At 63.4% G+C, this 229,558-nt stretch carries 207 protein-coding genes and 2 pseudogenes (1 of these 209 running past the window's edge); 95 read left to right on the forward strand and 114 right to left on the reverse strand.

Annotation, left to right across the window (positions count from 1 at the left end):
* The 10 genes from C8D77_RS17470 to C8D77_RS17515 all read left to right on the forward strand — a co-directional run.
* Nucleotides 1-271 carry the 3' end of an FAD/NAD(P)-binding protein gene (locus C8D77_RS17470; protein ID WP_109665838.1) on the forward strand. The gene continues 1,181 nt to the left of window position 1, outside the view, so the window shows 271 of its 1,452 coding nt (coding positions 1,182-1,452); its start codon lies beyond the left edge, outside the window; it ends in the stop codon at nt 269-271.
* 165 nt (nt 272-436) lie between these two features.
* A complete protein-coding gene (gene sfnG, locus C8D77_RS17475; protein WP_109665841.1) occupies nt 437-1,540 on the forward strand; it encodes a dimethylsulfone monooxygenase SfnG in 1,104 nt (367 codons plus the stop codon).
* 123 nt (nt 1,541-1,663) lie between these two features.
* The gene (locus C8D77_RS17480; protein ID WP_109665844.1) at nt 1,664-2,596 is read left to right on the forward strand and encodes an ABC transporter ATP-binding protein; all 933 of its coding nucleotides are present in this window, start codon (nt 1,664-1,666) and stop codon (nt 2,594-2,596) included.
* Nucleotides 2,593-3,492 (forward strand): branched-chain amino acid ABC transporter permease, encoded by a 900-nt coding sequence (locus C8D77_RS17485; protein ID WP_109665847.1) that lies wholly within the window; start codon nt 2,593-2,595, stop codon nt 3,490-3,492. Before C8D77_RS17480 ends, C8D77_RS17485 begins: the two co-directional genes overlap by 4 nt.
* Nucleotides 3,493-3,495: 3 nt before the next feature.
* Complete coding sequence (locus tag C8D77_RS17490; protein WP_109665850.1) at nt 3,496-4,536, forward strand: branched-chain amino acid ABC transporter permease; 1,041 nt, start codon at nt 3,496-3,498, stop codon at nt 4,534-4,536.
* A gap of 97 nt (nt 4,537-4,633) precedes the next feature.
* Nucleotides 4,634-5,971 carry an ABC transporter substrate-binding protein gene (locus C8D77_RS17495; RefSeq protein WP_109665853.1) on the forward strand — a complete coding sequence of 446 codons (1,338 nt, stop codon included), beginning with the start codon at nt 4,634-4,636 and terminating at the stop codon, nt 5,969-5,971.
* Between the two features lie 81 nt (nt 5,972-6,052).
* Nucleotides 6,053-6,844, forward strand: coding sequence for an ABC transporter ATP-binding protein (locus C8D77_RS17500; RefSeq protein ID WP_109665856.1), 792 nt, complete (start codon nt 6,053-6,055; stop codon nt 6,842-6,844).
* Between the two features lie 24 nt (nt 6,845-6,868).
* The gene (locus C8D77_RS17505) at nt 6,869-8,116 is read left to right on the forward strand and encodes an SfnB family sulfur acquisition oxidoreductase (RefSeq protein WP_109665858.1); all 1,248 of its coding nucleotides are present in this window, start codon (nt 6,869-6,871) and stop codon (nt 8,114-8,116) included.
* A 66-nt stretch (nt 8,117-8,182) separates the two neighbouring features.
* Nucleotides 8,183-8,743 (forward strand): FMN reductase, encoded by a 561-nt coding sequence (gene msuE, locus C8D77_RS17510; RefSeq protein WP_109665860.1) that lies wholly within the window; start codon nt 8,183-8,185, stop codon nt 8,741-8,743.
* Nucleotides 8,744-8,860: 117 nt separating this feature from the next.
* Nucleotides 8,861-9,346, forward strand: coding sequence for a hypothetical protein (locus C8D77_RS17515; protein ID WP_109665862.1), 486 nt, complete (start codon nt 8,861-8,863; stop codon nt 9,344-9,346).
* A 20-nt stretch (nt 9,347-9,366) separates the two neighbouring features.
* On the opposite strand, the gene C8D77_RS17520 is transcribed toward C8D77_RS17515, so the two are convergent.
* The 6 genes from C8D77_RS17520 to C8D77_RS17545 all read right to left on the reverse strand — a co-directional run bounded on the left by C8D77_RS17520 (nt 9,367) and on the right by C8D77_RS17545 (nt 17,641).
* Nucleotides 9,367-9,906 carry a hypothetical protein gene (locus C8D77_RS17520; RefSeq protein ID WP_109665864.1) on the reverse strand — a complete coding sequence of 180 codons (540 nt, stop codon included), beginning with the start codon at nt 9,904-9,906 and terminating at the stop codon, nt 9,367-9,369.
* Entirely contained in the window at nt 9,899-12,781 is a 2,883-nt protein-coding gene (locus C8D77_RS17525) for a sarcosine oxidase subunit alpha family protein (RefSeq protein ID WP_109665867.1), read from the reverse strand. Before C8D77_RS17525 ends, C8D77_RS17520 begins: the two co-directional genes overlap by 8 nt.
* The gene (locus tag C8D77_RS17530) at nt 12,778-13,044 is read right to left on the reverse strand and encodes a sarcosine oxidase subunit delta (RefSeq protein WP_109665870.1); all 267 of its coding nucleotides are present in this window, start codon (nt 13,042-13,044) and stop codon (nt 12,778-12,780) included. The genes C8D77_RS17525 and C8D77_RS17530 overlap by 4 nt, the downstream gene beginning before the upstream one ends.
* Nucleotides 13,045-13,052: 8 nt before the next feature.
* On the reverse strand, nt 13,053-14,306 hold the full coding sequence (locus C8D77_RS17535) for a sarcosine oxidase subunit beta (protein ID WP_109665872.1): 1,254 nt from the start codon (nt 14,304-14,306) through the stop codon (nt 13,053-13,055).
* A gap of 82 nt (nt 14,307-14,388) precedes the next feature.
* Entirely contained in the window at nt 14,389-16,800 is a 2,412-nt protein-coding gene (locus C8D77_RS17540) for a GcvT family protein (protein ID WP_109665874.1), read from the reverse strand.
* A gap of 181 nt (nt 16,801-16,981) precedes the next feature.
* Entirely contained in the window at nt 16,982-17,641 is a 660-nt protein-coding gene (locus C8D77_RS17545; protein WP_170136760.1) for a TetR/AcrR family transcriptional regulator, read from the reverse strand.
* Between the two features lie 269 nt (nt 17,642-17,910).
* Between C8D77_RS17545 and C8D77_RS17550 the strand changes: the two genes are divergently transcribed.
* From C8D77_RS17550 to C8D77_RS17565, 4 genes are all read left to right on the forward strand, one after another.
* The gene (locus C8D77_RS17550) at nt 17,911-19,350 is read left to right on the forward strand and encodes an aldehyde dehydrogenase family protein (protein WP_109665878.1); all 1,440 of its coding nucleotides are present in this window, start codon (nt 17,911-17,913) and stop codon (nt 19,348-19,350) included.
* A gap of 55 nt (nt 19,351-19,405) precedes the next feature.
* Entirely contained in the window at nt 19,406-19,981 is a 576-nt protein-coding gene (locus C8D77_RS17555; RefSeq protein ID WP_109665880.1) for a DUF1349 domain-containing protein, read from the forward strand.
* A gap of 196 nt (nt 19,982-20,177) precedes the next feature.
* Nucleotides 20,178-21,074, forward strand: coding sequence for a dihydrodipicolinate synthase family protein (locus tag C8D77_RS17560; protein ID WP_109665882.1), 897 nt, complete (start codon nt 20,178-20,180; stop codon nt 21,072-21,074).
* Between the two features lie 12 nt (nt 21,075-21,086).
* On the forward strand, nt 21,087-21,770 hold the full coding sequence (locus C8D77_RS17565) for a GntR family transcriptional regulator (RefSeq protein ID WP_109665884.1): 684 nt from the start codon (nt 21,087-21,089) through the stop codon (nt 21,768-21,770).
* A gap of 95 nt (nt 21,771-21,865) precedes the next feature.
* On the opposite strand, the gene C8D77_RS17570 is transcribed toward C8D77_RS17565, so the two are convergent.
* The 5 genes from C8D77_RS17570 to C8D77_RS17590 all read right to left on the reverse strand — a co-directional run bounded on the left by C8D77_RS17570 (nt 21,866) and on the right by C8D77_RS17590 (nt 27,993).
* Nucleotides 21,866-23,086 carry a glycosyltransferase family 4 protein gene (locus C8D77_RS17570; RefSeq protein WP_109665886.1) on the reverse strand — a complete coding sequence of 407 codons (1,221 nt, stop codon included), beginning with the start codon at nt 23,084-23,086 and terminating at the stop codon, nt 21,866-21,868.
* A gap of 208 nt (nt 23,087-23,294) precedes the next feature.
* Nucleotides 23,295-24,824 (reverse strand): mercuric reductase, encoded by a 1,530-nt coding sequence (locus C8D77_RS17575; protein WP_109665888.1) that lies wholly within the window; start codon nt 24,822-24,824, stop codon nt 23,295-23,297.
* Nucleotides 24,814-26,145, reverse strand: a complete 1,332-nt coding sequence (locus C8D77_RS17580) for a glucoamylase family protein (RefSeq protein ID WP_109666710.1) — start codon at nt 26,143-26,145, stop codon at nt 24,814-24,816. The genes C8D77_RS17575 and C8D77_RS17580 overlap by 11 nt, the downstream gene beginning before the upstream one ends.
* 145 nt (nt 26,146-26,290) lie before the next feature.
* Entirely contained in the window at nt 26,291-27,043 is a 753-nt protein-coding gene (locus C8D77_RS17585) for an SDR family NAD(P)-dependent oxidoreductase (protein ID WP_109665890.1), read from the reverse strand.
* Nucleotides 27,044-27,183: 140 nt separating this feature from the next.
* Entirely contained in the window at nt 27,184-27,993 is an 810-nt protein-coding gene (locus tag C8D77_RS17590; protein WP_109666713.1) for an IclR family transcriptional regulator, read from the reverse strand.
* Nucleotides 27,994-28,188: 195 nt separating this feature from the next.
* Between C8D77_RS17590 and C8D77_RS17595 the strand changes: the two genes are divergently transcribed.
* From C8D77_RS17595 to C8D77_RS17620, 6 genes are read left to right on the forward strand one after another with little or no spacing between them, the layout of a single operon-like run.
* Nucleotides 28,189-29,202 carry an ABC transporter permease gene (locus C8D77_RS17595; RefSeq protein ID WP_109665892.1) on the forward strand — a complete coding sequence of 338 codons (1,014 nt, stop codon included), beginning with the start codon at nt 28,189-28,191 and terminating at the stop codon, nt 29,200-29,202.
* Nucleotides 29,202-30,044 carry an ABC transporter permease gene (locus tag C8D77_RS17600; RefSeq protein ID WP_109665894.1) on the forward strand — a complete coding sequence of 281 codons (843 nt, stop codon included), beginning with the start codon at nt 29,202-29,204 and terminating at the stop codon, nt 30,042-30,044. Before C8D77_RS17595 ends, C8D77_RS17600 begins: the two co-directional genes overlap by 1 nt.
* 3 nt (nt 30,045-30,047) lie before the next feature.
* On the forward strand, nt 30,048-31,124 hold the full coding sequence (locus C8D77_RS17605; RefSeq protein WP_109665896.1) for an ABC transporter ATP-binding protein: 1,077 nt from the start codon (nt 30,048-30,050) through the stop codon (nt 31,122-31,124).
* On the forward strand, nt 31,121-32,152 hold the full coding sequence (locus C8D77_RS17610; protein WP_109665898.1) for an ABC transporter ATP-binding protein: 1,032 nt from the start codon (nt 31,121-31,123) through the stop codon (nt 32,150-32,152). The genes C8D77_RS17605 and C8D77_RS17610 overlap by 4 nt, the downstream gene beginning before the upstream one ends.
* Before the next feature lie 35 nt (nt 32,153-32,187).
* On the forward strand, nt 32,188-33,459 hold the full coding sequence (locus C8D77_RS17615) for a CaiB/BaiF CoA transferase family protein (protein ID WP_109666715.1): 1,272 nt from the start codon (nt 32,188-32,190) through the stop codon (nt 33,457-33,459).
* A 17-nt stretch (nt 33,460-33,476) separates the two neighbouring features.
* On the forward strand, nt 33,477-34,913 hold the full coding sequence (locus C8D77_RS17620) for an NAD-dependent succinate-semialdehyde dehydrogenase (protein WP_109665901.1): 1,437 nt from the start codon (nt 33,477-33,479) through the stop codon (nt 34,911-34,913).
* 25 nt (nt 34,914-34,938) lie between these two features.
* On the opposite strand, the gene C8D77_RS17625 is transcribed toward C8D77_RS17620, so the two are convergent.
* On the reverse strand, nt 34,939-35,577 hold the full coding sequence (locus tag C8D77_RS17625; RefSeq protein ID WP_109666717.1) for a class II aldolase/adducin family protein: 639 nt from the start codon (nt 35,575-35,577) through the stop codon (nt 34,939-34,941).
* Nucleotides 35,577-36,926: a 3-oxo-tetronate kinase gene (gene otnK / locus C8D77_RS17630; protein WP_109665903.1), complete on the reverse strand. Its 1,350-nt coding sequence runs from the start codon at nt 36,924-36,926 to the stop codon at nt 35,577-35,579. The genes C8D77_RS17625 and otnK overlap by 1 nt, the downstream gene beginning before the upstream one ends.
* Nucleotides 36,927-37,063: 137 nt before the next feature.
* On the opposite strand from otnK, the gene C8D77_RS17635 reads away from it, so the two are divergent.
* Nucleotides 37,064-37,801 carry a GntR family transcriptional regulator gene (locus C8D77_RS17635; RefSeq protein WP_109665905.1) on the forward strand — a complete coding sequence of 246 codons (738 nt, stop codon included), beginning with the start codon at nt 37,064-37,066 and terminating at the stop codon, nt 37,799-37,801.
* Nucleotides 37,802-37,834: 33 nt separating this feature from the next.
* Here the strand turns inward: C8D77_RS17635 and C8D77_RS17640 are convergent, their stop codons facing one another.
* The 4 genes from C8D77_RS17640 to C8D77_RS17655 form a co-directional block, all read right to left on the reverse strand.
* Nucleotides 37,835-39,064: an aminotransferase class III-fold pyridoxal phosphate-dependent enzyme gene (locus C8D77_RS17640; protein ID WP_109665907.1), complete on the reverse strand. Its 1,230-nt coding sequence runs from the start codon at nt 39,062-39,064 to the stop codon at nt 37,835-37,837.
* Between the two features lie 117 nt (nt 39,065-39,181).
* Nucleotides 39,182-40,744 carry an ABC transporter substrate-binding protein gene (locus C8D77_RS17645; RefSeq protein WP_170136776.1) on the reverse strand — a complete coding sequence of 521 codons (1,563 nt, stop codon included), beginning with the start codon at nt 40,742-40,744 and terminating at the stop codon, nt 39,182-39,184.
* A gap of 89 nt (nt 40,745-40,833) precedes the next feature.
* Complete coding sequence (locus C8D77_RS17650) at nt 40,834-43,008, reverse strand: dehydrogenase E1 component subunit alpha/beta (RefSeq protein ID WP_109665912.1); 2,175 nt, start codon at nt 43,006-43,008, stop codon at nt 40,834-40,836.
* Between the two features lie 265 nt (nt 43,009-43,273).
* Entirely contained in the window at nt 43,274-44,053 is a 780-nt protein-coding gene (locus tag C8D77_RS17655) for a helix-turn-helix transcriptional regulator (protein WP_109665914.1), read from the reverse strand.
* Nucleotides 44,054-44,195: 142 nt separating this feature from the next.
* Here C8D77_RS17655 and C8D77_RS17660 point away from each other — a divergent pair, with 142 nt between their 5' ends.
* From C8D77_RS17660 to C8D77_RS17680, 5 genes are all read left to right on the forward strand, one after another.
* Nucleotides 44,196-46,325 carry a hydantoinase/oxoprolinase family protein gene (locus tag C8D77_RS17660; RefSeq protein ID WP_109666719.1) on the forward strand — a complete coding sequence of 710 codons (2,130 nt, stop codon included), beginning with the start codon at nt 44,196-44,198 and terminating at the stop codon, nt 46,323-46,325.
* Between the two features lie 13 nt (nt 46,326-46,338).
* Nucleotides 46,339-48,543 (forward strand): hydantoinase B/oxoprolinase family protein, encoded by a 2,205-nt coding sequence (locus tag C8D77_RS17665; protein WP_109665916.1) that lies wholly within the window; start codon nt 46,339-46,341, stop codon nt 48,541-48,543.
* The gene (locus C8D77_RS17670) at nt 48,540-49,034 is read left to right on the forward strand and encodes an acetone carboxylase subunit gamma (protein WP_109665919.1); all 495 of its coding nucleotides are present in this window, start codon (nt 48,540-48,542) and stop codon (nt 49,032-49,034) included. The genes C8D77_RS17665 and C8D77_RS17670 overlap by 4 nt, the downstream gene beginning before the upstream one ends.
* Before the next feature lie 88 nt (nt 49,035-49,122).
* A complete protein-coding gene (locus C8D77_RS17675; protein WP_109665922.1) occupies nt 49,123-49,950 on the forward strand; it encodes an SDR family NAD(P)-dependent oxidoreductase in 828 nt (275 codons plus the stop codon).
* 201 nt (nt 49,951-50,151) lie between these two features.
* Nucleotides 50,152-51,465 carry an O-antigen ligase family protein gene (locus C8D77_RS17680; protein ID WP_109665924.1) on the forward strand — a complete coding sequence of 438 codons (1,314 nt, stop codon included), beginning with the start codon at nt 50,152-50,154 and terminating at the stop codon, nt 51,463-51,465.
* A 485-nt stretch (nt 51,466-51,950) separates the two neighbouring features.
* On the opposite strand, the gene C8D77_RS17690 is transcribed toward C8D77_RS17680, so the two are convergent.
* Together C8D77_RS17690 and C8D77_RS17695 are read right to left on the reverse strand one after the other, a co-directional pair.
* Nucleotides 51,951-53,216: a polysaccharide biosynthesis/export family protein gene (locus C8D77_RS17690; RefSeq protein ID WP_170136761.1), complete on the reverse strand. Its 1,266-nt coding sequence runs from the start codon at nt 53,214-53,216 to the stop codon at nt 51,951-51,953.
* Nucleotides 53,217-53,316: 100 nt separating this feature from the next.
* Nucleotides 53,317-53,994: a sugar transferase gene (locus C8D77_RS17695; protein ID WP_109665930.1), complete on the reverse strand. Its 678-nt coding sequence runs from the start codon at nt 53,992-53,994 to the stop codon at nt 53,317-53,319.
* Nucleotides 53,995-54,527: 533 nt separating this feature from the next.
* Between C8D77_RS17695 and C8D77_RS17700 the strand changes: the two genes are divergently transcribed.
* Complete coding sequence (locus C8D77_RS17700) at nt 54,528-54,872, forward strand: exopolysaccharide production repressor exox (protein WP_245951805.1); 345 nt, start codon at nt 54,528-54,530, stop codon at nt 54,870-54,872.
* Nucleotides 54,873-54,889: 17 nt separating this feature from the next.
* Here C8D77_RS17700 and C8D77_RS17705 read toward each other — a convergent pair whose 3' ends face one another.
* From C8D77_RS17705 to C8D77_RS17730, 6 genes are all read right to left on the reverse strand, one after another.
* Nucleotides 54,890-56,734 (reverse strand): ABC transporter ATP-binding protein, encoded by a 1,845-nt coding sequence (locus C8D77_RS17705; RefSeq protein ID WP_109665935.1) that lies wholly within the window; start codon nt 56,732-56,734, stop codon nt 54,890-54,892.
* Nucleotides 56,735-56,742: 8 nt separating this feature from the next.
* Nucleotides 56,743-57,729 carry a phosphoenolpyruvate carboxykinase (ATP) gene (locus tag C8D77_RS17710; RefSeq protein ID WP_109665937.1) on the reverse strand — a complete coding sequence of 329 codons (987 nt, stop codon included), beginning with the start codon at nt 57,727-57,729 and terminating at the stop codon, nt 56,743-56,745.
* Nucleotides 57,726-59,654: a lasso peptide isopeptide bond-forming cyclase gene (locus tag C8D77_RS17715; RefSeq protein WP_109665939.1), complete on the reverse strand. Its 1,929-nt coding sequence runs from the start codon at nt 59,652-59,654 to the stop codon at nt 57,726-57,728. Before C8D77_RS17715 ends, C8D77_RS17710 begins: the two co-directional genes overlap by 4 nt.
* A complete protein-coding gene (locus C8D77_RS17720) occupies nt 59,651-60,028 on the reverse strand; it encodes a lasso peptide biosynthesis B2 protein (RefSeq protein ID WP_245951806.1) in 378 nt (125 codons plus the stop codon). The genes C8D77_RS17715 and C8D77_RS17720 overlap by 4 nt, the downstream gene beginning before the upstream one ends.
* Before the next feature lie 124 nt (nt 60,029-60,152).
* Nucleotides 60,153-60,467 carry a PqqD family protein gene (locus tag C8D77_RS17725; protein ID WP_109665943.1) on the reverse strand — a complete coding sequence of 105 codons (315 nt, stop codon included), beginning with the start codon at nt 60,465-60,467 and terminating at the stop codon, nt 60,153-60,155.
* A 124-nt stretch (nt 60,468-60,591) separates the two neighbouring features.
* Nucleotides 60,592-60,744 (reverse strand): lasso peptide, encoded by a 153-nt coding sequence (locus C8D77_RS17730; protein WP_010913078.1) that lies wholly within the window; start codon nt 60,742-60,744, stop codon nt 60,592-60,594.
* Between the two features lie 521 nt (nt 60,745-61,265).
* Between C8D77_RS17730 and C8D77_RS17735 the strand changes: the two genes are divergently transcribed.
* From C8D77_RS17735 to C8D77_RS17770, 8 genes are all read left to right on the forward strand, one after another.
* Complete coding sequence (locus C8D77_RS17735; protein ID WP_109665945.1) at nt 61,266-62,396, forward strand: nucleotidyltransferase family protein; 1,131 nt, start codon at nt 61,266-61,268, stop codon at nt 62,394-62,396.
* A 95-nt stretch (nt 62,397-62,491) separates the two neighbouring features.
* Nucleotides 62,492-63,514, forward strand: a complete 1,023-nt coding sequence (locus tag C8D77_RS17740; protein ID WP_109665947.1) for a glycosyltransferase — start codon at nt 62,492-62,494, stop codon at nt 63,512-63,514.
* A gap of 306 nt (nt 63,515-63,820) precedes the next feature.
* Entirely contained in the window at nt 63,821-64,216 is a 396-nt protein-coding gene (locus C8D77_RS17745; protein WP_109665949.1) for a hypothetical protein, read from the forward strand.
* A 152-nt stretch (nt 64,217-64,368) separates the two neighbouring features.
* Entirely contained in the window at nt 64,369-65,232 is an 864-nt protein-coding gene (exoK, locus tag C8D77_RS17750) for an endo-1,3-1,4-beta-glycanase ExoK (protein ID WP_109665951.1), read from the forward strand.
* 67 nt (nt 65,233-65,299) lie between these two features.
* A complete protein-coding gene (locus C8D77_RS17755) occupies nt 65,300-66,631 on the forward strand; it encodes a UDP-glucose dehydrogenase family protein (RefSeq protein ID WP_109665954.1) in 1,332 nt (443 codons plus the stop codon).
* 92 nt (nt 66,632-66,723) lie between these two features.
* Nucleotides 66,724-68,166: a GMC oxidoreductase gene (locus C8D77_RS17760; RefSeq protein WP_109665956.1), complete on the forward strand. Its 1,443-nt coding sequence runs from the start codon at nt 66,724-66,726 to the stop codon at nt 68,164-68,166.
* 13 nt (nt 68,167-68,179) lie between these two features.
* Nucleotides 68,180-68,629: a hypothetical protein gene (locus tag C8D77_RS17765; protein ID WP_109665958.1), complete on the forward strand. Its 450-nt coding sequence runs from the start codon at nt 68,180-68,182 to the stop codon at nt 68,627-68,629.
* Between the two features lie 77 nt (nt 68,630-68,706).
* Nucleotides 68,707-69,786 carry a glycosyltransferase gene (locus C8D77_RS17770; protein WP_109665960.1) on the forward strand — a complete coding sequence of 360 codons (1,080 nt, stop codon included), beginning with the start codon at nt 68,707-68,709 and terminating at the stop codon, nt 69,784-69,786.
* A gap of 10 nt (nt 69,787-69,796) precedes the next feature.
* Here the strand turns inward: C8D77_RS17770 and C8D77_RS17775 are convergent, their stop codons facing one another.
* Both C8D77_RS17775 and C8D77_RS17780 read right to left on the reverse strand, forming a co-directional pair.
* On the reverse strand, nt 69,797-70,819 hold the full coding sequence (locus tag C8D77_RS17775) for a phosphoribosyltransferase family protein (protein WP_109665962.1): 1,023 nt from the start codon (nt 70,817-70,819) through the stop codon (nt 69,797-69,799).
* Nucleotides 70,820-70,871: 52 nt separating this feature from the next.
* Nucleotides 70,872-72,368, reverse strand: coding sequence for a lipopolysaccharide biosynthesis protein (locus tag C8D77_RS17780; protein ID WP_109665965.1), 1,497 nt, complete (start codon nt 72,366-72,368; stop codon nt 70,872-70,874).
* 185 nt (nt 72,369-72,553) lie between these two features.
* Here C8D77_RS17780 and C8D77_RS17785 point away from each other — a divergent pair, with 185 nt between their 5' ends.
* The 6 genes from C8D77_RS17785 (at nt 72,554) to C8D77_RS17810 (ending at nt 80,250) form a co-directional block, all read left to right on the forward strand.
* Nucleotides 72,554-73,726, forward strand: coding sequence for a glycosyltransferase (locus C8D77_RS17785; RefSeq protein WP_109665967.1), 1,173 nt, complete (start codon nt 72,554-72,556; stop codon nt 73,724-73,726).
* A gap of 25 nt (nt 73,727-73,751) precedes the next feature.
* The gene (locus tag C8D77_RS17790) at nt 73,752-74,747 is read left to right on the forward strand and encodes a glycosyltransferase family 2 protein (protein WP_109665969.1); all 996 of its coding nucleotides are present in this window, start codon (nt 73,752-73,754) and stop codon (nt 74,745-74,747) included.
* Entirely contained in the window at nt 74,747-75,697 is a 951-nt protein-coding gene (locus C8D77_RS17795; protein ID WP_109665971.1) for a glycosyltransferase family 2 protein, read from the forward strand. The genes C8D77_RS17790 and C8D77_RS17795 overlap by 1 nt, the downstream gene beginning before the upstream one ends.
* The gene (locus C8D77_RS17800; protein ID WP_109665973.1) at nt 75,687-76,655 is read left to right on the forward strand and encodes a glycosyltransferase family 2 protein; all 969 of its coding nucleotides are present in this window, start codon (nt 75,687-75,689) and stop codon (nt 76,653-76,655) included. Before C8D77_RS17795 ends, C8D77_RS17800 begins: the two co-directional genes overlap by 11 nt.
* 74 nt (nt 76,656-76,729) lie before the next feature.
* Complete coding sequence (locus C8D77_RS17805) at nt 76,730-77,626, forward strand: UTP--glucose-1-phosphate uridylyltransferase (RefSeq protein WP_109665975.1); 897 nt, start codon at nt 76,730-76,732, stop codon at nt 77,624-77,626.
* 236 nt (nt 77,627-77,862) lie between these two features.
* Nucleotides 77,863-80,250, forward strand: coding sequence for a polysaccharide biosynthesis tyrosine autokinase (locus C8D77_RS17810; protein ID WP_109665977.1), 2,388 nt, complete (start codon nt 77,863-77,865; stop codon nt 80,248-80,250).
* A 102-nt stretch (nt 80,251-80,352) separates the two neighbouring features.
* Here the strand turns inward: C8D77_RS17810 and C8D77_RS17815 are convergent, their stop codons facing one another.
* The 3 genes from C8D77_RS17815 to C8D77_RS17825 all read right to left on the reverse strand — a co-directional run bounded on the left by C8D77_RS17815 (nt 80,353) and on the right by C8D77_RS17825 (nt 83,952).
* Complete coding sequence (locus C8D77_RS17815) at nt 80,353-80,673, reverse strand: putative quinol monooxygenase (RefSeq protein WP_109665979.1); 321 nt, start codon at nt 80,671-80,673, stop codon at nt 80,353-80,355.
* A gap of 173 nt (nt 80,674-80,846) precedes the next feature.
* Entirely contained in the window at nt 80,847-81,929 is a 1,083-nt protein-coding gene (locus C8D77_RS17820; protein WP_109665982.1) for an acyltransferase family protein, read from the reverse strand.
* 115 nt (nt 81,930-82,044) lie between these two features.
* Nucleotides 82,045-83,952 (reverse strand): propionyl-CoA synthetase, encoded by a 1,908-nt coding sequence (locus C8D77_RS17825; protein ID WP_109665984.1) that lies wholly within the window; start codon nt 83,950-83,952, stop codon nt 82,045-82,047.
* Nucleotides 83,953-84,136: 184 nt separating this feature from the next.
* Between C8D77_RS17825 and C8D77_RS38350 the strand changes: the two genes are divergently transcribed.
* The 4 genes from C8D77_RS38350 to C8D77_RS17845 all read left to right on the forward strand — a co-directional run bounded on the left by C8D77_RS38350 (nt 84,137) and on the right by C8D77_RS17845 (nt 86,468).
* Nucleotides 84,137-84,301 carry a DUF2259 domain-containing protein gene (locus C8D77_RS38350; RefSeq protein WP_245951807.1) on the forward strand — a complete coding sequence of 55 codons (165 nt, stop codon included), beginning with the start codon at nt 84,137-84,139 and terminating at the stop codon, nt 84,299-84,301.
* 454 nt (nt 84,302-84,755) lie between these two features.
* Nucleotides 84,756-85,040 (forward strand): PqqD family protein, encoded by a 285-nt coding sequence (locus C8D77_RS17835; RefSeq protein WP_109665986.1) that lies wholly within the window; start codon nt 84,756-84,758, stop codon nt 85,038-85,040.
* A 19-nt stretch (nt 85,041-85,059) separates the two neighbouring features.
* The gene (locus C8D77_RS17840; protein WP_109665988.1) at nt 85,060-85,494 is read left to right on the forward strand and encodes a lasso peptide biosynthesis B2 protein; all 435 of its coding nucleotides are present in this window, start codon (nt 85,060-85,062) and stop codon (nt 85,492-85,494) included.
* A gap of 86 nt (nt 85,495-85,580) precedes the next feature.
* A complete protein-coding gene (locus C8D77_RS17845) occupies nt 85,581-86,468 on the forward strand; it encodes a phosphoenolpyruvate carboxykinase (ATP) (protein ID WP_245951808.1) in 888 nt (295 codons plus the stop codon).
* Nucleotides 86,469-86,475: 7 nt separating this feature from the next.
* On the opposite strand, the gene C8D77_RS17850 is transcribed toward C8D77_RS17845, so the two are convergent.
* The 15 genes from C8D77_RS17850 to C8D77_RS17925 all read right to left on the reverse strand — a co-directional run bounded on the left by C8D77_RS17850 (nt 86,476) and on the right by C8D77_RS17925 (nt 100,397).
* Nucleotides 86,476-87,498, reverse strand: coding sequence for a nucleotidyltransferase family protein (locus tag C8D77_RS17850; protein WP_109665992.1), 1,023 nt, complete (start codon nt 87,496-87,498; stop codon nt 86,476-86,478).
* A 69-nt stretch (nt 87,499-87,567) separates the two neighbouring features.
* On the reverse strand, nt 87,568-88,554 hold the full coding sequence (gene dhaK, locus C8D77_RS17855; protein WP_109665994.1) for a dihydroxyacetone kinase subunit DhaK: 987 nt from the start codon (nt 88,552-88,554) through the stop codon (nt 87,568-87,570).
* Between the two features lie 95 nt (nt 88,555-88,649).
* Nucleotides 88,650-89,072 carry a hypothetical protein gene (locus C8D77_RS17865; protein WP_109665998.1) on the reverse strand — a complete coding sequence of 141 codons (423 nt, stop codon included), beginning with the start codon at nt 89,070-89,072 and terminating at the stop codon, nt 88,650-88,652.
* 11 nt (nt 89,073-89,083) lie between these two features.
* Nucleotides 89,084-90,670, reverse strand: a complete 1,587-nt coding sequence (gene ptsP, locus C8D77_RS17870) for a phosphoenolpyruvate--protein phosphotransferase (RefSeq protein ID WP_109666000.1) — start codon at nt 90,668-90,670, stop codon at nt 89,084-89,086.
* On the reverse strand, nt 90,654-90,956 hold the full coding sequence (locus C8D77_RS17875) for an HPr family phosphocarrier protein (RefSeq protein WP_109666002.1): 303 nt from the start codon (nt 90,954-90,956) through the stop codon (nt 90,654-90,656). Before C8D77_RS17875 ends, ptsP begins: the two co-directional genes overlap by 17 nt.
* A 21-nt stretch (nt 90,957-90,977) precedes the next feature.
* Nucleotides 90,978-91,367: a dihydroxyacetone kinase phosphoryl donor subunit DhaM gene (dhaM, locus tag C8D77_RS17880; protein ID WP_013528085.1), complete on the reverse strand. Its 390-nt coding sequence runs from the start codon at nt 91,365-91,367 to the stop codon at nt 90,978-90,980.
* Nucleotides 91,364-91,966, reverse strand: coding sequence for a dihydroxyacetone kinase subunit DhaL (dhaL, locus tag C8D77_RS17885; protein WP_109666004.1), 603 nt, complete (start codon nt 91,964-91,966; stop codon nt 91,364-91,366). The genes dhaM and dhaL overlap by 4 nt, the downstream gene beginning before the upstream one ends.
* A 72-nt stretch (nt 91,967-92,038) precedes the next feature.
* Nucleotides 92,039-93,682: a dihydroxyacetone kinase subunit DhaK gene (locus tag C8D77_RS17890; protein ID WP_109666006.1), complete on the reverse strand. Its 1,644-nt coding sequence runs from the start codon at nt 93,680-93,682 to the stop codon at nt 92,039-92,041.
* 78 nt (nt 93,683-93,760) lie between these two features.
* On the reverse strand, nt 93,761-94,774 hold the full coding sequence (locus C8D77_RS17895) for an ABC transporter ATP-binding protein (protein ID WP_109666009.1): 1,014 nt from the start codon (nt 94,772-94,774) through the stop codon (nt 93,761-93,763).
* Nucleotides 94,767-95,879: an ABC transporter ATP-binding protein gene (locus C8D77_RS17900; protein ID WP_109666011.1), complete on the reverse strand. Its 1,113-nt coding sequence runs from the start codon at nt 95,877-95,879 to the stop codon at nt 94,767-94,769. Before C8D77_RS17900 ends, C8D77_RS17895 begins: the two co-directional genes overlap by 8 nt.
* 2 nt (nt 95,880-95,881) lie before the next feature.
* The gene (locus tag C8D77_RS17905; RefSeq protein WP_109666013.1) at nt 95,882-96,088 is read right to left on the reverse strand and encodes a hypothetical protein; all 207 of its coding nucleotides are present in this window, start codon (nt 96,086-96,088) and stop codon (nt 95,882-95,884) included.
* The gene (locus C8D77_RS17910) at nt 96,085-97,035 is read right to left on the reverse strand and encodes a carbohydrate ABC transporter permease (RefSeq protein ID WP_109666015.1); all 951 of its coding nucleotides are present in this window, start codon (nt 97,033-97,035) and stop codon (nt 96,085-96,087) included. Before C8D77_RS17910 ends, C8D77_RS17905 begins: the two co-directional genes overlap by 4 nt.
* Nucleotides 97,032-97,979, reverse strand: coding sequence for a carbohydrate ABC transporter permease (locus C8D77_RS17915; protein ID WP_032901495.1), 948 nt, complete (start codon nt 97,977-97,979; stop codon nt 97,032-97,034). Before C8D77_RS17915 ends, C8D77_RS17910 begins: the two co-directional genes overlap by 4 nt.
* Before the next feature lie 110 nt (nt 97,980-98,089).
* A complete protein-coding gene (locus C8D77_RS17920) occupies nt 98,090-99,421 on the reverse strand; it encodes an ABC transporter substrate-binding protein (RefSeq protein ID WP_109666017.1) in 1,332 nt (443 codons plus the stop codon).
* A gap of 286 nt (nt 99,422-99,707) precedes the next feature.
* The gene (locus C8D77_RS17925) at nt 99,708-100,397 is read right to left on the reverse strand and encodes a PIG-L deacetylase family protein (protein ID WP_109666019.1); all 690 of its coding nucleotides are present in this window, start codon (nt 100,395-100,397) and stop codon (nt 99,708-99,710) included.
* Between the two features lie 28 nt (nt 100,398-100,425).
* On the opposite strand from C8D77_RS17925, the gene C8D77_RS17930 reads away from it, so the two are divergent.
* From C8D77_RS17930 to nhaA, 5 genes are all read left to right on the forward strand, one after another.
* On the forward strand, nt 100,426-101,316 hold the full coding sequence (locus C8D77_RS17930) for a DMT family transporter (protein ID WP_109666021.1): 891 nt from the start codon (nt 100,426-100,428) through the stop codon (nt 101,314-101,316).
* Nucleotides 101,317-101,411: 95 nt separating this feature from the next.
* Nucleotides 101,412-103,874 (forward strand): ATP-dependent helicase HrpB, encoded by a 2,463-nt coding sequence (gene hrpB / locus C8D77_RS17935; RefSeq protein ID WP_109666023.1) that lies wholly within the window; start codon nt 101,412-101,414, stop codon nt 103,872-103,874.
* Nucleotides 103,875-103,900: 26 nt separating this feature from the next.
* Nucleotides 103,901-105,232, forward strand: a complete 1,332-nt coding sequence (locus C8D77_RS17940) for an ActS/PrrB/RegB family redox-sensitive histidine kinase (protein ID WP_109666025.1) — start codon at nt 103,901-103,903, stop codon at nt 105,230-105,232.
* Between the two features lie 85 nt (nt 105,233-105,317).
* On the forward strand, nt 105,318-105,881 hold the full coding sequence (locus tag C8D77_RS17945) for an ActR/PrrA/RegA family redox response regulator transcription factor (protein WP_023762754.1): 564 nt from the start codon (nt 105,318-105,320) through the stop codon (nt 105,879-105,881).
* 60 nt (nt 105,882-105,941) lie between these two features.
* Nucleotides 105,942-107,138 (forward strand): Na+/H+ antiporter NhaA, encoded by a 1,197-nt coding sequence (nhaA, locus tag C8D77_RS17950; protein ID WP_109666722.1) that lies wholly within the window; start codon nt 105,942-105,944, stop codon nt 107,136-107,138.
* 31 nt (nt 107,139-107,169) lie between these two features.
* Here the strand turns inward: nhaA and C8D77_RS17955 are convergent, their stop codons facing one another.
* Nucleotides 107,170-107,670 carry an MmcB family DNA repair protein gene (locus tag C8D77_RS17955; RefSeq protein ID WP_050580417.1) on the reverse strand — a complete coding sequence of 167 codons (501 nt, stop codon included), beginning with the start codon at nt 107,668-107,670 and terminating at the stop codon, nt 107,170-107,172.
* Nucleotides 107,671-107,794: 124 nt separating this feature from the next.
* On the opposite strand from C8D77_RS17955, the gene C8D77_RS17960 reads away from it, so the two are divergent.
* Nucleotides 107,795-107,998, forward strand: a complete 204-nt coding sequence (locus tag C8D77_RS17960; RefSeq protein WP_126067474.1) for a hypothetical protein — start codon at nt 107,795-107,797, stop codon at nt 107,996-107,998.
* A gap of 489 nt (nt 107,999-108,487) precedes the next feature.
* Here the strand turns inward: C8D77_RS17960 and C8D77_RS39225 are convergent.
* The 4 genes and pseudogenes from C8D77_RS39225 to cueR all read right to left on the reverse strand — a co-directional run.
* Nucleotides 108,488-108,574: pseudogene (locus tag C8D77_RS39225) on the reverse strand (sunset domain-containing protein); the annotation flags it as partial.
* 36 nt (nt 108,575-108,610) lie between these two features.
* Entirely contained in the window at nt 108,611-108,943 is a 333-nt protein-coding gene (locus C8D77_RS17965) for an SMR family transporter (protein ID WP_109666031.1), read from the reverse strand.
* 587 nt (nt 108,944-109,530) lie between these two features.
* A complete protein-coding gene (locus tag C8D77_RS17970; protein ID WP_109666726.1) occupies nt 109,531-109,839 on the reverse strand; it encodes a protamine-2 (modular protein) in 309 nt (102 codons plus the stop codon).
* Between the two features lie 381 nt (nt 109,840-110,220).
* Nucleotides 110,221-110,643 (reverse strand): Cu(I)-responsive transcriptional regulator, encoded by a 423-nt coding sequence (gene cueR, locus C8D77_RS17975; RefSeq protein WP_109666033.1) that lies wholly within the window; start codon nt 110,641-110,643, stop codon nt 110,221-110,223.
* Nucleotides 110,644-110,870: 227 nt separating this feature from the next.
* Between cueR and C8D77_RS17980 the strand changes: the two genes are divergently transcribed.
* Nucleotides 110,871-111,488, forward strand: a complete 618-nt coding sequence (locus tag C8D77_RS17980; protein WP_109666035.1) for a L,D-transpeptidase — start codon at nt 110,871-110,873, stop codon at nt 111,486-111,488.
* 170 nt (nt 111,489-111,658) lie between these two features.
* Here the strand turns inward: C8D77_RS17980 and C8D77_RS17985 are convergent, their stop codons facing one another.
* From C8D77_RS17985 to C8D77_RS18010, 6 genes are all read right to left on the reverse strand, one after another.
* A complete protein-coding gene (locus tag C8D77_RS17985) occupies nt 111,659-112,228 on the reverse strand; it encodes a NifU family protein (RefSeq protein WP_015314175.1) in 570 nt (189 codons plus the stop codon).
* Between the two features lie 144 nt (nt 112,229-112,372).
* Nucleotides 112,373-112,864 (reverse strand): universal stress protein, encoded by a 492-nt coding sequence (locus tag C8D77_RS17990; protein ID WP_056590042.1) that lies wholly within the window; start codon nt 112,862-112,864, stop codon nt 112,373-112,375.
* A gap of 104 nt (nt 112,865-112,968) precedes the next feature.
* A complete protein-coding gene (trpS, locus tag C8D77_RS17995) occupies nt 112,969-114,036 on the reverse strand; it encodes a tryptophan--tRNA ligase (RefSeq protein ID WP_109666728.1) in 1,068 nt (355 codons plus the stop codon).
* A gap of 117 nt (nt 114,037-114,153) precedes the next feature.
* On the reverse strand, nt 114,154-115,761 hold the full coding sequence (murJ, locus tag C8D77_RS18000) for a murein biosynthesis integral membrane protein MurJ (RefSeq protein WP_109666038.1): 1,608 nt from the start codon (nt 115,759-115,761) through the stop codon (nt 114,154-114,156).
* 46 nt (nt 115,762-115,807) lie between these two features.
* Entirely contained in the window at nt 115,808-118,612 is a 2,805-nt protein-coding gene (locus tag C8D77_RS18005) for a [protein-PII] uridylyltransferase (RefSeq protein ID WP_109666040.1), read from the reverse strand.
* Nucleotides 118,613-118,702: 90 nt separating this feature from the next.
* Nucleotides 118,703-119,506, reverse strand: a complete 804-nt coding sequence (locus C8D77_RS18010; protein ID WP_109666042.1) for a glycosyltransferase family 25 protein — start codon at nt 119,504-119,506, stop codon at nt 118,703-118,705.
* A gap of 190 nt (nt 119,507-119,696) precedes the next feature.
* Here C8D77_RS18010 and C8D77_RS18015 point away from each other — a divergent pair, with 190 nt between their 5' ends.
* From C8D77_RS18015 to C8D77_RS18030, 4 genes are all read left to right on the forward strand, one after another.
* Nucleotides 119,697-122,198, forward strand: coding sequence for a heavy metal translocating P-type ATPase (locus tag C8D77_RS18015; RefSeq protein ID WP_109666044.1), 2,502 nt, complete (start codon nt 119,697-119,699; stop codon nt 122,196-122,198).
* 43 nt (nt 122,199-122,241) lie between these two features.
* On the forward strand, nt 122,242-122,634 hold the full coding sequence (copM, locus tag C8D77_RS18020) for a CopM family metallochaperone (protein ID WP_109666046.1): 393 nt from the start codon (nt 122,242-122,244) through the stop codon (nt 122,632-122,634).
* An 86-nt stretch (nt 122,635-122,720) separates the two neighbouring features.
* Entirely contained in the window at nt 122,721-123,566 is an 846-nt protein-coding gene (locus C8D77_RS18025; protein WP_109666048.1) for an aldo/keto reductase, read from the forward strand.
* A gap of 102 nt (nt 123,567-123,668) precedes the next feature.
* Nucleotides 123,669-124,427: an MBL fold metallo-hydrolase gene (locus tag C8D77_RS18030; protein WP_245468872.1), complete on the forward strand. Its 759-nt coding sequence runs from the start codon at nt 123,669-123,671 to the stop codon at nt 124,425-124,427.
* A gap of 70 nt (nt 124,428-124,497) precedes the next feature.
* Here C8D77_RS18030 and mutS read toward each other — a convergent pair whose 3' ends face one another.
* A complete protein-coding gene (gene mutS, locus C8D77_RS18035) occupies nt 124,498-127,230 on the reverse strand; it encodes a DNA mismatch repair protein MutS (RefSeq protein WP_109666053.1) in 2,733 nt (910 codons plus the stop codon).
* Nucleotides 127,231-127,443: 213 nt separating this feature from the next.
* Here mutS and C8D77_RS18040 point away from each other — a divergent pair, with 213 nt between their 5' ends.
* Together C8D77_RS18040 and C8D77_RS18045 are read left to right on the forward strand one after the other, a co-directional pair.
* Nucleotides 127,444-129,723, forward strand: a complete 2,280-nt coding sequence (locus C8D77_RS18040) for an NADP-dependent malic enzyme (protein ID WP_109666055.1) — start codon at nt 127,444-127,446, stop codon at nt 129,721-129,723.
* Between the two features lie 266 nt (nt 129,724-129,989).
* Nucleotides 129,990-131,081 (forward strand): sensor domain-containing diguanylate cyclase, encoded by a 1,092-nt coding sequence (locus C8D77_RS18045; RefSeq protein WP_109666057.1) that lies wholly within the window; start codon nt 129,990-129,992, stop codon nt 131,079-131,081.
* Between the two features lie 31 nt (nt 131,082-131,112).
* On the opposite strand, the gene C8D77_RS18050 is transcribed toward C8D77_RS18045, so the two are convergent.
* Nucleotides 131,113-132,003, reverse strand: coding sequence for a LysR substrate-binding domain-containing protein (locus tag C8D77_RS18050; RefSeq protein WP_245951813.1), 891 nt, complete (start codon nt 132,001-132,003; stop codon nt 131,113-131,115).
* A gap of 133 nt (nt 132,004-132,136) precedes the next feature.
* Here C8D77_RS18050 and C8D77_RS18055 point away from each other — a divergent pair, with 133 nt between their 5' ends.
* Both C8D77_RS18055 and speB read left to right on the forward strand, forming a co-directional pair.
* On the forward strand, nt 132,137-133,243 hold the full coding sequence (locus C8D77_RS18055; RefSeq protein ID WP_164757693.1) for a polyamine ABC transporter substrate-binding protein: 1,107 nt from the start codon (nt 132,137-132,139) through the stop codon (nt 133,241-133,243).
* A 50-nt stretch (nt 133,244-133,293) separates the two neighbouring features.
* Entirely contained in the window at nt 133,294-134,253 is a 960-nt protein-coding gene (gene speB, locus C8D77_RS18060; RefSeq protein ID WP_109666730.1) for an agmatinase, read from the forward strand.
* 27 nt (nt 134,254-134,280) lie between these two features.
* On the opposite strand, the gene C8D77_RS18065 is transcribed toward speB, so the two are convergent.
* Both C8D77_RS18065 and C8D77_RS18070 read right to left on the reverse strand, forming a co-directional pair.
* Entirely contained in the window at nt 134,281-134,982 is a 702-nt protein-coding gene (locus C8D77_RS18065; RefSeq protein WP_109666063.1) for an antitoxin Xre/MbcA/ParS-like domain-containing protein, read from the reverse strand.
* 341 nt (nt 134,983-135,323) lie between these two features.
* Nucleotides 135,324-136,322: an adenosine kinase gene (locus C8D77_RS18070; protein ID WP_109666066.1), complete on the reverse strand. Its 999-nt coding sequence runs from the start codon at nt 136,320-136,322 to the stop codon at nt 135,324-135,326.
* A gap of 231 nt (nt 136,323-136,553) precedes the next feature.
* Between C8D77_RS18070 and C8D77_RS18075 the strand changes: the two genes are divergently transcribed.
* Nucleotides 136,554-137,471 (forward strand): DMT family transporter, encoded by a 918-nt coding sequence (locus C8D77_RS18075; protein WP_170136763.1) that lies wholly within the window; start codon nt 136,554-136,556, stop codon nt 137,469-137,471.
* Between the two features lie 88 nt (nt 137,472-137,559).
* Complete coding sequence (locus C8D77_RS18080; protein ID WP_109666068.1) at nt 137,560-138,258, forward strand: sulfate transporter family protein; 699 nt, start codon at nt 137,560-137,562, stop codon at nt 138,256-138,258.
* A gap of 9 nt (nt 138,259-138,267) precedes the next feature.
* Here the strand turns inward: C8D77_RS18080 and C8D77_RS18085 are convergent, their stop codons facing one another.
* From C8D77_RS18085 to C8D77_RS18105, 5 genes are all read right to left on the reverse strand, one after another.
* Nucleotides 138,268-139,071 (reverse strand): isocitrate lyase/PEP mutase family protein, encoded by an 804-nt coding sequence (locus tag C8D77_RS18085; RefSeq protein WP_109666070.1) that lies wholly within the window; start codon nt 139,069-139,071, stop codon nt 138,268-138,270.
* Between the two features lie 80 nt (nt 139,072-139,151).
* Nucleotides 139,152-140,006 (reverse strand): hypothetical protein, encoded by an 855-nt coding sequence (locus tag C8D77_RS18090; RefSeq protein WP_109666072.1) that lies wholly within the window; start codon nt 140,004-140,006, stop codon nt 139,152-139,154.
* Between the two features lie 69 nt (nt 140,007-140,075).
* Nucleotides 140,076-140,738, reverse strand: coding sequence for an HAD family hydrolase (locus C8D77_RS18095; RefSeq protein ID WP_109666074.1), 663 nt, complete (start codon nt 140,736-140,738; stop codon nt 140,076-140,078).
* Entirely contained in the window at nt 140,738-141,223 is a 486-nt protein-coding gene (gene dut, locus C8D77_RS18100; RefSeq protein WP_056588233.1) for a dUTP diphosphatase, read from the reverse strand. Before dut ends, C8D77_RS18095 begins: the two co-directional genes overlap by 1 nt.
* Nucleotides 141,224-141,298: 75 nt before the next feature.
* The gene (locus C8D77_RS18105) at nt 141,299-141,772 is read right to left on the reverse strand and encodes an Lrp/AsnC family transcriptional regulator (protein ID WP_109666076.1); all 474 of its coding nucleotides are present in this window, start codon (nt 141,770-141,772) and stop codon (nt 141,299-141,301) included.
* 114 nt (nt 141,773-141,886) lie between these two features.
* Between C8D77_RS18105 and C8D77_RS18110 the strand changes: the two genes are divergently transcribed.
* From C8D77_RS18110 to C8D77_RS18120, 3 genes are all read left to right on the forward strand, one after another.
* Nucleotides 141,887-142,135, forward strand: a complete 249-nt coding sequence (locus C8D77_RS18110) for a DUF6356 family protein (RefSeq protein WP_109666078.1) — start codon at nt 141,887-141,889, stop codon at nt 142,133-142,135.
* Nucleotides 142,136-142,150: 15 nt separating this feature from the next.
* Nucleotides 142,151-142,951: a class II glutamine amidotransferase gene (locus C8D77_RS18115; RefSeq protein ID WP_109666080.1), complete on the forward strand. Its 801-nt coding sequence runs from the start codon at nt 142,151-142,153 to the stop codon at nt 142,949-142,951.
* 164 nt (nt 142,952-143,115) lie between these two features.
* Entirely contained in the window at nt 143,116-144,489 is a 1,374-nt protein-coding gene (locus C8D77_RS18120) for an amidase (protein ID WP_109666082.1), read from the forward strand.
* On the opposite strand, the gene C8D77_RS18125 is transcribed toward C8D77_RS18120, so the two are convergent.
* Nucleotides 144,483-145,556 (reverse strand): NAD(P)/FAD-dependent oxidoreductase, encoded by a 1,074-nt coding sequence (locus tag C8D77_RS18125; protein WP_109666084.1) that lies wholly within the window; start codon nt 145,554-145,556, stop codon nt 144,483-144,485. The two genes, C8D77_RS18120 and C8D77_RS18125, sit on opposite strands and share 7 nt — an antisense overlap.
* A gap of 239 nt (nt 145,557-145,795) precedes the next feature.
* On the opposite strand from C8D77_RS18125, the gene C8D77_RS18130 reads away from it, so the two are divergent.
* Entirely contained in the window at nt 145,796-147,388 is a 1,593-nt protein-coding gene (locus C8D77_RS18130; RefSeq protein ID WP_109666086.1) for a peptide chain release factor 3, read from the forward strand.
* Nucleotides 147,389-147,519: 131 nt separating this feature from the next.
* On the opposite strand, the gene C8D77_RS18135 is transcribed toward C8D77_RS18130, so the two are convergent.
* On the reverse strand, nt 147,520-147,987 hold the full coding sequence (locus C8D77_RS18135) for a VOC family protein (RefSeq protein ID WP_109666088.1): 468 nt from the start codon (nt 147,985-147,987) through the stop codon (nt 147,520-147,522).
* Between the two features lie 271 nt (nt 147,988-148,258).
* Here C8D77_RS18135 and ilvD point away from each other — a divergent pair, with 271 nt between their 5' ends.
* The gene (gene ilvD / locus C8D77_RS18140) at nt 148,259-150,103 is read left to right on the forward strand and encodes a dihydroxy-acid dehydratase (protein ID WP_109666090.1); all 1,845 of its coding nucleotides are present in this window, start codon (nt 148,259-148,261) and stop codon (nt 150,101-150,103) included.
* Nucleotides 150,104-150,260: 157 nt separating this feature from the next.
* Here ilvD and C8D77_RS18150 read toward each other — a convergent pair whose 3' ends face one another.
* Nucleotides 150,261-152,015: an ABC transporter ATP-binding protein gene (locus C8D77_RS18150; protein ID WP_109666095.1), complete on the reverse strand. Its 1,755-nt coding sequence runs from the start codon at nt 152,013-152,015 to the stop codon at nt 150,261-150,263.
* A 170-nt stretch (nt 152,016-152,185) separates the two neighbouring features.
* Between C8D77_RS18150 and C8D77_RS18155 the strand changes: the two genes are divergently transcribed.
* The gene (locus C8D77_RS18155) at nt 152,186-153,466 is read left to right on the forward strand and encodes an amidohydrolase family protein (RefSeq protein ID WP_109666097.1); all 1,281 of its coding nucleotides are present in this window, start codon (nt 152,186-152,188) and stop codon (nt 153,464-153,466) included.
* Nucleotides 153,467-153,701: 235 nt separating this feature from the next.
* Nucleotides 153,702-154,625 (forward strand): DMT family transporter, encoded by a 924-nt coding sequence (locus C8D77_RS18160; protein WP_109666099.1) that lies wholly within the window; start codon nt 153,702-153,704, stop codon nt 154,623-154,625.
* 7 nt (nt 154,626-154,632) lie between these two features.
* On the opposite strand, the gene C8D77_RS18165 is transcribed toward C8D77_RS18160, so the two are convergent.
* Nucleotides 154,633-155,493, reverse strand: a complete 861-nt coding sequence (locus C8D77_RS18165; RefSeq protein WP_109666101.1) for a phosphotransferase family protein — start codon at nt 155,491-155,493, stop codon at nt 154,633-154,635.
* A 145-nt stretch (nt 155,494-155,638) separates the two neighbouring features.
* On the opposite strand from C8D77_RS18165, the gene C8D77_RS18170 reads away from it, so the two are divergent.
* Complete coding sequence (locus C8D77_RS18170) at nt 155,639-156,271, forward strand: class I SAM-dependent DNA methyltransferase (RefSeq protein ID WP_170136764.1); 633 nt, start codon at nt 155,639-155,641, stop codon at nt 156,269-156,271.
* On the opposite strand, the gene C8D77_RS18175 is transcribed toward C8D77_RS18170, so the two are convergent.
* Together C8D77_RS18175 and C8D77_RS18180 are read right to left on the reverse strand one after the other, a co-directional pair.
* On the reverse strand, nt 156,268-158,709 hold the full coding sequence (locus C8D77_RS18175) for a GcvT family protein (RefSeq protein WP_109666105.1): 2,442 nt from the start codon (nt 158,707-158,709) through the stop codon (nt 156,268-156,270). The genes C8D77_RS18170 and C8D77_RS18175 overlap by 4 nt on opposite strands.
* Complete coding sequence (locus C8D77_RS18180; protein ID WP_109666734.1) at nt 158,706-159,593, reverse strand: phosphotransferase family protein; 888 nt, start codon at nt 159,591-159,593, stop codon at nt 158,706-158,708. The genes C8D77_RS18175 and C8D77_RS18180 overlap by 4 nt, the downstream gene beginning before the upstream one ends.
* Nucleotides 159,594-160,004: 411 nt before the next feature.
* On the opposite strand from C8D77_RS18180, the gene C8D77_RS18185 reads away from it, so the two are divergent.
* Nucleotides 160,005-160,781 (forward strand): DeoR/GlpR family DNA-binding transcription regulator, encoded by a 777-nt coding sequence (locus C8D77_RS18185; protein ID WP_109666107.1) that lies wholly within the window; start codon nt 160,005-160,007, stop codon nt 160,779-160,781.
* Here C8D77_RS18185 and C8D77_RS18190 read toward each other — a convergent pair.
* The 5 genes from C8D77_RS18190 to C8D77_RS38355 form a co-directional block, all read right to left on the reverse strand.
* Nucleotides 160,778-161,677 (reverse strand): NAD(P)/FAD-dependent oxidoreductase, encoded by a 900-nt coding sequence (locus C8D77_RS18190; RefSeq protein ID WP_109666109.1) that lies wholly within the window; start codon nt 161,675-161,677, stop codon nt 160,778-160,780. The two genes, C8D77_RS18185 and C8D77_RS18190, sit on opposite strands and share 4 nt — an antisense overlap.
* Entirely contained in the window at nt 161,667-162,116 is a 450-nt protein-coding gene (locus C8D77_RS18195; protein ID WP_024503367.1) for an RrF2 family transcriptional regulator, read from the reverse strand. Before C8D77_RS18195 ends, C8D77_RS18190 begins: the two co-directional genes overlap by 11 nt.
* A 9-nt stretch (nt 162,117-162,125) precedes the next feature.
* A complete protein-coding gene (locus C8D77_RS18200; protein WP_109666111.1) occupies nt 162,126-163,502 on the reverse strand; it encodes a sensor histidine kinase in 1,377 nt (458 codons plus the stop codon).
* On the reverse strand, nt 163,499-164,173 hold the full coding sequence (locus tag C8D77_RS18205; RefSeq protein WP_109666114.1) for a response regulator transcription factor: 675 nt from the start codon (nt 164,171-164,173) through the stop codon (nt 163,499-163,501). Before C8D77_RS18205 ends, C8D77_RS18200 begins: the two co-directional genes overlap by 4 nt.
* 232 nt (nt 164,174-164,405) lie before the next feature.
* On the reverse strand, nt 164,406-164,573 hold the full coding sequence (locus tag C8D77_RS38355) for a hypothetical protein (RefSeq protein ID WP_245468684.1): 168 nt from the start codon (nt 164,571-164,573) through the stop codon (nt 164,406-164,408).
* Here C8D77_RS38355 and C8D77_RS18210 point away from each other — a divergent pair.
* The 8 genes from C8D77_RS18210 to C8D77_RS18245 all read left to right on the forward strand — a co-directional run bounded on the left by C8D77_RS18210 (nt 164,560) and on the right by C8D77_RS18245 (nt 172,436).
* Nucleotides 164,560-165,060, forward strand: coding sequence for a class I SAM-dependent methyltransferase (locus tag C8D77_RS18210; protein WP_245951816.1), 501 nt, complete (start codon nt 164,560-164,562; stop codon nt 165,058-165,060). The two genes, C8D77_RS38355 and C8D77_RS18210, sit on opposite strands and share 14 nt — an antisense overlap.
* The gene (locus C8D77_RS18215) at nt 165,057-165,674 is read left to right on the forward strand and encodes a DedA family protein (protein WP_109666118.1); all 618 of its coding nucleotides are present in this window, start codon (nt 165,057-165,059) and stop codon (nt 165,672-165,674) included. The genes C8D77_RS18210 and C8D77_RS18215 overlap by 4 nt, the downstream gene beginning before the upstream one ends.
* Before the next feature lie 75 nt (nt 165,675-165,749).
* Nucleotides 165,750-166,661: a LysR family transcriptional regulator gene (locus C8D77_RS18220; RefSeq protein ID WP_056588166.1), complete on the forward strand. Its 912-nt coding sequence runs from the start codon at nt 165,750-165,752 to the stop codon at nt 166,659-166,661.
* A gap of 221 nt (nt 166,662-166,882) precedes the next feature.
* The gene (locus C8D77_RS18225; RefSeq protein WP_109666120.1) at nt 166,883-168,037 is read left to right on the forward strand and encodes an ABC transporter substrate-binding protein; all 1,155 of its coding nucleotides are present in this window, start codon (nt 166,883-166,885) and stop codon (nt 168,035-168,037) included.
* A 165-nt stretch (nt 168,038-168,202) separates the two neighbouring features.
* Nucleotides 168,203-169,213 (forward strand): ABC transporter ATP-binding protein, encoded by a 1,011-nt coding sequence (locus C8D77_RS18230; protein ID WP_109666122.1) that lies wholly within the window; start codon nt 168,203-168,205, stop codon nt 169,211-169,213.
* 14 nt (nt 169,214-169,227) lie between these two features.
* The gene (locus C8D77_RS18235; RefSeq protein ID WP_196815398.1) at nt 169,228-170,178 is read left to right on the forward strand and encodes an ABC transporter permease; all 951 of its coding nucleotides are present in this window, start codon (nt 169,228-169,230) and stop codon (nt 170,176-170,178) included.
* Nucleotides 170,168-170,983, forward strand: a complete 816-nt coding sequence (locus C8D77_RS18240; protein ID WP_109666124.1) for an ABC transporter permease — start codon at nt 170,168-170,170, stop codon at nt 170,981-170,983. Before C8D77_RS18235 ends, C8D77_RS18240 begins: the two co-directional genes overlap by 11 nt.
* 25 nt (nt 170,984-171,008) lie before the next feature.
* Entirely contained in the window at nt 171,009-172,436 is a 1,428-nt protein-coding gene (locus C8D77_RS18245; RefSeq protein WP_109666737.1) for a gamma-aminobutyraldehyde dehydrogenase, read from the forward strand.
* Between the two features lie 144 nt (nt 172,437-172,580).
* Here C8D77_RS18245 and C8D77_RS18250 read toward each other — a convergent pair whose 3' ends face one another.
* From C8D77_RS18250 to C8D77_RS18300, 11 genes are all read right to left on the reverse strand, one after another.
* A complete protein-coding gene (locus C8D77_RS18250) occupies nt 172,581-172,895 on the reverse strand; it encodes a hypothetical protein (RefSeq protein ID WP_109666126.1) in 315 nt (104 codons plus the stop codon).
* Nucleotides 172,896-173,029: 134 nt separating this feature from the next.
* The gene (locus C8D77_RS18255; protein WP_109666739.1) at nt 173,030-173,392 is read right to left on the reverse strand and encodes a nuclear transport factor 2 family protein; all 363 of its coding nucleotides are present in this window, start codon (nt 173,390-173,392) and stop codon (nt 173,030-173,032) included.
* An 81-nt stretch (nt 173,393-173,473) separates the two neighbouring features.
* Complete coding sequence (locus C8D77_RS18260; protein WP_109666128.1) at nt 173,474-173,953, reverse strand: carboxymuconolactone decarboxylase family protein; 480 nt, start codon at nt 173,951-173,953, stop codon at nt 173,474-173,476.
* Nucleotides 173,954-174,061: 108 nt separating this feature from the next.
* Nucleotides 174,062-175,615, reverse strand: coding sequence for an alpha/beta fold hydrolase (locus C8D77_RS18265; protein WP_109666742.1), 1,554 nt, complete (start codon nt 175,613-175,615; stop codon nt 174,062-174,064).
* A gap of 112 nt (nt 175,616-175,727) precedes the next feature.
* Nucleotides 175,728-176,039: a formate dehydrogenase subunit delta gene (locus tag C8D77_RS18270; RefSeq protein WP_109666130.1), complete on the reverse strand. Its 312-nt coding sequence runs from the start codon at nt 176,037-176,039 to the stop codon at nt 175,728-175,730.
* On the reverse strand, nt 176,029-176,859 hold the full coding sequence (fdhD, locus tag C8D77_RS18275; RefSeq protein WP_109666132.1) for a formate dehydrogenase accessory sulfurtransferase FdhD: 831 nt from the start codon (nt 176,857-176,859) through the stop codon (nt 176,029-176,031). The genes C8D77_RS18270 and fdhD overlap by 11 nt, the downstream gene beginning before the upstream one ends.
* Nucleotides 176,860-176,861: 2 nt before the next feature.
* Entirely contained in the window at nt 176,862-179,774 is a 2,913-nt protein-coding gene (gene fdhF, locus C8D77_RS18280) for a formate dehydrogenase subunit alpha (protein WP_109666135.1), read from the reverse strand.
* A gap of 10 nt (nt 179,775-179,784) precedes the next feature.
* Nucleotides 179,785-181,341 (reverse strand): formate dehydrogenase beta subunit, encoded by a 1,557-nt coding sequence (locus C8D77_RS18285; protein WP_109666137.1) that lies wholly within the window; start codon nt 181,339-181,341, stop codon nt 179,785-179,787.
* Nucleotides 181,338-181,817, reverse strand: coding sequence for a formate dehydrogenase subunit gamma (locus C8D77_RS18290; protein ID WP_109666139.1), 480 nt, complete (start codon nt 181,815-181,817; stop codon nt 181,338-181,340). Before C8D77_RS18290 ends, C8D77_RS18285 begins: the two co-directional genes overlap by 4 nt.
* Before the next feature lie 192 nt (nt 181,818-182,009).
* A complete protein-coding gene (locus C8D77_RS18295) occupies nt 182,010-182,909 on the reverse strand; it encodes a LysR family transcriptional regulator (RefSeq protein ID WP_109666141.1) in 900 nt (299 codons plus the stop codon).
* Nucleotides 182,910-183,048: 139 nt separating this feature from the next.
* Nucleotides 183,049-183,426, reverse strand: coding sequence for a VOC family protein (locus C8D77_RS18300; RefSeq protein ID WP_109666744.1), 378 nt, complete (start codon nt 183,424-183,426; stop codon nt 183,049-183,051).
* 252 nt (nt 183,427-183,678) lie between these two features.
* Between C8D77_RS18300 and C8D77_RS18305 the strand changes: the two genes are divergently transcribed.
* A complete protein-coding gene (locus C8D77_RS18305; protein ID WP_109666142.1) occupies nt 183,679-184,848 on the forward strand; it encodes an Mrp/NBP35 family ATP-binding protein in 1,170 nt (389 codons plus the stop codon).
* Nucleotides 184,849-184,881: 33 nt separating this feature from the next.
* Here the strand turns inward: C8D77_RS18305 and C8D77_RS18310 are convergent, their stop codons facing one another.
* Nucleotides 184,882-185,334, reverse strand: coding sequence for an SRPBCC family protein (locus C8D77_RS18310; protein ID WP_109666144.1), 453 nt, complete (start codon nt 185,332-185,334; stop codon nt 184,882-184,884).
* Between the two features lie 146 nt (nt 185,335-185,480).
* Here C8D77_RS18310 and C8D77_RS18315 point away from each other — a divergent pair, with 146 nt between their 5' ends.
* From C8D77_RS18315 to C8D77_RS18335, 5 genes are all read left to right on the forward strand, one after another.
* Nucleotides 185,481-187,286 (forward strand): IlvD/Edd family dehydratase, encoded by a 1,806-nt coding sequence (locus tag C8D77_RS18315; RefSeq protein ID WP_109666146.1) that lies wholly within the window; start codon nt 185,481-185,483, stop codon nt 187,284-187,286.
* A gap of 233 nt (nt 187,287-187,519) precedes the next feature.
* A complete protein-coding gene (locus tag C8D77_RS18320; RefSeq protein WP_109666148.1) occupies nt 187,520-188,335 on the forward strand; it encodes a chromate resistance protein ChrB domain-containing protein in 816 nt (271 codons plus the stop codon).
* Nucleotides 188,332-189,705 (forward strand): chromate efflux transporter, encoded by a 1,374-nt coding sequence (gene chrA, locus C8D77_RS18325; RefSeq protein WP_109666149.1) that lies wholly within the window; start codon nt 188,332-188,334, stop codon nt 189,703-189,705. Before C8D77_RS18320 ends, chrA begins: the two co-directional genes overlap by 4 nt.
* Nucleotides 189,706-189,735: 30 nt before the next feature.
* The gene (locus tag C8D77_RS18330) at nt 189,736-190,119 is read left to right on the forward strand and encodes a VOC family protein (RefSeq protein ID WP_109666151.1); all 384 of its coding nucleotides are present in this window, start codon (nt 189,736-189,738) and stop codon (nt 190,117-190,119) included.
* Between the two features lie 80 nt (nt 190,120-190,199).
* The gene (locus tag C8D77_RS18335) at nt 190,200-190,598 is read left to right on the forward strand and encodes a hypothetical protein (RefSeq protein WP_109666153.1); all 399 of its coding nucleotides are present in this window, start codon (nt 190,200-190,202) and stop codon (nt 190,596-190,598) included.
* An 18-nt stretch (nt 190,599-190,616) separates the two neighbouring features.
* Here the strand turns inward: C8D77_RS18335 and C8D77_RS18340 are convergent, their stop codons facing one another.
* Both C8D77_RS18340 and pdxR read right to left on the reverse strand, forming a co-directional pair.
* Nucleotides 190,617-192,203, reverse strand: a complete 1,587-nt coding sequence (locus C8D77_RS18340; RefSeq protein ID WP_109666155.1) for a trimethylamine methyltransferase family protein — start codon at nt 192,201-192,203, stop codon at nt 190,617-190,619.
* A gap of 191 nt (nt 192,204-192,394) precedes the next feature.
* Nucleotides 192,395-193,888: a MocR-like pyridoxine biosynthesis transcription factor PdxR gene (gene pdxR, locus C8D77_RS18345; protein WP_109666156.1), complete on the reverse strand. Its 1,494-nt coding sequence runs from the start codon at nt 193,886-193,888 to the stop codon at nt 192,395-192,397.
* 318 nt (nt 193,889-194,206) lie between these two features.
* On the opposite strand from pdxR, the gene pgi reads away from it, so the two are divergent.
* Together pgi and C8D77_RS18355 are read left to right on the forward strand one after the other, a co-directional pair.
* Nucleotides 194,207-195,856, forward strand: a complete 1,650-nt coding sequence (gene pgi, locus C8D77_RS18350; protein ID WP_425453741.1) for a glucose-6-phosphate isomerase — start codon at nt 194,207-194,209, stop codon at nt 195,854-195,856.
* A gap of 5 nt (nt 195,857-195,861) precedes the next feature.
* Nucleotides 195,862-196,584, forward strand: coding sequence for an HAD family hydrolase (locus C8D77_RS18355; RefSeq protein WP_109666160.1), 723 nt, complete (start codon nt 195,862-195,864; stop codon nt 196,582-196,584).
* Nucleotides 196,585-196,826: 242 nt separating this feature from the next.
* Here C8D77_RS18355 and C8D77_RS38360 read toward each other — a convergent pair.
* Both C8D77_RS38360 and C8D77_RS18365 read right to left on the reverse strand, forming a co-directional pair.
* A pseudogene (locus tag C8D77_RS38360) lies at nt 196,827-196,984 on the reverse strand (OsmC family protein); the annotation flags it as partial.
* Entirely contained in the window at nt 196,981-197,859 is an 879-nt protein-coding gene (locus C8D77_RS18365) for an SDR family oxidoreductase (protein WP_109666162.1), read from the reverse strand. The gene C8D77_RS18365 and the pseudogene C8D77_RS38360, both read right to left, overlap by 4 nt.
* Before the next feature lie 127 nt (nt 197,860-197,986).
* Between C8D77_RS18365 and C8D77_RS18370 the strand changes: the two genes are divergently transcribed.
* The gene (locus tag C8D77_RS18370) at nt 197,987-198,613 is read left to right on the forward strand and encodes a TetR/AcrR family transcriptional regulator (protein WP_109666164.1); all 627 of its coding nucleotides are present in this window, start codon (nt 197,987-197,989) and stop codon (nt 198,611-198,613) included.
* A 136-nt stretch (nt 198,614-198,749) separates the two neighbouring features.
* Nucleotides 198,750-199,085, forward strand: coding sequence for a cupin domain-containing protein (locus C8D77_RS18375; protein WP_109666166.1), 336 nt, complete (start codon nt 198,750-198,752; stop codon nt 199,083-199,085).
* Between the two features lie 175 nt (nt 199,086-199,260).
* Here the strand turns inward: C8D77_RS18375 and C8D77_RS18380 are convergent, their stop codons facing one another.
* The 4 genes from C8D77_RS18380 to C8D77_RS18395 form a co-directional block, all read right to left on the reverse strand.
* Nucleotides 199,261-199,995 (reverse strand): NADPH-dependent F420 reductase, encoded by a 735-nt coding sequence (locus C8D77_RS18380; RefSeq protein ID WP_109666168.1) that lies wholly within the window; start codon nt 199,993-199,995, stop codon nt 199,261-199,263.
* A 17-nt stretch (nt 199,996-200,012) separates the two neighbouring features.
* A complete protein-coding gene (locus tag C8D77_RS18385; protein WP_245468922.1) occupies nt 200,013-200,369 on the reverse strand; it encodes a MarR family winged helix-turn-helix transcriptional regulator in 357 nt (118 codons plus the stop codon).
* Between the two features lie 405 nt (nt 200,370-200,774).
* Nucleotides 200,775-201,491, reverse strand: a complete 717-nt coding sequence (locus tag C8D77_RS18390) for a class I SAM-dependent methyltransferase (protein ID WP_245468921.1) — start codon at nt 201,489-201,491, stop codon at nt 200,775-200,777.
* Nucleotides 201,491-203,491: a long-chain fatty acid--CoA ligase gene (locus C8D77_RS18395; RefSeq protein WP_109666173.1), complete on the reverse strand. Its 2,001-nt coding sequence runs from the start codon at nt 203,489-203,491 to the stop codon at nt 201,491-201,493. The genes C8D77_RS18390 and C8D77_RS18395 overlap by 1 nt, the downstream gene beginning before the upstream one ends.
* Before the next feature lie 467 nt (nt 203,492-203,958).
* On the opposite strand from C8D77_RS18395, the gene C8D77_RS18400 reads away from it, so the two are divergent.
* The 5 genes from C8D77_RS18400 (at nt 203,959) to C8D77_RS18420 (ending at nt 209,221) form a co-directional block, all read left to right on the forward strand.
* Entirely contained in the window at nt 203,959-205,551 is a 1,593-nt protein-coding gene (locus C8D77_RS18400; protein ID WP_109666176.1) for an ABC transporter substrate-binding protein, read from the forward strand.
* Nucleotides 205,552-205,601: 50 nt separating this feature from the next.
* A complete protein-coding gene (locus C8D77_RS18405) occupies nt 205,602-206,609 on the forward strand; it encodes an ABC transporter permease subunit (protein ID WP_109666178.1) in 1,008 nt (335 codons plus the stop codon).
* Nucleotides 206,610-206,679: 70 nt separating this feature from the next.
* Nucleotides 206,680-207,534 carry an ABC transporter permease subunit gene (locus tag C8D77_RS18410; protein WP_244482870.1) on the forward strand — a complete coding sequence of 285 codons (855 nt, stop codon included), beginning with the start codon at nt 206,680-206,682 and terminating at the stop codon, nt 207,532-207,534.
* A 2-nt stretch (nt 207,535-207,536) separates the two neighbouring features.
* Nucleotides 207,537-208,394, forward strand: a complete 858-nt coding sequence (locus C8D77_RS18415; RefSeq protein WP_109666181.1) for an ABC transporter ATP-binding protein — start codon at nt 207,537-207,539, stop codon at nt 208,392-208,394.
* Complete coding sequence (locus tag C8D77_RS18420) at nt 208,391-209,221, forward strand: dipeptide ABC transporter ATP-binding protein (RefSeq protein ID WP_109666183.1); 831 nt, start codon at nt 208,391-208,393, stop codon at nt 209,219-209,221. Before C8D77_RS18415 ends, C8D77_RS18420 begins: the two co-directional genes overlap by 4 nt.
* A 43-nt stretch (nt 209,222-209,264) precedes the next feature.
* Here the strand turns inward: C8D77_RS18420 and C8D77_RS18425 are convergent, their stop codons facing one another.
* The 5 genes from C8D77_RS18425 to C8D77_RS18445 form a co-directional block, all read right to left on the reverse strand.
* Nucleotides 209,265-210,545: a cysteine desulfurase-like protein gene (locus tag C8D77_RS18425; protein WP_109666185.1), complete on the reverse strand. Its 1,281-nt coding sequence runs from the start codon at nt 210,543-210,545 to the stop codon at nt 209,265-209,267.
* Nucleotides 210,546-210,593: 48 nt separating this feature from the next.
* The gene (locus C8D77_RS18430; RefSeq protein ID WP_109666187.1) at nt 210,594-211,268 is read right to left on the reverse strand and encodes an amino acid ABC transporter permease; all 675 of its coding nucleotides are present in this window, start codon (nt 211,266-211,268) and stop codon (nt 210,594-210,596) included.
* Between the two features lie 152 nt (nt 211,269-211,420).
* Nucleotides 211,421-212,218 carry an ABC transporter substrate-binding protein gene (locus C8D77_RS18435; protein WP_109666189.1) on the reverse strand — a complete coding sequence of 266 codons (798 nt, stop codon included), beginning with the start codon at nt 212,216-212,218 and terminating at the stop codon, nt 211,421-211,423.
* Nucleotides 212,219-212,291: 73 nt separating this feature from the next.
* The gene (locus tag C8D77_RS18440; protein WP_170136765.1) at nt 212,292-213,491 is read right to left on the reverse strand and encodes a pyridoxal phosphate-dependent aminotransferase; all 1,200 of its coding nucleotides are present in this window, start codon (nt 213,489-213,491) and stop codon (nt 212,292-212,294) included.
* A 190-nt stretch (nt 213,492-213,681) separates the two neighbouring features.
* Nucleotides 213,682-214,443: an HpcH/HpaI aldolase family protein gene (locus C8D77_RS18445; RefSeq protein ID WP_109666751.1), complete on the reverse strand. Its 762-nt coding sequence runs from the start codon at nt 214,441-214,443 to the stop codon at nt 213,682-213,684.
* 122 nt (nt 214,444-214,565) lie between these two features.
* On the opposite strand from C8D77_RS18445, the gene C8D77_RS18450 reads away from it, so the two are divergent.
* Nucleotides 214,566-215,657: an LLM class flavin-dependent oxidoreductase gene (locus C8D77_RS18450; RefSeq protein ID WP_109666194.1), complete on the forward strand. Its 1,092-nt coding sequence runs from the start codon at nt 214,566-214,568 to the stop codon at nt 215,655-215,657.
* A gap of 24 nt (nt 215,658-215,681) precedes the next feature.
* Here C8D77_RS18450 and C8D77_RS18455 read toward each other — a convergent pair whose 3' ends face one another.
* The 13 genes from C8D77_RS18455 to C8D77_RS18515 all read right to left on the reverse strand — a co-directional run bounded on the left by C8D77_RS18455 (nt 215,682) and on the right by C8D77_RS18515 (nt 229,439).
* Nucleotides 215,682-216,077 (reverse strand): RidA family protein, encoded by a 396-nt coding sequence (locus tag C8D77_RS18455; protein ID WP_109666196.1) that lies wholly within the window; start codon nt 216,075-216,077, stop codon nt 215,682-215,684.
* A 58-nt stretch (nt 216,078-216,135) separates the two neighbouring features.
* A complete protein-coding gene (locus C8D77_RS18460) occupies nt 216,136-217,284 on the reverse strand; it encodes an acyl-CoA dehydrogenase family protein (protein WP_109666198.1) in 1,149 nt (382 codons plus the stop codon).
* On the reverse strand, nt 217,284-218,096 hold the full coding sequence (locus C8D77_RS18465; protein WP_109666200.1) for an enoyl-CoA hydratase family protein: 813 nt from the start codon (nt 218,094-218,096) through the stop codon (nt 217,284-217,286). Before C8D77_RS18465 ends, C8D77_RS18460 begins: the two co-directional genes overlap by 1 nt.
* The gene (locus tag C8D77_RS18470) at nt 218,093-218,563 is read right to left on the reverse strand and encodes a MarR family winged helix-turn-helix transcriptional regulator (RefSeq protein ID WP_109666203.1); all 471 of its coding nucleotides are present in this window, start codon (nt 218,561-218,563) and stop codon (nt 218,093-218,095) included. Before C8D77_RS18470 ends, C8D77_RS18465 begins: the two co-directional genes overlap by 4 nt.
* On the reverse strand, nt 218,557-219,330 hold the full coding sequence (locus C8D77_RS18475; protein WP_109666206.1) for an SDR family NAD(P)-dependent oxidoreductase: 774 nt from the start codon (nt 219,328-219,330) through the stop codon (nt 218,557-218,559). Before C8D77_RS18475 ends, C8D77_RS18470 begins: the two co-directional genes overlap by 7 nt.
* Nucleotides 219,327-221,621 carry a bifunctional salicylyl-CoA 5-hydroxylase/oxidoreductase gene (locus tag C8D77_RS18480; protein ID WP_109666208.1) on the reverse strand — a complete coding sequence of 765 codons (2,295 nt, stop codon included), beginning with the start codon at nt 221,619-221,621 and terminating at the stop codon, nt 219,327-219,329. Before C8D77_RS18480 ends, C8D77_RS18475 begins: the two co-directional genes overlap by 4 nt.
* Nucleotides 221,622-221,762: 141 nt before the next feature.
* The gene (locus tag C8D77_RS18485) at nt 221,763-222,362 is read right to left on the reverse strand and encodes a VOC family protein (RefSeq protein ID WP_109666210.1); all 600 of its coding nucleotides are present in this window, start codon (nt 222,360-222,362) and stop codon (nt 221,763-221,765) included.
* Nucleotides 222,363-222,442: 80 nt separating this feature from the next.
* Nucleotides 222,443-223,279, reverse strand: a complete 837-nt coding sequence (locus C8D77_RS18490; protein WP_109666211.1) for an ATP-binding cassette domain-containing protein — start codon at nt 223,277-223,279, stop codon at nt 222,443-222,445.
* Entirely contained in the window at nt 223,272-224,153 is an 882-nt protein-coding gene (locus C8D77_RS18495) for an ABC transporter ATP-binding protein (protein WP_109666212.1), read from the reverse strand. The genes C8D77_RS18490 and C8D77_RS18495 overlap by 8 nt, the downstream gene beginning before the upstream one ends.
* Entirely contained in the window at nt 224,150-224,998 is an 849-nt protein-coding gene (locus C8D77_RS18500; protein ID WP_109666214.1) for an ABC transporter permease, read from the reverse strand. Before C8D77_RS18500 ends, C8D77_RS18495 begins: the two co-directional genes overlap by 4 nt.
* A complete protein-coding gene (locus tag C8D77_RS18505) occupies nt 224,991-225,998 on the reverse strand; it encodes an ABC transporter permease (protein WP_109666216.1) in 1,008 nt (335 codons plus the stop codon). The genes C8D77_RS18500 and C8D77_RS18505 overlap by 8 nt, the downstream gene beginning before the upstream one ends.
* Nucleotides 225,999-226,219: 221 nt before the next feature.
* A complete protein-coding gene (locus tag C8D77_RS18510; RefSeq protein WP_109666219.1) occupies nt 226,220-227,749 on the reverse strand; it encodes an ABC transporter substrate-binding protein in 1,530 nt (509 codons plus the stop codon).
* 115 nt (nt 227,750-227,864) lie between these two features.
* Nucleotides 227,865-229,439: a phytoene desaturase family protein gene (locus tag C8D77_RS18515; RefSeq protein WP_109666222.1), complete on the reverse strand. Its 1,575-nt coding sequence runs from the start codon at nt 229,437-229,439 to the stop codon at nt 227,865-227,867.
* Between the last annotated feature and the right edge of the window lie 119 nt (nt 229,440-229,558).

Below are 229,558 nucleotides of genomic sequence, written 5' to 3' on the forward strand. Positions count from 1 at the left end.
AAGCTCGCTGGCGGAAGCCGGGCTGATCAGGACGGACCAATACGGGCTGGGCATCGAGACCAGTCTCGACAGTCGTGCCGTCGGCCGGGATGGCAGGATAATCACGACACTCTTCGTCGCCGGTCCGCTGGCACGAGGGACTTTCGGCGAACTCATGGGCCTGCCCGAGGTTGCCCGCCATGCCCAGACGGTCGCGACCGAGATTGCAAGACTGCTCGACACGCCAGCCACCATCAGCGCAAACGCCGCGCGTGGTTCAGTCACGAGCTAACCCCAGCAAGCCGGGTTGGCCTGATAAAATTGGTATTTCCGTCCCCAGAGGGCCGCAAAAACGGAAAATCCTCCTTTGTATATATATTCTATAAACATAATAAATATTGGGGAAAGCCGGCGCGACCGGAGCGATCAACGACACGGCCTGAATGGGAGACAGTTCATGGCACAAGCAGAAACCGACGCGATCAAGTTTGCCTACTGGGTGCCGAATGTTTCGGGCGGCCTGGTAATCTCCAACATCGAGCAGCGCACCAGCCATTCGGCCGAGTACAACCGCAAGCTGGCGCAGATCGCCGAGAAGTCCGGCTTCGACTATGCGCTCAGCCAGATCCGTTTCACCGCCGGCTACGGTGCTGACGAGCAGCATGAATCGGTGGCGTTCAGCCATGACCTGCTGGCCGCGACCACCACGCTCAAGGTCATCGCCGCGATCCTGCCCGGACCGTGGAACCCGGCGCTTGCGGCCAAGCAGATCGCCACCATCAGCTATTTGACCAACGGCCGTGTTGCGGTCAACCTCGTCTCCGGCTGGTTCCGTGGCGAGTTCCATGCCATCGGCGAGCATTGGCTCGACCATGACGAGCGCTATCGCCGCTCGGAGGAGTTCATCCGTGCGCTGCGCGGAATATGGACTGAAGACAGCTTCACCTTCCGCGGCGATTTCTATCGCTTCAACGAATATTCACTGAAGCCGAAGCCGCCGCAGCCGCTGCCCGAAATCTTCCAGGGTGGTTCATCGCGCGCCGCACGCGACATGGCATCGCGGGTTTCGGACTGGTACTTCACCAACGGCAACACGCCGGCCGAGATCGCCAAGCAGGTCGACGACCTCAGGGCCAAGGCGAAGGCCAACAACCATTCCGTCAAGGTCGGCGTCAACGCTTTCGCGGTCGTCCGCGAGACAGAGGACGAGGCCAGGGCGGTGCTCGCCGAAATCATTGCCAAGGCCAATCCCGAGGCGGTGAACGCCTTTGGCCACGAGGTCAAGAATGCCGGCAAGGCTTCGCCGGAAGGTGAGGGCAACTGGGCGAAATCCTCCTTCGACGATCTGGTCCAGTACAATGACGGTTTCCGCTCGAACCTGATCGGCACGCCCCGGCAGGTCGCCGAACGCATCGTTGACCTGAAGCGCGCCGGCGCCGATCTCATCCTGCTCGGCTTCCTGCACTTCCAGGAAGAGGTCGATTATTTCGGCAAGCATGTCATCCCGCTCGTCCGCGAACTGGAAAACGCCGAGGCGGCAGCGTCGCTGGCGGCGGAGTAGTCACCCTCACAGGCTGGCCGGATAGGCTCCGGCCGGCACACGCATGAAAGCTACCGGCGCGCTCGAGTCATCGAGCCGCAATGAGAATTTGCGCGCCTGCTGAAGCAATCGAGGACGATTGGAATGCCTCTGCCCAGTTATACGCTTGGAGTGATGGAGGCTTCCGCCTATGCACCGGAGGTCTTTGCGCGCGGCCTGCCGTCAAGCCCGCCTGAGCAGCAGCCCGAAGCCAACGGCGAACCGATCGGCTCCGTTGCCGGCGTCGCCTCTCCGCTGCTTTCGCTCCAGGGCATCGGCCTGTCGTTCGGCGGCGTCGTGGCACTGGCCGATATCGACCTGTCGGTCCGCCCTGGCGAGATCCGCACCATCATCGGCCCGAATGGCGCCGGCAAGAGTTCGCTGATCAACGTCATCAGCGGCGTCTACCGGCCGGATCGCGGCCATGTCCAGCTCGACGGCGTCGTCTATGCCCAGGTGCCAACGCAGCGGCTGGCGCAGCTCGGCGTCGCCAGGACATTCCAGAACCTCGCACTGTTCAAGGGCCTCAGCGTCCTCGACAATGTCGCTTCCGGCCTCGCCTACAAGGTCCGCTCCAACTTTGCCGGCCAGGTGCTCGGCATCGGCCGCTCGCGCGGCGAGCAGCGCGACTCCCTGAGCCGCGCCGAACAGATCCTCGAATTCCTCGACCTCACCGCTGTTCGCGATCGCCTTGCCGGCACGCTGCCTTACGGGCTGCAGAAGCGGGTCGAACTGGCCCGTGCACTGGTCGCTGAGCCGCGCCTTCTTTTGCTCGACGAGCCGATGGCCGGCATGACCGCGGGCGAGAAGAGCGAGATGGCGACCTTCGTCCGCGCTGCGCGCGACCGCTTTGCCACCACCGTGGTGCTGATTGAGCACGATGTCGGCGTCGTCATGGGCCTGTCCGACCGCATCGCCGTTCTCGACTACGGCCGCAAGATCGCCGACGCCACGCCCGACGAAGTCAGGAACGACCAGCGCGTCATCGATGCCTATCTCGGCGTCGCCTCGGACAATGAGGACGGGGCAGGCATATGATCGCCGATTTCGACTACCAGTTCTTCATCGAAGTGCTCGTCGGCGGCCTGCTTTCCGGCGTCATGTATTCGCTGGTCGCGATCGGCTTCGTGCTGATCTACAAGACCTCTGGCGTGCTCAATTTCGCGCAGGGCGCGATGTTGCTGTTTGCGGCGCTGACCTTCGTCAGCCTTGTCGAGCGCGGCATTCCGTTCGCGCTGGCGCTGGTGATCACCTTCGCCATCATGGTGGCGATGGGTGTCGCCATCGAGCGCACGGTGCTGCGGCCACTGACCAACAAGCCGCCGATCACGCTGTTCATGGCGACGCTCGGCCTGTCCTACATCATCGAGGGTGCAGCCCAGCTGATCTGGGGCACGCAGGTCCATGGTCTTGATCTCGGCATCGAGGACGTGCCGCTGGAAATCGGCGGCGTGCTGATCAGCCAGTTCGATATCTTCGCCGCCGTGGTTGCCGCCGGCATGGTTCTCCTGCTGTCGCTGTTCTTCCGCTACACCCGCATCGGCCTCAGCTTCCGCGCCGTCGCCGACGACCAGTTCGCTGCCCTCGCGGTCGGCCTCAGGTTGCCCTTGATCTGGGCCACAGTCTGGGCTGCTGCCGGTCTCGTCGCGCTGGTGGCTGGCCTGCTCTGGGGCGCACGCCTCGGCGTCCAGTTCTCGCTGTCGCTGGTGGTGCTGAAGGCGCTGCCGGTGCTGGTGCTCGGCGGCTTCGACTCCATCCTCGGCGCCATCGTCGGCGGGCTGTTGATCGGCGCCAGCGAGAAGCTCGCCGAGGTCTATATCGGCGACTATTTCGGCGGCGGCATAGAGAGCTGGTTCGCTTATGTCGTCGCGCTCGTCTTCCTGCTGATCCGCCCTTCCGGCCTGTTCGGCCAGAAGCTCGTTGAGAGGATCTGAGCGATGACCGCGATAACAAGCGATTTCTTCTCCGCGCCGGTGCTGCCGAAATGGGTCGCACCGGTCCTGCTGCTCGCCTTCGCCTATGGCGTCGTGCCGCTAATCGGCTCGAGCTATCTGTTCGAGGCCATCCTGCTGCCGTTCCTGGCGCTCAGCCTCGCCGGCGTAGGCTTGAACATCCTGACCGGCTATGCCGGCCAGGTGTCGCTGGGCAGTGCCGCCTTCATGGCGGCGGGCGCCTTCGCCGCCTATAATTTCGACCTGCGCGTCGAGGGCCTGCCGCTGATCGGCAGCATCTTCCTGGCCGGCATCGTCGCCGCCGCGATCGGCATCGTCTTCGGCCTTCCCAGTCTGCGGCTGAAGGGTTTCTATCTCGCCGTCTCGACCCTTGCCGCGCAGTTCTTCGTGCAATGGGCGCTGACCAAGTTCAGCTGGTTCTCCAACAACTCGGCATCCGGCGTCATCGACGCGCCGAGACTGTCGATTTCAGGCTTCGCGCTCGACGGCGCCATCGGCCGCTATCTCTTCGCTCTGACCATCGTCACTGTGCTGACCTTCCTCGCCCACCGGCTGGTCACGTCGCAGACCGGGCGCAACTTCATCGCCATCCGCGACAATGAAACCGCGGCCCGCATCATCGGCATCCCCGTGCTGAAGACCAAGCTGCTGGCCTTCGCCATCTCGTCCTTCATCATCGGCGTTGCCGGCGTCATCTGGGCCTTCGCCTATCTGCGGACCGTCGAGCCGGACGGCTTCGATCTCGATCGCTCGTTCCAGATACTGTTCATCATCATCATCGGCGGTCTGGCCTCGATACGCGGTGCGTTTTTCGGCGCCGCCCTTATCGTCGTCTTTCCGCTTGGCTTGTCTCGCCTCGGCGGCTTCCTGCTCGGCGATCTCTTCGACTCGGGCGTGCTCGACATGAGCCAGCGCATCGTGCTGGGCGCGCTCATCATCCTCTTTCTGATCCTGGAGCCGGACGGGCTGGTGGCCCTGTGGGACAGGATCCGAAGACGGCTCCTGTTCGCCTGGCAGTCGACTTGAGCTGATCCGGGCAACCGCCCCGAACTGAAAATGAACCGCATCCGAAAATGAGCCAGAGGCCGAACCCAAGACGGCCCATACCGGGAGTACCCTAACCATGACTTTCCTCAGCACAATCAAGGCGGCGGCGCTGTCCGCGGCGATGATCGTGTCGGTGGCCTTGCCCGCCGCGCATGCCGATGAACAATATTTCCCGCTGCAGAGCTATCGCGTCGGACCTTACGCGGCCGGCGGCACCGGCTTCTTCGGCGGCTTCATCGATTACCTCAACCTCATCAACATCCGCGACGGCGGCGTTAACGGCGTCAAGCTGACCTGGGACGAGTGCGAGACCCAGTATGAGGTCGAGCGTGGCGTCGAATGCTACGAACGGCAGAAGAGCCATGCCGGTGCTGCCGCCTGGAACCCGCTCTCGGTCGGCATCGCCTATGCCATGATCGACCGCATCACCGCCGACAAGGTGCCGCTGATCACGGTCAACCACGGCCGCACCGACTCCACCGACGGGCGTGTCTTCCCCTACGTCTTCCCGCTGCTGCTCAATCCCTACAGCGAGACGTCAGGCATCGTGAACTACATCGCCTCCAAGGAAGGCGGCATCGACAAGCTCAAGGGCAAGAAGATCGTCGTACTCTATCACGGCTCGCCCTACGGCAAGGAGACCATCCCAATCTATGAGCTGCTGGCGCAGAAATATGGCTTCACCGTGCAGCAGATCGAGGTGCCGCATCCCGGCAACGAGCAGCAGTCGCAGTGGCTGACGATCCGCCGCGCCAAGCCGGACTTCGTCGTCCTGCGCGGCTGGGGCGTGATGAACCCGGTGGCGCTGAAAACGGCGGTCAAGGTCGGCTATCCCGTCGACCATATCGTTGGCAATGTCTGGTCGAACTCGGAAGAGGACGTCATCCCGGCCGGTGACGCCGCCAAGGGTTACACCGCCATCACCACCCAGGCTTCCGGCAACTCTTACCCTGTGGTGCAGGAGATCGTGAAGACGGTCTACGACGCCGGCAAGGGCAATCTGGAAGACAAGTCGCGCATCGGCTCGGTCTACCACAACCTCGGCATCGTCAACGGCATCCTCAATGTCGAGGCGATCCGCGTCGCGCAGGAGAAGTTCGGCCATCGCACGCTGACCGGCGACGAGGTCCGCTGGGGCTTCGAACATCTCAAGCTCGATCCGGCCAAGGTCGAGGCGCTCGGCGCCAAGGACCTGTTCCACTCGATCAATGTCAGCTGGGACAATCACGAGGGCGAAGGCTACGTGACCTTCCAGCAGTGGGACGGCAAGAAATGGAACGTAGTCTCCGACTGGATCGCGCCGGACTGGGCGCTGCTGCGGCCGATCATCGAGAAGTCCGCCGAGGCCTACGCCGCCGAGAAAGGCATCAAGTTGCGCACGGCGGATGATGCCGACGCGGTGACCTCCAACTGATCAGCCAAAGCCTGGCGCTGCGGATCGAGTTCCGCGGTGCCCGGCTTGTTTCGGTTCATCGAACCACGAAATGAGAGCCCTATGCCGGACGATGACGTCATCCTTGCCGCGGACGCGGTCCATGCTACCTACAACCACGCCATCACGGCGTTGCACGGCGTCAGCTTCGCGTTGCGGCGTGGCCAGATCCTAGCATTGCTCGGTGCCAATGGCGCCGGCAAGACCACGACGCTGAAGGCCGTCTCCAACCTGCTGCCGGCCGAACGCGGCCAGGTCAATTCCGGCACCATCCGCTATGAAGGCTCAGATGTCTCGCGCCGCAAGCCGGGCGATCTCGTGCGCGCCGGCCTGGTCCAGGTGCTGGAAGGCCGCCACTGCTTCAAGAGCCTCACCGTCGAGGAGAACCTGATTGCCGGCGGCATCGGCCGCAGCGGCAGCCGTGCCGAGATCAATCAAGACCTCGAGCGGATCTACGGCTATTTCCCTCGCCTGCGGGAAAAGCGCCGGACATTGTCCGGCCTGACCTCCGGCGGCGAACAGCAGATGACCGCCATCGGCCGGGCGTTGATGTCGCGTCCGCGTCTGCTGGTCCTCGACGAACCATCGATGGGGCTCGCCCCGCTCATCGTCCAGGACATCTTCCAGAGCTTGAGAAAACTCAACCGTGAGACCGGCCTGTCGATCCTGGTCGCCGAGCAGAACTCGGCGGTGGCGCTTCGTTATGCCGACCACGCCACGGTGCTGGAAAACGGCGTCTCCGTTCTCTCTGGCGCAGCCGCCGAGCTTCGCCAGCGCGAGGACATCAGGGCCTTCTATCTCGGGCAGCAGGCAGCGCCTGCCGCCAAGCCAGCCCATCTCCATGCCGTGGCCTGAAACGAAATCCGAAGGAGCATTGAAATGACCGTCTCGACCGTCAAGACCGACCACGCTTCCGCCGCCGTGCCGCCAGTCGCGCGGCCAACCGTGCCGGCGCACATCATCAAGGACGACGTCGAGGCGATTGCGATTGCCCACGCGCTCGCCGTCGAATTCGTCAAGGACTCCTCCAGGCGCGATCGCGAGCGGATCTGGCCGGTTGCCGAACTCGATGCCTTCTCGCAAAGCGGCCTGTGGTCAATCAATGTGCCCAAGGCATTCGGCGGGCCGGAGGTGTCCTATGCGACGCTGGCGAAGGTGATCGAGATCATCTCGGCGGCGGATTCCTCGATCGGCCAGATTGCGCAGAACCATCTCGGCGTCGTCGCCGCCATCCGCACCGTGTCCGATCCGGATCAGCAGAAGCTGCTGTTTGGCGAAGCGCTGAAGGGCACCCGGTTCGGCAACGCCTTCTCCGAGTTTGGCTCCAAGCGCGCCGCCGATTTCGAGACCCGCTTCACCGATGCCGGCGATCATGTGGTCATCAACGGCCGGAAATTCTATTCGTCCGGCGCGCTGCTCGCCCATCTGGTGCCGATCGTGGCGCTCGATGACGAGGGCCGCGCCTGGTATGCGATCGCCGACCGCGGCGCACCCGGCCTGACGGTCATCGACGACTGGTCGAGTTTTGGGCAGCGCACGACGCTGTCCGGCACCGTCATCATCGATAACGTCAAAGTGCCGAAGACGCATCTGGTGCCAGGCTACAAGGGCTACGACAAACCGACCGCCGACGGCGCCATCTTCCAGATCATCCAGGTGGCGGTCGACACCGGCATCGCCCAGGCGGCGATCGACGAGACGGTTCACTTCGTCAGGACCAGGAGCCGCGCCTGGATCGACAGCGGCGTCGACAATGCCTGGGACGATCCCTACACCATCCACGCCATCGGCGACCTGACGCTGCGCCTGCACGCGGCGCAGGCGCTGCTGGAGAAGGCCGGCCTGGCAATCGACCGGGCGGTGATCGAACCGACCGCCGAGACGGTGGCGCATGCGCAGATCGTCACCGCCGAGGCAAAAATCCTGTCGACCGAGATCGCCATCGCCGCCACCAACAAGCTGTTCGAACTGGCGGGAACCCGCTCGACGCTGGCAGAGCACAATCTCGACCGGCATTGGCGCAACGCGCGCACGCACACGCTGCACGATCCGGTGCGCTGGAAGTATTCGATCCTCGGCAAATATTTCCTCAACGGCGAAAATCCGCCGCTGCACGCCTGGAGCTGATTTTCCACCGGCGGGCGGGCGGCCCGCCGCATCAAACCTTCGACCATCCAAGAGAGGCCCACAACCATGTCAAACCCAACAGTCGTCGGCTTTTCCGGCAACATCACCCGGCCGTCAAAGACGCGCGCCTTCGTCGATCTGGTCGCCAGGGATATCGCCGCCAGCCACGGCCTGTCGGCGAGCACCTATGATATCGAGGATCTCGGTCCGTCGCTGGGAACGGCGAAATGGGCCCGTGATCTCGATGGCCAGGCGCGCGCGATCCTGGAACAGATCCTCGCCGCCGACGTGCTCGTCGTCGGGTCGCCGACCTACAAGGGCAGCTATACCGGTCTGTTCAAGCATTTCTTCGACCTGATCGATCCGGCAGCGTTGCGGGGGAAGCCCATCGTGTTGACAGCGACCGGCGGTGGCGAGCGCCATGCCCTGATCGTCGAACATCAGCTGCGGCCGCTGTTCGGCTTCTTCGAGGCCTTTGCCCTGCCCACCGCCGTCTACGCCACCGACAAGGATTTCACCGACGGCGTGCTGCGCTCCGAGGCCATCCTGAAGCGTGCGGCGCAGGCGGTCGACGAGGTAGGCTTCGTGCTGGCCAACCGCTCGGCCGGCAGGATCGCCGCCGAATAACTGCCGGCAGCGGATTGCGCCAAGGTCTAAATCAGCGTGGCGGGTAACCTCGCTTACGCGCAATTTACGACCGCCCGCTAAAACGTTCCTGTCTGATTCGTCTGGGACAGGAACGTCATGAGCAAAGCCCTCACATCCTTCGCACTGGTCGCCGTGCTGACCGCCTTGCTCATGGCGTTGAGTCTGGCCGTGGCCAGGCACGGCTATCCCTATGGCGCGATCGGCGTCAGGCGCCTTGACGGCATTGCCGACGCCAGTGTGTTCATCCCGATTGCCGCTGTCTATTTCTTCAGCGCGATGCTGATGATGATCCTGCCGATCAGGGCGGCCGGCATCGTCCTGACGCATGCCGCCGACGCCCTCTTCTGGACCGTGATCGCGCTGTTTGCGACCATCGTCGGCTGTCTGGTCGCCAGATGGGCTTTCGGCCAGGGCAGCGCCGTGTGGGCATTGCTGAACTGGCGGTTCCTGTTTGCGGCGGCGATCGTCGGTTGCCACTTCGTCATGAACGAGCTGCGCCGCAACGTCCTGCTGCGCAGCCTGTTCTTCGTGGTCTTTGCCGCCGCGACGCTGGCCTGCCTGTTCTGGTCGTTCACGCTTTGACGGGATTGTACTACCGCCAGCTAATCTGCTGATCCGGCGGCGATGTTGCCGGCGGCAATTTCCATCCACGTCCAGAGATAGGCTGCAAGACCGCGATCGACATGGATGCGCAGCTTGCTGCCATGGCGATAGACGACGGCGCTGATACCGGCGAAGGAAAGCGCTGCACTGGCACTCGCTTGGCTGGGATCGAGCGTTGTCCCGCGCGCGATGAAAGCGTCGAGCGCAGCGCCCTCCACCTCGAACACCTGCAGCCCGGCGCTGATCGCCGTCACCGCGAACCCTTCTGCGTGCCAGCCCGTGGCGATGGCAAGCGGGCTGTTCGACACGACAAGCAGCCGGTCGCGCGCCAGCCGCGCCGCATAGCGGCCGCCCTGCGCGGCGCCAAAAGCGCCCACGCCAGTTCCGTCGATGCCGGAAGCCCGTGCCCACGCGTCGAGGTCGCCGCTGACCAGCAACTGGGTGAGACCCGAGATTGCGCGCACCGCAAGGCCGGGCGCGGTGATAACCGCACTCTGCCAGTCCGGCGCAACGGACCATTTCTCCGCGAGATCACGCATGCAGCCGGTCTCCTGCCGGGTCGACGGCGCAAGGGGCGGTAATCGTCGCTTTGCTGATCTTGCCGAGATGCTGGATGTCGATCGTCTCGCCATGGCGGGCCGCGCCGCGCTCGATCAGGCCAAGTGCAACCGGGCGGCCGAGCGTCGGGCTTTGGTAGCTGGATGTGACAAAGCCCTGGCTGCGCAATCTGCCGTCGATCCGTTTGATGCCGTGCGCGCCGGTAGGTAGCGGCGCTTCGCCTTGCGGCACCGCCAATCCGACAAGCTGCATGCGGTTGTCACGCGAGGCCTCCTCTGTGAACAGCGAGCGGCGGCCGACGAACTCGGTCTGGCGTTTGGCGCGCGGGCCGTCGACGCCCAGATCGTGCGGCAGCGTGGTGCCGTCGGTGTCCTTACCGATGACGATAAAGCCTTTCTCGGCGCGCAGGATCATCAGCGCTTCGAGGCCGATGACGACGGCGTCGAACGCCTGGCCGGCCTGGCGCAGTCGCGTCCACAACGGCTCGGCGCGATCGGCCCGGATCGAGATCTCGTAGCTCCGGTCGCCGGTGAAGCTGACGCGGGCGATGCGGACTTCGTCGCCGGCATAGGTTCCATGACCGACTGCCATATGCGGCAGGTCGGCATCGTCGAGCGAAAGGCTGAGGTCCAGCGCTTCGAGCAGTTTTCGGGCGTTTGGCCCCGAGACGGTCAGCGTCGCCATGTCTGATGTGGCGTTGTGGATGTAGACAGCGCCGCGGCCAAAACGGTCCTGACGCCATTCTTCCAGCCGGGCATGCACGGCAGCGACATGCGAGGACGAGCACGACACGACGAAGCGATGCTCGTCCAGCCGCACCAGCACGCCGTCGTCGAAGACCACGCCGTTTTCCGACAGCATGAAGCCGTAGCGGCAGCGGCCCGGCTTCAACGTCGACATGGTGTTGTAATAGAGGAAATCGACGAACGCCGCCGCCTGCGGTCCGATCACCTCGACCTTGCCGAGCGTCGAGCCGTCGAACAACGCGACCGACTGGCGGGCGCGTAGCGTCTCGTCCGCGATCGAACGCTCCGCGTCCGCGCTGCCGCCATAGTGGGCCGGGCGCAGCCAGCCGCCATATTCCTGGAAGACAGCGCCATTGGCGCGGTGGACGTTTTCGAGCGGCAACCGCCGCACAGGCGCCATCAATTCGCCGACGCGCGCGCCGGCAAAGCTTGCCAACGGCACCGGCGTGAACGGCGGACGATAAGTTGTCGTGCCGACCTCCGGCACCGTGCGGCCGGTGATCCCGGCCATCAGCGCCAGGCCGGGCAGGTTGGAGGTCTTGCCCTGGTCGGTCGCCATGCCCAGCGTGGTGTAGCGCTTCAGATGTTCGACCGAGACGAAGTTTTCCCGCGCCGCAAGCTCGACGTCCTTCACCGTCACGTCGTTCTGGTAGTCGATCCAGATGCGTCCCTTCGAGCCCGGAATCGGCCATGCCGGGAGGATGCCGCCCGTCGCCTCCGGTCCGGTGCTGCGCGGTAGGGCAGCCTTCGTCTGGCCGAGCGATGCAACGACGGTGCCGGCGCCAGCAAACACGTCCGACAAGGCGACCGCGCCGGCTGCGGCACCAACCACGGCGATGCCGTCGACCGGATCGCCGGGCAGAAAGGCTGCGCGCTCTTCGCTCCAGGCGAGCTTGCCCTTGGCCTGGCCGAAGAGATGAATGGTCGGCGTCCAGCCGCCGGAGATCAGCAAGCAATCGGTATCCAACCTCGTGCCGTCGTCGAGCGTCACGCCGTCGACGCGCAGCCTGCCACTGGCGGAAGCCAGGGCGCGCCGTTTGACCAGCCGGACATTGGCGGGCGCGTTAGGCGTGCCGTCGCGCCGCAGGTCGACAAGCGTGACTTCAGCACCTGCCTCGGCAAGCGCCCCTGCCGTTTCATAAGCGCTGTCATTGTTGGTGGCGACGACAATGCGGCGGCCGACAAGTACGGCATGGCGCCTGAGATAGGCGAGCGCCGCGTCCGCCGACATAATGCCCGGCAGGTCGTTGTTGGCGAAAGGCAGCGGCCGCTCGATGGCGCCGGTCGCCAGCACGATCTGGCGCGGCCTGACCCGCCACAGCGTATCCGGCCGGCCATCGGGATGACGCTGGTTCAGCCCGACCAGATTGTGGTCGTAGACGCCGAAGGCGGTGGTCGAAGGCAGGATCAGCTGGCCGGCCGAGGCAAGTGCTGCAATCGTCTCCGCAATCCAGGCGGCCGCCGGCTTGCCGTCGATCTCACCGGCACGATGGCCGAGCGACCCGCCGGGGCTCTGCTGGTCGTCGACCAATGTGACGGTCAGACCAGCACCAGACGCCAGTCTTGCCGCCGCCAGCCCTGCCGGTCCCGCACCCACCACCAGCACGTCGCAATGATGGTTGATCTGGTCCGCTGTGCCCGGCGAGGTCCAGTCCGCATCGACCTTGCCCAGCCCCGCCATGGCGCGGATGCGCGGCTCGAACCTGTGCCAGTCCGGCCACATGAAGGTCTTGTAGTAGAACGCCGCAGGAATGAAGCGCGCAAAACGGTCGAGGAAGGCGTTGCGATCGGCCAGCGCGCTGGGTGTGGCGTTGACGCTTCTCGCCACCAGCCCGTCGCGCGCCGGCTCGGTCGTGGCGCGCGTGTTGGGCGTCGCTCGCGGGCCGCCGATGTCGATCAGCGCGTTCGGCTCCTCGACGCCGGCGCCCCATATGCCGCGCGGCCGATGATATTTGAAACTGCGGCCGACGACCGCGACATCACCCGCCAGCAGCGCCGAGGCGATGGTGTCGCCGGCAAAACCGTGCACTGTAGCCCCGTCGAAGCTGAAGCGGATCGGGCGCGTGCGGTCGATGGCGCTGCCGCCGGTGGCTAGACGCGAGGCGGTCACGCCGCGTGCTCCCCGCCGAGAGCGGCCGAGGACAGCACCTTGTGGCTGACCGTGTCACGCTCCATGACGAAGAACTCGCCGCAGTTCATGTGAACCCAAATCTCGCGCGCCGTGCCTTTAGGGTTGGTGCGCAGATAGAGGTAATCAGCCCAGCGATCGATCGGCACGTCGGCGCCATCCGGCCTGATGTTGCCGGCATCGCCGCCAAAGTGGAACTCGGTCTCGTCACGCGGGCCGCAGAATGGGCAAGGAAAGATCTGCATAAAATCCTCTAATGCGCGATGCCGGAGCCGGCCGCTTCGTCGATCAGCCGCCCGCTGGCGAAGCGATCCAGGTCAAACGGACGGCTGATGTCGTTGTGTTTGCCTGACGCCAGCAACTGCGCCAGCAGCGTGCCGCCGGCGGGGATGGCCTTGAAGCCGCCCGTGCCCCAGCCACAATTGAGGAACAGGCCGGGCAGCGGCGATTCACCGATGATCGGCGAGGAGTCCGGCACGACATCGACAATGCCAGCCCATTGCCGCATCAGCTTCAACTGACCGAAGATCGGGAACATCTCCAGCAGGCCGGCAATCACCGTCTCCAGCGTCGGCAAATTGCCGCGCTGCGCATAGGAGGGGATGCGGTCGAGCCCACCGCCGATGACGATCTCGCCCTTGTCCGACTGGCTGACATAGACGCCGCAGCCGGGCGACAGCACCACCGTGTCGAGGATCGGCTTGACCGGCTCGGAAACGCAGGCCTGCAGCGCATAGGAATTGATCGGCAGCCGGAAGCCGGCCTTGGCCGCCAGCACCGAGGAATGCCCGGCCACCGCCATGCCGATTCGGTCGGCCCGGATCGCGCCACGCGAAGTCTGGACGCCGCGGCAGCGGCCGCCCTCGATGATGAAATCGGTGATCTCGCAGTTCTGGATGATGTCGACACCGAGCCGGCTCGCCGCCCGCGCATAACCCCAGGCGACCGCGTCATGGCGCGCCGTGCCGGCCCTGCCTTGCCAGATGCCGCCGAACACCGGGAAGCGTGCGTCCGGCGAAAAATTGTAGATCGGCGCCACCCGGCGCACATCCTCAGGTGAAAACAGCTCGGCATCGACGCCGTTGATCTGCATGGCGTTGACGGTGCGCGCGCCGATCTCCATCTCGGCGGTCGAGTGGCACAGATTGACCATGCCGCGCTGCGACAGCATCACATTGTAGTTCAAATCCTTGGCCAGCCCCTCATAGAGCCGGTGTGCCAGCCCGTAGAGTTCGACGCTTTCCGGATAATAGTAGTTGGAGCGCACCACGGTGGTGTTGCGGCCGGTGTTGCCGCCGCCGATCCAGCCTTTTTCCAGCACAGCGACTCTGGTGATATTGTGGTTCTTGGCCAGGTAATAGGCGGTCGCCAGCCCATGGCCGCCGCCGCCAATGACGATCGCGTCGTAGGACGGCTTCGGTTCTGGCGAGCGCCAGGCCGGCTGCCAGCCGGTCTGGCCGGCCAGGCCCTCCTTGAACAGCGACAGAGCGGAATAGCGTCGGGTCATGGCGTGCCGGACAGGCCTGATGTTCGGAAAGGAGCGTGGATCATCGTATGGCCTTTTGCACCGATGGCGCCGGTTCGATCGGTCATGCCCGCATCGCCTTGCCCAGTGGATCGTATGGCGACGAAGCGATGACGCGCGCACCTCTTTCGACGCCGACGATGTGGGTTGTCAACTGCGTATCGATATCGGCCGCCTCGCGCTCGACCAGCGCCATGGCGAGGCTCTTGCCGACCGTATGGCCATAGCCGCCGGAGGTGACGAAGCCGGCAAGCCTGCCCTTGTTCCAGACCGGCTCGTAGCCACTGGCATCGGCGTCCGCAGCGTCGATCTCGAGCGTCACCAGCGTGCGCCTCGATGGAGCCTGCTGCTCTTTCAGGGCCGCCTCACGCCCGATGAAGTCGCCCTTGTCGAAGGCAACCCAGCGGTCCATGCCGGTCTCATCGGGCGTATAGTCCTGCGTGAACTCGCGCGACCAGATTCCAAAACTCTTTTCGATCCGCAGCGAATTGACCGCGCCGAAGCCGTATTCGGTCACGCCCAGATCCTTGCCTGCCGCCAGCAGCGCGCGGCGCAGGCCCGCATGCTCATTGGCCTGGCAATGGATCTCGTAGCCAAGCTCGCCGATGACCGACAGCCGCCCGACCTTGGCCCGCACCAGCCCGACATCCAATGTCTTGCAGGCGAGGAAGCCGAAGGCCTCGTGCGAGACATCCTGGTGTGTCAGCCGCTCAAGCAGCTTTCGCGCATTGGGTCCGGCCAGCGAGAGACCGACGACCGCATCGGAAATGTCGCGGACGGTGACGCCATCGCCCAAATGCTGTTCGAACCAGCGCATGTGCCACTGGCGCAGGTAATAGGAGCCCATGATCCACCAGGAGCCATCGCCCCAGTTGAAGACGGTGAGGTCGCCCTTGAGCTTACCGTTTTCGCCCAGCATCGGTGCGAGTTTGGCGCGTCCCGGCTTGGGCAGCGCACAGGCCAGCAGCCGGTCGAGCCGGGCCTCGGCCTGCGGCCCGGTGATCTCGTAGCGCGAGAAGGCGGTGATATCGAGCAGGCCGACGCCTTCGCGCACCTTGCGGCATTCCTGTGCGACGATGTCGAAGGCGTTGGAGCGCTTCAGCGTCGGTGTCTCGACGAAGCCTTGCGGCGCGAAATAGAGCGGCACTTCCATGCCCCAGGAATTGCCCCAGCGCGCTCCGGCGGCGTCCATGGCGTCATGCGCGCCGGCCGTCTTCAAGCGCCGTCCCGCCGGCAGCTGCTCGTTCGGATAGCTCATGACGAAGCGGCGCGAATAGAATTGCCCGGTGGTCTGCCTGATGTATTCGCGGTTGGAGGCGAAGTCGCCGTAGCGGGCGATGTCCATGCCGTAGACATCAGCTTCCGGCTCGCCATGGATCATCCATTCGGCAAGCGACTTGCCGACGCCGCCACCTTGCAGGAAGCCGGCCATGACGCCGCACGCCACCCAGTAGTTGGGAACGCCGCGCACCGGGCCAACCAGCGGATTGCCGTCCGGCGAGAAGGTGAAGGCGCCATTCACCCAGCGCTTGATGCCGGCTGTTTCCAGGCAGGGGTAACGGCTGAAGCCGAGGGCCAGCTCGTCGGCGATGCGGTCGGTGTCTTCCTGGATCAGTTCGATGCCGTAGTCCCACGGAGCGCCGTCCATGTTCCAGTGCTTGTGGTTGATCTCGTAGATGCCGAGCAACAGGCCTTTCTGCTCCTGGCGCATGTAGGTGAAGCCTTCGAGATCGACGATCAGCGGCAATTCCTTGTCCAGCGCCTGGATTTCGGGTAGCGCCTCGGTGACGAGATAATGGTGCTCCATCGGCGACACCGGCAGATCGATGCCGGCCATCCGGCCGACCTGCTTGGCCCACAGCCCGCCGGCATTGACGACGTGCTCGGCAATCACCGTGCCCTTCTCTGTGACCACGTCCCAGCTGCCATCGGCACGGCGGTTGAGTGCCAGCACCCGGTTGTGCTCGATGATGTCGGCGCCGCGCAGCCTGGCCGCCTTGGCATAGGCGTGCACGACGCCCGAGGGGTCGATATGGCCTTCGCGCGCGGCATAGAGCCCACCCAGCATGCCGTCGGTGTTGAGGATCGGGCATCGCTGCTTGATCTCATCGACGCCGACCAGATGGACATCGTCTATGCCCATGGTCTGGAAGATGCGATAGGACGCCTTCAGCCATTCCCAGCGCTCCGGCGCCGAGGCGACCGAGATGCCGCCGGTCATGTGCATGCCGATGCTCTGGCCCGATTCCGCCTCGACCTCGGAGAGCAGGTCGATCGTGTAGGCCTGCAGCGCGGCGATGTTGGGATCGGCGTTCAGCGCATGGAAGCCACCGGCCGCATGCCAGCTGGATCCTGCGGTCAGCACCTCGCGTTCGATGAGCGCGACGTCGTTCCAGCCGAACTTCGCCAGGTGATAGAGCACCGAGGCTCCAACCACGCCGCCGCCGATGACGATCGCCCTATATTGGGATTTCATCCTGTCGCACTCCACCCAGTCAGTGCGGGGCAACCTAGTGGCATTGTACATCAGTGTCTAGTGCTTTGCGTGACTCCGCACAGCGGTTGCGTTGTCGCTGTGGTCACGGTTGACAACGATGCGAGCGAGGACGCCTCTTGCGCATGCCGGTCGAGAGGCGGACATGCTGCTATCGGGATGGCTAGCGGCTGCGGGGAACGGTTTTCTCGACGTAGCGCGAGAAATCCTCGACGTCCTGGGGGGACGGCTCCTGGCCGGTAAAACTGCGTAGATACGAGGCAACTTGAGCCAGGCGGCTGCTCATCGGCTCGTTGAGTTCGAGCGAGTAATAGCCGATCTGCATGAAATAGAGCACACGGGCCCGCACGAACGCATCCACCTCGTCATAGCCATGACGCATGAACATGTCGCGAATGGCGTTGACGCGCTCCTCGTCGGCCTCGTCGAGCGCGCGCCGGATGGCAGGCGACCGGCGAGCCCAGGCCCTGATCGCGAAATCCAGTTGCGGATCGAACAGCCTTTCGTCCACCCAGCATTCGAAAATGCTCATCACCCCGCGGATGACGGTGGCGGAAGGCCGCCTGGCGCGTTCGACGATGAATTTGGTGTTGGTCTGCCGCCAATAGTCGAGCAACTGGTCGAGCAGATCCTGCCGGCTCTTGAAATACCAGTAGAAGCTGGAGCGCGACACGTCGAGCTTCTGGCCCAGCGTCAGCACGCGGACACGTTCGACGCCATCCGAGATCAACGTTTCAAGCGCAAGCTTCAGCCAGTCTTCGCGAGTGGCCTTGATGTTGCCGGTGACGCCGGCGCGCTGGATCGTCGTTTCGAGAGCTGCCATCAAAACGACGCATGACACGCTGCCTCAGGCAAATCAAGGCCGTGTACACTAATGTACAGCGCAATTCGATCAACTCCAAATGGCGCGTCACGGATGTTAGCCGGATTGAGTCGACAGGGCGCTACGGCCATCGCGTCATCGGCGTGGCGCAGAGCCAGGGGATTTTTGTCGCGGCCACCGGCTCAGTGTTTGCTTTCCCGCAAGGCAATTGTCTGGCAAATACCAGTTCAGACAGATGCCCGCGCGGCCAACCAGCAGGAACACACAACATGACGCTGTTTCGACAGAACCTCATCGATGGCGAATGGGTCGGCGAGGCCGGTTCGCGCAACATCAACCCCTCGGATACCGGTGACGTCGTCGGCGACTATGCCTCGGCGGGAGCCGAGCAGGCCAAACAGGCGATCGCGGCGGCCAAGGCGGCGTTCCCGGCATGGTCCCGTTCAGGTCCGCTGGCGCGTCACGCGGTGCTGAAAAAGGCCTCGGACGAGATCATGGCGCGCAAGGACGAGATCGGCCGCAATCTGGCGCGTGAGGAAGGCAAGACGCTGGCCGAGGGCATCGGCGAGACCATTCGCGCCGCCCAGATATTCGATTTCTTTGCCGGCGAAACATTGCGTTTGACCGGAGAGGTCGTACCGAGCGTGCGACCGGGCGTCGGCGTCGAGATGACGCGCGAGGCGGTCGGCGTGGTCGGCATCATCACGCCGTGGAATTTTCCGATCGCCATTCCGGCCTGGAAGATCGCCCCGGCGCTGACCCACGGCAACACCGTCGTCTTCAAGCCGGCCGAACTTGTTCCCGAGAGTGCCTGGACCATCGTCGACATCCTGCATCGCGCCGGCTTGCCGAAGGGCGTGCTCAATCTCGTCATGGGCAAGGGCTCGGTAGTCGGTCAGGCGATGCTCGACAGTCCCGATGTTAACGCCATCAGCTTCACCGGCTCGGTCGGTACCGGCAAGCGTGTCGCTGCGGCAAGCATCGAGCACATGCGCAAGTTCCAGCTTGAAATGGGCGGCAAGAACCCGCTGGTCGTGCTCGACGATGCCGACCTCGCGATCGCCGTCGATTGCGCGTTCAATGGCGCCTTCTTCTCGACCGGCCAGCGCTGCACCGCCTCGTCCAGGCTAATTGTGACGGAGGGCATTCACGACCGTTTCGTCGACGTCCTCAAGGACCGCATGAGCAAGCTGGTGATCGGTGATGCGCTCGACGCGCAGACCCAGATCGGCCCGGTCGTCGACGCGACGCAGCTGAAGCAGGACGAGGACTACATCGCCATCGGCGTCAGGGAAGGCGCTACGCTCGCCTTCGGCGGTGAGCGGCTCGATCGCAAGACGCCGGGCTTTTACTTGCAGCCGGCATTGCTGACTGAGGCCACCAACGCCATGCGCAGTTCGCGCGAGGAGATTTTCGGACCTGTGGCCAGCGTCATCCGCGTCAAGGACTATGACGAGGCGCTTTCCGTCGCCAACGACACGCCCTTCGGCTTGACCTCGGGCATCTGCACTTCGAGCCTCAAGCACGCCACCCACTTCAAGCGCAATTCGGAGGCCGGCATGGTGATGGTCAACCTGCCGACGGCGGGTGTCGATTTCCATGTCCCCTTCGGCGGCCGCAAGGGCTCGAGCTATGGGCCGCGCGAGCAGGGCCGCTACGCTGCGGAATTCTACACCACGGTGAAGACCGCCTATACGTTCGCTGGCTGATCGGCCGATCGGGCCGGCCACCCGCCACACACATCAAGATTGGAGCGGCGAAGGGATGACAGTGCAGAACCTGACCTGGCTCAACCCGCCGCCGCACCACGCCATCAACGGCGACAGCGTTCGTGTGCGCACCGGCAAGGAGAGCGATTTCTGGCGCGAGACCTTCTACGGTTTCTGGCGCGACAACGGCCACTTCCTGTACCGGCCGGTCGAGGGCGATTTCAGCGCCGAAGTCACCATCAAAGGCGACTACGAGGTGCTCTATGATCAGGCCGGGCTGATGGTCCGGCTCAGCGAAACGCATTGGATCAAGGCCGGTATCGAATACACCGACGGTCTCTCCTATTTCTCCGTCGTCGTCACCAACGACACGTCCGACTGGTCGCTGGTCGCCATCCCTCCCGACCCGAACGGCATCAGCATCCGCCTGACCCGTCATGCCGAGACAATCCGCGTCCAGTACCTCGATGCTTCCGACGGCCACTGGAAGCCTGTACGGCTAGCCTACTTTCCGATCTCCAAGACGGTCGATGTCGGCATGATGTGCTGTTCGCCGCAGCGCGAGGGTTTCGAGGTCACATTCTCCGGCTTCTCGGTGGGGCCGCCGATATCGCGGGAATTGCACGATTGAGGCGTGCGGTCTTGCGCCGAACCGCGAGCACTTCGACCTTTACGACAGTCACTGTTTGAAGACTTGCCACGCGCGCCGTCGGGTTGTCCGACCGCGCCGTGAATGGGGCGTGGCAATTGCCTTGGACCTTGCTCTTTGACATATTGTATGATTGGATCCAATCATACAATATCGACTTGAAGAGGAAGACCGAACGATGACGCATTGGCGAGGGGTGTTCCCGGCGGTTACGACCAAGCTGAACCAGGATGGTTCGATCGACATCGAGGCGACGCAAGCGAGCATTGATCGTCTGATCGCCAATGGCGTGTCGGGCATCATCGTCCTGCCGATGCTTGGCGAGAACGCATCACTGCAGCCGCAGGAGCGGGAAGCGGTCATCCGGGCCGCGAAGGACGTGGTGGCCAGACGTGTCCCGCTTCTGTCCGGCCTTGCCGAGATTTCGACGGCCAACGCAACCGCAGCCGCGCGCAAGTATCAGGATTTCGGCGCCGAAGGCCTGATGGTGTTTCCGAGCCTTGGCTACAAGACCGACCCGCGCGAGACGGCTGAGTGGTACAAGGCGATCGCCAACGCCAGCGACCTGCCGATCATGATCTACAACAACCCGATCGCCTATGGCGTTGACGTCACCCCCGCCATCCTGAAGGTGCTGGCGGACTGCCCGACCATCGTTGCCGTGAAGGAAGAGACCGGCGATGTGCGCCGGGTCACCGACATGATCATCGAGCTCGGCGATCGCTTCGATATCTTCTGCGGCGTCGACGACCAGATCGTCGAGAGCATGGCGCTCGGCGCCACCGGCTGGGTGTCCGGCATGACCAATGCATGGCCGAAGCAATGCGTCCGCATCTTCAATTTGTGCGCGGCCGGCGATTTCGCCGGCGCGCGCGATCTCTACCGCATCATGACGCCGTCCTTTCACCTCGACACGCATGTCAAGCTGGTCCAGTACATCAAGATGGCCGAGCATCTCGTCTATGGCGCGCCGGAGTGGACCCGCGCGCCGCGTCTGCCCCTGGTCGGCGAAGAGCGCGCGCGCGTCACCGCCATCATCGAGGCGGCGATCGAAAAGCTCAGGCAGCAGGGCTGAACACGGGACGCCATGGCCACCATCGACAAGCCGCTGCTGCAGCGCCAGACCGTGACGGCGATGGTCGCCGAGTACATCGCCGCCAGGATCATCGGCGGCGATTACCCGGGCGGACATCAGATCCGCCAGGAAGCCATCGCCGCCGAGCTTGGCGTGAGCCGGATCCCGGTGCGCGAGGCGCTTCTGCAACTGGAGGCGGACGGCCTTGTCGTCATCAGGACGCATCGCGGCGCGGTCGTGTCGGAGTTGTCCGCTGACGATGCGATCGACCTTTTCGATGCGCGTCTGCTGCTTGAGCCTTTCCTGGTCGAAAAGGCGATCGGGCACGTGACGGATCAGGACATTGCGGCCATCGAAAAATCGATGCGCGCCTATGAGGCTGCCATCGCCCGAGGTGATGATCCCAAGGACCTCAGCCGTCTCAACTGGGCATTCCACACCGCATTGCTCGAACCCTCGATGCGGCCGCGTTCGATGGCCGTCGTCCAGGCGCTTTACAACTCCGCCGACCGCTATTTGCGTCTGCAGATCGAGCCCGCCAAGGCACGAGCCAAGGCCCTGCAGGAGCACCGCGAGCTCTTCGAGGCCTATCGTCGGAAGGATATCGCCGAGACCGCGCGCTTGCTGAGGAAACACATCGCCGACGCGGCCGGCGAGATCGTCAGCCAGTTGCGGCGCAGCGAGACCGCCGCCTGACGATTATCCGCTAATATCGCGGCAACCCTGTTGCGGCAGGGCACATCGATGCGGAACGATGTCGCTCTTCCATGTCTGATGAAGGATCAGTGGGATCACGCGCCAACCTCGCCCAGCCCCAGCCCGCCGCGGACGGCCTTGCGGATGGCTTGCGGGCCGAACCTTGCCCATACCGCTTGATGCGCGTTGATGCGCTGCCGTGCCCTGCGGTCAGCGTCCAGGCAAAGTCCGACGGCCATGTCGGCAAGCCCTTCATCGGTATCCGATAGCAGCAACTCCTCGTTCTCGACCAGATCCAGACCCTCGGCGGCCAGCGGCGTCGCGATCACCGGCACGCCCCAGGCCATCGCCTCCAGGATCTTGATGCGCGTGCCGCCGCCTGCCGCAAGCGGCATGATGCTGAGATGCACCCTGGACAGGAGCGGCGCCACGCTCTTGGGGTTTTCGACGAGCTCCACACCAGGCAATCCGGCCAGCGCCCGCACGGCAGGTTTTGGGTTGCGTCCGGCGAGAACCAGTTTCGCACCCGGCAAGGCCTGCCGGATGCGCGGCAGTATGGAGCCGGCTAACCTCTCGACGGCATCGACGTTTGGCGGATAGCCGAGATGGCCGATAAACAGGATCACCGGAAAGCTGTTGCCGGCCCCCGGCTCGGCGGGCAGCGTTTCGGGACTGTGCGCGGCGTGGGGAATTCCGTTTGGAACGACATCGACCGGCACCTTGTGCCGGGAAAGCGCCATAAGCCTGTCGCGATCCTGACCCGAGCAGACCCAGATCCTGTCGACAAGGGCAAGCGCCTTTCGCTCGAGACGCCGGATGCCAAGGCCGGCGGTGATCGCCGCCACGGCGGGTCGCTTGGCATCGACGCGCCGCAACTGTCCCGCCAGGTCGGACTCGACATTGTGCATGTCGAGGATGAGCTGTTTCGTCAGCCCTCGCAAAGGTCGCAGCAGCTTGAACAGGCCGATACCCTCGACCAGCACGGTGTCGGGGCGGAAGTCCCGAACCAGTGTCTCCAGCCGCGTCAAGGCGGAGCGCGAAATGCGGTGCTCCGCCCTTATGCGCCACCACCCGATCGAGCCGGAGCGGGCTTCTCCTTCGATCGACAAGGCCTCGGTGCGGATCGACGGATCGGCTGCTTCCACGGCTTGCGGCCGCACCGACACCAGGCAGACCGGACCGAATTCCGCTGCCAATGCTGCGTTGCGATGATTTCTCAGGTCCGCGCCGGAGGTCGGCGGAAAGGCCGGATCGAAGGTCACGACAAGCGTGCGCCTTTCGGCATTCCGTGCCGGCAGGGCCACGTGCGAGCTCATGGTGTTCGAAGCGTGCACTCCGGGCTGTACGCCCGGAGCTGCACCAAAGACTGTATTCCAGACGGCATTCAAAACGGCCCCGCAGCCATAAAACCAGCTTCGACTTGTTTAGCTGAATGGCGCTTTCGTCAAGCGCCGTATCCTCTCTGAATGTCTGGCGCACTGGCCTGGCGACGGGCATGCTGGAATGCCTGCCGGTATGGCGCGGTCACCGCCTGGACCACGCCAGCCAGCGGCCCGCCAGATGCTTCCAAAATGCGGTGAGTCTTGTCTGCCGATAAGCGTCGCCGGCTTTCTTGATGCCTTGCGCCTGCGTCGGGAAGGGATGGATGACGTCGGCCAGCGCGTGCAATCCCATACCGCATTTGATGGCCAGCGACACCGCATTGATCATCTCGCCGGCATGGCTGGCAACGACCGTAGCACCCAGGATACGGTCGGATCCTTCCTTGACGTGGATTTTGACAAAACCCTCTTCCTCGCCGTCCATCACCGCACGGGCGACATCGTGCATCAGCACCGTATAGGTCTTGACCGGGATGCCGTTCTGGCGCGCCTCCGCTGGATAGAGGCCGACATGGGCGATCTCCGGATCGGTGTAGGTGCACCACGGAATGACCAGTTCGCTCAGTTTGCTGCGTCCGAGAAACAGGGCATTGCGCACGACCATGCGGGCTGTTGCCTCCGCGGTATGGGTGAATTTGTAGTCGAGGCAGACATCGCCCGCCGCATAGATGCGCGGATTTGTGGTGCGGAGATAGTCGTCCACCTTGATGCCGTCGGCGTCATATGCCACCCCGGCGCTCTGCAGGTCGAGACCGTCGACATTGGGCGAACGGCCAATGCCGGTGATGATCTCGTCGACGGAAATCGTCATCATGTCGTCGTCGCGCACCAGGTCGGCGAGCTTCTTGCCGCCTCCTGTGCGCACCGCCACGACCTCGGTGTTGAGGCGAACCTCGACCCCTTCGCGCGCTAGCGCGTCCGAAAGGATCTGGGCGGCGTCGCGTTCCTCGCCGGGCAGGAACATCGGTTCTCGCTGCGCCAGAATGACTTTCGCACCCAGCAGGCAGAAGGCCTGCGCTGCCTCGCAACCGAGCGGTCCGCCGCCGATGACCAGAAGCCGCTTCGGGCACTCTGTGAGATCGAACATGGTTTCGTTGCTGAGATAGCCGGCTTCGGCAAGCCCCGGGATGGTCGGCAGCCTCGGGCGTGCGCCTGTCGCGATCAGCGCCTTCCTGAAATGCAGCGCCTTGCCCGCCACCGCGACCGTGTCCGGTCCGGAAAATCGCGCGTCGCCGAAAAAGACATCGATGCCTTTCGACGCGATGGTCGCGGCGGCATCGGCGCGGCTGATGCGCTGCCGGATCTGCCGCATCCGTCTCATTGCCCGCTGAAAATCGACGTGAAGACGGTCCGGCGTGTCACCGCCGAGATTCTCGGCATCGCGCATATCTGCATAGAGCCTGGCCGTGCGGATGATCGATTTCGACGGGATGCAGCCAACATTGATACAGGTCCCACCGATCAGGTTGCGTTCGATGAGCGCGACCTTTGCGCCGAGGCCGGCCGCTTCGTGGGCGGCAGTCAGCCCGGCCGGCCCGGCACCGATGACGACCAGATTGTAAGGACCGTCGGGCTGCGGGTTCTTCCAGTGCGGCGGATGGGCGCTCTTGATCAGGTTGATGTCGTTGCTGTCGACAGGAAAGGCGGTAGCCCTGGTACGGTCACGCGCCATCGCCGTCGTTCCTCGATAGCCATCCACCCGTGAAACCCGCTTTGCCCAGGCCGCGCCGGATGTGCTGGTTGGACCGCATCAGCTTCCAGATCAGCCCTGACCGATGGTTCTCGATCATCATCACCACGATGCCCTGATCCAGCCCGTAATGGCCTTCCGACACCCAGCCGTGCCGGCCGAACTTTCGCCGGTTCGCCAATGTCGGGTTGAAGCCGCTCGGCAGCCGGAAATTATCGATCACCTCGGGATAGCGATCCCCAAGATGGCGCAAGGCCGCCAGGCAGATGTCCGGCGCGAAAGGCAGCGACGCCGGATAGGACCATGGGGCGATTGTCCCGTCATCGGGCCCGAACGGCGCGCCGCGCGCGGCATAGCCGGAAAACCGGCGGCGCTGTCGCTCCACGCTGGTGCGAAAGCCGCCCGGCCCGTCGCCCGCCGAAAGTCCCCACAGATTCTCGTCGTAGCCGCCGTAGCCGTAAGGGTTGTGGCGCGCATAGTCGCGGTGCAGGTAGGTCGAGCGGCGGCTGTTTTCGAAATAGTCCGAGTTCTTCTCGCGCATGAAAGCGTCGCGGATGCCGGCAAAGTCGATCCACGCATGCGAGAACTGGTGCATGAACAGCGGACCGCCATACAGCACGTCGTAGCCGTAGATGTTTTCCCACTGGTAGGTCGCCGTCCAGCCCTCGTAGCTGTCGTCCGAGGTCGGACTGTCGGGCGAGGCCATCGACAGGACGTAGAGGATCGTCGCTTCGTTGTAGCCCTCCCAGCCATAGTGGAGAAAACCGCTCTTCGGCTTCCAGCCCTGCCGCAAGGTGGGCGTGCTTCCCTGCGCCCATCGCCAGTCGACGCGCCGGTAGAGCGCCTCGGCCAGTTCCCGGATTCTCGCTTCCTCCTCATCCTCGCCGGAGAAATAGGATGCCGCTACCAGCATGCCTGATATTAGCAATGCGGTATCCACCATGGACAGCTCACAACGCCAGACGCGCAGGCCGGTCCGCATGTCGAGGAAATGATAGTAAAAACCCTTGTGGCCGGTGACGTCGTCGCCATTGCCTTGCTGGCTGGTCGAGAAGAAACGCAGAGCTGCAAGCGTCAGCCTCACGGCCGCATCGCGCGTCATCCAGCCGCGCTCGACGCCGATCGGATAGCAGGACAGCGCAAAGCCGATTACAGCGATGCTGGCCGGCGAATTCGGCCGCGACGTATCGGCGACCAGTCCGTTTTCCGGGTTCACGTTCTCGAGGAAATAGTCGAAGGCGGCGCGCTGATAGCGGTCCAGAAGCTCGTCATCGGACAGTGCGGCAGGCTCGGCTCTAAGCAAAAGAAGCAAGCTCCCGCCTGACGGCTGCGTCCCGTGTCATGATTTCCCGCTACCTTGTTGCGACTTGTCGATTCGAAGCCTGCAACTATACGCCCGTACGCGCCCGTTCGTTGCACCGTCACGCGGAATTGAGATTCGCTCTGCCTCAGTAGGTGGCGCGGCCGCCGGAAACGTCGAACACGGCGGCGGTCGTGAACGAACATTCCTCCGAGGCGATCCAGCAGATCAGCGCCGCCACCTCTTCGACCTCGCCAAAGCGCGCCATCGGTATCTTGGACAGCATGAAGTCGATGTGCTCCTGGCTCATCTGCTTGAAGATCGCGGTGCGCACTGCCGCCGGTGTGACGCAATTGACCGTCACCTTGGTCTTGGCCAGTTCCTTGCCGAGCGACTTGGTCAGGCCGATCACCGCGGCCTTCGAGGTGCTGTAGGCGGAGGCGTTGGGATTGCCCTCCTTGCCGGCGATCGAGGCGATGTTGACGATGCGGCCATAGTTGCGCTCGAGCATGTGCGGCACGAGCGCCTTGTTGCAGTAGAAGACGCCATTGATGTTGATGTCGATGACCTTCTGCCAATCCTCGACCCTATAATTCCAGGTCGTCATGTTGGGGCCGGTGATCGCCGCACTGGTGACCAGGATATCGACACCGCCAAGCGCTTCGATCGCCCGAGCGGCGGCATTTTCAACCCCTGCCGCATCGGCAACGTCCACCGCCACGCCGTGCAGTCCCGGAATGACGACTTTCGCCTGTTCGATCTGGGCGGGATCGCGATCCCAGACCGAAACCCGTCCGCCCTCTTCGACGATTCTCTGCGCCACTGCCAACCCGATGCCCGATGCGCCGCCGGTGATGACCGCCGCCCGATCGCTGAATCGTCCTGCAAAATTCATCGGCATCTAATTTCCCCCCGTCACCTGAACCCGATGGACGCTAACGACGCGCGACCGCTGTACCATCGGCGGCGACTGTGCGGGCACCACCAGGCAAGTTCAAGCCTGCATGCAGGCCGATCGTCTGGGCCAATTCCGTGCCGGGATCACACGGGATTTCCCTCGAGCTGGTCGTCCAGTGCTTTCACCATAGCCACCAGCGCCGGTCCGATCTCGGCATGCGCGCGGTCCTCGGTGATGATCTCGCCGATGCCGCCGCAGGTGATGGCAACCAGCGGCGAGCCGTCACGCGGGCGGAACGGCACGCCGACCGCATGGATGTAGCTGTGCCAGGCGCCGAACGAGGTCACGTAGCCCTGGCGTGCATACTGGGCGATCGCATCGTCGATCGCCGCCGCGATCATAGCTGCCTTGTCCGGCTCCGCCGCCTGCAAAGCCCGCACAAGGCTGGCGCGCTCCTCGGGTGAAAGGGCCGCCGCATAGGCCAGCCCCATCGATGTCTTCCAGATCGGCAGGTAGGAGCCTGGATTGAGCCGCAGCGTGACAAGGCTCTCCGACCGGCAATTGGCGAGATAGACCATGTTGAGGCTGTCGCGCGTGCCGAGCGCCACCGCCGCCCCCGTGAGGTCTGCCAGCGGCTGCATCAGCGGCCGGGCGATGTGAACGACGGCGCTCGAACTGAGCGCCGAATAGCCCAGCGCCACGGTGGCCGGTCCCAGGCTGTAGCGGCCGAGATCCTTGTCGTAGAGGAGGTAGCCGAGCGCGCTCAGCGTATAGGTGATGCGCGAAACCGTGGCCTTGGGCAGGCCGGTGCGGGCAATGATGTCCTGGTTGCCGAGCGAGGCGTCGCCCGGTCGGAAGGCGCGCAATATGCCGAGCCCGCGCACCAGCGACGACGAAAGCTGCGCGCCTTCGCCTTCAAGCTCCGTCTCGTCCCTGGTCGCTCGCTTGCGCACGCTGGGTCTTTCTGGCGTCGTCATCCGCCTGTCGGCCGGTGCCGCCGGCACGGTCTGTTGTATCTGGTCGAAAAATGAAATTAAATTCCATTTATATTGACAGGGGCTTTCGCGGGCTGTCAATATGCTTCCATCGATGGCATGTCCCAGCGCCTTGTGCCATCTTACGAAGCCCCTCCTTGTGAAGGTAGCCACGTGTCTCGCTATATTTTGCGCCGGCTTATCGCAATGCCGTTTCTGGTGCTCGGCATCGTCACCATCGCGTTCCTGATCACCACGGTGACCAAGGGCGATCCGCTGACCGCCATTGTTGCCGAACAGCAGATGAGCAACCCGGAAGTGGTGGCCGCCGCCAAAGCCCGTTGGGGTCTCGATCGCCCTTTGCCGGAACGCTATATGATATATCTTGGAAATTTGCTGAGCGGCGATCTTGGCACCTCATTCATCACCAAGCGCAATGTCGGCACCGACATTCTCTACCGTTTGCCGGCAACGCTCGAACTGGTTTTCGCCGCGATGATCTTCGGCACCACGCTCGGCATCGTGCTTGGCGTGCTGGCCGCATATTTCCGCAACAGCCTGATCGACCACGGCGCCCGGCTGTTCGCTTTGTTCGGCTCGTCGCTGCCGGTATTTTGGTCGGGGCTCGGCCTGTTGTTCATCTTCTCCGTCATGCTGAACTGGCTGCCGGGGCCGGGCAGGGTTGATGCCCGCCTGGCATTGCCGCCCGGCATCACCGGCTTCCTCACCATCGATTCCCTGCTGGCTGGCAATCTCACCGTGTTCAAGGACGCACTCTGGCACCTGCTTCTGCCGGCCTTCGTGCTCGGTTGGACGGTGTCGGGAACCATATCGCGGCTGGTGCGCGCCAACATGCTGGACGTGATGAGCCGCGAGTTCGTGCTCACCGCGCGCGCCAAGGGGGCGAGCGAATTCCGCGTCGTCATCGTGCATGCGCTGCGCAACACCATGGTGCCGACCTTGACCGTTATCGGCTATTCCTTCGCCTATCTGATCACCGGCGCGGTGCTGACCGAAACCATCTTTTCCTGGCCGGGCATGGGCTCTTATGCCGTCGAGGCGGCACGCGCGCTCGACTTTCCGGCAATCATCGGTGTCACCATCGTCGGCGGCCTCGCCTTCCTGGTCACCAACCTCATCACCGACATACTTTATGTCGTGGCCAATCCGCGCGTGAGATTGAGCTGATGTCGGCGGTCGCAACCAAATCCCGTTCCGCCGCTGTTCCCGAATGGCTGACCGCGCCTTTGGTCATCGGCACGGTCGTCATCCTGTTCTGGCTGTTCATGACCGCGTTCGCCAATCTGGTCGTTCAATTCGATCCGCTCGAAATGGTGGCGCGCCGGCTGCAGCCGCCGAGCTGGGCGCACTGGCTGGGCACCGACGCACTCGGCCGCGATGTCTTGAGCCGCACCTTGCACGGGGCGGCGCATTCGCTGCCGATCGCGGTTCTGGTCGTCGTCTCGGCCGTCGTCATCGGCTCGCTGCTCGGCGCCATCTCCGGCTTCGTCGGCGGCTTGACCGGTGCGGCGATCATGCGGCTTGTCGACGTGACCTTGTCGTTCCCGCCGATGCTTCTGGCCATGGCCGTCGCGGCGTCGCTTGGGCCGGGCCTCGGCAATGCGGCCATCGCCATGGTTCTGGTCTGGTGGCCGGTCTATGCCCGGCTGATGCGGGCGCAGGTGCTGGAGGTGAAGGAGCGCGAGCATGTCGAGGCGGCAATCGCCGCCGGCGCCAGGCCGCGGCGCGTGCTGTTCACGCACATATTGCCGCTTTGCTGGACCCCCGTGCTGATCAGCGCGACCATGGATCTCGGCCAGGTCGTGCTGCTTGCCGCGTCGCTCAGCTTCATTGGTCTCGGCGCCACGCCGCCGACGCCCGAATGGGGGTCGATGATCTCCGATGGCGCCGTCCATTTCTATCAATGGTGGATCGCCTTCGGTCCCGGCGTTGCCATCCTCACCATCGTGCTCGGCTTCAACTTCATCGGCGACGGCTTGCGCGACATTCTCGATCCAAGGTCGGACTAGGCGATGAGCGCACAGATATCTTCAGCGCCACCAGGCGCAGTCGACAAGACAGGCGAGCGCGAGCCGCTGCTGTCCATACGCGGCCTACGGGTCGGCTTTCGGCGGGCGGGCAATCAGTTCGAGGCGGTGCGCGGCATCGACCTCAATGTCGCCAAGGGCGAAGTGGTCGGCATTGTCGGCGAATCCGGCTCGGGAAAGTCCGTCGGCATGCTCGCCGCGCTCGGTCTCACGTCAAAGAACGCGGTGGTCACCGGCTCGGTCCGCTTCAACGGCGACGAACTGGTTGGCAAACCGGCGCGCGAGATGCGCAAGATCAGGGGCGCGCGCATCGCCATGATTTTCCAGGACCCGCTGTCCTCGTTGAACCCGGTGATGACTGTCGGCGCCCAGATCGCCGAGGCGGTCAGGCTGCATCAGCGCGTGACGCGCAAGCAGGCCATGGCGCGTGCGGTGGAGCTGCTCCATCTGGTGGCGATCCCGCAGCCGGAGCGCCGGGTCAACCAGTATCCGCACGAATTCTCCGGCGGCATGCGCCAGCGCGCGGTCATCGCCATGGCCGTCGCCAACGATCCAGACCTGTTGATCGCCGACGAGCCGACCACGGCGCTCGATGTCACGGTGCAGGCGCAGATACTGTCGGTGCTGCGCTCGCTGCAGGAACGGCTCGGCCTCGGCCTGGTGCTGATCACCCATGATCTCGGCGTCGTCGCCGGTCATGCCGACCGCGTCGCGGTCGTCTATTCCGGCCGTGTCGTCGAACAGGCTAGCGTGTCCGAGCTGTTCGCCGACCCGCGCCACCCTTACACGCGGGGCCTCATCGCCTCGATCCCCAATCTCGAGGAAAGCCGCGAGCGGCTGTTCTCGATCGACGGCTCGCCGCCCGCACTTGGGCGCTTGCCGGGCGGCTGCGCCTTCCATCCGCGCTGCATCCATGCCGAGGCACGCTGTGGGATCGAGGATCCGCCGCTGCACGATATCGGCGGCCGGTTCTCGGCCTGCCATTTCGCGACGACCTTGCCGCCCTTCCACAGCGCCACGCTGGCGGCGGCAAGCCTGGACAAAGGAAGCGTGGCCCCATGAGCGCAGCAGAGCAACTCCAGGCAGAAACCAAACCGGCGCCCGCATTGTCGGTTCGCCATCTCGTCAAGGACTTTCCGGTTCGCGGCGGCCTCGTCTTCGACCGTGCCGTTGCCCATGTCCGTGCGGTCGCCGATGTTTCCTTTGACGTAGCACCCGGCGAAACGCTGGGCCTCGTCGGAGAATCCGGTTGCGGCAAGTCGACCCTAGGGCGCTGCCTGATGCGGCTGATCGAGCCGACCAGTGGCGAAAGCTGGTTCCGTGGCCAGAACCTGCTCGCGCTCAACCACGAAGACATGCGCCTGATGCGGCGCTACATCCAGCTGGTCTTCCAGGACCCCTATGGGTCGCTGCATCCGCGCATGCGCATTGCCGACAACATCGCCGAGCCGCTGCGCATGAGCGACATGTCGGCGGTCGACCGCCGCGCGCGCGTCGCCGAGCTGCTCGAACTGGTGCGGCTCAATCCCGATCACGGCAAGCGCTATCCGCACGAACTGTCCGGCGGTCAGCGTCAGCGCGTCGTCATCGCTCGCGCGCTTGCGCTGAACCCGCAAGTGGTGATCCTCGACGAGCCGGTTTCGGCCCTCGACGTTTCGGTACAGGCCGGCGTGCTCAACCTGCTCAAGGATATCCAGCAATCCTTCGGCACCTCCTATCTGTTTATCGCCCATGACCTCTCGGTCGTGCGCCACATCTCTCATCAGGTGGCGGTGATGTATCTCGGCAAGATCGTCGAGATCGCGCCCGCGGCTGAACTCTATTCAAGGGCGCTGCATCCCTATACCCAGGCGCTCTTGTCAGCCGTGCCGCTCGCCAATCCCGAGAAGGAGCGCAAGCGCGAGCGGATCGTGCTGACTGGCGATGTGCCGAGCCCGCTCAACCCGCCATCTGGCTGCCGCTTCCGCACGCGCTGCTTCAAGGCGCAGGCGATCTGCGCCGCCGTCGAACCGCCGCTCGATCCGGCTGGCGGTGCGCATCGCGTCGCCTGTCATTTTCCGGAGCCGGTCAACACTTTCAAGGCTGTCTGATTGGCCTGCCGAATTCACCCGAAGGAATTTTGATCGTGACTGAGGACCATTCCGAGAATGCCGGTACGGCAGGCCGCGCGCGCCTGCCGCTCGAAGGCATCAAGGTTCTCGATCTCTCGCGTGTGCTGGCCGGACCATGGGCGACGATGAGCCTGGCCGATCTCGGCGCCGAAGTCTGGAAGATCGAGAACATCGATGGCGGCGACGACACCAGGGCGTGGTCGGTGCCGAGCTACAAGGGTGTCTCCACCTATTATCTCTGCGCCAATCGCGGCAAGCAGAGCATTGCGCTCGACATGAAGAGCCCGGAAGGGCTGGCCATCGTGCGCGAACTGGCGGCGAAGGCCGACATCGTCGTCGAGAATTTTCGCTCCGGCACCGCCGATCGCCTCGGCGTCGGTTTCAAGGAACTCAGCGCCTCAAATCCGCGCCTGATCTACTGCTCGATCTCCGGCTACGGCCAGACCGGGCCCGATGCCGGACGGCCGGGCTACGATTTCGTCATGCAGGCCGAAAGCGGCCTGATGGCCATCACCGGTGAGAGCAATGGCGAGCCGATGCGCGTCGGCGTCGCCATCATCGATATCGTCTGTGGCATGGTCGCCACGCAGTCGATCCTGGCAGCGCTTTTCGAGCGGTCGACGACCGGCAAGGGCCAGTTCCTCGACCTGTCGCTGATCGACTGCGCGCTCAGCCTGCTGATCAATGTCGGCAGCGGTTACCTCAACACCGGCCGAGAGGTCGCCCGCTACGGCAATGCCCATCCGACGGTTGTTCCCTATCAGATATTCGAGGCCTCCGACGGTGGCTTCGCGCTGGCCGTCGGCAACGATCGGCAGTTCGCGGCGCTGTGCGAGCAGGTCGTGGACTTGCCACATCTGGCCGGGGATTCGCGCTTCATCAAGGCAGGCGCGCGTGCCACCAACCGCGAGGCGCTGATCCCGCAGCTGGCGGCCGCCTTCAGGACCAAAACGCGAGACCACTGGATGGCGGCTTGTGCCGCCGCCAGCGTGCCGGCCGGAACGGTAAAATCGATACCGGAAGTCTTTGACAGTCCCAATGTCCGCGAGCGTGGCCTCGTCCAGACCTTGCCGCATCCGCATCTTGGTTCCGTTGCCATGGTGCGACCGGCGCAGGGACTTGCCGCGCAACTGAACGCTGATTTCACCGCGCCGCCGATGCTGGGCCAGGACACTCAAGCCGTACTGGCCGACGTGCTCGGCTACAGCGCCGAGACCATCGACCAGCTGATCGGCACTGGGGCCATCGGCGTCTATACGCCGGCCGCCGAGCCTGTCCCCGCCTGATCTTCACGGAGCCCGACATGTATAAGAACGTGCTGCTGCACATCGACGGCGCATGGCGCCCGGCCCGAGATGGCCGCACGATGGCGATCGTCAATCCGTCGACGGAAGCCGAACTCGGCTCGCTCGCTCATGCCGGTATCGACGATCTCGACGAGGCGCTGGCCGCTGCCGCAAAAGGGTTCGAGACCTGGCGGCGCGTCTCGCCCTTCGATCGCTCCAAGCTGATGCGCAAGGCCGCCAATATCCTGCGCGAGCGCAACGAGCACATCGCCACGCTGATGACGCTGGAACAGGGCAAGCCGATCGCCGAATCGCGCATGGAGGCCTTCGCCGCCGCCGACATCATCGACTGGTTCGCCGAGGAGGCGCGCCGTTCCTATGGCCGCATCGTGCCGGCGCGCCTTGAGGGCGTGAGCCAGTCGGTGGTCAAGGAACCCGTCGGCCCGGTCGCCGCCTTCACGCCATGGAATTTTCCACTCAACCAGGCGGTGCGCAAATTGTCTGCTGCACTCGCCGCCGGCTGCTCGATCATCATCAAGGGACCGGAAGAAACGCCGGCCTCGCCCGCTGAACTGGTGCGCACTTTCATCGATGCCGGCCTGCCCGATGGCGTCTTGAACCTCGTCTATGGCACGCCATCGGAAATCTCCGCCTATCTCATTCCGCATCCGGTGATCCGCAAGATTTCGTTTACGGGCTCGACGCCTGTCGGCAAGCAATTGGCGTCGCTTGCCGGCTTGCACATGAAGCGGGCGACGATGGAACTCGGCGGCCACGCGCCGGTCATCGTCCTGCCCGATGCCGATCTCGACCGCGCCGCGCGCTCGATGGTCGCATCCAAATTCCGCAATGCCGGCCAGATCTGCGTCGCGCCAACGCGCTTCCTCGTCGACCATGCGGTCTATGACGATTTCGTCGGTCGCTTTGCCGAGGCGACACGCCAGATCAAGGTAGGCGATGGTCTTGCCGAGGGTACGACCATGGGTCCGCTCGCCAATCCGCGCCGCGTCCAGGCGATGGAGGAACTGGTCCACGACGCCGTGCAGAAAGGTGCGGAACTCGTCACCGGTGGCAAGCGCATCGGCAATTCAGGCTATTTCTTCGAGCCGACCATCCTGTCAAATGTCGGGACCGATGCCCGCACCATGAATGAGGAGCCGTTCGGTCCGTTGGCACTGATGACCCCGGTCAGTGGCCTCGACGAAGCCCTGGCCGAGGCCAACCGGCTGAACTACGGCCTTGCCGCCTATGGCTTCACCCGCTCGGCCGCGAGCGCGGCAAAGATGTCGTCCGGCATCGCCAGCGGCATGGTGTCGATCAACCATTATGGCCTGGCGCTGCCGGAGGTGCCGTTCGGCGGCATCAACGATTCCGGCAACGGCACCGAAGGTGGCGCCGATGCGCTGGAGAGCTATCTCAACAGCAAGTTCGTCTCGCACCTGCAGGTCGACTGAGTAGGCCGCTGTCGGGCGACATGCACTATTTCTGCTGGCCGTAATTCTTGTAGCGCCCGCGAATGGCGGCAAGCTCGCTGCCCTCGATCAGCACCGGCGTACCGGCGCTGCGCGCCAAAAGATACTGCCGCGCCAGGGTTTCCAGCTTGATGGTGCGGATCAGCGCCATGTCGAGATCCGCGCCGAAGGCGATCATGCCATGATTGGCGAGCAGGCAGGCCGATCTGTCCTTGAGCGCAACGACGGCGACCTTCGCCAGTTCGCTTGATGCGAACAGCGCATAGTCCGAGCAGCGCACATCGTCGCCGCCGAAACCGGCGACCATGTAGTGGAACAGCGGCAGCGGTTCGCGCAGGCACGATAACGCTACGCAATGGTCGGGATGGGCATGCACCACGGCACCGGCCTCGGGAAACGCCTTGTAGATCTCGGCGTGCATCTCCCATTCGCTCGACGGCCGGAATGCGCCGTCCCAGGATCCATCAAGCTGCATCGCCACCATCTGCTCTGGCCGCAAGGCGCTTGTGGCTATGCCCGTCGGCGTGATCAGCATGCCGCCTGCCATGCGCACGCTGATGTTGCCGGTGGTGCCGACATTCATCCCGCTGGCGTCCAGCGTCTGCGTCGCGGTGATCAGGCTCGTGCGCTCGATTTCGAGATTCATCACGATGCTCTCCTTGCCGGGGGCCATGTGTCGATTGCCGGTGCGATGGCGCTCGGCCGTGTCATGTCTTGCAGAACGTCGGTGAAGATATCGGGGCCACCGAGCTTTCCCGATTTCAGCATCAGCGCCAGGGGATCAGCGGGCAGGCCGGGGAGGTGGGCGATGGCGCGCGACAATCCCGGGCCCTCATAGGCGCCCATGGCGATGCGATCGATGCCGAGCGCCTTGACCACCGAACCGGCGGTCTCGCCGCCGGCGACGACGAGCCGGCGTACGGCGAGTTCGCGCACCAGAATCTGGGCAATCCCGGCCAGTATCTCTTCCGCCCTTGCCGCCACCACATCGCGGCCGTGCGCCTGCTGCAGCGCTTCGACCGTCGCTTGCGGCGCTGTCGTGGCAATGGCGATCATCGCGCCGGGCAAATGCCGCTGGGCGAAGGCACGCGCTTCGGCCATGACATCGGCGCCGGCAAAGGCGCTAGCAAGGTCGATCGTCAGCAGCGGATTTTTTTGCGCGAAGCGTTCGAGCTGTTCGATGGTGCGGTCGGCGACGCTGCCGGCCAGCACCGCCGCTGGCCCTTCGACGGCCGGCAGGCTAGCGACAACGAGGTCGTCTGAGTTCACCAGCCCATGCGCCAGCCAGGCGGTCGGCAGATGCGCCGCGACTGAAGAATTGCCCGTCATCAGCGGCAGGTCGAAGGTCGCTTCCGCGATCGCCGCCAGGTCACGCTCGCGGATCGTGTCGGTGACCAGCAGCGTCTCGCCGCGCGCGCTGTGCTCTCGGATAGCGCTGCGAATGGCCCCGGCGCCGGCATCGACGACGAGATAGGGCACCAGCCCGGCCTTGCCCTTGCTCTGCGCCTGCAGCACGCGAACCAGATTGGAATCGGTCATCGGCGTCAGCGGATCGAACCGCTTGGGCGATTCACCCAGCAACTGGGCGCCGCCGAACATGTGCCCCTGATAGACGGTGCGGCCGGTCTCACACAGCGCCGGGGTGAACAGCGTGACGCCGCCGCCAAGCCGCTCGAGCAGCGCCTCGGCGCAAGGGCCGATATTGCCTGTGGGCGTCGAATCGAACGTGGCGCAGTATTTGAAGAAGATCTGCCGCGCGCCCGCTTCCACTAGCCGGTCCACGGCCTCCAGCACCTGGCGCACCGCATCGCTGGCCGCGATGACGCGGGTCTTTAGCAGGATCACATGGGCAAGATTGCCTGACGGGATCGGCGCGTCCAGCCCGACCGTGCATCCCGTGGGAATGCCGCGCGCCACCAGCATCGACGCCAGTTCGGTGCCGCCGGTCAGATCGTCGGCGATGGCGCCGAACAGCAGGGAAGGCATCGCGGTCATGCGGCCCGTCCCATGTCTGGCCGTTTCATGTCGGCCGGTCTCATGGCTGCTTGTCTCATGTCGGTGGTCAGGCCATTCGTGGTATCATATACACAGCCGACGCGACGCCTGCGCGACTGCAAGAACGGAGAGCGGATATGACTGCTTCTATCGCGCCGATCGCGCGCGACAATCTGACGACGCGTGTCTACGAGGAGCTTCGCCGCGCCATGATGGAAGGCCGTTTCTGGCCGGGCCATCGCTTCAAGATCCGCGATCTCGCCGCCAGCCTTCAGGTGTCTGAGACGCCGGTGCGCGAGGCGCTGATGCAGCTGGTGCGCGAAAAAGGCCTGGAGATGGAAGCCGGCCGCTCGATCACCGTCGCCCAACTGTCGCTGACCCAGTATCTGGAACTGCGCAGCATTAGGCTGCATCTCGAAGGCATGGCCGGTGCCGCGGCAACGACGCGCATCGAGCCGCGCGAGATCGACCGCCTTGCGGCGGTGCATGACAGGCTGATCGCCGACGAGGACAACGGCCGCTGGTTCGAAGCCGTCCGCGACAATTGGGAATTCCATCACTCGATCTATCAGGCGGCGCAAATGCCGGAACTGCTGGCCATCATCGAGGGCATCTGGCTGCGCAACGGACCGCTGGTGAACTATCAATACCCGCACGCCAGGCCGACCTATGATGGCCGCCACCGGCATCTCGACATCCTCGACGCGCTGCGCGCGCGTGACGAGAACGGCGTGCGCAAAGGCATTCAGCAGGACATGATCGAAGGCGGCCGCCTGCTGGTCAAGGTTCTCGAACGATTGAACGACGGCGCGGTCACGCCCGAGGAACTGCGTCGCGCGGCTCAGAACGGCCGCTTGGTGTCGGCCGCCGGCTGAACGGTTTGTTGTTTCCCACCGCATGGGTGCCGGTCACGCCACCTGTGCCGCGGCGGCCATGCCGGCATCGGCGGCCTGCAGGGCAAGATCGATATCTTTTGCGGTGTGCGCGGCGCTCAGGAACATGTTGTGCCGGGGATGGAAATAGGCGCCTTCGCGCAACGCCGCAGAGCAGAAGGCGTTGGCCAGCTTGAATTCGGCATCGTCGTCGAACAGCACCATCGGCATCGACACCGGGCCGGTCTGGCGCAGTGACAGGCCATGCTTCTTCGCTGCCGCGTCGAGGCCTGAGCGCAACCTGTCGCCGGCCTGCGTCATGCGGGCAATGGCATCGGTGTCGCGCAGCGTGTTGATGGTGGCGATCGCGGCGGCCATGGCGACGGCGCCATACCAGAACGAGCCCGTCACATAGACCTTGGTCGCGGCTTCGCGAAACCGGTCGGTACCGGTGATCGCGGCAAGCGGATAGCCATTGGCGATCGCCTTCGAGAAGGCGGACAGGTCCGGCCGCACCCCGAGCGGCTCCCAACTGCCGGCGAGGTCGATGCGGAAGCCGGCCCTGACATCATCGACGATCAGCGCCGCATCGGCGGCGGTGGTGAGTTCGCGCGCCCGTCTGGCGAAGCCGGCGGTCGGCAGTTCCTGGTCGCGGGCGATGTCGTGCCGGAAGGCGGTCACCACGACCGCTGCAAGATCATCCCCGGCCTGCTCGACGGCTGCCTCGAGGCTGGCAATGTCGTTGTAGTCGAAATGGATCAGATGGGCGCGGTCCTCGGCAGTGACGCCGGCCAGCGAAGGCGTGCACCACGGCACAGCGCCGTGATAGGAGCCACGCGCGACCAGCACCTTGCGTCGGCCGGTGCCGGCGCGCGCGATCGTCACGCAGGCGGTGGTGGCGTCGGTGCCGTTCTTCTGCAGCATCGCCCAGTCGGCATGGGCGACGGTCTTGACCAGCAATTCCGCCAGTTCGACCAGCACCTCGCCCGGGCCGTTCATCGCATCGCCCAGGCGACGTTGCCGCTCGGCTGCTGCCTCGACGGCTTGATGATGGTGGCCGAGGATGTTGGGACCCCAGCTGCACATCAGGTCGATGTACTCGCGCCCATCGACGTCCCAGACCCGGCAGCCGTCGGCGCGCTCGAAGAACTGCGGATAGGCGGGGCCGAGATAGCGCGTTGCCATGTGTCCCCACATGCCGCCCGGAATGACCGAGGCCGCACGCTCGCGCAGCAACTTGTCCTTGGAGTTGATCAGGGAAGGCATAGCGAGGTCTCCGCACTTTGATATATCATATATTGATTTTGATGCTGGAAGAACAGGATTTGCCGGTCTTCCAGGATGAGTAGCGGGAGGCGGCTGGCCGCCTCCCGCTTCTTTCGCTCAGTGGCTGAGTTCCGCCAGCGGCAGGTTGCAGCAGGCGCTGTAGCGTACGCCCTTGACGTCCGACTTGTAGGCCAGGATCAGGTTAGGGCTGACCAGCGGCAGGATGATCCTGTCCTTGATCATCTCTTCGCCGATCTGGTGCCAGAGCTTGGCCGCCTCGTCGCCGCTCGCTGCCAAGGCCGCCTTGTAGAGGTCCGCTTCCTTCGGGTTGATCACCGACGGGTCGCGCTCCGCGCCGGCGCGCCGCGACCACGGGCTGCCCTTGGTCATGGCGAAATAGTCGATGTATTGCGAGGTGCCGTAATAGTCCGGCGCGTAGAACACGGCCGTCATCGGGATGCCGTCGCCATTGACGCGTTCGCGCCAGTTGGCGAAGGGGATCGGCTGCAGGTCGAGCTTGATGTTGATCTTGGCCAGATCCTGCTGGACCTTCTGCATCAACAGCGAGAGATCAACGCCGTAGACATTCATGCCGGGGAACGCCGCTTCCATCTCGAAGCCGTCGGCATGGCCGGCCTTGGCCAGAAGTTCCTTTGCCTTGGCAACGTCGTAGGGCTGCGCCTCGAAGCCCGAACCGCCGGGGAAGCCGAGCGGGATCGGCGCGCTGATCAGCTGGCCTTCGGAGCCGATGGTGAAGTCAAGGATGCTCGGACGGTCGAGGCCGAGCGAGATGGCCTCGCGCACCTCGGGCGTCAGCGGAACCTTGTTGGCCTTGGCGCCCGGCGACAGCGCCACATAGATGAAGTTGTAGGACGGCACGGTCTCGATCTTGACGTCGCTGCCGGTCATCGTCTTGGCCGTGTCCGGGTCGATCTGCATGGCGATGTCGGCGGTGCCGCTCTGCAGCATCTGCGCCTGCGCCACCGCGTCCTTGGTCTGGCGGATGACGACTTCGCTTAGCGCCGGTGCCGTGCGCCAGTACTTGTCGTTGCGTGCCAGTCGCAGTTCCGAATTGGGCTCGTAGGATTTCAGCACGAACGGCGCGCTGCCGGCCGAATGCGCCAGGAACCAGGCCTCGGCATTGTCCGTCGTCGAGGCGTCCGCATCGGCCTTGGCGCCGGCTTCGGAAGCGACCTTGCTGTTGACGACCGCTGCGTAGGGTGCCGCCGCGATGTTGAGGAATTCGGAGCTCGGCGCGACCATCTTGACGACGACCGTATGCGCGTCCGGGGTCTCGATCGACGCCACATTGTCCATCAGGAATGAGGCGCTGCCCTTGAGGTTCTTCAGCCGCTCCCAGGACCATTTGACGTCCTTGGCTTCGACCGGCGAACCGTCCGAGAATTTGGCGGCAGGGTCGAGCGTGAAGGTGAAGCTGCTCTGGTCGGCATTGCCTTCCCACTTCGAGGCGAGCAGCGGGATCAGCTTGTTGTCCTTGTCCAGCGTCAGCAGCGATTCATAGACACTGGAATTGTAGATCTGGCAGGTGTCGCAGAAGGCGCGGTGCGGATCGAGCGAGTTGAGATCGATGTTGCGCGCGATAACCAGCGGCTTGCTGTCTTGCGCGAAGGTGGCCGGTGCCCAGAAGGCGCTGGTGGCCAGCAGCACGGCTGCCAGCATCGTTGCTCTGGTCTTGGCTCTTGGTAGGATCGTCATGTTCATTTCATTCTCCCATTTTCTTGTCGGATCTTTGTGGCAATGCGTTCGCTCTATCCACCCGTGGCAGTGAGGGATTGAAGCGCGGCCCTGAGCTTTTCAGCACCGCCCAGTGCGGCGCGGTTAAGCGGGGCCGATACGACGGGAGCCGAGAGGCTTCCCGTCACATGCAGGATCTCGTGATCGAGATAGTCGAACACGCGATCCTGAATCTCTTGGGTCAGTCGTCCGCCAAGCGACAGCCCACGCTGCACCTGTTCGACGACGGCCACCCGGTTGGTCTTGCGGATAGAGGCTTCCACCAGCGGCCAGTCGAGCCCGGTCGGGTCGAGGCTGCGCAGGTCGATGATCTCGGCATCGATGCCGGTCTCCTCGACCACCTGGCTGGCGACGGCAACCATGCTGGCGCTGGTGAGCAAGGTGCAGGCGCTGCCCGGCCTGACGATCTTCGCCTTGCCGAGCCGCACGCAATAGTCGCGGTCGTCCGCAGGCACAGGGCCTTCGCTGGGGAACAGTTCGACATGCTCGATGACGACGACCGGATCGTCGCATTTCAAGGCGGAATTCATCAGGCCGATATAGTCGAAGGGTGTCGTCGGGGCGACGACGCGCCAGCCGGGATAGAGCGCGAACAGGCCGGACGGATCGCCCGAATGCTGCGAGCCATAGCCGGTGTGCGGCGAGACGCGGACCCTGACCACGATCGGCACCGGGAAACCACCGCCGAACATATGGCGCACCTTGCTGACCGCGTTGAACAGCTGGTCGGCGGCAACCAGGCAGAAGTCGCCGAACATGATCTCGACGATCGGCCGCAGGCCGCAAAGCGCTGCACCCAGTGCCACGCCGACAAAACCGTTCTCGGCGATAGGCATCGCCAGCACACGCTCCGGCCAACGCTCCAGTGCGCCCTTTGTGGCGCCCGAAACGCCGCCGCGCAGACGGTGCACATCCTCGCCCATGATGATGATGCGCGGGTCCTGCTCCATGGCGCGCGCGATGACCTCGGACGCGGCAACCATGAACTTCACCGGCTTGGTATCGGCCGGCGGCACGTCCTCGACCTCGAGGAAGCGCTCGCCCTTCAGTTCCGAAAGATCGCCGCGGATCTGGTTGTCGACATCGCTTGGGTTCGGCCACAGATGGTCGGGAATGCGCAGTGCATTGCCGCTCATTTCGGTGAGCGAATCGGCAGCATTGTTGACCACCTCCATGACACGCTGGTCGAGCGTCCCAAGGTCGGAAGCGTTTAGAATGCCCATCGTCTTCAGGCGAGCCGCCATCGTCGCAAGCGGGTCGCGCGCTTTCCAGGCGTCTTCCTCGGCGCGCGTGCGGTAGCCGAATTCGCTGCCCGGGCGGGCGCCACTCTGGTGCAGGAAGCGGTAGCAGAGCGCCTCGACCAGCACCGGTCCGCCGTCTTCCTCGATCGCCCGGCGCGCCTCACGCATGGCGTGATGGACCGCCACCACATCCATGCCGTCGCATTCGATGCCGCGAAAGCCGAGCATCGGTCCGCGCGAGGCCAGCCGCGTCTCGCGCGTCTGCTCATTGATGTGCGTCGAGACGGCATAGAGATTGTTTTCGGCGAAAAAGATCACCGGCAAACGGTAGAGCGCGGCGATGTTCATCGCCTCATAGGCAGGCCCCGCCATCATCGTGCCGTCGCCGAAGAAGGCGACCGATATGTTGCCGGTGCCGAGCAGCTTGTCGGCGAGCGCATAGCCCGCCGCGTGCGGCAGGTTGCCGCCAATGATGGCGCTGGTGCCTGGGATGCCGGAGGCGTCGTCACGCATATGCATCGAGCCGCCACGGCCGCCACAATAGCCGACGTTAAGCCCCATGATCTCGGCCATCAGGCCGCGAACCGATCCCTGCATGTCCGGATTGAAAGCGTCGCCCAGCGGGTCGAATCCCCTGGGCGTCTGCGCGTTGACCAGCTTGGCCAGCACCTGGTGATGGGCGCGATGGGTGCCGTTGATGCGGTCGCCAGTGCCGAGCACGGACATCGCGCCGACCGCCGTTGCCTCCTGGCCGATACTGGCGTGTGCCGGACCATGCACCAGCCCGGCATTGGCGAGATCGAGCACCTTTTCCTCGAAACGGCGGATGAGCAGCATCTGGTGATACCAGCGCACCAGGCTTGAAACCTCGGCGTCGTTCCAGTCCGAATCGTCGACGTCTAGCCGCAACCAGGGCGCCGATGGCTGGATCGATGTCTGCTGGACCATGTCAGCTATTTCCGTTCTGGTAGATGATATATCAAATATTTTCTCAGTCGATTGCGGCGAGCCATTTTTCCTGGGCACTGCACTGGCTCGCGGGCACTTCACAAATGGAATTAAATTTCATTTTCTGCGCGAAGCCGAGACTAAGCCGGGACGGCGGCGTTCCGCAAGAGGAATTTTGAGGGGCGCTTTCGGCCATTCCAGCGAGAAGCCGGAGCACCGATTTGCGGCGGGAGCTCACTGGCGGATCGGCAGGGGAGACGCTCGGCTACCGCTCCGCCCGGTGTTGAAAAAACTGCAAGAACAATTCCCGCTCCGTGGTGATGTCGAGCTTCTCGTAGATACGCCGGCGATGGTTCTTGACCGTGCCGACGGTGATGCCGAGGCGCTCGGCGATGTTCGCCGTCGGGTGGCCGGCGAGGATCAGCTGGACCAGCTCCCGTTCGCGCAGCGACAGCTCCGGCCACAGGCCGGCCGGAATGATGGGCTCCTGCCGGGGCGAGGCGCCGGGGCCTGTCGGCGCCGACGTGCGGGAGAATTTTGCTCCCCGCGCCTTGATGTCGAGCGCGTGCAACGCCTCGAACACCGGCAGCCGCTCATCCAGCAGGGATATCTCGCTGTCCTTGAATGATGTGGTCGAGCGGTCGAGGAAGATGCCGAGGCACCAGTCGCCGCCATCAGCAAGCATGATGCCGACCTCGTCGCAGATCTCCGACTGCGCCAGGAAGCCGGCAATGTACTGGCCGCGCTTGGCCTCGTCGTCGGCGAGCCGCTTCAGCGGCATTATGCCCAGCCTTCGATCGCGCCGCCACGAGGCATAGAACGGGTCGAAGACGTAGTAGTTATCGAGATAGCGCCGGATCATCTCGTCCGAGAAGCGCCGATGCTTGATGAATTCCGGCGTCTGCGTCGCCGAATAACGTGTCACCGTGACGAGATCGTGCTCGATGTCCGCGCCGATCAGGTCGATCAGGCAGTCGACATGCCTGTCCGTGCCGGTGGCGGCGATCGCTTTGGCGAGCGGCGCCCAGATGGTCCCCATGCGCATGCCCTTTTCTCGGCGATCCCTGCCCAACCGTCATTGTGTCTTTAGGCATATGGCGCGAAGCCGCCCATCGAATCTAGCCTGGCGTCAACCTAGACCAGATACCGAGGCGACCGTGACCCAGCCAAACCTGACCAGTCCAATCATTGGCAATCCAATCGTCATCGGCATCGACGCCGGCGGCACCATGACCGACACGATCCTTGTCGATCAGGACGGCCACTTCAAGATCGGCAAGTCTGCGACCACGCCGAAGAACGAAGCCGAGGGCTTTCTGGCTTCGGCCGAGGACGCGGCGGATGCCTGGGGCATCTCGCTGGAATCACTGTTTTCCGGCGTCAACGTCGTGCTCTATTCCGGCACCGGCATGCTCAACACGTTGCTGTCGCGCACCGGCCGCCGGCTCGGCCTGATCACCACCAAGGGCCTCGAGGACATGATCCTGATGGGCCGCGGCCTGCAGGCCTGGGCCGACTATTCCTATGCCGACCGGCTGCATGCGGTCACCCACCATCATCCCGATCCGCTGGTGCCGCGCCGCCGCACCCATGGCGTCACCGAGCGCATCGACCAGTTCGGCGACATCGTGCTGCCGCTCTATGAACACGAAGTCTCAGCCGCCGCGAAAAAGCTGATAGCCGACAAGGTCGAAGCGATCTGCATCATGACCATCTTCTCGCACGTCAATCCGGTGCACGAGAAGCGCATCGCCGAGATCTGCCGCGCGGAGGTCGATAAGGCCGGCGCCGACATCATCGTCTACACCAGCCATGAGGTCCGCCCGGTCATCCGTGAGCAGTCGCGGCTGAACTCGGTGCTGATCGAGGCCTACGCCACCTCGCGTGGCCGCAAGCAGCTCAAGGGCATTGAGGACGTCTCGAAGAAATACGGCTTCAAATATGGCGTGCAGACGCTGCTCTCCTTCGGCGGTCTGACCTCGATCAACCACCCGCGCCTGCATGAAACCATGATCTCAGGCCCGATCGGCGGCATCCTCGGTGCTGCCTATGTCGGCAAACTGATCGGCAACGACTCGCTGATCTGCTCGGACATGGGCGGTACCTCCTTCGATATGGGCGTCATCACGCGCGGTCAGACGCGAATTGAGAACGAGCCGCTGATGGACCGCTTCAAGCTCAACGTGCCGACGCTGCATCTCGACACGATCGGCGCTGGCGCCGGCATGATCCTCAAGGTCGACCCGCTGACCAAGAAGGTTAGCCTCGGGCCGGAAAGCGCCGGCTCCGACCCTGGCCCGATCTGCTTCGATCGCGGCGGTACCGAACCCACGATCGCCGATTGCGACGCCATTCTCGGCCGGCTGAACCCGTACTATTTCCTGGGCGGCAAGGTCGTGCTGCAGGTCGAAAAGGCGCGCCGCGCCTTCCAGGAGAAATGCTCCGACATATTGGGCGTCGGGGTGGAAGAAGCCGCCGAAGGCATGATCGACATGTTGGAGTCCGATGCCAACAACGCGTTGCGCCGGGTCATTTCGGGTCAAGGCATCCACCCCTCCGAATTCACCCTGCTCTCCTATGGCGGCTCCGGTCCGCTGCATCTGGCCGGCTGCTCCAGGGGCATCGGCTTCAAGGACATCATCACCTTCCAGTTCGCGGCCGCTTTCTCCGCCTTCGGCTGCACCACGGCCGATTTCATGCGCCGGCATTCGGTGTCGACGCAGCACGACATTCCGTCACGCGCCGATGAGGCGACGCTGACCGCTTTTGGCGCAAAGGTCACCACGGTCTGGAATGATCTGACCAAGGCCGCGGTCGACGAAATGATCGCCGACGGTCATGCCAGAGAGAAGATCAGGACCGTGCCGTTCCTGATGATGCGCTACACCGGCCAGCTCGAGGACGTCGAAGTCATGGCGCCGCTGGCCGAGGTCAATTCCGCCGACGACATGCGCAAGGTTATCGACGAGTTCGAGGCGGTCTATGCCAAGGTCAACCATCGCGTGTCGCGCTATGGCGAAGCTGGCTTCACCATCACCGAACTTGGGCTGATCGCCACCGCGGACAAGGTCAAGCCGGTGCTGCTCAAGCGTCCGCTCGGCGCCTCCAATCCGGCAGCCGCGCACAAGGGCGTCCGCGAAGCCTATATCGGCGGACGCTGGCACAAGGCCAATCTCTACGAGATGGATCTGCTGCAGCCCGGCCATGAAGTCATCGGCCCGGCTATCATCGAACATCCCGCCACCACGCTCGTCGTTCATCCGCAGGACCGCGTCCATGTCGATGAATGGACGCTGCTGCACTACACCCACGCTTGAGAGGGCGACCGCCATGTTGGACAAACCTGCCTCGGCCCTGCGCCTTCGCGAACGACTGCTCGATTCCGAGCGGCTGATGGAAGAGACCGGCTGCTATGACGGCATCACGGAACTCACGCTGCGCAACCAGGATCCGCTGAAATTCGAGACGCTGCACACCAAGCTGCGCGCCTATTGCGTCTCGGCACGCGAAATGGCGCGCCGCATCTCGGCGTCGCCCGGGGTGCGCGAGGTCGGCGAAATGGTGGTCGCCATCTATACGCCCGAGGGTGACGCCATTGCGCTGTCCAACGGCATCATGGTGCATGTCCATACGATGAGCCGCTTCATCAAATGGATGATCAAGAACAATTACGAGGACAACCCGCGCATCCGCGAAGGCGACATCTTCGCCAACAACGACGCCTTCATCGGCACCGTGCAGGTGCCTGACGTCATGGACGTGGTGCCGATCTTCCATGAAGGCACGCTGGTCGGCTGGGCCGGTGCTGTTTGCCACGAACTGGAAGCCGGCGGCATCACGCCGGGCGGCGACGTCTGCCTGGCGCAGGAGCGCTTCACCGAAGGCCTGTTCGTCTGTGCCGAGAAAATCGGCGAGAACGACGAGATCCGCCGCGACTATGTCATCCGCTGCGAGCGCAATCTGCGCATGCCGATCTACTGGGTGCTCGACGAGAAGGCCAAGGTCGCCTCCTGCATAGACATGCGCGAAAGCGTCAAGCAGCTGATCTCCGAGATCGGCCTCGACTACTGGATGAAGGTGTCGAAGGAGTTCATCGAGGAAGGCCGTCGCGCCCAGCTCGCCCGCACCCGCCAGCTCACCGTGCCCGGCATCTATCGCGGCCACACTTTTTACGGCCACGTCACGGCGGGAAAGCCTGGTTTCCAACTGCTCGGCGATCCCGACTGGCTCTACAACATCCCGATCGAGATGGAGATCACCACCGACGGCAAGATCACCATGGACTTCGAGGGCACGCAGCCCTGGGGCTACCATTCGATGAACTGCACGCCGGCCGGCATGGATGGCGGCATGTTCGTCACGCTGACCCAGCACATGAATTTCGAAGGCCTGGTCAATGACGGCGCCTGGATGGCGACCGAGCTGAAATTGCCGTACGGCACCTGGACCAACCCCGACAACGAGATGGTGGCGACCGCCACCTCATGGGCGCTGCTGCTGCCGGCCTATGGTGTCTTCCAGCGGCTTTTGTCGCGTAGTTTCGTGGCGCGCGGCTTCGTCGAGGAGGCCTTTGTCGGCCAGGTCAACAGCCCGATGATCGAGATGGGCGGCGAAAGCCAGTACGGCACGCCGTTCGGCATGGCGCATTTTGAATGCGCCGCCGCCGGCTCCGGCGCGTTGGCGATCAAGGACGGCCTCGACACCGCCTATGTCGGCTGGAATCCGGAATCCGACATGGGCAACATCGAAATCTGGGAACAGTCTATGCCGATGGTCTATATCGGCCGCTCGATCGTGCCCAATTCCGGCGGCGCCGGCAAATATCGCGGCGGCTGTTCCTTCGTCTCGACCTGGCTGATCAACAAGACGTCGCATCTGCGACTCCACACCTCGGAGCACTCTTCCAGGGTGTTCGACAATGGCGGTATGTGCGGCGGCTATCCGGCGCCGACCTGCCAGAAGCATCGCGCGGTGCGCAATTCCAACATCCATGAACTGGCCGCAAAAGGCGAACCGCTGGCGCATGCGCCCGGCATCGACCCGCATGTCTCCGACTACGAGAGGAACATCGGCGGCGACCATGTCGTGGTCGAGGGGCCCTACATCACCTCGCCGCACAAGTCTGGCGACATCTTCAGCCATTCCTACAATGGCGGCGGCGGCTATGGCGACGTGCTGGAGCGCGATCCGATCAAGACCGCCTGGGATGTCGAGAACGGCTTTCTCACCCGGCAAGCGGCGGGCCAGGTGTTCGGCATCGTGCTGAAGGACGATGAAGACGGCTATCCCATCGCCGATATCGACGCCACGGTCGAGCGCCGCGCCGCCATGCGCAAGGAGCGCCTGGCCAAAGCGATACCGGTGGCGGATTGGATTGCCAAGGAGCGTGGCCGCGTCGAAAAGGCCGACTTCGCCCCCGAGGTAAAGAAAATGTACGCCAGCGCGATCAAGCTGTCGTCGCGTTTCACTAGGGATTTCAGCGATTTCTGGAACGTCGACGCGAAGTCGATCTTCACACCGGGAGCAAAGCCATGACCTCATACAGCAAGGAAGTCATCCGCGATCTGGCTGCTGGCCAGCTGCCCTGGCCGCAGACAAGGCGCATCATGAGCGCCTACAAGGACGACGACCGCTTCTTCAAGATGGTCGCCGTCTACCAGGACCGCGTCGCCTGGAAGGATCCGATCCTGCTGCCGGTCTCGGATCACCTGTTCATCTGCCAGAGCGGCGACGAGCGGATAACCCGCTGCGAATGCGGCCATTCCTTCGGCGACTATCGCAAGAACTGGAAGCTCAACGCCGCTATTCATGTCCGCAACACCGAGGAGGCGCTGCGCGAAATCTACCCGAACAGCGATCTCCCCGATCCCGAATGGATGGAGATCCGCGAATTCATCTGCCCCGAGTGCGGTACGCTGCACGAAGTGGAAGCGGCGGCACCCGGTTATCCCATAGTCCACGATTTCGAGCCCGATCTTGAAGGCTTCTATCGCGAATGGTTGGGCAAACCGCTCCAGGAAACATGAAACGCTGGCGATGGAGGCTGCGCCGGTGTGATTGCCAAATCCGGTCAGGCCTGATTGCCTGCCCGGGACAGAGCGGAGACCGTGTGCCATGAACAACCTTTCCGGCCGCAGTGCCATCGTCACCGGCGGTTTCTCGGGCATGGGCTTCGCCATTGCCACGGCTTTGGCTGAAGCCGGCGCCAACGTTGCCGTCGGCTCCTACATCGCGCCAGCCGGCTCCGACAGATCCGATGCCGCCTACTATCCTGGCGCGGACGAGATCGAGCGCGTGCGTGCGGCTCTTGCAGCCCACGGAACCAGGGTCCATGCCGCCCATCTCGACGTGCGCGACAGCGACGTCACCAATCGTTTCGCGGCGGACGCCGAAGCCGCCATCGGCCCCGCCGACATTCTGGTCAACGCCGCCGGCACCACCGCGGAGCAGCCGGTCTGCGGCCATTCCGACGCGCTGTGGGACAAGATCGTCGACACCAATTTGACTGGCGCCTTCCGCGCCACGCGTGCGGTGCTGCCGGGCATGATCGAGCGCGGCTGGGGCCGCATCGTCAACATAGGCTCGACGGCGGCGTCGGTCGGCTGGAAGGACAACCCGGCCTACTGTGCGTCCAAGGCCGGACTTCTCGGCCTCACACGCTGCGTGGCGCTGGAAGGGGCGGCGCACGGCGTCACCTGCGTCATGATCAGCCCGACCTGGGTCGAGACCGAACTGATGCGCCGCAATGTGGCGCAGGTCGTCGAGCGCGAAGGCAAGGGGCGCGCACCTGAGGAGGCGATGGCCGAAATCGCCAGGGGCAACCCGCAGCAGCGCATGCTGCAGCCGCAGGAGATTGCGGCTCTGGCGGTCTTCCTGTGCTCGGATCTGGCAAAGGGCATCACCATGGAGAACATACAGATCACCGGCGGAGCAATGTGGTAGCGTCTCGGACACACAACCAGCTGACCTCTCCGCAAATGCCTCGCTGTAAGACAAGGTGACCGGATTTGCCATTGAGCGCCGGGCGCGATAGGTTATATTGCACTGCACAATGGAGACGCCGTTTATTGCACGCCCATGTTTGCGAAGATTCCGGCCGGCTCATGGCTTGCCGGCCCTGGGTCGTGTCGGCGGGACTCTGAGATGAAGATTCCAAAGTCCCTGCTGATCGATCCCGAGAAGAACTCGGTCTATGGCGCCTTTGCCGTAGCCGTCTCGATCTGGGCGTTTTCCTATTCGGTCATTTTCGGCCAGGTGCTGATCCTGGCCTACTATGCGGTCTGGCTTCCGCTCATCCTGGTCGATTACCGGCGGTTCCTGCGGCAGCTGTCCAGCGCCTGGCTGCCGCTGCTGTTTGCGGCCTATGTCTGCTTCTCGGTTTTCTGGTCGCAGGCGCCCGGCGTCACCGCGAGGACGTCGGTCCAGTACTTTTCCCATATCGCCTGCGCTTACGTCGCTGCGCGCACCGTCAGCGTGCGCACATTGACCATAGGGGCGCTAATCGGGATATTCGTCGTCCTCATCTATTCGCTGAAGGTCGGGAATTATTCCGAGGATGTTCTCGACGGCACCGTCAACTTCGTCGGCGCCTTCGCCTCCAAGAACCAGATCGGCTTTGTCGGCTCGCTCGGCATCTATTTCTGCGTCGTCTTCCTTGCCTTTTACAGGCGCGGCCGGTTGAGCCTCATCCTGGCGGTGCCCGTCGTGCTGCTATCGGCCTATGTGCTGGTCGTCTCGCATTCCGCCACCTCGATGGCCTCGATACCGGCGGTTCTGGCGCTGGTGGCGCTTCTTGCCATGAGCAAACTTCTGTCACGGCGCTATCGCCGGGTGATCTTCCTGATCGGCGCCGGCCTGCTGGTCGTAACTGCCTTCGTCGCCTTGAATCTCGGGCTGATGGACTTCGTCCTCGGCCTCTTCGGCAAGGATTCGACGCTCACCGGGCGGACCTATCTGTGGGAGCAGGGCTGGAACGCGGTGCAGAAATCGCCGGTTCTCGGCGTCGGCTATGCCGCCTATTGGGTGCAGGGCTTCGCCGAAGCCGAGCGGCTGTGGAACGAATTCTACATCACCACCCGCACCGGCTTCCACTTCCACAACACCTATATCGAGGCCCTCGTCGAGCTCGGCTTCGTCGGGGCGACGCTGGTATCGCTGATCATGCTGCGCACGCTCTACGGCCACGTTTCGGCGGTGATCTTCAGGACATGGCAGGCGGATTCGGTGATCCTCTTCGGCGTGATGGTGCTGCTGCTGATCCGCTCCTTTGTCGAGGTCGAGATCCTCAACCCCTACATCATGGGCTCTTTCCTGATGTATTTCAGCTTCTTCAAGCTGGTGCGGCTGCCTGTTACCCGCACGCGGCGGTCGCAGGCCCTGGAGCCGGCGGAGGCAGCCAGGGGCGAGGCTGACTGGCCCCGGCATGCCGGCCGTCCGGCGGCGGCCGGTCCGTCATAAGCGATCAACTCGCGGGCTGAAGTCAGCACTCGCAAAAAACCGTAGTGACGCCGCGCTTGTCGCGATCTGGGCCGAACTCCGATATGCTTACCGCAAAGCAGAGGAGGTTTTCATGCCATATGCTGTTGAGACATGCCCGGACGACGTTGATCGGTTAAAAACGCTTCTCCACAGCCTGGGCGAAGAGGGCAGTCGGATCGTCAACGTAATCTGGCAGCCCACGCGCGATATTCTGATGGAGAACGGTCCATTCACGCAGCCGTCTGGCTACATCATCATTTTGGAGTACCCAAGTTAGATGCCAGCCAGAAGCGCTCCGTGGACGTGATCGCCAATGCAGTCCGCGTTATACGCATTGCCACAAGCAACGAAGCCGAGGGGCGGCCAACGCTGTTTTCTGATTTTCAAATTTCAAACTGAGACACTACCCAAACCCGTCCTTGCCGGACGGATTGAAACACTGGGGTAGTGCCGGGTTCGCGAGGCTACTGGCTGGCCAGCGGTGCCAGCTTGACCTTGATCACATCGCCAGGCAGCACCAGTGTGTCTTCCTTGGCGGCGATTTCGCTGGTCTTGCCGTCGACATTGCGCACCAGTGAATAGAGCAGGGTGGGCTGCTGATCATTTGTCATAGCGGCCGTCGTCGCGGGATCGGTGGCCTGGGCGATCAGGCCTTTCTGCATATTCGCCTTGAGCGCGGCCTCGTTCAGGTCGGCTTCGGTCTGCTGCCGGTCGGTGGCGAGACTTGAACTCAAGGTGTTCTGGGCATCGATGGCGTCCTGCTTTGCCTTGCTGATCGCCTGCTTGGCGGTGAGGATGGCCGTTTCGTAGTCCAGGATCTTGCCTTGCAGGTCGGCGACGGACTGCCGCGAATCCAGCAGTCGGGCGTTGGCGATCAGGCCTTTCTGTGCCAGCGGACCGATGCTGGTGAGTTGCTGCTGCGCCAGGTCGACCTGCTGCTGCTGATTGACGATCTTCTTCTGCAGCGATTCGATCTCGGATTCCAAAACCCCTTTCAGATCGTCGAGCGCCTCGAGTTTCAGCTTCAGCGCCTTTTGGTCGGCCGTCAGGATCGTCATCTCGTCCGCGACGATGGCTGGCAGTCGCGGATCGCCTTCGACCTCCTTCGGCACGTCGAAACTCGCCTTGCCGGCCATATCCGCGTCGATGCGGGCGCGCCTGACGATAAGCCGAATGCGCTGGTCGTCGGAGACATCGAAATTGCCCTTGGCGGTGACCAGGTCTTTGCCGAGTTGAGGGCCGTAGTCGGCGTTTCTCCTGATGCCGCCGGCGACGCTGATGGCCTTCAACACTGTCAGGTCGGGCACATAAGGAAACTGGCCAGGGTTCTGGACTTCGCCCGAAATGTAGAATGGCCGGAACTGCGCCATCTCGACCGAGGCTTCCGGTCTGTCCGACAGAGCGAGCTTTTTCTGCAAAGCCTCGCCGATCGCCGTTGCGATTTCGGACGTGGTCTTGCCGGACGCCGGCATCTCGCCGACGAACGGCACCGATAGTGTGCCGGATGGACCGACCGTGTACTCGCCATTCACCGCCGACCAGTCACGAAATGTGCCTTCCACGGTCTGCCATTCGGCGACGCGGATGGTCAGCTTGTCCTGCGACCCGAGGCGGTAGTCGCCGGCAGCGGCGATGTGGGGGATGACGAGCGACACGGCAAGGCATGTGGCCAGCAAACGCGCCCGCCGCAGGCGGCCGGAAACCGGGCCGCTGCGAAAGGCTTCGAACATATCTGTTTTCAACTGAACGTTCCGATCCGCTTTAGCCCCATCGCCCGATGAGCTTGCGTCGAATGGCCGGCACCAATGTCTGGCATCGGCGAAAGGCTGGTCAGTAAGAGCCGCGCGACATCCACACAGCCGGGACGGTCTTGATGATGATGCGAACGTCCTCGAACAGCGACCAGTTCTCGACATAGTGGCGGTCGAAGGCGACGCGGCTGTCATAGGACACGTCGTTGCGGCCGCTGACCTGCCACAGGCCGGTCAGGCCCGGGCGGGATTTCAGGTAGTAGACCGCGGATGTGCCATAGATTTCCAGTTCGTCGCGCACGACCGGACGAGGGCCGACAAGGCTCATGTCGCCCTGCAGGATGTTGATGATCTGCGGCAGTTCGTCGAGGCTGAGTTTCCTCAGCACCGCCCCTACGCGGGTGACGCGCGGGTCGCTCTTCAGCTTGCGGGTCGCGATCCATTCTGCATTGGCGTCCGGGTTGGTGGCGAGATAGGCTGCCAGCACCTTGTCGCCGTCCGGAACCATGGTGCGAAACTTCAGGCAAGGAAAAATCCGCCCGCCGCGCCCGATTCGCCTGTGGCCGTAGAAGATCGAGCCACCGTCGGAAAACTTGACGAGCAGCGCTATCATGACAAACAGCGGGCTGAGGGCGATCAAGCCAATCAGTGAACCGGTGATATCGAAGCTGCGTTTGAGCAGGCCGCCGATCGGCGGCGGAAAATCGATGTCAGCCTGCGAAAAGCTCGCCGTGGCCGACTTGGCAACGTCCCTCATGCCGTAAACTCCATGCGTTGAACGAATGGTTCACCACACGATACCAAAAAAATGTTGCAGCGCAACACACAATTTCCCACCCCGTTGAAATAGTCACGTCATGAATTGACTAAATAATAAGCTAGACATGCACAAATTTCGGGATGTTTAGCACATTTGTGACAATAAACGGGCAGCATTGAAAAGATAAGGACCTTTTTGGGGCGGTTTTTAGGCAGGCCTACCTATCCGCCGGAACGCGGTACACGTTAGTGCTTTAGCATGCCATGATACTTGGGAAAAACCATATAAAATACTACTTAATATTGCCCATTCTACTGAAAACCGCGGATGGCCGGAGATCGGCTTGAATCCGGTCGCGTGCATTGCACCATGGCAGAGTCGATCGCAAAAGCTCAATCAAAAATATCCGCAGTTGCCCTTGCCGCCTACTGTTCGCCTTAATAGAATTGCAAATTATACCTGTCAGAGTAGCGACAGGTATCAAAGGCCGGAAGCAACCGGTCGAGAGTGGGCGACCTTAACAAGCCCACATGACAAGGGACGGCGCTCGGGTGGGGCAATCGTTAGATATACCCGAGCCGGTTTATGGGCTGTTGGGTATGGCGCTTCCAAAATTCATCCTCGGGATGATTTTCGCTTTGGCGATCGTCGTCGGCTGGTCGTGGCTGGGCGGCGCGTCGATAGGTACAATACTGCTGCGCGTCATCATCTGCGCCGTGGTCATTCAGGCGGGCTATTTCGTGCTCATCTATGCCATGATCGCCAGGAGCGCGCCGACGCCGGCCGACATGGCTCGTGACGTTGAACGAAAACTGAATGCCCCCGAGGTCGCCGAAGGCGAGAAGCTGGGCAGCGCCAGGCGCAGCCTGCACTAACCAGCGCCCGACCTGCCTCAGGCGACGTTGGCGGGTTCGGTCTCCGACTGTTCACTCGACAGCATCCTCGACAACCGGCTGCCGGCTTTCTCCTTCAGCCGCTGATATTGGCCGACCTCGACGATACGGCCGTTTTCAATCGCCACCACCCAGTCGGCGAAGGCGATCATCGACGGCCGGTGCGCTATGGTCAGGATCGTCATCGTGCCGCGCAATCCATCGATCGACCTGGCGATCAGCGACTGGTTTTGCCAGTCGAGCGCGCTGGTGGCCTCGTCCAGGATGAGCAGCGACGGCTTGCGCAGCAGTGCGCGAGCAAGCGCTATGCGCTGGCGTTCGCCGCCCGAGAGCCGCACGCCGCGGTCGCCGACCACCGTCTCGAGCCCGAGGTCGAGCCGTTCGACGAATTCGCCGGCGTGCGCCTGATGCAGCGCGGTCCACAAATCGTCATCGCTGGCCCGCGGCGCGGCAAGGCGCAGGTTTGCGGCGATCGTGTCATGCATCAGGAACACGTCCTGCGGCACATAGGCCACCTGGCCGCGCCAGCGGCGGCGATTGATAGCATCGATCTCGACGCCGTCGAGGAGCATTTTGCCGGTGGTCGGTTCGAGCAGGCCAAGCAGTATGTCGGCAATCGTGCTCTTGCCCGATCCGGAAGGACCTATCAGCGCGGTGACCTTGCCAGCCGGCAGGCCGAAGGTGATGCCGGTGACCACCGACTTGGCAGGGTCGTCGCCATAGAAGAACGAAACGTCCCTTAGGTTGAGCCCGGTGGCGAGCGACAACTTGCCGCCTTCCCCGGCGGCGCCATCGCCTGGCTCGCGTTCGGCATCGAAACGCGCCTGCAGGCTGCGCATCGCCGTATAGGCGGGCATATTGATCAGCACTTGCTGAGCCTGTGTCTGCATGTCCATGAAGCGCGGCGCGATGCGCATGAAGACCAGGAGCAGGACGACGATCTCGGCCAGCGACAGGTTGAAGCGGACCAGCGCCACATAGATGAACAGGCTCAGGCCGACGACGCTCGCCACCTGGAACACTGCGGTGCCGATGGTGCTGTTGCGCACATAGTCGACATTGTCGGCCTTCATCTTTTCCAGCGTCGACTGCAATTGCGCGAAATAGCTGGCTTCGACGTTCAGGCTCTTGGCCACCTTGATGCCGCCAAGAAATTCCGAGACCGTCCGATATTGGTCCTGGCGATTGGCGGTCAGCACCCGGCCAAAGGCAGTGGCCCGCATCCGGAAGGGCTGCAGCGCCACGAACATCAGGATGCCGATGACGACGGCAAACAGTGTCATGACCGGCGAGATGAACATGGAAATCAAGAGATAGCCGGCCAGAAGCACGGCGATCTGCACCAGCATCAACAGCGAGAACGCGGCACCCTGGACGCGGTCGATGTCGCCGGTCAGGGCATGATCGAGGTCGGAACTCCGCATGCGCGTAAAAACGCCCCAGCGCGCCTTGCCGATGCTCTCGAACAGGTTCATGCGGACGCGGTTGATGAAATCGAACAGCAGTTTGGCCATGTAGACCGACTTGAAGCGGTTGAATGCTGCCTGCACCGCAACAAGCCCGACGAGTGCACAGAGCACCGTCGTCAGTTGCAGCGTGCCATCCGGCACCAGCCAGCGCACGAGATCATTATTCGGCAGCTTGACTGCAAAATCCTGGTCGGAGCGTCCGACCAGGTGCAGCAGCGGGATGAGCAGCAGGATGGAGATGCCCTCGGTCAGGCTGCCCAGGATGAGGAAAATCAGTGCCGTCCAGGCTCGCCGACCGCCGATCTGGGCAATGGCGGCGCCGAATGCGGCAATTTCTCGAAACAGCGACAGGCGAAGGATTGAGGACTTCGACATGATTGCGCTCACGACCGCCGACTGCCAGCCGCCAGATCCCTTTCGATCAGGCCCACGGCTTCGCCGATCCTGTCCAGACCCGTTGGGACTTCCAGCCGGCACACGCCGACATGGTTAGCAATCCATGAACATTGCCGAAGATGTGTCGCCGCGAAATCGTCGGGCAGGGCTGCGCGGCCGAAACGCGTCACATAGGAGAATTTGATGATGGCCGGCAGGGCGGCGATGGCAGGCAGGGGCGTGATATCGGCCCTTTCGCCGCGCTCGAGAATATAAATCCTGGTCGCCGGCACCGTTTCGCCGGAAAAGCCACCGTTCAGGCGATGCTGCATCTTGTCGATCGCCGGATGCACTTGCGGCCGCACGTCCGCTTGCCTGAGCGAGATCGCCGCCGCGGCGTCAGCCGCCAGCTTGATCTGCGGAAAACCCGGAACAATCATCGGCTCACTCGGATCGGCGAGGTTCAGCGCCACCACGTCATCGGTAAGCAGTTGATGTCCGGCCCGGATCATAGCGCTTGCCGTCGTCGACTTGCCGGCCCCCTTGTCGCCCATGAAGATGGCGCTCGTGCCGGCGACGGCAATGGCGCTGGCATGCAGAACGAGCAGGCCGCGCCTGTGCAAGAGCAGCGCCATGACTGGGCCGAGCAGTGGAAACGCGATCAGCGTATCGTCGACGCCGGGCGCCGGCTCGATGTCGATACGGCGGCCATCGCTGATCAGGAACGCGCCGACGGCATGCCAGGCCAGATATTGCCGGTCCGGCTCGAAACGGAAGTCGGTCGCGGCCTCGGGCGAGGGCGTTGGCAGGTCGATCGCGCCGACGGCGATGACGACATCGGCCGCCCCCGGCGCCCCCGGCTCCAGTTCGGGCAACGTCACCTCGGACGCGATGGTCAGGCCATAGGCCCGGTAGAAGCGGCGTTCCCGCACGACCCGGCCATGCGGACGGGGATTATCACTGTATGCGGCGAGCGGCTCGTTGCGCGGTGTCATGCGGGGCTCCCGCTGTGCTGGAGTTGCCGCAGCCAGAGCGACAGCGAGGCCGAGCGCCAGACATACTGTACATCCAGGGGTGCTGCCTGATCGGGTTGGCGCAGCAGTCGCGCATAGGCAGCACTCACCTGAGGCAGATTGACGTAGGGCGCGATGCGGCTCGCATCCGAGACCAGCAGCTGTTCCAGGAGGTCGCGGTGGTTGCGCAGCATGCCGTTGACGAGATTGGCGGTGAAATCAATCTTGTCGCGCCGCCACTGCACCGCCGTCGGCAGGACGCCTTGCATGGCGCGGCGCAGCACATAGCGGCCAAAGCCGTGGCTCAGCTTCTCCTCACCCGGCAGTGCCAGGCAGAACTCGACCAGCGGCTTGTCCCAGAAGGGGTAGCGCGGCTCGACGCCGAAATTGGCTGCGGCCTTGTCGAGAACCTCGAAAGCATGCGGGACATAGCCGTTTGACAGGATCCAGCGATGGCTCAAGGCGTCGCTGGCCTGGATGCCGGGCGGCATGTAGCCGGCCCGATGAAACCGGTCGACCAGCTCGGTGCGCCTGGCCAGATCCGGATTGATCAGGTCGCGCCAGCCGCGCGGCGCCCCAGTCGGCTTGCGAAACTTGTTCAGCACACGGTTCGCCAGATGTCTCAGTCTGGCGACGCGCCAGGCCGGCCCGTAGAGGGTCAGGAACTGGAAATACAGGCCAAGCGTGCTGTCGCCATAGGTGTTGGAGGCGCTGCGCACCTCGCGCCACAGATCCATCCATCTGCCGGCATTGGCAAGCTCGTGCAGGTGGCCGTGGCCTTGGGAAACGACCTCGTCGCCGCCATGGCCGTCCAGCAGCACCTTGATGCCCTTGGCGCCGGCAGTCCGATAGATGCCGCGGGTGAGCGTCAGGCCCGGTGCCAGGAACGTTCCTTGCTGTTCTTCCAGCACGCGTTCGAATTCGGCGAATGGCGCATAGTTGCCCACTGGTATCAGCGTCGGGCCAAACTGCTGCAGGTCGAGGACGGCATCGATGAACGGCCGCTCGTCCATCGGCGAGCCCTTCTCGAAAATCAGCGAGAAGGTGGGCAGCTTCGGTTTGCGTGCGGCGGCATTCTGCAGGCCGGCGACACAGGCGATCGACGAGGAATCGAGGCCGCCGCTCAGCATTGCGCCGACCGCCTGACTTCCCCGCATGCGGTTGCGCACCGATTGCGAGAACAGATGGGCGAATTCCTCCGATGCATCCGACCGCCATGGCCGCGCCGACGGCTCGATCTGCCAGTAGCGGCGCAGCACCACCTGTTGCGCGGTGACAGTGAGGCTGTGGCGGGCCGGCAGGCTGAATACATCGCTGTAGGGAGTGGACTGTGGGTCGTCGGGAAGCCCGGCCAGGAACCCGGAAATCTGGTGCTCGCTGATGCGTGTGCCGACTCCCTCGACGCCCAGGACCGGCCCGATCTCCGAGGCAAAGGAAAAACGCTGGTCCGCCGCGTGGTAGTAGAACGGCTTGACGCCGAAATGGTCGCGCGCGCAAAACAGCGATTGCCGTTCGCCATCCCAGATGGCGAAGGCGAAATCGCCTTGCAGGTGCATCGGGCAGGTTTCGCCCCAGCGCAGATAGGCCCGCATCAGCAGGATCGCGTCGGCGACTGACTGGTCTCGGATGCCGAGCCTGGCCAGCAGCTCGTCACGGTTGTCCAGCCGGCAATCGGCGGTGATGGCGAGCCTGCCGCCAGCCATCGTCTGCGGACCGGGGCCGGCTTCATCCGTGGTGTTGAGCCAGGCGTGGCCAAGCGCGATGTTGGCACCCAGCCACCACGAACTGCCGTCAGGGCCGCGATGGCGCATGCGAGCCAGCATCTGCTGGATGTCGGCCGCCGCGACCGCCGGTGGGTGTCCCAGGGAATGTCGTTGTCGCAGCAGAATTCCGGCGACGCCGCTCATCGGCTGCCGTGATCGATGAGATGAGCGAAACCGTCGATCGATCCGCCAAGCACGATATGGTTGTCGCTGATCAGCCAGGCATGTGCTTTCAGTTGCTCGCCCGTGCCGCGTTCAATGCCGATGCGTATCTTCGATTCATTGCCCTGGCGGGCGAGAATGTATTGACCCGAAAGCGCCTGGGTCAGGCACGTGGCGCAAGGGACGAAACGGGCCGCGGCGGCAACGCCCCAGGCGACACGCCGCAACTCGCCCATCGAGGCGCACTGACGCGCGTCGAGCCGCATCGCCCGGCTGCGAACACGGTTATAGGAGAGCAGCGTCAACCCCAGCCGAACCGCCGCGACCACCAGCAGGCAGCGGCCAAGGAAGATCATTTCCGAGCCGCTCAGGGAGAAAACCCTGAACAGACTGCGCCGGCTTCCCCGACGCTTCGTCTGCCTGGGGCTTGTTTCCGTCGCGGGTTCCTGCCGCAAAACCATGGCCTTGTGCGGGACCGGCTTAGACAAGTGCCTCATGATGCAGCCTCGCAAGCCCGTTGTCGGCCAGGCCCTTCAGCAATGCGTCGATGTCGGCCTGGCAGCGCTCCGGGTCGACAGTGTAGCGCGCAAGCACGGCGCCGCGGATGTCGGCGATCGACCTGGGCTCCTGGATCAGCTCCCAGATGAAGGCACCGACGCCGTTCAGGCTGTAATAGATGTTGGATTTGAGGTTGAGCAGCGCCAGGCCATTGCCGAATTCGCAAGCCACGGCATCTTTGGTCGCACTCACCAAATCGTGGTCAGCCAAATCATGGTTGGATAGTTTCCAGTTCATCCCAAAACCTCGCTTACGATACGCACGGGCAGTTCCAGGCAATGAAAGTGGAGTCGGAGGTTTGGCCCCCGACTCTCTTAATTTTTTGGATCCAGAGTCGTCACCCCGGAAAACTGCGATTGGCTCAGGAGAACGTCAGGTCGCCGATCGGCGTGTGCGCGGGGAACGATGCGTCGATCGCCGTGCTGCCGCCGCCGCCCTGGGTGATGGTTTCAATCGAACCATGCACCGTCAGGCTTGGCGTTTCGTATTCATGCTTTTCAACATTCTGTTCCATTTTACTCTCCGATAAGGACTGGAAACGGCCTGTCGAGTGCCGTCAGCACGTACATGCTGCAGCGCAATAGCTGCATGGCAGCATTTATGAGTCAAGCCTGATTTACCAAGCGTTAATCAATTACGGGTTGCGGGCGTCACCATATGTGTGAGCCATGCCCAAACCCTGACTTCTTTCGAGCCGATTCCTTGTGCACAAGGGCCATGTCAACGTCTATTCTTTAAGCGATTGATTTTGCTTGCATAAAGTGTCCACTTAGGTGCCTCTTTTTTAGGCATCTCTAATGCGGTAAATCTTGTTTGGAAAATCCTTGCTGAAGATCGGCTGAAACGCCCTGGTAAGGGGGTGTTTCAACTGTGGTTTTCGCCACCCCCTCAGCCGATGTCGCTAAACGCGATGGTTGCAAAATTTCGCACTGCAAAAGGAAAAGCTTTACGGCATCAAGGTTTTTGGTGATGCTTGCTTCGCACCTGCAGCATAAGCGTCGCGCAAACCGCTTTCTTTGGGAGACTGTGCGCTAAATGGCCTTGCCGGATGGTTCATACGAACGATTGCGCGCCGCCGACTGTGCCGACGAGGTGGCTTATGTGCGGGCCTGCCTGCGGTTGTATTTCGCCGGGCCGCGTGCCGCCGCCGGCGACGTGTCGATGCCTGGCCTTGCGGGTGCCAACGTTGCCGACATTGCCAGGCTGAACAAGGTCGCGACCTTTGTCCTCAAGGCCCTGTCGCGCGCACCCGCGCATGAAAGGCCGCCCGAGCTTTTCCAGTGGCTCGACACCTACCGCAGGAGAACGGTTTCAATGAACGCGTCCTGCATCATGGATTCGATGGCGATCCATGATGTGCTGCGCGCCAACGAGATCGATTTCGTCTTTCTGAAGGGCCCGTTCCAGCAGCAACTGCTCTATGACGACCACTTCATGAAGCCCTCGGGCGATGTCGACATCCTGGTTTCGCCGGTCGGGTTTTTCAGGGCGCGTGGTGCGCTTCGCACGATCGGCTATGAGGTCGCAGGCAAGTCGCGCTCCGTCTGGTGGGTCCGCTTCCTCGGCGAACAGCACATGACCCGCGGCGATGGCCCGAAACCATCCACGGTCGATCTTCACTACCGCCTCCAGCAACCCGGCTCCCCGAGCCCACGTGATGCGGACGGGTTTCTGCGGCGCAAGCGACAGGTCGAAATCGCCGGTGCGACCGTACCGTTCACCTCGGTTGCCGATACTTTGCTTTTGTCCTGCATCAGCGTCGCCAAGGCGCTTTTCAACCGGGAACCCTGTGCGGGTTACGTCTGCGATATCAGAGCCAGCGCCAGCCGCCTCGACGAGGCGGATCAGCAACGTGTGCTCGATGCCGCAGCCGCGCAGGGCCTGGATGACACGCTGCTGCTTGGCCTGCGCGCCGCCGATGTGCTACTTGGCGCCGCCGGCACGCTGCTGTCGGAGTGCGCAACCCGGATCCTGTCGCGCATCGGCAATGAGGATCTGCTCAGCATGGTCATCGCGCCGTGGCTGCCGTCGCTGCGGTGGCCGCAGCGGCGAACGGTGCTGTGGGAACTGTGCGGCCGCGCGCCGGTTCGCTATCTGGCCGAAGCCGGCTGGGCGGCGTCCGCCGACATCAGCCGCCGCATCTTTGAGCGGCCAGGCAGTCGCTGAATGAAGACAGATTGGACGCTGATGGCAATTCTATAGGGCATCGAACGAGTACGGGGCGAGGGCAAATCGATATCACCTGTACGAGAGGCAAATCCATGTCGATGACGAAATCCGAGGTCTGCGTGATCATCGCGGCAAAAAACGCGGCAGCGACAATCGCTGTCGCCATCGCGTCCGCGTTGCGCGAGCCGGAAGTGGCGGAGGTCGTCGTCGTCGATGACGCCTCCACCGACGACACCGCTGATGTCGCGCGAACCGCCGACGATGGCAGCGGGCGGCTCACCGTGATGCGCCTCGACGTCAATCGCGGCCCTTCCTTTGCCCGCAATGCAGCGATCGCCGACTCGAAATCGCCGTTCATCAGCATTCTCGATGCCGACGATTTTTTCCTCGAAGGCCGGTTTAGCAGCCTGTTTGCTGGCGCCGATTGGGATTTCGCGGCGGACAACATCATGCTGATCAGGGACGATGCGACCGGCGATGCCACGAAAATCGTCGCGCCTAAATTTGCCGCCGATCCGGAATTCCTCGATTTCGAGCGCTTCGTCGAAGGCAACATCTCCAGGCGGCGCGTGCAGAGGGGTGAGCTGGGCTTTTTGAAGCCGGTGATCAGCCGTGCCTTTCTCGACCGCCATGGGTTGCGCTACGACGAGAGCCTGCGGCTGGGCGAGGACTACGAGCTCTACGCCCGCGCGGTCGCCCGCGGGGCGCGGTTCAAGGTCATTCGCTCCTGTGGCTACGGCGCCATCGTCCGCGCCGATTCGCTGAGCGGCCGCCACAAGACGCAGGACCTGAAGCGTCTGGCCGATGCGGATCTGGCGCTGCTGGCGATCGACAGTCTGCCGGAAGGCTCGAAAGCGGTGCTGCGGCGGCACGAGCGGCACGTGCGTGACAAGTATCGGCTGCGCAATTTCCTCGACGTCAAAGCCGAGCGGGGGCTGGCATCGGCCGCGGCTTACGCTTTCGCCAGCCAATCCAACCTCGTCCCCATCGTCCAGGGCGTGGCTTCCGACAAGCTCGAGGCGCTGTTTCGCCGTGTCGGCCTTGTGTCAAGGCAAAAGCATGTGCCGCCGCTGCGTTTTCTGATGGCCGGAACCAGCACGGGCAAGGAACGTTGAGAGCGGTGCCAGGCGCCTGCGGTTTGTCCGCAAAGGCACATTCATCACGCAAACCATCATCACGCAAACCATTTCGGCCGGATTTATGAGTTTACGAATTGGGTGGTTGCCTCGCGGCTCCGACGATGGCAGTCTATGTTGCGGTGCAGCATATTGGACGACCAGCCGAACTGGCCCCCGATCGGATTGGTCTGATGTCTCTCCTTGAGAGGAGCAGGACAATACAACACGAGTTTTTTGAGCCCCGGCTGCGGGGATCGGCCAGAAGCCCGGCCCACAAGCCGGCGATGACAGGAATCTGAGTTCATGGCCTCGATATTCGGTTTCAGATCAAGGGATCCGGCCCGCGACCGGCAGGCCGATGTTTCACGTCTCGATCGTCTGGCAAAGCTGTTCGAGCAGATCGCGTCCGAGATCGAGGCCGAGAGGGTCGGGCTTGAGAATCGCTACCGGACGACGTCGACCAACGCCGCCTTCCTGGTCGAAGCGATGGAAAACGGCTCCGCCTCCGACCGTCGGTCATCCGAAGTCAGCGCACTGACGACGTCGATCCTGAATTGCGAACGCCGCATCGCGGCTCTGTCGCGCCAGGACGGCATGATGAAAGAGCTCCGTCATTCGCTGGATATGGTCTTCGACGAGAAGGCCTCCTCGGCCGCCACGGCCGAATTCGCCCGGCCGGCAGGCACCGGCAGAGGTTGAAAGTGGAGGCCATCGACTGTTGCAACGGATTTAATGCGAGGCAGGAAAAGCAATTCGAGAGGGTCACAGGGGAGGTCAAGGTTGGCCCCGTTCAGGAGCGGTTCGAATGTCGACTTTGGGTTGGGGACGCACGGCGCAAAGGTGAGTTTGGTATGAATTCGAATCCGAGAACTACGTCCACAACTGCAATTGACGCATCGCCGTTCGCGCACCGGACCGGGCAAGCCGGCCGGCGACGGCTGATTTCGCTCGGTGCGTTGCTGCTGGCCGCTCTTGGCAGTTTCCTGGCAACCCCTTCCTATGCCCAGGACATTCCGACATCGCCGTCCTTTGTCGACGATTTCAAAAGCTTCGATCGTGCGCGCTGGTATGTTTCCGACGGCTGGAACAATGGCAGCCATCAGAATTGCACCTGGTCGAAGGGACTGGTCAGCCTGTCGGACGGGGTGCTGTCGCTCGGCTTCGAGAAGCAGAAGCTGAAAGACCGTGAGTTTGCCTGCGGCGAGATCCAGACCAAGCAGCGCTTCGGCTACGGCACCTATGAGGCGCGGCTGAAGACCGATACCGGCTCCGGCCTCAACGCGGCGTTCTTCACCTATATCGGCCCCACCGACAAGCAGCCCTGGGACGAGATCGACTTCGAGATCCTCACCAAGGACACCTCCAAGGTGCAGGTCAATGCCTACATTGCGGGCAAGGGCAAGAACGAGAAGCTGGTCGACGTGCCGGGTGGCACCGAGAACGCCTTCAACGACTACGCCTTCGTCTGGAAGAAGGACAGCTTGAGCTGGTACGTCAACGGTCAGCTCGTCAACACCATCACCGATCCGGCGAAATTGCCGACCCATGCGCAGAAGATCTTCTTCAGCTTTTGGGGCAGCGATACGATGAAGGGTTGGATGGGAGCCTTCGCCGATCCAGGCCGCAAGCTTTCGCTGCAGGTCAAGCGCGTTGCCTTCACGGCGCTCGGCGAGCCCTGCCAGTTTCCGGAATCACTAGCATGCAGCGTAAAGTAGTTGGGAAAGTCGATTTGAACTGGCCGGGCCGAAAACGGTCCGCTGCCTTGCATGGGAATGAAACCGAATGAATTTGACGGTGTTTGGAATTGGCTATGTCGGCCTCGTGCAGGCGGCGGTGCTTGCCGAAGTCGGGCACCAGGTAGTGTGCGTCGACATCGACGCCGCCAAGGTCGAGCGGCTCAACCAGGGCCTGGTTCCCATTTTCGAACCCGGACTGGAGAACCTCGTCAAGGAGAACCATGCCGCCGGCCGCATCAAGTTCACCACCGACGCTGCCGCCGCCGTCAGGCATGGCGAGATCCAGATGATCGCGGTCGGTACGCCGCCCGGCGAGGACGGCTCGGCCGACCTCAAATATGTGCTGGCCGTCGCCGAGACCATCGGTCGCGAGATGGACAAACCCAAGATTGTCGTCGGCAAGTCGACGGTGCCGGTCGGCACCTGCGAAAAGGTGAAGGCCAGGATCGCTGAAACGCTGAAGAAAAGAGGCCGAGAGGACCTGGCCTTCGACGTCGCTTCCAATCCGGAATTCCTCAAGGAAGGCTCCGCGGTCGCCGACTGCATGAAACCGGACCGCATCATCGTCGGCACCGACAGCGAGGACACCGAGGCGGTGATGCGCGAACTCTACGCGCCGTTCAACCGCAACCACGAGAAGATGATCGTGATGGACGTGCGCAGTGCCGAATTCACCAAATACGCCGCCAATTGCATGCTGGCGACCAAGATCAGCTTCATGAACGAGATGGCCAACCTGGCCGAGCAGCTTGGTGCCGACATCGAGGAGGTCCGCAAGGGCATCGGCAGCGATCCGCGCATCGGCTACCATTTCATCTATCCGGGTCTTGGTTATGGCGGCTCGTGCTTCCCGAAGGACGTGCGGGCGCTGATCAAGACCGCCGAAGGCGTCAAGTTCGACGCCAAGCTGCTGCGCGCTGTCGAGGAGCGCAACAACGCACAGAAATCGGTTCTCTTCGACAAGGTGGACCGCTATTTCAAGGGCAATCTCAAAGGCAAGACCTTTGCGCTTTGGGGCCTCGCCTTCAAGCCCAACACCGACGACATGCGTGAGGCTCCGGCGCGTGTGCTGATGGAAGCGCTGTGGAAGGCTGGTGCCAATGTGCAGGCCTATGATCCCGAGGCAATGCAGGAATGCCAGGCCATCTACGGGCTGCGCGACGACCTGCTTCTGTGCGGCACCAAGGAGGCGGCCCTGCGCGGCGCCGATGCGCTGCTGATCGCCACTGAATGGAAGAGTTTTCGCGCGCCCTCCTTCGACGCGATGAAAGACGCGCTCACCACGCCGATCATCTTCGATGGCCGCAACCTCTATGACCCCAAGGTCATCGCCCGCCACGGCATCGAATATCACTCGATCGGCAGAATGGCGGCATGAGACCGGGCAGGGACAGACGGATGCAGGACCGGTCCGTAGACCGCCGACGGGCGCCAGGACTGAGCGCGTATTTCTGTGTGGAGTTGTAGCTGATGGTGCTGGACGTAAAGCCAGAACAAATCACCAAGGATCATTTCGATCTCATCGCGATCGGTTCCGGCTTCGGTTCGGCCTTCTTCCTGCATGAGTTCGCCAAGCGGCGAAAGGCACGCATTCTGGTGCTGGAGTGGGGCCGCCACAACACCCATGAATGGCAGCTCGAGCAGAACGCCAACACGGATATCGACGACGAGACGACCTACAAGACCAACTCCGACAAGCCGTGGAATTACACGATCGGACTGGGCGGCGGGACCAACTGCTGGTTCGCGCAGACGCCAAGGTTCCATCCCAACGACTTCAGGCTGAAGAGCACCTACGGCATCGGCAATGACTGGCCGATCAGCTATGACGATGTCGAGCCGTTCTACTGCGACGCCGAGGAGATCATGTCGATCTCCGGCGATCCCGACATGGCGGCGATGCTGCCGCGCTCGAAGCCGTTTCCGCAACCGCCGCATCGCATGTCGACACCGGACCGGATGATGAAGGCGGCGCAGCCCGGCCAGCACTTCGTCATGCCAACCGCGCGGGCGCGGCTGCCGACATCGCAGCGCACCTCGTGCTGTGCCAATCTGCGCTGCTGGCTGTGTCCGGTCGACGCCAAATTCACCGTCAACAACGGGTTGATGCATGTCTTCGAGCACCCCGACATCTCGGTCTGTCTCGGTGCGGAAGTGCGTCGGCTCGATCACGTCGGAGGTGCGGTCCGTTCGGTCACGTTCACGCATGACGGCAAGGAATACCAGGTCAGCGGCGATCTCTTCATTCTCGGCGCCAATGCCATCCAGAGCGCGGCGATCATGCTACGCTCCGGCCTGGGCGGCGAATTCGTCGGCCGCGGCCTGCATGAATCCTACGGCTGGAATTTCGAGGTCTATCTCGACGGCGTCGACAATTTCGACGGCAGCACCATCACCACCGGCCTGAATTTCGGCCTCTATGACGGTCCGCACCGATCGGAGCACGCGGCGGCACTTGTCTATTTCGAGAACCGCTGGCAGCACGGAATGCGTGCCGAAAAGGGGCGGCTGCGCCAGGCGCTGCCGCTTGTCGTGGTCACCGAAAACCTGCTCGATCCTGAGAATTTCGTCACGCTTGACGCGGATGAGAATGCCTTCGTCAGCTTCAAGGCGCCATCGGACTACGCGGTGAAGGGCATGGCGCGCGCGCTGGAGAAATTGCCTGACCTTTTGGCGCCGCTGCCGGTCGAAAAGCTCTTCGATCGTGGCATCCGGCCGACCGAATCGCATGTCCAGGGCACGCTGAGGATGGGCACCGGCCCGGCCGATTCGGTGATCGACAGCGGCATGATCCACCACCAGCTCAGAAATCTGGTCGTCGTCGGCACCAGCACCTATCCGAGCTGCTCCTGCGCCAACCCGAGCCTGACCGCGGCAGCGCTGTCCTTGCGGGCGGCGGGTCGGATCGCGTGAAAGGAGGTATCGGATGATCGAGATTTCCAGACGCTCCGCCCTGGCCATCGTGGCTGGCGGAGTGGTTTCGACAGGAGTCGCCTACGCCGCCGTTTCCTCATTCTCGGACGAGGATCTGGTGCGCGTCACGCTCGAAAAATACCTTGGCAAGTTGAACATCCGCATCGAACATCTGCAGCAGTTCGTGCTGGAGTTCCGCAACCGGAATCCGTGGAACTTTCCAAGCGAAAAACTGAGCGACGCCGTCACTCTTGTGGAGGAGCTCAAATTGGGCGCCGCGCGCCGTCTGCTGCCTCGGCAGAAGCGGGAGGATTTGGCGCATTTCGACCGCTGGGTCATCGCCGAATTCCATATGCTGACGGACTACGCCTGGCGCAGTTCGCCCAACGACCCGATCCGGTTTACCGGCTGGCAATCCTGTACCAATCCCTTCGCCAATCTGGAGCCGCCGAAACTTGCCTGACGTCGAAAGCGAGGCGGCGGACTTTTGCCTGTTGCCTTTGAGCGAAGAACACGAGATGCGACAAGGAGCCCGATCCCATGAAAGTTCTTTTTGCAGGCGGCAACGGCTACCCACCCGAGTTCAGTGGCGGCGTGCAGTCGAGCACGCACCATCTGGCCGAACAGCTGGTCGAACATGGGCATGAAGCCGCGGTGCTCGCCGCCCTGTTCGGCGATGGTGTCTTCGGCTTCAAGGCGCGCGCCAAGATGAAGCTGTTGCGGCAGCCGGCGGTCATCGACAGCTATCCCGGCTATCCGGTGGTGCGGGCCTGGTTTCCCTGGGAAGCGGCGGCCTTTGCCGTCGACAGGCTGAAGCCGGATGTGGCCGTGGTCCAGTGCCACAAATCGGTGCCGATCGGAAAGGCGCTGCAGGCCGAGGGCGTGCCTCTGGTCGTCTATCTCCGCAATGTCGAGTTCCACGAACTGGGCGGCGATCTGCGCGAATTGCATTCAGCGCTTTACATCGCCAATTCGGACTTCACCGCGCGCACCTACAGACAAGAGTTCGGCATCGAGGCGGCGGTGATCCCGCCGACCATCAACCCGGCGCATTACTCGACGCCGACGACGGGCCAGTTCGTCACGCTGATCAATCCTTACGAGGAAAAGGGGTTTGAGCTCGCGGTGCGCATCGCCGGCGCCTGCCGCGAAATCCCGTTCCTGTTCGTCGAAAGCTGGAAGCTCGAGGAGGATCATCGGGAGCGGATCGAACAGACGATAGCGCCTTTGGGCAATGTCGTGCTGGAGAGCCGCACCAGCGACATGAAGACGGTCTATGGCCGCACGAAGATCCTGCTTGCTCCCAGCAAGTGGGAAGAGGCGTGGGGCCGCGTCGCGTCGGAGGCCCATTGCAGCGGAATCCCGGTTGTCGGCTCGCGGCGCGGCGGTCTGCCCGAGGCGATCGGCTCGGGGGGCGTGGTACTCGACTATGATGCTCCGCTTGCCGACTGGGTCGCAGCCGTCAGGCGTCTGTGGAACGACAACCAGGAATATGACCGGCTCTCAGGCCTCGCGCGCAGCTTCGCCGGGCGCCCGGAACTCGATCCCGATCGCCAGTTCATTACCTTCTTCTCGATACTCGACAGAGCCGTGCAGCAGCGCGCGCGGCAGGCCGCATAGGCGTTTTGGATCAGGCCGGTCGCTTGACCCGGTTTTTCAGCGTTTCATAACCGCGGGCGCCAAGCAGGGCGCGGGCAATGGTCTTGGCGGCACTCTTGCGGCCCTCCTGCGACTTGATCTGCCGCAGCCGTGCCGGCAGGTTGCGGGCCGCCTGGCCAAGTGCCGGCAGCGACAGCGCGTCGGGAAAGCTGACCATGTGCGTTTCGACGCACAGCACCGGCTTGCCGGACAGTTCGGTGATCCTCAGCGCCTGTTCGTGCTCGCTCTCGATGAACAGGATGGCATCGGATTTGCGATAGAAATCGGCCTTGAAACTGCCATGCGCGCCAAGCCGTTGCCGTTCCGCCTTGCTTGGCAGATCGAGCATGATCAGCTGGTCGTATTTGATCTCGTGCTTGGCGAGCCATGCCTCGGTCAGCGCGCGGTATTTCTCCAGCCGGCTGGTGACCAGCCAGCCGATCTTGTGGGTCGCAACATGGAGCGGCCGCGCTTCGCTGAGGAATTTCTCGTAGGCGGGGCCGTCGTCGTTTTCCGCCTCTGTCGGGTCGAGGCACAGCACGCCATCGATGTCGACGCAGCATTGCGCCAGGAATTTGTGGTGCATGAAGTTCCACTGGAACATGCGCGGATGCGGCACGACCTCGAAGACGAGGTCGGTTTCCTGGTGCTGCGGCTCAAGGCCGAACACGGCGGCAAAGGTGAAATCCGCCTCGATGCCGGCCGCCTGGATGCGGGCGCGCGCGTCGCGCATGGCGTTGCCGCCGGCGACGCTGTCATCGATCACCAGCACCTTGCGCATCTCGGAGACCTTGCGATCGAGAGCGGCACGGCGCTTGGTGACGCCTGACGTGTAGATCCGCCCAGCCAGGAAGCTGTCGAGATCGGTCATCGGGATGTTCGCCGCAAGGCTGACCAGCGTTGCCGCCAGCACGCCGCTTCTCGGCACGCCAACGACCAGGTCGATGTCGCGCGGCAGCCGGTGCAGGCCCCTGACAATGGCGTCGTTCATATCGGAGATCGATCGGTAGTGCATGGTTCAGACCTGGTCCTGGAAGGGATGTCCGTAGCTGTCGAAGGCGACCAAATTATTGCGCTTCGCGCGGCGCTGCCGCGGGCAGCCTTGCCGGCAGCATCTTAAGAGCCTCGCGCAAGGCTTCGCGGCCGGAGGCGAATGCCAGGGCGATGACGATGGTGATGAGGTAAGCGAGCACGGCGCCGCTGGCCAGGGCAACGACATGCTGCTGCGGCAGCAGTGGCTTGATGAACCAGATCGCGGCCAGCGCCAGATGGGCGCCAAGCACGAACGGCGCTGCCGCGCGAAACACGTGATGCGCCTGCAGCGGTCCGCTCTTGCCGACATAGAGCCACAGGAACGGTGTCCGCAGATACTCGCTGATCGCATAGGCAATCGCCACGCCCAGCGCCCCATATGGCAGGCCGAGCATGAAGGCCAGCACCGATGTCACGGCCGTTATGATACCCCAGCGCATGAAGTCGCCGGAGCGGCCCTGGCTGACGAAAAGCCACCCGGCCGGATTGTTGAGCGGCTGCAGCAGCCCGGCAAAGCCGAGCGCCAGGAAAATCGAGGCGCTTGCGCGCCATTGCTCACCGAGCACGAAGGGGATCAGCACATCCGACATCGCGGTGGCGAAGGCGACGCCGGGAAGCGCCACCAGCAGGATCAGCGGCATGACGCGCAGATAGGCGCTGCGGTAGCGATCCGGCTCGTCCTTCAGCCTTGAGAGCGCCGGAACCATGACTTTCGACAAGGGATTGGTGATCTGGCTCAGCGGAAACAGAAGCAGCTTGTAGGCGCGATCATAGAGGCCGAGCTGCGCCTCGCCCCAGTATTTGCCGATCAGCACATTGTCGAGGTTGCGGGCAAAGAAATTGGCGAAGTTGAAGCCGGTGATGCCGGCGCCGAAATTTATCAGCTCGCTGATGCCGGCGACCTTGCGCGGCAGGCCCGGACGCCAGCGCGAGCTCGCCCAGTAGCAGAGCGTCGGCAGCACAGCACCGGTCAGCGTGCCGGCAAACAACGCCCAATAGGAGCGGTCGATGAAGGTCCAGGCGATCGACACGGCAAGCCCGGCGATGGCGCTGGCGACGTCGATGACGGCCAGGCGGCCGAACTGCATGCGGCGCGTCAAGAGCGCCAGATGCTGGGCGCCCAGCCCGTAGGCCATGATCTGCAGCCCGAATGCGGCGACAAGACCCGTCACACGCGGCTCGCCATAGAAGGCGGCGACCAGCGGTGCTGCGCCCGCAAGGACGCAAGCCAGGATCGCACTGACGGCGACATTGATCCAGAAGAGGTAGTTCACCTCTTCATGCCGGATGCCGCTTTTCTGGATTGTCGCCTGGGTCAGGCCGAAATCCTGGAACAGCGCGATGAAGGCCAGTACCGGCGCACACATCGCCACGACACCGAAATCCTGTGGCGACAACAGCCGCGACAGCACGATGACGGACAGGATCTGTGTCGCGACCCGCACCGATTGCGCCATGGCCGTGACGACCGCGCCGCGCCCGACCGATTTGCGCAAGGAGCCTTCTGGCGGATCGAATGCATTGGCTTCCAAATTCAGGATTCCTGATTTTTTGCACGGATTTCCGAGCTCGAAAATCCACCACCGCCGCCGACCACAAACTACGGCAATAATTTTGCAGTGCAACAGAAAACGTCGATCGATGCAGCAAAAATGTTGCGATGCAGCAAGAGCTGTACTAGCATTCCCATGGGTGGGCCAACAGCGGTCGAGTTTTTATGCTGCATGTCTTGTACCTTGTGCACGACGTTTCCGACCCGGCCGTGCGCCGGCGGATCACGATGCTCAGGGCAGGTGGGGCCCAGGTCACCCTGGCCGGCTTCCGTCGCACCACGAATCCGATCGCGGATGTCGAGGGATTGCGGCCGATCGACCTCGGCGCGACGCGTGACGGGCGATTCGGCCAACGCCTCGCGGCGGTCGCCAAGGCTGCCCTATCGATCGGCTCGAGGCTTGGCGGCGTGCCAAGGCCCGATCTCATCATCGCGCGCAACCTAGAAATGCTGGCGCTCGCTCGTCGCGCCAGATCAGCCTTCGGTGCGTCGGTTCCGATCGTTTACGAGTGCCTCGACATTCATCGCCTTGTGCTTCGCAACGATGTCCTGGGCAAGGCGCTGCGCGCCACCGAACGCTTTCTGGCCAGGGACGTGAAGCTGCTGGTGACCAGTTCGCCTGCCTTCGTCGCCAATTATTTCGAACCGTTCGGCCAGGTCGCAGCACCCATCGAGCTGGTCGAGAACAAATATTTCGAGGTCGCGGCGATCTTGCCCGGCGCCTCCGAGGTCGAAGAGAGCCCGGTCGGCCCGCCATGGCGGATCGGCTGGTTCGGCGCCTTGCGCTGTCGCCGTTCGCTTGAGTTGCTGGCCGATTTCTCCCGCCGCATGGAGGGGCGCTTCGAGATCGTGCTGCGCGGCCGTCCGGCTTTGTCCGAATTCCCGGATTTCCATGGCTTTGTCGAAGCCGAACCATGGCTGTCGTTTCGCGGGCCCTACCGCAACCCGGAGGACATGGCTGCGATCTATAACGACGTCCATTTTTCCTGGGCGATCGATTTCTTCGAAGCGGGACAGAACTCCGAATGGCTCCTGCCAAACCGGCTCTATGAAGGCTGCCGTTTCGGCGCAGTGCCGATCTCGATGGGCAATACCGAGACCGGGCGGTTCCTCAAACAGCAGGATATCGGCGTGCTGTTGCCGCAGGCCTCGCCCGAGGCGCTCGAAGCCGCGCTCGGCAAGATGGAGGAGCATCGCTTCGCCAGGTTGAAGGGGCGTGTTCTTGCCCGCAACCCGAGGACTTGGAGCTACGACCGCAGCGATTGCCGGGCGCTTGTCGAGCGACTGCGCAGCCTGACCGCCGTGCCCGGCTCCTTCGCAGCCGAGGCGTTGGCATAGCATGGCTGGAGATAGACAGAGGCAGATGACGCAGACTGAAAAACCCTCATCCAGCCTGATCGTTATCCCGTGCCTGAACGAAGCGGCCCATATCGGTGCGCTGCTCGTTCAATTGCGCCCCGCGGCCGCTCGGCTTGGCGCCAGGATCATTGTCGCCGATGGCGGCAGCACCGACGGCACGTTGGCCATCGTAGAGGACATCATCGCCAAGGATTCGCGCGTTATCCTGCTCCACAACAAGCGGCGCATCCAGGGCGCGGCGATCAATCTCGCCGTTGGCACGTTCGGCGAGGGTGCCGACTATCTCATCCGCATCGACGCGCATGGCGGCTATCCCGACGACTATTGCGACCGGCTGGTCGAGGAGGCGTTGGCCACCGGAGCCGATTCGGTTGTCGTTTCGATGCTGACCAGCGGCAGCGGCACCGTGCAGAAGGCGGCCGCCGCGGCGCAGAATTCCAAGCTCGGCACCGGCGGCTCGAAGCATCGGCACCTTTCGGAGGGGGAGTGGATCGACCACGGCCATCATGCGTTGATGCGGATATCGGCCTTCGGTTCTGTCGGCGGTTATGACGAGACGTTCAGCCACAATGAGGATGCAGAACTCGATTACCGCCTCCGCAAGGCCGGCTACAAGATCTGGATGAGCGGCAAGACGCAGATGGTCTACTATCCGCGCGCCTCGCTCAGCGGCCTCTATTTCCAGTATCTCGGCTATGGCCGCGGCCGCGCCAAGAACGTGCTGAAGCACCGCGTCATCCCGAAGGTCCGGCAGATGGTGCCGCTGCTGGTGTTTCCGGTTGTGCTGCTGGCGGCCTTCTCTTTCGTGCACTGGCTGGCGGCGGTGCCGCTGCTGCTGTGGGCGTCGGTGTGCCTGGGCTATGGCCTGTGGACGGCCATCCGCCAGCGCAATGCCGACATCGCGCTTGCCGGTGTCTCGGCCATGGTCATGCATCTTGGCTGGTCGGTCGGCTTCTGGCTGCAGCTTCTCGGCCTCGGGTCGCGGCGCGGGGTGGCGTGATGACGGCCCAGGCCAACAACCGCAGCATCGACATCGGCGTCTGCACGTTCCGCCGGCCGGAACTGGCCGACACGCTGCGCTCGCTCGACGCCATGGAGATGCCGGCGGGATTCGATATCCGCATCATCGTCGCCGACAATGACGACACCCCGACCGCAAGCGACCTGGTGACGGCGCTGTCGCAGGAATTGACGCTGCCGATCCACTATCAGCATGCTCCGGCGCGCAACATCTCGGTCGCCCGCAACGCTTGCCTCGACGCCAGCATTGCGGATTTCGTCGCCTTCATCGACGACGACGAGACGGCCACGCCCGCATGGCTCGCCGAGCTGGTCACGATGGCTGAAGCCAGCGGCGCCACCGCGGTGCTAGGCCCGGTCAGGGCGCGCTACCGCCCGGATGCGCCGGACTGGATGCGGCGCGGCGATTTCCATTCGACCTTGCCCGTCTGGGTGCGCGGCGAGATCCGTACCGGCTATACCTGCAACGTTCTGCTGCGGATGGGCTCGGATAGCCTGCGCGGCCGCCGCTTCAGCCTGGCGCGTGGCCAGACCGGCGGCGAGGACACCGAATTCTTCGACCAGATGTACAAGGCTGGCGGCCGCATCGCTTTCTCGCCCGAGGCCTGGGTCGACGAGGTGGTGCCGCGCTCAAGGGCAGCATTCGACTGGCTCGGCCGCCGCCGCTTCCGCGTCGGACAGACGCATGGCCATCTTCTGGGCAGCAGCGCCAGCGGCATCGGCCTGGTCAAGCAGGTCGGCCTGGCGTCGGCAAAGGCCATCTATTGCTTCGCCTCGGCACTTCCGGTCGTCGTCAGTCCGGTTCGCAGGAACCGCAGCGTGCTGCGCGGCATCATGCATGTCGGCGTCGTCAGCGGCCTCGTCGGCATCCGCGAAATCCGCCTTTACGGCCAGCCTTCCCCTCAGGAAGGAGGCAAGCGTGCAGCCTGACGCCTCCTTTGTGCCCGATGTTTCCTTCGTGATTGCCGCCTACAACGCCGAGGCGACCCTCGACCGAGCGATCGCCAGCGCCATCGCCCAGAAAGACGTCAGCGTCGAAATCGTCGTCGTCGACGACAAGTCGCGCGACGCGACGCTGGACGTGGCGCGGGCCTATCCAAGGGATATCGTCCGCGTCGTCGCCCTGGCCAGCAATCGCGGCCCTGGCGGCGCCAGGAATGCCGGCCTCGACGCCGCCCGCGGCAGATGGATCGCGGTTCTCGATTCCGACGACGCGGTCTTTCCCGACCGGCTCGCCAAGATGATCGCGCGCGCCGAAACGGCCGGTGCCCAGATCGCCATCGACAATTTGCAGGTCATCCGCGAGGACGGTGTCGTCGAGGACGCGATGTTCCCGCGGGAATATCTGGAAGGCTTGCGCGAAATTTCGCTGGCCACCTACATCGCCGGCAACGTCGTTTTCGAATCGAAGTTCAATCTCGGCTATCTCAAGCCGATTTTTCAGCGCGAGTTCCTGAACGAGAACGGGCTTCGCTATGATGAGAAACTGAGGATCGGCGAAGACTACATCCTCTTTGCCGAAGCCTTGGCCAAGGGCGGCAAATGCGTGGTCGAACCTGATATCGGCTATGCCTATCATATCCGCAGCGGCTCCATCTCGCGCGTGCTCGAGCTTCACCACGTCGAAGCGATGCGCAAGGCGGATGCCGTGTTCGCTCAAACCCATCAGATGGATGAGGCCGCGCAGGCCGCGTTTGCCCGGCGCAGCCGTAGCCTGCGCAAGGCCGCGTCATTCCTGTCGATGGTTCAGCACATCAAGGCGCGGTCCCCGCTCAAGGCGATCCGGACAGCGCTCAGCGACCCGGCGGCGGTCAGGCATATGGGCATGCCGATCGCCGTGCGGTTGCGAAGAATGGCGGCACAGTTTGCCGTTGGGGTGGGGAGGTGAAGATGCAGGCACATCGAGGGATTTTTCGTGGCCTGTGAATGGACTGAAGTCGATCTCCTCAGAAGGAATTTGCGATGAAGAAAATCAGGAAGGCCGTGATACCGGTGGCGGGGCTTGGAACACGGTTCCTGCCGGCGACCAAGTCGATGCCAAAGGAAATGCTTCCCGTCGTCGACAGGCCTGTCGTGCAATATGCGGTGGACGAGGCCTTCGAGGCGGGCATCGAGCACATCGTGTTCGTGACCGGTCGCAACAAGGCGGTCATCGAGGACTATTTCGACCTGCATCCGGAATTAATCGGCACCTTGGAGCAGACCGGCAAGAAGACCCAGCTGGAGGCGCTCGAAAGCATGCTGCCTGTGGCCGGCGCCACCAGCTTCATCCGCCAGCAGTCGCCGCAGGGTCTCGGCCATGCCGTCTGGTGTGCGCGCGAGGTTATCGGCAACGAGCCCTTCGCCTTGCTGCTGCCGGACATGGTGTCCTTCGGCGGGCGTGGATGCCTCGCCGAAACCGTCGACCTTTATGAGCGCACTGGCGGCAACGTCATCGCCGTCGAGCGTTGTGAACCGACCGAGACCAACAAATACGGCATCGTTGGTCGTGGCGCCGAGATCGGCGGCGGTTTCGAGGTGACGGCCATGGTCGAAAAGCCGGCGCCGGCCAACGCGCCGTCGAACTTCTACATCAACGGCCGCTACATCCTGCAGCCCGAGATCTTCGCGCTTCTGGGCAATCAGCAGCGCGGCGCCGGCAACGAGATCCAGCTGACGGACGCCATGGTCCGTCTGTCGAAGGATCAGCCGTTCTTCGCCCAACCTTTCAAGGGGCGCATGTTCGACTGCGGTTCCAAGGAAGGGTTCATCCAGGCCAACATCGCCTTCGCGCTGGCGCGCGACGATATGAAGGGCCCGGTTTTCGAGATGCTTCAGGAGTTCGTCCGGTCGCATGAACGCCAGGAAGAAGCCGCATAATGCCCATCTTTCGGGAGCATTGTCGGATGGCTGGTGAAGAGGCGCCGGTAGGCCCTCGCCGTCTGGCACGACGCTTGCGTTGCTTCTGGCGATGCTCCCGATCTTCGAGGCGTCTGCAAGCCAAAGCATGATCCCGGAAAGTGGGTCCCGGTTTCCGGAAAAGATCATGCTCAAACAGTGAGATAGAGCCCATTGCGATCAACCGGAATGGGACCGGCTCTAGAATTGGACCGAAGATGAATTATGCCAACTTTCCTCTCGACAAGAGGATGCCATTGCCGAATTCCAACGCAGGAGACGGCGAAGACTTCATCGATATCGAGCGGCTGCTTGGCATGGCCGCACGGCAGGCCAAGGTGGTTGCCGTGTGTGCTGTCATCGGTGTCTTTCTGGGTCTGCTCTATCTGCAGACGACGCCGCCCAAATATCAGTCGGTCGCGAGTGTGCTGATCGACGAAGGCTTGAACAAGATTGTCGATGATATCTCGGCGGCGTCGACAACCATGCAGACCGATTCCGCCATCCTGAGCCAGATCGAGATCCTGACCTCGACGCGGCTTGCCGCCGTGGTCGTCGACAAGCTGAAGCTCGACCAGAACGATGCGTTCATGAATCCGCCCGTATCGGCTCTGGCGAAGGGCGTCGGCATGGTCAGGAGCGTGATCCAGTATGTCCGCCCCAGCCCTTCCATGCCGGGGGGGGCCGACTTCAGCAAGCTCGACCCGGCCGCCCGTGACGCGCTGATCGCCACATCGCGTCGCGACTATGCGATCCTCAAGCTGCAGAACGAGATCCAGGCTGAGCGCACCGGCCGAAGCTATGTCATCGCGCTCGGCTACCAGGCCACGGATCCGGCCTTGGCAAACGCCATCACCAAGGCTTATGCCGACGCCTATCTCGCCGATCAGCTCGACGCCAGCTTCGATGCCACCGAACGGGCTGCGGTCTGGCTGCAGGGCCGGTTGACCGAACTGCGCCAGAGCTCGCAGGCAGCATCGCTGGCGGTCGAGAAATTCAGGGCTGAGCACGGGTTGGCCGCCAACAGCGATGGCCAGTTGATGAGCGACAAGCAGCTCTCCGATCTCAACGCCCAGCTCATCGTGGCGCAGGCCGATACCGCGCGTGCCAGCGCCCGCTACCAGCAGTACAAGGCGATTGTCGACAGCGGCTCCGACAACGCCTTCAAGGATGCCGCCATATCGAGCGACCAGCCGAGCAGTTCGGTCATCGCGGCGCTCAAGACCCGCTACCTCACGGTGGCCAAGCGGCTGCAGGACGTCGAGGCGAATTTCGGCCCCGAGCATCCGCAGGCGGTGGCGCTTGCCAAGGAGAAGGCCGACATATCGACGCAGATTTTCGGCGAACTGAAGCAGCTGACCGAGAGCTATCGCAACGAATATGAGGTAGCGCTGGCGCGCGAGACCGCGCTCAGGGCCAATGTCGCGGCCGCACAAGGCAAGAGTTCCGTCGACAACCAGACGCAAGTCAAGCTGCGTGAACTCGATCAGCAGGCGACGGCGCTCACCACGCTCTATCAGACATTCCTCGGCCGCTACGAAGAAGCTGCGCAGCAGCAATCCTTCCCGGTCGGCAAGATCCGCATCATCTCGGACGCTTCGATGCCGATGGCTGCGTCAAGCCCGCGCACGATCGTCGTGCTAGGACTTTCGCTGGTTCTTGGCATGCTGATGGGCGCCGGCTTCGGCGGCCTCAACGAGTTCAACGAACGGTTCTTCAGGACCGGCGAGGATGTGCGCGACCGCGTCGGCCTGAAATTCCTCGGCTATCTGCCGGCGATCGGCGGCAAGCTCGGCAAGGAAGAAAAGTCGGGCGAGACCCAGGTGGATGCGAAGACCGCCCAATCGCTGTCGGCCGCGGAAAAACGGGCGCGCATGCGGGTCAGCATCGATTCGCCTGCCTCGATGTTCTCCGAAACGCTGCGCAGCGCCAAGATCGCCTTCGACGTCGTGTTGGAGGGGCAAGGCAGCCGTGTTATCGGCATCATCTCGGTGCTTCCCGGCGAGGGCAAGTCGACGGTCGCGGCCAATCTCGCCGGCCTGCTTGCCGCCAACGGCGCCAAGACGCTGCTGATCGACGGTGATCTGCGCAACCCCGGCCTCAGCCGCGGCCTTGGCATGGAAGCCGAGCAAGGCTTGATGGAAGCGGTGGTCAACGGCCAGACCTGGCAGTCCGTCGGCAAGATCGACCGGCAGACGAAGCTGGCGATCATCCCGGCGGTGCTGCGCGGCCACTTCTCGCATACCAGCGAACTTCTCTCCTCGGCCGGCATGCGGCGCTTCATCGAGAATGCCAAGGAGACGTTCGAATACATCGTCGTCGATCTGCCGCCACTCGGACCGGTGGTCGACGCCAAGGCCTTCGCACCACTGGTCGACGGTTTTGTGCTGGTCACCGAATGGGGACGCACGCCGCGCGCGATGGTCAGGTCGATGCTGGAATCCGAACCCTATGTCGCCAACAAGATCGTCGGCGCGGTGCTGAACAAGGTCGATCTGAAGAAGCTGGCCAAGTACGGATCGTTCGGCGGCTCCGAGAAATTCTTCGACAAATACTCGAGCTATTATCTGGAAAAGTCGGAAGTGCGCGGCAAGGCGCCGGTCTGATATCGGCCATTGCCCAAACAGGTCCTTTCGAAAACGCATCGCGTTGAGACGGAGTCCACCGCTCTGGATGAACGGCGATGTCGAGCCGGTCTCGGTGGTGGGTCAGTTTGAGATCTGACCGGGCTTCGCTGCCAGCGTGATCGGGTCGGTTTCGATGAGCCGAAGTGACCGCACCATATGCGCCGTTTGCGTCTTGTATTTGAGAAAATGCGGGGTGGTCAGATGGATTTCGTAGGCCGTCTGATCAGCGTAGCATTCGATCACGCGGACCTTTTCAGGGGCGTCTTTTTCCGACAAGGCATGAAGGAAAAGCACACCCGGCTCGATTCGCACGGAGGCCTCGATCTCTTCGGCAAGCAGGTTTTTATAGCTGTCGATCTGGTCAGGATCGATTTCCAGTTCCGCCATCCTGACAATCAGCATCAATCAGTCCCTTGCTTTTTGTACCGGCCGCGAACCATCGACGTCCTCCGGCTGAATTTCAAACTGGCCCACGATCCAGGCCTCGGAACCTTGCGGCTGGACAGTACAGCTCCTGCGCAAACTGGGCACCGAAGTGCCCACTGATTAACCCCCATTTGGTCAACAAGGCGCGGCTACGCCGCCTTGAGCCGATAGCGGAAAACGGTGTGGTCGAGCAGCAGCCGGATGCGTGGCTCGGCCTCGGTCGCCACCAGCCAGCTTGCCGCGATCATCGTCGCGCCGACGACCACCATCGAGACGAGATGCGGCAGCCCAGCGCGGACCAGGACGCCGAGCAGGGCCGCGCCGACGACATCGTGGAGAAGGTAGAGCGGATAGGTCATCAGGCCGATCCGGCGCCAGCCGCTCCAGGACAGGTCGAGCCGCAGCGACCACGCCATCAAGGCAATGGCGATGAGGAAGATGAGGATCGGCGGCGCGAACGGCATCTCTCGCCCCACCTTCAGGATATGAACGTCGACCGAACTGGCGATCTGCAGCACGCCGCCGCCCAGGAACAGGGCGCAGAAGGCAAGGCGAGCGGCCGTCATCGCCTTGAAGCGCATCAGCCACAGCATGACGCCGGTCGCGAAGAAAACACCATGATGCACCAGAAGCAGGTCGAGCGTGCGTGTTTCGGCGAGATCGGCCCAGTCGAGCGGGTAATACAGGCACCAGAACAGCGTGCTGACCAAACCGATGGCGATGGCCACCATTTCCATCTGATGGAAGCGGCCAAGCCTGAGCAGGATCCAGACGATGGCATAGAAGGCGATCTCGATGCCGAGCGTCCAGTAGACGCTGTCCACCCACGGCGCATAGGGGGCGAACAGGCCGGTGCGGACGAGCCTAATGACGGCATCTGTCGGCCAGCTGAGGCCGACGATCAAAAGCACGACAGCGGTGACCGGTGCACAGATCCACACCGCCGGCGCCAGCCGTTTCACCCTTGCTTCGAAAAACCGTAAGGGCGTCGACCTTTCGGCGCTGAAGGCGATGACGAAGCCGCTGATGACGAAGAAAATCTGGACGCCGACCCAGCCGGATTCGACCCAGGCGCCTATTGCCGGCTGCGGAGGAACGCCGCCCGTGGCGCGCGCCGAAACGCCGTCCGGATACGCCCACACCCAGAAGCCATAGTGGTAGACCATGACCATGACGGCGGCGAGAAACCGCAGGATGTCGACGCCGCCAAATGTAATCTTCTGCTGAGCCATGCGACCTTGTCGATGGCCCCCCGCGAAAGACTGTAGGGTGCATTGCTGCGTTGCACAATAAAAGATTGCTCGTCGATCCGAAAAGCCGCCTCGGCAAGCCAAATCCTTCAGCGGCTCAAAGGCCGATTCCGCGCTCCTTCAGGGCCGCGGTGATCTCGTCGAGGATGATCGGATCGTCGATCGTCGCCGGCATGGCCCATTCTTCCTTGTCGGCGATCTTCTGCATGGTGCCGCGCAGGATCTTGCCCGACCGCGTCTTGGGCAGGCGCTTGATCGTCACCACCATCTTGAAGGCGGCGACCGGGCCGATGCGTTCGCGCACCAGGCCGACCACTTCGTTCTCGATCAGGCCGACGTCGCGCGTTACACCCGCATTCAGCACCACGAAGCCAAGCGGAACCTGGCCCTTCATGGCGTCGGCAATGCCGATGACCGCGCATTCGGCGACATCGGGATGGGCTGAAAGCACCTCCTCCATGGCGCCGGTCGACAGCCGGTGCCCGGCGACATTGATGATGTCGTCGGTGCGGGCCATGACGTAGAGATAGCCGTCCTCGTCGACCATGCCGGCATCCGCCGTTTTGTAGAAGCCGGGGAACTCGTCGAGATAGGCTTGGCGGAACCGCGCATCGGCATTCCACAGCGTCGGCAGGCAGCCGGCCGGCAGCGGCAGCTTGACCACCACATTGCCCAGCGCGCCGCGCGGCACTTCGTGGCCGGCATCGTCGAGCACGCGGATGTCGTAGCCGGGCATCGGCACGCCGGGCGAGCCGTATTTCACCGGTAGCAGGCCAAGGCCGGCGGGATTGATCGTCATCGGCGAGCCGGTCTCTGTCTGCCACCAATGGTCGACCACCGGCACATCAAGCTTCTGCTCCGCCCATTTGATGGTTTCCGGGTCGGCGCGCTCGCCGGCGAGGAACAGCGTGCGGAATCTCGACAGATCGTATTTCGGGATGAACTCGCCTTGCGGGTCCTGCCCCTTGATGGCGCGGAACGCGGTCGGTGCGGTGAACAGGGCGACGACGCCATGCTCCGATATCACCCGCCAATAGGTGCCGGCATCGGGCGTGCCAACAGGCTTGCCCTCGAACAGGATGCTGGTGCAGCCATGCAGCAGCGGCCCGTAGACGATGTAGGAATGGCCGACCACCCAGCCGACATCGGATGCCGCCCAGAACACCTCGCCCGGCTTGACGCCGAACTCGTTTTCCATCGTCCATTTCAGCGCGACCATGTGGCCGCCATTGTCGCGCACGATGCCCTTGGGCTGGCCGGTCGTGCCCGATGTGTAGATGATGTAGAGCGGGTCGGTGGCAAGCACCGGCACGCAGTCGACATTGGCGCCGGCCGCCCGTTCACGGGCGACGGCATCGGCGTAGTCGATGTCGAAATGCTCCTTCAGTTCGCAGCGCAACTGGTCGCGTTGCAGGATCAGGCAGGCGTCCGGCTTGTGGCGGGAGATCTCGATCGCCTTGTCGAGCAGTGGCTTGTAGGCAACGACGCGGCCCGGCTCCAGGCCGCAGGATGCGGAAATGATCAGCTTCGGCTTGGCGTCGTCGATGCGGGTGGCAAGCTCATGCGAGGCAAAGCCGCCGAAGACCACCGAATGCACGGCGCCGATGCGGGCGCAAGCCAGCATGGCGATGGCGGCCTCGGCCACCATCGGCATGTAGATGATGACGCGGTCGCCCTTGCGAATGCCGCGGTTCTTCAGCACCGAGGTGAGTGCAACCACCTCGCGCTTGAGTTCGGCATAGGTGAATTTCCTGACCGCTCCGGTGATGGCGCTGTCATGGATCAGCGCGATCTGGTCGGCGCGCCCGCCGGCGACGTGGCGGTCGATGGCATTGTAGCAGGTGTTGCAGGTGGCGCCGGTAAACCAGCGGCCATAGACACCGGCCGTGGTATCGAACACCTTGTTCCAGGGCGAATACCAGTCGATGGCGCCGGCCGCGTCCGCCCAGAACTGTTCCGGGTCGCGTTTCCAGCCGTCATAGACTTCGTGATAGCGTGAAGCCATCCGTTCCCTCCCCAGGAATGATTTTCTTCCCTCCAGATAGCGCGCTCTAACCCTGGCCGCAAATGCACGCCAGGACGAGTGATTGTTCGGCAAGTTTCGATGCGACGCTAAAAGGCGTTACATCCGGCAAGGCGCTCGGCTTTCGGCTGACGCTGCAAGGGCAGGGGTAGCACGAAGACAGGCTGTGCCGGGCTCGATAAACGGCCCGACCTCCTACAGCCTGTCGGAATCCTACGAATTCACCCCGGCCGGCAAGCCGGCGGTGATTGTCGTGCTGGTGCAGCGGTTCAGCCAAGGTTTCGAGGGGCGCGATCGCTGCTTCCTTGCCGTCACCGGGCAGCCGCGCTGACAGGGTCACGCCAGGCGCCCTGACAGCCAGCATCGGTTCGATCTGCAGCTTGTCTAGATCGGCAGGGCCACAAGCATGAGGCCAATGCCGCCAGCGATCAAAATAGCTGTCGCCAGCGCTTTTCTGTGACGTTCGAAGCTCGTCGGAGCCCGTTCCCAATTGTAACGCATACGCTATCTCCCCAACACCCAGGCAGGTTTTACCTTACTCTAGGGAAGAAAAGCAACGGCCCAGCCGGCCGGTTCAGTTGCTTGCCTCCTCGCATTGACGACTATTTCTGGGACGATTCCGTCCGGGAACAGGCAGCCGTGCCGTTTTTCGCGACTTGGCGAGGGCGTATCGGAACGCATCGCCGCACGAGCCTGCCGCCGGTCCCCATGATCGGCTGATAGACAGCGTTCCCTCACCGCGCTATCTGCATTCCGGGTTTTTGCATGGCTTGGTGGGGTTCGTGATGGAAATTGCCTCTGGAACGGTTCTGCGGTTGGCGGAAGACGCTTCGGTCCAGCATGTCGGCGATGGCGCCGTCGTGCTTTTGGCGCGCAGCGGCCAGCTTTACACATGCAACGGCACGACCGAAGCCTTTCTTGACAAGGTGGACGGCGCGCGCAACCTCGACCAGATCGTCGACCTGCTTTGCCAGGAGTTCGAGGTCGACAAGAGCACGCTCGACCAGGACATCGCGGCACTGGCCACGGATCTGGTCTCGGAAGGTATCCTCGCCACGCCAGGTGCTTGATGGCTAAAGGTATCGCCTGATGGCCGACGGTCCTCTCCTGCGCGCTTTGTTTCGCTGCCATCTCTGGGCAAGCGCGCGGCTGATGCCGGTCCTGGTCGCCAACCGCAGCTTCGAGGACGTGCTCAAATGGGCGCCACTCACCTCGTCGACGCCCTATCGCGGCTTGCCGTCCCCCTACATCGTCGCCGCCCTCAACCGCACCGTGCGTCATCCCTGGCTGATGCGCGACCGCAGGTGCCTGAGAGAGGGGCTGCTCGGTCATCGTTTCCTGCGCCTTGCTGGTTTCGACCCGGACCTGCGCTTCGGCGTCGACCCGAAGTCGATGCAGGCGCCACGCATGTCGGCGCATTGCTGGGTCTGCCTCGATGGCAGGCCGGTGGTCAGCGACAGCCTTCCCGGCATGGTCGAGATCTACCGTCACCATGCCGATGCCACAAAGGTGCGCCCCGCTTGACCAGACCTTCAGCGTGCTATGGCCTCAACGGCCAGATCCTCGGCATATCAGCCGAGCGCCCCGAGCTATGGCGGGAATTCGACAGGATGCTGGCCGGCTTGCGTATCGCGGAACCGGTTGAGCCGGACTTTCGTCTTGGCATCACCGAAACAGAGACCCTGGACGAGACACCCCACGGATCGCTCGTCTTCGATGGCGATGTACCGGAGGATGGCTCCTGCCGGATGATCGAGGACGGCGGCACCATCCATCTCGTCTTTCCCGGGCGTCAGACCGTTGCGATCAATGGCGGGGAGGGTTCGGCCGAACTCCGGGTCCGCCCCGGTGCGAAAGCCGCCTGGACGCCGTCGATGCTGGTCCTCGACGCCGCGCTCGACGCCGGTGGCCAGCATATGCTGCACACCGCGGGCCTGACGTTGCCGGACAGCGACGCGGTGGTGCTGATCCATGCCCCGAGCGGCACCGGCAAGACCACGACGTCGCTGGCGCTGGCAACACAAGGCTTTGGCCTCTGCTCCGACGATGCCATGATCGTGAATGTCGCTTCGGGCAAGGTCGTGGCCTGGGGTTTGCCGCGCGCCGTCAAGATCCATCAGAAGACTGCGCAGATGATCCCGCGGGTGGCTCCATGCCTTGGCCAGACCTGGGATCGCAACGGCGAGCAGCCCGTCTCGCTTGAAAAGCTGGCAGGGATCATGCGGGTCGAAAACGCGTCCGCCCGGCCGGTGGCGGCCCTTCTGCACCTGGCACGCTCCGCCGACAGCCAGACAGGGCTCGTCGCCATGGCCAGGACCGACGCAATGGTGGCGCTGGCAGTGGACAATGTCCGCACGGGCATGACGGGACTGCTGCCGATGCAAAAACGCAGGTTGGCGACCATCGCCGGGCTGGTCAATTCGGTGCCGACATTCCGGTTGGAGGTGGGCGCGCGCCCGGCCGACGCGGCGGCGCTGATCCGCGCCGCTCTGGATTGAAGTCAAGTCATGCAACCTGCGGCCTGGCCTTGGCCAATCTCTGGATCCACCGGAAGGCGTCGCGGCGCAGGCGCGAACCAAGCTTGTCCCTGGAATTGACGCCGAGCAGCGTGTTCGTGGTGATCAACCGTCTGGCCAGCCGTATCGAGAGATCGGGCTTGATCCGGCCGGCGAGCTCAAGTGCGCGGCTCTCCTCGAACAGTTGGCCGGTCACATTGAGCACAACAGCCAGTTCGAGCTCGATGCCGGTCATGCGGGCAGCGTCGAACAGGCGTGCTTCCGCTTCGGGTGACTGCAGCGCCCGCACGCCTTGCAGCACGTCGATGCAAAGCTGCAGCCGGTGGAATTTGTGGCCGCCGGCGGCGTGCACGATGGCGATCGTCAGAAGTGCCGCGGGCGTATCTGTCGCCTCGCCGTCGATGGCGCGCAACTCCCGGAACCCCAGCGACAGGCGCCGCCGCATGCCGGTGTCATGCACGAGGTCGCCATGCAGCTCGACCAGCAGGCTCGAATTCTCCTTTTCGAGCCATTTGAACTCCTGCAGTTCGTAGGATTCGGCCTCGTTGCTGCCAAGCTCGAAGCCGCATGCCGCGATCACCCGGTTCGCCCGCGCCAGGTTAGCCGGCTCGACGAGGATGTCGATGTCGGTGAACGGCCTGTCGGCGACGTTGCGGTAGAGTTTTCGCGCGAAGACCGGCCCCTTGACGATCCGCGCCGGAACATTGTCCGCGGCCAGTCCCTTCATGATGCGGTCGCCATGGTACTGCAGCAGCATCGACTGCCCGGTGGCGATCGTTGCTTTCTGGCGCAGATCTTCCAGTCTGTCCCGCAGCCCTGCGTCCCTCGGCAGCTGCGCGTCGCCGCGCTCCTGCAGCTTGCGCAGCATGATCGGCAGGATGCCGTGAAATTCGGCATTGTCGAGCAGCGCCGACAAGGTCTTTGCCGACAAATCTTCCCCGACTGGCGCCGCCTCGGGATCGGCAGAGCGCAGCAGCAATCTTTCTTCGGCGGCAGTGAGAGATGGCAGCATCAACCCGGACAATGTTTCGGATAAGGGATTGTCTGGGATGGTTACAGAAAAGCCGTGCGTAAGCCAGCTTTACATGCCCCAGCGTAGCGCCGCCGTGTGTACCGGCGCGTCCCAGAATGCGGTCGTCTCCTCGTCGAGCATGGTCAGCGTGATCGAGCAGCCGGCCATGTCGAGCGAGGTGACATAGGAGCCGACCAGTGAACGGGTCACCGTCACGCCATGTTTCTCGAAAATCGCCCGCGCGCTGTTGTACATCAGATAGAGTTCCATCAGCGGCGTGCCGCCGAAGCCATTGACGAACAGCAGTGCCGGGCCTTTTGCCTTGTCGCCGAGATCGCCCAGGATCGCGGCGCAGATCTCCTGCGCGATAGCATCGGCGCTTTTCAACGTGTCGCGTCGGCGGCCGGGCTCGCCATGGATGCCGACGCCGAACTCCATCTCGCCGTCGCCGATGTCGAAAGTCGGCTTGCCCGCCGCCGGCACGGTACAACTGGTCAGCGCCACGCCCATCGAGCGGGTAGCCGTGTTGACGCGGTCGCCCAGCGCCTTCAAAGGCGCCAGCGCCAGGCCATGTTCTGCCGCCGCGCCGACGATCTTTTCCACCACCAGCGTTCCGGCGACGCCGCGCCGGCCCGTCGTATAGGAAGAATTCTCGACGGCGACATCGTCATTGGTCACAATCTGCTGGACGCCTTCTGACATCTCGGCCGCCATGTCGAAATTCATCACGTCGCCCTCATAGTTCTTGACGATGAACAGGCTGCCGGCCCCGGTGTCGACGGCTTCCGCCGCTGCCAGCATCTGGTCCGGCGTCGGCGAGGTGAAGACCTGGCCGGGGCAGGCGGCATCCAGCATGCCGTGGCCGACAAAGCCGCCATGCAGCGGCTCGTGACCGGAGCCGCCGCCGGAGATCAGCGCCACCTTGCCCGGCCGTAAGGTCTTGCGGCGGATGAATTTGTGCTCGTCGCCAAGCACGAGGATGTCGGCATGGGCGGCCACGAAACCGTCGAGGCTCTCGGTCAGCACCGTGTCCACCGAGTTCATAAATTTCTTCACGGCCGTCTCCTCCCGAAATAGGCCTGACATCGAAGCAATTCCAGGAAAAGTGTGTAACGGTTTTCCATCCGGAATTGCGTACAAACTCCAAAGGGTCAGCCACCCTTGCCGGTTATGCTGGTGATCTTCTGGATGAAGTCGTTCACCGCCCTGTCGAGCGCGGCGTTCTGTTTGTCGTCGCCGAAATCCGGCACGATCAGCGAGACATGCCGCGTCTTGCGCATGCCTGATGCGATCGACATCTTGCCTGGATGCGCCTGGTGATAGGCAGCGAGAAACTGGTCGCGCTCGGCCGGGCTGAAATGGCACACCGAAAAGATAGCCGGCAAATGTTTTGACGGAATCGGGATCGAATAGGCCGGGCTGGAAATCTGCGTGACGAAGCTGCGGTGCTTGCCGAGCGCATCGGCCAGGCGCTGGCGCATGCCGGATGGGCGCTGGTCGATGACGTGCGACAGGATCATCTTGTAGGCGCGGATCGCCTCTTCGGAACCGGGTTCGGGTGTCCTGTCGACCATGCCAGCCGCGCCTAAACGGAAATGTCCGCGATGGCCGCCTTGGCCATGGCGAGTTGCGCCGGCGCGACGGAAAGATCACGCAGGCCGGCCTCGAGCAGTGACGGGATCGAGGCTGGATCGCCGCCGGCATCGCCGCACAGGCTGACCGGGATCTCTTCCCGCTGGCCAAACGCGGTCACGGCAGCGATCAGCCGCAGCACAGCCGGATGACGGACCGAATTGAGATGGGCCACGGCAGCGTTGTCGCGGGCGGCCGCCATGACATACTGGGTGAGGTCATTGGAGCCGATCGAGAAGAAGGCGGCCTCGGCAAAGGCTTCCGGCACGATCGCCGCCGAAGGCACCTCGACCATGATGCCAAGCGGCGGCATCTTGTGAACGATGCCGCGCGTGGCAAGCACCGCCTGCTCCTCGGCGAACATCGCCGCCGCCTGTCTGTATTCCTCCACAACGGCGATCATCGGAAACATCACTTTCAGACTGCCGGAGACGGCGGCGCGCAGCAGCGCCCGGATCTGTACACGAAACACCTCCGGTCTTGCCAGCGACAGCCTGATCCCGCGCAGGCCGAGGAACGGATTGCCTTCCGCGACCGTGAAGCCCGGCACCGGCTTGTCGCCGCCGGCATCGACGGTGCGGATCGTCACCGGTTTCTCGCCGGCCCACTCCAGCACCTTGCGATAGGCGCGATACTGCGTCTCCTCATCCGGCAGCGTCTTGCCGAACAGGAATTCGGTACGCATCAGCCCGACACCGTCGCAGGTCGCTATGTCGATGCCATCGACGTCGGACGGGTCGGCGATGTTGACCTGCACGCGCACCATCGTGCCGGCCTTGGTCACCGCCGGCCGCGCCAGGAACGTTCCAGCCCGGTCGCGGCGCGCCGAGAAAGATGAGGAGGATTGGCGAAAGGCAGCGATTTCGACCTTGGAGGGGGACAGCACGATGCCGCCATGTTCGGCGTCGAGCAGCGCTGTGCCGGCTAGATGAGCCAGCGAAGCGCCCAACCCGACAACCATCGGCACGCCGCGCGAACGCGCCAGCATCGCGACGTGGCTCGCCGTGCTGCCCGCCTTCAGCGCGATGCCTCCACCACAACTCCAGTCGGTTTCGAAAAAGCGCGTCGGCGCGATGTCCTCGCCATAGAGGATGGCACCGGGTGGCGCCTGGACGTCGCTATCTTCGGACAGCGCCCGCAGCACCTGGTCCCTGATGTCGCGGATGTCGGCGGCACGTGCGCGAAAGTAATCCTGGTCCGAAGCATCGTAGCCGGCAATTTCGGCATCGAGCGCCTGCCGCCACGCCTTGTCGGCTGGCAGGCCGGTGCGGATCGCGGCAAAGGCCGGGCTGCTCAGCGCATTATCCCCCAGCATGGCGATCTGGAACTCGAGAATGTCGGCGGCATCGCCCACGGCCATCTCAATCAATACGGTGAGACGGCCCGTCGCGGTGGCGATTGCGGTTTCGAGCGCGGCCTTTTCGTCGTCGGCTGTTTCTTTGCCGACATAGGATACGACAGTCTGGTCGAGATCGAACAGCGGCCCCTCGGCATAGCCGGCCGAGGCCGAAATGCCTTGCAGCCTAAGCGGTCCGGACATGGTCCGCGCCTTCGTCGAAATCGCGCCGCACCAGCTCGACCAGCGCGTCGACGGCATCGTTGGCGCCGTCGCCGCTGGCCCTGATGTGCAGCACCGTACCTTTCGGCGCCTTGGCCGCCATCACCTTGACGATGCTCTTGGCGTCGAACCATGGTCCGTTGGCGGCAAGCGCGATTTCCACCTCGGCGGCAAAGGTCTTGGCCAGCTTGGTGAACTTCACCGAAGGACGCGCGTGCAGGCCCACATCGTGGGTGATCACAACGGTCGCTTCGGCGGATGCGGACATGTCTTCAACGTTCCCGTTCGTTCACGACGGCGACAATTCATGCGCCGTCGCCACCACTTCCCTGAGCGAGGCGCCGCCGGAGGCCTCGGTTGCCGCCATCACCGCGCCTTCGACGATCGGCGCGTTGCAGACGATGATCTTGTGCGATCGGGGCTCGCCAATCATTTCCACCGCCATTTCGCTGTTGGTCTCGGCGCCGCCGAGGTCTACCAGTATGGCGACACCGGCTTCAGACCAGGCCTTGTCGATGGCGCCCATGATCGCCTCGACATTGGTGCCAAGCCCGCCATGGCCGTTTCCGCCGCACCATGCAAGTGGCACTTCGTCGCCCACCATCTGCCGCACCATGTCGGCCGTGCCCTCGGCGACCAGCGGCGAATGCGAAACGATGACGATGCCGACATTGCTCATGCACTTTCCCCGATGGTTTGCGCCACAGTCCGCACAAGAAGCGCGGTCGAACGTGCGCCGGCATCCATGTGGCCGATCGAACGGTCGCCGAGGAACGACGCACGGCCGCGCAGTGCTTTCATCGGCACGGTCGCCTCGGCCGCCGCGTCGGCGATATCGGCGATTTCCGGCGCCGTCTTTCCCTGCAGCAACGCGTCATGCACCGGCTGCAGCACGTCGAGCATGGTCTTTTGTCCAGCCTGCGACTTGCCACGCGCGGCCACCGCTTCGATGGCCTTGCCGAAAGCAGCCGTCAGATTGGCGCGATCGGGCTCCGCCGAAATCTCCTTGCCGAGCGCCAGGAACAGGGTGCCGAACAGCGGGCCGGAAGCGCCACCGACCGTCATCACCAGCTTGGTGCCGATCGCCTTCAGGGCTTCGGGCAGCGGCTTGGCCGAAAACGCCCCGGCTTCGGCCCGCACGGCCTCGAAGCCGCGCTTCATGTTTAGCCCGTGATCGCCGTCGCCGATAGCCTGGTCGAGCGCCGTCAACTCTTCGGCATGAGCGGCAACCACATCCGCGGCAGCTGTAATCAGCCCGGCAAGGTTCAACGCCGCCATATTAGCCAAATTCCCGGTTTCCACCCCGCCGGCAGTATCGAAAGAACGCTCATTCGACAACTGGAGCATGCGTCAGGCCGCTTCATGCAGCGCGGCGGCGGCCGCGAAGACCTCGGCCACCGCATAGGCGCCGGGGTCGACCACACCCTGCAATTTGCTGCCGACATAGGCGGACCGTCCGGCTTTCGCCTTCTCCATGGCGCCGGTGGCCTCGGCACCGCGTCGAGCCGCCGCCGCCGCTCCCTCCAGGCCGTTGGCGTCGAGCGCCTTGAGGGCTGGCTCCAGGGCATCGACCATGGTGCGATCGCCGATGCTCGCGCCGCCATAGAAAGTCATTCGCTCAAGGCCGGCAACCAGCGCCCTGGCCAGGTTCGCTCCGCTGTCCAGAGCCTGCGCCGCAGCCGTGAAGAAGATCGACAGCAGCACGCCGCTGGAGCCGCCCATCGACGCGCTCAGAATGTCGCCTATCGCGCCAAGGGTCGCTGCAGGTTCGGCAAGCGGCAGCGTATCAAGCCGCTCGAGAATACTGCGCGCGCCGGTCGCCACCGTCGAGCCGGTGTCGCCGTCGCCCGCCTTGGCGTCGAGCCCGTTCAAAGTGGCTTCGAGCGCGATCAGCCTTTCGCATACGGTGACGACAAGACGCCTGGTGCGGGCATCTTGACTGGGCTTGCGTGCCGCGCTTTGTCCGGCCGCTTTCGCCATCGGCACGACGGAAGGTGGCACAACGGGCTTTGCCGGCATCCAGGCATGCGGGCCAACCGGCGCCAACAGGGCTGTCTCGCGGGCGGCGTCGAGCCGGATCAGCGACAGCGAGAAGCCGTTCATGTTAAGCGCCGTCATTAGTGGACCCGGGCCGATCGTCAGCTTGATGGTTTTGGCCAGCGGCGAGGCAAGCACCGCGTTGGCGATAACAGACATTTCGAGCGGCGGCACCGAACCGAGATTGTTGATCAGCAGGGCATGGTCGGCTGAAAGGTCGAGCCGTGCCAAGAGGCGCTCCGCCATGATCGCCACCAGCCTGTTGGCGCTTTGCACCGCAATCCGCTCGACGCCCGGCTCGCCATGAATGCCGAGGCCGAGCTCGCCATCGTTCTCGCCAAACCTGTCTTCGTGCGGCTGGCCGGGGATCGAGCAGGACGACAGCGACATGCCGAGCGAAACGATATCCTTCGCCGCCGCGCGAGCGGCTGCGGCAACGGCTGCCAGATCATGGCCGGTCTCCGACAGGTGGCCTGATATCTTGTGCACGAACAAGGTGCCGGCAACACCGCGCGGCTGGGCAATTTCTGGGAGTGCGATGTCGTCTGCGACGATCACCATCTCGACACGAAACCCTTCGGCGCGCGCCTTCTCGGCGGCCAGGCCGAAATTGAGACGGTCGCCGGTGTAATTCTTCACGATGAGGAGGCAGCCGGCCGGCCCGGTGACCGCGCGAATCGCCGCCAGCACGGCTTCGACGCTCGGCGAGGCAAAGATCTCGCCCGAAACCGCCGCCGTCAGCATGCCCTTGCCGACGAAGCCGGCGTGCGACGGTTCGTGCCCGGCGCCGCCGCCCGAGACGACGCCGACTTTCGTCTTGTCCCAGTCGGCGCGCAGGATGACCTTGATCTCGGGATAGCCGTCCAGACGCGCGAGATCGCTCGAGCCAATGGTCCGCAACAGGCCATCCAGCGCCTCGGTGACGATCGTTTCCCTGCGATTGAAAAAGTGCTTCATCGAATTCGTCCAGTCCCGTATCCGCAATCGTCAATCAGAAGCCGGTGTCGCCCCTTAGCAGGGAAACATCGAAACCATTCACATCAGCCTTTGTCCGTCGGCGCCGAAATACAGCGGCGACCGGTAGCGGATCGCCACCCTGTCGCCCTGCGCCAGATCCGTGTCCGGATCGGTCAGCGTCACGAGTTTCTTTGAACCCACCGTCACATGCAGGTGGTTCTGGTCGCCGAGATGCTCGACCCAGTCGACGACGCCGTCGGCATGGCCATTCGCCGCCTTCGCGATCGTCAGATGTTCGGTGCGTGCGCCGATCGTTTTGGTTCCGGCCGGGGCGCCGCCATCGGGCAGCAGCCCGGTCGGCAGAAGATTGATCGCCGGCTGGCCGAGCCTTGCCGCGACATGCAGGTTTGCCGGCTCGGAATAGATGGTGCGCGGCGAGCCGATCTGCACCAGCACGCCCTCCGCGAGGATGCCGATGCGATCTGCCATCGTCATCGCCTCGATCTGGTCGTGGGTGACGTAGAGCATGGTGGCGCCGAGCTCAGTCTGGATGCGTTTCAGCTCGAGCCGCAGATCCGCCCGCAATTTGGCATCGAGCGAAGACAGCGGCTCGTCCATCAGATAGATCGACGGCTTGCGTACCAGCGCGCGGCCGATGGCGACGCGCTGCATTTCGCCGCCCGAAAGCTTGGTCGAGCGGTTGGCGAGCTTGTGATGGATGCGCACCATCTTCGCCACCTCCTCGACCCGGCGGCGGATCTGGTCTTCCGGCATTTTCCGGGCCGGCGAGCGCAGCGGGAAGGCGAGATTGTCGAACACCGACAGATGCGGATAGAGCGAATATTGCTGGAAGACGAAGGCCGTGTCGCGTTCGGCCGGCGACAGTGTCGTGGCATTGTGGCCGCCGATCTCGATCATGCCGGCATCCGGCCGTTCCAAACCGGCAATGAGCCGCAGCGTCGTCGTCTTGCCGGCCCCGGTCGGCCCGAGCAGCACGACGAATTCACCATCTGATATATGCAGGTCGAGACCGTTGACGGCGACATGGTCGCCAAAACTCTTGGTCACGTTCTTGATGCGCACATCAGCCATGCTGGGCCCTCCGTTCCGAGGCCACATCGTGGATCGCGGTTCTCACCGCGCGGCCGGATCCCTTCTCGAACAGGGACAGCCGTGCGCTGCTCAGCGTCAGGCCGACATGGTCGCCGGTGGAGAGCCGGATTTCGGCCGGCACGCGTGCCTTGATGATGCCGTCCGCCGTCTCGACCGCGACGATCTGCGTAGTGCCGAGATATTCGGCGCCGTAGATGGCGCCGCGCAGCTTGGAGCTGTCGTCGAAGCGGATGTGTTCGGGCCTGATACCAAGCGCCATCTCGCTAGGTGCGATATCCTCACGCACCTCCGGCACCGCCACCTTTGCGCCTTGCACGACGATCTCCTTCGCGCCCTTGGCGACCCCGCCGCCAAAGCCCAAAAAGTTCATCGGCGGTGAGCCGATGAAGTCGGCGACGAACATGGTCGCCGGGCGGTCGTAGATTTCGCGTGGGCTTCCGAACTGTTCGATGACGCCATGGTTCATCACCGCGATCTTGTCGGCCATCGACATCGCTTCCATCTGGTCGTGCGTGACATAGACTGTCGTGGCGTGGATGCGGTTGTGCAGCTCGCGCAGCTCATGGACCATCAGATCGCGGAATTCGGTGTCGAGCGTGCCGAGCGGCTCGTCCATCAGGAAGCATTTTGGCCGGCGCACGATGGCGCGGCCGAGCGCGACGCGCTGGCGGTCACCGCCGGCAAGGCCGGAGACGGATTTGTTGAGCAGATGGTCGATGCGCAGCAGCTTCGCCGTTTCCTCGACCCGCGTGCGGATCTCGGCCGAAGGCATGCCTTGCGCCAACAGCGGGAAGCCGATGTTCTTGCGCACATTCATGTGCGGATAGAGCGCAAACAGCTGGAAGACGAAGGCAATGTCGCGCTCGCGTGCCCGCAGCATGGTGACATCGTCGCCGCCGAGCAGGATCTGGCCGCCGGTCGGCAGCTCGAGCCCCGCGATCATGCGCAAGGTCGTCGTCTTGCCGCAGCCCGATGGTCCGAGCATGACGAAGAATTCGCCATCCTCGACGACGAAGTTGGAATCCTGCACGGCAACGAAATCGCCGAAGGCCTTTCTCAGGTGCTGGACGCGGATTTCGGCCATGATTATTCCGGGAACTTAGAGACGATGATGAACATCACGGTGCCGGCAAGCATGGTGATGAAGGAATAGGTATAGAGCGACAGCGCGAAGGGCTGGAACAGCATCAGGAAGCCGATGGCGATCAGCGCCGTCGCGATGTTTTCCATCAGGCCGCGCCTGGCCCAGACCGGCCACCGCGATTTGCGTTTACCGTGTTTGGTCATGCTCATTTGCGCACCGCGCCGAAGGTGATGCCGCGCAGCAATTGCTTGCGAAGCAGGATGGTGAAAACCAGGATCGGCACCAGGAAGATCGTCGTGCCGGCTGCCACCGCCGGCCAGTCCTGGCCGCCCTCGCCGATGATGGTCGGGATGAAGGGCGGCGCGGTCTGCGCCGTGCCGGAGGTCAGAAGCGCCGCGAAGGCATACTCGTTCCAGGCGAAGATCAGGCAGAAGATCGCGGTCGCGGCAATGCCGGTCGTCGCCTGCGGCAGCACTGTGCGCCAGAAGGCCTGCAGCCGCGTATAGCCGTCGATCATCGCCGCCTCCTCATATTCGCGCGGGATCTCGTCGATGAAGCCTTTCAGCAGCCATACAGCCAGCGACACGTTGACTGCCGTGTAGAGCAGGATCATGCCGAGCGCCGTGTCCGACAGGCCGAGCTCGCGGTACATCAGGTAGATCGGAATGGCGACAGCGATCGGCGGCATGAAGCGCGTCGACAGGATGAAGAACAAAAGGTCGTCGGCGAGCGGCACCTTGAAGCGCGAGAAGCCATAGGCAGACAGCGTGCCGAGGAACACGGCGCAGAAGGTCGAACCGAAGGCGATGATCAGCGAATTGACGAAGCGCGGCAGGAAGTTGGACGGGCCGGCGATCACCATATTGCGCTTGCGCGTGGTCTCGTCGCAGAAGCCCGTCGCGGGACCCAGCGAGTTGATGTATTCCGGCGTCTGCCGCGTCCGCGTCGTGAACAGATTGCAGTAGCCTTCGAGGCTCGGCTGGAACAGGATCTTGGGCGGATAGGCGATCGAGTCCGGCGGCGTCTTGAAGCTGGTGGCGAAGATCCACAGCAGCGGCACGATCGAAATCAGCGCGTAGAGCACGATGATCGTGCCGGCGATGCGCTTCGAGTTGGCCGAGGGTGCGACGACCGAATGGGCTGTGGTCAGGCTCATCTCTGCTTCACCTTGTTGAGCGCCTTGACGTAGATGTTGGCCAGACCAAACACCGCAACGAACAGGATGATGGCGAAGGCCGAGGAGTAGCCGGTACGCCAGCTCTCAAAAGCCTGCCGCTTCAGGGTGATCGAGGCGACCTCGGTGGTCGAACCTGGCCCGCCGCCGGTCAACAGATTGACCATGTCGAACATCTTGAAGTTCTCGATGCCGCGAAACAGCACCGCCAGCATGATGAAGGGCAGCGCCATTGGCAGCGTGATCGACCAGAATTGCCGCCAGTTGGAGGCGCGGTCGACCTCGGCCGCCTCATAGATGTATTCGGGGATGGAGCGTAAGCCCGCGAGGCAGATCAGCATCACGTAGGGCGTCCACATCCAGGTGTCGACGATGATGATCGACCACGGCGCCAGCGAGACGTTGGAGAGCATCTGGATATCGGTCGGCGGGATCCTCGTGACGAAGGAAATTGCGTAGGCGAACAGGCCGATCTGTGGCTCGTAGAGGAAGCGCCAGAAATTGCCGACCACCGCCGGCGACAGCATCATCGGCACCAGGATCAGCGTCGTCCAGAAGGCATGGCCACGGAACTTCCTGTCGATCAGCCAGGCCAGCGTGAAGCCGATCAGCGTCTGCAACAGGATGGTCCAGAACACGAAATGCGCCGTCGTCTGCATGGCGATCCAGATATCCTTGTCGCCGAGGATGCGCTGGTAGTTGGCGAAACCGAGATTCTTCACCACCTCGTTTGGGCGGTTGGCGCGGTAGTTGGTGAACGACAGATAGATCGCCCAGAACAGCGGGAAGATGTTGATGGCCAGCAGCAACAGGATCGTCGGCGAGATGAACAGCCAGGCGAGGCCCTTGTCGCTGATGCCCCGGACTTTGCGGGCCAACGGTTCCGGGGTCGCCCGGGCAACGTTCTCCGCGGTCCGATTGAGCATGGTGAGTCCTGCTTCGGTCACTTGGTCGTCTCTGTCATGGAATTTATCTGAACTGCGTCCCGTGCCAAGAGCGGCACGGGACGCTTGGGCCTAGCTCGGGAGGAGCCGGGTTACATCTTGCCATCGTCCTGGAAGACCTGCGTCCAGTCCTTGACCAGGCCGTCCAGCGCATCCTTGGCCGAGCCCTGGCCGGCGACGACATAGTCGTGGAAACGCTTCTGCGAGGCCTGCAGCAGCGGGGCGTAGCTCGGCTCGGCCCAGAAGTCCTTCACGATGGCCATCGAGTCGAGGAAGGTCTGCGCGTAGGGCTGGCTGGCCGGGAACTTAGGATCCTTGACCACCGCGTTGAGGCAGGAATAGCCGCCGAGCGACCACCACTTGGCCTGCACATCCTTGTTGGCGAACCACTTGATGTATTTCAGCGCCGATTCCTGCTTGTCGGAATAGGACACCACCGAGATGCCCTGGCCGCCGAGCTGGGCGAACTGCTCGCCGTCCGGACCCTTCGGGTTGACGAAGTAGCCGATCTTGTCGCCGCCGACATTCTCGTCCTTCTGTAGGCCCGGCCACGTGAAGGCGAAGTTCATGTGCATCGCCACCTGGCCGGATTTGAAGGCATCGACGCCTTCGCCCATATAGCTGTTCGAGGCGCCCGGAGGCGTGCAGCAATCATAGAGCGCCTTGTAGAATTCCAGCCCCTTCACCGATTTGTCGGAATTGACGAAGCCTTCCATTTCATAGGGCTTCTTGGGGTTCTCGTACTGGAAGCCGTAGCTGTAGAGCACGTCCATGGCGCCCATGGTGATGCCTTCCGAGCCGCGCTCGGTGTAGATCGAGGCGCCATAGACGGTCTTGCCGTCGATCTCGCGCTTCTGGAAGAACTCGGCGATCTGCTTCAGCTGGTCGAAGGTGGTCGGCGGGCCGAGATCCCAGCCGTACTTCTCCTTGAATTCCTTCTGCAGCTCCGGCTTGGAGAACCAGTCCTTGCGATAGGTCCAGCCGACGACGTCGCCCATGGCCGGCAGCGCCCAGTAGTTCGGCGTGTTCTTCGGCCATTCCGAATAGCCGACGACGGTTGCGGGCACGAAGTCGTCCATGCTGATCTTCTCCTTGTCGAAGAAGTCGTTCAGCTTGACATAGTGGCCGTTCTCGGCGGCGCCGCCGATCCACTGGCTGTCGCCGATGATCAGGTCGCACAGCTTGCCGTGCGAATTCAACTCGTTGAGGAAACGGTCGGCATAGTTGGTCCACGGCACGAACTCGAATTTCATGCCGATGCCGGTTTCCTTGGTAAAATCCTTGGACAGTTCGACAAGCGCGTTTGCCGGGTCCCAGGCGGCCCAGCACAGCGTCAGGTCTTCAGCGTGCGCGACGTTCGAGACGGCTGTCGACGCTGTAATCGCCGAGGTCAGTCCCAACGCCAGTTTCAAGCTCGATTTCATGCCTTCCTCCCATTTGCGAAACGCGCCCGGATGACGGTTTCAAGAGCCTTCAACCCCTCTCCTCAGGGGCCTAAACATGGCGGCGCAACAGCACCGCAGATGTTTAGTAATTTGTTTAGTGATGCAATTTTTACTAAACAAGGCAAGCGAATTCGTTGCTGCGCCGCAGCATGCCTATGCCGGTGTCTGAAAACGTTGGGAAAAGTGCTGATCGCTGGCCGGGCCCGCGCGGATTGTCGAAGCTGCGCGGGCCGACCTCGACCAGATCTAAGGGCCTTCCCGACTCTCAGTCGACCCGTTTGGTGCTCACCATGACCTTCCGGATCGGCGGCGCCGGCGGCAGCAGTTCGCGGATGTCGGCGAAGGGGAACGTCGGTTCGAAGCGGAAGGCTTCGGCCAACGAGCCCTGCGCGCCGTTGCACTGGCCGGCGCGAAAAAGGTTCTGCATTCGCGCGCCATCGACGAAGCGGTCGGGATCCTGCGACTGATGCATGCGGATCGCCCTGGCCTTGATCTCGGCATGGGCGGAAATGTCGACATAGTGCGTCGGCGAAAAACCGGTGCCGCCCATCGTGTCGGCATGCAGCACTGGAACCCCGAACGACGCCGCGATGCGCACGCCGTCCGACAGCGCGCGGTGGTCGGCATGATAGTCGTTGGGCGCATGCGTGATCGCCAGATCTGGTCCGGTCTCGCGAATCAGTGCTTTCAGCGCCCCGATCAGCGCTGCATCGGCCACCAGCTCGCCGTCGGGAAAGTCGAGGAAGCGCAGCGCCGCCCCGAGCAGCGCGGCCGCGGCCGTTGCTTCCTCGCGACGGACGCGAGCGAGAACAACGGGATCACTCTTGCCGCCCTTGGCACCATCCGTGGCTATGGCAAAAGTGAGTTCTGCGCCTTGCGCGGCATAGGCGGCCATCGTACCGAACATGAAGATCTCGATGTCGTCCGGATGCGCACCGAGCGCCAGGATTTTCAAACCACTCTCTCCCCGGAAATGGAACAACGTGACGAACGGAATTCTGCTCGCCCTGATCGCCTACGCAAGCTATTCGGGCAGCGATGCCGTTGTCAAAAGCCTGGGTGGACAATTCACGGTCTTCGAGATCGGCTTCTTCACGACGCTGTTTGCCGGCTGTTTTCTCTTCTTCACGCGCCCGGCGGACGAGCGCTGGCGTGATTTCTGGCGCACCAAGAGGCCTTGGGCTGTGCAGGCGCGTGCCTGGGCCGGCATCGCGTCCGGCGTGCTCAGCGTCTACGCCTTCACCACAATTCCACTGGCCGAGTCCTACGCGCTGATCTTCCTGGCGCCGCTCTGCGTCACCATCCTCTCCACGCTGATCCTCAAGGAGAAGGTCGGCCCCTGGCGCTGGCTGGCGGTGGTTGCCGGTTTTGCCGGCGTCATGCTGGTGGTGCGGCCGGGCTTTCGCGAACTCAATCTCGGCCACCTTGCCGCTTTCGGGGTTGCATTCCTCGCCGCGACCAGCGTCATCCTGATGCGTTCGCTGGCCCAGCAGGAAAAGCGCACCACCATGCTGGGCGTGCTGATCGGCTATGGTCTGCTGTTCAACGGCATCGGTGCCGCTGCCACCGCATTCACCGTTCCCAGCGGAAAACAGTTGCTGTGGCTGGTGATGGCGGGTGCCTTCACTGCCTGCGGCCAGCTGTTGCAGCTGCTGGCCATGAAATACGCACCCGCCAACCGGGTCGCGCCGACGCATTATTCGCAAATCGTCTGGGCGGTGATCCTCGGCGCGCTGTTCTTCCAGGAATACCCCGACTGGCTGTCGCTGGTCGGCCTGGCGGTCGTCGGTGGGGCCGGCCTGCTGACCATGGTGCGCGAGGAAGCGCGGCTGGGCACGGTGCGCTGGAACCCGTTTTCGCGCACCCGGCTTTGAACCGGCTCCGTTCCATGAGTTGCACCACGGCCGCGACCGCTGATATGCGGACGTAAGCGCGCTTGCCACGATTGGACGAACGCATTCCTGGACCGATGATCACAAAACCCCTGCCGGAGCTTCCAGTATCCGCCGTGCTGCCGGCGCTGAGCGAAGCGCTCGGCCATGGCAACAGCGCCGTGCTGGTGGCGCCGCCCGGCGCCGGCAAGACAACGCTGGTGCCGCTGGCGCTGCTCGATGCGTCCTGGCTGGGTGCCGGCAAGATCGTTCTGCTCGAACCGCGCCGGCTCGCCGCCCGCGCCGCCGCCCGCCGCATGGCCGAATTGCTTGATGAGGAGCCCGGCGCCACCGTCGGCTATGCCATGCGCATGGAAAACCGCACCTCGGCAAAGACCAGGATATTGGTCGTCACCGAAGGCGTGCTGGCGCGGATGATCCTCGACGATCCCGAACTGCCTGGAATCTCGGCTGTCATTTTCGACGAATTCCACGAGCGTTCGCTCGATGGTGATTTCGGTCTCGCTCTGGCGCTCGACGTGCAAGGCGCGCTGCGGCCGGATCTGCGCGTGCTGGTGATGTCGGCGACGCTCGATGGCGCGCGTGTCGCGAGGCTGCTGTCGGGCGCGCCGGTGATCGAGAGTGAAGGCCGCGCCTTTCCTGTCGATATCCGCTATGATGAGCGCCCCGCTGGCACCACCATCGAGGACGCCATGGCCAAGGCGATCCGCGCAGCCCTTGCCGATGAGAGCGGCAGCGTGCTTGCCTTCCTGCCCGGCCAGCGCGAGATCGAGCGCACCGCCGAGCGGCTGGCCGGCAAGGTCGGCACCGAAACCGACATCGTGCCGCTCTACGGTATGCTCGACGGCAAGGCGCAAGACGCGGCGATCAAGCCGCCGCCGACAGGCCGCCGCAAGGTGGTGCTGGCGACCTCGATCGCCGAAACGTCCATCACCATCGACGGCGTGCGCGTCGTCATCGATTCCGGCCTGTCGCGGCTGCCGCGCTACGAGCCGGCCAGCGGCTTGACCCGGCTGGAAACGGTGCGCGTCAGCAAGGCGTCCGCCGACCAGCGCGCCGGCCGTGCCGGGCGCACGCAAGCTGGCATCGCCATCCGGTTGTGGCGGGCCGAGCAGACGGCTGCACTTCCCGCCTTCACGCCACCCGAAATCTTGGAGGCCGACCTGTCCGGCCTGCTGCTCGATTGCGCCGCCTTCGGCGTTGCCGATCCGGCAGGGCTCGCCTTTCTCGATCCGCCACCCGCTCCGGCGCTCAATGAGGCAAGGACGCTGCTGCGCGCGCTGGATGCCATCGACGAGGCAGGGCGCCTGACGGATGCGGGTGCTTCGATGCGCAAGCTCGCTCTGCCGGTGCGGTTGGCGCATATGGTCGCCGAGGCAGCGAAAAGCGGCCATGCCTTCGAGGCGGCGATGCTTTCGGTGCTGCTCACCGAGCGCGGCCTTGGTGGCGACGGCGCCGATCTGGAGCGACGGCTGATGCGCTTTCGCGGGGAAAGATCGCCGCGCGCTACCGCCGCGAAGCAGCTCGCCGAACGGCTGGCGAGGCAGGCCGGCGGGGCGAAGGGCAGCGAAGCCGCCGCCGCCGGTCCCCTGCTCGTACACGCCTGGCCAGATCGGGTGGCCAAGGCGCGCGGCGAGCGCGGCCGTTTCGTGCTGGCCAATGGCTCCGGCGCCATGCTCGACGCCACCGACCCGCTGGCGGGCGAGCCGTTTCTGGTCGTCGCCGACCTGCACGGCAAGGCGCAGAATGCGCGCATCACAGCGGCAGCGGCCATTAGTGAGGACGATGTCCGCGCCGCGCTCGCGGACAGGATCGAGGTCCGCCGTGAAACGAGCTTCGACCGCGACAAGCGCGCTGTGCGCGTGCGCGAAACCGTGCGCCTTGGCGCCATCACGCTTGCCGAGCGCATGCTGCCGCCGCCAACCGGTGCTGACGCCGATCGCGCCATAACAGATGCGGTCCGCGAGCATGGGCTCTCACTGCTGACCTGGAGCAAGGAGGCGCAAACGCTGCGCCAGCGGCTTGGCTGGCTGCATCGCGGCCTTGGCGCGCCCTGGCCCGATATGGCGGATGCCGCTCTCATCGAACGCCTCGACGGCTGGCTGCTGCCGTTCCTGTCCGGCGCGGCATCGTTTGCCGCCATCGATGCGGGCGTTGTCTCTGCCGGACTGGCTACGCTCGTGCCACACGATCTGCAGCGCAAGGTCGATACGCTGGCGCCAACCCATTTCGATGCTCCGTCGGGCAGCCATGTGCCGATCCGCTATGACGGCGAATGGCCGGTGCTGGCGGTTCGCGTGCAGGAGCTGTTCGGCCTCGACCGCCATCCCGCCATCGCCAATGGCAGCGTGCCGCTGACACTCGAACTCCTGTCGCCGGCGCACCGGCCCATCCAGACGACGCGCGACCTGCCCGGCTTTTGGCGCGGCTCCTGGGCCGATGTGCGCGCCGACATGCGTGGCCGCTATCCCAAGCATGTCTGGCCGGAAAACCCGCTGCTCGCCACTGCCACCGCCCGCGCAAAACCCAGAGGTACCTAGCCTTCAGCGCTTCACGGCTGTAATCCATGGCCATGATCAACGTTTTGCGTTCGCCCGATTTCCAGCAGAGCCAGAGACTGCGCCTCAACACGCTAATCCGGTTGCGTTGGCTTGCCATTGTCGGTCAGAGCCTGACGGTGCTCGTTGTCGCCTATGGCCTGAAGTTTCCGCTGCCGGTCAGCCTCTGCTTTGCGCTGATTGCCTGTTCGGCCTGGATGAACCTGTTTCTCGCCTTCCGGTTTCCGGCGGCGCACCGGCTCACCCCGCTGGCGGCCTTCGGCATCCTCATCTTCGACAGCCTGCAGCTTGCCGGCCTGCTCTACATGACCGGCGGCCTCACCAACCCGTTCTCGCTGCTGATGACCGTGCCTGTCGTAATTTCGGCGACATCGCTGCCCCTGCGCCTGACCGCCATCCTCGGCGGGCTGGTTATGTCGGCGGCGACCTTTCTGGTCTTTGTCCATCTGCCGCTGCCCTGGCATGAGGACGCACCGCTGGCGATGCCCTTCATCTATGTCGCCGGCATATGGATGGCGGTGCTGTCCTCGATCGCCTTCACCGCCATATACGCCTTCCGGGTGGCCGCCGAAGCCCGGCTTCTGGCCAATGCGCTTGCCGCCACCGAACTGGTGCTGCAGCGCGAGCAGCACCTCTCGGCGCTCGACGGGCTGGCTGCCGCGGCCGCGCACGAGCTTGGCACCCCGCTTGCCACCATCGCGCTTGTCGCCAAGGAGATGGAAAAGGCACTCGGCAAGGATCCGAAATACGGGGAAGACGTGACGCTGTTGCGCTCGCAGAGCGAGCGCTGCCGCGAGATCCTCAAGCGGCTGACCAGCCTGTCCTCCGAGGGCGAGGCGCATCTTTCGCGGCTGCCATTGACCTCGCTGGTCGAGGAGGTCACCGCACCGCACCGCGACTTCGGCATCTCGATCAAGCTTCGGCCCGGCGAACGCATCGGGCCCGAGCCGGTCGGGCGCCGCAATCCGGGCGTTATCTACGGCCTCGGCAATCTGGTCGAGAATGCCGTCGATTTCGCACGCAAGAGCGTCACCGTGCGCTGGAGCTGGGATGACGCCGCTGTCACCTTCTCGATCATCGACGACGGACCCGGCTTTCCGGCCGAGATCATCGACCGCATCGGCGAGCCCTATATGTCGACGCGCCAGGGCAATGAAGCCGGCGGCGGCCTGGGGCTAGGCCTGTTCATCGCCAAGACCCTGCTCGAACGCTCGGGCGCGACGCTCGATTTTCGCAATTCGAGCGGCCTGGGCGAGGGCGCCGTGGTACAGATATCGTGGCCGCGTGGTGTGTTCCTCAATCCGGAAATCACTTCGGCCAGCATGTTCGACACCGCCTGAGAGCCTTGAAGGAGCTCTAAAAATTGGACAATGAGGCTCAGGAACTATATCTGCGTAAAATTAAGGCAGCAGGAATTTTGAGACTATGACAGGCGACGAAAATATTGGCGCAATGGTTGAAGGCGAGGACACCTCTTTGCTCATCGTCGATGACGACAAGCCGTTCCTCACGCGTCTGGCCCGCGCCATGGAAACCAGGGGTTTCGTGGTCGAGACGGCCGAGAGCGTCGAGGAGGCGGTTGCCAAGGCGCGCGCCAATCCGCCTGCCTATGCCGTAGTGGACATGCGGCTCGGCGACGGCAACGGCCTCGACGTGGTCGCGGCCATCCGCGAAAAGCGCGACGATTCCCGCGCCATCATCCTGACCGGCTACGGCAACATCGCCACTGCGGTGACGGCGGTGAAGCTCGGTGCCGTCGACTATCTCTCCAAGCCCGCCGACGCCGACGATATCTTCGCCGCACTCACCCGCACCGCCGGCGAGCGCGCGGCACCGCCGGAAAACCCGATGTCGGCCGACCGCGTCCGCTGGGAGCATATCCAGCGTGTCTATGAAATGTGCGAGCGCAATGTCTCCGAGACGGCGCGCCGGCTCAACATGCATCGCCGCACCTTGCAGCGGATATTGGCCAAGCGCGCGCCGCGCTGAGGCGCGGTTTGCGCATCTTGCGGAATGACGCCGGCCGACAGGCGGCATGACGGAGGCGACATGCAGGACTTGAAGCAGCGGCCGGTTTCCGTCTTCCGCGAATTTCTCGATGGCGAGGCGGCCGGCGGCATCATCCTGATGGTGGCCGCCGCCCTGGCGCTGATCGTCGCCAATTCGCCGTTCGCCGAAACCTACTTTTCCGCGCTCCATGCCTATCTCGGCCCGCTCAGCGTCTCGCACTGGGTCAATGACGGGCTGATGGCCGTGTTTTTCCTGCTCGTCGGGCTGGAGATTAAGCGCGAGGTTCTGGACGGCCAGCTCTCGACCTGGCCGCGACGCGTGCTGCCCGGCATCGCCGCTGCCGGCGGCATGCTGGTTCCGGCACTCGTCTATGTCGCCATCAACCGCAACAATACGGCGGCACTGTCCGGCTGGGCCATCCCGACCGCCACCGACATCGCTTTCGCGCTCGGCGTGCTGTCGCTGCTCGGCAGCCGCGTGCCGGCTTCGCTGAAGGTCTTCCTTACCGCGCTTGCCATCATCGACGACCTCGGCGCCGTCATCATCATCGCAATCTTCTACACCAGCGGCCTTTCGCTCGCTTACTTGGGTGCCGCCTTCGCCGTCATTGCCGTGCTCGTCGTGCTCAACCGCATGCGGGTGATGACGCTGCTTCCCTATCTCTTGCTCGGCGTCATCTTGTGGGTGCTGGTGCTGAAATCCGGCGTCCATGCCACGCTTGCCGGCGTAGCGCTGGCGCTGACCATCCCGCTCGAACGCTCCGCCGGAATTGGCCACGACCTCGACCATTCGCCGTTGCATCGGCTCGAGCACGGTTTGCACAAGATAGTGCCCTTTGTCGTCATTCCGATCTTCGGCTTTGCCAATGCCGGCGTGTCGCTCGCCGGCCTGAGCTTTGGCGTACTGATCGAGCCGTTGACGCTGGGTGTCGCCGCCGGCCTGGTGGTGGGCAAGCTGGTTGGCGTGTTCGGCTCCTCGGCACTTGCCATCCGGTTCGGTCTTGCCGACCTGCCTGCCAATGCTGGCTGGTCGCACATGATCGGCATCTCGCTGCTGTGCGGCATCGGCTTCACCATGAGCCTGTTCATCGGCCTGCTGGCCTTCGCCAGTGATGTGGCGCTGCAGGACGCGGTCAAGGTCGGCATCCTCGCCGGTTCCTTCATCGCCGCCATCCTGGGTGCTGCCGTGCTTTTGATGGCGCCGCCGGTTGGTGAGGTGGAAGAGGGCGAAGAGTAGGGCGAAAACCCACTCGGAGTAAGGCGAAAACCTACTCGCTCTCACCCTCCAGCGCTGGCACCGACACGCCGGCAAGTTCCGCCGCCAGCAGCCGAGAGGCACCGGCCCGCGCGATCCGCAGCATCAGCGCCTTGCGCGTTGCCGCCGCCATGCGGTGTTCGGGCGCATCGCGCAGGATTTCGGCGCCGTAGCCGTCGGAGAGGATGAAGCCGCACTCCTGGGGAAATATCTCGGAGGGCACGCCGGGATGGGTGGCGAAGAAGAAGCGGTCGGAGTGCAGCCGGTAGTCCGGCCATTTGCGGTCGACCCGGAAATCCTCGATCGAGGATTTGATCTCGATGATCCAGATATCGCCCTGCCGGGTCAACGCGACGAGGTCGGCACGACGGCCGGTGGCCAGCGACAGCTCGGGCAGCACATGCGCGCCCATGTCCATCAGCAGCCGCTGCACGCCGCGCCGGACCAGCATGGCGCGTTCGGACTGGCGACCGTCGATGAGAGGGTTGATCGGGATGGGGGAGATGATCGGCATGGCAGGCACCATGCCAGATTTTGTTCACGGTTTGAACCTGTTTTTATGTGGCGATTATATATTTGACATACCCGGATATACCCAAAAGAAGTCAGGCATTGATCCTTGAAAGATTGAACTTGCGGTGCATACCATCGTTTCCATGGGGACGGGCGACGCAAAATCGAACAGCACCGAAGGCGAACAAATGTGGGCCTTTGACCTTGACGCTCTGCGCAAGGCTTTCGGAAAGTCCGTTCAGGAGCACAAAGTCACGGCGGCTGATTGGGCGGAACACGCCAAGCTGTTCCTCGAAAAACAAAGGGATCGTCAGCGCAAATCGACTTGATGTGTCGCGCCGATCAACTTCCGTTCTTAATTATAAGACAGCAGGGACCAAAGCCTTGCGCCTCACCAACCAAGGTCTGACGTTTGCGCGAATGTCCACTGGACGTTCCGTTATGTCAACCAATCTCAAATATGCCCAAAAGGATGGCCGGTGCTGGGGTATACTAGGAGTTGAGTGGCACCGGCCATCGCGGGATTAGGCTTTTGGCGATTGGGATCGTCCCCCGCATTGCCCAATGCTATAGATACATTAGAGATTACTCAATTAAGACTGAAGTCCCTATCCAGGCGTAGATATAAACGGCCTTGACCCCGTGGAGGCCAGCCTTGTGTAGCGCCGTAACGTCCGCTCCAAAATATAAGACAGCAGGACTAAAGTCTTGTCTTCCGCACGCAAAGGTCTGAGAGGCCTGTAAAGGTTCCACAAATGTTTGTTGGACGTTCCGCACTTTAGTCAGTCATCATATATTGGTTGCCGTAACGTAATGGCCTATCGCCTTGCCTTGCGCCAGCCTGCGACGCGAGCTTCCGCCTCCGAACAAAACCAGCGCTCACCATACAGCGGGCTTAGCGGCGTGCCCGGTAATGCGCGCACCTGACAAACCCGGCCCAATTAATGGGCGCTCGCTTTGGACAGTAGGTTTAGAACCAATACGCCGGCCAGGATCAGGCCCATGCCGACGAAGCCTGCCAGGTCGGGTCTTTGCCCATAGACAATCCAGGCGACCAACGCGACCAGAACAATGCCGCCGCCCGCCCATACTGCATAGGCGACGCCAACCGGTATCCGATCCAGGACCTGGGACAGAAAGAAAAATGCCGCTGCGTAACCGAGCAGCACCAATATCGACGGGCCAGGCCTGGTGAAGCCCTCTGAGGCTTTCATAGCGCTCGTTGCGACAACCTCACCGATAATAGCCAAAGCAAGAATGGCATAAGCAGGCATGGGGGACCTCCTTCAATGGGAGGCATCCAATGATCAGAACTCCACAGCGACGTCACGTTCACTTTCCCGTGATGGGTGCAGCCGGTTACCGGGTCGCGCGTAGTTCCCATTAAATTAGCTAGAGCGCATATAAAGAGAAAGTGGTATTTCGGGAGGCAGCCGGAGCTCCCCCACTACACCCCGCTCCGGTCAGGCCCGGTAGCAAGTCCACCCAAAGGAAAGGCTGCCGGGCCGCTTCTTTCCATCTATACTCGGAAAGTAAGGGTCAGGTCTGAGTTTTACATGAAAAGACCTGACAGTTTTGAAAATGTCCATTGGGCGCTCCGCTACTTTATTTGATCGAATATTAAGGCGCGCCGAACCGCCTCCAGCCCTGCGACTTGGTTAAAAACGCTCAGTCGGCCTGCGTGCCGCTTGCAACCAACCCGTGGCCCGCTCGTTGACCAATTGCTGGGTTGATCCCCTGGCACTCCAGAATCTGCCCGCTGCCCGATGGTGGCGGGCCTTTTTCCTTGGCTGGAAGTCTAGCCAATATCGACAACGAGAGCCCCGGCGGATGCCGAGAGCTTCGCGTCTGCCGGCTTTCGTCAGAAGCGGATCCAGAAGGATCTGCGGAAACATCTGCGGCGCCAGTAACCGTGACGCCAATAGCGACGGCAAACCCGTCTCCAGCCGCGGCGGCGCCTCCTGCGATACCAGCGCACGGGCTCGATGCCGTCTTGGACATCAGGACCATCCTGGTCGAGGATGGCGTCGGACGGTTTGTCGAGTTCATCGAGAATGCCGGGTCCCTTATTCGGAATGCCGGCCAACGCGATGGCAGGACGCGCAATAGCGATCACGGTCGCAGCCCCGGCCAGTCCAAGCATTCCAGTTAGAAGCAATCGCCGATCCATGCCAATCTCCATCCTTGATCATTGCGACAAGGAAGACATAGAGCGGCAGATTGACGCGCCCAGATGCCGAAGAGAATTGTGCCGATTGAACTGCGTGCCGGCTGTGGCAGGCCTTCTTTAGCGTCGACTTGACAATCCGTGTGCCCAAATGCGCCACTTCTCCGGGGCATTGGGGGACATCTCATGAAGAAGACTTATGAACGACCGACGCTGGTGAAGCGCGAAAAGCTCACGACGGTTACGGCCATCGTGTGTGTTTCAGGCTGCCCCGTTTGACCGAAGCCGCAGGCCTCAACAGGTCCGCTATTCCGCTATCTCGTGTCAGGGCACGTCGTGGCTGATGACAAACACGGTCGACGGCCGGCTTTCGGCAGTTTCTTCCTAAGGTCTCGCTGAAGCGGCCTTGTCGTCGAGCATGGCGGCGCCCGCCATGTCATCAAGGATCGGACAATCCGGCCTTTCGTCGCCGTGGCAGGCATGGATCAGTTTCTGCAGGGTCGAGCGCATCGACTGCAGCTCGCGCACCTTCTCCTCGATCGCCGTGACATGGGCGGCGGCGATCTCGCGCACGTCGTGGCTGGCGCGGCTGCGGTCCTGGTAGAGCGCCATCAGCTGGCGACAATCGTCGATGGAAAAGCCGAGATTGCGGGCGCGACGCAGAAAGGCCAGCCGGTGGATGTCGTCTCCGGAATAGTCGCGGTAGCCGTTGGCGGCGCGCGCCGGGGCGATCAGGCCGATCTCCTCATAGTAGCGGATGGTCTTGGCCGGCAGGCCGGAGCGGTGGGCGGCGTCACCGACGTTCATGACGATTCTCCCCGATTCTCAGGAGCCCGTGGACTTGGCCCCTTGAATTTCCTTCACAATCCTGTGAGGGCTGTTGCCGAAATGCCATAGTGATATGCTTACCAGCACGTCAACTCCGGCATATAGGCATCGCGCGCTTGGCAAGCAAAGCAAATGCCAGCATGAATGATGGTGAGAAAGCGGCCGACTCGTGCCGCCGAAGTTGGGGCGGGGCACCGGATCACCTGATGCGCATGAAGTCGTTTGCAATTGTCGCCGCACTGGCGCTTTCCACTGCTATCGCCGGTTGCAGCACCATCGGCTCGCAGATATTCTCCAACGACTACGGCGCGGTCACCGACGCCGGTTACCAGTTGCCACGCATCCCGATCGAGAAAGTGCCGATGAAGTACCATCGGCAGGAAGTGAACTACGACAGCCCGGAAAAGCCGGGCACCATCATCGTCGATACGCAGAACAAGTTCCTCTACTTCATCGAGGGTGACGGAAGGGCAATTCGCTACGGCATCGGCGTTGGCCGCGAGGGTTTCGAGTGGCACGGCACCGCCCATATCGCGCTGAAGCGCGAGTGGCCGACCTGGACGCCGCCGAGGCAGATGATCCAGCGCCAGCCCGAACTGGAAAAGTTTGCTGGCGGCATGGAGCCGGGCCTGAAGAACCCGCTTGGTGCGCGCGCCATGTACCTGTTCAACAAGGGCGGTGATTCGGGCTATCGCCTGCACGGCAGCCCGGAATGGAATTCGATCGGCAAGGCAATGTCGTCAGGCTGCATTCGCCTGATGAATCAGGATATTATCGACCTCTATGACCGCGCCTCGGTCGGCGCCAAGGTCATTGTTCTTTAGGTCATGATGCCGAGAAACCAGTACCGGTTCTCGTGAAAATCATGATCAGATAGAGGTAGCTTTCGTACGCGGACCGTCTAGGCAACAACGGACGTCCCAAACAGAAAACCGGGCAATTCGGCCCGGTTTTTTGTTGTTTGCGATGGAAGTGTCTGTCGGCAGGAGAGCGGTCAGGAGACCTGCTCGACCTGCTGCACTTCCGGCACGAAGTGGCGCAGTAGGTTCTGGATGCCGTGCTTCAGCGTCGCCGTCGATGACGGGCAGCCGGCGCAGGCGCCTTTCATGTGCAGGAATACCGTGCCGTTCTCGAAGCCGCGGAAGGTGATGTCGCCACCATCCTGGGCGACCGCCGGGCGCACCCGCGTGTCGAGCAGTTCCTTGATGGTGATGACCAACTCCTCGTCGGCCTTGTCATAGAACTCACCGGTCTGGCTGGTCTCGGCGGCTGGGCCGGCCTTGGCCATGACAGGCGCGCCGGACATGAAATGCTCCATGATGGCACCAAGGATAGCCGGCTTCAGATGCTGCCAGTCGGGGCCGTCCTTGGACACGGTGATGAAGTCATAGCCAAAGAAAACACCGGTGACGCCGGGAATCTCGAACAGCCGGCCAGCCAGCGGCGAGGCAATTGCGGCGCTGTCGGCATCGCGGAAATCGGCGGTGCCTTCCAGAAGCACTTCCTTGCCGGGCAGGAATTTCAGCGTCGCCGGGTTTGGCGTCGATTCGGTCTGGATGAACATGGCCATCTCCGTGCCCGTTGCGGGCAGCTAGTTTGGAATAATTCTAAATAGGCTCAATTGGCTGGACATTCAAGCGAAACGCATCGCCGGAAGGGCTGGCTGGCGGAATGTTTTTGCGCGCCCCGGGACGCACTCGAAGCAGCCTCATGCGAGGCTGTCGATCTCCTCGTCCGACAGATTCTGCGGCACCACGGTCACCGGGATCGGGAAGGCCGCACCCTTGCCGGCCACAGCGCCGACCAGCGGCCCCGGGCCTTCCTTGCCCGCACCGGCGGCCAGCACCAGGATGGCGATGTCCTGGTCTTCTTCGATCAGCTTGTGGATCTCTTCCGTCGGCTTGCCTTCGCGCACCACCATCTCAGGCTCGATGCCAAGCTTCTGGCGCACCTTGTTGGCATAAGTGTCGAGTGCTGCGCGCGCCGTGGCGGTCGCCTCCTCGCGCATGATCTTCTCGACGCCCAGCCAGTGCTGGAAATCATCCGGCTCGATGACATAGAGCAGCACCAGCGTGCCGCTGGTGCTCTGCGCCCGCTTCGAGGCATAGGCGACGGCGCGCTCACACTCCGGCGTGTCGTCGATGATCGCCAGGAACTTGCGGCGATGGCCGGCTTCGCGGCTGAGGCGTTTGGAGACCATGTCTATCTACTCGATGCTTTATCGGCCGCAATCTGCCACTGCGGCGGACCGGCGGCAAGCCGCCGGCCTTGGGCCAATATTGTGCAGTGCGCTGACTGTGGGAATTAGGCCTGCAGCAGCCCGATGATGTCGCGCACCGTCTTCATCGTCGCTTCGGCCAGCACGCCGGCACGCTCGCCGCCGTCCTTGAGCACCGCGTCGACATAGGCACGGTCGTCGGAAATGCGGCGCATCTCGCTGGCGATCGGCGCCAGCTTTTCCACCGCAAGGTCGGCCAGTGCCGGCTTGAACACCGAAAACTGCTGGCCGGCGAACTCTTTCAGCACGTCCGCCTTCGACATCTCGGCGAGACCCGCATAGATGCCGACAAGGTTTTCCGCCTCCGGCCGGCTAGCCAGACCGTCCAGCTCGCTCGGCAGCGCTTCCGGGTCGGTCTTGGCCTTGCGGATCTTCTTCGAGATGGCATCGGCGTCGTCGGTCAGGTTGATGCGCGACAGATCCGACGGGTCCGACTTCGACATCTTCTTGGAACCGTCGCGCAACGACATGATGCGCGCCGCCGGCCCGCCGATGACCGGTTCGGTCAGCGGGAAATAGCCGTTCACGGTCTCCTCGCCGACCTGCATCTCGACGCCGACGCCAAGGGCGGCGATGCGGTCGGAGAAGTCATTGTTGAACTTCTGCGCGATGTCGCGGGTCAGCTCCAGGTGCTGCTTCTGGTCCTCACCCACCGGGACGTGGGTGGCACGGTAGAGCAGAATGTCCGCAGCCATCAGGGAGGGATAGGCTAGCAGGCCGAGCGATGCGTTCTCGCGGTCCTTGCCGGCCTTGTCCTTGAACTGCGTCATACGGTTCATCCAGCCGATGCGCGCCACGCAATTGAAGATCCAGGCGAGCTCCGCATGCTGCATGACCCGCGACTGGTTGAAGACGATATGCTTCTTCGGGTCGATGCCCGAAGCCAGGAACGCCGCGGTGATCGACCGCGTCTGGTCGGCGAGGTCTTCATAGACGAGTTGGGCTGTCAGCGAATGCAGGTCGACGACGCAATAGATGCAGTCGGATGTGTCCTGCAGGGCGACGAATTTCTTGATGGCGCCGAGATAGTTGCCGAGATGCAGATTGCCGGTCGGCTGGACCCCGGAAAAGACGAGTGGCTTGAAGGCGGTCATGATTGTCCTCATGGCTTGTGGAGGGCCGTTTCGCGCGCGGCGAAAGTCTTTCGACGGCGCGCTTATGGACGAAGACGGCGCCGCGATCAAGACGGCGCTGCAGGTGGATCTGGCGCTCTACTCGTCCAGTTCGGTCTCTGCGACCGGTGGCGCCGACTTGCCCGATCCGCGTTTGACATTGCGCCGGATCATGCCGAAATCGGCGCCGCCGGTGGCAAACGCGGTTATGAAGTAGAGCAGCGCTCCGCCGGCAACCAGCGACAGCAGCGTCGTCGCCTTGACGACCAGCGGCGAGCCCAGGCCGAGCCTGACGGCGAACCAGTGTTCGGCAAAATAGAGGGCCGTTCCCATCACCACCGCCGACAGCACCAGACGTGGAATGCGTTTCATCAGCGGCACGTCGCGGCCCCAATGGCCGCGCCGGATCAGGACGCCGAGCAGCATCAGCGCGTTGACCCAGCCGGCGACTGCGGAGGCCACCGCAATGCCGGGCGCCCCCATCCTTGGAAACAGCGTCAGCGCCGTGGTGACGTTCACCGCCACCGAGATGGCGGCAAACATCATCGGCGTGCGTGTGTCCTCGCGGGCGAAGTAACCCGGCGTGAAGGCCTTGATCAGCACGAAGGCCGGCAGGCCGAGGCCGAAGATCGCCAGGATCGCCGCCACTGTCGGCGTCGAGCCGTTGGCGGCAAACGCGCCGCGCTCATAGACCAGCCGCACGATCGGCTCCGACATCACCCAGAGCGCGGCGGCTGCCGGCAGCGTCAGGAACAGCGTGAATTCGACCGAGCGGTTCTGCAGATTGGCCGCTTCGATCAGATTGCCCGACTTCAGCGCCCGCGACAGTTCGGGCAACAGCACGATCGCCACCGCCACGCCGACCACGCCGAGCGGCAACTGGTAGATGCGGTCGGCATAGGCGAGCGAGGACACCGCGCTGTTCTGCGCAGAGGCGATTGCCGTGCCGATCAGCTGGTTGATCTGGGTGATGCCGCCGGTGATTGCCGCCGGCAGCGCCAGGATCAACAGCCGCTTGACAGCGGGCGTCATTTTCGGCCGGCGGAAGCCGATCGAGATGCCGGCATGGCGCACCGCCACCCAGACGATCGCCAGTTGCACCAGCCCGGCGGCAAGCACGCCCCAGGACAGCCCATAGCCGACGGTGAGTGCGTCGGAGCCCTTGTACCAAGCATAACCGAGCACGCCGATCAGGATGATGTTGAGGAAGACCGGTGCCACCGCGGCGGCGAAATAGCGGCGCAGCGAATTCAGCATGCCCGCCATCATGGCGCCCAGCGACATGCAGATCAGGTAGGGGAACATGATCGTCGCCAGCGTCACCGTGGTGTCGAACTTCCCCGGCGTGCCGGCAAAACCCGGCGCCACCAAATAGCGCACGATCAGCGGCATCGACAGTTCCATGACGATGGTCAGCGCCAGCAGCGCCGTGAACAGCACGCCGAACACTTCCTCGGAGAAGCGCTTGGCGCCATCGGTGCCGTGGGTCTCGATCTCCTTGGCGAACAGCGGCACGAAGGCGGCGTTGAAGGCGCCCTCGGCAAACAGCCGGCGAAAGGTGTTGGGAAACTGGAAGGCGGCGTTGAAGGCGTCGGCGACCGGTCCGGTGCCGAGTGCGGCCGCCATCAGCATCTCGCGGCCGAAACCGAGCGCGCGGCTCATCAGCGTGCCGGAAGCGACCGTTGCGAATTTCTTGACGAGGCTCATGCGTTTGGAGACTGCCTACAGGATAAGGACAAAGTGATGGTGGCGGTCACTCGGCGGCCGCCGCCCTGGCTTTGCCGCCGCGTTCGGGCACGATGCCTTCGAGCGTCGCCATCAGCCGGTTGCGAATGGTCGCGATGCGGGCCGGGCTGTCGATCTTCTGGCCGGTTAGATCGGTGACATAGAAGGTGTCGATGACCTTTTCGCCGAAGGTGGTGATGTGGGCCGATGCGATGTCGAGCGACAGGTCGGAAAGCGTTCCGGTGATCTCCGACAGCAGCCCCGGCCGGTCCAGGCCTTCGACCTCGACGACCGAAAAACGGTTGGACAGCGTGTTGCGGATTTCGGCGCGTGGCGGGATCTTGAACACCTTGGCGCCACGCCGCGGCTTGGTGCGCTTCTCGATCATCTCCGGCAGCCAGCTCTTGCCCGACAGCACGTCCTCGATCAACCGGCCGACACGTTCGGCGCGCCGGCGCTCGTCCTCGTCACGGTCGAATTCCCTCGAGATCAGGATGGTGTCGAGCGCGCGGCCGTCCGACGTCGTGAAGATCTGCGCGTCGACGATGTTGCCGCCGGCTCCGGCGCAAGCCCCGGCGATGACCGACAGCAGGCGGGGATGGTCCTGCGCCAGCACGGTGATTTCGGTCACCGCCTCGAACTGGTGGGTCTTGACCATGGTGGCGAGCTTGTTGCCCGCCACATCCGCCTCGCGGATGAACTCGGCATGGCGCAGCTGGTCGGCGAGATCGACGGTCAAAAGGTAATTCTCGTAGTGCTGGCCGACATAGCGCTTGCGGGCCTTGTCCGGCCAGTCGCCAAGCGCCTCGGCCAGACGCTCGCGCGCCGCCGCCGTGCGCTGGGCGCGCGACACTTCTGAAAAACCGCCGGTCAAAAGCAATTCGGTCTCGTAGTAGAGCGTGCGGAGCAACTGGCCCTTCCAGCCGTTCCAGACACCGGGTCCAACGCCCCTGATATCGCAGACGGTGAGGATCAAAAGCAGCTTCAGCCGCTCGACCGACTGCACGATCGCGGCGAAATCCTCGATGGTCTTGCGGTCGTTGAGGTCGCGGGTCTGCGCCGTCATCGACATCACAAGGTGGTTCTCGACCAGCCAGGCCACGGTTTCGGTGTCGGCCGGCGACAGCCCCATATGCGGGCAGATGCGACGTGCGATCCTGGCGCCGGCCTCGGAATGATCCTCCGGCCTGCCCTTGGCGATGTCATGCAGAAGCACGGCGACATAGAGCGCCTCGCGGCTCTTCTTCAGTCCCGGCATCAGCGTGTGCGAGAGGGGATGGATCTTTTCGCCGTCGCCGCGCTCGATCTCGGCCAGCACGCCGATGCAGCGGATCAGGTGCTCGTCCACCGTGTAGTGGTGGTACATCGAGAACTGCATCATGGCGACGATCTTGCCGAAATCGGGGATCAGCCTGCCGAGCAGCCCGGCCTCGTTCATGCGCCGCAGATTGAGTTCGGCATTGCGGTCTGACGTCAGGATGTCGAGGAACAGCCGGTTGGCCTCCTCGTCGCGCCGCAGCGACTTGTTGACTAGGCTAAGCGAGCGGGTCAGCAGCTTCAGCGCGTCGGGATGGAATTCCAGGCCGTGCTTGTCGGCGAACCAGAACAATCTCAAAAGATTGACCGGATCGCGCTCGAACACCTGGTCGTCGGCGATGTTGATGCGGTGGTTGTCGACAATGAAGTCGGAGGTGCCGGCCAGCTTACGCTTGCGCCTGGAGAAAGTCAGGAAGATGCGGTTGAAGCCCGGCACGTGCTTGGCCTGCTCTTCCTCGAGCGCGGCACAGAAGATGCGGGTCAGGTCCCCGACATCCTTGGCAACCAGGAAGTAGTGCTTCATGAAGCGCTCGACCGCCGACAGGCCGGGGTGCGTGGTGTAGCCCAGCCGTTCGGCGATCTCGCGCTGGATGTCGAAATGCAGCCGTTCTTCAGCTTTTCCGGTGAGGAAATGCATGTGGCAGCGTACCGCCCACAGGAAATCCTCGGCCTTCTGGAACTCCCGGTATTCGCCCTCGGTGAAGACGCCCTTGTCGACCAGCTCCTCACCGGTGCGCACCCGGTAGAAATATTTGCCGATCCAGAACAGCGTCTGCAGATCGCGCAGGCCGCCCTTGCCGTCCTTGACGTTGGGCTCGACAAGATAGCGGCTTTCGCCGGCCTTGGCATGGCGGTCGTCGCGCTCGGCAAGCTTGGCCTGGACATATTCGGGGCCGGTCGTGCGCACCACCTCATGGTCGAAGCGCAGCATCAGTTCGTCATAGAGTTTTTCGTCGCCCCATAGGAAGCGCGCTTCGAGGATCGAGGTGCGGATGGTGACATCGGTGCGCGACAGGCGCAGGCATTCGTCGATGTTACGGGTGGCGTGGCCGACCTTCAGCCCGAGATCCCACAGCATGTAGAGCATGTATTCGACGGTCTGTTCGCCCCACGGCGTCTGCTTGTAGGGCAGCAGGAACAGAAGATCGATGTCGGACCCGGGCGCCAGCGTGCCGCGGCCGTAGCCTCCGACGGCGACGACGGCCATGCGCTCCGCCGAAGACGGGTTCTTGACCCGGTAGACATGGGTGACGGCGAAATCGTAAAGCGCCCGGATGATCTCGTCCATGAGATGCGACAGCCGCGCCGCGCAGGCGCTGCCACCGCCATCGTCCCGCAGCATGCGCTCGGCAACGGTGCGCCCCTCGGCCAACCGTCCCTTGAGCAGCTGGAGCACACCGCTGCGCGCGGCCTGTCCGGAACCGTCGCCTGCCGTGGCCGCGGTCAGCGCGGTCATCTCGCGGCGCAAGGCTTCGCCGTCGATCAGTTCGTCGAGCTTCAGGGAGATTCTTGCCATATGTCCAAGTCGGCCTTGCCTTTTCGGCGGCGTCTATAGCGCGTTTTCGCGGCGCTGGGTATGGGGCGGGAGGCCAGCCCCGAAAGCGGCCTAGTCGATTGCCTCGGTCCGGTCGAGAGGGACGACAATATGTTGCCGAAATCTGCAGAAATCGATGATCCAGCGTAGAATTCGCCCGGCCTCTTTCCTGATTCTCTGGGCGGTCAGTTTCCTGCGTTTTACGGCAAGCCCGCTTGCGACCCGTGCGGCTTCCCGTTCCTGCTCAAGCAGGCTTGGCAGTCTGTCGCCGACGAACTGGTCCTGCGCGCACACAGCGGGAACGAGCTGGTAGATCGTCTTGCGCGCCGATCTCGGGAGAGCCAGATCGAAGATGAGTTCATCGACAGCCACGTTGACCTGTGCGGTTGCATCGAGAAGATGGCGCGCCATCTGCCTCGAGAGCAGGTAACCGCCAGCCCCGACATGGCTCTTGCTCAGCCTGAATACGGAAAAACCGCGGCCAACGGAGATCCTTCTGCGCTGGATCATGGTTTTGGCAAAGAAGGTCTCGAGCTTGACGACATCGGCATCGGCCGGAATCCAACTCGTATCGGCAAGCAGCGCGCCGGCCTTCGCGGAAAGCACCATGTCGTCCTCGAACACGGCGCCGTACGGGGCCTCGTCTTGCGCAATGATCGTCCAGCAGGTGCGATGGCTGTGCAAGCAGGCGATCTCGCTCCCCGACAGGGGGCGGATGGCATGCATGGCGTGCTGCGGTTGCAACACCAGGTCCGGGTGTTCCCTGGCATCGATTGCGGCCACCCGCTCGAACGCAACGCCAATGCGGGCAAACTCCGCCGTCATATGGGCAAGCCTCTCAGGAGACCGATCGAGATTGATGACCAGACGCTTCATTACCGACGAACTCTTCACCTTCCGAGACCACCGGGGCTCTCTAGCAGCGGCGATGTTGCCGCGTAAGGACTTTTTATGGGAGAATCGCGCGCACCGGGCCGGTGATGCAAAAAGTCGAAACAGGCCTTGACCTTCCAGTTACTGGAAGCACTACCTGACCCTCGAAGCAGAAACATCGAGGCATTTCGCAATGACACATTCAGACCACGGCCACCATGCGCATGGCAGCTGCTGCGCGGCGAAAGCTGCGGCCGAGGATCCGGCCCTGCTGCGCGACCCGGTCTGCGGCATGATCGTCGACCCGGCCGCCGGCAAACCGACGGCCGAGCATGATGGCCATCTCTATCATTTCTGCAGCCAGGGCTGCCGTACGAAATTCGTCGCCGAGCCGGAAAAATTCCTGACGGCCACTGATCCGGTCTGCGGCATGAGTGTCGATCGCGCGACAGCCAGACACTTTGCCCGCCACGAAGGTCAGGGTTTCTATTTCTGCTCCGCCGCTTGCCAGGCGAAATTCGAGGCGGAGCCGCAAAAATATCTCGGCGACAAGCCGGCGCCGCAGCCGATGCCCAAGGGCACGCAATACACCTGCCCGATGCATCCCGAAATCATCCGCGACAAGCCTGGGTCCTGCCCGATCTGTGGCATGGCCCTGGAGCCGATGGGCGTGCCGACGGGCGATGAAGGGCCAAATCCCGAGCTGGTCGACTTCACCAGGCGGTTCTGGGTGAGCGCCGTCCTGTCGGTCCCCCTTCTGATCATCGCCATGGCGCCCATGATCGGCCTGACGTTTGAAGGCCTGGTCGAGGATCGGACAAAGGTCTGGATCGAGCTGGTCCTGGCAAGTCCGGTGGTGCTTTGGGCCGCCTTTCCCTTCTTCCACCGCGGCTGGGACTCGCTGGTCAACCGCAGCCCCAACATGTGGACGCTGATCTCGCTCGGCGTTGGTGCCGCCTATCTCTACAGCGTCGTCGCCACACTGTTTCCGGACATTTTTCCGCATCAGTTCCGCGGCCATGGCGGTGCCGTGCCGGTGTATTTCGAGGCCGCCGCCGTCATCGTCGCGCTGGTCTTCCTAGGCCAGGTGCTGGAGTTGCGCGCCCGTGAAAAGACCGGGTCGGCAATCCGCGCCTTGCTCGATCTCGCGCCGAAGACCGCGCGGCTGATCGCCGCCGACGGTTCCGAAAGCGATGTGCCGCTCGACGCGGTCAAGGCCGGCGATCGCCTGCGCCTCCGCCCCGGTGATGCCGTGCCGGTCGACGGCACGGTGCTGGAAGGCCGCTCCTCGATCGACGAATCGATGATCACGGGCGAACCGTTGCCGGTCGAGAAGACCGAGGGCGATGCGCTGACCGGCGGCACGCTCAACAGACAAGGTTCGCTGATCATGCGCGCCGAGCGGATCGGCGCCGAGACGACGCTGGCGCGCATTGTCGAGCTCGTCGCCAAGGCGCAGCGCTCCCGCGCCCCGATTCAAGGGTTGGCCGATCGCGTTTCTTTCTACTTTGTCCCGGCCGTCGTCCTTGTCGCGATTGCCGCTTTCATCGCCTGGGCCGTGTTTGGACCCGAGCCCAGCCTGATCTTTGCCATCGTCTCGGCGGTGTCGGTGCTCATCATCGCTTGCCCCTGTGCGCTCGGCCTCGCCACGCCGATGTCGATCATGACCGCCACCGGGCGCGGGGCGCATGCCGGCGTGCTGATCAAGGAGGCCGCGGCGCTCGAGCGCTTCGCCTCCGTCGACACGCTGATCGTCGACAAGACGGGTACGCTGACCGAAGGCCGGCCGAAACTGACCGATGTCGTTGCGGCAAACGGTTTTTCCGACGACGAATTGCTGGCGCTCGCCGCGGGTCTGGAGAAGGGCTCGGAGCATCCGTTGGCTGAGGCCATCGTTGACGGCGCTGGGACGCGCGGACTGAAGATCAATGAGGCCTCCGGCTTCGAGGCAGTCACCGGCAAGGGCGTTTCCGGTTCGATCTCGGGAAAGAAAATCGCGCTCGGCAATGCCGCCATGATGGCTGATCTCGGCATCGACACCACACCCATCTCAGCCAAGGCCGAGGCGCTGCAGGTCGAAGGCAAGACGGCGATGTTCGTCGTCGTGGACAAGAAACTGGCCGGCCTCGTCGCCGTCGCCGACCCGGTCAAGGCGACCACCGCCGAGGCGATCAGGGCGCTGCACGACAGCGGCTTGCGGATCATCATGGCGACCGGCGACAACGAACGCACGGCAAGGGCGATCGCCAGAAGCCTAGGCATCGACGAGGTTCGCGCCGGCCTGTTGCCGGAGCAGAAGGCCGCCCTCGTCGACGAGCTGCGCGCCACGGGCAAAGGCGTCGCCATGGCCGGCGACGGCGTCAACGATGCACCCGCCCTTGCCGCCGCCGATGTCGGCATCGCCATGGGCACCGGCGCCGATGTCGCCGTCGAAAGCGCCGGCATCACCTTGGTCAAGGGCGACCTCAACGGCATCGTGCGCGCGCGCACGCTGGCGCAGGCGACGATCCGCAACATCCGCCAGAACCTGTTCTTTGCCTTCCTCTACAACGTGCTTGGCGTGCCGGTCGCCGCCGGTGTGCTCTATCCGCTCACCGGCACGCTGTTGTCGCCGATGCTGGCGGCGGCGGCGATGAGCCTGTCCTCGGTGTCGGTGATCGCAAACGCATTGCGGCTGAGAACATTGAAACTCTGAGCCAAGCCCCCAGATACGAAACCCACCCAACAGGAGACCATGAATGACCTTGGCTAAAAAACTCGTGCTTTTGCTGATGGCGGCCGGAATGCTGCTTGCTGTCTTCCTCGAAAGCGTCCCGGCACAGAGCGAGGAGATGAAACACGACATGGGCGCCATGGCGACGGACGCGACCAGCCCTTCGACCGAAGGCTACAAAGCCGCGATGGACAAGATGCATGCCGACATGATGGCATCTGAATACACCGGCAATGCCGATGTCGATTTCGTCAAGGGCATGATCCCGCACCATCAGGGTGCTATCGACATGGCCAAGGTCGAGCTCGCCAACGGCAAGGACCCGGAAATCCGCAAGCTCGCCGAAGGCGTCATCGCCGCGCAGGAAGCCGAGATCAAGCAGATGCAGGATTGGCTCGCCGCCCATCCGGTGAAGTAGACTTTCGGCAATCGCCTAGGCGGCGAGAACGCCTCTGGATTTCTCGCCCAGCCTGTGATGCGATCCGGCCCCAACTGGAGCCCGCCATGCCGTCGATCATCAGAACCACCAAACTGCCCTCTGGCGAAGCCGTTCAGGTGCTTGGTCAGGGGACATGGAAGATGGGCGAGGATATCAGCCGCCGTACCGATGAGGTCAATGCTCTCAAGCTCGGCCTCGACCTCGGCATCACACTGATCGACACCGCCGAAATGTATGCCAGCGGCGGCGCCGAGGAGGTGGTGGCCGAGGCCATTGCCGGGCGCCGCGACGAGACCTTCCTGGTCTCGAAAGTGCTGCCGTCAAACGCTTCGCGCGCGGGCGTGCAGCGCGCCTGCGAAAACAGCCTGAAACGCCTGCGTACCGACCGCATCGACCTCTATCTGCTGCATTGGCCCGGCAGCGTGCCTCTGACTGAGACGGTCGCGGCCTTCGAGGCCCTGAAAAAGGCCGGCAAGATCCGCCACTGGGGTGTCAGCAATTTCGACACCGACGAGATGGAAGAGCTGATCGGCTTGTCCGATGGCGGCAATGTCCAGACCAACCAGGTGCTCTACAATCTGGTCCGGCGTGGCCTTGAATTCGACCTGGCGCCCTGGAGCCGGCAGCGCGGCATTCCGCTGATGGCCTATTCGCCGGTCGAGCAGGGCGCGCTGGCGCGCAATGCCAGGCTCGACGCCGTCGCCGCCCGCCACAATGCGACCCCGGCACAGATCGCCCTGGCCTGGGTGATGCATCAGGAGGGCGTCATCGCCATCCCGAAGGCAAGCAGCCAGGAACATGTCCGCCAGAATGTCGCCGCGCTCGACATCAAGCTTACGCCACAGGACATCGCCGATCTCGACCGCGCCTTCCCGCCGCCGGCGCGCAAACGTGGGTTGGAGATGATCTAGAGAGGCATGATCCCGAAGCGGGAACCAGTTTTCGGAAATAGCGAGCAAGCATTGGAACGAATTTCAGCCGGGCATCGGCACACGGCGTACAGAATCGGAGCCATGACGGTCACGTCGCTGCGCGACGGTTATGTCGACATGCCAATAAGGCGGCTGCGCCAGCCCGGAAACATTGTATTCGGCGATAAGCTGCCATCGCAGGTAGCGCTCGTTGACGGCGCGCTCAGGCTATCCGTCAACGCCTTTGCCATCGATGACGGCGACGACATCACGCTGATCGACACAGGGGCTTCGAACGCCTGGCACCCGACGATGGGGCATTTGCCCGAGGCGCTGCGCGAGGCGAAGATCGCCATCGACCGGGTACGCACAATTGCCTTCACCCACACCCATCTCGACCATATCCACGGGCTCATCCTTGCCGATGGTCGGGATGGCTTCCCGCAACTTACGCGCCTGCTTGTCCCGCGACTCGAGCTCGGCATGTTCCGGGCAGAGGCGAGGCTGGAACGCTTCCACAGCCGGGCCCAGCCTTTCGACGCCGGACAGCGCGTCAGCGCTCATATCGAGACGATCGCCGCCGCTGGCCATGAAGTCGGTCACACCTGCTTCCGCGTCATGAGCGAGGACGAAACGCTGTTGATCTGGGGCGACATCGTGCATGTGCCGTCGCTTCAATTCGATCGACCGGAGATCACGTGGGAATTCGACGCCGACCAGGAGGAGGCACGGGCAAGCCGGCTGCAGATAATGGCCCTTGCAGCCGACAACGGCTGCTACGTCGCAGGTGCGCATCTCGATTCACCGGGTGTCGGCCGGGTTTTCCGAGCCGAAAGAGGCTTCCGCTTCGAACCTTTGTAGGAACGGCAGCAAACGAGCAGCTGCCGTCAAGCCCGGACGTCGTTTTACGCCCGGGTCACTGAGGGGAGTCCTATTGTTTCGTTGTTAGGCCCTTCAATCGGTAGAGCGCTTCCAGCGCCTCCCGTGGCGTCATCTCGTCGGGATTGATCTCGCCCAGCGCCACACCCAGCGCATCACTCTTCACCGGCTTCGGCGCCTCCCGCTTCACCGCCACCGAAAACAGCGGCAGGTCGTCGACCAGCCGGTTCGTCTTGCCCGAAACCTCGCCTTCCTCAAGTTGGTGCAGCACTTCCTTGGCCCGGTCGACCACGGCTTCCGGCAGGCCAGCCAGCCGCGCTACCTGCACGCCATAGGAGCGGTCGGCGGCACCCTTGCCGACTTCGTGCAGGAAGACGACGTCGTTTTCCCATTCCTTGACCCGCATGGTCACATTGTGGAGCCGCGCCAGCTTGCCGGCGAGCGAGGTCATCTCGTGGAAATGGGTGGCGAAGATCGCCCGGCAGCGGTTCTTCTCATGCAGATATTCGACCGCCGCCCACGCGATCGACAGGCCGTCGAAAGTGGCGGTGCCGCGGCCGATTTCGTCGAGGATCACCAGTGCGCGCTCACCGGCCTGGTTGAGGATCGCCGCCGTCTCGACCATCTCGACCATGAAGGTCGAGCGGCCGCGCGCCAGATCGTCCGAGGCGCCGACACGCGAGAACAGCCGGTCGACGACACCGATATGGGCCGATGTCGCCGGCACGAACGAGCCGGTCTGGGCCAGGATGGCGATCAGCGCGTTTTGCCGCAGGAACGTCGACTTACCGCCCATGTTGGGGCCGGTCAGAAGCCAGATCGCGCCGTTCTTGGCGCTGCCCTCCGGCGACAGGTCGCAATCATTGGCGACGAATGGGCCTTCGCCGGAGCGGCGCAGGGCCTGTTCGACCATCGGATGCCGGCCGCCCGTAATCTCGAAGGCGAGGCTGGAATCCACCACTGGCCTGCACCAGGCCTCGCCTTCGGACAAAAGCGCGAGGGCGGCCGAGACGTCGAGCACGGCCAGCGCATCGGCCCCAGAGCGGATCTTCTCGGCTTCGCCGACCGCTTCCGCCGTCAACGCGTCGAAGGCGGCAAGCTCGATGCTGAGCGCCCGGTCGGCGGCATTGGCGATCTTGGTCTCGAGCTCGGCAAGCTCGGTCGTGGTGAAGCGCATGGCATTGGCCATGGTCTGGCGGTGGATGAAGCGCGCCTTGGCGCCATCGCTGCCGGTCATCGCCGCGTGGTGGTTGGCGGTCACCTCGATGTAGTAGCCGAGCACATTGTTGTGCCGGATCTTCAGCGAGCGGATGCCGGTCTCGTCGATCAGCGAGCGCTCCAGCCCGGCGATCACTTTTCGCGATTCGTCGCGCAGCGCCCGCATCTCGTCGAGATCGGCATGGTAACCGCCGCGCACGAAGCCACCGTCGCGCTTGAGCAGCGGCAGTTCGTCGCCAAGCGCCTGCGTCAGATGCTGGGCCAGCGCCTGGGGCAGGGCATGGATGGCGGCGAGTGCGGCCGTCAATTCCTGAGGCAGGGCGGTCGCGGCAAAGATTTCAGCGATCGCGCCGGCCGCCTCGAAACCGGCGCGCAGCGCGCCGAGGTCGCGCGGACCGCCGCGGTTGAGCGCCAGCCTGGACAGCGCGCGCGGCATGTCGGCGACGCTCTTCAGGCTCGACCGCACCGCCTGGCAGAGCCGCGTCTCGGAGCGGAAGAACGACACCGAGTCCAGCCTGGCGCCGATCGCGGCCGGGTCGGTCAGCGGCGCCATCAGCCGGTCGGCGAGCAGTCTTGCGCCGCCGCCGGTCACCGTGCGGTCGATCGCCTTGAACAGCGAGCCTTCGCGGCTGCCCGACAGTGTGCGCAGCAGTTCGAGATTGCCGCGTGTTGCCGGGTCGATGAACAGGGTCGAGCCCTGCTCCTCGCGCTCCGGCCGCGACAGCGGCGGGCGCTCGGCCTTCTGCGTCTTCTCGACATAGGCGATGGCGCCCGAGATCGCCGACAGTTCTGCGCGCGAAAAGGCGCCAAAGCTATCCGGCGTCGCCACATCGAAGAAACGGGCGATGCGTCCGGTGGCCGAGGCCGAATCGAACAGTGACGGCGGCTGCGGGCTGGCGACGCGGCCGAGCACGTCGAACACTGGCTTTAGTTCGGGATCGTGGAACACCGGCTCGGCGACGATCAATTCGCGCGGATCGACACGGAAGATGTCGGCCAGCAGCCGGTCGGCGGTGGTGTCCGTGACGCGAAAGGCGCCGGTCGAGATGTCGATCCAGGCCAGCGCGAAACTGTGGTCAGCTCCGCCCTTCACCCGTCCCAGCGCCATCAGGAAACTCGATTCCGAGGGCGCCAGCAATTTGTCCTCGGTGATGGTGCCAGGGGTTACCAGCCGCACCACGTCGCGGCGCACCACCGATTTGCCGCCGCGTTTCTTCGCCTCTGCCGGGTCCTCGATCTGCTCGCAGACGGCGACGCGGAATCCCTGGCCGATCAGCTTCTGCAGATAATCGTCGGCCGCATGCACCGGCACGCCGCACATCGGAATGTCGAGCCCTTGGTACTTGCCGCGCTTGGTCAGCACGATGCCCAGCGCCCGGCTCGCCTTCTCGGCATCATCGAAGAACAGCTCGTAGAAATCGCCCATGCGATAGAACAGCAGCGAATCCGGGTTCGCTGCCTTGATCTCGATAAACTGCTCTATCATCGGCGTGGCGCCGGCGTGGGCGGTGGGCACCGGCGTCATCGCCTCGGGGGCGTCTGGCTCGTTTGGAATGTGCATGTTCATGCGCGGCACGCTAGCAGATGTGATCGCGCGGTTTAATGCCGAGGCTTCGAAAAACGGGGGACGACCGACACGGCCGATTGCCCGCAATTGCCGATCCGATCCGCGATTCCCGCGCGCTGGCGGTTTACACGCGGCGGCGCGTGGTCTTAATTCGGACCGAAACAAAGCACCCGCTCAAGGAGGTGCTGCACCGGCGAGGAAATCAAAAGCATCATGGCCAGGAAAACCGAGAACACCGGTCCGTCCGTCAGCGCGCAGGAAGCGCTCGAATTCCACGCCATGGGCCGCCCCGGCAAGCTGGAGGTCGTCGCCACCAAGCCGATGGCAACGCAACGTGACCTGAGCCTCGCCTATTCGCCCGGTGTCGCGGTTCCGGTTCTGGCCATCGCCGAGGACCCAAGCCGCGCCTTCGACTACACGACGCGCGGCAACATGGTCGCCGTCATCTCCAACGGCACCGCCATCCTCGGCCTCGGCAACCTCGGCGCGCTGGCCTCCAAGCCGGTGATGGAAGGTAAGGCGGTGCTGTTCAAGCGTTTCGCCGATGTCGATTCCATCGACCTCGAGGTCGACACCGAGGACGCCGACGAGTTCATCAACTGCGTGCGCTTCCTTGGGCCCTCCTTCGGCGGCATCAATCTCGAGGACATCAAGGCGCCGGAATGCTTCATCATCGAGCAGCGCCTGCGCGAATTGATGGACATTCCGGTCTTCCATGACGACCAGCACGGCACCGCGATCATATCCTCCGCCGGCCTGATCAACGCGCTGGAGATCACCGGGCGCGACATGAAGACCACGAAAATGGTCTGCAACGGCGCCGGCGCCGCCGGCATCGCTTGCATCGAGCTGATGAAGGCGATGGGCTTTGCGCCCGAAAACATCACTTTGTGCGACACCAAGGGCGTGGTATTCCAGGGCCGCACCGAAGGCATGAACCAGTGGAAGTCGGCGCATGCGGTGAAGACAGAGGCGCGCAGCCTCGCCGAGGCACTCGACGGCGCCGACGTCTTCCTCGGCCTTTCCGCCAAGGGCGCGCTGACCACCGCCATGGTGCAGTCGATGGCCAAGAACCCGATCATCTTCGCCATGGCCAATCCCGATCCGGAAATCACGCCGGAGGAAGTGGCCGAGATCCGCACCGATGCCATCATGGCCACCGGGCGTTCGGACTACCCGAACCAGGTCAACAATGTGCTCGGCTTTCCCTACATCTTCCGCGGCGCGCTGGATGTGCGGGCGACCACCATCAATGACGACATGAAGATCGCCGCCGCCCGCGCGCTGGCGGCACTTGCGCGCCAGGATGTGCCCGATGATGTCGCCGCCGCCTACCAGGGCAACCGGCCGAAATTCGGCCCCAACTACATCATCCCGGTGCCGTTCGACCCGCGCCTGATCTCGGCCATCCCGATCGCGGTGGCCAAGGCGGCTATGGACTCGGGCGTCGCCCGCAAGCCGATCCTCGACCTCGACCGCTATGCGCAGGAGCTGTCCGCCCGCCGCGACCCGATCGCCTCGACCCTGCAGCGCATCTACGACCGCGTGCGCCGCCAGCCCAAGCGCATCGTCTTCGCCGAGGGTGAGGAGGAACAGGTCATGCGCGCCGCCGTCTCTTATGTGAACCAGCGGCTCGGCACCGCCATCCTGCTTGGCCGCGACGACGTCATCAAGGAAAACGCCAAGCACGCCGGCATCGATCTCAACAAGCAAGGCATCGAGATCATCAATGCAAGGCTGTCGCGCCGCAACGGCATCTACACCGACTATCTCTACGAGCGCATGCAGCGCAAAGGCTTCCTGTTCCGCGACTGCCAACGCCTGATCAACAACGACCGCAACCACTTCGCCGCCTGCATGGTGGCGCTGGGTGACGCCGACGGCATCGTCACCGGCGTCACCCGCAACTATTCTACGGCGCTCGACGATATCCGCCGCGTCATCGACGCGAAGCCCGGCCACCGCGTCATCGGCGTCTCGATCGTGCTGGCGCGGGGCAAGACCGTGCTGGTCGCTGACACCGCCGTGCACGACATGCCGAACGCCGAGCAGATCGCCGACATCGCCGAGGAAGCCGCGGGCTTCGCCCGCCGCATGGGCTACGAGCCGAGGCTTGCCATGCTCGCCTACTCGACCTTCGGCCATCCGCAGGGCGAGCGCTCCGAACGCGTCCAGGAAGCCGTGCGCATCCTCGACAAGCGCCGCGTCGATTTCGAGTATGACGGCGAAATGGCCGCCGACGTGGCGCTCAACGCCCGTGCCATGGCGCAATACCCGTTCATCCGGCTCACCGGCCCGGCCAATGTGCTGATCATGCCGGCGTTCCACTCCGCCTCGATCTCGACCAAGATGCTACAGGAACTCGGCGGCTCGACGGTGATCGGCCCGCTGCTGGTCGGGCTGAACAAGCCGGTTCAGATCGTGTCGCTGAATGCCAAGGATTCAGACATCGTGAATATGGCGGCGATTGCGGCTTACACGGCGGGGACGTGACGAACGGTCCGCGTTGGGGGCGGCAAAGTCGCGAACGTTTTTCGAGCGAGGCAAGGCCTTGCGCGGCATGAACGGAATCGGCCGCGCCATTCCGCCTGAACACGTGTGATCGCAGGAATCCTGCGATTCAAGCCGAATTTGCGGGTAAATCACCGCGATCCATAAGATATTGATAATATCCGGTTGTTATACCAGAGAGCTGTCGTCGATGTGCCAGAGCGGCATTTTGGACAGACTGGGGTGGTGACCGTCATGGATTTTCAGCCGTGAAGCACGATACGAGTCCTGCAACCGTGGTCGGCCAGGGGGCCTATCACGACGAGCGCCTGGATGCGCTTCTCAGCATCACCGGCCGGATGGACGGCTACCTTTACCGCTGCCGCAACGATGCGTCCTACACCATGCTCTACATCAGCGACGGCATTCTCACCATCAGCGGTTATCGACCGAGCGATTTCATTCACAACGCGGTGCGCGACTATGTCTCGGCCATCCATCCGGATGACCTGCCCTCGGTCTATGCGGCCGTCGATGCCGCGCTCGAGGCGCGCTGCAACTGGAACGTCGACTACCGCATCGTGCCGCGGGTCGGCGAATCGCTCTGGGTCCGCGAGATCGGCGGCGGTGTCTGGGACGATGCCGGCGAACTCGAATTCCTCGAAGGCTTCGTCGTCGACATCAGCGACCGCAAGGTCGTCGAGGACCTCAACGCCCAGCTGCTGCTGGATCTGAAGACAGCCAACGAAGAACTCTCGGCGCAAAAGCGCGAGATCGAACTGGCGAAGCAGCAGAGCGACCATTCGGCCAACCACGACGCATTGACCGACTTGCCCAACAGGCGCGCCTTCCACGACGAACTCAAATCGGTGGTGGCCCGCTGCGGCGCCACCGGCGAGGCGGCCGGCCTTCTGTTCATCGACCTCGACCGGTTCAAGGAAGTCAACGATACGCTCGGCCACGAGGCTGGCGATGCGCTGCTGCAGCGCGTGTCGAGCCAGCTTCGCTCGATCCTGCGCAGCGCCGATTTCGTCGCCCGGCTTGGCGGCGACGAGTTCGCCTTCCTGTTCTCGGGCGACGCCGATCTGGCACAGCAGAAGGCCGTGCGCGTCGCCGAACGTATCCTGGAAAGGTTGCGGATCAAGGTTCCCACGCCGACTGGCGCCATCCAGGTCGGCTGCACCGTTGGCGTGGCCATGTATCCGGCGGAGGCCGCCGATTCCGAAGCGCTGATCGCGCTCGCCGACCGGCTGATGTACATCGGAAAAAAGAGCGGCCGCAACCGGCTGGTCACCGCCAGGGAAATGGCGCCGCAACACCCATCGTCCAGGCCGCGGCCCCCGATCCGCAAGACTACCTAGGCGACGCTATCAAGGGCGTGCACAAGGGTTCTCAAGCCATACCCATCGCCTGCTTGTGGGTGGCAATCTCCGCCAACAGCCACGCGCGGAACCGCTTGATGCCGGCCGAACCGCGATTGCCCGACTTCTGCTGCAGGCAGTAGCTTTCCGGAATCGTGTGCCGCACCGGAAACGGCGCCACCAACTGGCCGCTGGCCAGCAGATCCTGCGCCATGATGTTGTCGACCAGCGCCACACCACCGCCATTGACCGCCTCGCGCACGGCCAGTGCCGGGTCATGGAAGATCGGGCCGGATTTGGCGTCGACCTTCAGCCCTTCTTTCTCGAACCATTCCTCCCACCAGGCGGTCGTATTCTCGTGCAGCAGCCTCTGTCCGGCAAGATCGGCTACCCGGCTTGGCGCATTCGGACCGGCAAGCAGGGCCGGCGCGCAGACGGGAAAGATCACCAGTGACACAAGCTGCAAATAGTCTGCATTGCCGGCATCGGCGGTGAACAGCACGCGCAGATCGGCACTCGGATTGCCACCCCGGCTCTGATCGTCGTGGATCGACACGTCGAGTTCGAAATCGGGATTCTCGGCGCGGAAGCGCGGCAGGCGGTCGGCCAGCCACAGGTTCATGAAGGTCGCGTTGATCGACAGCGAGGCGCGCTTGGCGGCATCGGGGCGGCCATGGCTGCCCATCTCTTCGGTGGCAGCCTCGATCGACCTGAAGGCGGTGGATAGCCGGCGAGCAAAGTGGGTGGCTTTCGGCGCCAGTGTTACCTGTCGGATGCCACGCTCGAACAACTCCATACCCAGCGCCTGTTCCAGTGACCGGATATGCCGGCTCACCGCCGAGGGCGTCAGCCGCAACTCGTCGGCGGCATCCTTGAAGCTGTGCAGGCGCGCCGCCGCTTCGAAAGCTCGGATCGCATTCAACGAAGGCAGCTTCATTGTCGAAGACAAAGCTTGAGATGAGTTTTTGTCAAGTATGACCGACAAAAATGCCGTTTGTCGGATCGTGCCGAACGGGCAATTCTCATGCGATCCGACCCCTTGGGGAGACCGCGCCATGCGCCATCTTGCCACCCTTGCCGCATCGATGTTCGCTCTATCCGTTTGCACCTTGACGGGCGATGCTCTCGCCGCCGAGGACAAGACTGTCAACATTTACTTCTGGTACGATTACGTGCCCGCCGACACCATCGCTGACTTCGAGAAACAGACCGGCATCAAGGTCGTCTACGACACATTCGATGCCGTCGAGATGCTCACGACCAAGGCGCTGACCGGGGGCTCCGGCTATGACCTGATCATGCCGGGCGCATCGATCGTCGGCCAGTACATCAAAGCCGGCGCCATCCGGAAGCTCGACGAGACGAACCTCCCCAACGCCTCGGGTCTCAATCCCGACATCATGGCCTTCCTGGCCAGGCAGGATCCGGGCAACGCCTATGCGGTGCCCTATGCCTATGGCACGACAGGCATCATCTACAACAAGGCCAAGATCGCCGAGCGGATGAAGGACGCCCCGGTCAACAGCCTCGACATGGTCTTCAATTCGGAGGTGGCGCGAAAATTCCAGGATTGCGGCATCGCTATGGTTGATTCGCCGGAAGGCGTGATGTCGATCGCACTCAACTACCTCGGCTTCGACCCGTTCTCGACCGACGAGAGCGAGATCAGGAAGGCAGCCAATCTGCTCACGGGGATCAAGCCTTACATCAGGCATTTCAAATCGGGCTCGATCATGAGCGAGATGGCGGCCGGCGATCTCTGCCTGGCGCTTGGCTGGAGTGGCGATGCGATCGGCGCGGCGACCAAGGCGGTGGACGCCAAAAGCGGCGCCGATATCGGCTATTCCATCCCGAAGGAGGGCACGGAAATCTTCTTCGACGTCGTTACCATTCCGGTCGATGCGCCGCACCCCGAAAACGCCCAGGCCTTTCTGGATTTCCTGATCACGCCGCGGGTCGCCGCCCGCTTCACCAATGCGACGCTCTACCCGAACGCTGTCAAGGCGGCGACGCCGATGGTCGACGAGGTCGTTCGCGACAATCCAGACATCTACATCTCGCAAGAGACGATGAAACATTTGTTTGCCGCTCAACCACGCGATCAGAAATCGCTGCGCCTGGTTACCCGGCTATGGACCGGCTTCATCACCGGAACGAACTGATCCTGACCTGCTCGGGCCCTGCACCTCTCTCCAGCAAAAAGATGATCGATATGCTCAAATCATTGCCGCACACACGCGAAACCGACAATGCCGTTTTCGGCAAGACCATTTACGGGGGTTCGCACGAGCCGGTCTATGGCGGCGTCCTGTCCTTCATGCGCCGCAGGTTGACCCGCAACCTTGACGGCGTCGATGTCGCCGTGTGGGGCATCCCGTTCGATGCGGCCGTCTCCAACCGGCCGGGCGCCCGCTTCGGTCCGCAAGGCGTGCGGCGCGCCTCGGCCATCCTCGAAGGCGATCCGCAATATCCCTTCCGCGCAGATCCGTTCGAACGGTTGGCGGTCATCGACTATGGCGATTGCGGCCTTGATTTCGGCCGGCATGACGAGACGCCATGGCAGATCGAGGCGCAGGCGGGCGAGGTCGTCGATGCCGGCGTCACGCTGTTGTCCATCGGCGGCGATCACTACGTCACCTGGCCGCTGCTCAGAGCGCATGCGAAGAAGTATGGGCCGCTGGCGCTGGTCCAGTTCGACGCCCATCAGGACACCTGGCTCGACGAGGAGAAGCGTATCGACCATGGCTCGTTCGTCGCCAGGGCCGTCAGCGAAGGCCTGATCAGGCCGGAGCGCTCGATCCAGGTCGGCATCCGCACCCACGCGCCGGACACCTGCGGCCTTGAAATCCTGCATGGCGAAGATGTCGCCGAGCTCGGTGTGGCCGGCGTTGTCGAGCGCATCAAGGCGCGTGTGGGCGATGCCAGGACCTATCTGACCTTCGACATCGACTGTCTCGACCCGGCCTTTGCCCCAGGCACCGGCACGCCGGTCGCCGGTGGTCTTTCGTCACGCGAGGCGCTGATGATCCTGCGGCGGCTGGGCTCGCTTGATATCGTCGGCGCCGACGTCGTCGAAGTGGCGCCGGCCTATGACCATGCCGACGTCACGTCGATCGCCGGTGCCGCCGTGCTGCAGCATTATCTTGGCTTGCTGGCGGAAAGGAAAGGATAGCTCCGGCCGGCGGGGCTCATATCAGTTTTAGTCCGGCGCGAACGCACGCGCCGCCTCGATGACCTCGTCGACCTGATCCTGCCTGAGCAGGTCGACGGGAACGCGGCCGTCGAGCTGCGCCGAGGGGCGCGTCAGCCACAGCCACGCCAGTCTGGGGTTGCTGATCAGGGACAGCACGTCGCGAATGCCCGTGACCGGCCTGCCGTCGACGAACTGCGCCAGCGGGAAGACATGTTTGCGGCCGCCCTTGCGCAAGGCGATGACCTCGCCCCGCCGTTGCCAGCGATGCAGCGTCGAGCGGGCGATACGCAAATTCTCTTCCAGATAGGTCGAGCCGGCGACGCGGCCCGCCCAGTCCTCGATCAGCATCGATTCGAGATCGTCGGACTTTGGCAGCGAAGAGGGCTCGGCATCGGCCAACAGGGTCGTCGGCGGATTTGTCTCGCCAGCAATACCGGCTTCGCTGCGGCGCGCGGCCTCCGCCGCCAGGGCGCGCACGAATTTCGATGCCAGGCCGGGAAGGTCGGCATGGATGGTGTCGATGGCGCGCTGGTGCTTCGGCGACAGCAAGGTGACGGCGGACGCTATGCTGCCGGCGATCTTGCCGACCGAGACCATGGTGGGCTTGTTGATGGCCTCGTCATAATGGGCAAGCGCGCGTTCGACCTCCTCCGCGACCATATCCGCGAAGTCGTCCTGCTTGAGGCCCCGGATCTGAAATCTGTTCATGCATCTGTCTTCCGGGCCGCGCGCTCCTCCCACAGAAGCGGCCGGTTGTTGAATTTCTAGAGCGGAAAGCGAAAATCGCAACGGCAACAGATGCAGCGGCCCGACAGCTTGCTGTCTCGCATTTCTTGACACCCCAACTGACTATCGGCGCCCCGAAAGGTCAATCGCGGGGCGCCTAGATTGCGTGTAGGTGCGGTGTGTGACAGCCGCGCGACGGTGAGAAGCGGTCCGCGCAGCGGACGAAAAGCCAATTGCTTGGCTTTTCGAGCTTCGAACGCCCTGAGCCTGCGAAGGGCTGGAGCGCGATCCTGCTACTACCCCAGCAAGCGCCCGCCTTTGAGCTAAAGCAACCCCGCCTGCTCAGCCTCGCGGCGCAAATTCTGCCGCGGCCTGGGGCCGATCTGCTGGATCACCAGTCCGGCCGCCAGCGAGCCAAGGTCGCCGCAGGTCTGCAGGTCGCGGCCTTGCGTGTAACCATGCAGGAAGCCCGCGGCATAGAGATCGCCGGCACCGGTCGTGTCGACCAGTTCCTTGATGGCGGTCGCCTTGATCACCACGGTTTCGTCGCCGCGCACGATGACGGAGCCTTTTTCCGAGCGGGTCACGGCGGCGATCCGGCAATCCTTGCGGATCTGCGCCAGCGCCTCGTCGAATGACGATGTCTGATAGAGCGACTTGATCTCGTGGCTGTTGGCAAAGACAAAGACGATGTCGACCGTTCCCGAGCGCATCAAGTCGAGGAATTCGTCGCGGTAGCGGTCGACGCAGAACGAATCCGACAGTGTCATGGACACTTCGCGGCCTGCCGCATGCGCCAGCTTCGCCGTCTGGCGGATCGCTTCCTTGGCGCGTGGCGGGTCCCACAGATAGCCTTCGAAATAGGTGACTTTGGCGCCAGACGCCTTGTCGGCCTCGACGTCCTCCGGTCCAAGCTCGACGCAGGCGCCGAGATAGGTGTTCATCGAGCGCTCGCCGTCGGGGGTGACGAAGATCATCGAGCGTGCCGTCGGCGGCTCGCCCTTGAGCGGCCTGGTGTCGAAGGCGACGCCCTGGGCGTGGATGTCGTGGGCGTAGATTTCGCCCAGCGCATCGTTGGAGACCTTGCCGAAGAAGGCAGCGCGGCCGCCGAAGCTTGCGACGCCGGCCGCCGTGTTGCCGGCGCTGCCGCCGGAGGCTTCGATCGCCGGGCCCATGCGGCTGTAGAGCAGCTCGGCGCGCTGTGTGTCGATGAGGTTCATCGCGCCCTTGATGATGCCGTTGGTCTCGAGGAATTCCTCGTCGCACTGGGCGATGATGTCGACAATGGCATTGCCGATGCAAAGCACGTCATATTTCGGCATCAATGTCTCCGCCAAAAACCCGAGCCGGCTTCTTGCCATGCCCGGGCGGGTCTACAGCATGACCCCCGAAAATTGGCAACCGATTTTCTGCCGCCGCCGGCGGGGCGGTGCGCCTGGTGCACGCCAACCGCGAGGCGCTATGACAATTCGACCGTGGCCGAAGCATTTCATCGCCGCACGGCCTACAAGCATGGCTCAGACGATCCCATTTCGACGCCGAGCCAGCCCCCTATGTCTACAAAGAACGGACCTGCAAAAAACAACCTGACCACCGACCTGGCGCTGCTCGCCGTGCTGGCGGTGCTCTGGGGCGCCTCCTACACCTTCATCAAGATCGGCGTCGAGACGATCCCGCCGGTCACCTTCATTGCCGCCCGCACCCTGATCGCCGGTGGCATCCTGTTCGCCATCATCCGCTGGCGCGGGCTCACCATGCCGGGCGACGCGGCAAGCTGGCGCCGCTTTGCCTTCCAGGCATGCCTCAACAGCGTCATACCGTTCACCTTGATCGCCGCGGCCGAACGCTCGGTCGACGCCGGCCTCGCCACGATCCTGAACGCGACCTCGCCGATCTTCACCTTCCTTTTGACCGCGCTCATCACCCGCCATGAGCCGGTCACGTTGCGCAAACTGATTGGCGTCGGCGCCGGCATTGCCGGCATCTGCCTCATCATCGGCACCGAGGCGCTGGGTGGCCTTGGTCACGAGCTTTGGGCGCAGTTGGCAATCGTCGCGGCAACGATCTGCTATGCGGGTGCGGCCATTTTCGGCCGCGGCTTCAAGGGCCTCGATCCGATGCTGCCGGCCGCAGGTTCGATGCTGTGCGGCGCCATCATCCTCGTGCCGCTCAGTCTTGTGTTCGACCAGCCGTGGACGCTGGCGCCATCGACGGCGTCGATCCTGGCCTTGCTCGGCCTGTCGGTCTTTTCCACTGCGCTGGCCTTCGTCATCTATTTCCGCCTCATCCACACGCTGGGCTCGGTCGGCACCACCTCGCAGGCCTATCTGCGCGTGCCAATCGGCGTCGGCATCGGCGCCCTCTTCCTTGGCGAAAGCCTGGGCTCGACGGCATGGCTGGGCATGGGTTTTGTCGTGGCCGGGGTCGCTGCCATGACCATCCCGGTTCGCAAGCCAGCGTTTGCGCGATAGTTGTCCGCGCTTGTGCTCGCGACCTGCGCTGCCTATCTCGGAGGCGTCCGCCTTTCGGCGGCGTCCGCTGACCTGGGGTTGAAGCACGGTGATTTTCGACGCTGCCCGTACTGCGGCCCTCGAGCTGCTCTCGCCTCCGTTTCGTGCCGTGTTCATCAAGACGCTGGGCTTGACCGTGCTGGCGCTGGTGGCCCTGTGGTTCGGCCTGACCAGCCTCGTTGAGTGGCTGGCGCTGCCTTGGCTGCAGACGCTGTTGCCCGGCATGCCGTCCTGGGCCGGGTGGCTGGGCGGCATCGTCGCGGCAATAGCGCTTGCCTTCGGCATGGCGTTGCTCATCGCGCCGGTGACGGCTGTTATCGCCGGCCTGTTCCTTGACGATATCGCCGAAGTGGTCGAGCGCACCGACTATCCCGGCGATCCTCCCGGCCGCGCCATGCCGGTGCTGCGCTCGCTGGTGCTGTCGATGCGATTCCTTGGCGTCGTCATTCTCGGCAACATCGTGGCCCTGCTGCTTCTGCTGGTGCCGGGCGTCAACATCGCCGCTTTCTTCATCGTCAACGGCTATCTACTCGGGCGCGAGTTCTTCGAATTCGCCGCCATGCGCTTTCGCGGCGAAGAAGAGGCCAGGGCCTTGCGCAGGCACTATGCCGGCACGGTGTTTTTCTCCGGGCTGCTCATCGCTGCCTTCCTCGCCGTGCCACTGCTCAATCTGGTGACGCCGCTCTTCGCCGCCGCCATGATGGTGCATCTGCACAAGGCGATTTCGGTGCGGGAAAGACGCCGGTGACGGCACGTGTCAAGCTGAAGGTTTGGCGAACAGCGCCTGCAATTTGCCGAACGGCATGGCGGCGCGGGTGAAGCCGAACGTGCCGTCCTGCTGGATCTCGCGCGCCGCCGTTTCCAGCATGCCATAGGCGAAATTGGTCAGCCACGGCCCGAGCGAGATACGCTTGACGCCGGCCATGGCGAGATCCGCGATGGTGAAGCCGGGCCTCGCCATGACGTTGACCGGCTTGCTGACCGCCGAGCAGAGCGTGCGGATCATCGCGACGTCGCCGATGCCTGGCGCATAGAGCACGTCGGCGCCGGCCTTCTCGAAGGCCTGCAGCCGCTTGATGGTGTCGTCGAGGTCGGACTTGCCCCACAGAAAATTCTCGGCGCGCGCGGTGAAGACGAAATCGCGCTTCAGCGCCCGCGCCGCCTCCACGGCTGCCGCGACGCGCTCGACGGCATGCGTAAAATCATAGATCGGCTTGTCCGGATCGCCAGTGTGGTCTTCGATCGAGCAGCCGGCAAGACCGGCCGCTTCGGCCGCGAAGATGGTTTCGGCAGCCTGCTCGGCGCTGTCGCCCTTGCCCCTCTCGAGGTCGGCCGAGACCGGCAGGCTGGTCGCCGCCGTCACCTCGCGGCAATGGTGGATCATCGCCTCGAAGGTCACGGCGCCGTCCGGCAGGCCGCGCGAAAAGGCAAAGCCGGCGCTGGTCGTCGCCAGTGCCGTGAAGCCGAAGGAACCCAGCAGCTTCGTCGTGCCGATATCCCAGGGATTGGGCATGACGAAGGTCGAGGCATGCAGGTCGCGAAAGATCTTGCCCTTGTCCATGGTAATTCCCCCATCATGTGCTGTGTGGCTAAGCGGATTTTATCCTGCCCCATTTGACCGGGCAAACGAATGCGGTTGGTTCAGAAGCGTTTGGCGTTCTCTCCTGCCAATTTGTCCAGCGCGTCGGAATCCTTGGCGTAGCGCGATGTCTTCTTGTCCCAGTGATAGGTGACGGAAATCGCGTGGGACTCAGGCTTGGGCGGTTCGTCGCCGCACCTTTCGCCGTTCAGCACTGTGGCATCGGTCACCGTCACCTTGATGGCGGCATGGCGTTGGCCCTCGGCGATGGCTTTGAAGGCAATGTCCTGCGTCCGGCTGTAGGCACACACGTGCTCATTGAACATGTAGATGATGTCGATCAGCTTCAACCTGTCCCTGGCAACCATGATCAGCGGGACGATAATATAGTTCTGGTTTGAATTGGAATGCGAACTCTCGATCGTGAGGATGTCATCACTGGCGCTGACGGCGAGCTTGCCGGGTTCGCGGAAATAGGTGCTGCGGTCGAGGGCGACATTGGCGGCGTCGAGCAGCTTTGGCTTGCCCGTAATGTCGTACAGCGCCAGCACCGCATAGCCCTCGGCGCTATCGGAGGAATCACCGAGATCGAACAGCATGGTCAAGCGGTCCTTGCCGCCAGCCCTGATGGCAAGCACTGCAGCGTTGGAAAAGCCCGACGTCTCGGGCGGCGAGCCGCCGCTGTCGAGCCCCTCGATATGGCGCATCTTGATCGGCAGCCCGCCCCTGTAAAAGCCATTCTTGTCGGCGGCAAGATCAGGAATGACCATCCTGGCGAGGTCGAGATAGGTGAAATCTTTTCGGCCGGGCAGTGGGCTGCCTAGATCCGGAAGGCTGGCGTCTTGGGCAAGCGCTGCGGTCCACAGCAATGGCAGCAGCATCACGGCGAGGATGAAGCGAAGCAGGTTCGTCGGCATGGTCGTCGCCTCAGGCTGTCGGGCGCGGAACGTAGCACAGCCCACCAAGCCGTCCAGTCGGGACGATGGTCAGTGGATCGGCACCAGCCCGGCAAGCTCGCGCATGTCGTCGAAAAGGATGCCGCCGGCCTGGATCAGACCGTCGCGGTCGGAATAGGGATCGGCATGATAGGAAAACACCCGCATGCCGGCGGCGATGCCGGCCTGCGTGCCGGCGACGCTGTCTTCGATGACGATGCAGTCGGCGGGCGCAAAGCCCATGGTTTTGGCCGCATGCAGGAACAGGTCGGGAAACGGCTTGCCGCGACCGACCATGGTCGAAGAAAACATCGCGTGCTCGAACAGCGGCAACAGTCCGGTCTGGCCAAGCGTGATGTGCATTTTCGACACCCGGGCCGAGGTGGCGACGCAATAGGCGATATCGGCTGAACGCACGGCTTCGACAAACTCGCGGACGTAGGGGATCGCCTCGACGCCATGGGCGAACAGGTCCGGCAGGCCGGCATTCCAGCGATCGACGAAATCGGCGCCGAGCCTGACGCTGGTCTCTGCTTCGATCTCTTTCTGCACCGACGCCATGCTGCGGCCGGAGAAATTCTTGCGGCAATATTCGAAGCTTGTCGGATAGCCGGCAGCGGTCAGCCATTCGGCGAGGCGCCGGTTGGCCAAGTTCTCAGTATCGACCAGGATGCCGTCGCAGTCGAAGATGACAAGTTTAGGCAGTTCAGACATCAGGCGGTGCCGGTCGAGCCGAACCCGCCCGCGCCACGCGCGGTGCCGCCTGCCAATGTGCGCTCTTCCACGGCCGCCTGCGTCACCGCCGCGAAGACGATCTGGGCGATGCGCATGCCGCGCGTCACCGCGAAATCCTCGTCGCCCAGATTGATCAGCAACACCTTGACCTCGCCGCGGTAGTCGCTGTCGATGGTGCCGGGCGTGTTGAGGACGGTAAGGCCATGTTTGAAAGCAAGGCCCGAGCGTGGCCGGACCTGACCCTCCATGCCTTCCGGAATTTCCAGGATCAGCCCGGTCGGCACCAAAGCGCGTTTTCCCGGCAGGATCAGCAGCGGCCGGTCGTCCGGCACCGCGGCGCGCAAATCCATGCCGGCCGCGCCAGTGCTTTCATAGGCGGGAAGGGGAAGTCCTTCACCATGCGGCAACCTGACGAAGCCGACGGTCGGACCGATGACGGAGGGAGTTTGAAGGGCTGCGCGCATAAAATCGATCCTATCGGCGCGAACGGCGATTCGGTCAACTCGACTGTAATTCTATCAACGGCTTTCTTTGTGGCGTTACGACGACCTGGCCATCGGAACGACGGTGGTCTCCTTGATCTCCTCCATCACGAACGACGCGGAGACATCAGACAGCGTCACCTTGGCGATCAGCCGCTGGTAGAGCCGGTCATAGGCCTTCACGTCTGCGACGCGGGCGCGCAAGACATAATCGAGGTCGCCGGACATGCGGTAGACGCCGGTGATCTCGGAAAAGCCGGTCACCGCCGCCCTGAATTTCTGCAGCCACTCCGGATCGTGGTTGGACGTGCGGATCAGGATGAAGACCGAAAGGCCAAGTCCGAGCTTTTCGGCATCGACCAGCGCCACCCGACCGGTGATGATGCCATCTTCCTCCAGCCGCTTCACCCGGCGCCAGCAGGCATTGCGCGACAAGGCCACCCGTTCCGACAGCTGGTCGACCGACAGCGTGCCGTCGCGTTGCAGCTCGGTGAGCAATTTTCGATCGATTTCATCGATATCGAGTGCCATGTGGGATGTTTGTCCCATGATCTGGCTGATTACAAGGATATTTTGAGACCGATGAACCGGCGAGGCGTGTCAGGATACTCATATCAGGAACTCAGACGCTGAAGGGGAACCAGCATGTCGGTCGCAAGGATTTTCACCTCTCATCCAGCCAAGGTTGGCGAGACCTATCTCAGTCATATGGCTTTTGCCGCCTGGTTCTCGTCGCGGCTGCTGCTGGCGGCGGGCGCCGCGCTCGTTCATGCTTTCTTGCCATTTCTGTTTGAGACTACCGCCAGCCGAATCGTTCGCGAGCTTTACGAGCGGACGCACAACAGAGGCACGCACGCGACCAAGGAGCCCGCGGCTCTTATGGATCGCGCCTAGAGGACGACAGAAGCGATGTGCCGATGGGCGGCCTATCTCGGTGAAGCGGTCTTTCTCGAAGACATCCTCACCGCGCCCTGTCACTCGTTGATCGCCCAGAGCCATTGCGCCCAGGAAGCAAAATCGCCGACCAATGGCGACGGCTTTGGCCTTGCCTGGTATGGCGACCGCCCGGAGCCGGGTCTCTATCGCGATATCCTGCCGGCCTGGTCCGATCCCAATCTGAAGAGCCTGTGCCGGCAGATCAAATCCGGCCTGTTCCTCGCCCATGTGCGGGCGTCGACCGGCGGCGCCACCAGCCGCATGAACTGCCATCCGTTCATCTCCAGCTCCTGGTCGTTCATGCACAACGGCCAGATCGGCGGCTTCGACAAGATCCGCCGTGCGCTGGAGAACTCGCTGTCCGACGCCGTCTTCGACCAGCGCGAAGGCACCACCGATTCCGAACTCTTCTTCCTGCTGATGATCGACGAAGGATTGGCCACCGATCCGCAAGGCGCCGTCTCCCGCGCCACCAGCCGCGTGCTCGAAGCCTCGCGCCGCGCCGGCCTAGAACCGGCGCTGAAGCTCACCGCCGCCTTCTCGGACGGGCAGGCGCTGCATGCGGTGCGCTATGCCACCGACGCCGACGCTCCGACGCTCTACACTTCTGTCCTGCGCAAGGGTGGCGGCCGCTGCATCGTCTCTGAACCCTTCGACCGCGAGGGCGGCGACTGGCAAGCGATCCCGCCATCGAGTTTTGTCACCATCACCGGCGATGACATGGCCATTCGGCCATTTGCTCCGATTGCGGCGAAGCTGGCGCTGGTCGGGTAGGTTTCTTCGCCAACTGGTAGCGTCGCGGGCCAGCGCCGACCTCAACAGACTATCGGCACAATTCCGATCAAACGCGGCCAATCCTCGAATGCTCAACTCCGCTTGAAATCGCGCCGCTATCCGCCATTTGATCAGGCACGCGCCGCCAAGCCGGAGCATTCACTATGGACCCCGTCTTTTCCTCGACTATCGATCTCGCCGCCGCCATCGCCGCGCGGAAAATCTCCGCCGTCGAAGCACTCGACGCCCACCTGGCGCAGATCGATGCCCACAACGAGGCCGTCAACGCCGTCATCTCGCTTGACAGGGATGGCGCCCGCGAGTGTGCCAAGAGGGCAGACGCAGCCCAGGCGCGCGACGAGGCTCTCGGACCTTTGCATGGCGTGCCGTTCACGCTGAAGGACATGCATGAAACGGCAGGCGTGAAGACCACGGTCGGCTTCCCGCCCTTTGCCGATTATGTCGCCAAACAGGACAGCCCGGTCGTCGCGCGGTTGAGGGCGGCCGGCGGCGTGCTGATGGCCAAGACCAATGTCGCGACCCTGCTGTCTGACTGGCAGTCGAACAATCCACTGTTCGGCCGTACCTGTAATCCCTGGAATCTCCAGCGCACGGCAGGCGGTTCCAGCGGCGGCGCGGCAGCGGCACTTTGCTCGGGGATGACGCCGTTCGACGTCGGCACCGACATGCAGGATTCGATCCGGCTGCCGGCCGCCTTTTGCGGCGTCTATGGCCTCAAACCGACCGAGCATCGTGTCTCGCTGGCCGGCGCCTTCCCCGATCCTGAAGGTGCTGCGCGCAGCGTGCGGCTGATGTCCTGCCTCGGGCCGTTGGCGCGCAGCGTGGAAGATTTGGCGCTGATCCATCAAATCGTCGCCGGCCCGGACGGGCGCGACACCGATCTTGCGCCGGTGCCGGTCGAGGACATGCCGAAGCTCGACCTCAAGACATTGCGCATCGCCTTCGCGCCGTCCTTTCCTGGCTTCCCGGTGGCCGGCGACATAAGCACCGCGGTCGAAAACCTCGCAAGGCAGCTGCAAGACGCCGGCGCCGCCGTCGAAGAAGCAAAACTGCCGAAACTCGATCTGCACGACGATCTGGAACAGGGCGGCAGGCTGATCGGCATGATGATGGAGGCCGCGCAGCCGGAGCCGCCCGAGGAACCGACACCGGTGTCACGCTGGTTCGAGGCGCTCGCCCGGCGCGACAGGTCCATTCTCGCCTGGGACCGGTTTTTCGAAAACTGGGATGCGCTGCTCTGCCCGGTCGCCATGACCACCGCCTTCCCGCATTGCGAGCCGGGCACGCCGATCAAGGTCGACGGCAAGGAGCAGAGCTATTGGATGCTACCGGCCTATGGCGCCGTGTTCAACTACAGCGGCCATCCAGCGCTTTCCATACCGTGCGGACTGGACAGCGCCGGCCTGCCGATCGGCCTGCAGCTGGTCGGCAGACGCTGGTCGGAGGAGCGGCTGCTCGGCATAGCCAAGGCAATCGAACCTTTGGCCGGCGGCTTTCGCCGTCCGCCTAGCTACTGAGCGAAGCGCGACAATCGATAAGGCGCAAGCAGCCGGTCGCGCTCGCCGTCGAGGATTTCCCGGGCGGCGAACAGGCCGACGGCTGTCGCCAGCGTGATGCCGGAATGCATGACCGCGACATAGACACCGTCCACGCCCTCGGCGCGGCCGATGATCGGAAAGCCGTCGATCGGCGTTGGCCGGTAGCCGACCGTGTGGAAATCGAGTTCCAACCCGTCGCTGTCGCGCAGCATGGCTTTCATGGCCGCAAACAGCGCGTGGGCGGTGGCTTCGGCATTCATGCCCGGGTCGGCGCCGCCAAAATCCGAACCGGCGATGATGCGGCCCTCCGCAGTCTGGCGCATGTGCAGTCGCTCGGCCAGCACCAGCCCATTGAGCAGCTTTTCTGTGGGTCGCGAATGGACGATCAGGCCGGGCGGCGTTTCGATCGGCAGGTTGATCCCGGCTGTCGCGGCGATCTCCGGCGAGCCGACGCCGGCCGCGATCACCACCTCGTCTGATGCAATCAGGCCATGCGATGTGTCGACACCGGTGATCTTGCCGTCGGTCTGGACCAGCGCCGTCACCGTGCTGGAGATAATACGTGCGCCAAGTCGCTCGGCGTCGGCCAGCAGCGCTTTCGTGGCTGCGACGGGCTCGGCTACCCCCTCTTCAGCCACATACAGGGCAAAATCCGGCAGCTCGGTGAGATTGGGTTCGATGCGCGCAGCACCGGCGCGGTCGATGCGCTCGATGCCGTAACCCCACGCAGAATGCTCGCTGGCATAGGTTTCCATGTCGGCCGCCGACAAATCCCAGCACAGGCCGCCGCACCAGCTGAGCGGAATTTCGGGCAGGTCCCGCGCCAGCCGCGTCCACTCGGCCATCGCGCGGGTGCGCAGCCGGAAATATGGCTCCGGATTGCCCCAGCTGGCGTTGATCCAGGCAAACGAGTTCGGCGTCGCCACCCCGCCGGCAGCGCTGTCGGCAATGACCGTCACTTGCGCGCCGGCCTTGCTCAGGTGCCAGGCGATGGAGGCGCCGATGATGCCGGCGCCGATGACGATCACTTGTTTTGCGGCGCTCATGTTCGCTCCTCTTCCCTAGCGACTTCTGACGGGCGTTCATCCAAGTGCCATCCTGGCAGCCGCTTGCCAACATCGCGCAGTGCGAAATATGCGGCAATGCGCTGGCCCGAGCCATAGCACGACTGAGCTGCATGCTCTGGCTGTGAGGCGGCAACCAGCAGCGTTCGAGCCGCCGGACCGGTCGACAGCCCGGCACTGCGCTGCTAGAAGCCCGGCCTGTCACACGGAAATCCCAGAGAATGCCCGAAGCAATAGAAGAAGAAGTGGCGCGCCGCCGCACCTTCGCGATCATCGCGCACCCGGACGCCGGCAAGACCACGCTCACCGAAAAGCTGCTGCTGTTCGGCGGCGCCATCCAGCTTGCCGGCGAGGTCAAGGCCAAGAAGGACAAGATCCAGACGCGGTCGGACTGGATGAAGATCGAGCGCGAGCGCGGCATTTCGGTCGTCACTTCGGTGATGACCTTCGAGTATGAGGACAATGTCTTCAACCTGCTCGACACGCCCGGGCACGAGGATTTCGCCGACGACACCTACCGCACGCTATCGGCGGTCGACTCGGCCGTCATGGTCATCGATGCCGCCAAGGGCATCGAGCCGCGCACGCTGAAACTGTTCGAGGTCTGCCGGCTGCGCGACATCCCGATCATCACCTTCGTCAACAAGATGGACCGCGAAAGTCGCGACCCATTCGAGATACTCGACGAGATCGAGCAGAAGCTGGCGCTGGACACCGCGCCGATCACCTGGCCGATCGGCCGCGGCAAGACGTTCTCTGGCACCTACCATCTGGCGCTGAACGCCGTGCGCAAGGGCGACGATGAGAAGGAACGCACGCCGGTCAACGGTCCCGATTCCAACCGCGTTGCCGGCCTGCTGCCGGAAAACGAGCGCGAGGCCTTCATCGAGGAACTGGAGCTCGCGCGAGAAGCGTGCAGAGCCCTTGATATAGAAGCCTTCCGCGAGGGCCATCTGACGCCGGTCTATTTCGGCTCGGCGCTGCGCAACTATGGCGTCCGCGACCTGATCGAGGCGCTTGGCGCCTTTGGCCCGCCGCCGCGTGCGCAGGAGGCCGACACCCGCAAGGTCGAGGCGACCGAGGAGAAGATGACGTCCTTCGTCTTCAAGATACAGGCCAACATGGATCCCAACCACCGCGACCGCATCGCCTTCGTCCGGGTCTGCTCAGGCAAGCTCGAGCGCGGCATGAAGGCCAAGCTGGTGCGCACGGGAAAGCCGATGTCGCTGTCGGCGCCGCAGTTCTTCTTTGCCCGCACCCGCGTCACCGCCGACGAGGCCTTTGCCGGCGATGTCGTCGGCATCCCCAACCACGGCACGCTGCGCATCGGCGACACGCTGACCGAAGGCGAGGAGATACTGTTCCGCGGCGTGCCGAATTTCGCGCCGGAAATCTTGCGTCGCGTCCGCCTCGGCGACGCCATGAAAGCCAAGAAGCTCAAGGAAGCGCTGCACCAGATGGCCGAGGAGGGCGTCGTGCAGCTGTTCTCGCCCGAGGACGGCTCGCCGGCCATCGTCGGCGTCGTCGGCGCGCTGCAGCTCGACGTGTTGAAGGAGCGGCTGAACTTCGAATACACGCTGCCGGTCGAATTCGAGATGTCACGCTTTTCCGTCTGCCGCTGGATATCGGCCGATGACAAGGCCGAGGTGCTGCGTTTCATCGAGGCGCATCGCGGCGACATCGCCCGCGATCTCGACAATGATCCTGTGTTCTTGGCGCAGCACGCCTTTTCGCTGAATTACGAAGCGGAACGCTGGAAGGCGATCAAGTTTGCCACCATCAAGGACTATCAGGTCCGCGACAAGGCGGCGTAAGTCGCGCTTTTTCCTTCTCCCCCGTTCACAGGAAGGTGAGGAGTGGTCCGCGCAGCGGGCGAAAAGCCAATTGCTTGGCTTTTCGAACGAGGAACGCCCGAAGGGCGGATGAGGGGCGGCGCGACCCTCGACTATCCTCTAGCAGCCGCTTCGATCTTGGCGATGTCGATCTTGCTCATCTGCATCATCGCTGACATCACCCGGCCGGCCTTGGCCCGGTCCGGATCCAGAAGCAGGCGCGGCAGCTGCTCCGGCACGACTTGCCAGGAAACGCCGAATTTGTCCTTCAGCCAGCTGCAGACGCCGGGCTCGCCGCCCTCTGTGAGTTTCTCCCAGAAATAATCGACCTCTTCCTGCGTCTTGCAGTCGATCGACTGTGACATCGCCTCGTTGAACTTGAATTGCGGTCCGCCGTTGAGCGCCTGGAACGGCACGCCGTCGAGTTCGAACGTGGTCACCAGCACTTTGCCTTCATCAGCGTGGCCTTTGGGCCAGCGCATTACGCTCAGCACCTTCGAATTCTTGAAGATGGAGACGTAGAAATTCATAGCATCTTCGGCCTGGCCGTCGAACCACAGGCAGGTGGTGATCTTTTGCATGTCGTGCTCCTCGGGGCGTTCTGGTTGCAGTTGCGGATGAAACGGCTGACTGAGAAAATGGTGCCATTCCCTTGCCGTTGACCCAAGGACGGCCGTGCGACACGCAATCCGACAGCAGGGCGCAATTTTTTCGCAAGCTCCGATTTTTGTGGGGAATCTGGCGCATTGCAAAATTGTGGCCAGACCATACTTGCGCGTCTATAACGCCTGCGGTCCGAATTCAGCTCCGCCGCGCCATTCTTCGGTTACGGTCAGCCACCAAGGAAAAAACATGCCTGCCTATCGCTCCCGCACCACCACCCATGGCCGCAACATGGCCGGCGCTCGCGGCCTCTGGCGCGCCACCGGCATGAAGGACTCGGATTTCGGCAAGCCGATCATCGCGGTGGTCAATTCCTTCACACAGTTCGTGCCGGGCCATGTCCATCTCAAGGATCTCGGCCAGCTGGTCGCGCGCGAGATCGAGAAGGCCGGCGGCGTTGCCAAGGAATTCAACACCATCGCCGTCGATGACGGCATCGCCATGGGTCATGACGGCATGCTGTATTCGCTGCCGTCGCGCGAGCTGATCGCCGATTCGGTCGAATACATGGTCAACGCGCACTGCGCCGACGCCATGGTCTGCATTTCCAATTGCGACAAGATCACGCCCGGCATGCTGATGGCATCGTTGCGCCTCAACATCCCGACCGTCTTCGTTTCCGGCGGTCCGATGGAAGCCGGCAAGGTGGTGCTCGCCGGCAAGGCGCAGGCGCTCGACCTGGTCGACGCCATGGTCGCGGCCGCCGATGACAAGATCTCCGACGAGGACGTCAAGGTCATCGAGCGCTCGGCCTGCCCGACCTGCGGCTCCTGCTCGGGCATGTTCACCGCCAATTCGATGAATTGCCTGACCGAGGCGCTGGGGCTTTCGCTGCCCGGCAACGGCTCGACGCTGGCCACGCATGCCGACCGCAAGCGGCTGTTTGTCGAGGCCGGCCATCTGATCGTCGATCTCGCCCAGCGCTATTACGAGCAGGATGACGAGACGGCGCTGCCGCGCAACATCGCCTCGAAGGGCGCCTTCGAGAACGCCATGACACTCGACATCGCCATGGGCGGGTCGACCAACACCGTGCTGCATATTCTGGCCGCCGCGCATGAGGGCGAGATCGACTTCGATCAGGACGACATCGACGCGCTGTCGCGCAAGGTGCCGGTGCTGTGCAAGGTTGCTCCAGCCAAGTCCGACGTTCACATGGAAGACGTTCACCGCGCCGGCGGCATCATGGCGATCCTCGGCCAGCTCGACAATGCCGGCCTGATCAACCGCGATTTGCCGACCGTGCACACGCGAACGCTGGGTGACGCGCTCGACCATTGGGATATTTCCCGCTCGACCAGCCAGAGCGTGCGCGATTTCTTCCTGGCGGCTCCTGGCGGCGTGCCGACACAGGTCGCCTTCAGCCAGGACCGCCGCTGGGACGAACTCGATCTCGACCGCGAGAAAGGCGTTATCCGGTCAGTCGAACATCCCTTTTCCAAGGATGGCGGCCTTGCCGTGCTGAAAGGCAATCTGGCGCTCGACGGCTGCATCGTGAAGACGGCCGGCGTCGATGAATCGATCCTGAAGTTCACCGGCCCGGCCCGCGTATTCGAAAGCCAGGATTCGAGCGTCAAGGCGATCCTGTCGAACGAGATCAAGGCCGGTGATGTCGTGGTCATCCGCTATGAGGGGCCGCGCGGCGGCCCCGGCATGCAGGAAATGCTCTACCCGACCAGCTATCTGAAGTCGAAAGGCCTCGGCAAGGCCTGCGCGCTGGTCACCGACGGCCGCTTCTCCGGCGGCACGTCGGGCCTGTCGATCGGCCATGCGTCGCCGGAAGCCGCAGAGGGCGGCCTGATAGGATTGGTGCAAGAGGGCGACACGATCGAGATCGATATCCCGAACCGCAGTATCCGCCTTGCTGTCGATGACGCAGAACTCGCTGCCCGCCGGGCGGCGATGGAGGCAAAGGGCACCCTGGCCTGGAAGCCCGAGGAAAAGCGCAAGCGCAAGGTGACGACAGCCTTGCGCGCCTATGCCGCCATGGCGACCAGCGCGGCCAAGGGCGCGGTGAGGTTCGTGCCGGAGTAGGGGTTGCGCAGAGGCTCCCTCATCTGGCTGCTTCGCGGCCACCTTCTCCCTGCTGGGGTGAAGAGGCAGGCGCCGGCGTTGACGATCTCTTCTCCCCTCGGGGAGAAGGTGGCCCGAAGGGCCGGATCAGGGCATGGCGCCCACATCCGGAACACCATCACGGCATCAACTGATACTCATAAAGCTTCTGATAGAGCCCGCCCTGCTTGAGCAAGCTCTTGTGCGGGCCGCTTTCCATCACCTTGCCGGCTTCGAGCACCACGATGGTGTCGGCCTGGTGCACGGTCGACAGACGGTGCGCGATGACGATCGTCGTGCGCCCTTCCGTCAATTGCTGCAGCGCATCGCGAAACAGCGCTTCCGATTCGGCGTCGAGTGCGCTGGTCGCTTCATCCAAGAGCAGGATCTCGGCATTGCGCAGCATGGCGCGTGCGATCGAGATCCGTTGGCGCTGTCCGCCGGACAGCAGCGCGCCGTTCTCACCCACTTCGGTGTCGTAGCCCTTCGCCTGCGCGCGGATGAAATCGTGCGCGTTGGCCGCCTTGGCGGCGGCGATCACTTCATCGTCGGTCGCGTCCTGACGCCCAAGCCGGATGTTGTGCATGATCGTGCCGGCAAACAGAAACGTGTCCTGGCTGACATAGGCGATCTTTTCCCGCAGCGACGCCAGCGTCGCATGGGAAATGTCCTGGCCGTCGAACAGCACCTTGCCGCTCTGCGGGTCGTACATGCGCATGATCAGGTTCAGAACAGTCGACTTGCCGCCGCCGGAAGGCCCGACCAGCGCCGTCATCTTGCCGGGCGCAAGGGTCAGGTCGAACCGGTTCAACACCGGCGGGCCATTCTGGTAGGCGAAGCTGATGGCGTCGAACCGGATCTCGCCCGGTCCGGCCAGAAGCGGCTTTGCATCCGGCTTCTCGGCCAGCGTCAGCGGCTCGTCGGCCAGCTGGAACATCATGCGCACGCCGACAATGCCGCTCTCCAGTGAGATGCGCACGCGGGCAAGGCGCTTTGCCGGTTCGTAGGCGAGCAGCAGCGCCGCGATGAAGGCCATGATGCCGCCCGGTGTCTGGCCGCCCTCCAGCACCAGAAGGCCGCTGACCAGCACGGCGCCCGCGATTGCCAGCCCGGCGAGCGTCTCCATCACCGGACTGGTGATCGCTTCCAGCGAAGCGATGTTGTTGGCCCTGTCCTCGACGTCCGACACGGCCTTGAACATGCGCTTGCGCATCATGCCTTCGAGGTTGAAGGATTTGACCACGCGCACGCCGATTGCGGTTTCCTGCATCACCTGCACGATCTGACCGACCGAGCGGAACTCCATTGCGGCGAACTTGCGAACACGCTTCAGGATGCGGTTGACCCCGTAGATAGCCAAGGGGCCGACGATGAAGCAAATCAGGGACAGCGACGGCTCCTGCACGATCATGACCAGCACCAGGGCAATCAAGGTCACCAGATCCCGCACATAGGAGGTGACGATGAGGTCGAGCACGTTGCGCGCCGCCTGGGCATTGTTGGTCATGCGGGTGATCAGGTCGGATGACGAGGTCGAATGATAGAACTCGATGCCTTGCGCCAGGACGCGATCGTAGATCTTGCGCTGCCGCTCGGCGATGATGGCGTTGCCAACCCGGCTCATGCAGTAGGCCTGGACGAAATTGGCGATGCCCTTGACGATGAAGATCACGGCGACCGCCACGGCAATCATGTTGACGCGTTCGATCCTTTTATCGATCACGAATTCATTGGTGATTTCGCGCAGGATCCAGGCGCTGGCAGCCGTCGTGCCGGCCACCACCAGCATCGACAGTATGGCGGCGCCGTATCCAAACATATGTTGGCGGAAGGATTCCCGAAGCAACCTCGCAACGAGGCGCTGGTTTTCCGTCGAGCGGAAGAAACGAAACAAACGGCGGATCCTTGAAACCGGGACAATGAAGGCGGCTTATAGAGGGAGTTGCGGCCGGATGGAACCATCCGCGGCCGCCGCGGACAAACCGCTGTTGCAAGAGGCATCGACGGGATGCGATTTTCAGCCTCGGTTACATCGGATGATTCTTTTGACGGGGATGACGACAGATGGATTTCGACCTTATCGTTCGCGGCGGCACACTGCCTGATGGCAGGGTTGCCGACATCGGCATCAGCGGCGAGACGATCGCGGCGATCGAGCCTGCTCTGCAAGGCTCTGCGCGGACCGAGGTTGACGTCCGTGGCAATCTGGTCTCGCCGCCCTTCGTCGATCCGCATTTCCACATGGACGCGACGCTCTCCTACGGCATTCCGCGCATCAACGCGTCGGGCACGCTGCTCGAAGGCATTTCGCTGTGGGGCGAATTGAAGCCGCTTTTGACGCATGAGGCGGTGCGCGACCGCGCGCTTGCCTACTGCGACTGGGCGGTGTCGATGGGCCTGCTCGCCATCCGCACCCATGTCGATGTCTGCGACGACCGCCTGCTGGCGGTCGAGGCGCTGCTCGAGGTCAAGAAGACGGTCGCCCCCTACATCGATCTGCAACTGGTCGCTTTCCCGCAGGACGGGTTTTATCGCTCGCCGACGGCACGGGAGAACACCATCCGCGCCTTGGACATGGGCGTCGATATTGTCGGCGGCATCCCGCATTTTGAGCGCACCATGGCCGACGGCACGCGCTCGGTAACGGAGTTGTGCGAGATCGCGGCCAGGCGTGGCCTGATGGTCGACCTGCATTGCGACGAGACCGATGATCCGCTGTCGCGTCACATCGAACAGCTTGCCTATGAGACGCAGCGCCTTGGTCTGCACGGCAAGGTCGCCGGCTCGCACCTCACTTCGATGCATTCGATGGACAATTACTATGTTTCGAAGCTGCTGCCGTTGATTGCCGAGGCGGGCGTCTCGGTCATTCCCAATCCGCTGATCAACATCATGCTGCAGGGCCGCCACGACACCTTCCCGAAGCGCCGCGGCCTGACCCGGGTCAAGGAGATGCTGGCGCTTGGCATTCGCGTCGGCTGGGGCCAGGATTGCGTGCTCGATCCTTGGTATTCGCTGGGCACCGCCGACATGCTCGACGTCGCCTTCATGGGCCTGCATGTAGCGCAAATGTCGAGCCCGGCCGACATGGCGCGCTGCTTCGACATGGTCACAAACGTCAATGCCGCGATCATGGGCCTCGATCATCTTGGCCTGGCGGTCGGCAAGCGCGCCAGCCTTGTCGTCCTCGACGCCGGCAATCCGATCGAGGCCTTGCGCCTGCGCGCCGAACGCCTGTGTGTCATCGCCAGTGGCAAGGTGGTGGCGGAGCGGACGAAGCAGGAGACCAGGCTGTCCATCGGTGGAAGGCCGGGAATGGTGAACCGGCGGCACGTATCCAGCTAGAGCGGTTCACCGTTTCGCGGAAACGGTGAACCACTCCTAGCTCTTTGTTTTGACGCAATTCCCAAGGGAAAGCGCTATGCGCTTTTCCCGGGAAAACCGTTTCACACTTTCCTGGTATTGCTCTAGATACAGCCGATTCCCGGCGCTGGTCTTACCCATTGCCCGAATTCTCCTCGTCAAAGCCGCCGCTTCCGTCTACGACGCGGCTTATATTGGGGGAGGAATCGGGATCGGCATGACGCAGCCCGTGGCGCAGAATTCGACGATCAGGAACGTGCTTTTGGCCGGCATTCTGCTGATGCTGGCCGGCGACTTCCTGTTTGCGCTGAATGACGCGATGGGCAAGTGGCTGGTCGCCAGTTTCTCCGTCGGCCAGGTCGTGCTGATCCGCTCCATCGGCGCCTTCTTCGTGCTTGGCCCGATGATCGCCCATCAGGGCACGGCCAAGCTGTTTCGCATGGAACGCCTGGAGCTGCAGCTGCTGCGCGTGGTGATGACCACGCTCGACACCGCGCTCTTCTATGCCGCCGTGGTCTATCTGCCGCTTGCCGATGTGATGAGTTTCTACATGGCCGGGCCGATCTACGTTGCGGCACTCTCGCATCTCTTGCTTGGCGAAAAGGTCGGCTGGCGCCGCTGGATGGCCATCCTGCTCGGCTTCTGCGGTGTGCTGATCATGCTGAAACCGTCCTCGGCGGCGTTCTCGCTGTCATCGGGCTTTGCGCTGGTGGGCAGCATCTCCTTCGCCTTCGCCATCATCCTCAACCGCCGGCTGCGCGGCACCAGCGACACAAATCTGGTGACATGGCAGACCATCGGCACGCTGCTGGTCGGCGGGGTGCTGACCATCGGCGCCTGGCAGACGCCATCGGCACTCGATCTCGGCGCCATGCTGCTGCTCGGCATCGTCTCCTGCGGCGCCCATCTGATGATCACCAGGGCGCTCAAGCTGGCGCCGGCCTCGACGCTGGCGCCGCTGCACTACACGCTGCTCCTGTGGGCGGTGGTCTTCGGGCTGGTGTTCTTCGGCGACGTTCCAGGCCCGCGCATCCTGATCGGCTCGGGCATCGTCGTTCTGGCCGGCATGTTCATCTTCCACCGCCAGAAAGTGGTCGAAACCGCGGTGCCGCCGGAGAACGTGCCGAAGGGCGTGAATTAGTCCAGGCTCAGCCCTGACGTATCGCCGCCAGGTGCCGTGAGAATTCAGGCGTCTCCATCAGCGCCTTGCAGCGCGCAAATCGCCCATCGGCATAGGCGCGGAAATCGTCGACCGGGTTGTTGTTGGCGAGCTGGATCAGCCCCCACAGCGTCCACAACAGATCGCACATCGCCTTGTGGATGACGATGCGGCCGCGCTCCACCGGCCTGGCCTCGCCGCCGAAATAGGCGCGCATCATCTCTTCATCCTGCATCGTGTCGAATTTGCCTTCCACGCTGAGGTCGCCAAGGTCCCAGAGCGGGTCATTCATGCCCGAATATTCCCAGTCGACGATCCACATCCGCTCACCCGTATCGAGAAAGTTTTCGCACAGCGGATCGCAGTGGCAGGCGACGAGCGGCAGCGGATGGGCGGCCAGCGCCGACCGCACTGTCTCGGCCTCGCGCACGACGTCGTGATAGCCGGCGGGCAGGGCGACATCCTTGGTCGACAGCACCTTGAGGTAGTCGTCGATCATCGCAAACAGTTCGAAGCGGAAGGGAAACACCGCGCCTGAAGCGTGCAGCTTGCGGAAGGCCTCGCCGGCGCGGGCCGGGCTGCCAGGCCGAACCTTGAATTTTTCCGGCGACATCGTCTCGGCGCCGGCGATGAAACGCGTCACCATGATGCCGGTGCCGGGGTCGACATGCAACACTTCGGGGCTGACCCCTGCTTTTGCCGCTTCGCGCGCGGCCACCGCTTCGTTGGCCCGGTTGATGTATTCTTCGGTGCCCTTGCCGGGAATGCGCAGGCAGAATTCGCCGGCCTTGAAAACCAGGTTGGTGAGGCCGCCGAGCCGTTCCAGCGGCCCGTTGTAGCCGGCCAGCATCGGAATGGCGTCCAGTGTTGCCCGCGCCTCGTCTGTCACCGTGCCTGCGCCCCCACGCTGTTATTTGTCGCAGCGACGGTTCCACAATTTTCGTGCTTTGGCTATCATCCGATTGAGGGTTCACAGATTGGCGGATAGGACAAAAGTGGCGGACAGCAAACATCAGGGCGCACTCGCCGAGGCCTACGCGGCGAAGCGGCCGGAGGAAGTCGCCGCGCTCTACGACCGCTGGTCGCAAACCTATGATGCCGACATGTCGGCCGCCGGCTATCGCCATCCAACGATCTGCCTCGCGTTGCTGGCGCGCCATTTGCCGCGCGGTGCCGCACCGCTGCTCGATGCGGGAGCTGGCACCGGGCTGATCGGCGAATGGTTGAACATTGCCGGCTACCCCCAGGTCGAGGCACTCGACATTTCTGAAGGCATGCTGGCCCAGGCCGCACGCAAGGGCGTCTATTCGGCGCTTCATTGCCTGGCGCTGGGCGGACAACTGCCCTTTGCCGACGATGCCTATGCCGGAGTGATCTCGGCCGGCGTCTTCACCTCCGGCCATGTCGGCACTGAGGGACTGGACGAACTGATCCGCATCTGCCGGCCGGGCGGAGTGATCGTGCTGACGGTCAAGAACACACTGTGGGAAGTGGGCTTTGCCGCGCGCATCGCCGAGCTGGAGGCGCAAGGCCTCTTCACTCGCGTCGAGGAAACGCGTCCTTACGTCTCGATGCCGGGCGAGGCCGACACCGTGCCCAGCCGCGGTCTCGCGCTGCGCGTGAACTAGGCTTTCACTCTCTCCGCTGCCGGATCGTACATCGGCTCGAGATGGATCTTGGCCGGCGTCCGCTCCATTGCGACCACCAGTTCATAGTCGCCCGAGGCGAGAAAATCGTCGCTCACCCCATCGGCGTTGCGCACATAGCCGTAGCCGATGTTCATGCCCAGCGTGTAGCCATAGCCGCCGCTGGTGAGATAACCGACCGGCTCGCCATCGCGCAGGATCGTCTCGCGGCCGAGCAGCACGATCTCCGGATCATCGACCGTGAAGCCGGCAAAGCGCTTCTTCAACGCCGTGCCGCTGGCCGTCTCAAGCGCGCGCCGTCCGATGAAATCCGTGTTCTTGCGCAGCTTGACCGCCCAGCCGAGCCCGGCTTCCTGCGGCGTGTCGTTGGGCGTGATGTCGGAGCCCCAGGCGCGATAGCCCTTTTCCAGCCGCAGCGATTCCAAGGCACGATAGCCGACCGGGCGGATGTCGTGCTTTTTGCCTGCCGCCATAAGCGCGTCGAAGACTTCGCCGGTGGCCGCGATCGGCACATGCAGTTCCCAGCCGAGCTCGCCGACATAGGTGACGCGCAGCGCCCGAATGGTGTGGCCGGCGATGGCAATCTCACGCACGTGGCCGAATGGGAATGCGGCGTTCGACACGTCAGTGTCGGTCACTGCCGCAAGCACATCGCGTGCCCGAGGACCCATCAGCGACAGCGTGCCGAAGTCTTCGGTGACATCGACAAGCGTGGCCTTGAGCCCCTCGCCGATATGGTCGCCGATCCACGAGGAATCATGCGTGCGGAAGCCTGTTCCGGTGACGATGTAGAATGTCTCTTCGGCCAGCCGCGCCACTGTCAGATCAGCCTCGATGCCGCCGCGTGTGTTGAGAAGCTGGGTGTAGGTCAGTCGGCCGACCGGCTTGCTGACGTCGTTGGCGCAGATCCAGTCCAGCGCCTTCAGCGCGTCGGGCCCGCTCAGCTCGTATTTGGCGAAGGAGGATTGATCGAAGATGCCAACCTTTTCGCGCACATGCCGGTGTTCGTCGCCGACCGCCGCGAACCAGTTCTGCCGGCCCATCGAATAGATGTCCCGGGGTTCGATGCCTTGCGGTGCGAACCAGTTCGGCCGCTCCCATCCGAGCTTCGAGCCGAACACGGCATTTTGCTGCTTCAGCCTGTCGTAGAGCGGCGAGACGATGCGGGGTCGCCCGCTGGCATACTCCTCATGCGGGAAGCCGATCGTATAGTGCTTGCCATAGGCCTCCAGCGTGCGATCGCAGACCCACTGCCGGTCGCGGTGCAGGTTGGAAAAGCGCCTGATGTCGACCACCCACAGGTCGAGCGGCGCCTCGCCATCGACCACCCATTGCGCCAGCACCCAGCCGGCGCCACCGCCCGAGGCGATACCGAAGGCATTGAAGCCGGCGCCGACGAACATGTTAGCGCATTCGGGCGCTGTGCCGAGAATGAAATTGCCGTCCGGCGTAAAACTCTCCGGCCCGTTGATCATCTGCTTGACGCCGACGGTTTCCAGCGCCGGCACACGCGCGATCGCTTGCATCATATGTTGTTCGAAATGGTCGTAATCGTCGTCGAACAGCCGGAACTCCCAATCGTTGGGGACGTCCCCGGTCGTCCAGGCCTGCGGGTTCGGCTCATAGCCGCCCATCACCAGCCCGCCGACCTCCTCCTTGAAATAGGTTCGCCGGTCCGGGTCGCGGATGGTCGGCGCGTCGGTCGCCAGTCCGTCGATCTTCTCGGTGATGATGTACTGGTGCTTCACCGGCTGCAGCGGCACGTTGATGCCGGCAAGCGCTCCGACCTGCCGCGCCCATTGGCCGGCGCAGTTGACCACCTTATCGCAGGTGATGTCGCCCTCACTGGTCTTCACCACGGTGATGCGGCCGTCCTTCATCTCGAAGCCGGTGACACGGACATCCTCGAACAGTTTGGCGCCATGCATGCGTGCGCCCTTGGCCAATGACTGCGTGATATCGGAGGGGCTCGCCTGACCATCGGTCGGCAGCCAGGAGGCGCCGACGAGATCGCCGGTTTCCATGAGCGGCCACATGGCCTTGACCTCCGCCGGCGACAGCAACTGCATGTCCATGCCGAAGCTTCTTGCCGTCGTCGCCAATCTTTTGTGCTCGGTCCAGCGGTCGGCATTGGTGGCGAGCCTGAGGCACCCGGTCATCTTCCAGCCGGTGGCAAGGCCGGTCTCGGCCTCCAGCCCCTTGTAGAGGTCGACGGAGTACTTCAGCACGCGGGTGATCGAAGCTGACGAGCGCAGCTGGCCGACAAGGCCGGCGGCATGCCAGGTCGAGCCCGAAGTCAGCTTGCCCTGCTCCAGCAGCACCACGTCGGCCTTGTGGTCGCGTGCCAAATGATAGGCCGTCGAACAGCCGATAATGCCGCCGCCGATGACGACGATGGCGGCCTGGCTCGGCAATGTCATGATTTCTGTATCCCGTACTTCGTTCTGTAGTTTTCCAGCGCGCCTTCGAGCCGCGTCAGGTTTTCCTCGGTGTAGGCGACGTAGTCGATGCCGGGCGCGTCGAGATAGAGCTCGGACACCATGCTCCACATCGCCTCGCGCAGCAGCGAAGCGCATTGCATGGCCGCGTGCGAACGGCGGATCGCTTCGTCCGGTTCCTTCATGAAATAGGCGGTCAGGAAGGCGAAGGATTCCTCGTCGCTCATGCCGGCGTTGGAGGCCACGCCGGCGAGGTCGAACATCGCCGTGTTGAAGCCGGCATATTCGAAGTCGATCAGCCACAACCTGTTGCCGTCGTCGAGAATGTTGGCCGGCAAAAGATCATTGTGGCCAAAAACGATCGGCAGCAGTTTCTGCGCGCGCTCCAGTTCGTCGGCCAGCGTCAGCAGGCGCGGCAAGTCGCTGCGCTTGCGGCTGCCACCTTCTTCAAGCGTGCGCGCATAGTCGCGAATGACGTGGAACACCCAGAACATGAAGCCGGCGCCCGAGATGTGATTGGGCATCTCCCGGTGGAAGCCGCGCATCAGGGCCGCGACGCGGCCGAGATTGGCCCGCACGTCCTCGGCGAGATAGGTCTTGGCGCCGAGAAACTCCGTCACCAAGATGCCCGGTTCGGCATGGCGGACGGCTGGCGCGAAACCGGCGGCATGCGCCGCCCGCGCCGTCATCACCTCGCGCTCGCGAAAGACATGGTGGAACGGATAGTCCTTGCCGAAGCGCACGACATGTTTGCCCGCCGCGTCCGTGACGACATAATTGGCATTGCTCAGGCCGCCCGGCAGCGGCGCAATCTCAATGCTGCCGGTCCAGCAAGGCAGGGCGCGGATGCGGTCTTCGGCAATCACGGAATCATTCCTGGTTTGCTGGGCTTCGACAAGGCGCCACGGACAGCGCGACGGCAGCAGGGAGAAACACAAAAAATCTCGTCGGTGCGGGATGCCAGGATCGGTATCCCGCACCGCACCGACGAGCCCCTTGGCTAGGTTTTGAACCCCGCCATCCGCCCCCGCGGATCTGAAAATTCCTTGCACCAGACACGTTGCAGGCTGCCTGGTCAGTGAGTTGCGGCTCTGCCATCACCCTCCCGTTGCAGCTCCGAAACCCCTGTTGAGATTTGGATTTCACGCCAAGGTTGCCTTGCTGTCAATAAAAAGGTGTGACTTTTTTTGGGTATTTTGCCCGAAAGCGCAGGCATTTCCTTTAAAAGCACTTGAATTACCTTAGAATCGGTCAAAAGGCTAAGTCGGGGAAACCAAATGACCCATTCGAAACGGCATGGCGAGATCCTGCGGCTGCTGCAGGAAGAGGGCACCGTCACCATTGCCAGTCTGGCCGACCGGCTGGGCGTGTCGCTCGAGACCGTGCGCCGCGACGTCAAGCCGCTCACCGGTGACGGTTCCGTCCTTAAGATGCATGGCGCCATCGGCCTGCCGTCGATGATTGGCGAAGCGCCGTTCGAGCGGCGGATGCGCGAGAATGCCGACGCCAAGCGCGTCATTGCCCGCATGGTCGCCGCCACCATCCGCGACGGGGAATCGATCATGCTCGACACCGGCACGACGACTTCGTTCCTTGCCCGCGAACTGCTTGGCCACCGGCGCCTGACGGTCGTCACCAACTCGTCGGACATCGCCCGCACGCTGGCCACCATCAACGGCAATAAGGTCTACATGGCTGGCGGCGAACTGCGCAGCGATTCCGGCGCTGCCTTCGGCGCCTCGGCCATCGACTTCGTCAGCCGCTTCTCGGTCAGCCACGCCATCATTTCCACCGGCGCCATCGATGCGGTGATGGGCGTCATGGACTATGATCTGGAAGAGGCCGAGTTCGCCCGCATGGTGCTGTCGCGCGGCCAGCGTTCGCTCGTCATCACCGATCACTCGAAGTTCGGCCGCCTTGGTCTGGTCCAGGTCTGCGGCTTCGACAGCTTTTCCGAACTCGCCAGCGACCGCTCGCCGCCGCGCGACATAGCTGCCGCCCTGGCGCAGGCCGGCGCGCGGCTCAGCATCGCTGGCGAGGAAGCCGGGTTTTAGCCGAAGACCAGCGACTGGTGGGCGCACACGCCCGCAAAGGTACCAGCGGATACCGCAAAGGCGATGTTGTGCATCGAGCGTGCCGCGTCGCCGGCGGCGTAGACGCCGGGCACGGTCGTCTGTTGCCTGTCATCGACTGATATCACCGGGCCGAGGAGGCCTTGCGTGAAGCCGCAGCCGAGCTGTTCGGCCAGCGGGCTGGCCATGGTGTTACGCGGCGCCGTGAACATCGCCCTGACGCCGGCCTTTCTGCCGTCGTTGAGGTGGACGATCAATCCGCCGGAGCCGTCTTCCCTTAGCTCGGTGACGGTGGTGGGCTCAAACCGCACTTTTCGGCTCTCCAGCGCGTGCATCTGCTCTGTGTCAGGCTCGAACAGGCCATTGCCGAACAGCGTGACATCGCCCCAATCGGCGATCAGCTGTGCCTGATGCAGGGACACAGGACCGGTTGCGAGCACGCCGAGCGGCCCGCCGGAAACTTCGTAGCCGTGGCAATAGGGGCAGTGCAGCACGCTCTTTCCCCAGAGCTCGGCAAGCCCGGCAACCTCCGGCAGGATGTCGCGCACCCCGGTGGCCAGCACCAGCCGTGAGGCGCCGAATGTCTCGCCGCCATCGATGGTGATTTCGAAATCGCTGCTGCCGGCGGCAACGGCCTTGTCCGCGCGCCCATCGACAACCCTTGCTGTCGGATAGGCCAGCAGCTGCCGCCTTGCGTCACCCAGGATTGCGCCGGGCGGGCGCCCGTCCTGTCCGAGGAAGCCGTGCGAATGCTCGGCAAAGCGGTTGCGCGGCTGGCCGGCGTCGATCACCAGCACCTTGCGTCCTGCCCGCGCCATCTGGATGGCGGCGGACAGGCCGGCAAAGCTGCCGCCGACGACGGCAAGATCATACTGCATGGCTGGAGACTCCAATGAGATCAAAACGGCGGCGGAAATCGGCGGTCAGGTCGGCCAGCGTGATGCGGCTGAGCTTTTCCGCCAGCAGCCTTTCGGCGGCGATGCGAAAATCGTCGAGCACGGCGATCACCGCTTGCTCGACGAGGCAGCCGGGGCTTTCCGGCTCGGTACTGAACGGCAGCAGCGTCTCGCCAAGGGCGACGCTGATCTCGGCCAGGGATATTTTTTCGGGAGCACGGCCAAGCAGCCAGCCGCCGCCATGCCCGCGTGACGAGGTGACGATGCCGGCATCGCGCAAGCCTGCGATGGTGCGGCGGACCACCACTGGATTGGTGTGGATGAAGGTGGCAAGCTGCTCGGAGGTCAGCGCCTGTTCGGGCTTCTCGGCCATGTGGACGAGAATGTGCAGGGTCGAGGACAGTCTGCTGTTGCGTTTCATGTAACTTAATTAGTTACGATTCGCATCGATGTCAAACGCGCGAAAATTCATCCTGAAGCAGGCGCCATTCGGCTTGCCGTCGAGGATCTCGATACGCCCGCCGTGCAATTGCATGATCTCCTGCACCAGGTTGAGGCCGAGCCCCGCGCCGTGATCCTGTGGGCGCAGCCGATAGAAGGGCTCGAAGACGCGCTCCCGCTCGCTCAGTGGCACGCCGCCGCCTTCGTCACGCACCTCGATGACGGCGGGAGCTGCAATGCTGACGGTGATCTCGCCCGAGCGGCCGCCATGTTCGATGGCGTTCTGGACGAGATTGGTCACAGCGCGTTCGATCGCGGTGCGGTCACCGGAGGCGAAAACTGTTTCTCTTTCGGGTTCGAACGACATTTCGTATCCGGCCGAAAACGCCATCGGCGCGAGGTCGACAATGACGCTGCGCGCAATCGCCACAAGGTCGACCTTTTCAAAAGCCGCGGCCTGCCGGTCGAGACGCTGCAGGTCGAGCAGCTGGTCGGTCAGCGTCGAAAGCCGCGCTGCGTCCTGCAGCAGCCGCGCCCGTTCCGGTGTCGCCGGCAGCGCGGCGAGGCGCGTGTTGAGGATGGCGACCGGTGTTCGCAGTTCATGCGCCGCGTCGGTCAGGAAACGCTTGTGGCGCTCGTAGCCCTTGTCGAGGCGCGATAACGCCGCATTCACCGCCTTCACCAGCGGTGTCACCTCCAAGGGCACGTCCTTCAGCGGCAGCTGCACGCCGCGCTGGTCGACGTCGATGCGCCCGGCCTCGGCCGCCGCATGGCCAAGACCCGAAAGCGCGCCGCGCACCACCCAGGGCGTCGCGAACAGCGTGGCCAGCGCCATCAGCCCGGCGAGCGGCAATATCCCTTGCAGGAAAAATTGCGGCGCCTGCCCGAGCAGGCGCATGAGCGAAAGCCCGCCCTTGGTGCCGCTGAAGATCTGGACGTTGCCGGCTGCCGTATCGGTCCAGCGTATCTTTCCTCCAGGTGGCGCGGCTTGCCCGAGCGTCGGGTCGATACGGGCATCGCTGATGGTGTCCAGCAGTCCGACAAAGGGCTGGAAGACGGTCGGTACGGTTCCCTCCTGCAGCCGCTGCCCTTGCTTGTCGCGAATGATGAACCAGAGGTCCGGAACTCCAGATCGCAGCTTTGCCATATCCGGCGTCTCGTTGAGGACCAGCTTGCCGCCGGCATCGCGTGCCACCGCATCCGCCAGCACGTCCATCGTGCCGTCCTCATAGTCGTGCGGAATGAGACCCGTGGCCAGCATGGCGCCGAGAATGCCGACGATGATCAGTGTCAGCATCGCGCATTGCAGCAACGCGATGCGCAGCACCAGGCTCCATTTCAGCGAACGCGGGCGCTTGATCGTCATGTCGTCTCGCGCAGGAGATAGCCGACGCCGCGAATGCCGTTGATCGTCACGCCGCCGTCGGCGTCGGCGAGCTTGCGGCGCAGGCGCGAGACGTGGGTGTCGAGCGCGTTGGACTGGATCTCGTCGTCGAGGCCGAACACCGCTTCCATCAGCGCCTCGCGCTGCACCATGCGGCCGGTCCGCCGCATCAGCGTTTCCAGTACCAGGAGTTCGCGGCGCGGCAGGCTGAGCGGCTCGCCACGGATCGACACCTCGCGATGCCCGACATCGAGCACCAGATGGCCGGCGCGGATGAATTGCGACTGCATCGGCACCGGGCGCCTGAGCAGCGCGCGCAACCGGGCCAGCAATTCCTCGAAGGCGAACGGCTTCGCCAGATAATCGTCCGCACCCATGTTCAGCCCATCGACCTTGTCCGACGTGTCGCCCTTTGCCGTCAGCATCAGCACGGGCGTGGTGTTCTTCGCTGCGCGCAGTCTGGGAACCAGCGACAGCCCGTCGCCATCCGGCAATTGGCGGTCGAGCAGGATGGCGTCGTAGCTGTCGGCGGCAACGAAGCCCTCCGCTTCGATGAGCGAGCCGGCGTGGTCGACCACCATGTCGTGGCGCTTCAGCGCGGCACGCAAGGCCGAGACCATTTCAGGCTCGTCTTCGACCAGCAAGATACGCATCCACCATCCTCTAACAAGACCACTGCTGCGGGCGCTACAGCGCCAACATTGCGCAAGCATGGCAAATCCTGGCAGCGGGCGTCGACGCACCCTTTCTTTGCATCTGCCACCTTGCGCAATGTCTATGCAATCCAGTCGCTGCAAACAGCACCGGTCGGCACGAACCGTCATGCCGGCATCAAGGCGTCGGACCCGACTATGCAACAGGTTCGGGTCCGACGCTGAAACGAAATCAAATGGCCGCACCAAACTGATTGTCGCGCTGCTGTCCGGATTGAGGTTTAGCTATGTCTGCAAATGATGCTCTGTCTTTTCTCATGGCGTGGGCCGTGGCGCCGTTCAGGATAGGCTCCGTCACGCCGTCCAGTTCCAGCCTGGCGGCATTGATGACGCGCGACATCGGTCCCGACACCGGCCCCGTGCTGGAGCTTGGTCCGGGAACCGGCCCGTTCACCCGGGCGCTGCTGGCGCGCGGGGTTAGTGAAGAGGATTTGACGCTGATCGAATCCGATCCGGATTTCGCCGCACTGCTCAAGCGGCGCTTTCCTGCCGCCCAGGTCTTCGAAATGGATGCCGCCGGTCTGCGCCATCTATCGCTATTCCAGGGGCCGGCGGTCGGCGCCGCCATCAGCGGTCTGCCCTTCCGCTTGATCTCACCGCGCAAGACGCTCGCCATTCTCGACGGGGTTTTCGCAAATCTTCGCCCGGGCGGCGCGCTCTATCAGTTCACGCTCGGCCGGCGCTGTCCGTTCGACCAGTCGCTGCTCGATCGGCTCGATCTCGAGGTCACGCGGGTTGGCCATACCTTTCGCAACCTCCCGCCGGCGACGGTCTATCGCATCGCCAGGATCAAGACGCTCAGCACCTTTGACTGGCGCTTCGCATGACGGGGCCGCTGGCGGCCATCCTCGGCTTCGGTCTGTTCGGCGTCTTCTGCCTCGCCTTCACCGAAAAGATCCTGCCAATCCCGCCCTCGCATGTGCTGCTGCTGTTCCTCGGCATGACGGCCGCGCCGGATGGTTCGACGCTGGCGATCCTGCTGCTGGTGGCGACGCTTGCCTCCACCAGCGGCTGCCTTGTCTGGTATGCGGTCGGCCGCCGAATTGGGCCTGATCGTGCCGACAGGCTGGTGGAACGTTTCGGCAGATATGTCTTCCTGCGCCACGCGACCTACCGCAGGCTCGGCCAGGCCTACCGCCGCAATCATGTCCGGGTCTCCCTGCTGGCGCAGTTCATCCCGACGGTGCGCAATTACCTGCCGATCGCAGCCGGCGCGCTTTGTCTGCCTGCCTTCCCCTTTGCGGCCGCGACGCTGCTCGGCGCCACGCTCTGGAACGCCGGCTTTCTCACCACCGGCTATCTGCTGCGCGGCAGCGGCCGGGATTCGTTCACGGTGGGTCTGCGCATCATTGTCATCGTCGTGGCACTGGAGACGGCATTCATGCTTGCGCTGCGCTATGGCCCCGCATGCCGGCGGCGCATCAGGCAGGTGCTCGGCTGAGCGCCAGCTCTCCGGTCATGGGATAAGCTCTGCCGTCGGCTTTCCTTCGCTTTCGCGCCGGTGTTTAGTCCGGCCATGGCTTTCACCATTCGCCAGTTGCAGTTCTTCATCGCCGTGGCCGAGCAAGGCACGGTGTCTGGCGCTGCGCAGAACCTCTCCATCTCGCAATCGTCAGTCACCGAAGCGATCAAGGAACTCGAAAGCGATCTCGGCGTCGAACTGTTCGAACGCCATCCGCGCGGCCTGAACATCACCCACAAGGGTCACCAGTTCCTGCGCCACGCCACCAAGATCCTCGCCGACGTTTCCGACGCGCGCCGCTCTTTCTCCGGCGAGCAGGCGGTGGCGGGCGGTCGGCTGCAGCTCGGCGTCACCTCGCTGGTCGCCGGTTATGTGCTGTCGGATCTGCTCGCCCGCTACCGCCGCGCCTATCCCGGCGTCGAGGTCTCGGCCATCGAGGACAATGGCGACTACCTCGAGCATCTCTTGATCGGCGGCAAGCTCGACATTGCCGTCATGGTCACCTCCAATTTGCGCGACCGCACCGCGTTGCAGTCGGAAATCCTCGAAGTCTCGGCCTACCGGCTGTGGCTGCCGCTCGGCCATCCGCTTGCCAGCGCCGACATCATCAGCATCGGCGACATTGCCTCCGAAACGCTGATCATGCTGACCGTCGACGAGATCGAGGAAAACACCGGCAAGCTGCTGACGGCGATCGGCGCCAAGCCACATGTCGCCTTCCGCACCCGTTCCGTGGAAGCCGTGCGCAGTCTCGTCGCCACCGGCGCCGGTGTGGCGCTGCTGCCCGACCTCGTCTACCGGCCCTGGTCGCTGGAAGGCGACCGCATCGAATCGCGCGATATTTCGGGCTCCTTGCCGGTGGTCCAGGTCGGCATGGTCTGGCGGCGCGGCTCCGGCCTGCCGCAGGCGGCGCGCGATTTCATCGGCCTTGCCCAGTCGCAGCGGACGGTCCGTCAGCGCCCCTGAGAGATCGGCTGCCGACCTATCGGAAAAACCGATACCGCCTTTCTGATAAATGAATTTGCGAAACCGGAATTTTCAAAGCACCTTTCGGTTCAGGGACCAAAGCCGCCATCAGAGCGGCATCAAGCCCAAACGGACGAACTGACAGTTTTTCAGTCAGCGCGTGACCCCTAGCGAAGACCGAAACCGGCTTTCGGGGTCAGGCGCCAAATGGGAGATCGACAATGAATTCATTCCTGAAGTCATGCACTGCACTGACGGTCGCGCTGACCTTTTCCGGTCAGGCCGTCGCCCAGGTCAAGGAGCTTGGCAAGGGCGAAGGCCAGGTCAACATCGTTGCCTGGCCGGGCTACATCGAGCGCGGCGAGACCGACAAGGGCTATGACTGGGTGACCTCCTTCGAGAAGGAGACCGGCTGCAAGGTCAACGTCAAGACAGCCAACACCTCCGACGAGATGGTCTCGCTGATGAATGAGGGTGGCTTCGACCTCGTCACCGCCTCAGGCGATGCGTCGCTGCGCCTCGTTGCCGGCAAGCGCGTGCAGCCGATCAACACCGATCTCATCCCGAGCTGGAAGACGGTCGACGAGCGCCTCAAGGACGCGCCGTGGTTCACCGTTGGCGGCGCCCACTACGGCGTTCCCTATCAGTGGGGTCCCAACGTCCTGATGTACAACACCGAGGTGTTCAAGGAGGCTCCCAAGAGCTGGAACATCGTCTTCGAGGAAATGAAGCTGCCGGACGGCAAGTCCAACAAGGGCCGCGTCCAGGCCTATGACGGGCCGATCCACATTGCGGATGCCGCCAACTATCTGATGTTCCACAAGCCGGAACTCGGCATCAAGGATCCCTATGAACTGAACGAGGACCAGTACAAGGCGGCGCTCGAATTGCTGCGCGTCCAGCGCACGCTGGTCGGCCGCTACTGGCACGACGCCGCCATCCAGGTCGACGATTTCCAGAACGAAGGCGTCGTCGCCTCCGGCTCGTGGCCGTATCAGGTCAACACGCTGGTCGCCGCCAAGAAGCCGATCGCGTCCACCATCCCGGAGGAGGGCGCCACCGGTTGGGCCGACACCACGATGATGGAAGCCGACTCCGCCAACCCCAACTGCGCCTATATGTGGATGGAACATTCGCTGTCACCGAAGGTGCAGGGAGATGTCTCGGCCTGGTTCGGTTCGCTGCCCGTCGTCCCCGCCGCCTGCAAGGGCAATGAGCTTTTGACCGACGAGGGCTGCAAGACCAACGGCTACGACAATTTCGACAAGATCAAATTCTGGAAGACGCCGGTGTCGAAATGCACCACCCAGAACGATCAGTGCGTGCCCTACTACCGCTGGGTGTCTGACTATATCGGCGTCATCGGCGGGCGGTGAGCGCCCTTACCTCCCCCTTGCGGGGAGGGTTGACGCAATAGCGTCGGGGTGGGGTCTGCTCGGCATTTTCGAGGCACCCACCCGCGGCTTCGCCGCAACCTCCCCACAAGGGGGGCGGACGTCACGCGATATCAACACATCAACCCGGCAACAGACTGACAGCCCATGACCTCCGCCGTCTCTTTCCAGAAAGCCTCGCGCCATTTCGGCAACGTGCGAGCCGTCGACGCGGTCGATCTCGACATCGCGCCGGGCGAATTCTTCGCCATGCTCGGGCCGTCCGGTTCCGGCAAGACCACCTGCCTGCGCCTCATCGCCGGCTTCGAGCAGCCGACATCGGGCTCGATCTCGATCTTTGGCGAACGCGCCGAGGGCGTTCCGCCCTATCGCCGCAACGTCAACACCGTGTTCCAGGACTATGCGCTGTTCCCGCATCTGAACGTGCTCGACAACGTCGCCTACGGGCTGATGGTCAAGGGCGTCGGCAAGGCTGAACGGCACAAGGCAGCGGAAGAGGCGCTGTCACTGGTGCGGTTGCCCGGCTATGGCGCCCGCCGCCCCGGCCAGCTTTCCGGCGGCCAGCGCCAGCGCGTGGCACTCGCCCGTGCGCTGGTGAACCAGCCAAAGGTGCTGTTGCTCGACGAGCCGCTCGGCGCGCTCGACCTCAAATTGCGTGAGAACATGCAGGAGGAGCTGAAGTCGCTGCAGAAGGCGCTTGGCATCACCTTCGTCTTCGTCACCCACGACCAGGGCGAAGCGCTGTCGATGGCCGACCGCGTCGCCGTCTTCAACGACGGCAAGATCATGCAGATCGGCACGCCGGAGGATATCTACCAGCGGCCGAGGACCCGCTTCGTTGCCGATTTCGTCGGCTCCTCCAACGTGCTGCCGCCGGATTTCGTCCAGCGCTATTCCGGCCAGCATCGCTGGGGGAGTCTCCGCCCTGAATCCATTCGCGTCGGGCGCGCGGCCAGCGGGATCACAAGTGGCGAAGGCGTATCCGCCCGCCTCGTCTCGACCAATTATCTCGGTGCCACGACAAAGCTGGCGCTCGATGCCGACGGGCTGCGGCTGCACGCCATCGTGCCGGCCGGCACGGCCTTACCCGGGGAAGGCGAGGCGGTCGTGCTCACCTTCAACCGCGAGCACCTGCATCTGATGGAAGAACCGGCATGAGCCTCGACGCCGCCATGGTGCGTGCAACGGCGCCCGCCATCCTGCCGGGCAGCGGCGGTCTGCGCGGCGCGCTGTCGGACCTTTTCTGGCGCAAGCCGAAGGTCCTGCTGCTGCTCATGCTGCTGCCGCCCGTGCTTTGGCTCGGCATCGTCTATATCGGCTCGCTGTTTGCGCTGCTGGCGCAGAGCTTTTTCTCCATCGACGAGTTTTCCGGCCTCATCAACCGTGAGTTCACGCTCAAGACCTATGGCGACCTGTTCCAGGCCGCCAATCTCGACATCATCTTGCGCACGGTGACGATGGCGGCTCTGGTCACGCTGGCCTCGGCCGTCATCGCTTTCCCCATCGCCTACTACGCGGCGCGTTATGCGCGTGGCCGCTGGAAGGCGCTGTTCTACCTCGGCATCATGCTGCCGCTGTGGTCGAGCTATCTGGTCAAGATCTACGCCTGGAAGCTGATCCTGGCCAAGGAGGGCATCCTCACCTGGCTGCTCGCCAAGCTGCATCTTTTGTGGGTGCTCGACGCATGGCTGTCGCTGCCGATCGTCGGCGGTAACTCGCTGTCGGTGTCGTTTACCGGCACCTTCATCGTCTTCGTCTATGTCTGGTTGCCGTTCATGATCCTGCCGGTGCAGGCGGCGCTCGAGCGCGTGCCGGGCAATCTGGTCGAGGCCTCGTCCGATCTCGGCGCTTCGCCCGGCCAGACCTTTCGCAACGTGCTGTTCCCGCTGGCGCTACCGGGTATCGTCGCCGGTTCGATCTTCACCTTCTCGCTGACGCTCGGCGACTACATCATCCCGCAGATCATCGGTACTTCGCGGCTGTTCATCGGCCAGGCTGTCTATTCGCAGCAAGGCACCGCCGGCAACATCCCGCTCGCCGCCGCCTTCACCGTGGTGCCGATCGTCATCATGGGCTTCTACCTCTGGGGTGCCAAGCGCATGGGAGCCTTCGATGCGCTCTGATGGTTCCCAGTCGGCCCCGCTCGGCCTGAAGATCGCCGCCGCCTGCGGCCTGCTGTTCCTGCATCTGCCGATCCTGCTGATCTTCGTCTATGCCTTCACCACCGAGGAAAAAAGCTTCGTCTGGCCGCCGCCCGGCCTGACGACGCAGTGGTTCGCCGTCACCTGGAACCGGCCGGATGTCTGGCAGGCGCTATCGCTGTCGGTCAGGGTCGCGGCCATCTCGACGGCGATTGCGCTCGTCCTCGGTACGCTTTGTTCGGCGGCGGTGTCGCGGACCAAATTCTTCGGCCGCGAAACCATCTCGCTGCTGGTCATCCTGCCGATCGCGCTGCCCGGCATCATCACCGGCATCGCGCTGCGCTCGGCCTTTGCGCTGGCCGATATCCCGTTCTCGTTCTGGACGATCGTGCTTGGCCACGCCACCTTCTGCGTGGTGGTCGTCTACAACAACGCCGTCGCCCGCTTCCGCCGCACCTCCGGCTCGATGATCGAGGCGTCGATGGATCTCGGCGCCGACGGTTTTCAGACCTTCCGCCATGTCGTGCTGCCCAACATCGCGACGGCGCTGCTTGCCGGCGGCATGCTGGCCTTCGCGCTGTCGTTCGACGAGGTCATCGTCACAACCTTCACGGCCGGCCAGCAGCAGACGCTGCCGATCTGGATGCTGGAAGAGCTGATCCGTCCGCGCCAGCGCCCGGTCACCAATGTCGTGGCCATGGTCGTGATGCTGGTGACGCTGCTGCCGATCCTTGCCGCCTATTACCTTACCCGCGACGGCGACCAGATCGCTGGTTCGGGCAAATAACTGAGTTCATAGGGGAGAGATGTCCATGGACACCCAGATGCTGATCGGCTCGAAATTCGAGAAGGGCACCGAGACCGAGGAACCGATCCTCAATCCAAAGACCGGGGCGACCATCCTCAACCTGCCCGAGGCCAGCCAGGTACAGATCGAGGCGGCGGTCACTGCCGCCGAAAAAGCGTTCGTCACGTGGTCGCGCACCACGCCGGCGCAGCGCTCCGGCTATCTCCTGAAGATCGCCGACCGCATCGAGGCCGCGGCACAAGAGTTTGCCATGCTCGAGGCGCTCAACTGCGGCAAGCCGATCAACGCCGTGCTCAATGACGAAATCCCGGCCATCGTCGACTGCTACCGTTTCTTCGCCGGCGCCGTCCGTTCGATGCCGGGCGTCGTTGCCGGCGAATACATTCCCGGCCACACCTCGATGGTCCGCCGTGACGCCATCGGCATCGTCGCTTCCATTGCGCCGTGGAACTATCCGCTGATGATGATGGCCTGGAAGCTCGCGCCGGCGATCGCCGGTGGCAACACCGTCGTCTTCAAGCCGTCCGAGCAGACACCGCTGACGGCGCTGAAGCTGGCAAAAATCCTTGCCGAAATCCTGCCCGAGGGCGTGGTCAATGTCGTGCTCGGCCGTGGCGACAGCGTCGGCAACACGCTGATCAACCATCCCAAGGTCAACATGATCTCGATCACCGGCGATGTCGCCACCGGCAAGAAGGTGCTGCAGGCGGCCGCCAAGTCGGTCAAGCGCACGCATCTCGAACTCGGCGGCAAGGCGCCGGTCATCGTCTTCGACGACGCCGATCTCGGCGCCGTGGTCAATGGCTTGCGCGCCTTCGGCTATTACAATGCCGGCCAGGACTGCACCGCCGCCTGCCGCATCTACGCCGGCAAGAAGATCTACGACAAGCTCGTCGCCGATCTGTCGTCGGCCGTCTCGACCATCAAGTACAACCGTCCCGACGACACCGAAAACGAGATCGGCCCGCTGATTTCGCGCCGCCAGCGCGACCGCGTGTCGAGCTTCGTCGAGCGCGCCTCGGAACTAAAACACATCGAGATCACCACCGGCGGCAAGTCGGGCGAGGGCTCCGGCTTCTACTACCAGCCGACCGTCGTCGCCGGCGCGCTGCAGGAAGACGAGATCGTGCGCCGCGAAGTGTTCGGGCCGGTCGTCTCGGTCACCCGTTTTTCCGAGGTCGACGAGGCTGTGAACTGGGCCAACGACAGCGATTACGGCCTGGCGTCATCTGTGTGGACCAAGGACGTTTCGCGCGCCATGGCGACGGCCGCCCGCCTGCAATATGGCTGCACTTGGATCAACACGCATTTCATGCTGACCAACGAGATGCCGCACGGCGGGTTGAAGCAGTCCGGCTACGGCAAGGACATGTCGCTCTACGCGCTGGAAGACTACACCGCCGTCCGGCATGTGATGGTGGCGCACAGTTAGCGCCTCCCCTTCTCCCCGGTTTACGGGGAGAAGGTGGCCCGAAGGGCCGGATGAGGGGCAGCGCGTCCCTGGCAAAGCCGGCTCCGCCCCTCATCGGCCTGCCGGCATCTCCTCCCCGTGAAACGGGGAAAAGAACGCAGACCACTACTCGACGATGCGATAGATGTTCCACAGGCTGGTGCCGGACACGACAAAGGGCTCCATTTCCTTGCCCCATTTGGCATGCGCGTCGATCTTGCCGATCTTGGCGAAGAACGCCTCCAACTGGGCCAGGCTTTCGACCTGGTGATGCGATTCGACCGTCGCCTCCCGCGCGCCGATCGAACCGGTCATGATCTGGAATTCCAGCTCGTCGATGCCGACCTGCGAGCCGATCTCGCGTTCCCATTTCTTCAACAGGTCGAGCACGGTCTGCTTGTGCCCGAACTTGGCGTCGATCTGCCATCTGGCGCTGAACATTGTCTTCTCCTCCAGGGTTGCGGCCGGAGCATGATCCCGAAAAGTGGAATCCGGTTTTCGGAACAGATCATGCTCCAGCACTAAAAACAGAGCCCCATCCCTTACAATCGGGATGGACAGGCCCCGCGGTTGACCTACTCATCCCAGGCCTGCACGACGGTCTGCCGTGCGATCCGCCCGTTCTTCAGCTCCAGCATCGCCGCGGCGAACACCTTGGTGCCGTCCGGATAGGCGCAGGCCTGGGTGAAGGCGAGGCTGTCGCCGTCGGCGATGGTGGTGTCGACCTTGTGGGTCATCGCGCGGCTGCAGATGTCGTCCCAGAATGTGCTGATCGCCGCGCGTCCGCGGATCTCGCGCGGCTTGCTCGGCGGGTTGTTGCGGTCGATCACTCGCACCAGCGCGTCGTCGGCATAGAAGCTTGACAGCATCTTGCCGTCACGGCCTTCGATAGCCTTCTTGATCGCCGCGCCATCCACTGTTTGGGTCTTGGTCAGCATTTCATCCTCCATTGGCCCGTCTTCCGACCGGGCGGTTGATGGTCGAAGTGCTGCCCGGCGCTCATCGCCGGGCAGTTGTTTTTACTGCGACTTCGCCTTGACGGCCGCGAACACGTCGTCGGTCTGCTTCTTGAAGGTCTTCAGATCGACCTGGCTGCCGTTGAGCATCGTCGACCAGTGGCGCACGATCGCGGCCATCGCCACTGCCTCCTTGATCTCCTCGTCGCTGGCGCCATTGAGCTTGGCCGCCTCGGTGTGGAAATAGATGCAGTACTGGCATGGGATCTGCGCCGCGACGGCGAGGCCCAACAGTTCCTTGGTCTTGCCGTCAAGCGCGGTCTTTGGATTGAGCTGCACGCCCTTGATCTCGGCCCAGGCGCCGGCGACGGCAACATCCGGCAGCGTCCTGAACATGTCCGGCACCGAGCCGAGCGTCGCCTCGATATCCTTGTAGGCAGCCGCTGCCGATGCATCCTCGGCCTTTGCCGGGGCGATGGCGAACAGTGCTCCAACGCCTGCCGCTATCACCAGCGATTTGAGTGTCCGGTTTGACTTCAGCATTTCCTCCTCCGTTCGCAGCGCCTTCCCGGCGACATCTGCCTGGCCTGCATGGGAGAATTGATAGCGCTTGCCTGCCCTTGGCCGCTTCGCCCGAAAGCGCCATGGCTCCTATGGCCCGTCTGGGCCAGTGTGTCGGACAGAGAACGCCGCCGCAGCCGCTCGCGACGGCAAATCCAGCTTGAGCAGTATATTGGCGACGTGGCGCTTGACCGTGTGCTCGCTCAGCCTCAATTCGGCGGCAATTGCGGCATTGCTCTTGCCGTCGGCAATCAGGCTCACCACTTCGCTTTCGCGCGCCGTCAATACGGCCGGTTCGGTCGTTCGGGTCCGCGCGCGACAGTCGGGCTCCAGATGTTGTTCAGTCATCGCCTGGACCAGCGCCAGCGGCTCGTCCAGATCGTCCAGCGTGATCCGCCCGGCATCAGCGAAATGCAGGCCCGAGCCGGTCGCCAGATCCGCGATCAGCCGCGAAGCGAGGATGTCGCCGCGGCCGGCATGGGAGGCGAGCTGCATCGTCACCCGCGCTGTCAGTCCCACCGGCGGCCCGCGCAATTCGATCTCGCCGACATGCGCACCTTGCGCACTGGCCACGCCAATGCCTTGTGCCGCCTCGCGCAGCGCCACCGCACAGCGTATGGCACGCGCCGGGCCGTCGAAGCGCGACATCATCATCTCGCCTTGCGTGCCTGCCAGCCGGCCGCCATGGCGCCCGACCTGCTGGCGCCAGATTTCCTGGAAGCGCTGGCTGCGTTCGCTCCACATGCGGTCGCCCATCCGCGCCGTATCGTAGATGCGCGTCACCAGAAGTGCTGCCAGCACCCGGTCCACCTCGGTCACGGCGCGTTCCCCGGTCAGAAACTCTTCTATGATGTCGACTACTCGGTCGACGTCGCCGGTCCAGATAGGATGATCACGCCCGGGCACTTCGACCAGTTTGGCGTTTGGAATCTTCTTCGCCAGATAGCGGCTGGCGTCAGGATCGACCCGCACATCGTTGCGGCGATGGATCAGCAGCGTTGGCGCGCTGATTGCAGCCAGCACGCCACGCACGTCGATTTCCGCGTTCATGCGCGCCAGTGCCGCCGCAGCGGTCGGGCTCGCCGACAAGCGCTCGAAGCGCGCCCACCACTGGGTGAAATGTGCGTCGTCGACCCGGCCCGGCGCGAAGTTGGGCAAGGTAGCACCCGTGCCCCATGACGTTTCCGCCGTCTCGATGAAGGCGTCGAGGCGTTCGGGCGACATCACCCATTTGTGAAAATGCGCATAGCCGCCATAGAGCGCCAGCGCCCGCGTCCGCTCCGGATAGGTGGCGGCGAACAGCATCGCCATCGGAGCGCCTTCCGAAGCGCCGAGCAGTGCCGCACGGCCGCTGCCGGCGGCGTCCATCACTGCGCGCACATCGTCCATCCGGGTTTCGAGACTGGGCAGGTGGTGGGCGTCGACGCGGTCGGAAAGACCGGTACCGCGCTTGTCGAACAGGATCAGCCGCGAGAATGCCGAGAGCCGCTTCAGGAGCCTGGTATAGCCTTCGTCTTCCCAGTGCAGGTCGAGATTGGAAATGAAGCCCGGCACGAAGACAAGATCGAACGACCCCTGGCCGACCACCTGATAGGCGATCCGCACATCGCCGCTATGGGCGTATCGGGTCTCGATCGGCCTCACGAGGTTTTCCGCCCGGCCTGACGATTTCTGATCGTCGACCATAGCAGAACACCGCCGATTGCGGCAGCTCAAACTTTAGAGGTGGCGAATATAGGCTGACGGGACTCGACGACTACTTCTGCGAGGCGGCGACGTCGGCCGGGGAGGGCTTGAGCCCGAGTTTGAGGTCGGCCTCAGCCGGCGTGATCGGTCGCCTGATCCTGGCGGAGGCGGCCACCACCAACTCGTTGAAGTTCCCGGTGCCGTCGTCCAGCATCTCGAAGAACTGCCGCCGCATCCTCGGCTCCCAGAACTTGTTGATATGTTCGGCGACGCCGGCAATGCCTTCCTCACGTGGCTTGGAATGAAAGAAATCGGCGATCTGGTTCGCCATGCGCACCAGCTTCTCGCTGGTGCTCATGATGTGTTCTTCGTCATGCGACATGCTTGGCAACTCCGCAAACCACCCGGTCGGGGTGGGTGAAAATATCAAAATCGTCGCCGCGCACCAGCGCCACCAGCGTCATGCCAGCCTCTTGCGCCGTTCGGATGGCAAGTGCGGTCGGCGCCGAGACGGCGATGATGAAGGCCGAGCCGATAGAAGCCGTCTTCTGCACCATCTCGACCGAAACCCTGGATGTCACCACGACAGCACCGGATGCGCCATCGATGCCGGCTTTTGCCAGCGCACCGGCCAGCTTATCGAGCGCATTGTGACGGCCGACATCTTCGCGCGCCATGACGATGCCCTTATCAGGCACATAGAAACCGGCGGCATGCACGGCCCCGGTCTCGGTGTGAAGCGGCTGCACCTTCGACAAGAGCTTGACCGAGCGGACGATGTCGCCGGCATCAAGCGTAAGCTTTGACGCACTAACCGCATCGACCGAGCGCATCGCTTCTTCGATCGATTCGATGCCGCACAGCCCGCAGCCGACAGGCCCGGCGAGCCTTCGCCGCCGTGCCTCGAAGCGCGTGTTGGCCCGGTCCTTCAGCCGGATCTGGATGTCGATGCCGGCGCCATGATCTTCGACCTCGATGGCTTCGATCTCCTCCGGCGTAGCAATGATGCCTTCGGTCAGCGAGAAGCCAAGCGCGAAATCCTCGAAATCGGCCGGGCTTGCCATCATCACCGCATGCGTGGTGCCGGCAAAGGAGAACGCCACCGGCGTCTCTTCCGGCACCATGCGGTCGGCAGCCGTCGTCCCGCCCGCGCGGCGCGCCAGCCGCGATACCTGCGTCGTGGCTTTGCGGCGCGCGCTCAAGACTACTCCGCCGCTTCCAGCTTCCCGATACGACGGCTGTTGCGTGCCTGCTCGTCATAGTCGCGCTGCCATTCCGACGGCCCGTTGGAGGCGCCGACCTGCACCGCGGTCACCTTGTATTCCGGACAGTTGGTCGCCCAGTCGGAGAAGTCGGTGGTGATCACGTTGGCCTGCGTGTCCGGATGGTGGAACGTCGTGTAGACCACGCCAGGCGACACCCGGTCGGTGATCAGCGCGCGCAGCGTCGTCTCGCCCGAGCGGCTGGTCAGCCGGACCCAGTCGCCGTCGCGCAAGCCCCGGTTCTCGGCATCGTGCGGATGGATCTCCAGCCGGTCCTCCGAGTGCCACATGCTGTTGTCGGTGCGCCTTGTCTGCGCGCCGACATTGTACTGGCTGAGGATGCGGCCGGTGGTGAGCAGCAGCGGGAAGCGCGGCCCCGTCCTTTCGTCGGTCGCCACATATTCGGTGCGGATGAACTTGCCCTTGCCGCGCACGAACCCATCGATGTGCATGATCGGGGTGCCGAGCGGCGCCTTCTCGTTGCAGGGCCATTGCACGGATCCGACACGGTCGAGCAACTCGAAGGAGACGCCAGCGAAGCTCGGCGTCGTCATCGCGATCTCGTCCATGATCTCGGAGGGATGCTGATAGTTCCAGTCCAGTCCGATGGCGCGGGCAAGCTCCTGCGTCGCCTCCCAATCGGCGTAGCGCGCCTTCGGCTCCAGAACCTTGCGCACCATGTTGATGCGGCGCTCTGCGTTGGTGAAGGTGCCGTCTTTCTCCAGGAAGGTCGAGCCCGGCAGGAAGACATGCGCGTAGTTTGCCGTTTCGTTGAGGAAGAGGTCGTGCACAACGACACATTCCATCGCGGCGAGGCCGGCGGCGACATGCTTGGTGTCGGGATCGGACTGAAGAATGTCCTCGCCCTGGATGTAGATGCCCTTGAAAGTGCCGTCGACGGCGGCGTCCAGCATGTTGGGGATGCGCAGGCCGGGTTCGTCGTCCAGCTTCACGCCCCACAAGGTCTCATAGATGTCGCGCACGGCTTCGCCGGAGATGTGGCGATAGCCCGGCAGTTCGTGCGGGAAGGAGCCCATGTCGCACGAACCCTGCACGTTGTTCTGGCCACGCAGCGGGTTCACGCCGACGCCGGGCCGGCCGATATTGCCGGTGGCCATGGCGAGATTGGCGATTGCCATCACCGTGGTCGAGCCCTGGCTGTGTTCCGTCACGCCTAGGCCGTAATAGATCGCGCCGTTGCCGCCGGTGGCGTAGAGGCGGGCCGCGCCGCGGATCAGCTCGGGATCGACGCCGGACAATTTGCCGACAGTTTCTGGGCTGTTCTCAGGCAAGGCGACGAACGATGCCCAATCCTGGAACTCCGTCCAGTCGCAGCGCTCACGGATGAAGGCTTCGTTGAAAAGACCTTCGGTGACGATCACATGCGCCAGCGCCGTCAGCACAGCCACATTGGTGCCGGGCTTCAGCGGCAGGTGATAATCCGCTTCAACATGTGCCGACTTGACCATCTCGGTGCGACGCGGATCGAGCACGATCAGCTTGGCGCCCTGGCGCAGCCGCTTCTTCAGCCGCGAGGCGAACACCGGGTGGGCCGAAGCGGGATTGGCACCGATGATGACGGCGACGTCGGTGAAGTCGACGGAATCGAAATCCTGCGTGCCGGCAGAGGTGCCATAGGTCTGGCCGAGCCCGTAGCCCGTCGGCGAGTGGCAGACGCGCGCACAGGTGTCGACATTGTTGTTGCGGAAGCCCTGCCGCACCATCTTCTGGACGAGGTAGGTTTCCTCATTGGTGCAGCGCGACGAGGTGATGCCGCCGATCGCGGTGCGTCCGTACTGGTACTGGATCCGGCGGAATTCCTTGGCCGTGTGGGCGATAGCCTCTTCCCAGGTCACCTCGCGCCAGGGATCGGTGACTTTTTCCCGGATCATCGGCGACAGGATGCGGTCCTTGTGGGTGGCGTAGCCATAGGCGAAACGGCCCTTGACGCAGGAATGGCCGTGGTTCGCCTTGCCCTCCTTGTAGGGCATCATGCGAATGACCTCGTCACCCTTCACTTCGGCCTTGAACGAGCAGCCGACACCGCAATAAGCGCAGGTGGTGACGGCCGAACGCTCCGGCAGGCCCTTGGCAAGCACCGTTTTCTCGCGCAGCGCATCGGTCGGACAGGCCTGTACGCAGGCGCCGCAGGACACGCATTCCGAATCGATGAACGCCTCGTGCATTCCCGCCGAAACCCGGGATTCGAAACCACGTCCCTCGATGGTCAGCGCGAAGGTGCCCTGGACCTCTTCGCAGGCTCTCACGCAGCGCGAGCAGACGATGCATTGCGATGCATCATAGGTGAAATAGGGGTTGGATTCGTCGCGGGCGATGTAATCGACCGCCAGCGAGCCATGGCCGGGCGCCACGCCACCTTCCGGCTTGACGTGGTTGCGGCCCTCAATGCCGTAGCGGTTTTCAGTCAAGCCGATCGACTTCGCCACCGCATCGAACTCGCTGGCCCCGGTTCCGGCCTGTTCGTTCCAGCCGGTCGGATGGTCGGAGACGTAGAGTTCCATGACGCCGCGGCGAATGGCGTCGAGCCGCTCGGTCTGCGTGCGCACGATCATGCCTTCGCCGACAGGCGTCGTGCAGGACGCCGGCGTGCCGCCGCGCCCTTCGATCTCGACAAGGCAGACACGGCACGAACCGAAGGAGTCCAGCATGTCGGTGGCGCAAAGCTTCGGGATTTCGACCCCGCCTTCCATCGCGGCCCGCATGATCGAGGTGCCTTCAGGCACGGTGATGCTGCGCCCGTCTACGTTCAGCGTGACTTGCTTCTGCGCCTTCGACTGTGGAGTTCCGTAGTCGATCTCTTCGACGAGGGATGGGAAGTCGGCTTTGATGTTCATCTGCCAGCTCCTATTCGGCAGCCACGCGCACGGGCGCTGGCTTGAAGTCGTCGGGGAAATGGGTGATCGAGCTCATGACGGGGTAGGGCGTGAAGCCGCCCAGCGCGCAGAGCGAACCGAATTTCATCGTGTTGCAGAGGTCGGTGACCAGAGCGAGGTTCTTCTCTGGCTCAATGCCCGCGGCTATTCTGTCGATGGTCTCCACACCGCGCGTCGAGCCAATGCGGCAGGGCGTGCACTTGCCGCAACTTTCGATGGCGCAGAACTCCATGGCAAAGCGCGCCTGTTTCAGCATGTCGGCGGTGTCGTCGAACACGACGATGCCGGCATGGCCGATCAGCCCGTCCTTGGCGGCGAAGGCTTCATAATCGAATGGCGTGTCGAACAGAGCGCGCGGGAAATAGGCACCGAGCGGGCCACCGACCTGCACTGCCTTGACCGGACGCCCTGTCGCCGTGCCGCCGCCGATCTCGTCGACGATCTCGCCCAGCGTCATGCCGAAAGCGGCTTCGAACAGGCCGGCATATTTGACGTTGCCGGCGATCTGGATCGGGATCGTGCCGCGCGAGCGGCCCATGCCGAAATCCTTGTAGAAGGCCGCACCCTTGTCCATGATGACAGGCACCGAGGCCAGTGAGATGACGTTGTTGATCACCGTCGGCTTGCCGAACAGCCCCTTGTGCGCCGGCAGCGGCGGCTTTGCCCGGACCATGCCGCGCTTGCCTTCGAGCGAGTCGAGCAGCGCCGTCTCCTCGCCGCAGACATAGGCGCCTGCGCCAACCCGGATCTCCATGTCGAAAGCGTTGGGTGAACCCAGCACGCTGGCGCCAAGAACGCCGGCCTTGCGAGCGATCTCGACGGCCTTGTTCATCACCGCCACCGCATGCGGATATTCCGAGCGGATATAGACAAAGCCCTTGGTCGCACCCGTGGCGATACCGGCGATCGTCATGCCTTCGATCAGCACGAAGGGATCGCCCTCCATGATCATGCGGTCGGCGAAGGTGCCTGAATCGCCTTCGTCGGCGTTGCAGACGATGTATTTGCGGTCGCCAACGGTATCGAGCACCGTTTTCCACTTGATGCCGGTCGGGAAGCCCGCGCCACCGCGCCCGCGCAGCCCGGATTCGGTCACCTGGGCGACAATGGCGGCGGGCGTCAGTCCCAACGCGTTCGTCAGGCCGTTCAACCCGCCATGTTTCTTGTAGGATTCGAGCGACAGCGGATCCGTGACGCCGCAGCGCGCGAAGGTCAGCCGCGTCTGCTTGGCCAGGAAGGGGATTTTGTCCGGCGCGCCCAGCCAGCGCTTGTGATGGCCGCCCGTGAGGAAGCCGCTGTCGAACAGGCTTTTGACGTCGGAGGTTTTCACCGGCCCGTAGGCGACGCGGCCGTTGGCTGTCGCAACTTCGACCATCGGTTCGAGGAAATAGGCGCCGCGCGATCCGTTGCGCACGATCTTGGCCTCGATGCCGCGCTCGGCGAGTTCACTGGCAATCGCCTTGGCGACCTTTTCGGCGCCAAGCGCCAGTGCGCCGGAATCGCCGGGAATGTAGATACGCGGGATCATGAGCGCACCTCGGCAACGATCTCATCGAGCTTTTCATCATCGAGCCGCCCGATCACTTGGCCATCGAGCATTGCGGCGGGCGAACAGGCGCACAGGCCGAGACAATAGACTGGCTCCAGCGTGACCGAACCGTCGCGGGTCGTCTCATGGAAGCCGATGCCCAGCAACTGTTTCAGTTTGGCGGCGACGGCGTCCGAACCCATCGACTGGCAGGATTCCGCCTGACAAAGCTTCAGCACATGCCGGCCTGCCGGATGGCTGCGGTAATCATGGTAGAAGGTGACGACGCCGTGCACCTCGGCCCGGGAAATGTTCAATGCTTCGGCGATGACAGGCAGCGCATCGTGCGGCACATGGCCGAACTCTTCCTGGATGCCGTGAAGGATCGGCAGCAGCGGGCCTTCAAGGCCCTTCAGCTCCTGGATGATCGCGGCCGTGCGCGACGTGATCTCGGTACTTGCAGGCTGCATTGGCATGCAGCGCCCTCCCTATCGTAGCGGTCCATGCGTATCGCCCAAAAACATTAAGTGGTTTTGGAGCAACGACATGCCTGTGCCGCTTTATCGCTAAGTGCTTAAGAAATCGAAGAAAACCTCCGAAATCAATAAAGCGGTTTCGTTGGACGATAGAAGTCTTCTATCGACTGTCATCAGCCAACCTTATCTAACTCAACGGTTGGCGTGGAAATCGTCCGCCAGCGCCATCGCCTCGTCTAGCAGCGCCGAGACCAGCGGCGTGTGCGGTTCGCGCGGTGTCGCCACCAGGCCGACCGTGTGGCTGGCGTCGGGTTCGACGATCGGAATGGCTCGTATCGGCTCGGAAAAACCGAATGTTTCCGCGAGGTTGAGCGGCATGATCGACGACCATTTGCCAGTGCGGATGTGGGAAAACAGCACGATCATCGAATTGGATTCCAGCGTTGGTCGCACCTGCACGCCGGCTTCGGCCAGATGCTGGTCGATGATGCGGCGGTTCTGCATGTCCGGCGTCAAAAGGCACAGCGGCAGGCTTGAGAGCTCCGCCCATGTCACTTTGTCGCGGTCGGAATAGGGATTTCCCATCGCGGTGATCAGTTGATAGCGCTCGTCATAGAGCGGCACGCTGGTCACCCGCCCCAGCGGCTCGTTGTCGAGATAGGTGATGCCGGCGTCGATGTCGAAATTGCCGAGCAGCGACAGCACCTCGATCGACGTGCGCGACAGCACCGAGAAGGTGACGCCCGGGTGTTTTGCCCGAAACGGTGTCGTCAGCCGTGCGACCATGGCCAGTGCGGTCGGAATGGCGGCGATGCGGATGCGTCCGGAAAGTCCGTGGCGCGCCGCCCGCATTTCCTCGCGCATCGTGCGGGTGTCGCCGACGATGCGGCGCGCCCACACCAGCACCTGTTTGCCCTCCGGCGTCAGTCCCTGGAAGCGCGAGCCGCGCAGAACCAGCATGACACCAAGCTGGCCCTCCAACTGCTTGATTCCGGCCGACAGCGTCGGCTGGGTGACGCCGCACACTTCCGCCGCCCGGCCGAAATGCTCTTCCCTGGCCAGCGCGATGAAGAATTCCAGCTTGTCGATCATGGACGGAAGCTAGAGCATTTTGGCGCCCGCATAAATGCGGTAAAACAAACGGTTGGCGCGAGTCACCGGTTCCAGGAAAACAAGCGAGGAGTGCCCGCACAGATCATGCGTGCGCCGCCTCCCCGAAATACGAAACAACCTATTTGTCCACCAGGTTCAGGATGTTACCGTCGGGATCCTTGAACCATGCGACCTTCATGCCGTAACCGACATGGACGTCGCCCTCCAGCGTCAGGCCGGGCATCTCATAGTGCTCGAAGGTGACGCCCTTCGACTTCAGTTCCTTGACAACGTTGCCGATCTCGTCGCCAACCATCCAGGTCACCGCCGTTGCCTTGTTGGTTCCGGCAAATTGGGAATGATAGACGTTGAGGGTGGTGTCGCCGCTTTTGTACACGATCAGTTCGCCGCCCTCATCGTGCACCTGTTTCAGGCCAAGTGTTCCCTCATAGAAAGCCTTGGCCCTTGCCAGGTCCTTTACCGCCAGATTGGCCGTTGCGTTGCTGTTTGCGAGCATGGTCGCCTCCTTCTCTTGATTGTCGGTCCCGTGCTGGTCATTGAAATAGGTCTCTTCGACTGTTTGACGACTGTCGGCTGGCCTGATTGACGGCCGCACCGGCACTCGATCATCTGGAAGACGTTTGATGCTGATGAAATCCGACGGACCCCATCGTTTTTCCGGGCACGCCAAGGCAGCCATTGCTCCACGGCTTGGTTCTGTCCGGAAACTGCATTATCTCAGGCGCAAGCTGCGTAAGGAAAAACTGCCATGTCCGTCACCAAGGAAATCGTCACCGAGCGTCTGAAGACGGTCAACGGGCCGGATTTCACCGGCAACATTGTCGACCTCGGCATGGTTTCGGAGATTTTCATCGCTGACGGGAAGGTCTTCTTCTCGATTACCGTTCCCGCCGCCCGTGCCCAGGAAATGGAACCGCTGCGTGCCGCCGCCGAACGCGTCGTCAAGGCGATTCCCGGCGTCGCCGGCGCCGTCGTCGCGCTGACGGCCGAGAAGAAGGGCGGCGGCATGGAGGCGCCGGTTCCGTCGCGCCCCGCTCCCAGGCCCGCTCCGCCCGCGGCCGCGCCACGTGCCGCTCCCCATGCTCCCGCTTCACACAGCTCGGGCAAACGTGGCGTGCCCGGCATCGAGGCAATCATCGCGGTCGCCTCCGGCAAGGGTGGCGTCGGCAAGTCGACCACCGCCGTCAACATCGCGCTTGGCCTCGTCGCCAATGGCCTGCGCGTCGGCGTGCTCGATGCCGATATTTACGGTCCGTCGATGCCACGGCTGCTCAACATCCACGGCCGGCCGCAGACCGTCGACGGCAAGATCCTGAAACCGATGGAGAATTACGGCCTGAAGGTGATGTCGATGGGCTTCCTCGTCGATGAGGAAACGCCGATGATCTGGCGCGGACCGATGGTGATGTCGGCGCTGACGCAGATGCTGCGCGAGGTCGAGTGGGGCCGGCTCGACGTGCTCGTCGTCGACATGCCGCCCGGCACCGGCGACGCGCAGCTGACCATGGCCCAGCAGGTGCCGCTGGCTGGCGCCGTCATCGTCTCGACGCCGCAGGATCTGGCCCTGATCGACGCGCGAAAAGGCCTCAACATGTTCAAGAAGGTCGACGTGCCGTTGCTCGGCATCGTCGAAAACATGAGCTATTTCATCGCCCCGGATACCGGCAAGCGCTACGATATCTTCGGTCATGGCGGCGCGCGCCGCGAGGCCGAGCGTCTCGGCGTCACCTTCCTTGGCGAAGTGCCGCTCGAGATGGGCATTCGCGAAAGCTCGGACGCCGGCACGCCGGTTGTCGTCTCGAAGCCCGACGGCGCCGAGGCGAAAATCTACCGCGACATCGCTTCGAAGGTCTGGGACCGGGTCAACGAAGAGCGTGGTGCGGCTGCCGCCGCGGTGCCGAGCATTGTGTTCGAATAGCTTTTTGTTCGGTAGGCACCGCCGCTCTGCAGCCTAGGCCGCGCCTACCTTCTCGCCGAAGCTGGAAAAAAACTGCCCGGCCAGTTTCTTCGAGGTCGATTCGATCAGCCGGCTGCCAAGCTGGGCGATCTTGCCGCCGACATCGGCCTTGGCGGCGTATTTCAACACCGTGGTATCCGGTCCATCTTCGGTCAGCGTCACGTCGGCGCCGCCCTTGGCGAAGCCGGCAATGCCGCCCTTGCCTTCGCCCTGGATGGTGTAGGAGTGCGGCGGCTTCAGATTCTTCAGCGTCACCTCGCCATTGAACGTCGCCTTGATCGGCCCGATCTTCACCACCACGGTCGCCGCCATTTCGGTCGGCGACTTCATCTCAAGGCTCTGGCAGCCGGGAATGGTCGCCCTCAAGACCTCGGGATCGTTCAGCGCTTCCCACACTTTTTGCAGGGGTGCGGCAATGCGTTCCTCGCCTTCGATCACCAAAGCCATGAAAACCTCCCGGACAAGACTGCCTGAAGCCCTAACGCACGGCAGGGTGCGTGTCTATCACACCAAAGTCCGGTTGCGACCGCACGCCCTCTTGCCTGCTTACGCGCGTTGCCATATCGATTTGTCTTACAAATACGGAGACCACGATGGCAGGCGCCCCCACCACCAAGAAAAAATTTCGCTCGCAGGAGTGGTTCGACAATCCCGACAATCCGGGCATGACGGCGCTCTATCTGGAGCGCTACCTGAATTACGGCCTGACGCGCGCTGAACTGATGTCCGGCAAGCCGCTGATCGGCATCGCCCAGACCGGCTCCGATCTTTCGCCGTGTAACCGTCACCATATCGAACTCGCCAAGCGCGTGCGCGAAGGCATCGTCTCGATGGGCGGCATTCCGTTCGAATTCCCCTGCCATCCGATCCAGGAGACCGGCAAGCGCCCGACCGCAGCACTCGACCGCAACCTTGCCTATCTCAGCCTGGTCGAGGTGCTCTACGGCTATCCGCTCGACGGCGTCGTGTTGACCATCGGTTGCGACAAGACCACGCCGGCGCTGCTGATGGCGGCGGCCACGGTCAACATCCCGGCCATCGCCCTGTCGGTCGGCCCGATGCTCAATGGCTGGCACAAGGGCAAGCGCACCGGCTCCGGCACCATCGTCTGGGAATCGCGCCAGCGGCTTTCGGCCGGCGAGATCGGCTACGACGAGTTCATGGACATCGTCGCGTCCTCGGCGCCGTCCACCGGCTATTGCAACACCATGGGCACCGCCACCACGATGAACTCGCTGGCCGAGGCGCTTGGCATGCAGTTGCCGGGCTCGGCCGCCATTCCCGCCCCCTACCGCGAGCGCGGCCAGATTTCCTATGAGACCGGAAAACGCATCGTCAAGATGGTGCATGAGGATCTGAAGCCGTCCGATATCATGACGAGAGAGGCTTTCGAGAACGCCATCGTCGTCAATTCGGCCATTGGCGGCTCGACCAACGCGCCTATCCATCTCAACGCCATCGCCCGACACCTTGGAGTCAAGCTCGACAATGACGACTGGCAGACGGTCGGCCTCAATGTGCCGCTGCTGGTCAATTTGCAGCCGACGGGCGAATACCTCGGCGAGGACTACCATCATGCCGGCGGCGTGCCGGCGGTCATCGCCGAACTGATGAAGGGCGGGCTGTTGCCGCATCCCGGCGCACGCACCGTCAACGGCAAGTCGATCGGTGAGAATAGCGAGGGCGTCGCCAACGAAAACCCCGACGTCATCCGCTCTGTCGCCAAGCCGCTGAAGGCCAATGCAGGCTTCATCAACCTCAGGGGCAATCTGTTCGATTCGGCGATCATGAAGACCAGCGGCATATCGCCGGAATTCCGCGAACGCTATTTGTCCAATCCCAAGGATCCAGAGGCTTTCGAAGGCAACGCCATGGTTTTCGATGGGCCGGAGGATTACCACGCTCGCATCGACGACCCGGCGCAAGGCATCGACGAGCATACGATCCTGTTTATGCGCGGCGCTGGCCCGGTCGGCTATCCCGGCGGTGCCGAGGTCGTCAACATGCAGCCGCCGGCCTACCTCATCAAGAAAGGTATCCACGCGCTTGCCTGCATCGGTGACGGCCGCCAGTCGGGCACGTCGGGCTCGCCGTCGATCCTCAACGCCTCGCCGGAAGCCGCGATCGGCGGCGGACTGGCGCTGCTCAAGACGGGCGACCGCGTCCGCATCGACCTGCGCAAGGGCACTGCCGATATCCTCGTCACCGACGACGAGATCACCCGGCGCCGCGCCGAACTGCAGAACAATGGCGGCTATCACTATCCCAAGCACCAGACGCCCTGGCAGGAGATCCAGCGCGGCATGGTCGCGCAGTTCTCAGAGGGAATGGTGCTGAAACCGGCGGTGAAATACCGGGATGTCGCGCACACCAGCGGTGTCCCCAGGGACAATCACTGATTGCTCCGGGGACAACCACTGATTCTGGATCGATGGCTGGCGGCTTGATCAATCAGGCCGCCAGCCGTTTTTCCGTTCAGCGCGGCGCGTCCGGTCGCAGGTCGAGAACGCTCGTCATCCTTGACAAGCGCGCCCAACAAATCCACGATCATGACAAGGGGTGCATCGCGACGACCCCGTGAGGCGTCAGCCCAACGTTCGCGTCCAAGCTTCTCTTCCAGGAGGTGGACGCCATGCCGTCAACAACTATCACTGTATCGCAACTGTCCCGGCTCATCGGTCTGCCGGGCGCGCCTGTCATTATCGATGTTCGCATCGATGACGATTTCGACGCCGACCCGCGCCTGTTGCCGGCCTCGTGCCGGCGCGATTTCAAGACCGTTTCGACCTGGGCCGCCGCATTCGCCGGCAAGCCGGTGGCCGTCGTCTGCCAGAAGGGGCAAAAGCTCTCGCAAGGCGTCGTCGCATGGCTGCGCCATGAGGGGATATCAGCCGAATCCCTTGAAGGAGGGTTTGAGGCCTGGCGCGATGCCGGGGGCCTTTTGATCCGCACCGCCAAGGTGCCGCCACGCAATGACAAGGGCGCCACCGTCTGGGTGACGCGATCACGCCCAAAGGTCGACCGCATCGCTTGCCCATGGCTGATCCGGCGTTTCCTCGACCCCGACGCGGTGTTCCTGTTTGTCGAGCCCGCTGAAGTATTGGCTGTTGCCGACCGCTTTCAGGCCGTGCCGTTCGACATCGACAATGTGTTTTGGAGCCATCGCGCCGAACGCTGCACCTTCGACACGATGGTCGAGGAGTTCGGGCTGGAATCCGAGGCGCTCGATCGCCTTGCCGCAATCGTGCGCGCGGCCGACACCGCAAGCCTCGACCTCGTGCCCCAGGCGGCCGGCTTTCTGGCTGCCTCGCTTGGTCTGTCGCGTATGTTCCGTGACGATCTGGAACAACTGGAAGCAGGCATGCTGCTCTACGACGCGTTCTTCCGCTGGTGTCGCGACGCCACGGAAGAAACGCACAATTGGCCGGCAGCGGGTAAACCGACATGAGCGATAAGGTGACGAGCGTCGAGGTGCCGGCTGTACCGACCTTCACCGAAGCCATGAAGGTCTGGGCGAAGATCGGACTGCTCAGCTTCGGCGGGCCGGCCGGGCAGATCGCATTGATGCACAAGGAACTGGTAGAGGAGCGGCGCTGGATCGGTGAGCAGCGTTTCCTGCATGCACTGAACTACTGCATGCTGCTGCCTGGCCCGGAAGCCCAGCAACTCGCCATCTACATCGGTTGGCTGTTGCACAGGACGATTGGCGGCCTTGTCGCCGGCATCCTGTTCGTCATACCGGGCGCGCTCGTCATGCTCGCCTTGAGCAGCTTCTACGTCCTCTATGGCGACATGCCCCTCGTCGCGGCGCTGTTTTTCGGGGTGAAGGCGGCGGTGCTTGCCATTGTCATCGAGGCGGTGATCCGGATCGGACGGCGCGCCCTCAAGAACCGGGTCATGGTGTCGATCGCGGTCGGAGCGTTCATCGCCATCTATGCGTTGAATGTGCCGTTCCCGCTCATCGTTCTGCTCGCCGGCCTGACCGGATGGCTGGGAGACCGCGTTGCTCCCGGCCTGTTTTCCGGCTCGGCACATGGCAAGGACGATGTTGCCGGTATCAAGGGAGCGGTCGACCTGATGTTCGAGCGCGGCGAGCTGGCCCATGTCAAACCGACGAAATGGCATGCACCGCGCACCGTCGCCATCTGGCTGCCGCTCTGGCTCGGGCCTGTGCTCGCGATCTGGTGGTTCACCGGTTCTGCAAGCGTCTGGACCGAGATAGGGCGGTTCTTCAGTCTCATGGCAGTCGTCACTTTCGGTGGCGCCTATGCGGTCCTCGCCTATGTCGCACAGGCGGCCGTCCAGTCCTTCGGCTGGCTGGCGCCTGGCGAAATGGTCGATGGTCTTGGGCTTGCCGAAACGACGCCAGGTCCGCTCATCCTGGTGCTGCAGTTCGTCGGCTTCATCGCCGCGTTCCGCCACGCCGGGTCGTTGGACCCGTTGCTTGCCGGATCGCTGGGGGCGTTGCTCACTCTGTGGGTGACCTTCACGCCCTGCTTTTTCTGGATATTCCTCGGCGCGCCCTATATCGAGGCCCTGCGCGGCAACAAGGCATTGTCGGCCGCACTGGGCGCGATCACCGCCGCCGTTGTCGGCGTCATCATGAATCTCGCTTTGTGGTTCGCCTTGCATGTCATTTTCCACGAGGTCCGCAACCTAGGCCTCGGCATGAACGTGCCGGTGTTTTCGTCGATCGACTGGCGCGCGGCGTTGCTTTCCGGCGCCGCCATGATCGCCATCCTGAAGCTGAAAATCGGCATGCTGCCGACGCTTGCCGCATCCGCCCTGGCCGGTGTCTTGCTGTTGGCGGTAAGTTAGTATTGGCGTGGGACAGTACGGGAGGAGACAATGGAAACTGTAAGTGTCCGCTACATCGTGAATGACGTCGACGAGGCCATAGCTTTCTACGGCGAACATCTCGGCTTTGCCGTCGCGCTGCATCCGGCGCCGTCCTTTGCCATGCTGGCGAAGGGCAATCTGCGGCTTTTGCTCAACGCGGCGGGGGGACCGGGCGGCGCATCGCAACCCATGCCCGATGGGAGCCTGCCTGAGCCCGGCGGCTGGAACCGCATCCAGATCGAGGTCGAAGATCTGGAAGCTCTCGTTGCCGCCCTGAGGCATGCGGGTCAAAGTTTCAGGAACGATATCGTCAAGGGCATGGGCGGCAGCCAGATCCTGTTGCAGGATCCTTCCGGCAATCTGGTGGAGTTGTTCGAGCCGGCGCGCAGATAGGTCTTATTGCATGTCGTGGCCCCGAAACCGGTGCCGCTTTTGAGCGATATGCACCAATTGGGTCGAACGCAAGGAACATCATGGCGGGACGGCGCTCTTCCCTCGGCTTCCTCGGAATGTTCGGCCGTTCGGGCGACTTGAGACAGCTTGATGCCGCATTGCGTGGCGCCGACCTTCATCCCGCCCTCGTGCCGGAGGGGGTAAAACTCACCATCGTCAATTTGATGAAGGATCACTGGCCCGACGAGCCGCCCAGCCAGGCCTATGCAGAAGTGGCGCGGCTGTTCAGCTATTGCGTTGCCGGGCCTGAAACCTTCGAAAGCTCACATGGCTTGCAGCAGCGGCAAGAGGTGGAACGTCGGGTCGAGGCCGCAGTGCAGGCCGGCGACAGCTTCGATGCGCAAATCGTGCTGATGGCGCTGCACGCCAAACTGATCAATGCCGAGGTCGTGGAGCGCTACGGGCTGAGCGCCGACTAACTGTTCCGGCGTGCGTTCTTACCCGCCCATGCTGCCGCGCGGCAGCTTGATCATCTCGCCAAAGCGGGCGCGCAGTTTGTCGTCGATCAGCTTCGGCACATGGCGCGGAAAGCGCTCGGCAAGCACGCGCTTCTTCTCGATGATCGCTCGCTGCAAGATGTCTGGCCGACCCTTCTCGTTCCATTCCTTGGGCGAAAAGCGATCGCCGACAGCCGGATAGAAATACTCGGTCTGCATCAGCCGCAGCGTCTGTTCGTTACCGAGATAGTGACCCGGACCTTTCAGGCAGACGTCGGCGATCGTGTCGATCGACAGCGCCTCGTCCGTCACCTCGATGCCGCGCACGCAGCGCAGGCAGTGGCCGATCATGTCATTGTCGATGATCAGGCTTTCCAGGCAGAAGCCAAGCAGCGAGGCGTGCATGCCGGCCGACTCATAGACCAGGTTGAGCCCGGCAAGGCCGGCCATCACATCGGTGATGCCCTTTTCATAGCCGGACTGGATGTCGGGCAGTTTCGAATCCGTCATGCCCGCGGCCGAGCCGCCCGGCAGGTCGTAGAATTGCGCCATCTGCGCGCAGGCTGCTGTCAGCACCGCCTGCTCGGCCGAACCGCCGGACATGGCGCCGGTGCGCAGATCCGAAACGAAAGGCCAGGTGCCGAAGATCGCCGGATGCCCCGGCTTGATGGCGTTGACGTAGACGAGACCGGCCAGCACTTCGGCCACCGCTTGAACCACGGCACCGGCAATCGCCGCCGGCGCCGTGGCGCCTGCCTGACCAGCCGAGAGCAGGAGGATCGGAATACCGCCCTCGACACAGGCCTCGAGCACGCCGCAGGCGTCCTCGGCGAACTTCATCGGCGGCACGACGAAGCAGTTGGAATTCGACACGAACGGCCGGGCGCGGAAATTCTCCTCGCCGCCGGCAATGGCATAGAGCATTTCGAGGGCCGGCTGCACGTTCTCGCGTACCGTAAACGAGGTGCCGACATGCTTGGACGTGCCCATCACGCAGGCATAGAGCGTGTTGAAGTCCATTTCGAGCGGATCGGGAATGTCGCGCGGCACCATCGGCCGCTGGAAGAAATGGATGTTGTCGAGCCCTTCGACGAGGCGGGCGGCGTCATAGATGTCCTGCAGCAGCGATTCGCGGTATTCGCGCTTCTCGACATCGACCAGATGCACGGCGGCGCCCGCCGTGCCGTAATGCACGCGCTTGCCCTTGATCAGCATGTCGTGCTTGGGGTCCTGGCCATGCAGGGTGAAATGCCGTGCCGCTTTCTTGATCGTGTCGAGCACGAGCGCGCGGGGGAAACGGATGCGGCCATCGTCGCCATAGCTGGCACCGGCCTCGGTCAAGGCTTCGATGCAGGAGGGAATGGCATTGGCGAAACCAACCGTTTCCAAGAGCGTCAGCACCGCTTCGTGGATGCGTTCCTGGTCGTTCCGGGTCAGCGGTCCATAGCTGCCGCCTTCGAGGCCGGCGCGCACCGGCTTGATGTCGTCGGCCAACGGAGCTGCCCGCATAGCGCGACGCGCTTCGCGCCCGCCGGAGCGGCGCGAACGTTGATCCGCCGCCGCTTCCTGCTTTTCAAGAACTGACATGGAGACACTCCACCTTTCTGAGAAGCAGGGCGCGGCGGTTGGTCCACCATCGGCTGCTTCTTCCCCTTATGCTCCCGACTATGCCGCCGGCATTGGCACAGCCTATGGGCCAGCCGGTCCGGTTACATATGCCAGAGGGCTAAAGGACGGAGCCACGCTTGCGCGGCTCCGTCCAAGGGTCAGGTGATGGATCAGGCGGCCGCGGGCCTGCGTCCGGCGGCGGTGGCCAGTTCGCGGATGCCTGGCTCGATGTGCTGCAGCGCGATCGACGAGATGCCCAGCCGCATGAAACGCGAAGGTTTTTCAGTGCGATCGAAGAAACGGTCACCCGGTTCGATGATGACGCTGCGCGAGGCTGCTGCCTCGGCCAACCCGCGCGCATCGGTGCCGCGCGGTCCCTCGAGCCACAGCGATGTGCCGCCGGCCGAATCGGTCGAACGCCACTCCGGCAGAAAGGCGGAAATCGCATGGACCAGCCGCTTGCGCCGCTCGTCGAAGGCCGACGACAGCCGCCGCACCAGTGCCTCGTGATGGCCAAGCGACAGGAACAGCGCGACGGCGCGCTGGTTGTTGGCCGGCGGATGACGCAGCATGAAGCGGCGCAGTGCCCTGAGTTCGGAGATCAGGCCAGCCGAAGCGACGATATAGCCGAGCCGCAGGCCGGGAGCCAGCGTCTTCGACATCGAGCCGACATAGACGACGCGGCCGGAACGATCGAGGCTCTTCAACGCCTGCTGCGGTGCTTCGTCGAGAAGCTGGCTGTCATAGCCGTCCTCGATGATGATCTGGTTGTAGCGGTTGGCTCGCGCCAGAAGATCCTGCCGCCGTTCCGCCGACAGTGGCACCATGGTTGGGCAATGGTGGCTGGGCGTGACGAAGACGAAACCGGAATCATTGGCAATAGAAGCGGTTACGATGCCGGACTGGTCGACCGGCACCGGCTGTATCTCGGCCCCCGCAAGGCGGAAGATCGAACGGGCGTCGGGGTAGCCGGGGTCCTCCATCGCCACCTTCGAGCCCTTGGCCATCAGCAGCGTCGCCAGCATATAGAGCGCGTTCTGGGCGCCCAGCGTGACGATGATCTCGTCGGGATTGGCGAAGATGCCGCGCCGCGGCAGGAGCCGCGCCTGGATCTGCTCGATCAGCAGCGGATCGTCGCGGTCGACCATGTCGGACGCCCAGTTGCGGATCTCGAGCACGGCAAGCGCCATGCGGTTGCACTCGCGCCACTCGGCAGTCGGGAACAGCGCCGGATCGAACTGGCCGTAGACGAAGGGGTAGGACGACTTGATCCAGTTCTCATGCTTTGCCGGCGGCGGCATGTCGCTGGCGGCGATTTTGCGGCGTGCCTTCCAGTCGATCTCATTGGCCTGGTCGGGTGCCTTCTGGTGCGGCTTGGCCGGCGTCGCCAGCACATCGGGATTGACGAAATGGCCACGCCGCTCGCGTGCCACCAGGAAGCCCTGGTCGACGAGCTGCTGGAAGGCCAGCACGACGGTTCCGCGCGCAACGCCGAGTTTTTCGGCCAGGATCCGGCAGGAAGGAAGCGGCATCGAAGCGGCGATCTGGCGGTCGAGAATGGCGGCCACGATGGCTTGGCGGATTTGCGCCTGCAGGGTCTGGCCGGATTCAGCCGAAATCCGGAACAGGCCGGACCATATCGCCGTATCGTTTCGCTGTGGCATGGAAGATGTTCCTCGATGGCCAGCCTTTTTTGCTTGGCTGGACCAGCCGAACGTAACCGTGGCACAAGGGGTTGCGCCAATCAATTTTTCTGATCGTTGGGATTTATGCCAGTGATCCTTCACGCCATTTTGATGCTGCGCTGCGGCATGCCAGGGTGACGCGGCGCGTCATCCCGGCGATGACTCCGTGCGTCATCGCTGCGTGACGTCTGCGTCATCGCTGCGCATTGAAACGAGTGGAATTCGGCTCAATAGATTGTCGCGACGACACGCGCCGGAAACATCCGGTTCGTAATGATGGCTCTTAGGTTTCGGAGTTTGGCAGTGGATCAATCGTCCTTTCAAAAACAGCTCGCCGCGTTGCGCGATCATCGCGCCGCGGCGCCCGCCAGCATGCGCCAGGCTTTCGCCGCCGACCCCAAGCGCTTCGAGACCTTCTCCGCCACCGATGGCGACCTTCTGCTCGACTGGTCGAAATGCGCGGTCGACGTAACCACCATGGACCTGCTGGAAAAGCTCGCCAAGGCGGCCGATCTCGAAGGCCGCCGCGCCGCGATGTTTGCCGGCAAGAAGATCAATGTCACCGAGGACCGCGCCGTGCTGCACACGGCGCTGCGCAACCTGACCGGCAAGGGCGTCATTGTCGATGGCCAGGACGTCAAGGCGGATGTCATCGCCGTGCTCGACGCCATGGGCGCCTTTGCCGATGCCGTGCGTTCGGGCAAGGCGGCCGGCGCCACCGGCAAGAAGATCACGGACATCGTCAACATCGGCATCGGCGGCTCCGATCTCGGCCCGGCCATGGCGACGCTGGCGCTGGCGCCCTATCATGACGGGCCGCGCGCGCATTACGTCTCCAACATCGACGGCGCCCATATCCACGACACGCTGAAGGGGCTGTCCGCCGAAACCACGCTTTTCATCATCGCCTCCAAGACCTTCACCACCGTCGAGACGATGACCAATGCCCAGACGGCGCGCGACTGGGTGCAGAAGGCGCTCGGCAAGGAAGCGGTCGGCAAGCATTTCGCCGCTGTCTCGACCGCGCTCGACCTGGTGGCCAAGTTCGGCATCGCGCCGGATCGCGTCTTCGGCTTCTGGGACTGGGTCGGCGGCCGCTATTCGCTCTGGGGCGCCATCGGCCTGCCGGTGATGATCGCTGTCGGCCCGAGGAATTTTCGTGCCTTTCTCGATGGCGCGCATGAGATGGACGAGCATTTCCGCATCGCGCCCGTGCAGGAGAACCTGCCGGCGCTGCTGGGGCTGGTCGGCTGGTGGCATCGCGTGATCTGCGGCTACCCGGCTCGCGCCGTCATCCCTTATGACCAGCGCCTGTCCAGGCTGCCTGCCTATCTGCAGCAGCTCGACATGGAATCGAACGGCAAGAGCGTCACCCTCGAAGGCACGGCTGCGGCGACGCCGACCGGACCGCTGGTCTGGGGCGAGCCCGGCACCAACGGCCAGCATGCCTTCTTCCAGCTGCTGCATCAGGGCACCGATTTCATCCCGGTCGAGTTCCTCGCCGCGGCCATCGGCCACGAGCCCGATCTCAAGCATCAGCATGATCTGCTGCTCGCCAACTGCCTGGCGCAGTCGGAAGCGCTGATGAAGGGCCGCACGCTTGAGGAGGCCCGCGCCCAGATGCTGGCCAAGGGCATGAAGCCGGCCGAGGTCGACAAGATAGCCCCGCACCGCGTCTTCTCCGGCAACCGGCCCTCGGTGACCATCCTCTACCGCAAACTCGACCCGCGCACCTTCGGCCGGCTGATCGCGCTCTACGAGCACCGCGTCTTCGTCGAGGGTACGCTGTTCAACATCAACTCCTTCGACCAGTGGGGCGTCGAGCTTGGCAAGGAACTGGCCACCGGCCTTTTGCCTGTCGTGGAGGGCAAGGAAAGTGCCGCGAAGCGAGACGCATCGACCGCTGGCCTTGTGGGATTCATCCACCATTTGCGTGGCTCGGAGTGAAAAGTTTGGCAGACATCAAGGGAATATTGTTCGACAAGGATGGAACGCTTGTCGACTTCAACGCGACCTGGCTCGGCATTGCCGACTTCATGGCCATGGATGCGTCGGAAGGCGATCGCTGGAAAGCCGACAGGCTGCTGGCCGCTGCCGGTTTCGATTTCACCAACAAGCGCTTCAAGCCGGACTCGATCTTTGCGTCGGGCACCAATCTCGACGTCGTCGAATTGTGGTTCCCGCGCCTGTCCAACGAGGACCAGATGCTTGCGGTTGCCCGCTTCAACGAGATCACCTCGATGCAGGGCTCGGCAATGGCGGTGGCGCTGCCGGGCATCGTCGACACGCTGACGGCACTGCACAGGAAGTCCTACCGGCTTGGCGTTGCCACCAACGATTCGACCAGCGGTGCGGAAAAGACGCTGGTCACGCTTGGCGTCGCCCAATTGTTCGACGCGGCCTATGGCTACGACGCGGTGGCCAATCCGAAGCCGGCGCCCGACACCATCCTGGCCTTCAGCGATCTCACCGGCCTAAGGCCGGCGGAGATCGCCATGGTCGGCGATAACAGGCATGACCTCGAAATGGCGCGCGCCGGCGGCTGCGGGCTGGCGGTCGGCGTGCTCTCCGGCACCGGCACACGCGAATCGCTGTCCGGCATTGCCGACGTCGTTCTCGATTCGGTTGCCGATCTGCCTGACTTTCTCTCGGCGCGGGTCAAGGAGACGATCTGACTCCAACGCCGGGGCAAAATCAACTTGGACTTTCCCGCCAACGGCTGAGATCGGGTGGAAAGCGGGCAGATTTCGGGGAAGCAGCTCAGGAAAGCAGACATGCAGTCGCTCGCTTCTATGTCTGCCATGGGCCGAAAGCCGTCGTTTGAGGTTGTAGGCTGCCACTTGGGGGCACTACCCGCGTGGCAAAAATGGAGCGCGTTGCTAACATTCGGTCAGAGGGCGTGTCTGTAACCACATTCCTCAAAGCAGGCGGCATAGCCGTTAGCAAACAACTGCTCCGGATTTGTCGCGCCGCCCTTTCCGCCCACAACGGTGGGCACGGCCGGTGCACGATCCAGGAGGCCATCTTCGCTTCGGATGCGCCACTACGACCGCCATTGGCCGTACCCGCTGTCAGATCATGTTCGACATTCCGAGCGCAGTCAGCAGGTTGTTTTGAATGGGAGCGACGGCCTGATTCAGTCCCTCCACCCCGAAGTCCATGCCCTCTGGCATGACGACGGTGCGCAATGGGCGCCGTTCCGTAGCCTCGACTAGCCGTGCGATGGCGTCAGCCACCAACTGAGGGCGGGGTGGATTCGCAGGATCAAGTGCCTGGTCGGAGTTGTTTTTGATTTGGCCTGGGACCGACGCAACAGCGCCATATGTCGCCAATACCTGTTCGTCGGAGGGCGCTGGGCTGGATGGAAGCAGATTGCTCGGAAATGGCCCCGGTTCCACGATCACTGAGTCAACCCCGAAGCTGGACAGTTCATATCGATACGCCTCGGCTAGCGCTTCAAGCGCAAACTTGCTGGCGGAATAAACACCAAAGAACGGAACGATGACGCGCCCCATCAACGAGGTCACATGGATGAGGACGCCGCTACCCGCTGCACGCATATGTGGTAGTACGGCGCGATCGGCCCTTACAGCCCCAAAAAAATTCACGGCAAATTGCTGCTCGATGTCTGCCACCGTGTAGGCTTCGGTCACGCCGACGAACATCGTGCCTGCGTTGTTGACGAGCGCATCGATTCTGCCGTGTTGCTTGACCACCCGATCGATCGCAGCGTTGACCGACGCTTCGTCCGTTACATCCATCTCAATGACCTGCAGGAGATGCCCTCCGGTTTTTGCAGCGTCGATTAGCTCGCTGCCGATTTGGCTGTTTTTGCCTTCGATGTCGCGCATGGTCGCGACCACCACGTGACCGCGCCTGGCGAGCTCCAAGGCGGTGAGCTTTCCAAAACCGCTGCTCGCCCCGGTAACAACTGCAACCTTACTGCTCATTTTCTCGATCCTCTCGCTTGCCCACCTAACGGGGCAAGCGAGATATATACAGACCTGTATGTATCTTGCAATGGGAAAATAGACAGACTATTCTGTTTCTACACCGAACGCGCACCGGCAGGCGAGAATGAAAACTTTGGATGTGAGTGAGTACCTCGACCTGGAATCGCGGTCGCTGGACGCCCTGGCTCCGCGACAGCGAATTCTGAAAACAGCGTCCGAGCTATTTTATCGGAACAGCATCCATACCGTGGGAATCGATCGCATCATCGCCGAGAGCGGCGTCGCAAAGATGACGTTCTATAAGCACTTCCCCTCGAAGGCCAATCTTGCAGCTACCTATCTGCGCCATAAAAGCGCGCTGTGGTTCGACATGCTGGCGACTGCGACTGAACAAGCTGGACCGGCACCGCTGGATCGCGTGCTGGCCATTTTCGACGCACTGAACGCGTCCTTTCAAGCGCCTACTTTTCGCGGCTGTCCTTTCGTTCGCGGGCTGGCCGAGTTCGGACCGGACGCGGAAACGCCAGAGGTGCAGGCAACGCTCGCAGCTTACTTCCATGACCTACGTAAGTTTGTCGCGTCGCTCGTCCAGCCCTTGAAGTTGAAAAATCAAGAGAGCGTGGTCGTTCAGATTCTCGCACTCATCCAGGGCTCGCTCGTGAACGCGCAAGCCATGCGGGGGGGCGTTGAACCGCTTGCAACGCGCGATGCGGCCAAGGTGCTGCTCGAGGCTGCGGTTCAGCGCGGCTGACTGTGCCTGCGGCGCCTAGTGGTCAGATCAGACGAAAAACGTGGCCACAGGCCGAGCGCGAGAATTCGGCGGCGAATAGAGCAAATTCGCCGCAACTCGATGAAGAAAAACTAAGTACGATCAATGAGGACAATCGATGCATATTCCAGCTAACAAATCGAGAGAAATAAATACTTTAGAGGGCACGATATGGAAATATTTCCTAAACAGCGAGGTAGGAATTTCATATCAGACACTGACGATGAGAAGCCCGCTAACAGGTCAGCACCTAAATAAGGAAACCAACGAGATATATTTCATTGTTAAAGGAACGGCCAAATTTATCGTTGGCGATAAGGAGTACGACGTGGGTGAGAAAGACGTCGTGGTCGTTGAAGCAGGCATTGCCCACTACATTGAAACCGGCGCGCTTACCTACCTAACTGTCACAAGGCCGGACTGGAAATTCGAGCAATATCAACACGTGGATTAGCGAGACGGTCAATGACGCCAGGGGCCACGGTTTCCCGTAAGGTTCATTCCTTCCAGAAATTTTCAGAGCATATGGAGTGCGAGGGTCCGTGGCGGTGGCCCAGTGTAAAGTGGCGCCCCAGTAACTGGCGAAGGTAGCGTGCCGCCCGCTTTATAGCGGGCGGCCGCAATCTACATCAAGCAGACAAAGACCGATTGGTTGCGACTGCGCCAGTTCGGGTGAACTCTACATCCGGCTTGGAGAACGACGCCATGATAGCGTCGCGGTTCAATGGAGCGCGTTTCCTGTCAGCGGCGGTGAGCGCAGCCTTGAGTTCGTCGGCGGTCAACTCAGTGCAATAGGCAGGAGTGCCCGGCTGCAGTCGCCAGGACTCTTCGAGAGTGCCCGCATCCACCGTATCGAAGCCGGTGACGCTGACGAGATCGGAGACAAGTGCTTTGGCTGCGGCGTCGTCACCCGAGATCGGGATCGCAATGCGACCTGGAACACCGGCCTCCAAGCCGGCCTCGGCTAAGGTTAGCGAGAGCAAGGCGTTCCAAGCCTTAACAAGGGGACGTCCGACTTGCGCGCTGGCCCAAACGGTCTCCGGCTTGCCGCTATCCACCTCGGAGATTTTGGTGTCACGGGCTGGATAGTAGTTGGATGTGTCTACCACGATTGCACCAGCAGGGGCGCCGGCAAGAACCGTTGCCAGGTCTGGGTTCTTGGCAAAGGGCACTGAGAGGATGACCACATCGGCATCTAGCACTGCCGCCTCTCTCTCAACGGCCTGGATGCCGGTGCCAGCAACTGTGTCCGCCAGACTTTCGGGGCCACGCGAGTTGGCCAGTTTCACCTGGTGGCCGGCGGCGTCCAGCTTCTTTGCGACCAGCGAGCCGATGTTGCCGGCCCCAATGATTCCGATTTTCATTTCATATCCTTTGGTTTTCAAATTTTGGCAGGGTGAGCGAAGTGATGAAGAGTGTCTCGCAGCGCCATGATCTCGTCCTCGGACATTTGACAGGCACTCTTTATCTTGCCGGAGATGCTCCAAACCGCGTCCTGGATGCTGCGAGCGGCAGGCGTGAGATCGACAAGGACCCGGCGTTCGTCCTCAGGATCGCGCATTCGCGTCACCATCCCGCAGGTCTCGAGCCGCTTGAGCAATGGCGTGATCGTGCCGGTGTCCATGCCCAAAGCGTTTCCAAGATCACCGACGGTCCGAGGCGCGGACGTATAGAGCTCCAGCATCACAAGATACTGGGGAAAGGTCAGGCTCAGCGGATCGAGGAACGGCTTGTGCATGCGTGCCATCCGACCCGCCGCCCCGTAGAGGGCGAACGAGATTTGCATCCGAACCTGTTGTGATGGGCTTTTTTTAGGTGCCATACCGTAACCTAAAGAGACAAATTAGAGTTCACTGGTGAGCTAGTATCTAGCGCGCTAGATAATTATCCTTCTGGAGAATTGCAACCTCCCAGGTTCGACGCTGCTATGGCAGCTTCTCGCCAAGTCGAGCAGGTCCCGTTCCGAGGGCGGGCCAGCCGCGTCGGAGCCGTTTCCTACTTCAAGCCCAAACGGCGGGAATCAGGCGCAAAACGGCCAACGCGATGCCGCAGTCGAATGTCTGCTTTCAGGTAACGGCCAGCAACGTCGTTGCGGCAAAGATGGAGGTCGAATCCGGTCATTCCGAGTGACTGGGTTTTGATCTCAGCGCCAGCGGTCTTCCGCCTCAAAGGAAAACACACCGCTCGGCTTGGTCGCGGCACCCTTCGCATCGCCGAAATCCGGCACCCGGTATTCGGCGAGTAACCGTAGCCGCGACAGCGGCAGGTCGGTGCGGCGGGGATCGCCGACCAGCACTTCGATGCCGGCTGCCAGGCAGCGATCGAGGAACGGGATGACGCGCAGAGCGACCTCGCGGCCGTAGAACACGTCCCCTGCAAGCACGAGGTCGACGGCCGGCGGACGACCCGTGGTGATGTCCTTGTCGACAATGATGATCTCGACGCCGTTGGCTGCGGCATTGAGGCCGATCGCGGCTACGCCGTTGCGGTCGATCTCGGCGGCGATTACTTCGCGTGCCCCAGCTTTCGCGGCGGCGATGCCGACAAGGCCGGAACCGGCACCGAGGTCGAGCACGCGGCGACCCGCCACGGTCATCGGATGGTCGAGGACATAGCGCGCGAGCACGGCGCCGCCGGCCCATATATAGGCCCAGTAGGGCGGTTGTGGCTCCGGCACGTCTTCCGCATCGTCTTCGGGCTCGACGAGCCGCCTCAATCCGCTGCCGGGGTGAGCCGTGTAAAACTGGATTTCTGGGAGCGCAGGCACAGGGACAAGGCGCATGTTCGCCTTGATGAACGTCGCCGGGTCGAGGCGCGAGCACCGATCCGGTGCGTCGTTGTCGGCAAGATCGTCATCCACTATTCGCGCAGCGCTCGCCGCAGGATCTTGCCGACCGGTGTCTTCGGCAGTTCGGTGCGGAATTCGATGTATTTGGGCCGCTTGTAGCCAGTCAGGTTCTCGCGGCAAAAAGCGGTGAGCGCCTCTGCGGTGAGCGCGGGATCCTTCTTGACGACGAACAGTTTCGGCACCTCGCCCGAATGCTCATCCGGCACGCCGATCGCCGCCACTTCGAGCACGCCCGGATGCATCGCCACGACTTCCTCGAGTTCGTTCGGATAGACGTTGAAGCCCGAGACCAGGATCATGTCCTTCTTGCGGTCGACGATCTTGGTGTAGCCGCGCTCGTCCATGAAGCCCATGTCGCCGGATTTGAAGTAGCCGTCCTTGGTCATCACCTTGGCGGTCTCATCAGGCCGGTTCCAGTAGCCCGCCATCACTTGCGGTCCCCGGATGCAGATTTCGCCGACCTCGCCGAGTGGCAGGTTGTTGCCGTCATCGTCGCGGATGGCGATCTCCGTCGAGGGCAGCGGCAGGCCGATCGTGCCGGTGAAGTCGCCGGCGCTGAATTTGTTGGCGGTGGCCACCGGCGAGGTTTCCGAGAGGCCATAGCCTTCGGTGACCGGACAGCCGGTCAGCGCCTTCCAACGTTCGGCGACGCCTCTCTGCACTGCCATGCCGCCGCCCAGCGTCAGCACCAGCGGCTTGAAGTCGAGCTTGCGGAAATCCTCATTGTTGAGCAACGCGTTGAACAGCGTGTTGAGGCCCGGAAAGATGTGTACCGGATATTTCTGCAGTTCCTTGACGAAGCCGGGAATGTCGCGCGGGTTGGGAATGAGCACATTGCGGGCGCCCTGCTGCATGCCCATCAGCGCGTTCACCGTCAGCGCGAAGATATGATAGAGCGGCAGTGCGCAGATGAAGTTGGGGTGCGCCGGTTTCGGCTTGATCGTATAGGCGTCCTCCATCCACTGCGCGTTCTGCACGACATTGGCGAGCACGTTGCTGTGCAGCAGCGTGGCACCCTTCGAGACGCCCGTGGTGCCGCCTGTGTATTGCAGGAAGGCGACATCGTCGGCTGCCACCTTGGCCGGCTTGAAAGTCGCGCCGGCGCCGGCCTTCAAGGCCGCGTTGAACTTGACATGGCCGGGCAGAAACCAGGCCGGCACCATCTTCTTCACGCGGCGCACGACGAAATTGACGATGGTGCCTTTCAGGCCGCCGAGCATGTCGCCCATCGCGGCGACCACCACATGCTTGACCGCCGTCCTGGCGATCACCGCCTGCAAGGTATTGGCAAAGTTCTCCAGGATGACGATGGCTTGCGCACCGGAGTCCTTCAGCTGATGTTCGAGCTCGCGCGGCGTGTAGAGCGGATTGATGTTCACCACGACATAGCCGGCGCGCAAGACGGCCATCATGGCTACCGGATATTGCAGCACATTCGGCATCATCAGCGCGACGCGCGCACCGTTCTGAAGGCCTTTCGATTGCAGGTAGGCGCCGAAGGCCGCCGACAGCCGCTCGACATCGGTGTAGCTGATGGACTTGTCCATGCAGGTAAAGGCTGGTTGCGCGGAAAATTGCTTGCAGGCGCCAACCAGGAAATCGCCGATCGAGCTGTAGGGCAAGGGACCAATTTCGGCCGCCACGTTTTTCGGATAGCTCTTGAGCCACGGCTTTTCCGGCAGTCCCGCGGCCAGCGCCGTCAGTGCTTTCGGCAATCGCTTCGCGGCAGCCTCGGCAGGCTTGGCTGCCGGTGGAGCCTTTGTCGCCGCTACCGCCTTCGCCGCCGGCTTGACGGCGGCGGGCTTTGCCGCGGACGCTGTCTTTCCGGCAGCAGTCTTGGCCGGGGCTTTGGCCGCCGGCTTTGCGCTTGCCTTTGCTGGCACGCTGGCCGCCTTCAGCTTGGTCGCGGCAGCTTCGGCAACTGGCGCTTTCGGCTTGACCTTGCCGGCTGCCTTTGGAGCCGCCTTGGCCCCCGCTTTCGCCGGCGCCGTCGTCCTTGATGCTTTTGCCACCCGTTACCTCCCTCGACAATTCTTGTTCGTCTGCGTTGCGCTCGCCCCTGAATTGACAGAGACGTCCTCCGCTGCTGCCGCTATATCATCTATGTATTGCCTCCATTGGTGACCGTGCAAGTCTTGCCCTTGCGGCAAGGCGGCGAAAGATTTGCCGTCCAAAATCTTTCCAGCGGTCGACACTCTCCCCTGTGTCCCGGCCTGTGTCCCGGTGCATCCTCGGCTGCTCGGAAGAGCGCGCGGCATCGATATCGTCAAATCGGCGATCAATAAAAAAATGCGGTCGTTAATAATAGCGTGAATGGAAAAAACTGCTAATTTTTTCTGCCATTTAGCAAAATCGCGGATTTTTTTCCTGCTTCCCGCGGGGTAAGCAAACGGGGTGTTCCAAAGCCGGAAAAACGGTGCTTATATGCGCGCTTCGCGAGCCTGATAGAGGGGCTTGGAAGAACATCAGGGAGTGCTCAATGAAGAAGAAACTGACTTTTGCAGCCGCGTTGCTGGCTGCAAGCGTCCTGGGCGGCGTGGCCAACGCGAAAACTCTGGTCTATTGCGCGGAAGCTTCGCCTGAGGGTTTCGACCCGGCGCCGTATACCGCAGGCCAGACGTTCGACGCGTCGTCGCGCACCGTCTTCAACCGCCTTGTCGAATTCGATCACGGCAAAACAACGACCTCGCCGGGCCTGGCTGAAAGCTGGACGATCTCCGACGATGGCAAGGAATACGTCTTCAAGCTGCGCAAGGGCGTCAAGTTCGCCGCCACCGACTATTTCACCCCGACGCGCGACTTCAACGCCGACGACGTGGTGTTCTCTTTCGAGCGTCAGGTCGACAAGGCTGGCCCGTGGTTCCAGTACATCCCGGGCATTGCCTACCAGTATTACAATGACCAGTTCGGCGACAACATCACCAAGGTCGAGAAGGTCGATGACCTGACGGTGAAGTTCACCCTCAAGGAGCCGGCAATCACCTTCATTCCGACGCTGGGCATGGACTTCGCCTCGGTCGTCTCCAAGGAATATGCCGACAAGCTGCAGGCGGACAAGACACCTGAACTCTTCAACCAGAAGCCGATCGGCACCGGCCCGTTCATCTTCGTCGACTACCAGACCGACGCGGCCATCCGCTACAAGGCCAACCCGGACTATTGGGGCGGCAAGCAGAAGATCGACGATCTGGTCTTCGCCATCACCACCGATCCGGCGGTGCGTTCGCAGAAACTCAAGGCTGGCGAATGCAACATCATGTCATACCCGGCACCGGCCGACATCGCCGGCCTGCAGGCTGAAGCCAGCCTGAAGGTCGACGAGCAGGAAGGCCTCAATGTCGGTGCGCTGATGTACAACACCCAGCAGAAGCCGTTCGACGACGTGCGCGTCCGCAAGGCGCTCAACATGGCCATCAACAAGAAGGCCATCATCGACGCCGTCTTCCAGGGTGCCGGCCAGGTGGCGGTTAATCCGATCCCGCCGACCATGTGGTCCTACAACAAGGAAGTGAAGGACGATCCGTACGATCCGGATGCATCCAAGAAGCTGCTTGAAGAAGCCGGCGTCAAGGACCTCAAGATGAACGTCTGGGCCATGCCGGTGTCGCGCCCGTACATGCCGAACGCGCGCCGCACCGCCGAACTGATCCAGTCGGACTTCGCCAAGGTCGGCGTCACCGTCAACATCGTCAGCTACGATTGGGGTGAATACCTCAAGCGCGCTTCCGCGGTCGATCACGATGGCGCCGTCATCGTCGGCTGGACCGGCGACAATGGCGATCCGGACAACTTCCTCGGCGTGCTCCTGAGCTGCGCTTCCGTCGGTTCGAACAACCGCGCGGAATGGTGCAACAAGGACTTCGACGCGCTCATCAACAAGGCCAAGACCGTTTCGGATCAGGCCGAGCGCACCAAGCTCTATGAACAGGCACAGGTCATCTTCAAGGAACAGGCACCCTGGGCGACGCTCGCTCACTCCAAGGTGTTCATGCCGATGCAGAAGACCGTCACCGGCTTTGCGATGGATCCGCTCGGTATCCATCGCTTCGACGGCGTCGATATCGCCGAATAAGGTTGCGAAACGGGGGCGTCGCCATGTGGTGACGCCCCCACTCGCCCGCCATGCTGCGCTATATCCTCGGCAAGCTCGCCCTCATCATCCCGACCTTCATCGGGATAACCATCCTCGCCTTTGGCTTCGTGCGCATCCTGCCCGGTGATCCGGTGCTGGTGCTTGCGGGCGAACGCGGCCTGTCGCCCGAACGTCACACGGCGCTGATGCACCAGTTCGGTTTCGACCTGCCGATATGGCAACAATACCTGACCTATCTGACGAACATCCTCAGCGGTGATTTCGGCACCTCGTTTTCCACCAAGACGCCGGTGCTCAAGGACTTCCTGGTGCGCTTCCCGGCAACGGTCGAGCTCGCCATCTTTGCCATGATCTTTGCCGTCCTCCTGGGTGTCGCCGCCGGCATCTTCGCCGCCATTCGCCGCGGCTCCTGGTTCGATCAGCTGACCATGGGCACGGCGCTGGCAGGCTATTCCATGCCGATCTTCTGGTGGGGTCTGCTGCTGATCATCGTGTTCTCCGGCACGCTGCACTGGACACCGGTTTCCGGCCGCATCGACCTTCTCTACTTCTTCAAGCCGGTGACAGGCTTCATGACCATCGATTCCCTGATCTCCGGACAGAAGGGCGCCTTCCGTTCGGCACTGTCACACCTTGTTCTTCCAACCATCGTGCTCGGCACCATCCCGCTCGCGGTCATCGCCAGGCAGACGCGGTCGGCCATGCTCGAAGTGCTTGGCGAAGACTATGTGCGCACCGCGCGCGCCAAGGGCCTGACCCCGTTCCGGGTGGTCGGCCTGCATGCCTTCCGCAACGCGCTGATCCCGGTCGTCACCACCATCGGCCTCCAGGTCGGCACGCTTTTGACCGGCGCCATCCTGACCGAGAGCATCTTCTCCTGGCCCGGCATCGGCAAATGGATGATCGACGCCATTTCCAAGCGCGACTATTTCACCGTGCAGGGCGGGTTGCTTTTGATTGCGCTGATCGTCATGTCGGTGAACCTGATCGTCGACGTGCTCTACGCCGTCATCAACCCACGTATCCGGGCCAACTGACATGAGCAACGAAGGCCCAGCCACCATCGAAGCCGCGACCGTCGTCAAGCAGCAGGACGCAAGGCTGCAGATGTTCGGCGAGTTCTGGCACTACTTCTCCGTCAACAAGGGCGCGGTGATCGGGCTCTTCGTCTTTGCGCTGCTGATCCTGATCGCCATCTTCGCGCCGTTGCTGGCACCGCATTCGCCGGACGATCAGTTCCGCGACTTCTTCCTGACGCCGCCGGCCTGGCAGGAGGGCGGCAACGCGCAGTTCCTGCTCGGCACCGACGCCGTCGGTCGCGATATGCTGTCGCGGCTGATCTACGGCTCGCGTTTCTCGCTCGCCATCGGCTTCGTCGTCGTCACCACCGCGCTGATCTCCGGCGTCATCCTCGGCCTGCTCGCCGGCTACTGCCGCGGCTGGGTCGACACGCTGATCATGCGCATCATGGACATCATCCTGGCCTTCCCGTCGCTGCTGCTGGCCCTGGTGCTGGTGGCGGTGCTTGGCCCCGGCCTCGTCAACGCCATGATCGCCATCGCCTTCGTGCTGCAGCCGCATTTCGCCCGGCTCACCCGCGCCGCCGTAATGGCCGAGAAGACCCGCGAATACGTCGTCTCCGCCAAGGTCGCCGGCGCCAGCCATCTCAGGCTGATGCTGGTCACCATCCTGCCCAACTGCATCGCGCCGCTGATCGTGCAGGCGACGCTGTCCTTCTCCAACGCCATTCTCGAGGCGGCCGCCCTTGGCTTCCTCGGCATGGGCGCACAGCCTCCGACGCCGGAATGGGGCACCATGCTGGCCGAGGCGCGCGAGTTCATCCTGCGCGCCTGGTGGGTCGTGACCTTCCCCGGCCTCGCCATCCTGATCACCGTCTTCGCCATCAATTTGATCGGCGACGGCCTGCGCGACGCGCTCGACCCCAAGCTGAAGAGGTCGTGAGAATGCCTCTGCTCGAGATCAAGAACCTCACCGTCTCCTTCGACACCGCGGCCGGACCGTTCATGGCCGTGCAGGGCATCGACCTGTCGATCGAGCCGCGCGAAGTGCTGGCGATCGTCGGCGAGTCCGGTTCCGGCAAGTCGGTGGCGATGCTGGCGGTGATGGGCCTGTTGCCCAACACGGCAACGGTCAAGGCCGACCGCATGGCCTTTGACGGCATCGATCTGCTGAAGCTCAGCCCGTCCGAACGCCGCAAGATCGTCGGCAAGGACATCTCGATGATCTTCCAGGAGCCGGTCGCTAGCCTCAACCCGTGCTTCAACGTCGGCTTCCAGATCGAGGAGGTGTTGCGCTTCCACATGGGCATGGACCGCGCCCAGCGCCGGGCGCGGGCCATCGAATTGATGAAGCTGGTCGGCATCGCCGATCCGGAAGAACGCTTGAGTTCGTTTCCGCACCAGATGTCGGGCGGCCAGTGCCAGCGCGTCATGATCGCCATCGCCATCGCCTGCAATCCGAAACTGCTGATTGCCGACGAGCCGACGACGGCGCTCGACGTCACCATCCAGAAGCAGATCCTCGATCTCCTGGTTTCGCTGCAGGCCAAATACGGCATGGGCCTGATCATGATCACCCACAATATGGGCGTGGTGGCCGAGACCGCCGATCGCGTCATCGTCCAGTACAAGGGCCGCAAGATGGAAGAGGCCGACGTGCTGTCGCTGTTTGAATCGCCGAAGAGCAACTACACCCGTGCGCTGTTGTCGGCGCTGCCAGAGAACGCCGTCGGCGATCGTCTGCCGACCGTGTCCGACATGATGTTCGAGCCGGCCCCTTCGGCTGCTGGAGCCGCCTCATGAGCACCACGGTTCTCGAAGGCAAGAACATCGTCCGCGACTATCACATCGGCGGCGGCCTGTTCACCGGACCGCGCACCGTGCATGCGGTCAAGGGCGTCTCCTTCAAGGTGGACAAGGGCAAGACGCTGGCCATCGTCGGCGAAAGCGGCTGCGGCAAGTCCACACTTGCCCGCATCATCACGCTGATCGATCCGGCGACGGCGGGCGACCTGTTCATTGACGGCAACAAGGTCGACATCGTCAGGAATCCCTTGACGAAGGAGATGCGCCGCAAGGTGCAGATCGTCTTCCAGAATCCCTATGGGTCGCTCAATCCGCGCCAGAAGATCGGCGACGTGCTGGGCGAGCCGCTTTTGATCAACACCGACAAGTCGGCCGCCGAGCGGCGTGACCTGGCGATGAAGATGCTGAAGAAGGTCGGCCTCGGCCACGAGCACTACAACCGCTATCCGCACATGTTCTCTGGCGGCCAGCGCCAGCGCATCGCCATTGCCCGCGCGCTGATGCTCAACCCGAGCCTGCTGGTGCTGGACGAGCCGGTCTCGGCGCTCGATCTTTCGGTGCAGGCGCAGGTGCTGAACCTGCTCGCCGACCTGCAGGACGAATTCCAGCTGACCTATGTCTTCATCAGCCACGATTTGTCCGTGGTGCGCTACATCGCCGACGACGTGATGGTGATGTATTTCGGCGAAGCGGTCGAATACGGCTCGCGCGACGAGGTCTTTGCCGACCCCAAGCACAGCTACACCAGGACGCTGTTCGCCGCGACGCCGCGTGCCGACGTCGCCTCGATCAAGGCCAGACTGGCGAAGAAGAAGGCGGCTTAACGTCTCTTCGTCATCCTAGGGCGGAGCTCCGCGAAGCGTCGTTTCACGACAACTTCGCGATGATGGCGCGCAGCGCTGCGCCGAAGCGCCGGACTTCCTCAACCGTGTTGTAGTGGACCAGCGAGGCGCGGATGGCGCCGCTGTCCATCGAGAGGTTGAGACGCTTCATCAGCCGTGGCGCGTACATGTGGCCGTCGCGGATGCCGATCTGCATCTCGGCCATTTCCTCGACGATCCGCTGCGGCGAGAGCTTGCCGATGTTGAAGCAGAAGGTCGGCACGCGCTCGGTGATGCGGGCCTCGTCGGCAACGCCATAGATGGTCGCGCCGCAGTCCTTGAGCACGCCAAGCATCTCGCGCGCCAGCACCAACTCATAGTCGCGGATGGCGCCCATGCCGGCGACGATGTTGTCGCGCCGCGAGCGGTTGTTGGAGGGTGCCAGGTTGCGGCCGATCAGTTCCAGATACTGCACGGCGGCATCCATGCCTGAAACGTTCTCGTAGATGAAGGTGCCGGCCTCGACCTTGTAGGGCGGCTCGTCGGGGATGAAATCCTCGCGGAAGGTAGGCAGCCGCTTCAGTGTTTCGAAACGGCCCCACAGGAAGCCCATATGCGGCGAGAAATTCTTGTAGCCGGAGCAGACGAGATAGTCGCAGTCCCAGGCCTGCACGTCGATCAGCCCGTGCGGCCCGTAGTGCACACAGTCGAGGAACACTTCGGCGCCGGCCGCGTGCGCGATACCAGCCACGGAAGCGACATCGACGATCGAGCCGATCGAATGCGCCGTCACCGTGCAGGCGACGAGACGGGTGCGGTCGGAAACCAGCGGGCGCAGATCGTCGACATGCAGATTGCCGTCCTCGCGCATGCGCCACCATTTGAACTTTGCGCCGGCGGACTCCAGCGCCAGCCATGTCGCGATGTTGGCGTCGTGGTCCATGTCGGTGACGACGATCTCGTCGCGCTCTTGCAGCATCTGGCCGATGCCGAGGCTGACCAGGCGAATGAACGAGGTGGCGTTCATGCCGAAGCAGATTTCCGCCGGGCTGTAGGCATTGATCAGCAGCGCGACGCTTGTCCGAGCATCGGCAACCGACTGGTCGACGGTGACGCTGCGGCCATAACGGCCGCCACGCTGCACATTGTGCGAAACCAGATGATTGGTAACCGCGTCGAGCACGCTTTGCGGGATCTGTGCGCCGGCGGCATTGTCCAAAAAGATGAAGTCGCCGGCCCGCTGCAAGGCTGGAAACATGGCGCGGATGGTGTCGACGGGGAACGCGCCGGAGGCGCTGTTCGCGTTGTCGGTTTGATGCTTGTTCACGGGCAGGCTCCTGCGAAGGACTTGGGCGGGGTGGATCAGTTGGCGAGGTCAGCGCTTCTTTTCGGTCTTGAAGCGCTCTTCAAGCAGGCTGACGAGGCGGACCATCGGCCAGAGGAAGATGAGATAGACAAGCGCGGCGCCGATCAACGGCGAGGGATTGGCGTAGAGCGACTGCGCGTTGGTCGCTTCCTTCAAGAGTTCCGGCAGCGCCACGGTCGAGGCGAGCGAGGTGTCCTTGAACATCGAGACGCAGTTGCTGGTCATCGGCGGGATGACCACGCGGATCGCTTGCGGCAGCACCACCTTGCGCAGGGTCAGCAGGAAGGGCAGGCCAAGCGCCTGCGACGCCTCGAACTGGCCACGCGGAATGCTTTCGATGCCGGAGCGGAACACTTCGGCCGAGTAGGCCGACATGATGAAGGCGAAGGCAGTCACGGCGGAGGCCCAGGACGACAGGCGTATGCCGAGGAAGGGCAGCGCATAGTAGATCAGGATCAGCACGACCAGCACCGGCAGGGCGCGGAAGATGTCGGTATAGCCGACCGCCAGCCACCGCAGCGGCTTCGGTGCATAGAGTCGCACCAGGCTGATCGCCAGGCCGATGGGGATGCCGATGCCGATGCTCAAAATGCCGAGCAGCAGCGTGTTCAGGAAGCCGCGCAGCAGCGCCGGCAGGCTGGATATGATGACATCGGGGTTGAAGAAGGTATCCAGCAGCGACATGGGAGCGTTCCCGAACCCGAGAGCAAGGATGCTCAGGTTAAAACCAATCGACCTCGCCAGCGGCGAGACGGTCTGCGCGGAAGCCGGCGCTGGAGCATGAAATAAATCGTGCCGGCCTGGAAAGCCGGCACGATGTCAGCGCAGCTTTCAGCTCAGGCCTTCGGCAGCGGCATTTCCTTCATGGTCGAAGAGTCGGCAGGCGCGTCGCTGCCGAACCACTTCTTATGGATGGCGGCCAGCGTGCCGTCCTTCTTCATCGCGCTCAGCGCGTCGTTCAGCTTGCCGAGCAGCGGGTGGTCCTTGGTCATCATCAGGCCGTATTGTTCGCCGGTCTTGATGCGTTCCTTGACGACCAGATCCTTCATCTTGGTGAAGGAATACTCCATGCCCGGAATGTCGCTGACGGCGGCATCGACGCGGCCGGCGCTGAGGTCGAGCAGCAGGTTCTGCTGCGTGTCATAACCCTTCACGTCGCTGAAGCCGTCGGCTTCCTGATGCGCCTTGACCCAGGTCTCGCCGGTCGAGCCGGACAGCACGCCGACGATCTTGCCCTTGAGGTCGGCTTCGGCCTTGATCGGGCTGTCGGTCTTGGTGGCGATGCCCATGTCGGAATCATAATAGGGCTGCGTGAACGACTGCGACTTCAGCCGCTCCGCCGTGATGGTGATCGACGAGATGGCGACATCGATGCGCTTCGACGTGGTGGCGGCGAACAGCGCCTGGAAGCCGAGATCGGCGATGTCGGTGGTCATGCCGATGCGCTTGGCTGCTTCGTTGACGATGTCGACTTCGAAGCCCTCGAAGGTGCCGCTCTCGTTCTTGTATTCGAACGGCGGATTGGTCGGGTACGCGCCGACATTGAGCACGTCCGCGGCATAGGCGGTGGCGGGGCCGGCGGCGATGCCGATGGCGGCGGCGAGAAGTAGCAGTTTGCGGCGAGTGAAGCTCATTTGTGTTCCCTCTGTTGTTGATCGGGCGGGTTGCTCCCGCACGGTTTTTTGCCGCCCCGCTTCAGGCAGGGCGTCAATTCATGGCAGCGACCATGCGGTCGAGCGCGGTAGCTATGTCCTTGCGTTCACGGCACACGCACATGCGCAGGAAGGCCGTTGCCGAACTTCCGAAGAGATGGCCGGGCGCCAGGCCGACGCGCGCCGTCTCAAGGATTTTGGCGCAGGCAAGACGTGCGTCGCTTTCGCCTTCCATGGCAAAGAAGGCATACATGCCGCCGCGCGGTTTCGCAGGCAGGATGATGCCTGGAATCTCCGCCAGCCGGTCATAGGCAAGGTCGAGGCCGGTCCGGATACGTTGCCGGATCTCTTCGACCAGCGGCTCGCCCTGGCGGATGGCTGCAACCGCACCAGCCTGGATGGGGGCAGCGGTGCCGCTGTTGATATATTGTGTCATGGCGCCGAGCTGGTCGGCCACCCCTGATGGATGCGTCAGCCAGCCGATGCGCCAGCCGGTCATCGCCCAGGCTTTGGAGAAGCTGTTGACCGACAGCACCCGGTCCCCGTCCTCGGTGATCTGCAGGATGGAGGGGGCAACGTCGCCGTCGAAATAGAGCCGGCCATAGACCTCGTCGGAGATGATCCAGATGCCGGTGCGCCGGCTGAAATCGAGCAGCGCCTGCATCTCCTCGCGCGATGCGGTCCAGCCGGTCGGGTTGGATGGCGTCGACAGGAAGATCGCCCGCGTGCGGGCGTCGCAGGTGGCGAACAGCCGGTCGAAATCCAGATGCCAGTCGCCCCTGAAATCGAGCGAAAACGGCCGTGGCTCACCGCCGATCAAATGGATGGCGTTGTGGATGTTGGGCCATTGCGGCGCGACATAGACGACGTTGCTGCCGGTATCGACCAGCAGTTCCAGCGCCAGGTACAGCGCCTGCATGCCGCCAGGCGTGACGATGGTGCGCGCGATCGGGATCGGCCGGCCATGGATGCGCGTCTGGTACTCCGACAGCGCCTCGTTCAACGGGGCGTGGCCGCGCATGTTGGGAACGTAGAAGGTCAGGCCGTCATCGAAGGCGGCCTTGGCGGCGTCGCGGATGAAAGCCGGCGTCACCATGTCGCCTTCGCCGTACCACAGCGCGATCACATCGCCCAGTTCACGCGCCCGCACGGCAAGGTTGGCGATGTTTTCTGTGTGAAGATCGCGAATCTGGGCGCGCACGCCGTCAAAGGCATAGCGCGCGCTGGACGATGACTGGGGCAGTACGAACGACAAGGACTGAAACCCCTCCCACCCGGAGCACAACGATGGACTGGCCGGGAAGCCGGTCCGGTACGGCCGTCGCCATCGATCCTGGAATGCTTATCCAAAGTGCGGCACTTTTCAAGGCGAAAGTTTTAAGCTTAAAAAGTTTGACCGTCCTGTTGCCGTGCCGATACGCCTTTTTGCGCCAGCTGCGCCCGTCTCATGCCAATTCGTCGCGTGTGGCGGCACAGTTGGCCGCAGCGCCGGCGCCGAGAAACATGGTGTCGCTGGCCAGGATGAAGAAGCTGGCGCCGATGGCTGCCCATTGCCCGACAGGTTGTGGGCTGGCGCAAAATATGCCGGCGGCCTTGCCGTGCGCGATCGTCGCGCCGACGATCGTCCGGATCGCCGCATTGAGCCTGTCTACGCCTTGCGGTCCCAGCGCATCGATCGACACCGAAAGATCGCCGGGGCCGACGAAGATCACGTCGATGCCGTCGACGGCCGCGATCGCTTCGATGTTGGCCAGCCCTTCTGATGTCTCGACCTGGATCGCGACGACGATCCTGTCATTGGCGCCGGCCAGATATTCCGGAATGCGATAGCCATAGCCGGCGGCCCGGCCGGGACCGACACCGCGCTCCCCTTTTGGCGGATAGCGCGAGGCTTTGACGGCCATCGCGGCCTGGGGGGCGGTCGATATGCGCGGCACCAGCACGCCTTGGGCGCCGCTATCCAAGGCCGCCTGGATGGCCTCCGGCGCATGGCCGGGAACACGCACCATGGCCGGCACGCGATGCACGTCGGCCGCGCGCACCATGGTCTCGATCATGTCGCGCGAGATCTGGGCATGTTCCCAGTCGATGCAGAGGAAATCGAGACCGGACTGCGCCATCACTTCGACCGCGACGGGATGGGGAATGGCTGCAAAGGAGCCGACAAGGTTCGTCTTGCCGATGCATTTCTGGCGGAACTCGCTCATGCCGATCCCCTTTTTCGTCCTGCCCAAATCCATATCCGCAAACCATCGCCAGGCGAAGCTATTTCATGCTTGAAATATTTTTGCGGAGCCGTAGCGTGCGATCTTCGCCGGGAGGTCGCAACATGAACAAACCACACCCCTTGCACGGCCCGAACAGACTGAAGCTCGGCGTCTTTTCGACCAATGCCGATGGCGGCCTTGCCATCACCGACGTTCCGGAACGCTGGACAGCGAGCTGGCAGGACAATCTGACCGCGGCGCAGATCGCCGATCGGGCAGGGCTGGAGTTCATGCTGCCGATCGCGCGCTGGCGCGGCTTTGGCGGCCGCAACAAGGTGCGCGAATGGTCGTTCGAGACCTTCACCTGGGCGGCAGCACTTGCCATGGCCACCGAGCAGATCGGCCTGTTCATGACCGTGCATGTGCCGCTGGTGCATCCGCTCTACGCAGCCAAGGCGCTGGCGACGGTCGACCACATCAGCCAGGGCCGCGCCGGCCTCAACATCGTCTGCGGCTGGAACCCGAAGGAATTCGGCATGTTCGGCACGCCCCTGGTCGAGAAGGGCTACGACCAGGCAGCGGAATGGATCGAAATCCTCGAAAAGCTTTATGCCTCGCCCGAGCCGCTCGACTATGAGGGCACCTACTATCGCCTCAAGGAAGCCGTCAGCCGGCCGGCTAGCCTGCAGGTTCCGCGCCCCGTGACAATGAACGCTGCTTTCGGCGGGCCGGGTCGCGATTTCGCCGCCGCCAGATGCGATTATCTGTTCACGACCTTTTCCGAGATGAGCGATGCCGGCAAGCACGTCGCCGACATCAGCGAGCGCGCCGACAAGGCAGGCCGCGACGTCGGCGTCTACACGGTGGCGCATGTCGTCTGCCGTCCGACGATGGAGGAGGCGCAGGCCTATTACACGCGCTACGCCGTTGATATGGCCGACCACGATGCGGTCGATGCGCATATGGCAGGCAAGAAGGAATTCTCGCAATCGCACGACCCGCATGCCTATGACCGCTATCGGCAACGTTTCGCCGGCGGCGCCGGCACCTACCCGCTGGTTGGAACCCCGGAAACGATCGCCGCCGACATGGCCGCCATTGCCGGGCACGGCTATCAAGGCATCGCGCTGTCCTTCGTCAACTACACGCAGGAACTGCCCTATTTCTGCGATCACGTGCTGCCGATTTTGCGGAAGGCGGGACTGCGCGAATAATTTATTCCTGGGACAATCGATAGTTTATTCCGGGATGACGGCGGTAGCTTGGATCTCCACCTTGGCCCGGTCCTCGACCAGCGCCACCACCTGCATGGCGGCCATCGCCGGAAAGTGCCGGCCGATCACCTCGCGATAGGCCTCGCCGATGCCCCTGAGGTTGGCGAGGTATTCGGCCTTGTCGGTGAAATACCAGGTCATCGAGGTGATGTGCTGCGGCCCCGCACCGGCCTCGGCCAGCACCGCGACGATGTTCTCGAGCGTCTGCCGCACCTGGCCGACAAAATCGTCGGTCTCGAACTGGCATTGTCCGTTCCAGCCGACCTGTCCGCCTACGAAGACGAGCTGCCCGCGTGCCGCGACGCCATTGGCGTAGCCGACAGGTTTTGCCCAGCCTTCCGGCTGCAGAATCGTATGCATTCAAAACCTCCCGGTATTCCAAAAACCAAGTCTCAAAATCGCCGTCAATTTCTCGCCGTCAGGCCGCGCCCAGCACTTGTCGCGCAATCACCACTTTCTGGACGTCGGAGGCACCCTCATAGATGCGCAGCGCGCGGATCTCGCGATACAGGCTTTCGACGATATGGCCTTTGCGGACACCGTCGCCGCCATGCAGCTGCACGGCCTTGTCGATCACCTCTTGCGCCTTGTCGGTGGCAAACAGCTTGGCCATCGCCGCCTCGCGGGTGACGCGGGGCGCACCCATGTCCTTGGCCCAGGCGGCGCGGTAGACCAGAAGCGCCGCCGCGTCGACGTCGAGTGCCATGTCGGCGATATGCCCCTGCACCATCTGCAGCTCCGCCATCGGCGCGCCGAACAGTTTGCGCTCGGCCACCCGTTTGATGCTCTCGTCCAGCGCGCGGCGGGCAAAGCCAAGTGCCGCCGCGCCGACAGTCGAGCGGAACACATCGAGCACCGACATGGCGATGCGGAAGCCGTCGCCTGGTTTGCCGATCAGTGCCGAGGCTGGCAGGCGGACCTGGTCGAAAGACAGCCGCGCCAGCGGATGCGGCGCGATCACTTCGAGCCGCTCGGCGATGCCGAGGCCCTTGGTGTTATCAGGCACGAGGAAGGCCGAGAGCCCCTTGGCGCCGGGCGCCTCACCGGTGCGGGCAAAGACGACATAGAGATCGGCGATGCCGCCATTGGAGATCCACGTCTTCTCGCCGGACAGGACATAGCTATCGCCGTCGCGGATCGCCGTCATTTCGGTGTTGGCGACGTCCGATCCCGAGCGCGGTTCCGACAGGGCGAAGGCTGATATCGCCTTGCCGGCGCGCGTCTTTGCCAGCCATTGCTGCTGCGGCGGCGTGCCGAACAGGCTGAGCGCACCGGTGCCGAGCCCCTGCATGGCGAAGGCAAAATCGGCCAGCCCGTCATGGCGGGCAAGCGTCTCGCGTGTGATGCACAGGGTGCGGACGTCGAGTGGTCCCGGATTGTCCGTGTCGAGCGCCGTCGGCTTCAACCAGCCATCCCGGCCAAGCTTGCCCACCAGCTCGCGGCAGGCGGCATCGACATCATGATGATCGACCGGCAGGTTTTTCGCGCACCATGCCTCCAGCTGCTCGGCGAGCTGGCGATGGCGATCCTCGAAAAACGGCCAGTTGAGAAAACTCTTGTCAGCCATCAATTGCCCTCGAACACCGGCTTTTCCTTGGCCACGAACGCCTTGTAGGCGCGCTCGAAGTCGCGCGTCTGCATGCAGATCGCCTGCGCCTGCGCTTCCGCTTCGATCGCCTGGTCGAGACCCATCGACCATTCCTGGTTGAGCTGCGTCTTGGTGATGCCATGGGCGAAGGTCGGGCCGGAGACGATGCGCGCGGCCATGTCGAGCGCATCGGCCTCCAGCGATGCGGCATCGACCAGCCTGTTGTAGAACCCCCAGCGCTCGCCTTCTGCCGCCGTCATGGTACGGCCGGTGTAGAGCAGTTCGGCGGCGCGGCCCTGGCCGATGATGCGCGGCAGGATCGCGCAGGCGCCCATGTCGCAACCGGCGAGACCGACTCGGGTGAACAGGAATGCGGTCTTTGCTTCCGGCGTGGCGATCCGGATATCGGAGCTCATGGCAATGATGGCGCCGGCGCCGACCGCGACGCCATCGACCGCCGCAATAATCGGCTTGCCGCAATTCAGCATCGCCTTGACGAAATCGCCGGTCATGCGGGTGAAGGCGAGAAGCTGCTTCATGTCCATCTTGACCAGCGGGCCGATGATGTCGTGGACATCGCCGCCAGAGCAGAAATTGCCACCATTGGAGAGAAACACCACGGCGTCGACGTCGTCGGCATAGACGAGGTCGCGGAACGTGTCGCGCAGCTCGGCATAGCTATCGAAGGTCAGCGGGTTCTTGCGTTCCGGCCGGTCGAGCCGGACCTTTGCGATCCTGCCTTCGACCTCCCACAGGAAATGCTTCGGCTTGCGCCCGACCATCGCGATCATTCGCGTCCCTCCCAGTTGCTGCGGAACGAGGTCAGCATGCCGGTCAGCCGGCGCGCGTCGTCCTCGCTGACCTTGCCCAGCAATTCACCGATCCAGCCTTCATGCGCCGCGGCGATGGTGGCAAAGGCCTGCGTGCCTTCCTCGGTCAGCCGCACCATCGAGGTGCGGCGATCGCCATTGCGCCGCGCGCGGGCGACAAGTCCTTCCGAAACCAGCCGGTCGACGATGCCGGTGACATTGCCGTTGGACACCAGCAGGAATCGCGACAGGTCGCTCATCAGCATGCCTTCCGGCACCCGATAAAGGGCTGCCATCACATCGAAGCGCGGCAGCGTCGTGTTGAAGTCCTTCTTCAGGCGCTCGCGCAGCTCGGCCTCGATCGTACGCGAGGCACGCAGCAGCCTGATCCACAGCCTCAAGCGGTCCTTGCCGGGTCCCGACGGCGCGGGCAGGGGGCCGGCTACCATGTTTCGCCTCCTGAGATGGAAATCGCCTGTCCGGTGATCGATTGGGCGGCGTCGCCACACAGCCACAGCACGGCTGCGGCAACCTCTTGCGGCTGGATGAATCGGCCTTGCGGATTGGTCGAGGCAAGGCTCGACCGTGCCTGCTCGACCGAGCGGCCGGTCTTCTCGATGATGCGCTGGATGGACTCTTCCAGCATTTCGGTTTCGACAAAGCCCGGGCATACGGCGTTGACGGTGACGCCCGATTTGACCGTTTCGGCGGCAAGAGCCCGCATCAGGCCAACGACGCCATGCTTGGCGGCGACGTAAGGCGCGACATAGGCGTAGCCTTTCAGCCCTGCCGTCGAAGCGATGAAGACGATCCGCCCCGTCTTGCGAACGGCCATGCCGGCCAACGCCGGCTTAACCGTCAGGAAAGCTCCGGTCAAATTGACGTCGAGTATCCGCTGCCAGTCGGCAAGGGTGGTCTTGTGCGCCGGCGTGCTGCCGGCCATGCCGGCATTGGCGACGACGATGTCGAATGGCCCGCGCGCGGCTTGCGCCCTCTCGTAAAGCGATGCCATCGCCGCCTCATCGGTGACGTCCGCGGCGATGCCGAAAATGCCTTTGCTTTCGCCGGCCACCTTGGCGAGCTCCGCTTCCCGGCGGCCGCAGATGGTCACGTCGATGCCGGCACCGGCCAGCGCCAGCGCGATGGCCCGGCCGACGCCGGAGCCGCCACCGGTGACCAGCGCATGCTTGCCGGGAATCGTCGTGGCGGCCGTCATACTTTCAGCCCCGCCGCGGCGTCGCGCTCGGCCAGCCGGTAGAGCTGGTCGCGTCCGGGCAGATAGGGATCCGGCCATTTGACACCACGGTCGCCGAGCGTCACCGCCGCATGCAGCGTCCAGTAGGGGTCGGCGAGATGCGGCCGTGCCAGCGCCACCAGATCGGCGCGGCCGGCCATCAGGATCGAATTGACATGGTCCGGCTCGTAGATGTTGCCGACCGCCATCGTCGCCATGCCGACCTCGTTGCGGATGCGATCGGAAAACGGCGTCTGGAACATGCGGCCATAGACCGGCTTTGCCAATGCCGAGGTCTGGCCGGCCGAGACGTCGCAGATATCGACACCTGCCTCGTGCAGCAGCCGTGCGATCTCGACCGCATCGGCCGGCGTTACACCTTCGATGCCGACCCAGTCATTGGCCGAAATGCGCATCGAGATCGGCTTCTCCGCCGGCCAGGCGGCGCGCACCGCACGGAAGATTTCCAGGGGATAGCGCATGCGGTTTTCCAGCGAACCGCCATAGGCATCGGTGCGCCGGTTGGTGACCGGCGTGATGAAGGACGACAGCAGATAGCCGTGCGCGGCGTGGATCTCGAGCATGTCGAAGCCGCAACGATCTGCCATCTCGGCCGAAGCCACGAATTCGTCGCGCACCTTGTCCATGTCGGTACGGTTCATCGCCTTCGGCACCTGATTCTGCGTCGACCACGCGACGGCCGAGGCTGCCATGACCGGCCAGTTGCCTGAGACCAACGGCACGTCGGTGCCCTCCCAGCCGAGCCGGGTCGAACCCTTGGCGCCGGAATGGCCGATCTGGGCGCAGATCTTCGCCTCCGTCTCGGTGTGGACGAAGTCGACCAGCCGCTTCCACGCCACCGCATGTTCGGGCGCATAGAAGCCGGGGCAGCCAGGCGTGATCCGCCCTTCGGGGCTGACGCAGGTCATCTCGATATAGAGGAGCCCGGCGCCCCCCTTGGCGCGCTCGGCATAATGGGTGAAATGCCAGTCGGTCGGGCAGCCGTCGACGGCCTTGTACTGCGCCATCGGCGAGACGACGACGCGGTTCTGCAGCCTCATGTCGCGCAGCTTGAATGGCGCGAACATCGGCGCGCGGCGCAGGCTGTTGCCGCCGGCGCCCGCCTGGCGCTGGAACCATTCTTCCGCCCCGCCCAGCCATTCGGCGTCGCGCAATCGCAAATTCTCGTGGCTGATGCGCTGCGAGCGGGTCAAAAGCGAATAGTTGAACTGCACCGGATCGAGGCCGAGGTAGCGCTCGACCTCCTCGAACCATTCGAGCGAATTGCGCGCCGCCGATTGCAGCTTCAGCACCTCGGTGCGGCGGGCATCCTCATATCTACGGAATGCGGCGTCGAGGTCGGGTTCGGACTCAACATACTCGGCCAGCGCCACCGCACTTTCCAGCGCCAGCTTGGTGCCGGAGCCGATCGAGAAATGCGCCGATGCCGCCGCATCGCCCATCAGCGCAAGGTTCTTGTAGGACCAGCGCTCGCACAGCACGCGCGGGAAATTGATCCAGGCCGAGCCACGGATGTGGTTGGCATTGGTCATCAGCGCGTGGCCGCCGAGATGTTTTTCGAAGATACGCTCGCAGACGGCGATCGATTCCTGCTGCGACATCGCGCCGAAGCCGAAAGCAGCCCAGGTCTGTTCGCTGCACTCGACGATGAACGTCGCGGTGTCGCTGTCGAACTGGTAGGCGTGCGCCCACACCCAGCCATGCTCGGTCTTCTCGAAGATGAAGGTGAAGGCGTCGTCGAACTTCTGGTTGGTGCCTAGCCAGACGAACTTGCATTTGCGGGTGTCGATGTCGGGCTTGAAGACGTCGACGAAAGTGTTGCGCGCCCTGGAGTTCAGGCCGTCGGCGGCGACGACCAGATCGTGCGTCTCCATATAGGGTTTGGGATCGGCGATGTCGGTCTCGAACATCAGCTTGACGCCGAGTTCTCGCGCGCGGCGCTGCAGCAGGACCAGCAGCCGCTTGCGGCCGATGCCGCAGAAACCGTGTCCTGATGAGACCGTGCGCACGCCGTCATGGATGACGGCGATGTCGTCCCAGTAGGCAAAGTGCTTCTTGATCCAGACGGCACTGACCGGATCGTTTTTCGACAGATTGTCGAGCGTCTCGGCCGACAGCACGACGCCCCAGCCGAACGTGTCATCGGCGCGGTTGCGCTCGAACACCGTCACATCGTGCGCGGCGTCCCTGAGTTTCATCGAAATGGCAAAGTAGAGGCCGGCTGGTCCGCCGCCGAGAACCGCAACCTTCATGTCTGCGATCTCCTCTTCGCTTGCTGGTTTCGAGTATCGCGCCGGAGGTGAATTATTTCAAGCTTAAAGTTTCATATCGAAATGATTCAGCGTCGCACCTCTGTGGCGTGCTTGCGGAACATTCGCAAGCACGCTTTTTCATCACTTTTCCGGGTTCTTCGGGCTCCATAAAACGGTTTCGGCGCCCTTCTCGTAGGCCATTCCCGTGGGATAGCTGATCGCTTCCAATTGCAGCCCCCAGGGCGCCTGGAAGTAGAGGATGGTCTGGCCGGCGGCAGGCCCCTCCTTGACCGGCAGCGGCCCCATCCGCGTCTTGACGCCCTTGGCGTCGAGATAGGCCTTGGCGGCGGCGACATCGTCGACATAGAAGGCGATGTGGAAGCCGCCAATGTCGCTGTTCTTCGGCGTCAGGTCCTTCTGGTCGGGCGCGGTGTATTTGAACAGCTCGATGTTCGATCCATAGCCGCAGCGCACCATGGTGATCTCTTCGATCACCGCCTTCGGATCGACACCGAGCACATCCTGCATGAAGGTCCCCTTGTCGTCGGCGAACGGTCCGAACGACATCGCCTTCTTGCAGCCGACCACCTCGGTGAAGAAGTCGACCGCCTGCTTCATGTCGGGAACCGTGATGCCGGTGTGATCGTGTCCGCGCATGCCGGGGATCGAGCTGGCGGTGGCGATGCCGGCGCTGCCAAGGACAGCGGCGGCGAGCGTTGCGTTTCGAAGTATCCTCTTCATGTCAGTCCTCCTCCATTGGCGGGACTTGGGTCATTTGCCGATCGCACGACCGAAGCCCGCTTTTCGGCGTGCGTGTGTATTCATGTCGGGGCCTTGATGGCGGCAGGGATGTCCAGCCAGCCCGCATCGATCTCGGGCAGCGGAATGGCTGCGATCAGATCGCGCGTGTAGGCTTGCCGTGGATTGTCGAACAAGGCATCGGTGGCGCTCGCCTCGACGATCACGCCTTCGCGCATGACGATGACTTGGCGGCACAGCCGCCGAATGACCGACAGATCGTGGCTGATGAAGGCGACGGTCAGGCCCATCTCCGCCGCCAGCTTTTCCAGCAAGGTCAGGATCTGCGCCTGTGTCGACACGTCGAGGCCGGAGACGATCTCGTCGGCCAGCACGAATTTCGGCGACAGCGCCAGCGCCCGCGCTATACCGACGCGCTGGCGCTGGCCGCCCGACAGTTCGTGGCGGTAGCGGCTGGCGAAGCTTTGCGGCAGGCCGACACGCTGCAAGGCCTCGGCGACGCGGCTCTTCAGATTGTCGCCAAGGCCATTCTGCTTGAGCGGCGCGGCGATGATGCTGGCGATGGTGCGGCGCGGGTTGAGCGACGACATCGGATCCTGGAAGATCATCTGCAAATTGCGCCGCAGCGGCCGCAGCTCTGCTTCAGGCAGATGCGTGATGTCGCGGCCATCGAAGCTGATGCTGCCGGCGCTGGGCTCCAAGAGGCGCACCAGAGCGCGGCCAAGGGTCGACTTGCCCGATCCGGATTCGCCGACGATGCCGGTCACCGAGCCCCTGGGCAGGTCGAAATCCAGACCTTTCAGGATTTCGGCCAACGGCGCGCGACCGATCAGCGGTTTGCGCGTCATGTCGGGCAGCGCGACCTTCAGCCTACGCACGGAAAACAGCGGCTCAGCCATGGGGTCGCCTCCAGGCCTGGTCGGCGGCAGCGATCTCTGAAGCAAGTCCGGCTAGCACCGCCTCGTCCACCGGCTTCAGCGAGGCGAAGGGCTCGGTGTAACGCGGCGTGGCCGCCATCAGCGCTCGCGTGTAGGGGTGCTGCGGCGCGGCGAAGAGGGCAGCCGTCTCGGCCTCCTCCACCACCTTGCCGGCATAGAGCACCGAGACCTTCTGACTGATCTTGGCGACGACCCCGAGATCATGGGTGACGAAAAGGATCGCCGTGCCGTGCTCGCGCTGCAACTGCACGATCAGCCGCAGGATCTGCTTCTGCACGGTGACGTCGAGCGCCGTCGTCGGTTCGTCGGCAACGATCAGCCGGGGCTCGGCGGCGAAAGCGGCGGCGATCAGCACGCGCTGGCGCATGCCGCCGGAAAGCTCGTGCGGATAGCTTTTCAGCACGCGGTCGGGGTCGCGGATCTGCACCTCGTCGAGCAACTGGCGAATGCGGGTATCGGCCCTCTCGCCGCTCCAGCCGAGGATGCGCACCAGCCGGTCGGTCATCTGCGAGCCGATGCGGCGCGACGGGTTGAGCGCGGTCAGCGGATCCTGCGGGATCAGTGCCGTGCGCGCGCCGATCAGCGTGCGCCGTGCCTTGGGCTGAAGCTTGCCGAGGTCTTCGCCTTCAAGCCGAATGTCGCCCTCGACAACGCGCACGCTCGACGGCAGGACCCCTAGCACCGCCTTGCCGATCATCGTCTTGCCGGCGCCGCTCTCGCCGACCAGCGCGCGGACCTCGCCGGGCTGAACGGCAAGCGACACCGAGCGCAGCACGCGCTGGCCGTTCGGCAGCACGGCGCTTAGATCGCTGATGTCCAGACAGATGGCGCTCATCGCAGCACCGGATCGAAGCGCGTCTTCAGCGCCTCGCCGAACTGGCTGAACGACAGCACGGTGAGGATCAACGTGATCAGCGGAAACACCAGCACCCACCAGGCCTGATGGATCGACAGCCGGCCCTCGGCGATGATGCCGCCCCAGGTCGGATCGTCGGTCGAGATCGACAGATTGACGAAGGAGAGGATCGCCTCGACGATGACGGCGATGCCCATTTCCAGCGACAGCAGCGCGACGATCGACGGCACGACATTGGGCAGCACTTCGCGCAGCATGATGCCGATGCGGCCATAGCCGGCGATGCGGGCATTCTCGACATAGTCCATGCGCGACTGACCCATGGTCTCGGCGCGGATCACCCGGCAAAAGCGCGTCCAGTCGATGATGGCGATGGCGAGGATGACCGAACTGAGGCCAGTGCCGAGCACCGCCACCAGCAGGATGGCGAACAGCACCGGCGGAAACGCCATCCAGACATCGACGACGCGCGAGATGATGCGGTCGGTCCAGCCGCCGAAATAACCTGCGATCAGGCCTAGCGTCGAGCCGACCAGGCAGGCGGTGATGGCTGCGGCGAAAGCGACGATGAAAGCGATACGGCCGCCGAAGATCAACCGGGAGAGCAGGTCGCGGCCGAGGCTGTCGGTGCCAAGCCAATAGCCGGGTTCGGCTCCATCAATCCAGAACGGCGGCAGCCGCTCAAGCATCAGATCCTGCGCCAGCGGATCCTGAGGTGCAACCAGCGGCGCGAAGATCGCGGCCAGAAGCGCCAGCAGCAGCCAGCCGCCGGCAAGCCACAAGCGCGGCGACACACCTCGCCTTTGAGCGCGACCCTCATCCACGGCGCAGCCTCGGATTGAGCAGCGCATACATCATGTCGACGGTGAGGTTGATCAGCACGAACAGCAGCGCGAAGACCAGCACGATGCCTTGAATCAAAGGCAAGTCGCGGTTGATGACGGCATCGATCGCCATATTGCCGAGGCCCTCATAGGAAAACAGCCGTTCGACGATGACGGTGCCGCCAATGAGAAAGGTGAACTGAACGCCGACCAGCGTCAGCGTCGGCAGGGCGGCGTTCTTCAGCGCCTCGCGCAGGATGACCTGCGTTTCCGAAAACCCCTTGACCCGCGCCAGCACGACATAGTCGAGGTCGAGCACTTCCTTCAGCGACTGTTTCAGCAGCTGTGAGATGATTGCGGCGAGCGGCAGCGCCAGCGCCACCGCCGGCATCAGCATGTGCTTCAGCAGATCCCAGGTGAGGTCGAGGCGCAGGCGCAACAGGCTTTCGAACAGATAGAACTGGGTGACGAAAGGCAGGTCGAGTTGCGGCGACACCCGGCCGGAAATGTCGAAGATCGGCACCAGCACGCCGAACAGAAGGATCAGCACCAGGCCCCACAGGAAATCGGGAATGGAAAGCGCCGCGCCGCTGGCGATGTCGATGCCGGCCTCGACCGCCGTGCCGCGTTCGCGCGCGCCGATCACCGCCGTCGTACCCCCAATCGTCACCGCCATCACAAGCGCGACGATGGCGAGTTCCAGTGTCGCTGGCAGCCGGTTGAAGACAAGGCCGAGTACGTCTTGCCTGAGCGAGATCGAGGTTCCGAAATCGCCCCTGACGACGCCGGACAGCCAGATGAAGAATTGCTGCACGATGGTCTTGTCGAGCCCGTAAAGCGCCCGCAGCCGGGCGATGTCGGCATCCGTCGCGCCGGGCGGCAGCATCATGGCGATCGGATCGCCGGGCGCGACACGGATCACGACAAAGACGACGACGGCCACGCCGAACAGCGTGATCAGCATCGTCAGCAGACGGATCAGGAATCTTTGCAGGAGCATTCTGGCGTAGGCCTAATGCGTTTCAGTGACTGATGGAACGAACCCCCTCATCCGGCCGCTTCGCGGCCACCTTCTCCCCGAGGGGAGAAGAGGTCGCAGACGGCTGAGCCGGTCTCTTCTCCCCAGCGGGGAGAAGGTGGCCCGAAGGGCCGGATGAGGGGGCCTGCGCAAGTTGGGAAAAGACACGCCGTCTTTGCGACAGCGCGCCTTTCTCGATTGTCTCAGGCTGGGGTCATCAGGGCCGGCAGCAGCGCGCCGGACACATGCTGCACCACATTGACGCTCTTGGCATGCACGATCGGCTGCGCATACTGCATCAGCGGCAGCACATAGGCCTGCTCGGCGATGTATTTGTCGACAGCCTTCCAGCCGGCGATGCGCTTGGCCTCGTCCTTCTCGCCCCACAGCGGGTTGATCATGTCGATCAGGTCCTGGCTGTCCCACACCGAATGCGGGCTCGGGCCATACATGGCAAAGCCGGTCGAGGTGGTCGGGTCGCCGATGGCGTTGCCCCAATTGTAGAAGGCCGCCGGCGCCAGCTTGTCGGCGGCGCGAAGCTCGTAGTGCTTGGCGATCTCGTAGACTTCGATCGTCGCCTCGATGCCGACCTTGCGCCACATCCCGACGATCGCCTGGATCATCTCATAGTCCTTGGGCTTGAAGCCCTTGGTCGTCTGGATGGTGAACTTGACCGGCTTTTCCGGCGAGTAGCCGGAGGCTGCGAGTAGTTCCTTGGCCTTTTCCGGATTGTGCTCGACCTTGATCGACGCATCGTAGGCCGCGTATTCCGGCGTCTCCAGCGTGTCGATCGGCTGGCCATAGCCGCGCAGCAGGCGGTCGACTAGCAGCTTCTTGTCGATCGACATGACGGCTGCCTGGCGGACGTTCTTGTCCAGCATCGCCTCGATGTCGTTGAAGAAGATCATGCCGATGTCGGAGACGTTCTTGCACGAGCCGGCAAGCCCGTCCTTGGCGATCAGCCGGTCATACTCCTCATAGGGAATTTCGAGCGTCACCTGCGAGGAGCCGGATTCGATCTCGGCGACGCGGCTTGCCGCATCGGCGACGAACTTGATCGTCACATTCTCGAAGGCCGGCTTGCCGCCCCAGTAGTTCGGATTGGCCTTCAGCCGCAGGAAGGCGTTGCGCTCGAATTTTTCGACCATGTAGGGGCCGGTGCCGATCGGCGCTTTCTCGAAACCTTCGGCGCCGACCTTCTCGTAATAGGCCTTCGGCATGATGTAGCCGGTCAGGAACGACATCCACTTGAAATAAACCGGGTCGAACTGCACGACGTCACCGGTGATCTTGTTGCCGTCGATCTTGAAGTTGTTGACGTTCTTCCAGACGAACTGGATCGGGTTGCCGGTCTTTTCGTCACCCGCCCGCTGCAGCGACCAGACCACGTCCTCGGGCGTGAATGGCGACCCGTCATGCCAGGTCACGCCTTCGCGCACCGTCATCATGATCTTGGTGCGGTCGTCGTTCCAGCCCCATTCGGTGAGCAGGCCCGGCGCGAAGGACAGGTCGGGCTTCTGCGGGATGAACTGGTCGAACACCGACTGGTAGAGGCCCTGGATGGTCGGGTTGACGGCCGAAGGCCCGGTGGTCGGATCCCAGGACGGCAGGTTGACGTTGTAGGCGATGGTCAGTTCGCCGGCGGCTGCCTTGGCGATCTGCGGCAGGCCGACGGCGGCCACCCCGAGTGCCGCGGCACTGTATCCCAGCAATTCGCGTCTGTTGATTGTCATGGTCGTTCCCCTTGTTGGTTTTCTGTTTCGTCGCGCGGCAGTGTCTGGGCATTGGTTCAGGCTTCGTGGGCAGCAGCGCCTTGCCCTCTTTCGCCTGTTGTGAAATCTTCGGCTGCTACCTCCCGCCAAGCTGTTGCGCGAGCATGTATCCGGAAGCCGCACCGGTGCCGGCGCCCGGCCATGTTGCAGCTCCGGTAAGATGCAGATTGCCGACCGGTGTGTTCCAGCCGGCGTATCCGTGTGCTGGGCGAAACAAGAAATTCTGTGCCAGATGGTGGCTGCCGCAGACCTGGTCGCCACCGACGAGGTTCGGGTTCTCGCGCTCCAGATCGATGGGCGAGAACACCGCCTGGCCGAGGATCTTGTTGCGCAGGCCGGGCGCATAGGTCTCGATGATATCGAGGACACGATCGGCATAGTTGTCCTTGACCTGATCCCAACGCGCCGGTGCGATCCGACCGGCCGCATCGCCTGTGATCTCGGCTGGCAGCATGCGCACCTGCACCCACAGCACATGCTTGCCTTCGGGCGCCCGCGACGGGTCGATCGCTGTCGGCTGGCCGACGACCAGCACCGGCTCGTCCGGCAGCATGCCCGCCATCGCCTGCTGATAGGTGCGCGACATGGCGTCGAGCGACGGCGACAGATGCACATAGGCGAACTGCCGCAGCTCAGATCCGGCGCGCCAGTCGGGCAAATCGTCCAGCGCCAGATGGATCATCATCGTCCCCGGCGCATGGCGGAATTTTTGCATCGCCGTGTCGAAGCCGGCGTCACCGGAACCATTGGGCAGCAATTTGCCGGTCAGCGCCTTGGGCGCGACGCCGGCGATCACAGCCCTGGTGGCGGTATGGGTCTCACCGGAAGCGAGCCGCACGCCGGTCGCCTTGCCGGCGGAAACGGTGATCTCGGCCACTTCGGCGCCGGTGACGATCTTGCCGCCGGCAGCCGTAACCATGCCCGACAGGGCGCGGATGATGGTGTCGGCGCCGCCTTTGCCCAGCACCATGCCGAAACTCTGGTTGGCCATCGATTCCAGATAGGGGAACACGGCACCGCCGGCGATGTCGGGGGCGAAGTCGAGATGCATGCCCCAGGTGGCGAGCGTTGCCCTGATATGAGGCGACTCGAAGTTCTCCTCCAGCCAGGCGCGGGGTGAGGACAACAGCAGCCGGCCGGTATCGAGCGCCCCCGACATGCCCTTCTTGCGCCACAGGTTCCATGCGGTGCCGGCAAGCGCGCGGGCGCTCATCGGCGATCCCAGCAGCCTGAACAGATGCTCGGCCTCCCCCGGGAAGGCGGCGACCAGTCTGCGCCATGTCGTTGCATCGGCGGCGGAGAATGCGGCCATGCGCGTCGCGGTCTTTTCCAGGTCGTTGCTGACGCCGAACCAGCGTCCGTCCGGAAAGGCGCTGGCGAAACAATCGGCGACCGGGGCGAACTCCAGCCCCTGTGCTTTCAATTCATTTGCATATTTCCGGTGGAAGGCCGAGCCGGCAAACAGACTCAGATTCATCGCGCCGAAATCGTGGCGGAAGCCGGGAAGGGTGAATTCGCGCGTCTGGACGGCGCCGCCGATTGTCGGACTGCGCTCGAAAATCCCGGTTTTCCAGCCTTTGAGCGCCAAATGCGCGGCGCATGCCAGACTGTTGTGGCCCGCCCCGACAAAGATGGCGTCGAACTCGCTCACGCCCCGTTCCCATTTCCTTTATGCTTAAAGATAATTGCAGATGCATATGTTTTCGTCTAGTAGGATATTAAGGGCCGAGACGAGCCTTGATCATCATCACGAAAGAGGGAACAGAGACC

The organism is Mesorhizobium loti, from assembly GCF_003148495.1.
In the GTDB taxonomy this organism is placed as follows: domain Bacteria; phylum Pseudomonadota; class Alphaproteobacteria; order Rhizobiales; family Rhizobiaceae; genus Mesorhizobium; species Mesorhizobium loti.

Excerpts from the sequence above, each read along its gene's own strand:
- sfnG (WP_109665841.1), top strand. The coding sequence starts at position 437 with ATGGCACAAGCAGAAACCGACGCGATCAAGTTTGCCTACTGGGTGCCG.
- C8D77_RS17480 (WP_109665844.1), top strand. The coding sequence starts at position 1,664 with ATGCCTCTGCCCAGTTATACGCTTGGAGTGATGGAGGCTTCCGCCTAT.
- C8D77_RS17485 (WP_109665847.1), top strand. The coding sequence starts at position 2,593 with ATGATCGCCGATTTCGACTACCAGTTCTTCATCGAAGTGCTCGTCGGC.
- C8D77_RS17490 (WP_109665850.1), top strand. The coding sequence starts at position 3,496 with ATGACCGCGATAACAAGCGATTTCTTCTCCGCGCCGGTGCTGCCGAAA.
- C8D77_RS17495 (WP_109665853.1), top strand. The coding sequence starts at position 4,634 with ATGACTTTCCTCAGCACAATCAAGGCGGCGGCGCTGTCCGCGGCGATG.
- C8D77_RS17500 (WP_109665856.1), top strand. The coding sequence starts at position 6,053 with ATGCCGGACGATGACGTCATCCTTGCCGCGGACGCGGTCCATGCTACC.
- C8D77_RS17505 (WP_109665858.1), top strand. The coding sequence starts at position 6,869 with ATGACCGTCTCGACCGTCAAGACCGACCACGCTTCCGCCGCCGTGCCG.
- msuE (WP_109665860.1), top strand. The coding sequence starts at position 8,183 with ATGTCAAACCCAACAGTCGTCGGCTTTTCCGGCAACATCACCCGGCCG.
- C8D77_RS17515 (WP_109665862.1), top strand. The coding sequence starts at position 8,861 with ATGAGCAAAGCCCTCACATCCTTCGCACTGGTCGCCGTGCTGACCGCC.
- C8D77_RS17520 (WP_109665864.1), bottom strand. The coding sequence starts at position 9,906 with ATGCGTGATCTCGCGGAGAAATGGTCCGTTGCGCCGGACTGGCAGAGT.
- C8D77_RS17530 (WP_109665870.1), bottom strand. The coding sequence starts at position 13,044 with ATGCAGATCTTTCCTTGCCCATTCTGCGGCCCGCGTGACGAGACCGAG.
- C8D77_RS17535 (WP_109665872.1), bottom strand. The coding sequence starts at position 14,306 with ATGACCCGACGCTATTCCGCTCTGTCGCTGTTCAAGGAGGGCCTGGCC.
- C8D77_RS17540 (WP_109665874.1), bottom strand. The coding sequence starts at position 16,800 with ATGAAATCCCAATATAGGGCGATCGTCATCGGCGGCGGCGTGGTTGGA.
- C8D77_RS17545 (WP_170136760.1), bottom strand. The coding sequence starts at position 17,641 with ATGGCAGCTCTCGAAACGACGATCCAGCGCGCCGGCGTCACCGGCAAC.
- C8D77_RS17550 (WP_109665878.1), top strand. The coding sequence starts at position 17,911 with ATGACGCTGTTTCGACAGAACCTCATCGATGGCGAATGGGTCGGCGAG.
- C8D77_RS17555 (WP_109665880.1), top strand. The coding sequence starts at position 19,406 with ATGACAGTGCAGAACCTGACCTGGCTCAACCCGCCGCCGCACCACGCC.
- C8D77_RS17560 (WP_109665882.1), top strand. The coding sequence starts at position 20,178 with ATGACGCATTGGCGAGGGGTGTTCCCGGCGGTTACGACCAAGCTGAAC.
- C8D77_RS17565 (WP_109665884.1), top strand. The coding sequence starts at position 21,087 with ATGGCCACCATCGACAAGCCGCTGCTGCAGCGCCAGACCGTGACGGCG.
- C8D77_RS17570 (WP_109665886.1), bottom strand. The coding sequence starts at position 23,086 with ATGAGCTCGCACGTGGCCCTGCCGGCACGGAATGCCGAAAGGCGCACG.
- C8D77_RS17575 (WP_109665888.1), bottom strand. The coding sequence starts at position 24,824 with ATGGCGCGTGACCGTACCAGGGCTACCGCCTTTCCTGTCGACAGCAAC.
- C8D77_RS17585 (WP_109665890.1), bottom strand. The coding sequence starts at position 27,043 with ATGCCGATGAATTTTGCAGGACGATTCAGCGATCGGGCGGCGGTCATC.
- C8D77_RS17600 (WP_109665894.1), top strand. The coding sequence starts at position 29,202 with ATGTCGGCGGTCGCAACCAAATCCCGTTCCGCCGCTGTTCCCGAATGG.
- C8D77_RS17605 (WP_109665896.1), top strand. The coding sequence starts at position 30,048 with ATGAGCGCACAGATATCTTCAGCGCCACCAGGCGCAGTCGACAAGACA.
- C8D77_RS17610 (WP_109665898.1), top strand. The coding sequence starts at position 31,121 with ATGAGCGCAGCAGAGCAACTCCAGGCAGAAACCAAACCGGCGCCCGCA.
- C8D77_RS17620 (WP_109665901.1), top strand. The coding sequence starts at position 33,477 with ATGTATAAGAACGTGCTGCTGCACATCGACGGCGCATGGCGCCCGGCC.
- C8D77_RS17625 (WP_109666717.1), bottom strand. The coding sequence starts at position 35,577 with ATGAATCTCGAAATCGAGCGCACGAGCCTGATCACCGCGACGCAGACG.
- otnK (WP_109665903.1), bottom strand. The coding sequence starts at position 36,926 with ATGACCGCGATGCCTTCCCTGCTGTTCGGCGCCATCGCCGACGATCTG.
- C8D77_RS17635 (WP_109665905.1), top strand. The coding sequence starts at position 37,064 with ATGACTGCTTCTATCGCGCCGATCGCGCGCGACAATCTGACGACGCGT.
- C8D77_RS17640 (WP_109665907.1), bottom strand. The coding sequence starts at position 39,064 with ATGCCTTCCCTGATCAACTCCAAGGACAAGTTGCTGCGCGAGCGTGCG.
- C8D77_RS17645 (WP_170136776.1), bottom strand. The coding sequence starts at position 40,744 with ATGCTGGCAGCCGTGCTGCTGGCCACCAGCGCCTTCTGGGCACCGGCC.
- C8D77_RS17650 (WP_109665912.1), bottom strand. The coding sequence starts at position 43,008 with ATGGTCCAGCAGACATCGATCCAGCCATCGGCGCCCTGGTTGCGGCTA.
- C8D77_RS17655 (WP_109665914.1), bottom strand. The coding sequence starts at position 44,053 with ATGCGCATGGGGACCATCTGGGCGCCGCTCGCCAAAGCGATCGCCGCC.
- C8D77_RS17665 (WP_109665916.1), top strand. The coding sequence starts at position 46,339 with ATGTTGGACAAACCTGCCTCGGCCCTGCGCCTTCGCGAACGACTGCTC.
- C8D77_RS17670 (WP_109665919.1), top strand. The coding sequence starts at position 48,540 with ATGACCTCATACAGCAAGGAAGTCATCCGCGATCTGGCTGCTGGCCAG.
- C8D77_RS17675 (WP_109665922.1), top strand. The coding sequence starts at position 49,123 with ATGAACAACCTTTCCGGCCGCAGTGCCATCGTCACCGGCGGTTTCTCG.
- C8D77_RS17680 (WP_109665924.1), top strand. The coding sequence starts at position 50,152 with ATGAAGATTCCAAAGTCCCTGCTGATCGATCCCGAGAAGAACTCGGTC.
- C8D77_RS17690 (WP_170136761.1), bottom strand. The coding sequence starts at position 53,216 with ATGTTCGAAGCCTTTCGCAGCGGCCCGGTTTCCGGCCGCCTGCGGCGG.
- C8D77_RS17695 (WP_109665930.1), bottom strand. The coding sequence starts at position 53,994 with ATGAGGGACGTTGCCAAGTCGGCCACGGCGAGCTTTTCGCAGGCTGAC.
- C8D77_RS17700 (WP_245951805.1), top strand. The coding sequence starts at position 54,528 with ATGACAAGGGACGGCGCTCGGGTGGGGCAATCGTTAGATATACCCGAG.
- C8D77_RS17705 (WP_109665935.1), bottom strand. The coding sequence starts at position 56,734 with ATGTCGAAGTCCTCAATCCTTCGCCTGTCGCTGTTTCGAGAAATTGCC.
- C8D77_RS17710 (WP_109665937.1), bottom strand. The coding sequence starts at position 57,729 with ATGACACCGCGCAACGAGCCGCTCGCCGCATACAGTGATAATCCCCGT.
- C8D77_RS17715 (WP_109665939.1), bottom strand. The coding sequence starts at position 59,654 with ATGAGCGGCGTCGCCGGAATTCTGCTGCGACAACGACATTCCCTGGGA.
- C8D77_RS17720 (WP_245951806.1), bottom strand. The coding sequence starts at position 60,028 with ATGATCTTCCTTGGCCGCTGCCTGCTGGTGGTCGCGGCGGTTCGGCTG.
- C8D77_RS17725 (WP_109665943.1), bottom strand. The coding sequence starts at position 60,467 with ATGAACTGGAAACTATCCAACCATGATTTGGCTGACCACGATTTGGTG.
- C8D77_RS17730 (WP_010913078.1), bottom strand. The coding sequence starts at position 60,744 with ATGGAACAGAATGTTGAAAAGCATGAATACGAAACGCCAAGCCTGACG.
- C8D77_RS17735 (WP_109665945.1), top strand. The coding sequence starts at position 61,266 with ATGGCCTTGCCGGATGGTTCATACGAACGATTGCGCGCCGCCGACTGT.
- C8D77_RS17740 (WP_109665947.1), top strand. The coding sequence starts at position 62,492 with ATGTCGATGACGAAATCCGAGGTCTGCGTGATCATCGCGGCAAAAAAC.
- C8D77_RS17745 (WP_109665949.1), top strand. The coding sequence starts at position 63,821 with ATGGCCTCGATATTCGGTTTCAGATCAAGGGATCCGGCCCGCGACCGG.
- exoK (WP_109665951.1), top strand. The coding sequence starts at position 64,369 with ATGAATTCGAATCCGAGAACTACGTCCACAACTGCAATTGACGCATCG.
- C8D77_RS17755 (WP_109665954.1), top strand. The coding sequence starts at position 65,300 with ATGAATTTGACGGTGTTTGGAATTGGCTATGTCGGCCTCGTGCAGGCG.
- C8D77_RS17760 (WP_109665956.1), top strand. The coding sequence starts at position 66,724 with ATGGTGCTGGACGTAAAGCCAGAACAAATCACCAAGGATCATTTCGAT.
- C8D77_RS17765 (WP_109665958.1), top strand. The coding sequence starts at position 68,180 with ATGATCGAGATTTCCAGACGCTCCGCCCTGGCCATCGTGGCTGGCGGA.
- C8D77_RS17770 (WP_109665960.1), top strand. The coding sequence starts at position 68,707 with ATGAAAGTTCTTTTTGCAGGCGGCAACGGCTACCCACCCGAGTTCAGT.
- C8D77_RS17775 (WP_109665962.1), bottom strand. The coding sequence starts at position 70,819 with ATGCACTACCGATCGATCTCCGATATGAACGACGCCATTGTCAGGGGC.
- C8D77_RS17785 (WP_109665967.1), top strand. The coding sequence starts at position 72,554 with ATGCTGCATGTCTTGTACCTTGTGCACGACGTTTCCGACCCGGCCGTG.
- C8D77_RS17790 (WP_109665969.1), top strand. The coding sequence starts at position 73,752 with ATGACGCAGACTGAAAAACCCTCATCCAGCCTGATCGTTATCCCGTGC.
- C8D77_RS17795 (WP_109665971.1), top strand. The coding sequence starts at position 74,747 with ATGACGGCCCAGGCCAACAACCGCAGCATCGACATCGGCGTCTGCACG.
- C8D77_RS17805 (WP_109665975.1), top strand. The coding sequence starts at position 76,730 with ATGAAGAAAATCAGGAAGGCCGTGATACCGGTGGCGGGGCTTGGAACA.
- C8D77_RS17810 (WP_109665977.1), top strand. The coding sequence starts at position 77,863 with ATGAATTATGCCAACTTTCCTCTCGACAAGAGGATGCCATTGCCGAAT.
- C8D77_RS17815 (WP_109665979.1), bottom strand. The coding sequence starts at position 80,673 with ATGCTGATTGTCAGGATGGCGGAACTGGAAATCGATCCTGACCAGATC.
- C8D77_RS17820 (WP_109665982.1), bottom strand. The coding sequence starts at position 81,929 with ATGGCTCAGCAGAAGATTACATTTGGCGGCGTCGACATCCTGCGGTTT.
- C8D77_RS17825 (WP_109665984.1), bottom strand. The coding sequence starts at position 83,952 with ATGGCTTCACGCTATCACGAAGTCTATGACGGCTGGAAACGCGACCCG.
- C8D77_RS17835 (WP_109665986.1), top strand. The coding sequence starts at position 84,756 with ATGGAAATTGCCTCTGGAACGGTTCTGCGGTTGGCGGAAGACGCTTCG.
- C8D77_RS17840 (WP_109665988.1), top strand. The coding sequence starts at position 85,060 with ATGGCCGACGGTCCTCTCCTGCGCGCTTTGTTTCGCTGCCATCTCTGG.
- C8D77_RS17845 (WP_245951808.1), top strand. The coding sequence starts at position 85,581 with ATGCTGGCCGGCTTGCGTATCGCGGAACCGGTTGAGCCGGACTTTCGT.
- C8D77_RS17850 (WP_109665992.1), bottom strand. The coding sequence starts at position 87,498 with ATGCTGCCATCTCTCACTGCCGCCGAAGAAAGATTGCTGCTGCGCTCT.
- C8D77_RS17865 (WP_109665998.1), bottom strand. The coding sequence starts at position 89,072 with ATGGTCGACAGGACACCCGAACCCGGTTCCGAAGAGGCGATCCGCGCC.
- ptsP (WP_109666000.1), bottom strand. The coding sequence starts at position 90,670 with ATGTCCGGACCGCTTAGGCTGCAAGGCATTTCGGCCTCGGCCGGCTAT.
- C8D77_RS17875 (WP_109666002.1), bottom strand. The coding sequence starts at position 90,956 with ATGTCCGCATCCGCCGAAGCGACCGTTGTGATCACCCACGATGTGGGC.
- dhaM (WP_013528085.1), bottom strand. The coding sequence starts at position 91,367 with ATGAGCAATGTCGGCATCGTCATCGTTTCGCATTCGCCGCTGGTCGCC.
- dhaL (WP_109666004.1), bottom strand. The coding sequence starts at position 91,966 with ATGGCGGCGTTGAACCTTGCCGGGCTGATTACAGCTGCCGCGGATGTG.
- C8D77_RS17890 (WP_109666006.1), bottom strand. The coding sequence starts at position 93,682 with ATGAAGCACTTTTTCAATCGCAGGGAAACGATCGTCACCGAGGCGCTG.
- C8D77_RS17895 (WP_109666009.1), bottom strand. The coding sequence starts at position 94,774 with ATGGCTGATGTGCGCATCAAGAACGTGACCAAGAGTTTTGGCGACCAT.
- C8D77_RS17900 (WP_109666011.1), bottom strand. The coding sequence starts at position 95,879 with ATGGCCGAAATCCGCGTCCAGCACCTGAGAAAGGCCTTCGGCGATTTC.
- C8D77_RS17905 (WP_109666013.1), bottom strand. The coding sequence starts at position 96,088 with ATGAGCATGACCAAACACGGTAAACGCAAATCGCGGTGGCCGGTCTGG.
- C8D77_RS17910 (WP_109666015.1), bottom strand. The coding sequence starts at position 97,035 with ATGAGCCTGACCACAGCCCATTCGGTCGTCGCACCCTCGGCCAACTCG.
- C8D77_RS17915 (WP_032901495.1), bottom strand. The coding sequence starts at position 97,979 with ATGCTCAATCGGACCGCGGAGAACGTTGCCCGGGCGACCCCGGAACCG.
- C8D77_RS17920 (WP_109666017.1), bottom strand. The coding sequence starts at position 99,421 with ATGAAATCGAGCTTGAAACTGGCGTTGGGACTGACCTCGGCGATTACA.
- hrpB (WP_109666023.1), top strand. The coding sequence starts at position 101,412 with ATGATCACAAAACCCCTGCCGGAGCTTCCAGTATCCGCCGTGCTGCCG.
- C8D77_RS17940 (WP_109666025.1), top strand. The coding sequence starts at position 103,901 with ATGGCCATGATCAACGTTTTGCGTTCGCCCGATTTCCAGCAGAGCCAG.
- C8D77_RS17945 (WP_023762754.1), top strand. The coding sequence starts at position 105,318 with ATGACAGGCGACGAAAATATTGGCGCAATGGTTGAAGGCGAGGACACC.
- nhaA (WP_109666722.1), top strand. The coding sequence starts at position 105,942 with ATGCAGGACTTGAAGCAGCGGCCGGTTTCCGTCTTCCGCGAATTTCTC.
- C8D77_RS17955 (WP_050580417.1), bottom strand. The coding sequence starts at position 107,670 with ATGCCGATCATCTCCCCCATCCCGATCAACCCTCTCATCGACGGTCGC.
- C8D77_RS17965 (WP_109666031.1), bottom strand. The coding sequence starts at position 108,943 with ATGCCTGCTTATGCCATTCTTGCTTTGGCTATTATCGGTGAGGTTGTC.
- C8D77_RS17970 (WP_109666726.1), bottom strand. The coding sequence starts at position 109,839 with ATGGATCGGCGATTGCTTCTAACTGGAATGCTTGGACTGGCCGGGGCT.
- cueR (WP_109666033.1), bottom strand. The coding sequence starts at position 110,643 with ATGAACGTCGGTGACGCCGCCCACCGCTCCGGCCTGCCGGCCAAGACC.
- C8D77_RS17980 (WP_109666035.1), top strand. The coding sequence starts at position 110,871 with ATGCGCATGAAGTCGTTTGCAATTGTCGCCGCACTGGCGCTTTCCACT.
- C8D77_RS17985 (WP_015314175.1), bottom strand. The coding sequence starts at position 112,228 with ATGTTCATCCAGACCGAATCGACGCCAAACCCGGCGACGCTGAAATTC.
- C8D77_RS17990 (WP_056590042.1), bottom strand. The coding sequence starts at position 112,864 with ATGGTCTCCAAACGCCTCAGCCGCGAAGCCGGCCATCGCCGCAAGTTC.
- trpS (WP_109666728.1), bottom strand. The coding sequence starts at position 114,036 with ATGACCGCCTTCAAGCCACTCGTCTTTTCCGGGGTCCAGCCGACCGGC.
- murJ (WP_109666038.1), bottom strand. The coding sequence starts at position 115,761 with ATGAGCCTCGTCAAGAAATTCGCAACGGTCGCTTCCGGCACGCTGATG.
- C8D77_RS18005 (WP_109666040.1), bottom strand. The coding sequence starts at position 118,612 with ATGGCAAGAATCTCCCTGAAGCTCGACGAACTGATCGACGGCGAAGCC.
- C8D77_RS18010 (WP_109666042.1), bottom strand. The coding sequence starts at position 119,506 with ATGAAGCGTCTGGTCATCAATCTCGATCGGTCTCCTGAGAGGCTTGCC.
- C8D77_RS18015 (WP_109666044.1), top strand. The coding sequence starts at position 119,697 with ATGACACATTCAGACCACGGCCACCATGCGCATGGCAGCTGCTGCGCG.
- copM (WP_109666046.1), top strand. The coding sequence starts at position 122,242 with ATGACCTTGGCTAAAAAACTCGTGCTTTTGCTGATGGCGGCCGGAATG.
- C8D77_RS18025 (WP_109666048.1), top strand. The coding sequence starts at position 122,721 with ATGCCGTCGATCATCAGAACCACCAAACTGCCCTCTGGCGAAGCCGTT.
- C8D77_RS18030 (WP_245468872.1), top strand. The coding sequence starts at position 123,669 with ATGACGGTCACGTCGCTGCGCGACGGTTATGTCGACATGCCAATAAGG.
- mutS (WP_109666053.1), bottom strand. The coding sequence starts at position 127,230 with ATGAACATGCACATTCCAAACGAGCCAGACGCCCCCGAGGCGATGACG.
- C8D77_RS18040 (WP_109666055.1), top strand. The coding sequence starts at position 127,444 with ATGGCCAGGAAAACCGAGAACACCGGTCCGTCCGTCAGCGCGCAGGAA.
- C8D77_RS18055 (WP_164757693.1), top strand. The coding sequence starts at position 132,137 with ATGCGCCATCTTGCCACCCTTGCCGCATCGATGTTCGCTCTATCCGTT.
- speB (WP_109666730.1), top strand. The coding sequence starts at position 133,294 with ATGCTCAAATCATTGCCGCACACACGCGAAACCGACAATGCCGTTTTC.
- C8D77_RS18065 (WP_109666063.1), bottom strand. The coding sequence starts at position 134,982 with ATGAACAGATTTCAGATCCGGGGCCTCAAGCAGGACGACTTCGCGGAT.
- C8D77_RS18070 (WP_109666066.1), bottom strand. The coding sequence starts at position 136,322 with ATGCCGAAATATGACGTGCTTTGCATCGGCAATGCCATTGTCGACATC.
- C8D77_RS18075 (WP_170136763.1), top strand. The coding sequence starts at position 136,554 with ATGTCTACAAAGAACGGACCTGCAAAAAACAACCTGACCACCGACCTG.
- C8D77_RS18085 (WP_109666070.1), bottom strand. The coding sequence starts at position 139,071 with ATGGACAAGGGCAAGATCTTTCGCGACCTGCATGCCTCGACCTTCGTC.
- C8D77_RS18090 (WP_109666072.1), bottom strand. The coding sequence starts at position 140,006 with ATGCCGACGAACCTGCTTCGCTTCATCCTCGCCGTGATGCTGCTGCCA.
- C8D77_RS18095 (WP_109666074.1), bottom strand. The coding sequence starts at position 140,738 with ATGTCTGAACTGCCTAAACTTGTCATCTTCGACTGCGACGGCATCCTG.
- dut (WP_056588233.1), bottom strand. The coding sequence starts at position 141,223 with ATGCGCGCAGCCCTTCAAACTCCCTCCGTCATCGGTCCGACCGTCGGC.
- C8D77_RS18105 (WP_109666076.1), bottom strand. The coding sequence starts at position 141,772 with ATGGCACTCGATATCGATGAAATCGATCGAAAATTGCTCACCGAGCTG.
- C8D77_RS18110 (WP_109666078.1), top strand. The coding sequence starts at position 141,887 with ATGTCGGTCGCAAGGATTTTCACCTCTCATCCAGCCAAGGTTGGCGAG.
- C8D77_RS18115 (WP_109666080.1), top strand. The coding sequence starts at position 142,151 with ATGTGCCGATGGGCGGCCTATCTCGGTGAAGCGGTCTTTCTCGAAGAC.
- C8D77_RS18120 (WP_109666082.1), top strand. The coding sequence starts at position 143,116 with ATGGACCCCGTCTTTTCCTCGACTATCGATCTCGCCGCCGCCATCGCC.
- C8D77_RS18125 (WP_109666084.1), bottom strand. The coding sequence starts at position 145,556 with ATGAGCGCCGCAAAACAAGTGATCGTCATCGGCGCCGGCATCATCGGC.
- C8D77_RS18130 (WP_109666086.1), top strand. The coding sequence starts at position 145,796 with ATGCCCGAAGCAATAGAAGAAGAAGTGGCGCGCCGCCGCACCTTCGCG.
- C8D77_RS18135 (WP_109666088.1), bottom strand. The coding sequence starts at position 147,987 with ATGCAAAAGATCACCACCTGCCTGTGGTTCGACGGCCAGGCCGAAGAT.
- ilvD (WP_109666090.1), top strand. The coding sequence starts at position 148,259 with ATGCCTGCCTATCGCTCCCGCACCACCACCCATGGCCGCAACATGGCC.
- C8D77_RS18155 (WP_109666097.1), top strand. The coding sequence starts at position 152,186 with ATGGATTTCGACCTTATCGTTCGCGGCGGCACACTGCCTGATGGCAGG.
- C8D77_RS18160 (WP_109666099.1), top strand. The coding sequence starts at position 153,702 with ATGACGCAGCCCGTGGCGCAGAATTCGACGATCAGGAACGTGCTTTTG.
- C8D77_RS18165 (WP_109666101.1), bottom strand. The coding sequence starts at position 155,493 with ATGCTGGCCGGCTACAACGGGCCGCTGGAACGGCTCGGCGGCCTCACC.
- C8D77_RS18175 (WP_109666105.1), bottom strand. The coding sequence starts at position 158,709 with ATGACATTGCCGAGCCAGGCCGCCATCGTCGTCATCGGCGGCGGCATT.
- C8D77_RS18185 (WP_109666107.1), top strand. The coding sequence starts at position 160,005 with ATGACCCATTCGAAACGGCATGGCGAGATCCTGCGGCTGCTGCAGGAA.
- C8D77_RS18190 (WP_109666109.1), bottom strand. The coding sequence starts at position 161,677 with ATGCAGTATGATCTTGCCGTCGTCGGCGGCAGCTTTGCCGGCCTGTCC.
- C8D77_RS18195 (WP_024503367.1), bottom strand. The coding sequence starts at position 162,116 with ATGAAACGCAACAGCAGACTGTCCTCGACCCTGCACATTCTCGTCCAC.
- C8D77_RS18200 (WP_109666111.1), bottom strand. The coding sequence starts at position 163,502 with ATGACGATCAAGCGCCCGCGTTCGCTGAAATGGAGCCTGGTGCTGCGC.
- C8D77_RS18205 (WP_109666114.1), bottom strand. The coding sequence starts at position 164,173 with ATGCGTATCTTGCTGGTCGAAGACGAGCCTGAAATGGTCTCGGCCTTG.
- C8D77_RS18210 (WP_245951816.1), top strand. The coding sequence starts at position 164,560 with ATGACGCGCGACATCGGTCCCGACACCGGCCCCGTGCTGGAGCTTGGT.
- C8D77_RS38355 (WP_245468684.1), bottom strand. The coding sequence starts at position 164,573 with ATGTCGCGCGTCATCAATGCCGCCAGGCTGGAACTGGACGGCGTGACG.
- C8D77_RS18215 (WP_109666118.1), top strand. The coding sequence starts at position 165,057 with ATGACGGGGCCGCTGGCGGCCATCCTCGGCTTCGGTCTGTTCGGCGTC.
- C8D77_RS18220 (WP_056588166.1), top strand. The coding sequence starts at position 165,750 with ATGGCTTTCACCATTCGCCAGTTGCAGTTCTTCATCGCCGTGGCCGAG.
- C8D77_RS18225 (WP_109666120.1), top strand. The coding sequence starts at position 166,883 with ATGAATTCATTCCTGAAGTCATGCACTGCACTGACGGTCGCGCTGACC.
- C8D77_RS18230 (WP_109666122.1), top strand. The coding sequence starts at position 168,203 with ATGACCTCCGCCGTCTCTTTCCAGAAAGCCTCGCGCCATTTCGGCAAC.
- C8D77_RS18235 (WP_196815398.1), top strand. The coding sequence starts at position 169,228 with ATGGTGCGTGCAACGGCGCCCGCCATCCTGCCGGGCAGCGGCGGTCTG.
- C8D77_RS18240 (WP_109666124.1), top strand. The coding sequence starts at position 170,168 with ATGCGCTCTGATGGTTCCCAGTCGGCCCCGCTCGGCCTGAAGATCGCC.
- C8D77_RS18245 (WP_109666737.1), top strand. The coding sequence starts at position 171,009 with ATGGACACCCAGATGCTGATCGGCTCGAAATTCGAGAAGGGCACCGAG.
- C8D77_RS18250 (WP_109666126.1), bottom strand. The coding sequence starts at position 172,895 with ATGTTCAGCGCCAGATGGCAGATCGACGCCAAGTTCGGGCACAAGCAG.
- C8D77_RS18255 (WP_109666739.1), bottom strand. The coding sequence starts at position 173,392 with ATGCTGACCAAGACCCAAACAGTGGATGGCGCGGCGATCAAGAAGGCT.
- C8D77_RS18260 (WP_109666128.1), bottom strand. The coding sequence starts at position 173,953 with ATGCTGAAGTCAAACCGGACACTCAAATCGCTGGTGATAGCGGCAGGC.
- C8D77_RS18270 (WP_109666130.1), bottom strand. The coding sequence starts at position 176,039 with ATGTCGCATGACGAAGAACACATCATGAGCACCAGCGAGAAGCTGGTG.
- fdhF (WP_109666135.1), bottom strand. The coding sequence starts at position 179,774 with ATGAACATCAAAGCCGACTTCCCATCCCTCGTCGAAGAGATCGACTAC.
- C8D77_RS18285 (WP_109666137.1), bottom strand. The coding sequence starts at position 181,341 with ATGATCCCGCGTATCTACATTCCCGGCGATTCCGGCGCACTGGCGCTT.
- C8D77_RS18290 (WP_109666139.1), bottom strand. The coding sequence starts at position 181,817 with ATGCCAATGCAGCCTGCAAGTACCGAGATCACGTCGCGCACGGCCGCG.
- C8D77_RS18295 (WP_109666141.1), bottom strand. The coding sequence starts at position 182,909 with ATGATCGACAAGCTGGAATTCTTCATCGCGCTGGCCAGGGAAGAGCAT.
- C8D77_RS18300 (WP_109666744.1), bottom strand. The coding sequence starts at position 183,426 with ATGCTCGCAAACAGCAACGCAACGGCCAATCTGGCGGTAAAGGACCTG.
- C8D77_RS18305 (WP_109666142.1), top strand. The coding sequence starts at position 183,679 with ATGTCCGTCACCAAGGAAATCGTCACCGAGCGTCTGAAGACGGTCAAC.
- C8D77_RS18310 (WP_109666144.1), bottom strand. The coding sequence starts at position 185,334 with ATGGCTTTGGTGATCGAAGGCGAGGAACGCATTGCCGCACCCCTGCAA.
- C8D77_RS18315 (WP_109666146.1), top strand. The coding sequence starts at position 185,481 with ATGGCAGGCGCCCCCACCACCAAGAAAAAATTTCGCTCGCAGGAGTGG.
- C8D77_RS18320 (WP_109666148.1), top strand. The coding sequence starts at position 187,520 with ATGCCGTCAACAACTATCACTGTATCGCAACTGTCCCGGCTCATCGGT.
- chrA (WP_109666149.1), top strand. The coding sequence starts at position 188,332 with ATGAGCGATAAGGTGACGAGCGTCGAGGTGCCGGCTGTACCGACCTTC.
- C8D77_RS18330 (WP_109666151.1), top strand. The coding sequence starts at position 189,736 with ATGGAAACTGTAAGTGTCCGCTACATCGTGAATGACGTCGACGAGGCC.
- C8D77_RS18335 (WP_109666153.1), top strand. The coding sequence starts at position 190,200 with ATGGCGGGACGGCGCTCTTCCCTCGGCTTCCTCGGAATGTTCGGCCGT.
- C8D77_RS18340 (WP_109666155.1), bottom strand. The coding sequence starts at position 192,203 with ATGTCAGTTCTTGAAAAGCAGGAAGCGGCGGCGGATCAACGTTCGCGC.
- pdxR (WP_109666156.1), bottom strand. The coding sequence starts at position 193,888 with ATGCCACAGCGAAACGATACGGCGATATGGTCCGGCCTGTTCCGGATT.
- C8D77_RS18365 (WP_109666162.1), bottom strand. The coding sequence starts at position 197,859 with ATGAGCAGTAAGGTTGCAGTTGTTACCGGGGCGAGCAGCGGTTTTGGA.
- C8D77_RS18370 (WP_109666164.1), top strand. The coding sequence starts at position 197,987 with ATGAAAACTTTGGATGTGAGTGAGTACCTCGACCTGGAATCGCGGTCG.
- C8D77_RS18375 (WP_109666166.1), top strand. The coding sequence starts at position 198,750 with ATGCATATTCCAGCTAACAAATCGAGAGAAATAAATACTTTAGAGGGC.
- C8D77_RS18380 (WP_109666168.1), bottom strand. The coding sequence starts at position 199,995 with ATGAAAATCGGAATCATTGGGGCCGGCAACATCGGCTCGCTGGTCGCA.
- C8D77_RS18385 (WP_245468922.1), bottom strand. The coding sequence starts at position 200,369 with ATGCACAAGCCGTTCCTCGATCCGCTGAGCCTGACCTTTCCCCAGTAT.
- C8D77_RS18400 (WP_109666176.1), top strand. The coding sequence starts at position 203,959 with ATGAAGAAGAAACTGACTTTTGCAGCCGCGTTGCTGGCTGCAAGCGTC.
- C8D77_RS18405 (WP_109666178.1), top strand. The coding sequence starts at position 205,602 with ATGCTGCGCTATATCCTCGGCAAGCTCGCCCTCATCATCCCGACCTTC.
- C8D77_RS18410 (WP_244482870.1), top strand. The coding sequence starts at position 206,680 with ATGTTCGGCGAGTTCTGGCACTACTTCTCCGTCAACAAGGGCGCGGTG.
- C8D77_RS18415 (WP_109666181.1), top strand. The coding sequence starts at position 207,537 with ATGCCTCTGCTCGAGATCAAGAACCTCACCGTCTCCTTCGACACCGCG.
- C8D77_RS18420 (WP_109666183.1), top strand. The coding sequence starts at position 208,391 with ATGAGCACCACGGTTCTCGAAGGCAAGAACATCGTCCGCGACTATCAC.
- C8D77_RS18430 (WP_109666187.1), bottom strand. The coding sequence starts at position 211,268 with ATGTCGCTGCTGGATACCTTCTTCAACCCCGATGTCATCATATCCAGC.
- C8D77_RS18435 (WP_109666189.1), bottom strand. The coding sequence starts at position 212,218 with ATGAGCTTCACTCGCCGCAAACTGCTACTTCTCGCCGCCGCCATCGGC.
- C8D77_RS18445 (WP_109666751.1), bottom strand. The coding sequence starts at position 214,443 with ATGAGCGAGTTCCGCCAGAAATGCATCGGCAAGACGAACCTTGTCGGC.
- C8D77_RS18450 (WP_109666194.1), top strand. The coding sequence starts at position 214,566 with ATGAACAAACCACACCCCTTGCACGGCCCGAACAGACTGAAGCTCGGC.
- C8D77_RS18455 (WP_109666196.1), bottom strand. The coding sequence starts at position 216,077 with ATGCATACGATTCTGCAGCCGGAAGGCTGGGCAAAACCTGTCGGCTAC.
- C8D77_RS18460 (WP_109666198.1), bottom strand. The coding sequence starts at position 217,284 with ATGGCTGACAAGAGTTTTCTCAACTGGCCGTTTTTCGAGGATCGCCAT.
- C8D77_RS18465 (WP_109666200.1), bottom strand. The coding sequence starts at position 218,096 with ATGATCGCGATGGTCGGGCGCAAGCCGAAGCATTTCCTGTGGGAGGTC.
- C8D77_RS18470 (WP_109666203.1), bottom strand. The coding sequence starts at position 218,563 with ATGGTAGCCGGCCCCCTGCCCGCGCCGTCGGGACCCGGCAAGGACCGC.
- C8D77_RS18475 (WP_109666206.1), bottom strand. The coding sequence starts at position 219,330 with ATGACGGCCGCCACGACGATTCCCGGCAAGCATGCGCTGGTCACCGGT.
- C8D77_RS18480 (WP_109666208.1), bottom strand. The coding sequence starts at position 221,621 with ATGAAGGTTGCGGTTCTCGGCGGCGGACCAGCCGGCCTCTACTTTGCC.
- C8D77_RS18485 (WP_109666210.1), bottom strand. The coding sequence starts at position 222,362 with ATGAAGAGGATACTTCGAAACGCAACGCTCGCCGCCGCTGTCCTTGGC.
- C8D77_RS18490 (WP_109666211.1), bottom strand. The coding sequence starts at position 223,279 with ATGGCTGAGCCGCTGTTTTCCGTGCGTAGGCTGAAGGTCGCGCTGCCC.
- C8D77_RS18495 (WP_109666212.1), bottom strand. The coding sequence starts at position 224,153 with ATGAGCGCCATCTGTCTGGACATCAGCGATCTAAGCGCCGTGCTGCCG.
- C8D77_RS18505 (WP_109666216.1), bottom strand. The coding sequence starts at position 225,998 with ATGCTCCTGCAAAGATTCCTGATCCGTCTGCTGACGATGCTGATCACG.
- C8D77_RS18510 (WP_109666219.1), bottom strand. The coding sequence starts at position 227,749 with ATGACAATCAACAGACGCGAATTGCTGGGATACAGTGCCGCGGCACTC.